Origin of the sequence: Variovorax sp. CCNWLW225, from assembly GCF_037204045.1 — a bacterium.
GTDB lineage: Bacteria > Pseudomonadota > Gammaproteobacteria > Burkholderiales > Burkholderiaceae_C > Variovorax.
Genome location: NZ_JBBCBV010000002.1, coordinates 1 through 228,232, shown reverse-complemented (window position 1 = coordinate 228,232; position 228,232 = coordinate 1). Strand labels below are relative to the sequence as shown.

Sequence of the window (228,232 nt, the reverse complement as noted above, 5' to 3'; positions counted from 1 at the left end):
TGATGCCTTCGATTCAAAGCGCCTGCTTGGGGCGCCGAAAAGGCGGGCGCAATGGAAGAGCTTTTCTGGAAAAGGTCTTGGGTGCTTCGCATAATGGTTTTCACCATTTGGATTCCTTCCCTTCACTCATCTCAAGGAGCTTCATTCATGAGCCAGACCCGAATTGCCGTGATCGTCGGCAGCCTTCGCAAGGATTCGTACAACCAAAAGTTGGCCCTTGCGCTGGCGCACCTTGCACCGTCGGACTTCACCTTCGAGCATCTGCGCATCGACGATCTGCCCCTGTACAACCAGGACGACGACGGCAACCCGGCGGCTTCGGTGAAGCGGCTGAAAACCGAGATTGCGGCAGCGCAAGGCTTGTTGTTCGTAACGCCCGAATACAACCGCTCGTTCCCCGGCGTACTGAAGAACGCGATCGACCATGCGTCGCGGCCGTATGGGCAGAGTGCCTGGGGCGGCAAGCCTGCCGCCGTGGTGGGCATCTCCGTGGGCGCGACCGGCACCGCGCTGGCGCAGCAGCATTTGCGCAATGTGCTGGCTTACCTCGACGTTCCGACGATGGGCTCGCCGGAGATATTCCTGCAGTTCAAGGACGGCCTGTTCGACGACAAGGGCCACATCGGCAACGAGGGAACGAAGAAGTTCCTGCAGGGGTGGATGGACAAGTACGTCGCCTGGATCAAGACCCACTCGGCCGTCTGATGCACCGATCAGTCATCGGGCACGCATGAAAAAAGCCGCTCCTGGGAGCGGCTTTTTGTTTTGACGCGAGCGAGGCTCAGGCAGCTTGTGCCACGTCCTTCTGGTTCGCGGCTTCGGCCGTTGCCGTGAGGATGTCGGCGCGCGCAGAAGCCAGCGCGGCGGCCTTGGGTGCGTCACCCATGGCCAGGCCTTCGGCGCGCACGAAGCGCACGTCGGTGACGCCGAAGAAGCCGAAGATCGCCGTCAGGTAGCTCTCTTGATGCTCCAGTGCCCGGCCGCCTTCGGTGGTCGAGTAGACGCCGCCGCGGCTGGACGCCACGATCACGGTCTTGCCGCCGGCCAGGCCCACGGGGCCCTTGTCGGTGTACTTGAAGGTGCGGCCGATCTGCGCGAGGCGGTCGATCCAGGCCTTGAGCTGGGTTGGGACCGAGAAGTTGTACAGCGGCGCGCCCACCACGATGACGTCGGAGGCGAGGAACTGGCTCACGAGCTTTTCGGAGAGTTCGTTTTCGCGCTGCTGGGCTTCGGTCGGCTGGGCTTGCACGCCCGTCTTGATGCCCAGCGCGTCGGCGCTGAAGTGCGGCGGGGTGTTCACAGCGAGGTCGAGATATTCGACCGTGGTGTCCGGATGCGCGGTTTTCCACGCGGCCACGATCTCGGCCGTGAGGAGGCGGGAGGTCGAGTTGGTACTCAGGATGCTGGAATCGACGTGGAGCAGTTTCATGGTGAATCGCTTTCGTGTGATGGTCGACGCTCAAAAGTGGCCGACGATGTGAGAATTCTATTTTTGATGCGAGTCTTCGATAAGTAGGTGAAATTTGCCTACATCGTTCTATTTACAGGACAATGAGCGCATGCAAGACCTGAACGACATGGTTTTTTTCGCTGAAGTGGCGGAGCGGGGCGGCTTTGCCGCGGCAAGCCGCGCGCTAGGCATTCCCAAGTCACGGCTGTCGCGCCGCGTGGCCGATCTCGAGGAGCGGCTGGGCGTGCAGCTCATGCAGCGCAGCACGCGGCGGCTTTCGCTCACGCCGGCGGGCGAGATCTACTTGAGGCATTCGGCGGCCATGCGCGACGCAGCGCAGGCGGCGGCCGAGGCCGTGGCGCAGGTGCAAACGGAGCCGAGCGGCACGGTGCGGCTGAGCTGCCCCATTTCCATTGCGCACAGCGGGCTGGGCCGGTTGCTGCCGCAGTTCATGGAGCGTTACCCCGGCGTGCGGATCGACCTGCGGGTGATGAACAGGCCGGTCGACCTGATCGAGGAGGGCATCGACATCGCCTTGCGCGTGCGGCCGGCCATCGAGGACAGCACCACCCTGGTGGCCAAGGTGCTGGGAACGAGCCGCGCGGTGCTGGTGATGAGGCCGGACTTGCTGAAGCGCCAGGGGCCGGTGAAAACGCCCGCCGACCTTGTCCGGCTCCAGACCGCGGCCATGTCGGCCAACGGCGAGGGGCGCAGCGAATGGCGGCTGGAAGGCCCGAATGGCGAGATCTACACGCACGTTCATACACCGCGCTATGTGGCGGACGACCTCGCGACGCTGCAACTGGCCGTGCTCGAGGGTGCGGGCGCAACCCTGCTGCCCGGCTACATGTGCCGTGACGACGTGGAAGCGGGCCGGCTGGCGAGAGTGCTGCCCGAGTGGGGGCCTCCGGCCGTCATTGCACACATGGTTTTTCCAGCGCGGCGGGCGCTGGTGCCGGCGGTGCGGCGGTTGATCGACTTCCTGGCCGAGCATCTGCACGGGAGCGAAACCGGCATGTACTAGCGTCCGCCAAATGACCGCGCCAGGCGGTCGTTATGCGAAAAACGCCATAACCAAACAAGTAGATATTCGTTTGGCATTGAAGCAGGCGTTCGCACAATCCCAGGTCCCATCCATCCAAGGAGCGACCATGGCGACCCTGCGACTCGGCGACACAGCCCCCAATTTCACCCAGGACTCCAGCGAAGGCCCCCTCGACTTCTATCAGTGGGCCGGCGATTCGTGGGTCGTGTTCTTCTCGCACCCGGCCGATTTCACGCCCGTTTGCACCACCGAACTCGGCAAGACCGCGGCGCTGTCGGGCGAATTTGCCAAGCGCGGCGTCAAGCCGATCGCGCTGAGCGTCGACCCGGCCACCAAGCACAAGGAATGGATCGGCGACATCAACGAGACGCAGAACACCACGGTGAACTTCCCGATCGTGGCCGACCACGACCGCAAGGTGGCCGATCTGTACGACCTGATTCACCCCAACGCATCGGCCACTGCCACGGTGCGCAGCGTGTTCATCATCGATCCGAAGAAGGTGATTCGCGCGACCATCACTTACCCTGCATCGACCGGCCGCAATTTCGACGAAATCCTGCGCGTGATCGACTCGCTGCAGCTCACCGACAGCCACAAGGTGGCGACGCCTGTGAACTGGAAGGACGGCGACGACGTGGTCATCATCCCGAGCATCCAGGACCCGGCTGAACTGGCAGAGCGCTTTCCCAAGGGCTTCAAGGCCGTGAAGCCTTACCTGCGCATCACGCCGCAGCCCAACAAGTAAGCGGGCAGGGCAGCGGCGCCATGCAGACTTCCGTGATCATCGTGCCCGGCTGGCGCGACTCCGGGCCCGGCCATTGGCAGAGCCTGTGGCAGGAGCGCATTCCGGGCGCGGCACGGGTGGTGCAGGACGACTGGGCTTCGCCCAAGCGCGAGGCCTGGGTGTCCACGCTGGCCAGGCTGGTGCTCGAAAGCCCCGGCCCGGTGGTGATTGCCGCTCACAGCCTGGGCTGCATTGCGACGGCGCACCTGCCGGCCGAAGCGGCCGCGCGGGTCCGGGGGGCGCTCCTGGTGGCGCCGGCAGACCCCGAGCGCCGGGCCGTGCTGTCCGACTTTGCGCCGGTTCCGTATGCGGCGCTGCCGTACCGCAGCATCGTGGTGGCAAGCAGCAACGACCCGTATTGCCCGATCCGCCTGGCTGGCGCATATTCCCGCGCCTGGGGCAGTGAGTTTGTTCGCATGCAGAATGCGGGCCATATCAACATCGATTCGGGGCATGGAGACTGGCCGCTCGGCCTGGCCTTGCTCCAATCGTTGACCGACGAGCCCGCCGCATGGCCGGCGGGCCGTGAATTTTCAGAAACCTTGGCAACTTCATGACTTCCAGACTCAAGACCTTCGTCGCCGTGCTCGCGTTGGCGTCTTCCGCATTCGCAGGCAGCAGCGCCTTTGCCCAGAGCACCACGTTGCTGAACGCCTCGTACGACGTGGCGCGCGAGTTCTACAAGGACTACAACGCGGCGTTCGTGGCCCACTACAAGAAGACCACCGGCAAGGACGTGAAGATCGATCAGTCGCATGGCGGTTCCAGCGCCCAGGCGCGCGCCGTGGCTGACGGCCTCGATGCCGATGTGGTGACCATGAACACATCCACCGACATCGACTTTCTGGCCAACACCGGCGTGGTCGCTAAAGACTGGAACAAGCAATTCCCCGAGAACGCATCGCCGACCACCTCGACCATGCTGTTCCTGGTGCGCAACGGCAACCCCAAGGGCATCAAGGACTGGGAAGACCTGGTCAAGCCGGGCGTGCAGGTCGTCATCGTCAACCCCAAGACCGGCGGCAACGGGCGCTATGCCTACCTTGCGGCCTGGGGCTACGTGAAGAAGAAGGGCGGCACCGACGCCCAGGCAGCCGAGTTCGTGGGCAAGCTGTTCAAGAACGTGCCGGTGCTGGCACGCGGCGGCCGCGACGCGACCACCGCTTTCCTGCAGCGCAACATCGGCGATGCGCTGATCACCTTCGAATCCGAAGTGGTGTCGATCGACCGCGAGTTCGGCACGGGCAAGGTCGATTCGGTCTACCCGTCGATCAGCATCGTGGCCGAGAACCCGGTGGCGCTGGTCGAGCGCACGACCAAGAAGAAGGGCACCGGCGAACTCGCCAAGGCCTACCTCGACTGGCTCTATTCCGAAGAAGCTCAGGAAATTGCGGCCAAGCATGCGCTGCGCCCGCGTTCGCCGGCTGTGCTCAAGAAGCACGCCGCCACGTTCAAGCCGCTGCAGCTCTTCACCGTGCAGGAACTGTTCGGCAGCCTTGGCGATGCACAGAAGGTGCACTTCAACGACGGCGGCCAGTTCGACAAGCTCTACACGCCCGGCGCAAAGTAAATGAGCGGCGCTGTTTCTTCGGCGCTCCCGTCCGCGGGAGCGCCGCTTTCGCATGTGAACCGGGCAGGGGGCTCCAGGCGGGTGCTGCCGGGCTTTCACATCACGCTCGGCTTTTCGATCTTCTATCTGTGCCTGATCGTCCTGATCCCGCTGTCCGCGCTGGTCTTCAAGACCTTCACGCTGAGCTGGGAGCAGTTCTGGGTGGCCGTGACCGCGCCGCGCGTGATGGCCTCTTACCGGCTCACGTTCGGCGCATCGCTGCTTGCAGCCATGGTGAATGCGGTGTTCGGCCTGCTGGTGGCCTGGGTGCTGGTGCGCTACAAGTTTCCGGGCAAGCGCATCGTCGATGCGCTCGTCGACTTGCCGTTTGCGTTGCCCACGGCGGTGGCCGGCATCTCGCTGACCGCGCTGCTCGCGGGCAACGGCTGGATCGGCCAGCTGCTCGAGCCGCACGGCGTCAAGCTGGCGTTCACGCCGGCGGGCATCGTGATTGCGCTGATCTTCATCGGGCTGCCCTTTGTGGTGCGCACCGTGCAGCCGGTGCTCGAAGACGCCGAGAAAGAGCTTGAAGAAGCAGCCACCTCGCTCGGTGCAACGCGCCTGCAGACCTTCACCAAGGTGATCTTCCCGTCGATTGCGCCTGCACTGCTTACCGGCTTTGCAATGGCTTTTGCGCGCGCCATCGGCGAATACGGCTCGGTGATTTTCATCGCCGGCAACATGCCGATGATTTCGGAAATCACGCCGCTCATCATCATCGGCAAGCTGGAGCAATATGACTTCGCCGGCGCAACCGCGGTCGCACTCGTGATGCTGGTGATTTCGTTCATCCTGCTGCTCGTCATCAACGGCTTGCAAGCCTGGCAGCGCCGCCGCGCAGGAGCTTGAGATGAGCGCCCCTTCCAAAATCATTCGCCGCGCGCAGGCCGGCACCACCGAATCGCCCTGGGTGCGCTGGCTGTTGATCGGCCTTGCGCTCGCATTCATGTTCCTGTTTCTGGTGCTGCCCTTGGCGGCCGTGGCGACCGAGGCCTTGCGCAAGGGCGTGGGCGCCTATGTCGAGGCACTGAAAGAGCCCGACGCCTGGAGCGCGATTCGACTTACGCTGATCACGGCCGCCATTTCGGTGCCGCTGAACCTGGTGTTCGGCGTGGCTGCGGCGTGGGCCATTGCCAAGTTCGAATTCCGCGGCAAGGCCTTTCTGACCACGCTGGTCGACCTGCCGTTTGCGGTGTCTCCGGTAGTGGCGGGCCTGATCTACGTGCTGGTGTTCGGCGCGCAGGGCTGGCTGGGCCCATGGCTCGCGGAACACGACATCAAAATCATCTTCGCGGTGCCCGGCATCGTGCTCGCGACGGTGTTCGTGACCTTTCCGTTCATTGCGCGCGAACTCGTGCCGCTGATGCAGGCGCAAGGCACCGACGAAGAGCAGGCCGCCATCGTGCTGGGCGCGACCGGATGGCAGACCTTCTGGCGCGTGACCTTGCCCAACATCAAGTGGGGCCTGCTGTACGGCGTGATTCTTTGCAACGCACGCGCCATGGGCGAGTTCGGCGCGGTGTCGGTGGTGTCCGGCCACATCCGCGGGCAGACCAACACCATGCCGCTGCATGTGGAAGTGCTCTACAACGAGTACCAATCGGTGGCGGCTTTTGCCGTGGCCTCGCTGCTGGCCATCCTGGCGCTGGTCACGCTGGTGATCAAGTCCGTCATCGAATGGCGCCACGAGCGTGAAATGAAGGCGATTGCCGAGTTGCCGCCGGAACGTCCGCCCGAGCCCACGGCGGCCTGAGAGAGAAAGAACAAGATCATGAGCATCGAAATCCGCAACATCAGCAAGCAGTTCGGCGACTTCCGGGCGTTGAACAACGTGAACCTCGACGTCGAATCGGGCGAGCTCGTCGCACTGCTCGGCCCGTCGGGCTGCGGCAAGACCACGCTGCTGCGCATCATCGCGGGGCTGGAAACGGCCGACACCGGCAGCATTCTGTTTTCGGGCGAAGACACCACCGACGTGCATGTGCGCGAGCGGCAGGTGGGCTTCGTGTTTCAGCACTACGCGCTGTTCCGCCACATGACGGTGTTTGAGAACGTGGCCTTCGGCCTGCGCGTGAAGCCGCGCAAGGAGCGCCCGAGCGAAACGCAGATCAAGCAGAAGGTGACCGACCTGCTCAAGCTGGTGCAGCTCGACTGGCTGGCCGACCGCTATCCCTCGCAACTCTCGGGCGGCCAGCGGCAGCGCATTGCATTGGCGCGTGCGTTGGCAGTGGAGCCCAAGGTGCTGCTGCTCGACGAACCCTTTGGCGCGCTCGACGCCAAGGTGCGCAAGGAGCTGCGCCGCTGGCTGCGCCGGCTGCACGACGAGCTGCACGTCACGTCGATCTTCGTCACGCACGACCAGGAAGAAGCGCTCGAAGTGGCCGACCGCGTGGTGGTCATCAACAAGGGCCGCATCGAGCAGGTCGGTTCGCCGCAAGAGGTGTGGGACCAGCCCGCAAGCCCCTTCGTCTATGGTTTTCTGGGCGACGTGAACCTGTTCCACGGCCGGGCCGACAACGGCGCGGTGCAGCTGGACGGCATGCGGCTCGACTCCCCGGAGCACAGCGGCGCGCGCGACGCCAAGGCCATGGCCTACGTGCGCCCGCATGACCTCACCGTGGAGCGCTACACCGCCGGCGCCACCGGCATCGTGGCCACCTTGTCGCGCGCCATCGTGGTCGGCCCGATCGCGCGGCTGGAACTTGAGCCCACAGAAACGAATCCAGATAATCCGGGCTCCGGAACCATCATCGAAGCGCAAATCCCTGCGCAACAGTTCCGTGAACTGGGCTTGAACGAGGGCGACACAGTGGTCGCCACGCCGCGCAAGGCCCGGGTGTTCGTAGAAGAAGATTGGGTTTCCCCTTGATCGATTGGTACTTCGGCGCGCCGCGCCGCGCGTATGGGCTGATCTGCCTGGCCTGCGTTCTCATGCTGGCCTTCGGGCTCTATCTGCAGCACGTGGTGGGCCTGGAGCCTTGCCCGATGTGCATCGTGCAGCGGTATGCCTTGGTGTTGGTGGCGCTCTTCACCGGGCTGGCCGCCGTGTTCCGCAGCCGCGGCCTTCAGGTGACGGGCGGGGTGCTGGCACTGGTGTCGGCCATCGGCGGCGCCTACACGGCCGCCGCGCAGAGCTGGCTGCAGTGGTATCCGCCCGAGGTCGTGTCGTGCGGACGCGACCTGTATGGGATGATCGAGACCTTTCCGCTCAAGCGGGCGCTGCCGATGATCTTTCGTGGCGGCGGCGATTGCTCGAAGATCGACTGGTCACTGTTCGGCCTGACGCTGGCGAACTGGTCGTTCGTCGCCTTCTTCGTTCTTGCGGTTCTGCTGCTTGTGCTGATTTTCCGCAAGCGCCCCGTAGCGCGTTGAACCAGTCGCTTAAAGCGGCAAGGTGTCGAAGGCCGCGTAGGCGGTCGCAAGCCACGACTTCACGCGTTGGCGCTCCAGCAAGCCGAGCGCGTGCGGCCCTTCGCGGTCATTCACCGCCTTCCAGAAGCTGGTGTTCTGCGCATCGATCTTGCGCATGCTGGCCTCGTGCAGGCGCGGCAGCGTGATGACGCGGGCGCCGTTCGCCGTAGCCTTCGAGAGCGACTGCGACGCGAGCAGCATGCCGAAGTCGCTGCCGCGGCCATAGTTCTGCACCACGATGTAGTTGGGCCGGTTGCCGAAGGTGTCGATCAGCGTGCCGAGCAGGTCGGTGGAGTCCTTGCCGTCGTCCAGCACATGCCAGAAGTTGACGGCCACGCCCAGTTCGACGAACACGTCGAACAGATCCGATTCCTTGATCCAGCGCGATAGCGGCGCCAGTGTCTGGGCGGCCAAGTCGACGATGACGCTTTGCTGCGGATTGGTTTCGAAACCGTTCACCACGGTGTCGAGCCCCTCGAAGCTGTCGACCACGATGGGCGACGCAAAGCCTTCGTAGAAGCGGGTGAAAGAGCTGTGCGAGCGGTCGGTGTCAAAGCCCGTGAAAGGCCGGCTGTGGTCGATGAAGTACTGCGCCAGCACGCGCGCCGTAACCGACTTGCCGACACCGCCTTTTTCGCCGCCGATGAAATTGATGGAGCTCATGAGTTGCTGCTGCCTCGAATGGGTTGAGGAGTGAAGGGCTGAATCATTCTAGGGGGCGCGTTTTCTTTTCTTTTTCTCATTTGCCGCGCTTCGCCATCCCTTGCAGCAAGGGATGTGCCTGCAAGCGCTGCTGCAGCCGCTTTTTCCACGGCGCGGGAAGCGTCGATGCATCGATCATTGCGGGCCATTGGCTGCGCGCGAGCCGCGCGGTGTCTGCAATGACGCGTCGGACCATCGGCTCGTGCAGCCCGGTCGAGAAGCAGAAGGCGCGTATGTTGGCGGGCGTGAACAATGCCGTGCGTTTGGGTGCGGCACCTCCGCCCGCCGCTGGCAGAAGAGGCAAGGCATGGCCGTCGACGCCTTGGAGCGCGGCATACGCCACGATGTCGTAGGCCGGGGCCAGCCGCGGCGCGATGCCGTCGGGGTAGATCACGCCGAAATTCTTCAGGTGTGCATCGGGGTTGCCGAGCAGGTCGTTCACCGCCAAGCGCCGAACGAGTTCGAGGACGGCTTCTTCGCCCATCGAAGGAAAGGCGCGCATGGCAAGCGCCATGTCGAGGTAGCTGGCGCTGTACTTGTGCATCGGGTCGACCGCAAGCACCTGCGCAAAGTCTTCGAAATGAATGCGGCGCGCGCCCTCGCGGTCGAAGCGGGTGACCGCAAGAAAATCCGGCTCGTCGGGCAGCGCATAACTGTGCTCGGCCGCAATGGCGGAGAGCGGTGCCAGTTCGGCATGGCAGACCTCGATGCCGGCCGCGCCCGCCATTTGGAGCGAAAGCATTTCGAGCTGCGGCATGTGCGGCCGGCCGGCCATGGGCAACTTTGCGATTACGCGCGTGCTGGCACCGGCACGCGTGCGGGCCACGTAGCGGCCGCCCTGGCGGCGCAGGCCGAGCTTGGGCTGCACACCCGACACCGAAATGCCTTGGGGCATGGGCAGTTCGACCACGGACATCTCGAGCGCGTCCTGGTCCTGGGTGATGAGCCGCTGCAGCGTGCCGCGGTCCACCGAAACCGGCCGGGCGCTCACCGCGCCGGGAAGGTCGCCGCCGCAAGCCGCGAGGAGCTCGAAATGGTCGTTCTCGCGGCAGCCACGCAACTGCGCGATATGGCTGCGCAGAACGCCCTCGGGCAAGAGGTTCTGAAAAAAGCGCGGAAGCTGTCCACCCTGTGCGTTGAAGAGCGGGTTCTTCACGTCGCTCCACAGTGCCGCCTGGGTGGCCGGATCGCTTGCCACCATCGAAAGCGACAGCACTTCAGCCGGCGGAGCAGCCACCAGTTCGGGCTCTGCCACGAAGCGGCACAGGTCGGCGTATTGAAAGAGCTTGCCGAAGCGCCGCGACCCTAGCGAGATTTCGAGGATCTTGACGTTCATGGCGAACGGCGCCGCTTGTTGGCGTACGGCGGCGGGGAGGGCGCCTGCGCGATGGCGTGGCCCACGCGGGTGGCAACCGGGCGGTAGCCGTCATCGGGGGCCGTGCTCTCGCCGAAGCCCTTGGGTGCAAGCTGCAGTTCGAGGCCGATGGCGTCGACCAGCGCCAGCAGCGACGACAGCTGCGGATTGCCCTTGAGGCTCAGCGCGTTTCGAACCGAGCGCTCGGTCAGGCCGGAGCGTTCCGCGATTTCCGCGTTGGAGAGACCCGCGGCATCGCGGCGGGCAGTGAGAGCAGTGATGAGTTCCTGTTTGATCACGGAAACATATTACCGCAAACCGCTGTTTGGGAAATATATTTCCGGGACGTGCCCATTGCCCTATCTGGGAATCAAGGTGAAGAAGGGCATGACGACGCCCATGATCCAGTTCTGCCCGAAGTCGAGCGCGGCGCGGCGGTATTTTTCGTCGGCCTGGGCGGCCAGCAGGTCGAGCCGCGCCACCACTTTCGACAACTCGCGGTCGGCCACGAGGTTGCGGCCGCGCTCGCTGATTTCGGTGGCCAGCAGCAGGGGCTGGCCGTCCGGGCCGGTTTTCGACGAGATCAGCCAGAGCGATATTTCGAAATTGCGCGCGGCGCGGTAGCTGTTCTCGGCGTTCACGCCGTCCAGCATGGTCTGGTCCCAGGTGTCGCCATTGGCTTGCTTGAGCATGGATGCCCAGCCAACGACCAATGCCGCAACCCGGTCGCCCTGGTAACCCTGCGGACTGGTGTCGAAAGCCAGGCGGATGGCATCGATGCCGGTGGCGCCGCGCAACTCGGGCAGGGCGGGGCCCGTCAGCACCGCGTCCCAGGCGCGCTGGGCGGCCGCTTCGATGCTCGCCGCCGATTTGCGCCACTCGCGGGGATTGCGCCGGTACAGCGTGGTTTGCACGCGCCGGATCGATTGCAGGTTGTCTCGCAAGGAAAGGTTGGCAATGCGGTTGGCGCTCGATTGCAACCATTCCTGGTTGGCATAAGGTTCGGCGCGCTCGGTGGAACGGGTGGCCGCGCAACCGCCAAGGCCCAGCAGTGCAACTGCGCCAGCTAGCAGGTAGCCGCGGCGCGCGGTGAAGGGTGAAACCAGGGAATCGCTCATGCCCTGACGTTATCATCCACAGCTGGGGCGGCGGCCTGCTTCAAGCGGCAGGCCCGTGCAATTTTCCTTACAAATCAATACCTTGGCGCTATGCCAAGGCAGGCCGACAAGTCGTGCGTCTCAATTCCATCAAGCTTTCAGGCTTCAAGTCGTTCGCCGAACCGACCAACTTCCTGCTGCCAGGCCAACTGGTCGGCGTTGTCGGGCCCAACGGTTGCGGCAAGTCGAACATCATGGATGCGGTGCGCTGGGTGCTGGGCGAGTCGCGCGCGTCGGAGCTGCGCGGCGAGTCGATGCAGGACGTGATCTTCAACGGCACGACCACGCGCAAGCAGGCCAGCCGCTCGAGCGTGGAACTGGTGTTCGACAACGCCGACCACCGTGCGGGCGGCCAATGGAACCAGTTCGGCGAAATTGCCGTGCGGCGCGTGCTCACGCGCGACGGCACCAGCAGCTACTACATCAACAACCAGCCGGTGCGCCGCCGCGACGTGCAGGACGTGTTCCTGGGCACGGGCCTCGGCCCGCGTGCCTACGCCATCATCGGGCAGGGCACGATCAGCCGGATCATCGAGTCCAAGCCCGAAGAACTGCGCCTGTTCCTGGAAGAAGCGGCGGGTGTTTCCAAGTACAAGGAACGCCGGCGCGAAACCGAGAACCGTCTGGGCGACACGCGCGAGAACCTCACGCGGGTCGAAGACATTCTTCGCGAACTGAACGCGAACCTCGAAAAGCTGGAGAAGCAGGCCGAGGTGGCCGCGCGCTACAACACGCTGCAGGGCGAAGCCACCAAGAAGCAGCACCAGCTGTGGTTCCTGAAGCGCAGCGAAAGCGACGCAGACCAGGCCAAGATCAAGGCCGACTCCGAAAAGGCGATCAACGACCTGGAGTCGCGCACGGCCGACCTGCGCCGCATCGAATCCGAACTCGAAACCGTGCGCCAGGCCCACTATGCGGCCGGAGACCAGGTAAACCAGGCCCAGGGCAAGCTCTACGAAGCCAGCGCCGAAGTCGGTCGCCTCGAAGGCGAGATCCGCTTCGTGGTCGAAGGCCGCCAGCGCGTGGAGCAGCGGCTCGTTCAGTTGCGCGAGCAAATGGGCCAATGGGGCCGCCGCCGTGAAGAGGCCGAGGCCGAAATCGAAACGCTCGCAGGCCAGGGCGTCGATGCCGAAGAGCAAGCCGTCATGCTGGCCGCGCAGCTCGAAGAGCACGACGCGCGCATGCCCGAGCTGGAAGAAGCGCAGCAGCGCGCGCAGGACGAGGCCAATGCGCAGCGAGCCGCGGTCGTGCAGATCCAGCAGCAGATCCAGGTGCTGGCCGCCGACCAGCGCAACATCGAAGACCAAAGCCGGCAGCTCACGCAGCGCGGCGAACGCCTGCGCGCCGATCAGAACGCACTGGCCGCGCCGGACGAAGCCCGCCTGCAGTCCATGCAGGAAGAGCATGCCGCTGCGCAGGAAGCCGCGAGCGAAGCCGAAGCCCGTCTGCATGAGTTGCAGGAATCGGTGCCGCAGCTCGACGACGACCGCCGGGCAAAGCAGCAGGCCGTCAATACCGAGAGCGGCCGGCATGCCGAGCTCTCGGCACGGCTCGAAGCGCTGCGTGCCCTTCAGGAAAAGGTCAAGACAGACGGCAAGCTGGCGCCCTGGCTCGCCAAGCACGGGCTCGAAGGCATGCAAGGCCTTTGGAGCCGCATTCACATCGAGCAGGGTTGGGAAAACGCGCTCGAAGCTGCGCTGCGCGAGCGCCTGGGTGCGCTCGAAGTCAGCCGGCTCGACATGGTGCGCGCCTTCGGCAGCGACGCGCCGCCCGCCAAGCTGGCGTTCTACAGCCCGCCCGAGGCCGGAGTGCCGGAAGGTGCCGGCACGCTGCCTCGGCTGTCGAGCCTGCTGCGCCTGAACGATGCGGGCCTGCAAGCCTTGCTGACCGACTGGCTCCACGGCTGCTACACGGCCCAGAGTTTCGAAGAAGCGCTTGCCCAGCGCGCTACGCTGAAGCCGGGCGAAGTCATCTATGTGCAAAGCGGCCACGCCGTGTTCTCGCACAGCGTGAACTTCTACGCCCCCGATTCCGAGCAGGCCGGCCTGTTGGCGCGCCAGCAGGAAATGGAAAACCTCGAGCGCCAGCTGCGCGCCCAAACGCTCATCAGCGAAGAGGCGCGCACGGCCTTGGTCCGTGCCGAAGCCGCCTACGCCGATGCCGCGCAGCGCCTTGTGACGGCGCGCCGCGAAGCGGCGGATACACAATCCCGCGCGCATGAATTGCAGGTCGAGACGCTGCGCATGACGCAGCTGGCCGAGCAGACGCGCGCGCGCAGCGAGCAACTGGCTGCCGACCTCGCCGAGGTCGATGCGCAGCTCGAGGAGCTGCAGGAAAAGCGCATGGCCGCCGAAGGCCGCTTCGAAGAACTCGACATGCAGCTCGCCGACAGCCAGGAGCGCCACGCCCAGCTCGACGAGCGCGTGATCGAAGCCGGCCGTGCATTGGCGGCCAGCCGCGAACAGCACCGCAGCCTGGAGCGGCAGGCGCAGGAAGCGACTTTCTCGCAGCGCACGCTCGAAGCCCGCCGCGGTGAGCTGAGCCGGGCCATCGAAACTGCATCGCAGCAGGTGGTGGCCCTTACCGACGAAGACGAGCGCGCCAGGACCGAACTCGGCCGCTTGTCCGATGCAGCAGCCCAAGCCGGGCTGCAGGACGCGTTGGCGCTCAAGCTCGAGCGCGAAGGCGCCCTGGGGGCCGCGCGCAGCCAGTACGACGACCTCACGCTGAAGCTGCGCGCCAGCGACGAGCGCCGCCTGCAGCTCGAACGCGAGCTCGATCCGCTGCGCCAGCGCATCACCGAATTCCAGCTCAAGGAACAGGCCGCACGCCTGGGTGTCGAGCAGTACCAGCAGTTGCTGGACGACGCCGGTGCCGATCTCGAAGCGGTCGCCCAGTCGATCGAAACCGACAAGGTGCGCCTCACGGGCCTGCAAAGCGAAATCGACCGCCTGAACCGCGAAGTGGTCGCATTGGGCGCGGTCAATCTGGCAGCGCTGGACGAACTTGCGATTGCCAGCGAGCGCAAGACCTTCCTCGATGCGCAGTCGGCCGACCTGAACGAAGCCATCGGCACCCTCGAAGACGCCATCCGCAAGATCGACGGCGAAACGCGCGAGCTTCTTGGCGGCACCTTCAAGATCGTCAACGAACACTTCAGCCGCATGTTCCCCGAGCTCTTCGGCGGCGGAAACGCAAGGCTGATGATGACGGGCGACGAAATCCTGGATTCGGGCGTGCAGGTGATGGCACAGCCGCCGGGCAAGAAGAACCAGACCATCCATTTGCTCTCGGGCGGCGAAAAAGCGCTCACGGCCATTGCACTGGTGTTTGCGATCTTCCAGCTCAACCCCGCGCCTTTCTGTCTGCTCGACGAGGTGGACGCGCCGCTGGACGACGCGAACACCGAACGCTATGCCAAACTCGTGACCGCCATGAGCCGCGAAACCCAGTTCCTCTTCATCAGCCACAACAAAATCGCCATGGAAATGGCCGAGCAGCTGATCGGCGTAACCATGCAGGAACAGGGCGTGTCCCGCATCGTTGCGGTCGACATGGAATCGGCCGTCTCGATGGTCGAAGCTGCTTAAGCCGAGCAGCGCGCATGAGCAATCTCACTCTCGCCCTGGCCATCCTCGGCGGCCTCGTTCTCGCGGCCGTCGTGGCCTACAACACCGTCACTTCGCGCCGCAATGCGCCGCGGCAGCCCGACGCCGCGGCCGATGACTTTTCCGATGCGGACCGTGCGACGCCCTCCGCGGCTGATGGCGTGGAGCCGATGTTGCACATCGACCCGCACCAGATGCCGCCGGGCCAGGAGCGGCACGAGCCCTTGTTCGACCCTGACCTGCCAGCGCCCGGCGCCAGCCCCTTGCCAACGGCCGAGCGTCGCGGCGGGCTCGATCCGCTCATCGACGTGATCGCACCGGTGTCGCTGGATGGCCTTGCATCGGGCGATGCGGCCATCGCGGCCATGCCGCCCACCCGCCGAGCGGGCAGCAAGCCAGTTGCCATCGAAGGCCTGAACGAGCACACCGGCCAATGGGAACCGCCGGTTGCGGGCCAGCGCTACAGCGCCTTCCAGGTTGGCGTGCAGTTGGCCAACCGCACCGGCGCGCTCAACGAAATCGAGTATTCCGAATTCGTAGTGAAGGCGCAGGCCTTTGCCGATGCCGTCAACGGCGCGCTCGAGTTTCCCGAGATGCTCGACGAAGTGGCCCGCGCACGCGAGCTCGATCAATTCGCCAGCGCGCACGACGCGCAACTGGGCTTTGTGCTGCGCGCGCTGCACGCGGCCTGGAGCCCCGGCTATGTGCAGCAGAACGCGGCCAGGCTCGGGTTTGTGGCGGGCATCATTCCCGGCCGCATGGTGCTGCCGACCAGCGAAGTCGGGCTGCCGCCGATCCTCGGGCTGTCGTTCGACACGCAGGCCGCCCTGGCCGACGATCCGGCGCAGTCGGCGATCCGCGAGCTCAGCCTGAGCCTGGACGTGCCGCAGGTCGACCGCGCCGAGCAGCCGTTCCGCCGCATGCGCGAGGCCGCCGCCACGCTGGCGCGCGAGATGGACGGCGTGGTGACCGACAGCGATGGGCAACTGCTGCGCGAGGAAACCATGGACGTGATCGGCGCTGACCTCGAGCAGCTCTACGACACGCTCGAGTCGCGCGATCTGGCCGCCGGTTCGCCTTTGGCGCGGCGCCTCTTCAGCTGATCCGATTTCTTCGGGAGACACCCATGACAACGCGCGACGAAGCGGCACGCGAAGCCGCCGCACTGAGCGAACTGCTCCACAAGCACGCCCACCTTTATTACGTGCTCGACGCGCCCGAACTGCCCGACGCCGAGTACGACAAGCTGTTCCAGCGGCTGCAGGCCATCGAGGCCGAGTTTCCCGACCTGCGCACGCCCGATTCGCCCACGCAGCGCGTTGGCGGCAAGGTGCTCGACGGTTTCGTGAAGGTGCGCCACAAGGTGCCGATGCTGTCGATTCGCACCGAGACCGACATCACGCCCGGCGGCGCCAGTGCTTTCGATGCGCGGGTGCGCAGGGAGCTGGGCCTGGCTGAAGACGGGCCTCAGGTCGAATACGTCTGCGAACTCAAGTTCGACGGCCTGGCCATGAACCTGCGCTACGAGAACGGCGTGCTGGTGCAGGCCGCAACGCGCGGCGACGGCGAAGTGGGAGAAGAGGTTACGCAGAACATCCGCACGGTACGCGAGATCCCGCTGCGGCTCACTGGCAAGGCGCCGCCCGTGGTCGAAGTCCGCGGCGAGGTTTACATGAAGCGCGCCGACTTCGACGCGCTGAATGAGCGCCAGCGAGAGAAGATTGCGGCCGGCCAAAAGAACGAGAAGCTGTTCGTCAATCCGCGCAACGCGGCGGCCGGCGCGGTGCGGCAGCACGATCCGGCCATTACTGCGGCGCGCCCGCTGAGCTTTTTTGCCTATGGTCTCGGCGAGGTCACGCCGGCCAGCGAGGGCGGTCCGGATTTTCCGACCCAGTTCGACTGGCTGCAGCAGTTCGACGCATGGGGTTTTCCGGTGGCCAAGCAGACGGCGCGTGCGAGGGGGGCGATCGAGTTGATCGCGTTCCACGAGAACATCGGCCGTCAGCGCGATGCCTTGCCCTACGACATCGACGGCGTCGTCTACAAGGTCGACAGCCTGGAGCTGCAGCGGCAGCTCGGCTTCGTCTCGCGCGAGCCGCGCTGGGCCGTGGCGCACAAGTACCCTGCGCAGGAACAACTCACCGAGGTGCTCGGCATCGAAGTGCAGGTGGGCCGCACCGGCAAGCTGACGCCGGTGGCCAAGCTCGCACCCGTGTTCGTCGGCGGTGTGACCGTGACCAACGCCACGCTGCACAACGAGGACGAGGCACGCCGCAAGGACGTGCGAGTGGGCGACCAGGTCATCGTGCGTCGCGCGGGCGACGTGATTCCCGAAGTGGTCGGCGTGGTGCCCGAGAGCCTGGCCAAGCCCGAGGGCGAGCGCGGCCTGTTGTTCACCATGCCGCGCCAGTGCCCGGTGTGCGGATCGGAAGCGCTGCGCGAAGAGGGCGAAGTCGACTACCGCTGCACAGGCGGCCTGTTCTGCGCCGCCCAGCGCAAGGAAGCCATCCTGCACTTTGCGGCGCGCCGCGCGGTCGATATCGACGGGCTCGGCGACAAGCTGGTCGAGCAATTGGTCGATGCCAACCTGATCCGCACCTTGCCCGACCTGTACAGGCTTGGCTTCACCACCTTGGCCGGGCTGGACCGCATGGCGGAGAAGTCGGCCAAGAACCTCGTCGACGCGCTCGAAGCATCGAAGAAAACCACGCTGCCGCGCTTCCTGTTCGGGCTGGGTATCCGGCATGTGGGCGAAAGCACTGCGAAGGACCTGGCCAAACATTTCGGCAAGCTCGACGCGATCATGGATGCGACCGAAGAACAGTTGCTCGAGGTCAACGACGTCGGCCCGGTGGTGGCGCAAAGCCTGCGCACCTTCTTCGATCAGCCGCACAACCGCGAGGTGGTCGAGCAGCTGCGGGCCTGCGGCCTGACGTGGGAAGAGGGCGAACCTGCCGCCCGCGCGCCCAAGCCGCTGGCGGGGCTGACCTTCGTCATCACCGGCACCCTTCCTACGCTCAGCAGGGACGAAGCAAAGGACAAACTGGAATCAGCCGGTGCCAAGGTGGCCGGCTCCGTCAGCAAGAAAACCAACTACCTGGTTGCGGGCGAGGAGGCCGGCAGCAAGCTGGACAAGGCCCGCGAGCTCGGCGTGAACGTGATCGACGAGGCGGGTATGCTGGAGATACTCGCCAACGGCGTGCCGGGTTGAGAGCTTGGAGGTTCGGCGTTCTTACGGCTGGTTACGTGACTTCACACCAGCGCAGTCAACAGGGACTACAAGCTGGCGTTGAAGACAAAAGGCTGACAAGGAGTCCCTTATGCAGAAAATTCATGTTCTCGGTACCTGCGTCGCCATCGGCGGCATCGCGCTGCTCGGCGGCTGCGTTGCGGTGCCCGGCGATCCTTACTACAACGGGGGCTACTCGCAGCCGTATTACGACAGCCCGGTGGTCGTTCAGCCGGCGCCCGTCTACATTGAAGGCGGCGCCTACTACGAAGGCCGTCGTCCTTACTACGGTGGGCGGCCCTATTACGGTGACCGGCCCTACTACGGGCGGCCAGGTTATCCGGCTGTGCGGCCGGGCTACCCGGTGGGACGTCCGGGCTGGGGCGGCGGCGGTGGACGGCCGCCCGGTGGTGGCGCGATCGTGCCGCCGACCGGCAATACAGGCGTTTCGCCATTGCCGCAGTACCGCTCGCCACCGCCGAACGCTCGTCAACGGCTGTACACGTCGCCCGACTCCAAGAATCAAACGCCTCCCTGATCGGAGCGTGGCGGGCCACTGAGCCTTGGCGCACGGCTGTCGCGATAATCCCGCCATGGCCATTCGCGAAATCCTGAAAATGGGCGATCCCCGGCTGCTGCGCGTTGCGCAGCCGGTGACCGCTTTCGACACCGACGAACTGCACCTTCTGGTGCGCGACATGTTCGAGACGATGATTGCGGTCAACGGTGCCGGGCTGGCCGCACCGCAGATCGGCGTCGACCAGCAGCTGGTCATTTTCGGCACAGACGTCTTCAACCCACGCTACCCTGATGCACCCCCGGTGCCTCGCACCGTGCTGCTTAATCCCGTCATCACGCCGATCGGCGACGAGGAAGAAGAGGGCTGGGAAGGGTGTCTTTCGGTGCCGGGCCTTCGCGGCGTGGTGCCGCGCTTTTCGAGCATCCGCTATACCGGCTTCGATCCGTATGGTGATCCGATCGACCGGACCGTGAGCGGTTTTCATGCGCGCGTGGTGCAGCACGAGGTCGATCATTTGCTTGGCAAGCTCTACCCGATGCGGGTACGCGACTTTTCGCGCTTCGGCTACACCGACGTTTTATTTCCCGGGCTTGACGCCAACGACGACGACTGAAAAAAGCGGCCGGTTCATCACCGGCCGCATGCGTTCAGTTGTACTTGCCGCCCAGGCCGAAGCGGCCGCCGCCGAACAGCGCGACGGCAATTGCCGAGAACAGGAACATACCCTGCAGTTCCAGCGCCCAGCCGCCTTGCCCATTGAGCGCGCCCAGGTCCTTCTGGTGAACCAGCCAGATCGCCACCACCATGTTGATGGCAACGATCAGCGCTGCCGGGCGGGTGAACAGGCCCACGATAAGCAGCACGGGCGCGAGGATTTCACCCACGTAGACCAGGTATGCCATGGCCGCCGGCAGCCCGTGGGATGCCAGCATGCCGCCGATGCCGTCGACCCCCTTGCCGACCTTCGCGATGCCGTGCAACAGAATGAGGATGCCGAGTGCAACGCGCAGAACGAGCTTGCCGGTGTCATCGGATTTGGTCATGAGCAGATTCCTGGTGAGAGTGATTGAAGGGCCATATGTTAGTGAATGTGCCACGGGCAGGAAAAGCCCGGAGCAGCTCGCGATGCGGCATATGCATTCAACCGACCGTTCTTTGGCAGAGTAGCGTGCTGCCCCGTACACTGCCTTTTGCTTGTTTGTTGAGGAGAACACACCAATGAAGAGTCGATTCCGTCCCGCGCTGGCCGTTGCCGCATCCATCGTTGCTTTTGCGGCCGCCGCGCCGGCCTTCGCCGGTAAAACGCTCGATGCCGTCAAGCAGCGCGGCACCGTGAAATGCGGCGTGACCAACGGCGTGGCCGGCTTTTCCGCGCCCGATACGCAGGGCAACTGGTCGGGCCTGGACGTGGACACCTGCCGCGCCATTGCCGCCGCCGTGCTGGGCGATGCGAAGAAAGTCGACTTTGTGCCGCTCAACTCGCAGCAGCGCTTTTCGGCCCTGCAGGCCGGCGAAATCGACATTCTTGCGCGCAACACCACGTGGACGCTTACGCGCGATGCTTCGCTAGGCTTCAATTTCACCACCATCACCTATTACGACGGCCAAGGCTTCTTGGTGCCGAAGAAGCTCAAGGTGACCAGCGCCAAGCAGCTCAAGAACGCGACCATCTGCACGCAGTCGGGCACCACCAACGAGAAGAACGTGTCGGACTACTTCCGCGCCCAGAACATTCCGGTCAAGACGGTGGTGTTCGAAAGCTTCGAGGCTTCGTTCAAGGCATTTTTCTCGGGCCGCTGCCAGGCTTTCACCACCGACGCCTCGGCGCTCGCGGGGCTGCGCAACAAGGAGGCACCCAACCCCGACGACTACATCATCCTGCCCGAGCTCATTTCCAAGGAACCGCTCGCGCCGCTGGTGCGCCGCGGCGACGACGAATGGTTTGCCATTGCCAAGTGGGTGCCCAACGCGCTCATCGAGGCCGAGGAATTCGGCGTCACGCAGGCCAATGCCGACGATCTGAAGGCCAACAGCAAGGACCCGGCGCAACAGCGCCTGGTCGGCACCGGCGAAGACCTGGGCAAGCTGCTGGGCCTCGACAAGGACTGGTCGTTCCGCGCCATCAAGGCCGTGGGTAACTACGGCGAAATGTTCGAGCGCAACGTCGGACCGAAATCTGTGCTCAAGCTGCCGCGCGGATCGAACAATCTCTGGAACAAGGGCGGCCTGATCTACGCACCACCGGTTCGATGAGCCGGCAAGCCTCGCGCCGCGGCGCCTGGCTGGCCTGGATCGTCCAGGCGCTGCTGGTGCTGGCCGTGCTGGCCGGCGCCGTCTGGGTGATGAACCACGCGCTTGACGTACTGCGCTCGCGCGGGGTGCGGTCGGGGTTCGACTTTCTCACCGAGCCGGCGGGCTTTTCCATCAGCGAAGGCTGGCTCGACTTCGATGCCAGCCAGCCGTTCTGGCGCGCCTTCCTTGCTGGGTTGATCAACACCGTGCGGGCGGCGGTGCCCGCGGCCGTCTTCGCGGTCGTGCTCGGCACCTTGATCGGCATCGGCCGGCTCGCGCCGCACGTACTCTTGCGCGGCATTTGCACGGCGTATGTCGAAGTGCTGCGCAATGTGCCGCTGCTGGTGCAACTGCTGATGCTGGCCTTTGCCATGGCCAACCTCTTGCCCGACCCGACCGAGCCGGTGCGTTTGTTGCCGGGGGTGTGGCTCAGCAAGGGCGGTTTGAGCGTGCCCTGGCCTGTGTCGGGCGAGGGCGGCTGGTGGCCGATGCACTTCGAATGGCCCGAGAAGGGCGACTTTGGCGTGAGCGGCGGTGCGGCGCTGAGCCCTGAGTACGTGACCATCGTCGCGGGCCTGTCGTTTTACTCGGCGGCTTTCGTGGCGGAAATCGTGCGCGCCGGCATTCTTTCGGTGTCGCAGGGGCAGGTGCTGGCCGGGCAGGCGCTCGGCCTTACGACGGTGCAGCAGCTGCGCATCGTGATCCTGCCGCAGGCGCTGCGCGTGATCGTGCCTTCGCTCACCAACCAGCTGCTCAGCCTCACCAAGAATTCGTCGCTCGCGGTCGCCGTGGGCTACCCCGAACTGGTGTCGGTAGCCAACACCACCATCGGCTCGAACGGGCGCGCTTTCGAGTGCATCGCGATCATCATGGCGGTGTACCTGCTGCTGTCGCTGCTTATCTCCTTCGGCATGAACCGCTACAACGCAAGGGTTGCGCTCAGGGGCTGGCAATGAGAAACGTCGCCCAAGGCCCCATTGCCTGGCGCAGCGAGCTCTGGGGTTCGCCGCTGCGGGCCCTGGCCACGATGTTGCTTCTTGCGCTGCTTGCGTGGGGCGGCTTCCATGCCGTCGAATGGGGTGTGCTGAACGCGGTGTTCCGGCCCGACGCCGAAGCCTGCCGGGCGGTACAGCACGGCGCCTGCTGGGGTGTGGTGGCCGAGAAGTGGCGGCCGATGCTGTTCGGCCGCTTTCCCTATGAAGAGCAGTGGCGTCCTGCCATTGCCGTGGTCGTGTTGTCGGCCGTCACGGTGCTCAGCGCCTGGCCACGCAGCTGGCGCTGGTGGCTGGTGCCGCTCTGGATCGTGGCGCTGCTTCTGTTCGTGCTGCTGATGCGCGGCGGCGTGGCTGGCCTGGTCCATGTGCCGACCAGCCGCTGGGGCGGCTTGCCGCTCACCATCGGCCTTGCGGTGGTGGGCCTGGCGCTGGCCTTTCCGCTGGCACTGTTGCTTGCCCTGGGGCGACGCTCGGGCTGGCCCGTGGTTCGCACGCTGAGCGCGAGCTACATCGAGCTGGTTCGCGGCGTGCCGCTGATCTCGGTGCTGTTCATGGCCTCTTTCCTTCTGCCGCTGCTGTGGCCCGCCGGGTGGCAGCCCGATGTGCTGGTGCGCGTGCTGGCCGGCCTGACGCTTTTCGTCGCGGCCTATCTGGCCGAAATCATTCGCGGCGGCCTGCAGGCCGTGCCGCGCGGGCAGACCGAAGTCGCCATGGCGCTCGGCTTCGGGCGCTGGCCGGTGCAGCGCGACATCGTGCTGCCGCAGGCGCTGCGGCTCGTGGTGCCCGCATTGACCAACAGCGTGGTCGGTACGCTGAAAGACACATCGCTGGTCACGGTGGTCGGCCTGTTCGAATTGACCGGCGCGCTGGGCTTGGCGTTGGGCGGCGACCCGACCTGGCGGCCGTTCTACCTTGAGGGCTACTTGTTCATCGCCGCGGTGTACTGGGTGCTGTGCTTCGGCCTCTCGCGCTACAGCGTGTGGCTGGAGCGGCGGCTGGGGGAGGGCGCGCGCTGAAGCAGCCGTGCCCGGTTTTCCATCAGCCTGCTGAAAGCGCCTTGTCCACCAGCTGCTGCGCTTCCTCCAGGATGCGCCCAAGGTGCTCGGCACCGAGAAAGCTCTCGCCGTAGATCTTGTAGATGTTCTCGGTGCCCGAGGGCCGCGCGGCGAACCAGCCGTTTTCCGTGACCACCTTCACGCCGCCGATGGCCGCTCCGTTGCCGGGCGCATGGCTCAGCACGTTCTGGATCTTCTCGCCCGCGAGCTCCGTCGACAGCACCTGCTGCGGCGACAGGCTTGAGAGTTTCTTCTTCTGCTCGACGGTGGCAGCGGCATCCACGCGGTTGGACACCGGCTTGCCTAGCGCTTCGGCCAGTTCGGCAAAACGCTCGCCGGGGTCGCGGCCCGTGCGTGCGGCAATCTCCGCCGAGAGCAAGGCGGGGACCATGCCGTCTTTGTCAGTGGTCCATACCGTGCCGTCGCGCCGCAGGAAGGTGGCGCCCGCGCTTTCTTCGCCGCCGAACCCCAGCGACGAATCCACCAGCCCTTCGACAAACCACTTGAAGCCCACCGGCACCTCGTACAGCTTGCGCCCCAGGTTCGCGGCCACGCGGTCGATCATCTGGCTGCTGACCACCGTCTTGCCGATGGCCGCATGTGCGGCCCATTGCGGGCGGTGCGTGAAGAGGTAGTCGACCATCACGGCCAGGTAGTTGTTCGGCGGCAGCAGCCCTGCACTGCGCGTGACGACGCCGTGCCGGTCGTGGTCGGTATCGCACGCAAAGGCAATGCCGAAGCGGTCCTTGAGGCCGATGAGCTGGTGCATGGCATCTGGCGACGACGGGTCCATGCGGATGCGGCCGTCCCAGTCGAGCGACATGAAGCGGAAGGTCGGATCGACCTCCTGGCTGAGCACGGTGAGCCGGTCGAGCTTGTAGCGCTCGGCAATCGCGGGCCAGTAGCGCACGCCGGCGCCGCCCAGCGGATCGACGCCCAGGTCGATCGGCACGCCGCGAATCGCGTCCATGTCGAGCACCTGCGCCAGGTCTTCCACATAGGTGTTCAGGTAGTCGTGACGGTGCGTGGTCGAGGCGCGCAGGGCCTGCGCGAGCGGCAGGCGCTTCACGCCCTGAAGGCCGGCGGCAAGATAGCCATTGGCCGTGGCTTCCACGGCAGAGGTGATGTCGGTGCCGGCCGGCCCGCCGTTGGGCGGGTTGTACTTGAAGCCGCCGCTTTCGGGCGGGTTGTGCGAAGGCGTGATCACGATGCCGTCGGCCAGCCCGGTCGTGCGGCCGCGGTTGTAGACGAGGATGGCGTGCGAGACGGCGGGTGTCGGCGTGTATTCGTCGTCCTTCGACAGCATCAGCTCCACGCCGTTGGCTGCCAGCACTTCCACCGCGCTGTTGAAAGCGGGCGTGGAGAGCGCATGCGTGTCGATGCCCAAAAACAGCGGGCCGTCGATGCCTTTCTGCTTGCGGTAGTCGGCAATGGCCTGGCTCATTGCCAGCACATGCCACTCATTGAAAGCGTCGTCGAAGGAGGAGCCGCGGTGGCCCGATGTTCCAAAGGCCACGCGCTGGGCGGGCACCGAAGGATCCGGCCGGCCCGTGTAATAGGCCGAGATGAGGCGCGGAACGTTGACGAGCAGGTCCAGCGGTGCGGGCTGGCCCGCAAGAGGGTTGGTCTTTTGGCTCATGTCGAGTGTTGCCGTTCGAGTTGAATCAAGTCGGCAACATCATGCCGCAGGATGCGCCTGCGAACGAAACAAGCGGAAAGCAAGCGGCTCAGGAGGCCAGCGCCTCCATCAGCTCCGTCTCGATGGCCAGTTGCGTCTTCTGTCCCTGCAGCTCGGGTCCGCTGATAAGGAAGGTGTCTTCCACGCGCTCGCCGAGCGTCGTGACCTTGGCGAGCTGCAGGTTCAGGTGGTGCCGCGCGAGCACGCGCGCCACCGAATACAGCAGCCCCGCGCGGTCGCTGGCCGAGATGTTGAGCAGCCAGCGCTGCGCCTTGTCGTCGGGCAGCAGGCTGATGCGCGGCTTGATGGGAAAGCTGCGCACCCGGCGCGACACCCGGCCCACGCTGGGCGGGGGCAGGGGGCCGGCCTCTGTGAGCGTTTGAGCAAGGCCCAGCTCGACCATGCTGATGAGATCGCGGTAGTGGTCGGGCAGGAAAGTAGTTACAACCTGGAAGGTGTCGAGGCCGTAGCCGTTGCTGGTGGTGTGTACTTTCGCGTCAAGAATGCTGAACGACGACTGGTCGAAATAGCCGCAGATGCGCGCGAAGAGATCGGGCTGGTCGGGCGTGTACACCACCACCTGCAGTCCTTCGCCGACGGGCGAAAGGCGCGCCCGCACGATGGGCGGTGCCTTGGGGTCCACCGGCACATTGGGCGGCGGCACAAAGCGCGAAAGCTGCTTGGCGTGCCAGGCGATCTCGCTGGCCTCGTGGCGCATGAAGTAGCCGACGTCGAGCGTGTCCCACAGCGCCTTGTGCGCTTCGAAGCGCTGCGCATGCAACGCAAGCTGCACCAGCGCCTCGCGCTTGCGTGATTCCACCTCGGCATCCGGGTCGGGCATGCGGCCACCGAGGGCGCGCAGGGTGTAGCGGTAAAGGTCTTCGAGCAGCTTGCCCTTCCAGGCATTCCACACGCGTGGCGATGTGCCGCGGATATCGGCAATGGTGAGCAGGTAGAGCGCCGTGAGATAGCGCTCGTTGCCCACGCGCTTGGCAAACGCGCCAATCACTTCCGGGTCGCTCAGGTCCTGCTTTTGCGCCACCTGGCTCATCACCAGGTGTTCGGCCACGAGGAATTCGATGAGCTTGGCGTCTTCGCGCGCAATGCCATGCTGCTTGCAGAAGCGTTGCACGTCGCGCGCGCCGAGCGTCGAGTGGTCGCCGCCGCGGCCCTTGGCAATGTCGTGGAACAGTGCGGCCACGTAAAGAATCCACGGCTTGTCCCAGCCGGCCGCAAGCTGCGAGCAGAACGGATATTCGTGCGCGTGCTCGGCAATGAAGAAGCGCCGCACGTTGCGCAGCACCATCAGGATGTGCTGGTCCACCGTGTACACGTGGAAAAGGTCGTGCTGCATCTGCCCCACGATGCTGCGGAACACCCGCAGGTACCGCCCCAGCACCGAGGTCTGGTTCATGAGCCTGAACGCATGCGTGATGCCGTACGGCTGCAGCAGGATGCGCATGAAGGTCTCGTGATTCGCCGGGTCGTTCCGGAACTTGCTGTCCATGACATGGCGCGCGTTGTAGAGCGCGCGCAGCGTGCGTGCCGACAGGCCCTTCACGCCGATGGTCTTCTGGTAGAGCAGGAAGGTCTCGAGAATGGCGCGCGGCTCGCGCTCGTAAAGGTCGTCGCTCGCAATTTCGATAAGGCCGGCGCGTTCGTAGAAGCGCTCGTTGATCGGCGTGTGCTGTTCGTCGCTGGGCTGCAGCCGCTCCGAGATGTTGAGCAGCAAGATCTGGTTGAGCTGCGTGACCGCCTTGGCCGCCCAGTAGTAGCGCCGCATCAGCGCTTCGCTCGACTTGCGCTGCGATTCACTCTCGTAGCCGAAGCTCGCGGCCACGGCCGTCTGCAGGTCGAACACCAGCCGGTCTTCGCGTCGATTGGCAATCACGTGCAGCCGTGCGCGAATCAGCGAAAGCAACGCTTCGTTGCGCTTGATCTGCTGCGCCTCGAACGGCGTGGCCAGGCCGTTCTTTGCAAGGTCATCCCAACGGCTGCCGTAGCCGGCGGCCTTGGTCATCCAGAGAATGGTTTGCAGGTCGCGCAGGCCGCCCGGCGATTCCTTGCAGTTGGGTTCTAGCGCGTAGGGCGTGTTGTCGAACTTCTGGTGGCGGTGCCGCATTTCCTGCGACTTGGCGACGAAGAAGGCCTGCGGATCGATGGCGCGGGTAAAGCGGCGGCGAAAGGCGACAAAGAGCTTCTTGTTGCCCGCAATCAGCCGTGCCTCGAGCAGCGAGGTCTGCACGGTGACGTCTTTTTCTGCCTCGGCCAGGCACTCTTCGAGCGTGCGCACGCTCGAGCCGATTTCAAGCCCCGCGTCCCAGCAATGCCCGATGAAGGCTTCGATGCGTGCCGGATCGATTTCGCTGGCGTGCCCTTCGGGCGGCAGCAGCAGGAGCACGTCGACATCGGAATACGGGAACAACTCGCCGCGGCCGAAGCCGCCCACGGCCGCCAGGGTGAGCGAGTCGCCGAAATCGGCCTCCCGCCAAAGCGCGCACAAGGTCTGGTCGGCCAGCGCGGACAACTGCCGCAGCACCGTGTGCACGCTGCGCGTGGGCGCGCGTGCAAACCGCAAGGTTTCGAAGAGTGCGAGCTTCTTTGCGCGATAGGCTTCGCGCAGCGTTGCCACGTCGATCTTGGCTGGTTCGATCACGGCTTTGTCCGGGGCCGTGCGCCGCTCGCGCGGCTCACGTTTTCGTTGAGGTGACGAAGGAGGGCAGGGGCGGGCTGCCTTCGGACAGCGTGAGCACCTCGTAGCCCGTTTCGGTGACCAGCACCGTGTGCTCCCATTGCGCCGAGAGCGAATGGTCGCGCGTGACGATGGTCCAGCCGTCGTACTGGCCGCCCTTGAAGTCTTCCTTCACGTCGCGCTTGCCGGCGTTGATCATCGGCTCGATGGTGAAGATCATGCCGGGCTTGAGTTCTTCGAGCGTGCCCGGGCGGCCGTAGTGCAGCACCTGCGGTTCTTCGTGAAAGCGCTGGCCCACGCCGTGGCCGCAGAATTCGCGCACGACGGAAAAACCGTGGCCTTCGGCAAATTTCTGGATTGCGTAGCCGATGTCGCCCAGGTGGGCGCCCGGGCGCACTTGCAAAATGCCGTGCCACATGGCTTCGAAGGTGATGCTGCACAGCCGCTTGGCCGCAATGGAGGCGTCGCCGATGATGTACATGCGGCTGTTGTCGCCAAACCAGCCGTCCTTCACCACCGTGACGTCGATGTTCATGATGTCGCCCTTCTTCAAGGGCTTGTCATTCGGGATGCCGTGGCAAACCACGTGGTTGACCGAGGTGCAGAGAGACTTCGGAAAGGGCACGCTGCTGGCGCCCATGTAGCCCACCGTGGCCGAGGTGGTGCCCTGCTTGACCATGTATTCGGCGGCGAGCCGGTCGATTTCGTTCGTGGTGATGCCCGGCTTGATGAACGGCGTGAGGTAGTCCAGCACCTCGGAGGCCAGGCGGCAGGCGACGCGCATGGCTGCGATGCCCGCTGCGTCTTTGTAGGTAATGCTCATCCCGGAATTATCCCATTCAGCAAGCTAAAATTCCGGGTTAACGCGGATGACCCCAGTCAGCGGTCTTCCGCCTCGATTCTTTGATTCCCAACGCGGCCCCAAGGCCCCATCGACCGTGACGCAGCCCGCATCCCAAGCCCTTCCTGTCGTAACCATGTTCGAGGGCGGCAGCGCACTCAGCGATTTCCGCGCGCGGCAGCTGCTGCCCAAGCTGCAGGCCATCGAGCCGCGCATCGAGGGCATTTCGGCCCGCTTCGTGCACCTGGTGGTCACCGACGCCGCGCTGAGCGCTGCCGAGCATGAGCGCTTTGCCGCGCTGCTGACCTACGGCGAGCCCTTCGAGGCATCGGCCAAGGCAGTCACATCGATGGTCGTCACGCCGCGCCTCGGCACCGTGTCGCCTTGGGCTTCCAAAGCGACCGACATCGCCCACAACTGCGGCCTTGCGCTGCGCCGGGTCGAGCGCGTGACCCAGTACCACCTGAAGCTCAAGGCGCCGCTGATCGGCAAGGCGCCCGTGCTCGAGGGCGACACGCTCGCCGCCGTGGCAGGCCCGCTGCACGACCGCATGACCGAATCGGTGCTCGCCACCGTCAATCAGGCCGCGAGCCTGTTCAGCGAACTGCCGGCCCAGCCGATGGCGCTGGTCGATGTGCAGGGTGGCGGCCGTGCCGCGCTGGTGGCGGCCAACACGGGCTTCGGCCTGGCGCTGGCCGAGGACGAGATCGACTATCTGGTCGAGGCCTTCACCCGCCTGGGGCGCAACCCCAGCGACGTCGAGCTGATGATGTTCGCGCAGGCCAACAGCGAGCACTGCCGCCACAAGATCTTCAACGCCCAGTTCACCATCGACGGCAAGGCGCAGCCCCAAAGCCTGTTCTCGATGATTCGCCACACCGAGAAAGAGAACCCGCAGCACACGGTCATCGCCTATGCGGACAACGCCTCGGTCATGGAGGGCTCCACCGTCGAGCGCTTCATTCCGGCTTCAGGCTCGCAGAGCTATCAAAAAGATAGCGCACTGAGCCATGTGCTGATGAAGGTCGAGACGCACAACCATCCGACCGCCATTTCGCCGTTCCCAGGCGCCTCGACCGGCGCGGGCGGCGAGATCCGCGACGAAGGCGCCACCGGCCGCGGCTCCAAGCCCAAGGCCGGCCTGACCGGCTTCACCGTGTCGAAGCTCTGGCCGGAAGAGGGCCACTACGGCAAGCCCGAGCACATCGCCAGCCCGCTGCAGATCATGACCGAGGGCCCACTCGGCGGCGCCGCGTTCAACAACGAATTCGGCCGGCCCAACCTGCTGGGCTATTTCCGCGAATACGAGCAAACGGTGGCGAGCGACATCGACACGGTGCAGCGCGGCTATCACAAGCCCATCATGATCGCGGGCGGCCTCGGCAGCATCGACGCCACGCAGACCAAGAAGATCCAGTTTCCGGCCGGTTCGCTGCTCATCCAGCTCGGCGGCCCCGGCATGCGCATCGGCATGGGCGGCAGCGCCGCGAGCTCGATGGCAACCGGCGCCAATGCGGCCGAACTCGACTTCGACTCGGTGCAGCGCGGCAACCCCGAAATCGAGCGCCGTGCGCAAGAGGTCATCAACCATTGCTGGCAGCAGGGCGCGGCCAACCCGATCCTCGCGATCCATGACGTGGGCGCGGGCGGCCTGAGCAATGCCTTTCCTGAGCTGACCAACGATGCCGGCCGCGGCGCGCGCTTCGACCTGCGCGCCGTGCCGCTCGAAGAATCGGGCATGGCGCCCAAGGAAATCTGGTGCAACGAAAGCCAGGAGCGCTACGTGCTGGCCATTGCGCCGGAATCGCTCGAGCAGTTCAAGGCCTTCTGCGAGCGCGAGCGCAGCCCGTTCTCGGTGGTGGGCGTGGCAACCGAAGAGCGCCAGCTGCTGGTGGCCGACGAAGGCGCCGAGGTGCAACCGGTCGACATGCCGATGGACGTGCTGCTCGGCAAGCCGCCCAAGATGCACCGCGACGTGAAGACCGTCGCGCGCAGCTTCAAGCCTCTCGACCTGACCGGCGTCGATCTGCAGAAGGCCGCCATCGACGTGCTCTCGCACCCGACCGTTGCCTCCAAGCGCTTCCTGATCACCATCGGCGATCGCACCGTGGGCGGCCTGAGCCATCGCGACCAGATGGTCGGCCCGTGGCAAGTGCCCGTGGCCGATTGCGCCGTCACGCTGGCGGACTACAAGGGCTTTGCAGGCGAAGCCATGAGCATGGGCGAGCGCACGCCGCTGGCCGCGCTCGACGCGCCGGCCTCGGGCCGCATGGCGGTTGCAGAAGCCATCACCAATCTGCTGGCCGCGCCGATCGAACTCTCGCGCGTGAAGCTCTCGGCCAACTGGATGGCCGCTTGCGGCGAGCCCGGCGAAGACGCCGCGCTGTACGAAACCGTCAAGGCCGTGGGCCTGGAGCTGTGCCCGGCGCTGGGCGTGTCGATTCCGGTCGGCAAGGATTCGCTCTCGATGCGCACGCAGTGGAAAGACGATGGCGAAGTCAAGAAGGTCACGTCGCCCGTCAGCCTGATCGTGACCGCGTTCGCAACGCTGGCCGACGTGCGCGGCACGCTCACGCCGCAGCTCGATGCGCAAGAGGCCGACACCACGCTCGTGCTCGTCGACCTGGGCCAGGGCAAGCACCGCATGGCCGGCAGCATCCTCGCGCAGACGCTCGGCCAGAGCGGCGACACGGTGCCCGATCTCGACGACCCGGCCCAACTCGTGGCGCTCGTCAATGCAGTGAACGCGCTGCGCGCCGACGGCAAGATCCTCGCGATGCACGACCGCAGCGACGGCGGGCTGTTTGCCACGGCCTGCGAAATGGCCTTTGCCGGCCATGTGGGCGTGGCGCTGAATGTCGACATGCTGGTGACCGAAGGCGACGGCATTTCCGACAGCCGCATGGAAACCGGCGACGCCAAGAACTGGGCGCAGCAGGTGAGCGCGCGCCGTGAAGAGCTCACGCTCAAGGCACTCTTCAACGAAGAACTCGGCATGCTGCTGCAGGTACGCACGGCCGAGCGCAACGACGTGATGCAGGTGCTGCGCGCCCACGGCCTCAGCGCCCATAGCCACTTCGTCGGCAAGACGCGTCCGGCCAGCTCGACCATGGACGCCGGCAAGGGCAAGGTCGAAGTGTGGCGCGATGCCAAATCGGTGTTCAGCGCCAGCCTGCACGACCTGCACCAGGTGTGGGACTCGGTCAGCTGGAAGATCGCCCGCGAGCGCGACAACCCGGCCTGCGCCGATGCCGAACACGCCGCAGCGGGCGAGCCTTCGGACCCCGGCATGCACATCTTCCTCCCTCTGGGTGAGGGCAGCAGCCTCAACGCCCCAGCCATCCTTCAGAACCGCCCCAAGGTCGCCATCCTGCGCGAGCAGGGCGTCAACTCGCACGTCGAAATGGCCTATGCCTTCACCGAAGCGGGTTTCGAGGCCTACGACGTCCACATGACCGACCTGCAGACGGGCAGGGCGGACCTCGCCAACTTCAAGGGCGTGGTCGCCTGCGGCGGCTTCAGCTACGGCGACACCCTGGGGGCCGGCATCGGCTGGGCGCGCAGCATCACCTTCAACCCGAAGCTCGCCGAACAGTTCAAGGCCTTCTTCGGCCGCGGAGACACCTTCGGCCTGGGCGTGTGCAACGGCTGCCAGATGTTTGCCGAACTGGCCGACATCATCCCGGGCGCCGAAGCCTGGCCGCGCTTCACCACCAACCAGAGCGAACGCTTCGAAGCGCGCTTGTCGATGGTCGAAGTGCTCGAGTCCCCCAGCATCTTCTTCTCGGGCATGGCCGGCAGCCGCTTGCCGATTGCCGTGGCGCATGGCGAGGGCTATGCCAACTTCAAGCACCGCGGCGATGCGGCAAAGGCCATTGCGGCGATGCGTTTCGTGGACAACCACGGCAAGCCTACCGAGCAGTACCCGTTCAACCCGAACGGCAGCGCCGGTGGCCTGACCTCGGTGACCACGCCGGACGGCCGCTTTACCGCCGTGATGCCGCACCCGGAACGCGTGTTCCGCAACATCCAGATGAGCTGGACGCCGGGCGACCGGAGCGAGCTCAGCCCCTGGATGCAGATCTGGCGCAACGCGCGCAAGTGGGTGGGGTGATCGGTCGGCACGGCCGCAGTCAGGCCGTGCTGACGGCCTGAATCGAGTCAAAAGAAATGCCCTCCAGACCTGGGTCTGGAGGGCATTTTTCATGGGGAATGGCGCCTGAAGCGCTGCCGGTCAGCGCTGGCTGTTCAGCATCGACGCCTTGAACGACAGCACATGCGTCCTTGCCGCTTCAGCCGCCGCTTCAGCATCGCGCCGCTGCAGCGCAGCGACGATGGTGCGGTGCTCTTCGATCACCTCCGCCAAGTGCCCCTCAGCAGCCAGTGAAATCGCCCAGAAGCGCTGCGAGCGCGCATGCAGCACGCTCAGGATGTCCTGCAGCATCGCGTTGCGCGCCGCCGCCGCAATTTTTTCGTGGAAGAGCCGGTCGAGGTTCATGACCGACATTGCATCGCGCCGCTGTGCTGCGGCCTCGAACTGCTCGGCGATGGCCTGCAGTTCGGCCAACTCGGCCTCCGTGATGGCCGCCGCGGCCAGGCGCATGCACAGCACCTCGTTCACCAGCCGGACCTCGATGAGTTCCAGCGCGTCGTTGATCGACAGCGGCGAGGCCATCGCGCCCTTGCGCGGAATGATGTGGACCAGGCCCTCGGCCGAAAGGCGGTGCAGCGCCTGGTTGACCGGCGTGCGGCCCACACCCAGCCGCTCCATCACTTGGGCGGTGTTCAGGTACTCCCCGGGCTTGTAGGCCAGGGTCACCAGGGCTTCCTTCAGGCGCAGGTAGGCGGTCTCGTTGAGGGAAATGGCTGCTTCGGGCCGCCGGGCGGGGCCTTTGCGGGCGGGCGTGGCTGCTTTCATCGGCGCGCGGTGCTCATGGTTGGGGTTGCTGATGGTACCTGTGGCAAATCTCTTTGAAGTTTTTGTGAACTCACTGTAATATCGTTGTGAAATTTCACCGAAACTTCAACAAAGCACGCATGAAACTGTCTTTCGAACTTCCCGAAGGAAGCGCCCCGCAAACGCTCGACTTCGAAGCGCGGCACCTTGTCGTCGCCGGCTGGACCGGGCGCGACACCGCCGCCATCGAGCATCACATCGAGGAACTTGCGGAACTCGGCGTGCCGGCACCCAGCGCCGTGCCGCTGTTCTACCGGGTGGCCACCCAGCAGCTGAGCCAAGCCGACGCGGTGCAAGTGGTGGGAGCCGACACCTCGGGCGAGGTCGAGCCGCTGCTGTTCCTGCACCGGGGCGAGTTCTTCGTTTCCATCGGCTCGGACCACACCGACCGCGCGCTGGAAGCGCACAGTGTGGCGCTCTCCAAGCAGATCTGCGCCAAGCCGGTGGCTCGCAGTGCTTGGCGGCTGGCGGACGTGCAGGACCGCTGGGACACGCTGGTGCTGCGTTCGTGGATCGAGGAGGGCGGTGAATGGCGCCTGTACCAGGAAGGCACGCTGGCCGCGCTGCGCCCGCCAGCCGATCTGCTGGCGCGCTGCGCAGCGGCCGATGGCGAGCCGTCGGACGGTTTCGCAATGACCTGCGGCACCGTCGGTGCCATCGGCGGCATTCGACCGGCCGCGCGCTTTCGCATGGAGCTGGCCGACGAGCACACAGGCCGCCGCATTGCGCACGAGTACCGGGCGGTTTCGCTGCCGGTTGTCGCCTGACACGTAAAGGGGCCGCACATGCCTGCCGCGATCACCCTCGAAGCTGCCCGCGCCGAACTGGCAGCCGGCCGCACCACCTCCGTCGAGCTGACTGCATCGGCGCTGCAACGCATCGCCGACCCTTTCGGCGAAGGCTCGCGCACCTTCACCCGTGTGCTCGCAGACCGCGCCGGGCACCTAGCGTGCGCCTCCGACAGCTTGCGCAAAGCCGGCTTCGTGCGCTCGCCGCTCGAAGGGCTGCCGGTGTCGGTGAAGGACTTGTTCGACGTGGCCGGCGAAACGACGACCGCCGGCTCCGTCGTGCTGCGCGATGCGCCTCCCGCCGCGCATGACGCCGAGGCCGTGCAGCGCCTGCTGTCGGCGGGTGCGGTGCTGGTCGGCAAGACCAACATGACGGAGTTCGCTTACTCCGGCCTCGGCCTCAATCCGCACTACGGAACGCCGGCCAATCCGTGGCAGCGCGGCGAACGGCGTATTCCCGGCGGTTCGTCTTCAGGCGCTGCCGTGGCTGTGGCCGACGGCATGTGCGTTGCGAGCGTCGGCAGCGACACCGGTGGCTCGGCACGCATTCCGGCGGCGCTGTGCGGCATTACCGGCTTCAAGCCGACGGCGCGACGCATGCCGGGCACCGGGCTCGTGCCGCTGTCGCACAGCCTCGACGCGGTGGGCGTGATGGCGCTCGACGTGGCCGGCTGCGCGGCAATGGATGCGGTGCTGTCCGGTGTGTCTGAGTTGCCCCGACCGCAGCGCCTGCGGCAAGCGCGCTTCGCGGTGCCGACCACCTTGGTGCAAGACGGCATGGACGCGCACGTTGCTGCAACGTTCCGGCGCGCGCTGCAATGCCTCTCGGCCGCCGGCGCACAGCTGGTCGAGCTGGCGGTGCCCGAGTTCGACGAGCTCGCAGCCATCAACGCCGCGGGCGGTTTCAGCGCCGCCGAGTCATGGGCATGGCATGCCGAGCTGATCGAACGCAGCGGCAGCGCCTACGACCCGCGCGTGATCAGCCGCATCCTGCGCGGCAAGGACTTCACGGCGCGGACCTACCTCGCTCTGCAGGCGCAGCGGGCCGACTGGCAGCGCCGCGTAGCGGGGCGCCTGGGGGAATTCGAGGGCTGGCTCATGCCGACCGTGCCGCTGGTGGCGCCGCGCATCGAGGCGCTCGAAGCCGACGAGACGCAGTACTTCGCCGCCAACGCAGCGATGCTGCGCAATCCCTCCATCGTCAACTTCATGGACGGCTGCGCCATCTCCTTGCCCTGCCATGCGGCGGGCGAAGCGCCCGTGGGCCTGAGCCTTGCAGGCCTGCCGATGCGCGATGCCGCATTGCTCGCCTGGGCCGCCGACATCGAACGCGCCCTGCGCGCCACCGCCGATTGACCCGTCTGCCAACCCTCAAGAAACCCCGGAGAACTCCATGAACAAGCGTTTTCGTTTCCCGTTCGGCTCATTCGTCTCGTTCGCGTGCCTTGCCGCCGGCTTGGCGGGCATCGTGCCTGCGGCCCATGCGCAGGACGCTTATCCGTCCAAGCCGATCCGCATGGTGGTGCCGTTCCCGCCGGGCGGCAGCATCGACATGACGGCGCGCCTGGTTGGCCAGAAGCTCTCGACGGCCCTGGGCCAGCCCGTGCTGGTGGACAACCGTCCCGGTGCCAGCGGCAACATCGGCATGGACTACGTCGCCAAGGCGCCCAAGGACGGCTACACCTTGTTGATGGTGCACACCGGCCTGGCTTCCAACGCGCACATGTTCGCCAAGCTGGCCTACGACCCGATCAAGGACCTGGCGCCCGTGATCCGCGTGGCCGACCAGCCCAACGTGCTCATCATGAATCCCAAGTGGTCGTTCAAGAATGTCAGCGAGCTGGTGGCCTACGCCAAGGCCAACCCCGGCAAGCTCAGCGTCGGCACCTCGGGCGTGGGCGGCCCGCAGGACGTGGCCGCGCGCCGCTTCATGCGCATGACCGGCACCGATCTGCTCAACGTCGCCTACAAGGGCGGGGCGCCCGCGCTGTCCGACCTGATCGGCGGCCAGATCGACCTGATGTTCGAAACCTCGCCCACCGCGGTGCCCTATGCCAAGAGCGGCAAGCTGAAGGCGCTGGCGGTCACGGGCGACAAGCGCGTTCCGAGCTTGCCCGAGGTGCCGACGGTGGCCGAGTCCGGCGTGCCGGGCTACAGGTTCATGGGCTGGGTCGGCCTGGTGGCGCCGGCCGGAACCCCGGCACCGATCATCGCCAAGCTCAACGAGCAAGTGCAGGCGCTGCTCAAGAATGCCGACACGCAGAAGCAGCTCGCCGATCTCAGCCTCGAAGTCATCGGTGGCTCGGCGCCAGACTTCACGGGCTTCGTGCGCAAGGAGTCGGACGACTACGCCCGGTTCGTGAAAGACTTCGACATCACGCCGCAATGAAAAAAGCCCCGCGACCGCGGGGCTTTTTTTCTGATGCGATGGCCGAAGGCTTACTCGATCTTGGCCTTCGCACGCAGCTCTTCCTGGTACTTCTGCAGGCGTTGCTGCTGCAACTGCTGCGTGATCTGCGGCTGCACTTCTTCCATCTTCGGCAGTTGTGCCTGGCGGATGTCGTCCACGCGGATGATGTGATAGCCGAACTGCGTCTTGACGGGCGTGGCCGTGGTCTCGCCCTTCTTGAGCTTGATCATCGCCTCCGAGAACTCGGGCACGAAGCTGGACGGGTTGGCCCAGTCGAGGTCGCCGCCGTTGGCGCCCGAACCCGGGTCCTTGCTCTGCTTCTTGGCGATGTCTTCGAACTTGGCGCCCTTCTTCAGGTCGGCCATGATCTTCTTGGCCTGGTCTTCGGTCTCGACCAGGATGTGGCGAGCCTTGAATTCCTTGCCGCCATTGGCCGCCACGAACTTGTCGTACTCGGCCTTGACGTCGGCTTCCGACACGGCGTTGGTCTTGCGGTAGTTCTCGAACAGCGCACGGATCAGGATGGCCTGGCGGGCGAGCTCGAGCTGGTTCTTGTAGTCGTCGGTGGCGTCGAGACCCTGCTTTTGCGCTTCCTGCATGAACACTTCGCGCGCAACGACTTCCTCGCGCAGCTGGCCCTGCATTTCCGGCGTGACCGGCCGGCCGGCTGCCGCCAGTTGCTGCGCCAGCACGTCCATGCGCGCCTTGGGCACGGGCTTGCCGTTGACGATGGCTGCGTTCTGCGCCACTGCCGCCAGGGGAATCGCACCGAGCAGCGCTGCGGCCGCAACGGCCGTCAAGAGTTGTTTTTTCATGGAATGAATATCAGGCTGGATGGGAAATGCGCGTGTAGAAAAAAGCGCGTGGAAAAAGCGGGAAAGGCGAAAGAACGAAAAAGGGAAATGAGGAGGGCGGAGCCGCCGCGGCGAAAGCCGCGTGGCACTTGATCGACCCGTTGGTCGACCGAACGACTCAGAGCACCTCGATGGCGATGGCGTGCAGACCCTGCGCGATAAAAACTTGGAGGGCATCATACACAAGGCGATGGCGCGCCACGCGGGGCTTCCCTTCGAACAGTGGGGAGGCAATGCGAACCCGGAAATGGGTGCCGTAGCCCTCGGCGTTGGCGCCCGCATGGCCGGCGTGGGCGCTGCTCTCGTCGATCACCTCCAGCACGGTGGGCTGCAGCTTCTGGCGCAGCACCGCCTCCAGCGCATTTGCCGTCGGCAGCGGGTGGGTCGCGGCGGCGCTCATGCCGTGGGCTCGTCGCTCTTGAGGTGCGGCGAGATGTACAGGCCCTGCGCCACCAGGAAGACGATGGGAAACACATAGCCCCAGAGCTTGAAGTTGACCCAGGCCTCGGTGGTGAAGTACGCCGCCACGTAGGCATTGATGAGTGCCATGAAAAGGCAGTAGCCGATCCACGCCACATTCAGGCGGCTCCAGATGCGGTCGGGCAACTGCAGCTGCGAGCCCAGCAGCATTTTCAGGAAGTTCTTCTTCAGCGCCCAGAGCGCCACCGCCAGCGCCACGGCCATTGCGCCGTAGAGCACCGTGGGCTTCCACTTGATGAAGCGGTCGTCATGCAGCACCAGCGTAAGCGTGCCGAACAGCAGGATCAGCACCAGCGTGGCCTTCTGCATGGCCTGCAGCTTGCGCTCGGTGGCATAGATGATGCCCATCTGCACCACGGTGGCGCCCATCAGCACGGCGGTGGCGGTGTAGATGTCGCCCAGCTTGTAGGCGCCGAAGAACAGCAGGATCGGAAAGAAGTCGAGGAGCAGTTTCATGCGCTGGGCGGGAGCCTGTGGTGGTTTGTTCGGTTATTTCTTCTGGAAATCGAGCGAAGCCGAGTTCATGCAGTAGCGCAAGCCGGTTTCGGTCGGGCCGTCGGGGAACACGTGGCCCAGGTGGGCGCCGCAATTCGCGCAGACGTTTTCGGTGCGCACCATGCCGTGCGAACGGTCGACGATGTTCTTGATGGCGCCCGGCACGGCTTCTTCCGAGAAGCTGGGCCAACCGCAACCCGCGTCGAACTTGGTCGACGCCTCGAACAGCTTGGCGCCGCAGCAGATGCAGTGGTAGGTGCCGTCTTCCCAGTGCGCCTCGTACTTGCCGGTGAAGGGGCGCTCGGTGGCCGCGTGGCGTGTCACTTCGAAGGCCGCGGGCTCGGCGCCTTTTTCAGCGAGCAAGGCTTTCCATTCGGCATCGGTTTTGTGGATGGGTGCGGTCATGATGAGCAGCTGATTTCGATCGTGGAAGCCCAGTCGGGCGGGAAGCCGGCGTAAGCGTCGGCACCGGGATGTTCTTCAAATGGGGTTTCGAGCAGGTTCAGCAAGGTTGCCACACCCGAGAAGTCCTTCTGCGCAGCCGCTTCGATGGCTTGCTGGCCCAGGTGGTTCCGCAGCACGAATCTGGGGTTGGATTTGAGCATCAAATCGGCAGCCTCCGAGCGTTGGCCCGGCGATGGCACCTTTGCATGCCGCTCCGAAAAAGATAGCAACCAGGCATCGAAACCGGCGCGGTCCAGGAAGAGGTCGCGCACGGGTTCGGCGTTGTCGTCCGCCATGTGCTGCGAAAGGCGGCGCCAGAAGATCGTGTAGTCGACCTTTTCGGCGGCCAGGAGCTTCAGCACGCCCTCGATGAGCGCACGGTCGCCGTCGGCCGAATCGGCGAGCCCGAGCTTGGCACGCATGCGCCCCTCGAACTCGCGCGGGAACACCGTCTTGTAGGACTCCAGCGCGGCCACGGCAACCTCCTGGTCGACGATCAGCGGCAGCAGCGCCTGCGCCAGGCAGAACAGGTTCCAGTAGGCCACGTTGGGCTGCTGGTTGAATGCGTAGCGCCCGCTGGTGTCGCTGTGGTTGCAGATGTGACGCGGATCGAAGCCGTCCAGGAACTGGAACGGGCCATAGTCGATGGTGAGCCCCAGGATGCTCATGTTGTCGGTGTTCATCACGCCATGGCAAAAGCCGACGGCCTGCCACTGCGCCAGCAGCGCGGCGGTGCGCTCGCTCACGGCTTCCAGGAAAGCCGCGTAGGCGTTGCCGCCGAAGCGGTCGGTCGTGCGGCACGCCGGGTAGTAGCGGTCGATGACGTAATCGGCCAGCGCACGCAGTTCAGCATCGCGCTGGTTGGCCGCAAAGTGCTCGAAATGGCCAAAGCGGATGAAGCTGGGCGCCACGCGGGTCACGACGGCCGCGGTTTCGGGCTCCTCGCGGTACACGCGCGCGTCGGAGCCCGTGACGCACAGGGCGCGCGTCGTGGGAATGCCAAGGCCGTGCATCGCCTCGCTGCAAAGGAATTCGCGGATGCTGGAGCGCAGCACGGCGCGGCCGTCGCCGCCGCGCGAGTAGGGCGTGCGGCCCGCGCCCTTTAGTTGCACCTCCAGGCCGCCCTCGGTTTCGCCGAGCATGATCGCGCGGCCGTCGCCAAGCTGCCCAGCCCACACGCCGAACTGGTGGCCGCTGTAGACGGTGGCGAAGGGCTGGGTGCCGGCCACGGGCAGGCTGCCGGTCAGGGCCAGCAAAGTGCTGTCCGATTGCCGCCAATCGGCTGGCAAACCCAGGAAGCCGGCCACTGCGTCGCTGTGGCCGACCCAGTAGGGATCGGGCAGCGGCGTCGGCCGCAGTTCGGTAAGAAAGGCGGGGCCCAGCGCCCGGAACCCGGGTTTCCAGCGCACCCCCAGGTCGGCGGCGGCCGTGTCTTCAGCAAGCAAGCTCATGCCCGGATTGTCCGGCAGAGCATGAGACCCCTTGCGGCGCGGGCCATCGGCAAAACGCGAATCCGCTCAAGCCTCCTCAGTGGGCAAGCGCCGGTGTGTCCCAGATGCGCGCCCGGTACTGCGCGGGCGGGAGCCCGAACCAGCGCTTGCAGGCGCGAAAGAAGTTGCTGCTGTCGACAAAGCCGAGCATGTCCGCCACGTCGGTGAGCGTGTGGCGGTCTTCGGCCAGGTACTGCTGCGCCAGCTCGCGGCGGGTGCGGTCGAGCAGCGACTGGAACGACACCGATTCCTCCTGCAGCCGCCGCTGCAGCGTGCGCTCGGCCAGCCCAAGGCCCGCGGCCACGTCCTGCCGGCGCGGCTCGCCATGCGGCAAGCGGCGCGCGATTTCGGCGCACACCAGGGTGCTGGTGGTGGTCTGGCCCAGCAGGTTCAGCTGCTCGTCCAGCAGGTGCTCCTGCATCTCGCCCAGGATGGGGTGGTAGGTGGGCAGCGGCATGGACAAGTCGGCCGTCGACAGCAGCAGGCGGTTGGCCGGCGCGTTGTAGCGGATCGGACATCCGAAGGCTTCGCGATGCAGGCGGTCGTCGGCAGGCGGCGGGTAGACGAACTCGAGGGCCAGCGGCTGCAGCTCGCGCCGGGTGAGCCATTGGCACTGCATGAAAACGGTGAGCAGTGCGTATTCGACGCGCTGGCGCGGAATCGGCAGGCTGCCGCCGGTGTGCTCCATCACCATCCAGGAGCCGCGTACGTCGGGCTGCATCGAGAAGGCGGTCGCATCCGAAATCACGGCCATGTAGCGCGTGAGCCGGTTGAGTGCCTCGGTCAGATCGGCGCTGCACGACATGGCATGGCCCACGGTGCCGAGCTTGCTGTGCGTCGCGGCAAGGTCGCGGTGCAGGCCCAGCGTCGGCTTGCCGGCACGCGCCACGGCCAGTTGCCACAGCACCGAGACTTCGTCGACCGGGATGCGCGCGTTCTGCCGGTGCAGGGAATCGGGGTCGAAGCCGGCTTCGCGCAGCAGCGAGACCACGTCCAGGCCCTCGGCCGCAAACATCGAGAGCACGCCTTCGAGCCACGCGGCCGAGCTGGTTCGAAGTTCCGGCTGCGCTGCGCAGCCCGGCCGACGTTGCGGGCGGCGCTGGGCATGCGGCATGGAGGCTCCTGAAGTCATTGAATTGGCTCGCTTGCGATAGCGGGGAAAAGGCGGCCGGTTCCTAGAATTTTCTGGCGGATCCAGCCCGGCGAAGTATGGCGGGCGGACACCGATGGAGTCATTCCGATTAACCCGGTGTGGAGACAAACAATGAACACGGCAGAGACAACGGAAGTCCGCGGCGCAACCCTGCAGAACGCGGCAAGAACCGCGGCGCAAGCGGTTGCGGTAGCGGTCACAGCCTGTATCGCGCTTTCCGCTTGCGGCGGCGGCTCCGGTGGCGGTTTCTCGTTCATCCCGACCGCTCCCGCGGCGCCGCCGCCTCCGCCGCCGCCCGCAGATGGACCCATGGTGCGTACGACCACCGCCGGCAAGATCGAGGGCGTGGATGACAGCGCCAGGACGGGCACCTGGTTCTGGAAGGGCGTTCCGTTCGCCCAGCCGCCGGTCGGCGCGCTGCGCTGGCGCGCGCCGGTCGAGCCTGAAGCCTGGAGCGGCATCCGCCCGGCCACCCAATTCGGCAATTCGTGCCTGCAGATCGGCCGGGTCTTCAGCCCTGGCACCAACAACACCTTCGACGCGACTGTCGGCACCAACCTGGGCAAGCCGGTCGGCAGCGAAGACTGCCTATTCGTCAACATCTGGCGCCCGGCCACCGAAGAGAAAAACCTGCCCGTGCTGTTGTTCGTGCACGGCGGCAGCAATATCTCGGGCTACACGGCCGATCCGCTGTACGACGGCGCGGCGCTGGCGAAGGCTGCCAACGCGGTGGTCATCACCACCAGCTACCGCCTGGGCATTCTCGGCTTCATCAACATGCCGCAATTGCGCCCGGGCGGCACGGCGGGCGACGATTCGGGCAACTTTGCGCTGCTGGACATCATGGCGGCGCTGCGCTTCATCCGGGGCAATGCCGCGAGCTTTGGCGGCGACGCGGCCAACGTCACGCTCTCGGGCGAGTCGGCCGGCGCCACCAACCTGCTGGCGGTCATGACCTCGCCCATGGCCAAGGGGCTGTTCCACAAGGCCTTCGAGATGAGCGGCGGCATTTCGCTTGCGAGCAACCTGCCGCCCGGCACGCTCCCAACGCTGGCCCCGGCATCTGCCTCGCTCGCGCAGGGCCAGGCGATCCTGGAAAGACTGCTCGTTGCCGACGGCACCGTGGCCGATGCCGCGGCGGCCAAGACCTACATCGCCACCCGCACGCCGGCGCAAATTGCCGACTACATGCGGGCGCAGGAGGGCGGGGCACTGCTCACCAAGGTGGTTGCCGCCGGGCTGGGCTCCGTCGCCCCCATTCCCGACGGCACGGTGCTGCCGATAGACCCCATCGGCGCCATTGCGGCCGACCAGTACAACAAGGTGCCCATGCTCGCGGGCAATACGCGCGACGAGGGCAAGCTCTTCGCCTCGCTGCTGGGCACCATCGGCTTTCCGAAGCCGGGCTGGATCGTGACCGATGCGCAGCGCTTCTCGATGATGTTCAGTTTCGACCCCGACGCGCCGTCCGCGCTCACCGTGGCCGACATCATCGATGCGTCCTACCTTCCGGTAGACAAGCCGGGCACGGGCTACAACGCGGCCACCGACGTCATCACGCAAGGGCTTTTCGGCGCGAGCCGCGACAACCTGCTCAACACGATGAAGACTCGCCAGCCGAACATCTGGCACTACCGCCTTGACTGGGCGCAGGAGGCACCGCCGTGGAACGACGTGTACGGCGCGGCGCACGCATTCGACCTGCCATTCGTCTTCGGCAACTTCAGCGGCTCGCTGCTCAGCAACGTGATGGGCGGCAGGACCAACCAGCGCGGCCGGCTCGCGCTTTCCAGCGCCGTGATGGCGAGCGTGGGTGCCTTCCTACGCAAGGGCGATCCGAACACACCCGAACTCGGCGTCACCTGGGGGACATGGCCTTCGCAGCTGTTGCTCGACGCAACGCCCACGGCCGCCAGAATCACGCCGGTGAACGCACCTTGATGAGGCGCTTCGTTCCATTCAGCAGTGCGGGTTTGTGTCATTGTGGAAGCGGCCGAAGCTTGCGTGAATCTGTGCTTTGCAAGCTTTCATGAAGTCATTTCCTTTAGGAGTCCGTAGATGCTGGGTTTGATGCAAGACCAACCGCTTTTGATCTCGTCGCTGATCGAGTTCGTCGAGCGCCACAACGGCGATGGCGAGATCGTCTCGCGCCGGGTAGAGGGCGACATCCACCGCACGACGTGGGGCGGCATCGCATCGCGTGCGCGGCAGGTGGCCAACGCGCTGGACGGCGAGCAGCTGCTGTTCAGCGACCGCATCGCCACGCTGGCCTGGAACGGCTACCGCCACCTGGAGCTGTACTACGGCGTGAGCGGCAGCGGCCGCGTGCTGCACACCATCAACCCGCGCCTGCACCCCGACCAGATCGCATGGATCGCCAACCACGCCGAAGACCAGATCCTGTGCTTCGATCTGAGCTTTTTGCCGCTGGTGCAGGCTGTGCATGCCAAGTGCACCACCATCCGGAAATGGATTGCACTGTGTGATGCCGACAAGCTCCCCGCAGACAGCGGCATTCCCAACCTCGTGAGCTACGAAGGCTGGATGGGCGCGCAGCCTACCGCGTACGACTGGCCCACCTTCGACGAGAACTCGGCCTCGAGCATGTGCTACACGAGCGGCACCACGGGCAACCCCAAGGCCGCGCTCTACAGCCATCGCTCGACCATGCTGCATGCCTATGCCGCGGCCTTGCCCGACGTGATGCGCCTTTCGGCGCAAGACTCGGTGCTGCCGGTGGTGCCCATGTTCCACGTCAACGCCTGGGGTATTCCGTACTCGGCGGCGCTGGTGGGCTGCAAGGTGGTGTTCCCCGGCCCGGCGCTGGACGGCAAGTCGGTGTTCGAGCTGATCGAATCCGAGGGCGTGACCTTCGCGGCCGGCGTGCCCACCGTGTGGCAGATGATGCTGGGCCACATGCAGGCAAACAGCCTCAAGTTCAGCAAGCTCAACCGCACCGTCATCGGCGGCTCGGCCTGCCCGCCGGCCATGATCACGGCGTTCCAGGAGAAGTACAACGTCGAGGTGCTGCATGCCTGGGGCATGACCGAGATGAGCCCGCTGGGCACGCTGTGCACGCTCAAGAACAAGCACCTGTCGCTGCCGCCCGATGCGCAACTGCAAATCCGCATGAAGCAGGGCCGCGCCATCTTCGGCGTCGACATGAAGATCGTCGACGGCAACGGCAAGGAGCTGCCCTGGGACGGCAAGGCCTACGGCGACCTGCTGGTCAAGGGGCCGTGGATCGTGAAGGAATACTTCAAGGGCGAAGGCGGCGATCCACTCATTCCCGACGAGCAGGGCCGCGGCTGGTTCCCCACCGGCGACGTTGCCACCATCGACGCCGAGGGCTACCTGCAGATCACCGACCGCAGCAAGGACGTGATCAAGTCCGGCGGTGAGTGGATCAGTTCCATCGAGATCGAGAACATCGCCGTTGCGCACCCGGCGGTTGCCATGGCCGCCTGTATCGGCGTGTACCACCCCAAATGGGACGAGCGGCCGATCATCGCGGTGGTCAAGAAGCCCAACGCGGAGGTCGCGCGCGAAGAGCTGCTGAAGTTCTACGAAGGCAAGACTGCCAAGTGGCAGGTGCCGGACGACGTGGTGTTCGTCGACGCCATTCCGCTCGGCGCCACCGGAAAGATCCTCAAGACCCGTCTGCGCGAAATGCTGAAGGACTACAAGCTGCCCACCGCCTGACGCACCGCCCTGGACCCACCGCACTGTCGCGCACGCGATAGCAAGGCCGCTTCGGCGGCCTTCCTTCCGGGCAATCCCTGTGCGGCGAAGAAAAGGGCGCTTGTACGCTGGCATCCCGCTTCATACCCGCCATTCATCCAGGAGACTCTTCATGCAATTTGCCATCAAGTCCGTAGCTGCTTGCGCCATGCTGGTGAGCGCCGCGGCCGCATGCGCCCAGAAGGGCGAGACGGTCAAGATCGCCTGGCTGGACCCGCTCTCGGGGCTGATGGCCGCGGTTGGCACCAACCAGCTTAAGACCACGCAGTTCCTGGCTGAAGAGTTCAACAAGAAGAATGCCTCGGGCGTGAAGTTCGAGATCATTGCCATCGACAACAAACTGAGCCCGCAGGAGACCACCGCCGCGCTGCGCTCCGCGCAGGACCAGGGCGCGCGCTACATCACCCAGGGCAACGGCTCAGGGCCGGCGCTGGCAATCATCGACGCCATCGAGAAGAACAACGCACGCAACCCGGGCAAGGAACTGCTCTACCTGAACTATGCGGCGGTCGACCCCGACCTCACCAACAGCAAGTGCAGCTACTGGCACTTTCGCCTGGACGCCGACACCTCCATGAAGATGGAGGCGCTGACCACCTGGATGAAGGACCAGACCGACATCAAGAAGGTCTACATCCTTGGCCAGAACTATGCGCATGGTGTGCAGGTATCCAAGTTCGCCAAGGAGAACCTCAAGACCAAGCGCCCCGACATCCAGATCGTGGGCGACGACCTGCATCCGCTCGCGCAGGTGCGCGACTTCTCGCCGTACATCGCCAAGATCAAGGCCTCGGGCGCGGACACCGTCATTGCCGGCAACTGGGGCTCCGACCTGTCGCTGCTCATCAAGGCGGCGAACGACTCCGGCCTGGACGTCAAGTTCCTCACCTACTACGCATTCGGCACCGGCACCCCGACGGCAATGGGCGCCACCTCGGCCGGCAAGATCTACACGGTGGCCTATGGCCACTACAACATGGGCGGCGAAATCCAGAAGCTGCTCGCCGGCTACAAGAAGAAGATGAACGACGACCTCACGCAATCGTCGATCTATCACACGTTCGCGCTGCTCGATGCCGCCTTCGTGCAGACCAAGTCGACCGATCCGGTCAAGGTGGCGGCCGCGCTCGAGGGCATGAAGATCAAGAGCTTCAACGGCGAGGTCGAGATGCGCAAGGCCGACCACCAGCTGCAGCAGGGCCTCTACATCTCGCGCTGGGAGAAAGCCAGCGCCAAGTTCCCTTATGACGCCGAGAACACCGGCTACACCAATGTTCCCGTGAAGTACTACGAGTCGTATGTGGCCAGCACGCCGACGACCTGCCAGATGAAGCGCCCTTGAGCGTCTTTGTGAACGCATTTCCTACTCGTGGGTAGAAGACATCTACCCGTGGGTAGCAATTGGAGAAATGCGCTGTCGCCTGTGCGATAGAAACGGGCCTTTGCGGCCACCCCCTCCGGGCATTCCCTGAGGGGAGGGGCAGTGAACGCTTGTACGCTCGTGCAAGGCTTTTTGATTCGGTTTGACCAGGAGATATAGATCGTGAAGTTCGCTCTGAAAATCGCTACCGCAGCCATCCTTGCCGCAAGCGCCACCGGCGCCCTGGCCCAGAAGGGTGAAACCGTCAAAATCGCGTGGCTCGACCCGCTCTCGGGCCTGATGGCCGCGGTCGGCACCAACCAGCTCAAGACCTTCCAGTTCCTGGCCGAAGAATTCAACAAGAAGAATGCGGCCGGCGTGAAGTTCGAGATCATCGGCATCGACAACAAGCTCAGCCCGCAAGAAACCACCGCCGCGCTGCGCTCCGCCATGGACCAGGGCGCGCGCTACGTGGTGCAGGGCAACGGCTCGGGCCCCGCGCTCGCCATCATCGACGCGCTCGAAAAGCACAACGCCCGCAACCCGGGCAAGGAAGTGCTGTACATCAACTACGCGGCCGTCGACCCCGACCTCACCAACAGCAAGTGCAGCTACTGGCACTTCCGCCTCGATGCCGACACCTCCATGAAGATGGAAGCGCTGACCACCTTCATGAAGGACCAGCCGGACATCAAGAAGGTCTACCTCATCAACCAGAACTACTCGCACGGCCAGCAGGTGTCCAAGTTCGCCAAGGACAACCTCAAGGCCAAGCGCCCCGACGTCGAAGTGGTCGGCGACGACCTGCACCCGCTGGCCCAGGTGCGCGACTTCTCGCCCTACATCGCCAAGATCAAGGCTTCGGGTGCCGACACCGTCATTACCGGCAACTGGGGCTCCGACCTGGCGCTGCTCATCAAGTCGGCCAACGATTCGGGCCTGAACGTCAAGTTCTACACCTACTACGCGGTGACCAACGGCACGCCAACCGCCATGGGCGCGGCCTCCGACGGCAAGGTCTACCAGGTGGGCTACAGCCACTACAACGCGCCGGGCCCGGTTCAGCCGCTCATGAACGAGTTCAAGAAGCGTTTCAACGACGACATGTACACCACCGACATCTACACGGTGTACGCCATGCTGAGCGAAGCCTTCGTGCGCACCAAGTCGACTGAGCCGGTCAAGGTGGCGGCCGCAATGGAAGGCATGAAGTTCAAGAGCTTCAACGGCGACGTCGAAATGCGCAAGGCAGACCACCAGCTGCAGCAGGGCCTGTGGATCACGCGCTGGCAGAAGGCCGACGCCAAGAACCCGTACAGCCCGGAAAACACTGGCTACACGCTGGCACCGGTGAAGTACTACGAGGCCTATGTCTCGAGCACGCCCACGTCGTGCCAGATGAAGCGGCCCGGCGGCGCCTCGTGACCGCTTCGGTCGCCTGACCGGTCGAGGCCCGACTTCAACACTCGGGCCTCTTTCTTTTTTCACGCATCCGAAAGACCGATGAACGTCGAATTCTTCGTCATCTCGCTGCTCAACGGCGTCAGCTACGGCCTGCTGTTGTTCATGCTGAGCTCTGGCCTTACGCTGATCTTCAGCATGATGGGCGTGCTCAATTTTGCGCACGCCAGCTTCTACATGCTTGGCGCCTACATCGCCTACACGCTGTCGGGCATCATCGGCTTCTGGCCGGCGCTGTTCATTGCGCCGCTGCTGGTGGGCCTTCTGGGCGCCGCGTTCGAGCGCTACAGCCTGCGCCGGGTCCACAAGTTCGGCCACGTGCCCGAGCTTTTGGTGACCTTCGGCCTGTCTTACCTCATCCTCGAAGTGGTGCAGCTGGCCTGGGGCCGCTCCACCGTGCCCTACGGCCTGCCGCCGCAACTGCAGGGGCCGCTCTTTTCGCTGTACGGCACGCAGTTTCCGAAGTCCCGCTCCTTCATCATGCTGGTGGCGGTGCTCATGCTCATCTCGGTGTGGCTGCTGCTCACGCGCACCCGCATCGGCCTGGTCATCCAGGCGGCGCTCAAGCACCCCGACATGGTCGAGGCGCTGGGCCACAACGTGCCGCGCGTGTTCATGCTGGTGTTCGGCGGCGGCGCCGCGCTCGCGGGCCTGGCGGGCGTGGTCGGCGGCAACACCTACGTGACCGAGCCTGCAATGGCGGCCTCGGTCGGCTCGATCATCTTCGTGGTGGTGGTGGTCGGCGGCATGGGGTCGCTGGCGGGGGCTTTCCTCGCGTCGCTCCTCATCGGCATCATCCAGACCTTTGCGGTGGCCATGGACCAGTCGCTGGCCACGGGCCTGCGCGCCATCGGCGTTGCCGTGACAGACCAGACCTTCGGCTACGAGCTGCTCAAGCTCACGATCTCGCAGGTTGCGCCGATCCTGCCGTACCTGTTCCTGGTGCTGATCCTCATCTTCAGGCCCAAGGGTCTTCTTGGAACCCGGGAGGACTGACGCCATGACCGCAGCAACCACATCCACCACCCAGAACGAGCAGGGCGTGCAGAGCACACAGGGTACGCAAAAAATGCAGTACTACCGCTTCAAGCCCTGGAACATCGGCCGCTACCTGGTCTGGACGCTCTTCGCCATCGTGCTGATCGTCTCGCCGCTCCTGTTCAAGAGCAGCCTGGCACTCACGATGCTCTCGCAGATGGGCTATCTCATCATCATCTGCCTGAGCTACAACATCCTGCTGGGGCAGGGCGGCATGCTGAGCTTCGGCCACGCGGTCTATGTCGGCCTGGGCTCGTTCCTTGCCATCCACGCAATGAACATGGGTGCCAAGGGCGGCCTGCAGATTCCGCTGGTGCTCATCCCGCTGGTGGGCGGCCTGGCCGGCATGTTCTTCGCCGTGATCTTCGGCTTTGTGACCACCAAGAAGTCGGGCACCACCTTCGCGATGATCACCATGGGCATCGGCGAGCTCGTGGCCTCCATGGCGCTGATGTTCCCGAGCTTCTTCGGCGGCGAGGGCGGCATCACCACCGACCGCGTCTACGGCCCGACCTTCTTCGGTTTCAACTTCGGTCCGCAGATCCAGGTGTACTACCTGATCGCCGCGTACTGCTTCGTTTGCACCGGGCTGATGTATGCCTTTACCGGCACGCCGCTCGGCCGCATGCTGAATGCGGTGCGCGACAACCCGGAACGCGTGGAGTTCATCGGCTACAACACGCAGCGCGTGCGCTACTTCGCCTTCATCATCGCGGGCTTCTTCGCCGGCATCGGCGGAGGACTGGCTTCGATCAACTTCGAGATCGTGAACGCGGCCGACAGCCTCAACGCCATTCGTTCGGGCGGCTACCTGCTGTTCACCTTCCTCGGCGGCGCGGTGTTCTTCTTCGGGCCGATCATCGGTGCGGTGCTGCTGGTGTTCGCATCGATCCTTTTGTCCGAACTGTCGAAGGCCTGGCAGCTGTACTTCGGCCTGGTGTTCGTGTTCATGGTCATGTTCGCGCCCGGCGGCATTGCAAGCCTGGTGATGATGAACCTGCGCGTTGCCAAGTTCGGCAAGTTCGACCGCTTCTGGCTGCTGTACCTCGCGCTCGCCGTGGCCCTGGTGCCTGTGGTCATCGGCGCGGCTGCGCTCATCGAAATGATCTATCACATCCAGCTGAACGCAGCGATGGGACCCACGCTCAACTTCTTCGGCGTGGCGCTCGACACCGCGGGCGTGGGCAGCTGGCTCGGCGCCCTGGCCATCCTGGCCGTCGGCCTGGGTGCGCTGGAGGTGGCGCGGCGCCGCTTTGTGCGCGTCTGGGGGCGTGCGCAGGAAGAAATCGAAGCAGAAATCAAGCGTCGGGAGGCGGCGTAATGAGCGCGCAACATGCACTGGAACTGAAGTCGCTGCGCAAGAATTTCGGCAAGACCGAGATCATTCGCGGCGTCGACCTCGCGGTGAACGCTGGCGAGCGCGTGGCCATCATCGGCCCCAACGGAGCGGGCAAGTCGACGCTGTTCAACCTCATCAGCGGCCGCCTTGCGCCCACCAGCGGCGAGGTGCTGTTGAACGGCCAGCGCATCGACGGCAAGAAGCCTTACGAGATCAACCGGCTGGGCCTTTCGCGCAGCTTTCAGATCACCAACATCTTCCCGAAGCTGAGCGTGTTCGAGAACCTGCGCTGCGGCGTGCTGTGGAGCCTGGGCTACAAGTACACCTTTCTGCGCTTTCTCTCCAACCTGGACGATGCCAATGCGCGGACCGAAGAGCTCATCAAGCAGATTGGCCTGGAGCGCAAGCGCGACGTGCAGGCGGTGAACCTCACCTACGCCGAACAGCGCGCACTTGAAATAGGCGTGACCATTGCCGGCGGCGCCAACGTCATCTTGCTGGACGAGCCCACGGCGGGCATGAGCAAGACCGAGACCTCCCATTTCATCTCGCTCATCAAGCACGTCACGGTCGGCAAGACGCTGCTGACCGTGGAGCACGACATGGGCGTGGTCTTCGGCCTTGCCGACAAGATTGCGGTGGTGGTGTACGGGGAAGTCATTGCCTTCGACACGCCCGCTGCCGTTCGCGCCAATGCGCGCGTGCAAGAGGCTTACCTTGGCTCGGCCGTTGCCGATGCGCAAAGCCAAGGCCAGGGACACTGACACATGCTGAAGCTTCACGACATTCACGCCTACTACGGCAAGAGCCATGTGCTGCATGGCGTTTCATTCGAGGTTGGCGCCGGCGAAATCGTTGCGCTGCTGGGGCGCAACGGCTCGGGCCGCTCGACCACCGCCAAGGCCATCATGGGCCTGGTGCATGCCGAAGGCACGCTGCGCTGGAAGGACCAGGACGTCCTTCGCAAGAAGGCCTACGAAATTGCCCACCTGGGTATTGGCTACGTGCCCGAGAACCGCGACATCTTTCCCAAGCTCACGGTGCACCAGAACCTGCTGCTCGGGCAAAAGGGTTCGGGCAAGGGCAGCCGCTGGTCCTTCGACGACATGTACAGCATGTTCCCCCGGCTGAAGGAACGCCAGCACACCGAGGCCGGCGTGCTTTCGGGCGGCGAGCAGCAGATGCTCACGCTGTGCCGCACGCTCATGGGCGACCCCGACCTCATCATCATCGACGAGCCGACCGAAGGCCTTGCGCCGAAGATCGTCGAGCTGGTGGGGCAGTATCTCAAGACGCTCAAGGACAAGGGCATTTCGGTGCTGCTGATCGAGCAGAAGCTCACCATTGCCATGCAGATCTCCGACCGTGCGCTGGTCATGGGCCACGGCAGCATCGTGTTCGACGGCACACCCGATAGCCTGCGCGCCGACGCCACCACTCGCAAAGAGTGGCTCGAGGTCTGAAGAAGCCCTCCGAGGATCCGGGCCGCGCCCCGGATCCTCTTGTCCCAACAGCGACTGCGTGCCATTGTTGAGCCACGCGAAACGCCTAGAATCCCTCGAAAAAGAACACTCGTGCTTTTTCTTCTTTTTCTTCACACACCAAGGAACGCAACATGACGGCTGAATACAAAGTGCTCGGCGATGTCGCCGTGATCACACTGACCAACCCGCCGGTCAACGGTCTCGGTTTCTCGACCCGCATCGGCATCACCGATGGCCTGTCGAAAGCCAATGCCGACGACGCCGTCAAGGCCATCGTCATCACCGGCGCCGGCAAGGCGTTCTCGGGCGGCGCGGACATCAAGGAGTTCGGCACGCCCAAGGCGCTGCAAGAGCCCAACCTGCTGAGCGTGATCCTCTCGCTCGAGGCTTCGCCCAAGCCCATCGTCGCTGCCATTCATTCGGTGTGCATGGGCGGCGGCCTCGAGCTGGCCCTGGGTTGCCACTATCGCGTGGCGGCTCCCGGCACCAGCATTGCGCTGCCCGAAGTCAAGCTGGGCCTCATTCCGGGCGCCGGCGGCACGCAGCGCCTGCCGCGCGTGCTGGGTGTGGAAACCGCGCTCAACATGATCGTGAGCGGCGAGCCGGTCAAGAGCGAACTGCTCGCCAGCCTGCCGGGCCAGAAACTGTTCGACAAGCTCGCAGCTTCGCCCGAATCGGTGTTCGAAGAAGCCGTGGCCTTTGCCAAGAGCGTGGCCGGCAAGACCGGCGACGCATTGCCGCTGGTGCGCAACCTGCCGTGCAAGCATCCGCAAGGCGATGCGTACTTTCAGTTCGCCAAGAACATGGTCGGCGGCATGTCGAAGAACTACCCCGCGCCGCTGCAGTGCGTGGAGGCCGTGCAGGCCGCCACCAAGATGAAGTTCGACGCGGGCATGGCTGAAGAGCGCCGCATCTTCACGTCGCTGATGTTCACGCCCGAGTCGCTCGCGCTGCGTCACCTGTTCATGGCCGAGCGTGCAGCCTCCAAGATTCCCGATGTGGCCGACGACACGCCCAAGCGCGAGATCAAGTCGGTGGGCGTGATCGGCGCCGGCACCATGGGCGGCGGCATTTCGATGAACTTTTTGAACGCGGGCATCCCCGTCAAGATTCTCGAGATGAAGCAGGAAGCGCTCGACCGCGGCATTGCCACCATCAAAAAGAACTACGAATCGCAGATCAAGAAGGGCAAGCTCAAGCAGGACAAGTACGAGCAGCGCATGGCGCTCCTGAGCACCACGCTGAGCTACGACGACCTGAAGGACGCCGACCTGATCATCGAAGCCGTGTTCGAAGAACTCGGCGTGAAGGAGAAGGTGTTCAAGGAGCTCGACCGCGTCGCCAAGAAGGGCGCGATCCTGGCTTCGAACACCTCCACGCTCGACGTCGACAAGATCGCATCGTTCACCGAGCGTCCGCAGGACGTGGTCGGCATGCACTTCTTCAGCCCCGCCAACGTGATGAAGCTGCTCGAAGTGGTGCGCGGCAAGCAAACGGGCAAGGATGTTCTGGCCACCGTCATGGACATCGGCAAGAAGATCAAGAAGACGGCGGTGGTCTCGGGCGTGTGCGACGGCTTCATCGGCAACCGCATGATCGAGCAGTACTCGCGCCAGGCCGGCTTTCTGCTCGACGAAGGCGCCACGCCGCAGCAGGTCGACAAGGCCATCGAGAAGTTCGGCTTTGCCATGGGCCCGTTCCGCATGGGCGACCTGGCCGGCAACGACATCGGCTGGGCTATTCGCAAGCGCCGCGCCGTGGAGCATCCGAACATGAAGTACAGCCGCACGGCCGACAAGCTGTGCGAACTGGGCCGCTTCGGCCAGAAGACCGGGGCAGGGTGGTACGACTACCAGGCCGGCAAGCGCGATGCGATTCCTTCGGACCTGGTCAACAAGATGATCGAAGACCACCGCAAGGAACTGGGCATCACGCCGCGCAAGATTTCGGATGAAGAAATCGTGCAGCGCCTGGTGTATGCGCTGGTCAACGAAGGCGCGCACATCCTGGAAGACGGCATTGCCTCGAAGGCGGGCGACATCGACATGGTGTACCTCACCGGCTATGGCTTCCCAATCTGGCGCGGCGGCCCGATGCACTACGCGTCGCAGGTCGGCCTCTACAACGTGGCCGAAACCATGAAGCGCTTTGCCAAGAACCCGCGCGACGACGCCGAGTTCTGGCAGCCCGCGCCGCTGATCCAGAAGCTGGTGGCCGAAGGCAAGTCCTTCAGCTGACACGGGAAGCCTGGCCGCCCATGTTGAAACGCATCTTTGCCGGATTGCTGCTGGTGCTTGTGGTGCTGGTGGCAGCCGTGGCGGTCAAGACCTGGCGCACGCCTTCGCAGCAACTGGCGGTGGCGCCCGCTCCCAAGCTCGAGATGGACGTGCAGGCCGCCGCCAGGCGGCTGGCCGGCGCGATTCCGATCCGGACCATTTCCAGCCTTGACGATCCGGCCGCCAACCTGGCCGAGTTCGACAAGCTGCACGCCTACCTGGAGCAGCAGTTTCCCAAGGTCCACGCCACCCTGAAGAAGGAAGTGGTGGGCCAGAAGGCGCTGCTCTACACATGGGCCGGCACCGACGCGGCGGCCAAGCCCATCGCGCTGATGGCGCACCAGGACATGGTGCCGATCGCACCGGGCACCGACAAGGCATGGTCCGTGGACCCCTTCGCCGGCGAGATCAAGGACGGCTTCGTCTGGGGCCGTGGCACGCTCGACAACAAGAGCAACCTGTTCGCTCAGATGGAAGCCATCGAGCTGCTGATTGCTAGCGGCTTCAAGCCCAGGCAAACCGTCTACCTCGTGATGGGCGACGACGAAGAGGTGAGCGGCCTGCGCGGTGCGCGGCCGATTGCCGAACTGCTCAAGTCGCGCAATGTGCGCCTCGATTGGGTGCTCGACGAAGGCTTGCTCATCCTTGACGGCGTGCTGCCCGGCCTTTCGAAGCCGGCTGCGCTCATCGGCCTGGCCGAGAAGGGCTACGGCACCTTCTTTCTTTCGCTCGACACGGCCCCCGGCCATTCGTCGATGCCGCCGCAGCGCAGCGCCATCGGCAGCATGAGCGCAGCGCTCGCCCGGCTCGAAGCCAACCCGATGCCCGGCGCGATCCAGGGCGTGGCGGCGCAGATGTTCGGCGCGCTCGCGCCCGAGATGGGCGGCGTCAACCGCGTGATGCTTTCCAACCTGTGGCTCACAGAGCCGCTGGTGCGCAGCCAGCTCCAGAAGAGCCCGAGCAGCAACGCGATGCTGCGCACGACCACGGCGCTCACCATCGTGCGCGCAGGCAACAAGGACAACGTGCTGCCCGGCCGGGCCGAGGCGGCGGTCAACTTCCGCATCCTGCCGGGCGACACGATCGACAGCGTGGAAGCGCACTTGCGCAAGGCGCTCGGCAACGACGAGATCAAGATCAAGCGCTATCCGGGCAACTCCGAGCCTTCGCCCGTGTCGCCGACCGACAGCACCGGCTACCGCGCCATCCAGCAGGCGGTGCGACAGTCGTTCCCCGACGTGGTGGTGGCGCCCGGCCTCATGACGGCCGCCACCGATTCGCGCCACTTCAGCCTGGTGAGCGACGCCGTCTACCGCTTTTCGCCGTTCCGCATGAAGAGCGAAGACCTGGCGCGCTTCCACGGCAACAACGAACGCCTCGCCATCTCCAACTACGGCGAGATGATCGGCTTCTATCACCAGCTCCTGCGCAACACCAACGCTGCGCCGGCGCAATGACGACCACGACTTCTTTTCCCTTCCATCTTCAAAGGACCTCACCATGACCAGCGCCGTCATCGTTTCCACTGCCCGCACGCCGCTCGCCAAGAGCTGGAAGGGTGCCTTCAACATGACGCACGGCGCCACGCTCGGCGGCCATGCGGTGCAGCACGCCATCTCGCGCGCCGGCATCGAAGCCGCCGAAGTCGACGACGTGATCATGGGCTGCGCAACGCCCGAAGGCGCCACCGGCTCCAACATTGCGCGCCAGATCGCGCTGCGCGCCGGCTGCCCCGTGACCACCTCGGGCATGACCATCAACCGCTTCTGCTCGTCGGGCCTGCAGACCATTGCCACCGCCGCCCAGCGCATCATTGCGGGCGAGGGCGATGTGTATGTGGCCGGCGGCGTCGAGAGCATCTCGTGCGTGCAGAACGAAGCCAACAAGCACATGCTGGCCGACCCCTGGCTGGTAAAGCACAAGCCCGAGATCTACTGGAACATGCTGCAGACTGCCGAGCAGGTTGCCAAGCGCTACAACATCGGCCGCGACGCCATGGACGAATACGGCGCCGCCAGCCAGCAAAAGGCCACCGCCGCTCTGGAAGCCGGCCGCTTCAAGGACGAGATTGCTCCCATCACCGTGCTGGCCGGCGTGGCCGATCCCGTGATGGGCCTGCGCACCAAGGAAGTTACGGTCGAGAACGACGAAGGCATCCGCCCCGGCACCACCAAGGAAGGCATCAGCGGCATCCGCCCGGCACTGCCCGGCGGCCTCATTTCGGCCGGCAACGCCAGCCAGTTCTCCGACGGCGGCGGCGCCTGCGTGGTGGTCGACGAGAAGTACGCCCAGCAAAAGGGCCTGAAGCCGCTCGGCCGCTTCCTCGGCTTTGCCGTGGCCGGCTGCGAGCCCGACGAAATGGGCATCGGCCCCGTCTTCGCCATTCCGAAGGTGCTCAAGCGCCTGGGCCTCACGGTCAACGACATCGACCTGTGGGAGCTGAACGAAGCCTTCGCGGTGCAGGTGATCTACTGCCGCGACAAGCTCGGCATTCCGGGCGACCGCCTGAACGTGGACGGCGGCGCCATCGCCGTGGGCCACCCGTACGGCGTGAGCGGACAGCGCCTGACGGGCCACGCGCTCATCGAAGGCAAGCGCCGCGGCGCGAAGAAGGTGCTGGTGACGATGTGCATTGGCGGCGGCATGGGCGCCGCGGGCGTGTTTGAAGTTCTCTGACTCTCGCCCAACCGGCGGCGCATAGCGCGTCGCCGCCTTCGCCAACCCCGTTCAGGGGGCGACACCGGCGGCCCGGCTGAGCCGGTTCCGCGGTGTTCCTGGCACCGAACCCGCGCATCCATTCACACCGAGATCCGATCATGAGCCTGCGTCCCACCCTCGACTTCCTGCTCTACGACTGGCTCGACGCGGAATCGCTGAGCCAGCGCGAGCGCTTTTCAGACCATGCGCGCGAAACCTTCGACGCGGTGCTCGACACCTGCGAACGCATCGCACGCGAAAAGTACGCGCCGGCCAATCGCATCGTCGATACGCAGGAGCCGCACTTCGACGGCGAGAAGGTCGTCTTGCCGCAGGCCACGCACGATGCGCACAAGGCTTTTGTCGAATCCGGGATGATGAGCGCGGCGCAGGACTACGACATCGGCGGCATGCAGCTGCCCTACACGCTGCACGCCGCGGCCAACAGTTTTTTCGCAATGGCATCGGTGAGCATCGGCTCCAACATGCTCACGAGCGGCAACGCCAACCTGCTGATGGTGCATGGCACCGAGATGCAGAAAGAGGTGTTCGCCAAGAACGAATTTTCGGGCCGCTGGGCGGGCACCATGTGCCTGTCGGAGCCGCAGGCGGGCTCTTCGCTGAGCGACGTGGCCACGCGCGCTGTGCCTGACGGCGACGACTACCAGAACGATCCGCTGGGGCCACGCTTTCGGCTCACGGGCAACAAGATGTGGATCTCCGCCGGCGACCACGAGCTGACCGAGAACATCGTGCACATCGTGCTTGCCAAGATTCCGGATGCCAACGGCAAGCTGGTGCCGGGCACGCGCGGCATCTCGCTGTTCATCGTGCCCAAGCGCATGGTGAACACGAATGGCGAGCTGACCGGCGAGCGCAACGACGTGGCTCTCGCAGGCCTCAACCACAAGCTGGGCTGGCGCGGCACCACCAACACGCTGCTGAACTTCGGCGAGGGCAAGTACCCCGTCGGCGGCAAGGCGGGTGCGGTGGGTTACCTGGTCGGCGAGCCCGGCAAGGGCCTGCACTGCATGTTCCACATGATGAACGAGGCGCGCATCGGTGTCGGCACTGCGGCCACCATGCTCGGCATGGCCGGTTACTACGCCTCGCTCGAATATGCGAAGACCCGGCCGCAGGGCCGGCTCGTGAAAAAAGCCGAACAGCCCGGCACCGCAGTCGCAAAAGATTCGGCCAGCCCGCAGGTGCGCATCATCGAGCACGCCGACGTGCGCCGCATGCTGCTCGCGCAGAAGGCATACTGCGAAGGCGCCCTGGCGCTGGAGCTGTACTGCGCCCGCCTGGTCGACGAGCAGAAAACAGGCAACGCGCAGGCCGCGGACGACGCGCGGCTGTTGCTCGAGGTGCTCACGCCCATTGCCAAGAGCTGGCCCAGCGAATGGTGCCTCGAAGCCAACTCGCTGGCCATTCAGGTGCACGGCGGCTACGGATACACGCGCGACTTTCCGGTGGAGCAATACTGGCGCGACAACCGTCTGAACATGATCCACGAGGGCACGCACGGCATCCAGGCGGCCGACCTGCTGGGCCGCAAGGTGCTGATGGAAAAAGGCCGTGGCCTGCAGCTGCTGGCCGGCCGCATCACCGACACCATCGGCCGCGCGGCCGAGGTGCCGGCGCTCGCGGCGCATGCCAAGACCCTGAAGGTGGCCTTGCAGCGCATCGGCAGCGCGACCGAGGCTGCCTGGTCCACCGGCGACCCGGCCGATGCGCTGGCCAATGCGGTGCCATACATGCAGGCGTTCGGCCACACCGTGCTGGCCTGGATCTGGCTGGACGTGGCTCGGCGGGCACTCGAAATCGACGCGCAAAAGGCGAGGGCAGTAACAGCTGGCAAGATTGGAGCCACGGACTATTTCTTCCACTACGAGCTGCCGAAAATCGGCGCCTGGCTCAACGTGGTCGAAAGCCGCGATCCCACCTGTACAGCATTGCCAGAGGAAGCTTTTTGATAATGGCCAACGCCGCCCCAAACAACAACACCCCCAACCCCGCCAAGCCACCCAAGCCGCACGCGCGGCTGGAAAAGTGGATATGGATCCTGATCTACGGCGGCCTGTTTCTCGTGATCCTGGGCATTGCCACCGGCCGCACCGAGCCGGCACTCGGCTGGTCGATGGCCGTGCCCGGCGCGGTGGTCGCGCTTGTGGGCGTCGTGCTCATCTATGTGCGCTCGCGCCTGGGCGACAAGTAGCACGCATCTCTTCTGAACATCCTGAATATCGGAGACACCCAATGACCCCTCGCACCACCAAGCAGCTGTTCGACCTTACCGGCAAGACCGCCCTCATTACCGGCGGCTCGCGCGGCCTTGGCCTGCAAATGGCGCATGCGCTGGGCGAGGCGGGCGCGAAGATCATGCTCAGCTCCCGCAAGGCCGAAGACCTGGAGCAGGCCGCGGCCGAGCTGCAATCCGCCGGCATCGATGCGCGCTGGATTGCCGCCGATTGTTCCAAGGAAGAAGACACGCGCCGCCTGGCCGACGAAACGCTGCAGCGCATGGGCGCCATCGACATCCTCGTGAACAACGCGGGTGCCAGCTGGGGCGCGCCGGCCGAGAGCCATCCGGTCGAGGCTTGGGACAAGGTGATGAACCTCAACGTGCGCGGCTATTTCATCCTGTCGCAGCATGTCGCCAACGGCTACATGATCCCCAAGAAAACGGGCCGCATCATCAACATTGCATCCATCGCCGGCCTGAACGGCAACCCGCCCGAAATGCAGACGCTGGCCTACAACACCTCGAAGACGGCGGTGATCGGCTTCACGCGCACGCTGGCCGCCGAATGGGGCAAGTACAACATCAACGTGAACGCGATATGCCCGGGCTTCTTCATGACGAAGATGGCGGCCGGCCTGATCAAGTCGCTGGGCGAGGAAAAAATGGCCTCGCATGCGCCGCTCGGCCGCCTGGGCGACGAAGAAGACCTGAAGGGCCTGACGCTGCTGTACGCAAGCGATGCCGGCAAGCACATCACCGGCCAGTGGCTCGCGGTGGACGGCGGTGTGAGCGTGGTGCTGGGTGCGTAAGCTTGGTACGCAATGACTGAAGATTCCACCGACATCAACATCCGCTCGTACACGAGCCAGATTCCGTTCGCGCGCCACCTGGGCTTCGAGCTCACCAAGTTCGAGGGCGGCGAATCCGAGATCGTCTACACCGCCAAGCCCGAGCACCTGAACACCTTCGACGTGACCCACGGCGGCGCCTGCATGACGCTGCTCGACATCACCATGGCGGCTGCAGCGCGCAGCGTGGCGCCCGAAACCGGCGTGGTCACCATCGAGATGAAGACCAGCTTCATGCAGCCTTCGGTCGGCCCGCTGCACGCGCGAGGCACGCTCATTCATCGCACCGCGACGCTGGCCTTTACAGAAGCCAAGATCTACGACGAGCAGGAGCGCGTGTGCGCCCATGCCACCGGCACCTTCAAGTACGTGAAGCGACGCCTGCCCACAGGGCCCGCCAGCGCGAACGCGATGCGCCCGCCTTCGACCGACTGACCGACCACCGAAACGAATCTCCAGGAGCCATACATGCCCACCAACAAGCAGATCCACCTCGACAACCGCCCCGATGGCGAAGCCGTTGCCAGCAACTTCAAGCTCGTGACCGCCGAAACGCCTGCGCTGGCCGAGAGCCAGGTGCTGGTGCGCCACCACTACATGAGCCTGGACCCGTACATGCGCGGCCGCATGAACGACTCCAAGAGCTATGCGCAGCCGCAGCCGCTCGGCCAGGTGATGCAGGGCGGCACCGCCGGTGAAGTGGTGGAAAGCAGGCACCCCAAGTTCGCCCCCGGCGACAAGGTGGTGGGCTTCGGCGGCTGGCAGGAATACAGCGTGGTCGATGCATCGCAGCCCGGCGCGCTGAAGAAGGTCGACACCACGCACGTGCCGCTGTCGCACTACCTCGGCGCGGTCGGCATGCCGGGCGTCACGGCCTGGTATGGGCTGGTGAAGATCATTGCGCCCAAGGCCGGCGAGACGATGGTCGTTACCGCCGCCAGCGGCGCAGTCGGCAGCGCATTCGGCGCACTGGCCAAGGCGCGCGGCTGCCGGGTGGTCGGCATTGCGGGCGGCCCCGACAAGTGCAAGTACGTGACCGAAGAGCTCGGCTTCGACGCCTGCATCGACTACCGCCAGCACCCCGATGTGAAGAGCATGAGCGCCGCGCTCAAGGAAGCCTGCCCGAACGGCATCGACGGCTACTTCGAGAACGTGGGCGGCTATATCTTCGACGCCGTGCTGCTGCGCGCGAATGCCTTCTCTCGCGTTGCGCTGTGCGGAATGATCGCGGGCTACGACGGCCAGCCGCTGCCGCTTGCCAACCCGGCGCTCATTCTCATCAACCGCATGAAGATCGAAGGCTTCATCGTGAGCGAGCACATGGAAGTGTGGCCGGAGGCGTTGACCGAGCTCGGCACGCTGGTGGCCACCGGCAAGCTCAAGCCACGCGAGTCGGTGGCGCAGGGCATCGAATCCGCCCCTGAGGCCTTCCTGGGTTTGCTCAAGGGCAAGAATTTCGGCAAGCAACTGGTCAAGTTGATCTAGGCTGCCGGGGCCACGCCAGCGGCCCGGCAAACCCGGTGCCGCGGTTTTTCTGGAACTGACTTCTCGGAGGTTCTGTATGAAGAATGCTGGAACGCACGAGGTGTTCAACCAGCCCGCGCCGCTGGTGGACTGCAACCTCTTCGAAACCAACAGGCCCCTGCGCGATGCGTTGCAGTTCAACGCGCCTGCGCTCCAGCTGGCGCAGCTGCATGAACTGGGCGCCGCCGTCGGCTCGGCCGACATGCAGACGCATGCCCGTCTTGCCAACACCCATACGCCCGAGCTGCACACGCACGACCGCTTCGGCCGGCGCATCGACGAGGTGGAGTTTCACCCCAGCTACCACGCGCTGATGAAGGCTGCCGTCGGCGCGGGCCTGCACGGCACGCCGTGGACCGGCACTTCCGCCTCGCCGCACGTGCAGCGGGCGGCGGGCTTCATGCTCTTCACCGAGCTGGAATCGTCGGTTCTTTGCCCCATTTCGATGACCTACGCCGCAACGCCCGCACTGCGCAGCAATGCGGAGGTGTATGCCGACTGGGGGCCCAAGCTCGGCAGCCTTTGGTACGACCCCGCGCTCAAGTCGTTCAAGGACAAGCCCGGCGTGACCATGGGCATGGGCATGACCGAGAAGCAGGGCGGCTCCGACGTGCGGGCCAACACCACAAGTGCCGTGCGCGAGGGCAATGATGCCTGGGGCGAGCGCTATGCGATCACCGGCCACAAATGGTTCTTCTCGGCACCGATGTGCGATGCCTTCCTGGTGCTGGCGCAGGCGCCTGCCGGGCTGAGCTGCTTTTTCCTGCCCCGCGTGTTGCCGGAGTGGATGGGGGATGGCGCCCGCAACGCCATCCACATCCAGCGCCTGAAGGACAAACTCGGCAACAAGGCCAATGCGAGCTCGGAGGTCGAGTTCCGTGGCGCCAGTGCATGGCTGGTAGGCGAAGAAGGCCGTGGCATTCCGCAGATTCTCGAGATGGGCACGATGACGCGGCTCGACTGCGCACTGGGCACCAGCGGCCTCATGCGCCAGGCGCTGAGCCTGGCCATCAACCACACCGTGCAGCGCAACGCCTTCGGCAAGCCGCTTGTCGAGCAGCCGCTCATGAAGAACGTGCTGGCGGATCTGGCGCTCGAAAGCGAAGCCTCTACGGCGCTTGCCATCCGCCTTGCCCGCGCGTTCGACCGGCAGGACGACGAACACGAACGCCTGATGGCGCGGCTGCTCACACCGGTCGCCAAGTTCTGGATCTGCAAGCGCGGCAGCCACTTTGCGCAAGAGACCATGGAATGCCTGGGCGGCAACGGCTATGTGGAGGAGGGCGGCGAAGGCACCATGGCCCGCATCTACCGAGAGATGCCGCTCAACTCGATCTGGGAAGGCGCGGGCAACATCATGGCGCTCGACATGCTGCGCGGCCTGCGCAAGGGCGATGCGGTAGCGGCCCTCGCCCAAGAGCTGGCGCCGGCACGCGGCCAGCACGCCTCGCTCGACCGGCTGGCCGACGCGCTGCCTGAACGCATCGAGGCGATGGCCTCCGAAACCGAGGCGCGCCGTCTGGCACAGGACGTGGCCCTGGCGGTGCAAGCTGCGTTGTTTGCGCAGACCGCGCCGCCCGCGGTTGTAGGCGCGTTTTGCGCATCGCGCCTGGGCGGCGATTGGGGCAACGCATTCGGCACGCTGGGCGCGGGCACCGATTTCGATTCGATCATCGAGCGCGCCAGCCCTCGTTGATCGCAGCTTCCGCAAACAATTCAAAGAAAGAACACAAGGACGCCGATGGCCGAACTCATCCTGCACCACTACAACACTTCGCCGTTTTCCGAGAAGGTGCGGCTCATCCTCGGCGCCAAGAAGCTGCCGTGGAAGTCCGTCCTCATTCCGGCCATCATGCCCAAGCCCGAGGTGGGAATACTCACCGGCGGTTATCGCAAGACGCCGTTCCTGCAGATCGGCGCCGACATCTACTGCGACAGCGCACTCATCGCCGATGTGCTGGAACATCTCCAGCCCGAGGCGACGCTCTACCCGGAGCCCGAAAAGGGCATGTCGCGCATCCTCTCGCAGTGGGCCGACACCACGCTGTTCTGGGCCGCAATGGCCTGGAACCTGCAGCCACGCGGCGTGGCCGAGGTGTTTGCCAAGGCGCCGCCCGAAGCCGCCAAGGCCTTCGGCGAAGACCGCGCGAAGATGAGCACGGGCAACATGACGCGGCTGCGCCCGGCCGACGCGACGAGTGCGTACAAGTCTTACCTGCGCCGCCTGTCCGACATGCTCGACGACAAGCCCTACCTGCTGGGCGAAGCGCCGTGCATTGCCGACTTTTCGGCGTACCACCCGCTCTGGTACACGCGCCGCATCGACTCGGTGCGGGGCATTCTCGACCTCACGCCCGCGGTGGTCGACTGGATGGACCGCATGGCCGCCATCGGACACGGCGTGCCCGAAAAATCGAACCCCGACGAAGCCATTGCCATTGCCAAGGCCGCAACGCCGCACACGCTGCTGACCGACAGCACCTTCCAGGACGACCACGGCATTCCGCTGGGAAGCGCAGTCACGGTCCGCGCCGAGAGCTTCGGCCTCGAGGAAACACCCGGCAAGCTGGTGGCCGCCACGCGCACGCACTACACGCTGGAGCGCAGCCACGAGCGCGTAGGCACGGTGCACGTGCATTTTCCGCGCATCGGCTACGTGCTGAAGCAAGCCGAAGCCTGAAAGCTTCTCGCGCGGGGCACCTTCGTGACTGCGCCGCGGCGCTTTTCGTATTTCAATTGCCGCACCAACGTCAGTCAGAGACAAACTTTCAACGCAAGAAGGACAGCGGCAAATGATTCAGGACTTCAAGGGCAAGACGGCCGTACTCACCGGCGCGGGTTCGGGCTTCGGGCTGGAGTGCGCACGCATAGGGGCCGCGCGCGGCATGAACCTGGTGCTGGTCGATGTGCAGCAAGATGCGCTCGACAAGGCCCAGGCCGAGATGGAAGCCGCTGGCGCGCAGGTGCTCGCCCGCAAGGTCGACGTGTCTGATGCTGCGCAGATGGAGGCGCTCGCCCTTGCGGTGAAAGAGCGCTTCGGTGCGCCGCACTTCGTGTTCAACAACGCGGGCGTGGGCGCGGGCGGCCTGGTGTGGGAAAACACCGTGGCCGACTGGGAGTGGGTGCTGGGCGTCGACCTGTGGGGCGTGATTCACGGCGTGCGCCTGTTCACGCCGATGATGCTCGAAGCCGCCGCCAAGGACCCGGGCTACCGCGGCCACATCACCAATACGGCCAGCATGGCGGGCCTGCTCACGCCGCCCAACATGGGCATCTACAACGCGGCCAAGGCAGCGGTGGTGAGCCTGACCGAAACGCTCTACCAAGACCTGAACCTGGTCACCGACCAGATCGGCGCGAGCCTGCTGTGCCCCTACTTCGTGCCCACCGGCATCACGAGCAGCGAGCGCAATCGGCCGAATGCGCCGAAGGAGACGGAGCTCACCAAGAGCCAGCTGATCGGCCAGGCCATGAGCCACAAGGCGGTGAGCAGCGGCAAGATCACGGCGGCCGAGGTGGCGGCGAAGGTGTTCGAGGCCATCAGCGACAACCAGTTCTACGTGTTCAGCCATCCGAAGGCGCTGGGCAATGTGCGCAGCCGCATGGAGAACATCGTCGCCGTCAAGAATCCGGCGGATCCGTTTCTTGAGCGGCCCGAGATCGGGCAGAAGCTGCGGGAGCAGTTGCGGGCGGCTTGATCGTTTGCGGCTACAACCGGGGCATGAATCCTTCCACTTCTCCCTCGATCCTTCAACTCCAGGACCTGGGCTTCGCATATCCGGACCAGCCCGCGCTGGCGTCCGGTTGGTCCGTGGCCATTGGGGAGGGCGTCACGCTGCTGTATGGCGACACCGGCACCGGAAAGTCCACCTTGCTTCGCGTGATGGCCGGCGCGCTGGCTGCGACCGGGCGGCTGACGGCAGTGGGCGCGCGGCTCGACCTCGCACCCCATGCCTATCGCCAGAACGTCTTCTTCTGCGACCCAACGACGGAAGCCTTCGACCAGGTCACCGCCCACGCATGCACGGCAACGCTCAGCGAAGGTGATGCGGATTTCGATGAGGCTTCATGGCAAGCCCTCGTCGAAGGCTTTGCACTGACCCCGCATCTCGAGAAACCGATGTACATGCTCTCGACCGGCTCGAAGCGCAAGGTGTGGCTGGCGGCAGCACTGGCATCGGGACGTCCGCTGGTGCTGCTCGACGAGCCTACGGGTGCACTCGATGCCCGATCGATTCATCACCTGTGGAATGCGCTGGCCCGGCGCGCCGCGCAGCCCGGCCGAGCCGTGGTCATTGCGAGCAGCGAGCGCGTCACCGCGGTGCCGCTTGCAGGCTGCATCGAGCTGCCGCTGCGCTGAAAGCTTTCAGGCCGCCGGCGCTGAAGGAAGCTGCTTCTCCAGCAGCCGCAAGCCGAATGCCATGGCCAGGAAGATCACGGCAACCACCGCCGAGTTGAGCACCGCGCGCCCGAACCCCAGCGCACCGACATCCATGAACGGATACGGGTACCAGCTGACGAACGCACCGCGCGCGAAGGTGTAGACGATCCATGCCAGCGGCAGCAGTACCGAAAGACCGATGGTGCCGCCGTCGATGCGCGGCCGCGGGCCGACGAGCAACCAGCCGAGCACCGCGACGACCGGTGTCACGGTGTGCAGCAGAAAGTTGGCCAGCTGCCCGGACGGCGTCAACTCGCGCAGCCCGGTGAGCACGGTGTGGAAGACGATGCCCGTCACGGCAATGCTCAAGACGGCGGTCAGCCGCAGCGGACGGAACAGTCGGCCATCGTGCGCGGGACGAAAAGCGAGCAGGGCGCTCGTGCCGCCGATGAGGATGTTCGCGTCGATGGTGAAGTAGCTGAAGAGCCGCACAAAGCGCTCGAGATGCGTCGGAGCGGCTCCCGCGCCACCGGTGATTGCTGCGGCAAGTTCGAGGCCGATGCCCGCTAGCGCGGCGAGTGCGACAACGCCGTGAAGAAGGCGTGCCAATGCGACGTTCATGCTCTTCATATTGGGTGCCTTTCAGGTATGTGAGGCTGCATCAAGCAGCGGTCGCGGGCTGCGATGCGATCCAGTCCCAGACGCCGCGAATCGCCGGTTCATTTTCGCGTCCCTGCGCCGTGGTGAGAAAGTAGCTTCCGGTGTCCAGCGCCGGCCCGAAGGGCTGCACCAGCGCGCCGCTGCGCAGCTCTTCAGCCGCTAGCGTGAGGCTGAGCAGCGCCACACCATGGCCTGCGAGTGCGGCGAGGATGGCGTGGGTTTCGTCCGAGAACGAAAGGCCCGCAGCCTTCATCGATCGGCCGCGGGGCGGTGCTATGCCGGCTTCGCGGAACCATCGCGACCAGGTTGCGGGCGCGGTGGCGCCGGGCTGCCAATCGGCGTGAATCAGCTGGTGCTTCGGCAAATCGCTCGCTCGCTTCAGGCCCAGCATCGGGCTGCACAGCGGGGCGTATTGCTCGGCCATCAATTCGCTTGCCGTGAGGCCGGGCCAGTTGCCGCCGCCTGAGCGCACGGCGATGTCGGCATCGCCGCGCGCGAGGTCGACCAGGGTGTCGCTGGCATGCAGCCGCAGCTCGATACCGGGGCATGCCTTGCCAAAGCCGGCCATGCGCGGCAGCACCCAGCGGGCGGCGAACGCGGTGTTGGTGGTGAGCGTGACGGCCTGCATTGCCGCAGGCTGGCGCAGCCTTTCGATTCCGGCTTCAAGCGCGTCGAAGCCCGTGCGCAAGTCGTCGAAAAGCCGCTGGCCCGCGGGTGTCAATGCCAGTTGCCGCGTGAGCCGGCGAAACAACGGCCGGCCGAGCGTGTCTTCGAGCGCGCGCACCTGGTGGCTGATGGCCGATGGCGTCACGGAAAGTTCGTGCGCCGCGCGCTGAAAGCTCAAATGCGCGGCCGCCGCTTCGAATGCGCGCAGCGAGAGCAGCGGCGGCAGGCTGCGCGGCCGGCGAACAGGTGAGATTATTTCATTCATCGATGGAGAAATGATCGTTTGTAGGAGTCTGGTGTCGTCTCTAGATTAGAGGCTTGTGCAGTCATTTTGAACGCACCGAACAGAACAGATCAACTCACTCATTGACGATCATGAACCTTCTCCATATCGACACCAGTGCCCGTCCCGGGCTTTCCGGCATCGACCCTCACGGCTCGCACACGCGCCGGCTCTCGGCGCGCTTCGTCGAGCGTTGGCGCAAGGCCCGCCCGAGCGACCGCATCGACTACCTCGACGTGGGCCAGCATCCGCCGGCGCACGTCAATGGCCGTTGGATCCACGCGGCCTTCACTCCGCCCGCCGAGCGCGAGCCGTGGATGGCCGAGGTGTTGGCCGAGAGCGACCGGCTCGTCGACCAGCTGATTGCAGCCGACGTGATCGTGGTGGGCTTGCCGATGTACAACTTCAGCGTGCCCGCGCAGTTCAAGGCCTACATCGACAACATCGTGCGCGTGGGCCGCACCTTTGGTTTTGACCGTGCACGCGGCGCCGTGCCGTACTGGCCGATGCTCGCGGATGCGGGCAAGCGCATGGTGCTGCTCGGTGCGCGCGGCGATCACGGCTATGGCCCGGGCGGACGCATCGCGCACCTGAACCATACCGAGAGCTCGGTGCGTTCCGTGTTCGGCTACATCGGCATTACCGATGTCTACGAGGCGGCGGTGGAGTCCGACGAGTTCGGCGGCGAGGAGCTCGCGCAATCGCTTCGCAAGGCCGAGCAGGAAGTCGACCGGCTGGTGGACCAACTTGGCGGAGCTCTGGCGAACGAGCGCTCTGCCGACGCCGCGCTGGTCTAGGCGTTCATCTACCTCGGCCGGCTCATACCGCCACAGGGCTGCGCTCTGCAAACTGCCCGTTCCAGTACGGGTAGTAAGGGTAGGGCGGCGTCACGGCGCTGGCCGCATCGAGCCGCTTGATCTGCTCCGCGCTGAGCTGCCAGCCAAGTGCGCCAAGGTTCTGCTTGAACTGCTCTGCGTTGCGAGCACCGATCAGCACGCTCGAAACGGTGGGCCGCTGCAGCAGCCAGTTGAGCGCAATCTGCGGCACGGTCTTGCCGGTTTCCTCGGCCACTTGATCCATGGCATCGACCACGCGGTACAGGCGCTCGTCGTCCACGGGCGGTGCGAAGCCGGCGGTTTCGTGCAGGCGGCTGCCGGCAGGCAGCGGCTGGCCGCGGCGCACCTTGCCCGTGAGGCGGCCCCAGCCCAGCGGGCTCCAGACGATGGCGCCCAGGCCTTGGTCCATGCCGAGCGGCATCAGTTCGAATTCGTAGTCGCGGCCGATCAGGGAGTAGTAGGTCTGGTTCGCCACGAAGCGCTGCAGCCCGAGCCGGTCGGAAGCGGCAAGCGACTTCATCAGCTGCCAGCCCGAGAAGTTCGATGCGCCGATGAGCCGCACCTTGCCCGCGCGCACCAGGTCGTCGAGCGTGTCGAGCACCATTTCAACCGGCGTCATCGCATCGAAAGCGTGCAGCTGCAGGATGTCGATGTAGTCGGTGTCCAGGCGCTTGAGCGCGGCCTCCGTTGCGGCGATCAGGTGGTGGCGCGAGGCGCCGACGTCGTTCGGCCCGTCGCCTACGCGCAGCGAGAGCTTGGTCGAGATGATCGCCTTGTCGCGCCGGCCCTTGAGCGCGGCACCGAGTATCGATTCGGACGCGCCGTTCGAATACACGTCGGCCGTGTCGAACAGCGTCACGCCCGCATCGAGCGCCAGGTCGACGATGCCGCGCGCGCCTTCCACGTCGGTGTTGCCCCAGGCGCTGAAAAGCGGGCCTTGTCCGCCGAAGGTGCCGGCGCCGAAGCCGAGTGCCGGGACCTTGAAGCCGGAGCGGCCGAGAAAGCGTTGTTCCATGATGGTGTCCTTGTTATGGTCGTTGAGTGGTTCAGGCTTGCGCTGAAGAGGCGCAGTCGGCCGGAGCGCCGTTGTCGTTTTCGCGCCGTTCGAGCGAACGGCTCCAGAGCGCAATCGCCAGCCCTACCAGCGTGAGCAGCGCCGCCACCCAGCCGAGCGCGCGCAAGCCCGGGCCATGGTCGATGACCACGCCACCCATCCATGCGCCGAGCGCATTGCCCAGGTTGAAGGCCGCGATGTTCAGGCTCGACGCGAGGTTCTGGCCCGCGCCCGAGGCCTTCTCGAGCACGCGCAGCTGCATCGGCGCCACCGTTGCGAAAGAAGCGATGCCGAGCAGGCCGACGAACACCACGGCGGTGAACGGCGTTCCGATGGTGAACTGCATCGCGCCGAGCACGGCGGCCAGTGCCACCAGCGTGCCGATCACGGCGGGCATCGTTGCGCGGTCGGCCAGCTTGCCGCCCAGAATGTTGCCAACGGCAAGGCCACCGCCGAACACCAGCAATATCGGCGACACCGCCGATTCGGGCAGGCCGGTGACTTGGGTCAGCAAGGGCTGGATGTAGGTGAACACCACGAACACGCCCGCGAAGCCGAGCACCGTCATCGCAAGGCCCAACAGAACCTGCGGCCGCGCGAGAACCGCGAGTTCCTCGCGCAGCGGCGCCGGCCTGGCTTCGCCCTTGACGCGGGGCACAAAGATCGCGAGCACCGCAAATGCCAGCACGCCGATCAGCGTCACGGCCCAGAAGGTGGCGCGCCAGCCGTACTGCAGGCCGAGCCAGGCACCCGCCGGCACGCCGAGCAGCGTGGCGGCCGTAAGGCCGGTGAACATGATGGCAATGGCCGAGGCACGGCGCTCCGGCGCCACAAGGCCCGTGGCCACGACCGAGCCCACGCCGAAGAAGGTGCCATGCGCGAGCGAGGTGACGACGCGCGCGGCCATCAGCAGCTCGTAGTTGGGCGCGAGCGCGCAGGCCAGGTTGCCGAGCGTGAAGATCGCCATCAGCGCCAGCAGCACCGTTTTGCGCGGCAGCTTCCGGGTGGCAATGGTGAGCATGGGCGCGCCGACCGCAACGCCGAGCGCATAGCCCGAGATCAGCAAGCCGGCGGCGGTGATGGAGACATGAAGATCCGCCGAGACCTGCATGAGCAGGCCCATGATGACGAATTCGGTAGTGCCTATTCCGAAGGCACCGGCGGTAAGGGCGAGTAGAGCAATTGGCATGATGGCTCTACTGTGCGGGTTATCCCCATGGATGACTAGAATGCCGGCTGTACATAGACTTGTGAATTGAAGTCACAGCTGAAAGCCGAGGAGCCGCCATGCCGCGTATCGATGTGAACCGCTCCGGTGAAATGGAGGCCTTCGTACAGCTGGTCGAATCCGGCGGCTTTTCCGCCGCGGCGCGCCTGCTCGACATGACGCCTTCCGCGGTGAGCAAGCTGGTGGCGCGGCTCGAATTGCGCCTGGGTATTCAGCTGGTGCACCGCTCCACGCGCAAGCTGCAACTGACACCCGAAGGCCTGCATTTCTATGAGCGCAGCACGCGCGTGCTGGCCGACATGGATGAGGCCGAGCGCTGCGCCGCCGCGGGTGCCGCGCCGCGCGGCCGGGTGAGCATCAACGCGAGCGTGTCCTTCGGGCACCACAAGCTGGTGCCGCTGGTGCCCAAGCTGCTCGAGCTGCATCCGCAAATCACGCTGGACATTGCACTGACCGACCGCATCGTCGACCTGATGGACGAGCGCGCGGACATCGCGATCCGCTGGGGGCAGTTGCCGCCTTCCGACCTGGTGGCGCGCCGCCTCGGCGAAACCAGCCAGGCGATCGTGGCCTCGCCCGACTATCTTGCAAAGTACGGCACACCGCACACGCCGCAGGAACTGGAAGCGCACAACAGGTTGGGCTGGAGCTACCGGCGCAATACGCCGGATTGGCCATTGCGTATCGACGGGCGAATGATCTCGTTGCCCGTGGCCGGGCCGGTGCGCGCGGGCGACGGCGAAACGCTGCGGCAGCTGGCGATTGCCGGCGCGGGCGTGGCGCGGCTGTCGCTGTATCACATACAGCACGACATCGATGCGGGCCGGCTGGTGCCGCTGCTGCAGGAATTCAACCCCGCCGAGGTGGAGCCGATCCACGCGGTGTACATCGGCAAGGCCGGCACCTTGCCAGCACGCGTGCGCGCGGTGCTCGACTTTCTGGTGGCGTGCTCGGGCGTGGGAGGAGGGCGCTACACGATCAAGCGAACCGAGCCGATGCCCGCAAATTCCACCGTTACCTGATCTCCGCGGCGGCAAGGCACGATACCGACCCACGACCCTGTGGTGACGACGGTGCCGGCCGGCGCGCTTTGCCCATGGCGCGTGATGTGGCGCAGCCAGATGGGCAGCAACCATGCGGGGTCGGCCAGCGGATGGGTGCCTTCGCGCACCACGCTTTCCGAATTGCCGACTCTGGTTTCGCAGCGCTGCGAAGCCCAATCGACGGCCGCATAAGGCTGCCATTCGCCGAGAACCAGCGCGCCATGCACTTGCGAATCCGCAAGGCGCAGCAACGGGGGCGTAGCGGCCAGGTCTTGCCAACGCGAATCGACGATTTCCACCGAGACCGCCATGGCATCGATCAGCGAAGCCGCGTCCTGGTGGTCGAGCTTCGCGGCCATTTCCGGTGTCACGTCCTGTCCGAGCCGCAGGGCGATTTCAGCTTCGATGCCGGGCGAGTGAAAAACCAAGTCGCTGAAGTCCGCCGGGCTGTTGCGCACGCCTTGAGGGGGCAGCGGCGCATGCGTGAGCGTCACGTTTCTGGAGGCGCCGCCGGATTTCCAATGGGCCGGAACGGCACGGTCACCAAACCAGCCGAGCGCAGCGGCTACTGCGTCCTGCACCTCGTAGGCCTGCGTGGCATCTTGCAGCGCGTCGGTCCAGGTGGAGGCATCGAGGGTGGTGTTGCTGCGGCGGGCTGCAACGAGCGCATCGGTCAGGGCTGTCATTTGTGAGGTCATCTTGTGATTTTGTCAGTTGCGTCCCGGGCGAGTGCAAAGGCCACCGGGTACTCCCCTCCGCGAATGTCCCCCGCCTTCGGCTCCTCCTTTATTTCGCTGCGCGGAGCACCCGATGCCCTGTGCACCGGGGCACGCTGCTGGTGTTCCGCTGATCAACCACGGCTCTGTGCAACGCGCCCGCTGGCGGGGTGCCTTGCGCAGCGAAATAAAGGAGGAGGGGCGCAGCCCCGGGGGACATTCGCGGAGAAAGGTACCCCGTCGGCGGGTGCGCCGCCCTGAATCCCCTGAACCCGTCAACAAGGCAGCAAGTCAAGTATCGACATGCACCTTGCCATCCTTCACCACCTTGGCCCACTTGGCGATCTCGGTCGCGATGAACTGCTTGAACTTGTCCTGTGAGCCGCCACCGTCCTCCGCACCATAGGTGTCGAGCTTTTCCTGCACATCGGGCATCGCGAGCACCGTGTTGACGTCGCGGTTGACCTTGTCGGCCACCGGCTGCGGCAGCTTGCCCGGGCCTGCCAAGCCGTACCAGGTGGTGGCCTCGAAACCGGCGAAGCCCTGCTCCTGCATGGTGGGAACGTTGGGGTGGCCCTTGGCCCGCTTGGCTCGGGTCTGCGCCACGGCCAGCACGCGGCCGCTTTTTACGTGCGGCGTGGCTGCGGTCATGGTTTCGAAGCTGTATTGAATCTGGCCACCCATCAGGTCGGCCAGCAGCGGGCCGCTGCCTTTGTACGGCACGTGCAGCGCATCCACCTTGGCCTGCAGCTTGAACATTTCGAGTGCCAGGTGCTGTGCCGAACCGGCGCCCGCGGAGCCGAAGCTCACCGTGCCTGGAGAGTCCTTGCAAGCGGACACGATGTCGTTCACCGTGAGCGCCTTTTGCGCCGGGCTGGCAATCAGCAGGTTGGGCGTGACACCCACGAGCACGATCGGCACGAAGTCGCGTTCCACGCTGTAGCGCAGCTTGGGCTGAAGGCTCGGCGCGAGCGCGTGGCTGTTGATGTGCGCCATGAGCAGCGTGCTGCCGTCGCTGGGCTGCTGCGAGACGTATTCGGCCGCCAGCACGCCCGCCACGCCGCCCTTGTTCTCGACGATGACCTGCTGGTTCCACATGGTCGTGAGCTTTTGCGCCACCACGCGCGCAAGCGCATCGGTGCCCCCGCCCGGCGGAAACCCCACCACGATGCGCACCGGCCCGCTGGGCCACTCCTGCGCGAAGAGCCGGGGCACGCCCAGCGTGGCGGTCGCGGCACCCGCGGCTTGAATCAGCGAACGTCTCTGCATCATCTTTGTCTCCAGTGTGTGGTGGGTCCGATGCGTGCCTGACTGGATGCCAGGCAAGGGTGTCGGCCGCCGCGCCGTTCGAGCGACGCGTTGCGGCCGGGTGTGAACGGGTTCGTGCGCTACGCGGCCTTTTGCAGTGCCGGGGATGCGGCGTGGCTCGCGAAATGGTCCATGGCCGCGTGCACGCCGCTGCCTGCCAGCTTGATGCCCGCGAGCTTCATGCCCATTTCGACGCCCGCCACCATGGCGACCAGCGTCAGGTCGTTGCTGTCGCCCAGGTGGCCCATGCGGAACATGCGGCCCTTGAGCTTGCCGAGGCCGGTACCCAGCGAAAGATCGAAGCGCTGGTGAATCAGGCGGCGCAGCGCATCGGCATCGACTCCCTCCGGGGTGATCACGCCGGTGAGCACGGGCGAGTACACGGCAGGGTCGGCGCACTGGATCGGCAGGCCCCAGGCGTTGACCGCCGCGCGCACGCCGGTAGCCCAGCGCTGGTGGCGCGCAAACACGTTGTCCAGCCCTTCGCCGAGCAGCATGTCGAGCGACTCCGAGAGGCCGTAGAGCAGGTTGGTGTTGGGCGTGTAGGGCCAGTAGCCGTCCTTGTTCATCTCCACGATCTCGTCCCAGGCCCAGAAGGCGCGTGGCAGCTTCGCGCTTTTCGATGCTTCGAGCGCACGCGGCGAGAGCGCGTTGAAGCTGATGCCGGGCGGCAGCATCAAGCCCTTTTGCGAGCCGCTGATGGTGACGTCCACACCCCATTCGTCATGCCGGAAATCGGCGCTTGCGAGGCCGGAGATGCTGTCGACCATCAAGAGGGCCGGGTGGCCCGCCGCATCGATGGCCTTGCGCACCGAAGCAATGTCGGAGGTGACGCCGGTGGAGGTTTCGTTGTGCACCACGCACACGGCCTTGATCTTCTTTTCGGTGTCCTTGCGCAGGCGGGCCTCGATGAGATCGGCCTGCACGCCGCGGCGCCAGCTGGGCGCGGCGGGCAGTTGCTCGTCCTTGCCCGTCCACGCGAGGAATTCGGTCGACAGGCCGAGCCGCGTGGCCATTTTTTGCCACAGCGACGCGAAGTGCCCGGTTTCGTACATCAGCACGTGGTCGCCCGGGCTCAGCGTGTTGGCCAGCGCGGCCTCCCATGCGCCCGTGCCGGAAGCAGGGTAGATGGCAACCGGATGCTTCGTCTTGAAGATCTGCTTGATGCCGCCGAGCACCTTGAGCCCCAGCGTGCCGAACTCGGGCCCGCGGTGGTCGATGGTCGGCAGGCTCATGGCCCGCAGGATGCGGTCGGGCACCGGGCTGGGGCCGGGAATCTGGAGGAAGTGGCGGCCGGTGGGATGGATGTCGAGTTGCAGCATGGACTGTCCTTTCGCCTTCAGTTTTGCATTCAAAATTGAATAAGGCATGCTGGTTTACCCTTAACAACACCGATTGCAGCTGTGGTTTTTTGCATTCAAAATGCATTCAAGGGAAACAGACATGACTGCAGACATCATCGAAATCTCGCGCCTCGCGCTGCACGACCAGGTGGCTTCGCGCCTGCGCACGATGCTGGTCGAAGGGCACATCGCCCCGGGCGCAAAGCTCAACGAGCGCGAGCTGTGCCTGCAGCTGCGCGTGTCGCGCACGCCGCTGCGCGAGGCCATCAAGCTGCTCGCGGCCGAAGGGCTGGTCGACCTGCTGCCGAATCGCGGCGCGGTGGCAGTGAAGCTCACCGAGGCCGACGTGCTCAACACCTTCGAGGTGCTGGCCATGCTCGAAGGCATGTCGGGCGAGCTGGCGGCCAAGCGCATTACCGATGAAGAACTGGCCGAGGTGCGCGCGCTGCACTACGAAATGATGGCGTGCTTCGCTCGGCGCGATCTCTCGGGCTATTACCGCCTCAACGCGCGCATTCACACCGCCATCAACGAGGCCGCGGGAAACCCGGTGCTGGCCAGCACCTACCGTTCCATCAACGCCCGCGTGCAGTCGCTGCGCTTTCGCACAAACCAGAACGACGCGAAGTGGAAGCACGCCGTCGAAGAGCATGAGCAGATGGTCAACGCGCTGGCCACGCGCGACGCACCGGCAATGCGCAAGGTGATGGTCGCGCACCTCATGCGCAAGCGCGACACGGTGCTGGAGCTCATGCGCGCCGGTGAAATCTACCCCCAGACCCACAAAGCGAGCTGACCCCACACCATGCGCGTCGATCCCGCAAGCCACATCCAGCCCGCCGGAACCGTTCTTCCGCCCAATGAAACCTGCGATGCGCTCGCACGCCGGCTGCGCGCCGAAACGCAGGGCGAGGTGCTGTTCGACGACGGTTCGCGCGGCCGCTACGCCACCGATGCGTCGATCTACCAGATCACCCCGGTCGGCGCCTTCGTGCCGACCAATGAACGCGACATTGCCACCGCCATCGACATCGCACGCGACCTGAAGGTGCCTGTGCTCGCGCGCGGCGGCGGCACCAGCCAATGCGGCCAGACCACGGGCGCCGCACTGGTGATCGACAACAGCAAGCATTTCCGCCGCGTGCTCGACGTGAATGTGGAAGAGGGCACCGCCACCGTCGAGCCCGGCCTGGTGCTCGACCACCTGAACGCGCAGCTCAAGCCGCACGGCCTCTGGTATCCGGTCGATGTGTCGACCAGCGCGCAGGCCACGCTGGGCGGCATGGCCGGCAACAACTCCTGCGGGTCGCGCTCCATTGCCTACGGCAACATGGTGCACAACGTGCTGGGCGCGAGCGCCTGGCTTTCGAGCGGCGAGCTGGTGGAGTTTGGCCCGCAGGCCACGCTGGGCCCGCGCGCGGCTGGCATTGCGCAGTTCGTGCACGGGCTGGCTGTCGAGCACCGCGAGCAGATCCACGCCAACTGGCCCAAGGTGCTGCGCCGCGTGGCCGGTTACAACCTCGACATCTTCGACAACCAGAACGAGCGGCCCTATACCGCCGACGGCAGCGTGAACCTTGCGCACCTGCTGATCGGCGCCGAAGGCACCCTGGCCTATACGAAGAGCCTGAAGCTCAAGCTCGCGCCGCTGCCGCGCGCCAAGGTGCTGGGCATCGTGAATTTTCCGACCTTCCATTCGGCCATGGATGCGGCGCAGCACATCGTGAAGCTCGGCCCCACGGCGGTGGAGCTGGTCGACCGCACGATGATCGAGCTGAGCCTTGCCAACCCGGCCTTCAAGCCCACGGTGGAGACAGCGCTGATCGGCAAGCCGGCGGCCATCTTGCTGGTGGAGTTTGCGGGTGCTGAAAAGGCCGGGCTGCTGCCGCGGCTCAAGCAACTTGTCGAGCTCATGGGCGACCTGGGGCTGCCCGGCAGCGTGGTCGAAATGCCCGATGACGCGCGCCAGAAAAACCTGTGGGAAGTGCGCAAGGCCGGCCTCAACATCATGATGAGCCTGAAGGGCGACGGCAAGCCGGTGAGCTTCATCGAAGACTGCGCCGTGCCGCTCGAGCACCTGGCCGAATACACCGATGCGCTGACCGAAGTGTTCGCCCGGTACGGCAGCCGTGGCACCTGGTATGCGCATGCCTCGGTCGGCACGCTGCATGTGCGGCCAATTCTGGACATGCGCGCAGACGGCGGCGCCAAGATGCGAGCCATTGCCGAAGAAGCCGCCGCGCTGGTGCGCAAATACAAGGGCGCCTTCAGCGGTGAGCATGGCGACGGCCTGTGCCGCGGCGAGTGGATCGAATGGCAGTTCGGCCCCGCCATCAACGAGGCGTTTCGCGCCATCAAGCAAAAGCTCGATCCGGCCAATCTTTTCAACCCCGGCAAGATCATCGATACGCCGCGCATGGACGACGGCGCGCTGTTCCGCTTTGCGCCGCCCACCGCGCCCAAGCCCTACAAGCGCATCGAACTCAAGCCCGTGCTCGACTGGTCGGCCTGGAACGTCAACGCCGATCCGGTGACCGAGCAGACCACCGCGCCCGGCACTGGCGGCGACAGCACGGGCGGCCTGGCCAAGGCCGCGGAAATGTGCAACAACAACGGCCACTGCAGAAAGTTCGACGCCGGCACCATGTGTCCGAGCTACCGCGTGACGCGCGACGAGCAGCACCTGACGCGCGGCCGTGCCAACACGCTGCGGCTAGCGCTCTCGGGCCAGCTTGGCCCGGACGCCTTCACCAGCGAAGAGATGCACGAAACCATGGACCTGTGTGTCGGCTGCAAGGGCTGCAAGCGCGACTGCCCGACCGGCGTGGACATGGCGAAGATGAAGATCGAGTTTCTCGACCACTACAAGAAGCGCCACGGCCATACGCTGAAGGACAAGATCGTGGCGTACATGCCCGACTACGCGCACAAGGCCAGCCGCCTGCCGTGGCTCATGAACCTGCGCAACACCTTGCCCGGCGCGGCCTGGCTGGGCGAAAAGCTGCTGGGTTTTTCCGCACGACGGTCGCTGCCCGAATGGCGCTCCGACACCTTCTGGCGCGCCAAGGCCGACCTGCACGGCATGTTCGCCAGCCGCGAAGCCGTGCTGTCGGTGCAGGCAAGCGGCGGCAAGGCCGCGATACTTTTCGTCGACACTTTCAACGGCACATTCGAAAGCGAAAACGCGCTGGCCGCGGCGCGTGTCCTCAAGGCTGCGGGCTACACGCTGCACACGGTCGAAAAAAGCGGCGGGCATCACTGCTGCGGCCGCACCTTCCTGGCCAGCGGCATGGTGGCTGAAGCCAAGCGCCGTGCCGAGGCACTGATCGACGCCCTCAAGCCGCTGGCCGAGGCGGGCATTCCCATCGTCGGGCTCGAGCCCTCATGCCTGCTTACGCTGCGCGACGAAACCCTGGTGATGGGCTTCGGCAAGAAGGCCGAAACAGTCGCCAAGCAGGCGCTGCTGTTCGAGGAGTTCATTGCGCGCGAAATGAAGGCCGGCCGCTTCGCGCTTGCGCTCACCCCCGCAACGGCGCCGATCCTGCTGCACGGCCATTGCCACCAGAAGGCGTTCGGCGCGGTCAGCCCGGTGCTGGAGGTGCTGCGGCTCATTCCCGGCGCCGAGCCCGAACTGATCGAAAGCTCATGCTGCGGCATGGCCGGCAGCTTTGGCTACGAGGCGCGCCATATCGAGGTGTCGATGCAGATGGCCGAGGCCAGCCTGCTGCCGGCGATCCGCGCGAAGCCGGGAGCCATTGTGGTGGCCGACGGCACCAGCTGCCGCCACCAGATCGGGGATGGCGCGCAGCGCGAAGCCGTGCACGTCGCCGTGCTGCTGGAGCGGCACCTGGCGCCGGCAGCCCTGGCCGATTGAACGGCTATCGCGGGTGGCACAAAATAGCCCGATGAACGATGAAGCAGCGACCACAGCAGCAGTTGCGGCGGAGCCCGGCTTCGCGCTGTTCGACACCGCAATAGGCACTTGCGCGCTCGCTTGGGGCGCGCGCGGGCTCATCGGCGTGCAACTGCCTGAAGAAAACGGAGAAGCTGCCACGCGGGCGCGCATGCGGCGCCGCTTTCCGGATCTGACCGAAGCCGTGCCGCCGGAGAGCGCGCAGAAGGCGGTCGCGGCCATCCAGGCTCTGCTGCAAGGTGCGCCCGACGACCTCGGCGACATCGAGCTCGACATGAGCCACGTGTCGGAATTCCATCAGCGCATCTACGCCATTGCGCGCCGCATTCCGCCCGGCCAGACGCGCACCTACGGCGAAATCGCGGCCGAGCTGGGCGACAAGGGCCTTTCCCGCGCGGTAGGGCAGGCCATGGGCCACAACCCCTTCGCGCCGGTGGTGCCGTGCCATCGCGTGCTGGCCGCGGGCAACAAGCCCGGCGGCTTTTCGGCGGGCGGCGGCGCGCTGACGAAACTGCGCATGCTCGACATCGAGGGCGCGCGGCCGAACGGCATGGCGTCGCTGTTCTAGAAGCCCTGGCCGAACTCTTCTTCAGGCACTTGTCGGCTGGCGCAGGCGCACTGCCAACTGGTAAACCGTGGCCGACAACAGGAGCGCCGCGGCGACCACTTCCGAGAGGATGGTGAGATTGGCCATGCGCGTATGCCACTCGAACGGTGCGAGCGCATAGTGGCCGAGGCCATCGAATCCGAGCACGGCGTATGCAGCAACCAGGACCAGACCCGTGGCGATCCACTTCTTGCCAATGAGCAAGAAGAAGCCGAGCACGCCCACCGATGTAATTGCCGCCCAGGCCGCGTAGACCCTTGCGCTGGTAAACGAGGCCGGCAGGTTCGGGTACTCGCAGATGAACTCCGCGTTGTGGGTGAAGTGCCCCAGGCTGGTCAGGAAGTACGCCACGGCCAGAACGACGAGCAGCGTGGGAAGCTTGCCGGATTTCATGCCGGTGCTTCCTCTTCGGCCCGAGCCGACGCCGCCTGCTCGGCCCGCATGATCTGGTGCCGCTGCCAGTAGCGGCCGACGGCGCCCTTGAAGTTGTCTTTCTGTTTGCCCAGGCCGCCCACCTTCACCTTGGTGGTGCGCGCACCCAGCATGCCCTTGTCGTGGTGGGAAACGATCAGCATGTCGGCGAAGGCGTTGTCTTGGAAGGTCAGGTCCTTGACCTCGTCCCATCCGATCGTCGAACCGCCGTCGACGCTCTGGTGCAACCCCTGGTAGCTCACCTGTACGCGCTCGTTGTTCTTCAACGCAAACTCGACCGGGGGAAAGTGGCGCAGCACCACGGCGCGCTCTTCTTCCGTGGCCGGTTCGTATCGGTAGGCAAGGCTCAGTTCGTGGTTCTGCACGAAGCGCTGCTCATAGTCATTCCACATCCGCGCCTCGATGTCGGCGGCAGTCTCGATTTCGTCGGCCCAAGAGGCGCTCGGCGCGGTCGCGACGATAGCGCCATAGGCACTCTCGGGCACGTGATGCCCGACGTTGCGCATGCGCTCCAGCAGCGGCGGGTGGCTGTCGTAAGGGTGCGGCACGTCGGCGGTCTTCATGGTTTCGATGAATGCCTCCGATCCGGCATAGGGCGGCAGGCCCGCGGCCACGAAGCCGGCAATGCCAAGCGCGCCGTCGTGCTGGCGGTTCTGTTCGAAGAGCTTTCGCTCCACGTCGTTGCGGTAGCTCGCATAGGCCGAAATCTTGATGAGCGACTGCACGATGGCGTTGGGCGCCGTCAGGCCGGCGGAAACCCGGTCGGCCTTGAATTCGCGTTCGCGGCTGTCGCGCGCCAGGGCGAACGAGAAGATCATGCGGTACAGGCGCAGCAGAAAGTGCGCAACGATGGTCAGCCCGCCGCTGCGCATTTCCCAGGTGTACTGGTCGAACTGCTGCAGCTTGGGGCCGAGCGCTGCACTGCTTCGGGTGTCGCCGCCGCCCAGGTGGGCCAGCTCGTGCGCGAGCACCGCATCGGCTTCGGTCTGGTCGAGCACGCGCAGCAGCGGAATGCTCACGAAAAGCGTGCGGCCATTCAGCGTACGGCCGCGAACGTCGCAGGGCGCCTCGGTCACGAAAAAGTTGGTGTCGATGCCGGCCACGATGTGGTCTGGCGGCGCGGTCTTAACGCGGGTGGCCAGTTCGCGGATGCGGTTCCACAGGCGGGGCGCATCGGCTTCGGCGACCAGCTCGCCTTCGATCTCGCTGCCGAAGGGCAGCTTCTTGAACAGCGTGTAGATCGCATAGAACACAGCAATGGCCGCTGCAATGCCGGCGATGGCAATCAGCTTGACGTAATAGCGCTCCATGAAATACGCGGTGAGCCAGAACGACAGCCACACCAGCATCGCGCTCTGCAGCACGACCTCGACCGCGCTCGACACCGTCATGAGCCGCCAGCCCGCCACAAAGCTGGCATAGCGAAGGCCGCGGTTGGCAAAGGCGAGGGCGCCCAGCACCAAGGCGGCCGCCAGCAGCGCCGCGCCGAGCGCCAGCGTCCAGATGGCTGCACGGTCGGCCCAATGGAACTGCCATTGCATCGAATAAGGACTGCACACCTGGTCGTGAAAGTCCTTGTCTTCAGGCGCGGTGGCGCTGCACGCCTTGGACAGGGGGCGGCTGCGATAGAACTCGGTGGTGAGTGCCTTGTCCGCTGCGGAGAGGCGGGTGTCGGCCGCGATGCGCGATTCGATCGCCTGCAAGAACTCGGCGTCTTGCGAGCGCAGCGCGTATTCGGTGAAAACCAGTGTCGCCGCCGGAATGGCGAAGAGCGACACCAGGGTCAGCAAGAACACGCGAAAAAGGTCTTTATGGATCGTGCGCGCGGCGGCCATGGCTAACTCCCTCCAGGAGACTGTTGTTGTGAATCGTTCTGAATATTCCGGGAAGCCGATAGCGTAGCCGCCGATTGCGTCATTGCGAATATCCAAGAGGGCGGCGGCGGGAACCAACTGAATACCAAGTTCGTACTCTTTCGCCAGAATTAGCAACGGCCGGGCGCCGACCCCACGCCTGCACCAACCGCCGCGCTTGGCGACAATCGGTTCGATGCGTTCTTCTCCCTTCTTCAAGATGGCCCTGTTGCTGGGCCTGCTCTCCGCCATTGGCCCTTTCGCCATCGACATGTACCTGCCGGCATTGCCGGCCATCGGCCAAACGCTGAAGGCCGACATCGGCGCGGTGCAGATGAGCCTCACGGCGTTTTTTCTTTCGCTGGGTGCGGGGCAATTGCTGTACGGGCCGATCTCGGACATGGTCGGGCGCAAGCCGCCGCTCTATGCCGGGCTGGTGCTGTTCGCGCTTGCGAGCATCGGTTGCGCGCTCGCGACCGACATCCAGACGCTGATCGCGCTGCGCCTGGTGCAAGGCCTGGGCGCGGCCGCGGGTATGGCGATTCCGCGCGCGGTGGTGCGCGACCTGCACACCGGCACCGATGCGGCGCGCCTCATGTCGCTGCTGATGCTGGTGTTCAGCGTGTCGCCCATCCTCGCGCCGCTGGCGGGCAGCGCCGTGATCGCGGTGGCGGGCTGGCGCGGCGTGTTCTGGGCCGTGACCATTGCCGCGGTGGCGGGCCTTGCAATGATGGTCACGCAGCTGCAGGAGACGCGGCCTCCGTCGGAGCGTGTTGAAAGCAGCCTCGGCAGCGCCTTGTCGGCCTACTGGCTGCTGCTGCGCGACTGGCACTACCTTGGGCTGGTGTTCATCGGCAGCTTCGCGATGGCGGGCTTTTTTACCTACCTGGCAAATTCGTCGTTCGTGATGATCGACCACTACGGCCTGTCGCCCGCAATGTACAGCGTGGCTTTCGGCGTGAACGCGGCGGCCTTCATCGGCGCCTCGCAGCTCACGGGTTCGCTCGGCGAGCGCTTCGGGCTGGTGGGACTCGTCAAGTTCGGCGTGGTGGCGTCGTGCGCGGCCATGGTCGCCATGTTTACTTACTTCGCGACGGGCGGCGACAGCCTCTGGGTGCTGATCGTTCTCTACTTCATCGCCTCGGGTTTCATGGGCCTGGTGATCCCGACCACCGGCGTGCTGGCGCTGGAGATGCACGGCGCTATTGCCGGCACGGCTTCGGCGCTGCTCGGCACGCTGCAGATGCTGACCGGCGCGCTGGCCATGGCGGTGGTGGGCCTGTTTACCGACGGGCGTCCGCTGCCGATGGTGACCGGCATGGCCGGCGGCGCGCTGATTGCGCTGGTGCTGACCTGGCTCACGCTGGGGCGCGTGCCCTCGCAACCCACCCGCGGCGCACAAGGAGCGCAAGAGGCTTGAACACCACGCGTGCAGGCACCGAGGCCGCGGTGCCCAAGACCAGCCAGGCCACGCAGCAAGTCGACGGGCTCGAGCAACCCGCGCGCCGCCGCGCGATGCTGGTCATCATCCTCGGCATCATGGTGGCGGTGCTCGACGGCACCATCGTCAACCTTGCGCTGCCAGGCATCGCGCGCGAGCTCCAGGCCAGCCCCTCGCATGCGATATGGGTGGTCAACGCCTACCAGATCGCCACGCTGGTCATGCTGCTGCCGCTGGCGTCGCTGGGTGACCTGGTGGGCTACCGGCGCGTCTACCTGGTCGGCATGGCGGTGTTCACGGTGGCATCCATCGGCGCCACTTTCGCCAATTCGCTCGGTACCTTGATTGCCGCCCGCACCTTCCAGGGCCTGGGGGCGGCGGGCATCATGAGCGTGAATGCGGCGCTGGTGCGGCTGACCTTTCCTTCGGCGCTGCTGGGGCGGGGCATGGCCATCAACTCGATGGTGGTGGCCACGTCTTCGGTAGCGGGGCCTTCGGTGGCAGCGGCCATCCTGTCTGTGGCTTCGTGGCCATGGCTCTTTGCCATCAATGTGCCGCTCGGGCTGCTCGTGTTCGCGCTGGGCATGAAGGCGCTGCCGTTCAACCGCGTGGCGCCGGCAGCCGGCCTGCGCTTCTCGCCGATCGACGTGGCGTTGAACGTGCTGATGTTCTCGCTGGTGTTCCTGGGCGTCGACCGCCTGGGGGTGCGAGAGGGCGGCGCGGCGGCGGGCGGTTCGCATGCCTCCGCCTGGCTCATCCTGCTGGCCGGGGTAGCAGTGGGCTTCTTCTACCTGCGGCGGCAGCGAACGCTGGCGGTGCCGCTTTTTCCCATCGACCTGCTGCGCATTCCGGTGTTCGCGCTGTCCATGGGCACCTCGGTGGCTGCTTTCTGCGCGCAGATGCTGGCCTATATTGCGCTGCCGTTCCTGCTGCTGGACGTGTACGGCCGCAGCCACATCGAGGCCGGGTTGCTCATTACCGCCTGGCCGCTGGCCATCGTCGCCATGGCACCGCTCGCGGGCCGGTTGATCGGGCGCTACCCGGACGGGTTGCTCGGCGGCATCGGGCTGGGCCTGCTCGCCATCGGGCTGGCGTTGCTGGCCGCGCTGCCGGCCCACCCGGGCAATGCCGACATCGCCTGGCGCATGGCGCTGTGCGGCCTGGGGTTCGGCCTGTTCCAGTCGCCGAACAACCACACCATCGTGACCTCGCCGCCGGCGCACCGCAGCGGCGCGGCCAGCGGCATGCTGGGCACGGCGCGGCTCACGGGCCAGACGCTGGGGGCGGTGGTGCTGGCGGGCGTGTTCAGCGTATGGAGCCCGCACGGCGGCCACGGGCCGGTGGTGGCACTGGTGCTGGCGGCCTGTTGCGCCGGCGTTGCGGCAATTTTCAGCAGCCTGCGGCTCAAGACGACAGGGCACCATGGCTGAATAGGGTAGGGTACGGCCCCATGACGGAAGTACCTGAAACCGTGGTTTGCCCGGGCTGCGATGCGGTCTTCAGCCGCACGCCCCTGAAGCCGCGCGAGGTTTCGCGCTGCGCCCGCTGCGGCACCGAGCTTTATCGCCACGCCGGCGACCAGCAGCGCCGCATCCTGCCGCTGACGGTGGCGTCGCTCATCATGTTTGCCATTGCCAACCTGTTTCCGATCGTCGAGATCGAGCTGCAGGGCCTGCGCAGCCAGACCACGCTGGCCGGCGCCGTGCTGGTGCTGAGCACCGAGGGCATGTCGCTGGTGGCGCTGCTGGTGCTGGCGACGACGCTGCTTTTTCCGCTGTTGCAGCTTTGCATACTGGCTTATTTGCTGGTCCCGCTGCAGCGCGAGCACCGGCCGGCCGGCTTTGCCGTTCTGGTGCGCGCCATGCAGATGCTGCGGCCCTGGGGCATGGTCGAGGTGTTTTTGCTGGGCGTGCTGGTGGCCATCGTCAAGCTGTCGAGCATGGCCACCGTGGTAGCCGGGCCGGCGCTCTGGGCCTTCATTGCGCTCACCGTCATGCTCACGGCGGTGCTTTCGTTCAATCCCAATGCCTTCTGGGAAATGACCTTTCGCCCGCCCGGCGAGCCGAAGGAGGGCGCGGCGTGATCGGCCCTTTTCTCCATGCGCATGACAACGGCGACGAAACCCCGGTGGCCACGGCCGCCTCGCTCGGCCTTGTGGCCTGCCCGCATTGCGATGCCGTCTGGCGCGACGCCGCCGAGGGGGAGCCCTGCGGCCGTTGCGGCACCCGCCTGTACACGCGCAAGCCCTACAGCCTGAGCCGCACCTGGGCCTTTCTGATTGCGGCCTGCATCATGTACATACCGGCCAACCTGCTGCCGGTGATGATCACGCGCACGCTGTTCGGCGCGCAGTACGACACCATCCTGAGCGGCGTGATCTATTTCTGGGTGTCGGGTGCCTACGGGCTCGCGGCGATCATCTTCATCGCAAGCTTTTTGGTGCCGCTTTTCAAGCTCACGGTATTGATCTTGCTCGCCTTGCTGGCGCAGCGCGCGAGCGATTGGCGCAGGCCCGAGCGGGCCAAGCTCTATCACATCGTCGAGATCATCGGCCGCTGGTCGATGCTCGACGTGTTCGTGGTTTCGCTGCTCACCGGGCTGGTGCAGATCCAGGGCTTTGCGGTCATCAATGCGGGCGTGGGCATTGCGGCCTTCGGCTCGGTGGTGGTGCTGACCATGCTCGCCTCGCTGAGCTTCGACCCCAGGCTCACATGGGACAGCAAAGAGCAACAGCAAGTCGAACGGCAGCGAAATGAACCGGCAAGTGACAACAGGGAAGAAAAGCCAGCATGAGTGAAGAAGACGTCAAACCGAACGACAACCAGGCCCCGCCGGGGTTGCCGCCGCCCCGCGTGGTGCGCCGGCGCCAGTGGCTGCCTTCGCTGATCTGGCTGATTCCCATCGTGGCCGCGCTGGTCGGCGTGATGCTGATCGCCAAGATACTGATGGAGCGGGGCCCCGAGATCGTGCTTACCTTCAACACCGCCGAAGGCCTGGAAGCGGGCAAGACCGCCGTCAAGTACAAGGACGTGCAGATCGGCACCGTGCAAAGCCTGCGGCTTGCGCGCGACCGCTCGCACGTACGGGTGATCGTGCAGCTGAACAACGAGGCCAAGAGCTTCACCGCCGAAGACTCGCGCTTCTGGGTGGTGCGGCCGCGGCTCGACACCTCCGGCATTTCAGGCCTGAGCACCTTGCTCTCGGGCGCATACATCGGCGCCGATGCGGGCGTGTCGACCGAAACCGCGAGCGAGTTCAAGGGCCTCGAAGTGCCGCCCATCGTCACGCGCGATGCATCGGGCCAGCAGTTCTTGCTGCGCGCGACGGACATCGGTTCGCTCGACGTGGGCTCGCCGGTGTACTTCCGGCGCATCAAGGTGGGCCAGGTGGCCGCCTATGAACTCGATGGCGATGGCCGCGGCGTGACGCTGCGCATCTTCGTCAATGCGCCTTACGACAAGTTCGTAGGCGTGAACACGCGCTTCTGGCAGGCAAGCGGCATCGATGCGCAGCTGAGCGCGAGCGGCTTTACCCTGCGCACGCAGTCGCTCGCCACCATCTTGCTGGGCGGCATTGCCTTCAAGGCGCCGGACGACGCCATGGGCCCGCTGGCCAAGGAGAACACGGCCTTCACGCTCGCCGAAGACGAAACCACGGCCATGAAGGAGCCCGACGGTCCGCCGCAGACGCTGCTGATGTACTTCAACCAGTCTCTGCGCGGCCTCACGCCGGGCGCACCGGTCGACTTCCGCGGCGTGGTGATCGGCGAGGTCAAGTCCATCGGCGTGGAGTTCGACCGTGCCGAGCGGGAGTTCCGCATGCCGGTGCTGGTGCAGGTCTACCCCGACCGCCTGCGCCGCCGCGCCGGCGAAAGCGGCGTGGAATCGCGCGCCACGCAGCAGGAGCGCCTGCGCTTCCTGGCCGAAAAGGGCCTGCGTGCACAGCTGCGCAACGGCAATCTGCTGACAGGGCAGGTGTACGTGGCGCTCGACTTTTTCCCGAAGGCGCCGCCGGCAAAGATCGACGTGACGAAGAACCCGATCGAGCTGCCCACCATGGCCAACAGCCTCGACGAGATCCAGTCGCAGGTGCAGGAAATTGCGAGCAAGCTCAACAAGGTGCCGTACGAGCAGATTGCCGCCGACCTGCGCACCACGCTCACCACGCTGAACAAGACGCTCACCAGCACCGAGCAGGCCGTGACGCGCATCAACAACGATGTGACGCCAGAGCTTGCCGCCGCCATGAAGGACGTGCGCAAGACCGTCAACAACGCCGAACGCACGCTCGCCGACGATTCGCCGCTGCAACAGGACATGCGCCAGACGCTGCGCGAGCTGACCCGCGCCGCCGGTTCGGTGCGCGTGCTGACCGACTACCTCGAGCGGCACCCCGAGTCGCTGCTGCGTGGCAAACCGGACGACAAGAAATGAAGAAAAATTCAAAACCGCTCCTTCTCGGCGCCGCCGCGGCCGCGATGATCGTCCTTGCGGGCTGCGCGAGCAAGCCCGACAACTACTACACGCTGGCCAGCACAGTACCCGCGGCCGAGGCCGCGCCTTCGACCATCGGCACCGCTGCGCCGATCTATATCGAGTTAGCGCCTGTGGCAGTACCCGAACGGCTTGCAAGACCGCAGATGGTGGTGGGGCGCTCCAACGGCAGCGTGCAGGTCGATGTGCTCGAGCAGCACCGCTGGGCCGCGTCGTTCGAAAGCGAACTGCAGGACGCGCTCGCCAGCGGCATCGCAGCCCGGCTCGGCGCACTCGACGTGACCAAGGGCGGCCGGCAAACATCGCAGCCGGTGTGGCGCATTGCGGTGCAGGTGCGCCAGTTCGACGCGGTCGATGGCGGCCGCGTGGACGCAGGCTTCAGCTGGACGCTGCGGCGCACCGACGAGACCCGCACCATGGTCTGCCAGCTGAACGTGGGCGAGGGCGTCGCAGGCGGTATCGACGCGGTGGCGCAGGGCGCGCAGCGCATCACGGCGGCAGCCGCGGCGGCCATTGCACGCAGCGTGAGCGCGGCGCGCGCGAACCCGGCAGCGACCGCGTGCCCGCTCTGACTTTTTCTCCCTCCCCCTTTGGGGGAGGGCCGGGGTGGGGGCGCGACGGCGGTCATCGATGGATGGTGTCCAGTTGCAAGCTGCCCCCATCCCAACCTTCCCCCGGAGGGGGAAGGAGCAACACCGGCGTCTGCTTTTAGATGGATCGGAGGTCATCGTGGCACAGATCGGCAAGGCACCCTGCGACAACGCGCTGATCCTGCATGGCGCCAAGGCACAAGAGACCACCTGTCCCGATGCCTCCAAGCCCTGGGTGCTGGCCGCCGCGATCATCGGCTCGAGCATGGCGTTCATCGACGGCACGGTCGTCAACGTGGCACTGCCGGCCATCCAGGCGGACCTGCGGGCGACCGCATTCCAGGCGCAGTGGGTGGTCGAGTCGTATGCCTTGCTGCTGGCCGCGCTGCTGCTGGTGGGCGGCGCGCTCGGCGATCATTTTGGGCGGCGCCGCATCTTCGCCATCGGCGTCGGCATCTTCGCTGTGGCATCGGTGGCTTGCGGACTGGCGGCCAACGTGCAGCAGCTGATTGCCGCGCGCGCGGTGCAGGGCATTGGCGGGGCCTTGCTGGTGCCCGGCAGCCTGGCGCTCATCAGCGCTGCATTCCCCGAAAAAGAGCGCGGCAAGGCCATCGGCGTCTGGTCGGGCTTCAGCGGCATTACCGCGGCCGCGGGGCCGGTGCTCGGCGGCTTTCTGGTCGACCATTTCTCGTGGGCCTGGGCCTTCCTCATCAACGTGCCGATGGCGCTTTTGGTGTTGTGGATCGTGTGGCGGCATGTGCCTGAAAGCCGTGGTTCGTCGGCCAGCGGCGGGCTCGACTTTTTGGGTGCGCTGCTCGCAACCGCCGGGCTCGGCGGCATCGTCTATGCGTTCATCGAGGCCCCCACGCAGCACTGGAATTCACCCGCCGTGGTGGCTGCCATGGCCATTGGCATCGCGGCGAGCGTGGGCTTCATTGCCGTGGAGCGCAAGGCGCAAACACCCATGCTGCCGCTGGCACTGCTGCGCATCGGCAACTTCAGCGGCGCCAACCTGCTGACCTTGCTGCTGTATGCCGCGCTGGGCGGCGGCTTGTATTTCTTTCCGCTCAACCTGATCCAGGTGCAGGGCTACTCGGCCACGGTGGCGGGCGCGGCGCTGCTGCCGTTCATCTTCATCATGTTCGCGCTTTCGGGCTGGGCAGGCCAACTGGTGGACCGCTTCGGCCCGCGGCTGCCGCTGGTCATCGGCCCCGCGATTGCCGCCGTCGGCTTTGCGTTGTTCGCCGTGCCCGGTGTCGACGCGAGCTACTGGAGCGGGTTTCTTCCCGCCGTGGTGGTGCTGGGCTTCGGCATGACCGTGACCGTGGCACCGCTCACCACCACGGTGATGAACGCGGTCGGTCCCGAGCAAGCCGGCGTGGCTTCAGGCGTCAACAACGCCGTGTCGCGCGCGGCCGCGGTGCTAGCCATTGCGGTGTTCGGCCTTGTCATGGCCTGGGCCTTCGACAGTGCGCTGGCCGAGAGCCTGCGCAGCATGGGGGCCTCGGCGGAGATGTCGGCATTTCTGGAAGGCGAGCGCGACAAGCTGGCCGGCGCCGCGCTGCCGCCGGGTGTCGATGCGGACACCGCCGCAGCCTTGAAGCGCGCCGTCGCCGAATCCTTCGTGGCCGGTTTTCGGTGGGTGATGCTGCTGAGCGCCGGGCTGGCAGTGCTCAGCGCATTGAGCGCGTGGCTGATGATTGGCGGCGGGGCGGCGCCGGCAGAGGCCACCCCGGCATCCCGAGGGCCGGCCGCCTGACTCATGGCGCCGCGCCGGCTACACCAGCCGCCGGATCGCCTTCTTGCGCCACACCAGCCGGTAGTACGCCGTTTGCAGAAGCAGCATCGCCCCGAAAGTCACGGGGTAGGCATACCAGATGCCGTTGAGGCCGATGCGGTGGCTCATGAACCAGGCCACCGGCACCTCGATGCCGATCAGGCAGAGGATCGAGATGGCCGTGGGCACCAGCACCGAGCCGCTGGCCCGCATGATCCCCGAGATGGCCGCGGCCATGCCGAAGATCACCAGGCTCCACAGCATGATGTGCAGCAGCGTCTGCGCAATTTCGATCACCGGCGCGCTGGTGATGAAAAAGCCCATGAGGTGGCGCGAGAACAGGTAGCCCAGCAGCACCAGCCCGCCCGTGAGCGCCAGGTTCATCAGCAGCGCGGTCTTGGCGATGGCGCCAAGCCGGTCTGCGCGGCCCGCGCCGATGGCCTGGGCGCCGAGGATCGATGCCGTGATGGCGATCGAGATGGCCGGAAACTGCACATACGCCACCACCTGGTTCACCGCGCCGTACGCCGCGGTAGCGCTGGAGCCGTAGCCGTTCACCAGCGAGAGCAGGGCGATTTCAGCCAGCGCCACCACGATCATCTGCACGCCCGTGGGCACGCCGACCTTGAGCACGGCCTTCAGCAGCTTGGGGTCGATGCGCAGGTGGCGAATCAGCTCCGCATCGGGTGCCAGCGGACTGCCGCGGCTGCGAAGGCGCCACGCCATCCACAGCGTGGCGACCACGAAGGCCACCACCGTGGCCCAGGCGCCGCTCGCAACGCCGAGCTGCGGCAAGCCGCCCCAGCCGCGAATGAGCGCCGGCGTGACGATGAGACCCACAACCGTGGAAATGATCAGCGTGAGCAGCGGCGTGACCGTGTCGCCCACACCGCGCAGCATGGCGGTGGACAGCAGAAAGACGAACAGCCCCGGCATGGCGATCAGCATGATGCGGGCATAGCTGGTGGAGTCGGCCAGCACGTCGGGCGGCGTGCCGAGCAATGCCAGCAGCGGCGTGGTGAAGGCGCCGCCGAACACCGCCACGGCGAGTCCCAGCAGGATGCCGACCGCCAGCGTGGTGCCCGCCACGGCCTTGGCCTTGGCAACGTCGCGCGCCCCCCAGGCTTGGCCGATGAGTACCGAGGCCCCGGCTCCCAGGCCGATGACGAACGCGATGAAGAAGAACATCACCGGAAAGAAGCTCGACACCGCCGCCAGGGCGCTGACCCCGATCATCTGGCCGATGTAGATGTTGTTGATGGTGCCCGACAGCGACTGCAGGATGTTGCTGAGCAACATCGGCGCCAGGAAGAACAGGAAGGTCTTCCACAGTGCGCGCGGTGCGCCGGCGGCGGCCACGGGCGTGCCGCGCAGGCCGGTCTTATCTGCCGGGGCTTCGGTGGTGGCGGTTGGCGTGGTGCTCATGCGGCGCTCCATCCCGCAGCGGAAAGCTTCTGCAGGTGCGCCCTGATGTCTTCGGGCCATGGGGCGACAAGCTCGTCGAAGCGCTCGCGTTCACCTGCGAACAATGCGCGCGTCGCTTCCTCGAAGCCGGGCAGGTCGCCCGCAATGGCGGTCATGAAGCGATAGGCGGCTTCTCTTGCCGCACGCTCGGTGTCGCGGTCGGCGTGCACGCGGCGTGCGTCGTCGACGAGGCGGCGCAACGCGACCGAGGCGCCGCCCGGCTGTCGGCCGAGCCACTCCCAGTGGCGCGGCAGCAGGGTCACTTCACGTGCCACCACGCCCAGCTTGGGACGGCCGACAGTGCGCGGCGCTTCGTCATGAGCTTCGGGCTCAGCGGATTCAGTTTCTTCGCGCAGGTCGAGGTCGATCTGCGCGCCCGTCGAGTCGTCGAAAAGCAGCACGGATGCAGCGTCTGGGCGCCGGCGCAATTGGGCGATCACCTCGGTCTTCGTGCCGCCGGCAACACGCTGGAAGCCGGAAAACGCGGTGATGGTGGTGCTGGCCAAGGCTGTTGGAGTTGTTGGAGCTGGCATGTGATTGTTCATGCGTCATATTTTATCCGGGTAAAAAAGCAAAGGGCAATATACCCGGGTAAAAATATGAAGACGGGAACTTGCGGATGGCGAAGGAGGGGGCCGCACCCGGCCCATTCTTGCGGGCGGCGCCGGAATTGGCCGCCGCGGCCCTATGGCAAACTTCAGCGCTTTATTCGCCAAGCACCGTCGGCCCAGCCGACCGTGCGTGACAGGGACGTCATTCAGACATGCAGAAAATCATTCGCCAGCTTGCCGCCGAGATCAAGGTAGGCGAGCACCAGGTGAAGGCGGCCATCGAACTGCTCGATGGCGGTGCCACGGTTCCGTTCATTGCCCGCTACCGCAAGGAGGTCACCGACGGCCTCGACGACATTCAGCTGCGCGAGCTCGAAGCGCGCCTGGCTTACCTGCGTGAGCTCGAAGACCGCCGCGCCGCGGTCATCAAGAGCATCGACGAGCAGGGCAAGCTCACCCCCGAATTGCGCGCCGCCATCGAATTTGCGCCGACCAAGCAGGAGCTCGAAGACCTGTACTTGCCGTTCAAGCAGAAGCGCCGCACCAAGGGCCAGATTGCGCGCGAATTCGGCATCGAGCCGCTGGCCGACAAGCTGCTGGCCGACCCGACGCTCGACCCCGCGGTGGAGGCCAAGGCCTTCCTGCAGCCCGCCACCACGCTGGACGACGGCAAGCCGGGCCCCGATTTCTCCACCGTGCCGGCCGTGCTCGACGGCGTGCGCGACATTCTTTCGGAGCGTTGGGCCGAAGATGCGGCGCTGGTTCAGGGCCTGCGCGAATGGCTGTGGGCCGAGGGCCTGCTCAAGTCCACGCTGATGGCCGGCAAGGACGAGAACAACGCCGACGTCGCCAAGTTCCGCGATTACTTCGACTACGACGAGCCGATCGGCCGCGTGCCTTCGCACCGCGCGCTGGCCGTGTTTCGCGGCCGCGCGCTCGACATCCTCGACGCCAAGCTGGTACTGCCGCTGGAGCCCGAACCGGGCAAGCCCAGCATTGCCGAAGGCCGGATCGCGCTGCACCTGGGCTGGAGCCACGCAGGCCGCCCGGCCGACGACCTGATCCGCAAGTGCGTGGCCTGGACCTGGCGCGTGAAGCTCGCGCTTTCGACCGAACGCGACCTGTTCACCCGCCTGCGCGAAGACGCCGAAAAGGTCGCCATCAAGGTGTTTGCCGACAACCTGCGCGACCTGCTGCTGGCCGCTCCCGCCGGCCCGCGCGTGGTGATGGGCCTCGACCCGGGCATTCGCACCGGCGTGAAGGTGGCCGTGGTCGACGCGACCGGCAAGCTGGTTGAAACCGCGACCGTGTTTCCGCACGAACCGCGCAAGGACTGGGAAGGCTCGCTGCACACGCTCGGCAAGCTCTGCGCCAAGCACGGCGTGAACCTGATCGCCATTGGCAACGGCACCGCGAGCCGCGAGACGGACAAGCTGGCTGCCGACCTCATCAAGCTGCTCGCCAAGATGGCCGCACAAGCCGGCGCACCCGAAATGAAGGTCGACAAGGTGGTGGTGAGCGAGGCCGGCGCTTCGGTGTATTCGGCCAGCGAATTCGCCTCGCAGGAAATGCCCGACGTGGACGTGAGCCTGCGCGGCGCCGCCAGCATTGCGCGCCGCCTGCAAGACCCGCTGGCCGAACTCGTGAAGATCGACCCCAAGAGCATCGGCGTGGGCCAGTACCAGCACGACGTGAACCAGAGCGAACTGGCGCGCACGCTGCAGGCCGTGGTGGAAGACTGCGTGAACTCGGTGGGCGTGGACCTCAACACCGCGAGCGTGCCGCTGCTCAGCCGCGTTTCCGGCCTCTCGGCCAGCGTGGCCAAGGCGGTGGTGCGCTGGCGCGAATCGAATGGTGCGTTCTCCACGCGAAAGCAGCTGCTCGACGTGACCGGCTTCGGTCCCAAGGCGTTCGAGCAGAGCGCGGGCTTTCTGCGGATTCGCGACGGCGCCGACCCGCTGGACATTACCGGCGTGCACCCCGAGACCTACCCGGTGGTTGAACAGATCATCGTGAAGACCGGCAAGCCGATCGCCGAACTGATGGGCCGCGCCGAGATGCTCAAGACGCTCAAGCCCGAGCTGTTCGCCAACGAGAAGTTCGGCGTCATCACGGTGAAGGACATCCTCGGCGAACTCGAAAAGCCGGGCCGCGACCCGCGCCCCGACTTCAAGGTGGCGCGCTTCAACGACGGCGTGGATGACATTGCCGACCTGAAGGAAGGCATGATCCTCGAAGGCACCGTGAGCAACGTGGCCCAGTTCGGCGCCTTCATCGACCTGGGCGTGCACCAGGACGGCCTGGTGCACGTGAGCCAACTGAGCCACAAGTTCGTGAACGATGCGCGCGAAGTGGTGAAGACCGGCGACATCGTCAAGGTCAAGGTGATGGAAGTGGACGTGGCGCGCAAGCGCATCGGCCTCTCGATGAAGCTCGACGCGGCCCCCGCCCGCCGCGACGGCCCGCGCGACAACCGCTTCGAAGGCGCGGGACGCGGCCAGCAACAGGGTTCGCGCCGCGACAGCACGCCGCAGCCCGCGGGCCAGATGGCCAGCGCGTTTGCCAAGCTGCAGGGGCTGCGCAAGTAAGCCGTGCCGCACGGTTCTTGCTGATGCCGCCGGCATGACGATGAAGGCACTGCGCATCTATGCCGGCCCCGCGGCCCGCAAGCACATCGAGGCGAACGGCCTGCGCCCGCAGGACGTGCGCACCATTCCCGGCGCCGCGGGCGGCCCCAAGGGGCTGATCCTCGGCCCGCTCGACCGCTTCATCTTCGGGCGCTGGCTTACGCAATCGAGCCAGCCGGTGCACCTGGTGGGCGCATCGATTGGGGCATGGCGGCTTTCGACGGCCTGCCTGTCCGATCCGCAGAAGGCCTTCGAACGCTTTGAGCACGACTACGTGCGCCAGCAGTTCGAAGTGCCGCCGGGACAGAAGCGCCTCCGCCCCGACCAGCTGAGCGCGCGCTTTGCCGAGAGCCTGCACGACTTCTACGGCGGGCGCATCGGCGAGGTGCTCAACCACTCGCGCTACAAGCTCCATGTGGTGACCTCTCGCGGCCGCCACATCCTCGGGCGCGAGGGCAGGGCGCGCACGCCTTTTGGCTACCTGGGCGCCTTTGCCACAAACAGCCTGCACCGCAAGAGCCTGGGCGCATGGCTGGAGCGCTGCGTGTTTTCCACGCCCGGCGCGGCCCTGCCTTTCGGCACCAACGACTTTCGAACGCGGCAGCACGCGCTCAGCGAAGAGAACTTCAACATGGTGCTGCAGGCATCGTGCTCGATTCCGTTCCTGCTTGCCGCGGTCCACGACATTCCGGGCGCGCCGCGCGGCGCTTATTGGGACGGCGGCATCACCGACTATCACCTGCACCTGGACTATCAGCCGGCCGACGAAGGCATCGTGCTGTACCCGCATTTCCAGCAGGCCGTGGTGCCGGGCTGGCTCGACAAGGGCCTGCGCTGGCGACACAAGTCCACCGGCTTCCTCGACCGCATGGTGGTGCTTGCGCCGGACGCCGACTGGGTGCGGTCGCTCCCCAACGGCAAGCTGCCCGACCGCAAGGATTTCATCCGTTTTGCGAACGACGCGCAGGCGCGTATCGGCGCCTGGAGCAGGGCCACGCGCGAGGCCCAGCGGCTGTCGGATGAGTTCGAGGCGTGGCTTTCAACCGGGCGCACGCAGGACCTGCTGCCGCTCTGAAAACGTATCGCCGGGGCAAACCCTGAGGCTGTGGGCGCGCAGCGCCTTCGAGAATGGGCCGTTCACTCTTTTCAGAGAAAGCCGCCCCCATGCAGCAGGCCCCGATTTCACGCCGCCGATTCACCCTTGCCGCCGCAGCGGCCGCAACCATCCCGATGCCGACGCTGGCCCAAAGCGCCTGGCCCAACAAGCCGATCCGCATCATCGTGCCGTACACGCCGGGCGGGTTTACGGACCAGATGGCACGGCTGGTGCAGGTGGGCCTGCAGGCGCGGCTCGGCCAGCCGGTGCTCGTCGACAACAAGCCCGGTGCCAACAGCCTGATCGGCGTCGATGCCATTGCCAAGGCCGCGCCCGACGGCACCACCTTCGGCGTTGTCATTGCGGCCTATGCGGCCAACACCACGCTGTACCCCAAGCTGCCGTATGACCCGAAGAAGGACCTGAGCGGCGTTTCGTTGATGGGCGTGTCGCCGTTGCTGGCGGCGGTCAACGTCGATGCACCTTTCAAGACCGCGCGCGAACTCATCGACTACGCGCGTGCCAACCCGGGCAAGGTGAGCTTCGGTTCATCGGGCAACGGCTCGGCCGCGCACCTGACGACCGAGCTGTGGAAGTCGCTCACGCAGACCTACATGATCCACATCCCGTACCGCGGCGCGGTGCCGGCACTCACGGATTTGATGGGCGGCCAGATCCAGCTGTTCTTCGATGCGCCCACGGGCCTCATCAACCAGGCGAAGGCGGGCAAGGTGCGGCTCATCGGCGTGGCCGGAGACAAGCGCCTGGCCGCCGCTCCCGACGTGCCCACCTTCATCGAGCAGGGCTTTGCAGGCTTCACCGGCAGCACCTGGGCCGGCATGCTGGCGCCCGCGGGCACGCCGCGCGACATCATCAAGCGCATGTCGGAAGAGGTGGCGCGCGTGATCAAGAGCGACGAGACGCGCGCCAAGCTCGATGCCATGGGCACGATTCCGGCGGGCAGCACGCCCGAAGAATTCGACGCCTTCATCACGGCTGAAACCACCAAATGGGCGAAGGTGATCCGCACCGCCGGCGTGAAGGCGGAATAGCGGAACAGGTGAGCGAAGAAAGCCTCAGGCCGCCAGCACCAGCACCTTGAACTGGCTCGGCACGATCCGCATGCCCACGATGTTGCAGCGGTTCTGCACCGACAGGCTGGTCATGCGCGTGCAGGGCGTGCCCTTGAGCAGCACGGTGAACGCACCCGTGATGTGGCGCGAAGGCCCCATCACGGTCTGCGACACAACGCCCATCAGCACGCCCGCGTTGTCGCCGTTGGTGATGGGCGTGGTGGTGGCCAGGTTGTGGGCCGGCGTGCCGCCGTAGAGGATGTTCCAGGCATTGGGAATGGCCGTAGGCCCGAGCGCGAAGTTCGGGTAAGGGATGGGCAGCGCCGGCGGCGTCTTGCAGACATCTGGAAATGCGAGGTCCATTCCCATCATCTGTGCGTTGGCAAACATGCGTAAGGCTCCTTCAATCAACCCATGTGGATCTGCTCGGCATCGACCTTGACCAGCCCTTTGCTGGTCAGCAGCGTGTTCTTCGAATGCAGGCGCAAGGTCTGCTCTGCCTGAATGTCGATCTGGCCGGCACGCACCTGTTCCATCTCCTCGGTCAGGCGGAAGCTCGAGCGGGTGAGCAGGTTGAGGCGATCCAACACCACCTCGCAGGTGCGCCCGACGAAGCGCGACACCAGCACGCTGAAGCGGATGCGGGCGCCCTGGTAGTCCATCTCTCCGATCTCGCAATGGGCCCGCCGGGCCTGCGCGCGCCACTCGGGCGACTGCATGGCGATCGAGGTGTCCGACTCCAGCGCCATCGGGCCGGCGCTGCGCGCGCGAATGCCACCCGAGCGCGACACCAGCGTCAGGTCGCCTTCCACGGCCAGCGTCGCCTGCCGCGGGTCGGCCTGGACGACCACCGCGATGACGAAGCTGTCGCCCTGGCGGGTCGAGGTGATCAGCACCGTATCGCCCGGCGCAGGCAGCAGCAGGCAGCTGGCGACGCGCCGGCAGCGCAGCGACCCCTGGCCGTCGTCGAGGTCGACCTCGAACCAGGGATCGCCATCGCTGGCGATCACCGTGGCGGTTCGCGTGCCGGAGTCCGCGCGGGCCGCATGCGAAGGGCGCTGCATGAGCGGATCCAGCACGCCTTGCGTTGCATGGCGTGCAGTAGCGATCGTGTCGCCGGCGGTGGTCCGGGTGGTGTTCCGGGTGGAGGTCATGGGCTTTCTTTCTTGGGGCGGCGGCCATGGATGTCGCGGTCCAGGCGGGATGGGCGCTCGGGTTGCTGGAGCGCCACCTTCTCGGCTTCGTGCAGCGCAGGGTCCCGCTCCAGCGTACCCAGGCGGGTACTGAACCTGGCGCCGTCCAGGTCGGCGCGATGAAACACGGTGCGCAGGAAAGCGGCATCGCGGAAGTCGGCCTGGACCAGCGAGGCGTAGGAAAAATCGGCGTAGTCCAGGCGGCTGCCGGCGAATGCGGTCTGCCCGCAGTGCGCGCGATGGAAGACGCCTTGCTCGAGCTGCGCCTGCGAGAAGTCTGCGCCGTCGAGATGGGCGTCGACCCAGATGCTCTGCTGGAAGTGGCCGCCCCGCGCATCGACGCCGCGCAGGTCCGCCTCGGGAAACAGGCACTGCATGGCCTGCGCCCCTGCCAGCACCGCATTGCGCAGGTCGGCCCCCTTGAAGTTGCACTGCGTGAGGCGCGCATCGCGGAATCGGCACGCCGCCAGCACCGCGTCGATAAACTGGCAGAGGTGGAACTGCTGCCCGGAGAAGTCCTGCCCCGCAAGATCCGCCTCGCTGAAAATCGCGTTCGTGAAGCTGGCTCCGGCGTAGCGCGTGCCCGTCAGCGCTGCGCGAAAGAAGATGGTCGACGAGAAGGCCACCGCATTGAAGGACGCCCCCGTCAAGTCGCACTCGGAGAACACGGCTTTGTCGAGGCTGGCACGGTCCAGGCAGGCGTTGCGCAGCTCGCTTTGATGGAAGTTCGCCTGGTCCATGAAGGCCTCTACCAGCCGAATGCCCCACAGCGTGCAGCCGCTGAACACCGAATGCGGCATGGAGGCCGCATCCAGCACCGCATCCTGCAGGCTGCACTCGTGGAAGGCGGCGCGCGTCAGCTCCGCCGCCGGCAACTGCGCCTGGTCGAAGCGGCATTTCTCGAAGAGCGATTCGCCCAAGCGCGCGGCATCGGCCTGAACGCCCCGGAAGCTGCAGCCGCTGAACACGCCGCCGCGCAGGTCGATGCCTCTCAGGTCCATGTTGCTGAAGTCCTTCTCGCGAATCGGTTCGCCGTTGCGGACCTGGGCTGCCAGTGTCTCGGCGTTCACGCGCCGCTTGCCTCGGGGCGCCGGGGCAGTGTCTTCATCTGGTCGATGTGGGCACCCAGGGTGATCGTGCCTGGGGTGATGAGGATCTGGGAGACATCGGCACGGAACAGGTTGGCCTCGCCCAGGTCGGCATCGACCAGGCAGGCCTTCTGAAGGTTGGCATTCATGAGGTTGGCGAGCCGCAAAGAGGCACGCGTGAAATCGGCGCGGATGAAGAGGCTGTCGGGTGCCGCCGCCGCGCGCAGGTCCGCGCCCTTGAGCGACGCGGAAGAGAAATCGCAGGTATCGAGCGTCGCCCGCCTGAAGTTCGCGCCATCGAGAGGCAGCTCGCGCAGGGTGCAATGCACCAGCGTCGCATCCTCGAAGTCGGCCTCGCGAAGATCCGTGGTGCCGACGAAGCTGGTGGTCTTGAGCAGGGCACGCCGAAACCGGATGCCCTTGTGCAGCGGAGTGTGGGCCCAGCTGCAGGCTTCGACGGTGGCGCCGGAAAAATCCACCGACTCGAATTCGGCCTGCACGAACAGCACCTTTTCCAGGCGAGCCTCGCCGAAGTCGCAGCGCGCCAGCCGGCAGTGCTCGGCCATGCTCACGTAGCGGAGGTCGGCGCGCCGCAGGCTGCAATCCGCGAGTTCGATTCCCTGCAGCAACAGATGGCTCCACCTCGCTTCGTCGAGACAGCAGCCGTCGAAGCGCAGCTTTTCCATCTGCGTGCGCTCGAAGCGGGCCTGCGCGAAGTTGGTGTTTTCGCAGCGCGCGAGGCTGAGGTTGGCACGCTCCAGGTTGCAGCCCGTCAACGAAGCCTGGCGCAGGTCGGCGCGTACCAGCACCGATTGGCTCAAGTCAGCGCCATCCAGGCGGGTGCCCTGGAGGCGGGAGCCTTCGAGCAAGATCTGGTGCATGCGGGCGCCCCGCAGATCGAGGCCCGACAGGTCGCAGCCTGTCAGATCCATGGCGGACAGGTCGCGGTCCGCGGCCATGGCGGCGAGCACGCGTTCGCGGGCCTGCGCATTCTGTTCGGCAGCCATCGGATCGGCAGCGGCCTGGTGGTGGGCCGCCATGCGGTACAGCGTCAGCATGTCCTGCCGGCCCCGCTGCCCGAGGGCCTGCAGCTCGGCGTGCTCGGCGGCGCTCATGGCCGGGGTGCCCGTGGCCGCGGCGATGCCGGCCAGGCCCTTGACGATCGTCTCGGCTTCGAATTTCGGCGGGCCCTTGAGCTGCGCGTTCCGGCTTTCCTCGTCGGTGATCCGGCTGCTGTCGAAGCCCGCCTTGCGCGATTCGGATGCGTTGTCCCGGGCCGCCTTCGCGACCTCCTGCCTGGCTTCCTCCAGCTTGCGTTCCTGTTCGCGCTGGTAGGCGCGTGTCTTGTCGATGAACTCGGGCAGTTCGGCCAGCGTGGGCATCTTGTCGAAAGGCTTCGGCAGGGGCCGTTCCCGGAAATGGCGCGCCTTGTGGCCGGCCTCCAGGCCGCGCGCCGTCAGTTCGGCCCGCAGGCGCTCGCCCTTGTCCTTGATGTTCCTTGCCAGGATGGATTCGCGCGCGTCGATCTGGTCCAGCCAGGGGCCGATGGCCGAGGCCGGCAGCAGTTCCTCGTCGAGCAGCGCATGGATAGCGCCTTTCTCCAGGTTGCAGCGATTCTCGAAGACCTTCTCGTAGTGGGAGAGGGGACGCGGCGGGCTGTCTGCCGCCTCCATCGCGGGCATGACATGCGTGATATCCGCGGCATCGTCCTCGGCGACGAGCGTCTCGCCATGAAAGATCAGCATGACCTGCGCCATGTGCGGGAAGAACCAGGCGGTGGTCAGCCGCAGCGGCACCTCTTCCAGCGCAAGGGGCTGCGCAGACTTTCTCGCCACGAAGCCGCGTGCGCGCAAGTCCGGAAGCCGTCCGCGCAGCACCGCATGCTCTGGGTGCATGTTCCAGATTTCGTAGGGCGCGGCTGCGGGAATGGACAGTTCGTCGTTCCAGCGTTGTTCCGGAGCCGCGGCGTTGAAGAACTGCCAGTCCATGTCGCGCGCAAAGCCGGGGTAAAGCGTCTCGCGCCACTGGTCGCCGTAGTCCGTTCCCAGCAGCTTCAGGCGCTCGGGCAGATCGACGTCCATCGCGCCCGGGCAGGCCGGGGCCGGCCTGCGGTCGGGGCGGTCCACGCCGTCGCCCGGGCATTCGACGTTGGGAAGCCGCTGCACCAGCAGGCCATTGACCATCTCGGGTGCATACCCGATGCCCGCGGGGTTGGCGGCAAAGCCGGGGCCACCGAACGCGTGTCGCCAGTCCAGGCGCATGGTGTCGAAAGACTGCGGCTCGGTGGCGCGGCCATCCAGCCAGTAGCGGTCGCCCGAAACGAGGAACTGGCGTCGCAAGGTGCCGACGCGCAGGTCGACCGCGCAGCGCGTCTTGTCCTGCTGGTGGCAGGTGTACGCCTGGCCGCTCACCAGGAATTCGGGCCGCAGCTTGGGAATGCCGAGATCGATTGCGGACTGGTTTCCCAGTTCGGCGGAGACGGTCTTCCAGAGCTCCGTCTCCGGCAGCAGCACGCCCCCTTCGCCGAGGGTGTGCATGCCGATCACGGTGAGTGCGAGACGCTGGCTTTGGGCGCGCAGGAAGGGTCGCGTAAGGACGCTCAGGCGCAGGGGCTTGATGGTTTTCACGGCGGCATCAGCGCCTAGCGCCGCGGATCACCAGCGGGGTGTGCCTGCGGTCGATGGCCAGTCGCGAAGGGTCTTGCGGGTCCTGCAGCAGATGAATGTCGGGCCGGCCCGCGGAAAAATGGGCCAGCAGGTCCTCGTCGATGAGCGTGCGCAAGGTGGTCTGCTGCTCGATGCCGGCGGCATCGACGTAGGCGACGCCCAGTTGCACGGCCGTCATGCGCTGCCCGATGGGGCCGCGCCGGGAGTAGCCGCTGGGCGAGCGCATCAGGGAAACCGCGACGCCCTGCAGCGGACGCCCGCTGGCCTGCAGCTGCTCCCACAGCCGGCCTTCCTCGGCATAGGCGCGATGGCTCATCAGCGCCACCGCGAGCACGATTGCGGCGAGCGCAATCACGCCCAGGCTGACGATGCCGAACACCCCCCACAACACGATATCGAGCACGTTTTCCACGCTTCAGAGCAGGATCTTGAGCGCCTGGATGCCGGCGCGCAGGCCGCCCGTCTTGATCTCCGTGCCCACGAGCTGGATGAGCGCACCGGCATCCCCCAGCGACATTGCCTTGTTCTTCCACTCCGCGCCCACGGCCTCCAGCTTCACGCCGATGGCCTGCGCCTGCACGCCGATGGCCATCGAACGCACGGCCACCACGCCCAGCGAAATGCCCGACACGTCCATGTTCAGCCCGGTGCCGCCCAGGCGGAACCACCTCCAGTCGCTGCTCTTGGAGTAGTTGTTGGTGTAGGAGACGGAGTTGTTGGTGTAGTTGACCGTCAGGTTGTTGTAGGTGCTCGACGTCGTGTTGTAGACGTTGGTATTGATGACGTGCTGCGTCGTGTTGTGGATGTGGTTCGTCGTGTTGAAGGTCACATCCGGGGAGGTGTGCACCGTCGGGCCGGTCACCGTGGTGTTCGAGGGGCCGTTGACCAGCACGGTGTTCGAGGTGTCGATGGTGTCGTTGCGTCCGCCGCTCACGAAGCGGATCTCCTTTCCATCGATGGTGCCGTGGAAGCCGCCCGTGATTGCCAGGTTCACGCCGCCGCTGATGGTGTCGTTCAGTCCGCCGCTGAGCGTGCGCTTCTTGCCGCCCGAAATGGTCTGCGTGACGCCGCCGCTGACCATTTCGCTGAAGCCGCCGGTCACGTCGCGCGTGTCGCCGCCGGTAATGGTTTCTTTCGCGCCCGCGGTAATGTCGCGGGTTTCGCCGCTCTTGTAGGTGGCCGATTCATGGCCTTTGATGAGCGTGGTGCGCGTGCCGTCTGTGGTGTGCGTTTCATCGGCTTCCACTTCCACGTCGAGGTTGCGCTCGGCGTGCAGCAGGATCTGCTCGGCGCCGCTGCGGTCTTCGAAGCGGAGCATGTTGGCCTGGTTGGCCGCACCGCCCGTGCTCGATCGCGTGAGGATGCCGCTAGCCGTGGCGTTTGCGGGCAACTCCCACGGCGGCATCTGGTCGTTGTTGTAGACGCGGCCGGTGATGATGGGGCGGTCGGGCTCGCCGCCGATGAAATCGACGATCACTTCCTGGCCCACACGCGGCATGTGCATGGTGCCGTAGTTGGCGCCGGCCCAGTTGCTCGACACGCGCACCCAGCAGGAGCTGTTTTCGTCCGACTGTCCATATCGGTCCCAGCGGAATTGCAGCTTCACGCGGCCGAAGCGATCGGTCCAGATTTCTTCGGGGCCAACCACCGTGGCGGTTTGCGGACCGTTGGTGCGCGGCTTGGGCGTTTTGCGCGCAGGCCGGTAGGGCACGTTCGAAGGCAGCACCGTGAAGTCGAACTGGCACACCGACTCGGTGCCGGTGCCGGTGGAGTACTCGGGCTCCTGCAGGTCGTAGCGGGTTTCGGTGATCAGGTATTCGCGGTTGTCCGACTCGCGCGGGCAGTGCGTCATCTCGAACAGATAGCCGGGCGCCATGCCGACCACGTTGGTGTGGCCCGCAGCGAGCTCATGCGCGCACTGCAGCTCCTGCAGGCGAATCTTCGCGTAGGTGTCGCCTTGCTGGTGTTCGCTGTAGCCGCCCAGCCATTCATAGACTTCATAAGTCGAATGGTCGTGGCCCTTGGGGTCTTGACGCACGCTTTGCAGCGAGGCGCGCGACTTCTTGAAATCGAAATCGTCGAGCATCACGCGGCCCGAGGTGATTTGCTCGGCCACGCGCCACTGGTCGATGCAAGGCTCCATCGCATGCAGCACGCGATCGCGCGGGCGGTAGGGAATGGTGGGGTAGCCCGGGAGCTTGCGGTAGCCGCCGGTGTCGTCGGCCAGCACCAGCAGGTGCGAGCTCTTGGCGTGCTCGAAGTGGTAGGCGATGCCTTCGTGCTCCATGAGGCGGCTCACGAAAGCGAAATCGCTCTCCTGGTATTGCACGCAGTATTCCCAGGGACGGTAATTGCCGGTGAGCCGCTTTTCAAACTCGAAGCCATATTTGCCCAGCACTTCGTCCAGCACTTCGGGCACGCTCTTGTTCTGGAAAATGCGGCAGTCGGTGGTGCGCGTAAGGTACCAGAGCCACGGCTGCACCAGGGCGCGGTACACGTAGTGGCGGCCGGTTTCGTTGGCGCGGCCCACCAGCTCGAAGCGCACCACGGTACCGTTCAGGAAACGCGGCGCGCCGCCGTCGGTCACTTCGATGGTGAGAGAAGTACCAAGCAGTTTCTTCAGGTCGAGGTTGAAGCTCGGGCTGACCATGTCGACCTCGAACTCGAACAACTGCGACAGTGCTTCCCGCCCCCGCATGGCGCGGAACTTGAGCTGCTCGGCGCTGAGTACGGTGTGAACCTGGACGGTACGCGTCATTCGGAATTTCCCTCGCCCTTGGGGCTTGTTCGGATGCAAAGCCTTCGGTTGGCAGTCTAGAAATTCCTTATGTCATATACATGACGTGGCTGTTCGGGGGCTGTTTTTCGGGGCTGCTGTTCGTGCCTGTTGTTCAGGGCGCGTGCAAAGGCCACCGGGTACTCCCCTCCGCGAATGTCCCCCGGCCTTCGGCCTCCTCCTTTATTTCGCTGCGCGGAGCACCCGATGTCCTGTGCACTGGGGCACGCTGCTGGTGCAACGCTGATCAACGACCAGCGCGTACTACGCACCCGCCGATGGGGAGCCTTGCGCAGCGAAATAAAGGAGGAGGGGCGCAGCCCCGGGGGACATTCGCGGAGAAAGGTACCCCGTCGGCGGGAGCGCCGCCCTGAACAGCAGCGCTCCTACAACCCAAAAGCTCCTACATAGACGCTTCGAGCATCGCCCTGTAGTCGTCGCGCGTAGCGAGCCGCGGGTTGGTCTTGTGGCAATGGTCTGCCATGGCACCATCGATGATCTTTTCGAACAGGTCGGGCGTCACGCCCACTTCAGCCAAGCCCTTGGGCATGCCGAGGCGCGCATTCATGTCACGGATGGCCTCGGCCAGATCGCCGGCCGAATCGAGGTGCATGGCGCGGGCCATGCGTTGCAGCCGCTGTTCCTTTTGCACCGACTCGGCACCCGCGTTGAAGTGGATCACCGCGGGCAGGAAGAGGGCATTGAGCGTGCCGTGGTGCAGGCGTGGATCGACACCGCCCAGGCTGTGGCTCAGCGAATGCACGCAGCCCAGGCCTTTCTGGAAAGCCATGGCGCCCTGCATCGATGCGCTCATCAGGTTAAGACGCGCCTCGCGGTCGCTGCCGTCTTTTGTGGCGCGCTCTATGTGCAGCCACGCGCGCTCCAGTCCGTCCAGCCCGATGCCGTCGGCCGGTGGGTTGAAGGCCGCCGACATGAAGGTTTCCATGCAATGCGCAATGGCGTCCATGCCGGTGGCAGCCGTGAGCCGCGGCGGCAGGCCGAGTGTGAGCTCGGGGTCGCAAATGGCCGCCTTCGGCATGAGGAACCAGCTGTGAAAGCCCAGCTTGCGGTGGTCGTCCACGATGACGATGGCACCGCGTGCCACCTCACTGCCGGTGCCGCTGGTGGTGGGCACCGCAATGATCGGCACCACGCGCTCAGTGATCTTGGGTGAGCCGCCTTCGATGGTGGCGTAGGTCTTGAGCGGGCCTTCGTGCGTGGCCGCAATGGCGACGCCCTTGGCACAGTCGATGGCAGAGCCGCCGCCCACTGCAATGAGTCCGTCGCACCGTGCGCTGCGGTACAGCTCGACAGCCGCGCGCACGGCCGCCTCGGTCGGGTTGGAAGGCGTCTGGTCGAACACCGCCACCTCGAGATCGGCGACGGCGTCGAGTGCCTTTTGCAGCACGCCGGCGGCGCGCACGCCCGCATCGGTCACGATCAGCGGGCGGGTGATGCCTATGCGCGCGCATTCGCTGGACAGCAGCTTGATGGCGCCGAACTCGAACTGGATCTGGGTGAGGTATTGGATGAGGGCCATGGGCGTTGATGCTTGGGGCGGTACGATTGCCGACCATTCGAATCTAACAAGAGCAAACAGTCTTGCACATGAACAAAACCCTTGCCGCTGTCGCGTCGGGCACATTGCTGACGGCCAAGATGGCGAGCGTGGTCGAGCGCATGGCCCGGGCGGGCCATCCGAGCCTGGACCAACTCACGCCCGAGGAGGCCAAGGCTTCCTACGAGAAGGGCGCCGGCGTGCTGGAGGTGCCCAAGCCCGACCTCGCGCGCATCGAAGACTTCAGCATTACAGCGCGCGACGGCTTCGAGATTCCGGCGCGGCTGTACGCGCCGTCGTCGGCCAGGCTGCCGGTGCTGGTGTACTTTCATGGCGGCGGCTTCACGGTCGGCAACATCCGCACGCACGACACGCTGTGCCGCGTGCTCAGCCTGAAGAGCGGCTGCGCGGTGGTTTCCGTCGACTATCGCCTGGCACCCGCGCACAAGTTTCCGACCGCCTCCGACGATGCCTGGGACGCCTTCGCCTTTGTCGCGAACGGCGGCGCGCGCCTCGGCCTCGACACCGGCCGCCTTGCGGTGGGCGGCGACAGCGCCGGTGGCACGCTGGCCGCCGTGTGCGCCATCCTTGCGCGCGACGCGGGCCTGCCGCTCGCGCTGCAGATGCTGATCTACCCCGGCACCACCGGGCACCAGGACACCCCTTCGCACCAGCTGTACGCCAACGGCCCGCTGCTGACCAAGGCGATGATCGACTACTTCTTCGGCCAGTATGTGCGCACGCCGGCCGACCGCGACGACTGGCGCTTTGCACCACTGCTGGCGGACGATGTCGACGGCGTGGCACCGGCCTGGATCGGGTTGGCCGAATGCGACCCGGTGGTGGACGAAGGCATTGCCTACGCCGACAAGCTGCGTGCGGCAGGCGTAGCGGTCGATCTTGAAATCTATCGCGGCGTGATCCACGAATTCCTGAAAATGGGCCGCGCGATTCCTGAAGCGCTGCAGGCGCAGGACGATGCAGCACGCGCACTCAAAGAAGCACTGAACCCATGAGCCAAGAAACCATCCCCCAGAGAAAAGACTTCCGTTTCTTCCACCGCCTGCGCGTGCGGTGGGCCGAAGTCGACATGCAGAAGATCGTGTTCAACGCGCACTACCTGATGTACTTCGACACCGCCATTGCCGACTACTGGCGCGCGCTTGCACTGCCTTACGAAGAGGCCATGCATGCGCTGGGCGGCGACCTGTATGTGCGCAAGGCCACGATAGATTTTCAGGCTTCCGCCCGCATGGACGACGTGATCGACGTGGGCATGAAATGCGCGCGCATCGGCAATTCGTCCATGGTCTTTCAAGGCGCGCTGTTTCGGCAAGACCAGTACCTGGTGGGTTGCGAACTGGTCTATGTGTTTGCAGACCCGGCCACGCAGACCTCCAAGCCGGTGCCGCCGCTATTGCGCGAAATTCTCACGGGCTTCGAGGCCGGTGAGCCGATGCGCACCGTGGAAACCGGCGACTGGAAAACCCTGGGCGAAGGGGCGAGCGCGCTGCGGCGCGCCGTCTTCATCGAGGAGCAGAACATTCCCAAGGAACTGGAGTGGGACGAGCACGATGCGGTGGTGCTGCATGCGGTGGCGCGCAACCGGCTCGGCCAGGTGATTGCCACCGGGCGGCTGCTCGATGCCGTCGACGGCACGGCGATGCTCGGGCGCATGGCCGTGCACCGCGCGCTGCGCAGCGGCGGACACGGCGCCGCGGTAATGCAGGCGCTCGAGGAGGCCGCCAGGGCGCGCGGCGATCGCGAGATCGGCCTGCACGCCCAACGCAGCGCGGAGCGCTTTTATGCGCGGCTGGGCTACACCGTGCACGGCGAGCCCTTCGAGGAAGCCGGCATCCCGCACATCGAGATGCGGCGCGCACTGAATCAATAACGGGCCGGTGGGTCAGGCACATAGCCCATCTCCGAACCCGGAAAGGCGGACGGGCCTTCGGGACGCGGCCAGCGCGGCGGAGGCGGCACAGGAATGACGCCGGCCGCGATGAGGTTCTCGCGGCTGTCGTAGCGGATGCGAACCACCTCGTCGGGCGTGGACTGCGCGCGCTCGAAGGTGGTGTGGCCGACATGCGATGTCTCTCGCCGGCCATGGCCGGTTCCCAGGCTTGGCGATGGCCGGGCGAGCCCACCCTTGGCCGATGCAGCGGATTCGGCGCCCAGGGCGCTGTCGGCGGAGCGGGACTGCGCCGCAGGTGCGGCCGGGGCGGCCTCCGCAACGGCGGACGGCGCCTCGCTGCGGCGCTCCATCTCGCGGTTGCTGCCGTAGCCGTCTCGTTGCGGCAACACGATGGGCGGCGCGGGCGGTGCAAGCGGCGCAGGCACCCGCTCGCGGAACAGCGCGACGCCGATCACCCCCACGTCGGCCGGCCGGCCCGTGCGGCTCGCGTACGAGTTGCCCACCGACGTGAATTCGAAGGCCGCAATCTGCGAATCGCTCTTGCGCCAGCCCGTGATGTCGCTGCGCTCGCCACCTGAAAAAACGTAGCCGTTCTGCAGCACGCCCGCGGTTTCGCCGGTGACGATGTTCACGCCATCCACCGACATGACGGCCATGACGCGTTCGCCTATCGCATTGCGTGCACGAATCGCGTAGCGCGAGCCGGGCCGGCCAGCCACCCAGTATTCACCCCGGTAGCGGTAGATGGGCAGCTCGCGGCCCGTGGCGCGGTCGACCACGCTCACCTGCATGAGCGAGCCGAGGCGGTCGTACGTCAAAGACGGCGAGGGCGGCCGTATCGGGCTTTCGGCGCACGCCGAGAGAGCGGCCATTGCGAGGGCTGTCGAGAAGATGAGTCTGCGCTTCATGGTGGTCTTCCTTGCCGGGAGTGGATCGGTAGGGCTTCTACGGGGCAGCACCGGAGGCAGGGTTAAACGCGCGCAAAAAAATAGCGCTGCCTCTTTCGGGGCAGCGCCGGGCGTCCTTTTTTTCCAGGACGCTGGGGTTTGCGGCAAGGCCTAGATGTCTTCGAGCAGCGGATACGGCAGCGGCTCGACCGTGAGCGCCGGGCCGTCGGCGCTGCCCGCATGCAGGCCGCCGGTTTCAAGCGCCGAGATTTGAATGGAGATCAGCGCGGCCCAACCGCCGCCCGGGGCCGGCGCAGCCTGCGCCACCGTGCCCACGGGTTGATCGGCGTCGCTGGCGGCAAACACTTCCTGGCCCGCGCTCACCGGCGCATCGGCCTGTACCAGGTAGGTGCGGCGCTTCAGCGTACCGCGAAACTGGCTGCGTGCGACGATTTCCTGGCCCGGGTAGCAACCCTTCTTGAAATTGACGCCGCCGACCGATTCGTAATTGATCATCTGCGGCACGAAGGCCTCGATTACCGGGGTGGTCACCGTCACGATGCCGCTGCGTACCTCGCTCCATTGCCAGAGGTCGGCGTCGAGCGCCGGGCCCGCGGGCACCGGGCTGTCGGCGAGAGCAATCCACAGCGCACGCGGCACACCGTCGGCCGGGTAGAGCGAAACCGAGCTGATGTCCGTGCCGATGGCGGTGCGCTGGCCGGGCAGGGCGGTGGCGTCCAGGCCGTTGCCCGTCAACGCGGTGCCTGCAAGGCCATACAACGCGAACTGGTCCGTGGCATCGGTGAGCTTGGCCTTGGCGCGCAGCACATACATCGACAGGCGCTTGAGCGTGGCGGCCAGAATGTCCTTGCTGCAGACCAGCAGCACCAGGTCGGGCTGCGGCCGAATACCTATGAAGCTGGCAATCACGCGGCCCTTGGCGGTGCAAAGGGCGGCAAGCCGGGCCTCCGTGGCGCCGAGCAGCGAAAAATCCTGCGTGAGCTGGCCGTGCAAAAAGCTGGCGGCATCCGGTCCTTCGGCGCGAATCACGCCAAGGTGCGAGAGGGCGGTAACACCATTGAGAACGACAGTAGTCATCGCTGAATTATCATGGTCGAAGCCGTTCCGTCCGGTCCGCAGGGAAACTTGCCGTTGTTCCCGAAGGGCCACCGACTTTTCGCACCGGATCCCCGATTCGGTTTTCTTTTCTCCGCTATTCCATCGGACCCGTGCGCCGCTTCTTTCTTACGCTCTTTCTGCTTGCCGCCCTGGGTGCGCTCGGTCTCGGCGCCGCCGGACTGTGGTGGGTGCACCAGCCGCTCAAGCTGCCCGCACCCAGCCTCGACCTTTCCGTGGAGCCGGGCACCACGCCGCGCGGCGTTGCGCAGGCGGTGGCCGATGCCGGTGCCGACGTGCAGCCGCAACTGCTCTATCTTTGGTTCCGCGTTTCTGGCCAGGACCGCCAGATTCGCGCCGGCAGCTATGAGCTGGAGCGCGGCATCACGCCCAAGATGCTGCTCAACGTGCTGGTGCGCGGCGAAGAAGCCACGCGCAGCCTGGTGCTGGTCGAAGGCTGGAACTTCCGGCAGGTGCGCGCCGCCCTTGCCAAGGCCGAGCAGCTCAAGCCCGAAACCGTCGGGCTGCCCGACGACGCGCTGATGGCCAAGCTCGGCAGGCCCGGCGTGCACCCGGAGGGACGCTTTTTCCCCGACACGTACACCTATTCGAAGGGCTCGACCGACATTGCGCTGCTGCAGCGCGCCATGCGGGCCATGGACAAGAAGCTCGAAGCCGCCTGGGCGGCCAGGGCGGCCGATTTGCCGATCAAAACGGCCGATGAGGCGCTTATCTTGGCCAGCATTGTCGAAAAGGAGACAGGCAAAGCCAAGGATCGCTCCGAAATTGCCGCCGTCTTCGTCAACCGGCTGCGCACCGGCATGCCGCTGCAGACCGACCCGACCGTGATCTATGGCATGGGCACCACTTTCGACGGCAATCTGCGCAAGAAAGACCTGCAGGCCGATACGCCCTGGAACACCTACACCCGCGGCGGCCTGCCGCCCACGCCCATTGCCATGCCGGGCAAGGCCGCGCTGCTGGCGGCGGTGCAGCCGGCGCAAAGCAAGTCGCTGTACTTTGTTTCGCGCGGCGACGGCACCAGCCAGTTCAGCACCTCCCTCGACGAGCACAACCGCGCGGTCAACCGCTACCAGCGCGGTGGTAGTGGCAGCAATGGCGAACCCAAATCGAAGGTCGCGCAATGAGTGAAGGCTTGTTTCTGACGCTCGAGGGCATCGACGGCGCGGGCAAGTCCAGCCATCTGGACGCGATGGAGGCACTCCTGAAAGCGCAAGGCCGCACGGTGGTGCGCACGCGCGAACCCGGCGGCACGCCGCTCGCGGAAACCTTGCGGGGGCTCATCCTCGAACAGCCGATGGACCCGCTGACCGAATCGCTACTGGTGTTCGCGGCGCGGCGGGATCACGTCACGCGAGTCATAGAGCCAGCGCTGGCCCGCGGCGACGTGGTGCTGTGCGACCGCTTCACCGACGCCACCTTTGCCTACCAGGGCTCGGGCCGCGGCTTCGATGCGCAGGTGCTGTCGACGCTGGAGCAATGGGTGCAAGGGGGCAGGGGAGCGGCAGCGCTGCTGCAGCCTCACATCACGCTGTGGTTCGACCTGGCGCCCGAAATCGCCGCCCAGCGCTTGGCCGGAGCGCGCTTGCCCGACAAGTTCGAAGCCCAGCCGGTCGAGTTCTTCCGGCGTGTGGCGGCGGGCTATGCGGCCCGCGCGGCCGCCGATGCGCAGCGCTTCGTTCGCATCGACGCCAGCCAGACACGCGACCAGGTCTGGCAGCAGGTCGAAGCGGCACTTGTCGCGCGCGGCGCGCTGGCACCCGCGACCGGAGTCGCTCGATGAGCACGCCACAGCTTTCGCCTTGGCTCCACCGACCGCTCGCAGAGCTGTTGCGCCAGCGCGGCCATGCCTGGCTGCTGCAGGGGCCGTCGGGCCTGGGTCAATACGAGCTCGCGCTGGCGCTTGCCGCTGCCTGGCTTTGCGAACAGCCCAAGGTGGAAGAGGGCGGCACCGCCTGCGGCCACTGCCCCAGCTGCCACGCCATCGAAGTTCGCACCCATGCCGACCTTTGCGTGCTGATGCCTGAAGTCGCCATGCAGGAACTCGGCTGGTCGCTCGACGAAAAAGCCCAGGCCGACATCGACGACAAGAAGCGCAAGCCCAGCCGCGAGATCCGCGTCGAAGCCATGCGCGACGCGGTCGGCTTTGCCCAGCGCACCAGCGCCCGCGGCCGCGGCAAGGTGGTGCTGGTGTACCCCGCCGAGCGCATGAACACCATCACCGCCAACGCGCTGCTCAAGACGCTCGAAGAGCCGGTCGGCGACGTTCGCTTTGTGCTGGCGAGCGAGGCCGCATGGCAATTGCTGCCGACCATTCGCAGCCGCTGCCTCGGCTTTACGCTGCCATGGCCCGCAACGGCCGAGGCCGAAGCCTGGCTGGGTGCGCACGACGTACCTGCGGCCGACGCCACCGCCTTGCTGCGTGCGGCCGGCGGCCGGCCCAGCGATGCGCTGCGGCTCGCGCGCTCCGGCCAGTCGCCCAAGGCTTGGTCTCTGTTGCCAAAGGCAGTGTTGCGTGGAGACGTCGCCGCGCTGGCGGACCAGGCACCCTCTCAAGCCATCGGCGCACTGCAGAAGCTCTGCCATGACTTGATGGCCGTCGGCAGCGGTGCCGAACCGCGGTTCTTCGAGGCGGCAGATCTGCCGGCGGCAGTGCCTTCGCACCCGGCGCTGGCGCGTTGGTCCAAGTCGCTCGCCAACGCCGCAAGAACCGCCGAACACCCCTTCAATGCCGGGCTGATGCTGGAAGCGCTTGTGAGCGAGGCGCGAACCACCCTAAACTCTGTTCCTCGCCGACCATGAACCAACCCGCCGCCCCAGCCGCCGCCGCAACGCCTCAACGGCCTAGCGTGATCCAGCTCGCCATCAAGGAGAAGGGTGCGCTCTACGCCGCCTATATTCCGCTGTTTGCCGAAGGCGGCATCTTCATTCCGACTTCGCGGGAATACCGGCTGGGCGACGACGTCTATGTGCTGCTGACGCTGCCCGAAGACCCGCAGCGCTATCCCGTCGCCGGCAAGGTCGCATGGATCACGCCGCAGCGCGCCGCCGGCAACCGGGCGCCGGGCGTCGGCATCCGCTTTCCGTCGGACGAAAAGTCGCGCCAGCTCAAGGCGCGCATCGAGGCGGCGCTCGGTGGCTCGATGGCCTCCGACCGTCCCACCCAAACTATCTAGGCTCGAAGGCTAGGGCTCGCCCCCAGGCTGCGCGCACTTCGTGTCGCTCCGCCACCCCGCTACCGGGGGCGACACCAGAGGCCCGGCAAAGCCGGTTCCTCGGTGTCCCTGGCATCAGCCAGACAATCTGCGCCATGTTCACCGATTCCCACTGCCACCTCACATTCCCCGAGTTCGCGGACCAGATGCCGCAAATCCGCGCAGCCATGGCCGAAGCGCAGGTCGACCGGGCCCTGTGCATCTGCACCAAGCTCGAAGAGTTCGATGACGTTCAGGCCCTGGCGGCCCGCTACGACAACTTCTGGGCCAGCGTGGGCGTGCACCCCGACAACGAGGACATCGCCGAACCCACCGTCGATGACCTGATTCGCCGTGCAGCCTTGCCCAAGGTAGTAGCCATCGGCGAGACCGGCCTCGACTACTACCAGATGGAAGAACGGAAGGGCGGGCGCAGTATTTCCGACATGGAATGGCAGCGCGACCGGTTCCGTGTGCACATTCGCGCCGCGCAGCAAACCCGCATGCCGCTGGTCATTCACACGCGCGAAGCCTCGGCCGACACGCTGGCCATCCTGAAGGAGGAGGGCGAAGACGGCTCCGGCAAGGCCGCGGGCGGCGTGTTCCATTGCTTTACCGAAACGGCGGAGGTCGCGCGCGCGGCGCTCGACCTCGGTTTCTACATTTCGTTTTCAGGCATCCTGACCTTCAAGAAGGCACAGGACCTGCGCGACGTGGCCGCCTTTGTGCCGCTGGACCGGATGCTGATCGAGACCGACAGCCCTTATCTGGCCCCGGTGCCTTACCGCGGCAAGACCAACAATCCGTCGTATGTGCCGTACGTCGCAAAGCAGATTGCCGAGCTGCGCAAGCTGCCCATCGAAGCAGTCGCAACGGCTACGAGCGACAACTTCGAAACGCTGTTCAAGGGAGTAAAAACTAAATGAGAAATTACATCAAAAAGTTCTTCTATCTGACTGTCGCTGCAGCAACTTTTACCGCACACGCCGGTTCGTTCGAAGATTTCTTTCGGGCCGTGCGCGGAGACAACGCCAGCGGCGTGCGAACCTTGCTGCAGCGCGGTTTCGACCCCAACACGCGCGACGAACACGGCCAGACCGGCCTGATCATCGCCCTGCGCGAACCGTCGCCCAAGGTCGCCCAGGTGCTGCTCGAGTCGCCGCAAACCGACGTCGACATTGCCAACGCCAAGGACGAAACCCCGCTGATGCTGGCCGCCATCAAGGGCCAGCAAGACATCGTCGCCCAACTGCTCAAGCGTGACGCCGCCGTCAACAAGACCGGCTGGACGCCGCTGCACTATGCCGCCAGCAGCGGCCAGTTGAGCATCATGAAAGTGCTGCTCGACAACTACGCCTTCATCGATGCGCAGTCGCCCAACGGCACCACGCCGCTCATGATGGCCGCGATGTATGGATCTACCGAAGCCGTGAAGCTGCTGCTGGCCGAGGGCGCGGACACCACCATGAAGAACCAGCTCGGCATGACCGCGGTCGACTTCGCGACCAAGGCCAATCGGCCCGAAGCCGCGCAACTCATCACGGCTGCTGCCGGCGCAAAGCCGACCCCTCAAGCGATTCCCAAAGACGGTAAATGGTGAGCTCCGCGGCCTGTTTGGCCGCGGCTTGCGCACCAGGCGCTGCGCCACTTTCCCTCGATACGAGGGCTGAATCCGACGCGCCGGCACAGGTCCGGCAAAACACCCAAAAGGGCGCCTGCGCAGTCATGCGAGACTCTGCGGAGAAGGAGAAGCAGAGATGAATACGTTTCTATTCATGGTCTTTTTGTTGGCCATCGGGTTCTTGGTGTTCGTGGCGCTCGCAAGAAAAAGGTCTGCGCAAAGCAGCAGCGGCTTTGTCGACAAGCCCAAGGCACGGCCGCCGCTTACTGCGCGCGAACAGGCCATGTACAACCGCCTCGTGCAAACGCTGCCGGACTTGGTGGTGCTGCCGCAGGTCAGTTTCGGTGCGCTGCTCACGGCCCGCACGCGCGCCGCACGAAGCTCCTTCAGCCGCAAGATCGCCGACTTTGTCGTGTGCGACCGTTCATTCAAGGTCGTGGCCGTGGTGGCGCTCGGCGACAAGAACAGCAAGGGCAAGTCGCAACGCGACCTGGACCGGGATGCGCTGCTGGTCGAGGCTGGCTACCGCGTGCTGCGATATCCGAGGGTGCCGGATGTGGGACGCGTGGAGGCTGATTTCGATCCGACGATGGCTTCCGTGAGTCCGATGGGGTCCTGAGGGGGTTGGGATTCAGGGCTTGGCTGCAGGGTCTGTCGACCTCCCCATAAATAACACAATGTGCATTATGTTAAATGACATGTGCTGAAGTTCGCGCCGATGGGCCGAGCCGTCTATTCGTCGTGCGACTTCAGGTCCCTCCTCACTCAAGGTGGCGGCCGCAGTCAGCCGGAGACCCATAGGTATGCAACGAATAATGATCCGGCATCGCCGCTCTCAGAATACGTGCTGGAACTTGCCTCGGCTCGGAGGTCGTGATGTCAGGCTTGGATCGCCCTACTCCATTTCGGCCTGAGTTGGCCGTAGCTTGGCTCGAAGCGGGCGTGCCATACGTCGAGGGGCGGCGGACCGCCACGCCCTCACCTTTAACTGCTTGACTGGAGAACGAGGCGCAAATGATCGAGCGTGTGCGGGTCACTTTCGAGTCGCAGGGCATCGAATGCGCGGGATGCTTCTACTGGCCCGAGAAGCCGAGGTCGTCCTTGCCGTGCGTCGTTCTGTGCAACGGCTTTTCCGGGACCATGGACTGGATGCTGCCGCAATTTGCCGAAAGGTTCGCCTCCGTGGGAATTGCGGCTTTCACGTTCGACTATCGCCATTTTGGTGAAAGCCAGGGGCGCCCGCGGCAGCTCATCAGCGTCCGTCGGCAGCGGCAGGACATCATGGCCGCTCTTCGCTTTGTCCGCGCCCAGGCAAACATCGACACGGGGCGGATCGCGCTCTGGGGCACATCATTGGGCGGAGGTCACGTTATCGACGTTGCTTCTCGCGATCCCGGGATCGCCGCAGTCATCGCGCAGGTTCCCGGACTCGACTTCGTACGCAAGGAGGCGCGGGCAACGATCGAAGTTCCGTCTTCGACAGTCGCGAGGCTGCTTGCCGCAGCCATATGGGACGGGCTGCGGGGATTGCTCGGACTGTCTCCCTGCTATGTGAAGGTGTTCGGCCAACCTGGCGAGCTCGCGATATTCACCGAACCCGCGCTGCAGGAGAGATTTCATGCCCTGGTCCAAGGAAGCCCGACCTGGCGCAACGAATTTACGCCACGCTTCTATCTGGCGCCGCCCCGCTATCGCGACGGGACTGCCGAACGAATCAAGGCTCCCGTGCTCGTCGCCATCGCCGAAGAGGATGTCTATGCCAACCCCGCGTTCCAGGCTTGGGTCGGCGGGCGCGCGCCGAGCGGCGAAGTGAGGCGCTATCACGGCGGTCACTTCGATGTCTACCACGATCTTTTCGAAGAGGTGGTGCGTGATCAGATTGCATTTTTGGAGCGGTACGTCGCCGGGTAAGGCTCTTGGCTTCATTGGCTGTGTGACATTTGTGAACGTTCTTCACCATCGCGATGTACGCGGCACCGCACGGCAAGGCGTTGGTTGAGCATCAGGGCTATTTCTCGCCCTCAGGAGTTGAAATGACTTTTTCCCGAGCCGCTCTCAAGTTGGGTGCCGCAAGTCTCGTTGCCGCCGCAGCCTTGTTCACCGCCGCATCGGCCAATGCGGGCACCAACTGGTCCATTGGGATCAACTTACCCGGCGTGGTCGTGAGCGAACCCGCGCCGGTCTATTACGAGCCGGCGCCTGTCTACTCGAGGCCGGCCCCGACCTACTACCAGCCTGCGCAGCCGGTTTACTCCGTACCCGCACCTGTCTACTACGAACCTGGCTCTCGTTGGGAGGAGCGCCGCGCGCAACGCTGGGAAGAGCGCCGCGCGGAGCGCCGTGAGTGGCGTCGCCAGCAATGGGAACGCGAGCAGTACCGCCGCTACTACGAGGATCGCGATTGATGTTGGTGATGTCGATCCGTGCAGGTCTTCCGAGAAGTCCTTCAGTGTGTCGATCCAGGCCAGCCCTGCTTGAGCTGCAGAAACTGCGCCAATGAAGAGCATTCGGGCGTCTTCAGCGCCTCACCTTGGGGCTGGGACGTTCGAACCCCACATTCGCTCCCAGACCCACGCCAGTCCCCGCCGCACGTCTCCTCGCGACCCCTCGTTGCGCGGAACTACGGGACGCCACACCCCGCCTTGCTCCTCTGCCACGACGAACGAAAAGCTGTAGTTCGGCTCCTGACCCATGCGCAAGTCCGTGACCCATGCCCGTCCGCCGCGTGCATGCACCTTGTAGAAGCCGTGCGAGAACGCCGCGAGCCGTTGTACAGGCGGCAGCGTGCTCACGGCCGCGGACACCGGCGGCGCGGCGAAACGCGCCCATTGGATCGGCCGGGAGCCGTCCAGTAGCGAGCGGAAGCCCTCGTCGTAGCTCCCGTCCGGTCGCATGGCCACGATGCGCCAAAGCAATGTATTGAAGGGTGTTGGAGTGACCAGTATTGCGGCTGGCTGGGCCTCCCCGGCGAGCGACTCCTGCGCCATGGTACGCACGTGCCATTGCGCAGCCGCACTCCACGCCAGGTAGGCAGTCGACAGCACAAGGCCCGCATGCACCGATGGCAGGCCCCGCCATTGGCGGCGCGTCACACCGAGGACTACGCCTGCCAGCAACGGTAGTGTGTAGAGCGGGTCAATGATGAAAATGCTGCCCACGCCGAAGGGGTAGTTGGTGAACGGCAGCAGCAACTGCGTGCCATAAACCGTCATCGCGTCCAGCAGCGGGTGCGTCACCAGAGCCAGCCACATCGCGAGCCACCAACGCCGGAATCCGGCTTGCTCGCCGTGCAGCAATGCGGGCAATCCGGCAAGCACGGGCGATGCGAGCGTCAGCCAGAACAGGGAATGCGACTCCGCACGGTGAAGCACCATGTTTCGCAAGGCATCGCCTTGATCGATCAACACATCCAGGTCGGGCAATGTGCCGGCCAACCCGCCCCAGAGAGCGGCCTTCCACGCGGCCGTGCGACGGCCCATGGTGGCCAGGCCGACCGATGCGCCCAAGACAATTTGAGAAACGGAGTCCACGGGCCAAGGCTAACCCAAGGTGGGTTGCGACTGGGCTTCAAATCGGCTCGGCGGATCATCATCAACACACACGTGCGCATCAAGGAAGCGGTGAGGTTCGGGGATCGCAGCTTGGGCCATGCACACGGGGCTGATGCCCCCGACGCGAACTTTTGGAAGTGAGCCTCGCCGTTGATCAGGGTATCGACGACATCCAGCAGGAAGGTCGCGGCCAGCAGGCCAAAGAACCACGCACGGCGCGCGTAGAAATACTCTTCATAGCTTTCATAGTCTCGCTAGCTATCGGGGAACAACAACGCGCACAGGAGGAAGAGAACCACGCCATAGCTGACGATGAAGGCATAGGTCCCGAATGTCCAGCCTGTTGCTGCATTGGTCTCCTATCGGTTGGCCTCAACGAAGGGCCGGTTCTGGCCGAGCGCAAGCCTTGCTTTCATAGAGCGATTCTTTCCCAGCGCCTCTTGTACGCCCACTCGTAGTTTCCGAAAGCGTAGGAAAGAAATGCCTCAACCGCTTCGTCGGCTCCGACGATGTCGACGCAACGGTAGTGCGCCGCGGTAGTCACCAATTGATGCTCCAGATGAAAGCCTTGTTCATCGGCGTAAACCTGCATGTAGGTGCCACCGCGCAGCTCCAAGACGGCGAACGGATCGGGTTTGCCAGGCAGTTCGGGGATGGCTCGGCGAATGTCGTCTTCATTGGCAACACCAGCGAGTTCAAGGGCTGGGCATGAGAACGTCGCGCTCACATACTCAGCCCCTACGTCAAACAGGATGTACGAATCCGGTGCGACCGGCTCGCTGCCAAGCAAAACGATCAGAAAGCAGTCGGCCGCAACGGCAGGTACATGAACAAGAACATGGCCATTCACCTTGCTGCGCCATGCGGTGACCGCGGCAGGGTCGATTTCGGCCCAGTCCCCTAGGCCCAGCGAACCCCAAACATCACGAGCCAGACCTAGCGCAGCGGCTTTCGCCCCGTCCGAAATTTCAGCGCCCACCAGACCCTCGCTGACAAGGTCGAGATACTCTGCGATCTGCAGAAGCCGGGGAGATCGCTTTTTAGGCTTCTTAGAGAAGAACATCAGGTGAGATTCGACGGAAAGAGCTTCCGTCCTTGAACTTGTTGCACAGCTATCCCGAAGCTGCTCTGACGGCATTGTGGCAGTTTAGGTCGGGCCACCGGACGACGGCTCTGGCTCGATTTTTCTCGGTGATATCGCGCACCGTTCGAGCGAAGACCTTCAATGAGACGGACGCTCAAACTGAGCAAGATCTACGGCTCAACGGCTCGTCTTCACGATCAGCCTTCACTGCGCTCCCCGCTCGCTCTAGGCAAGACGGATAAACCACGCTACTCGAAGTCGCCCGCTCCCAAAAGCATCGGGTTGGCGTCCGTGTACACGTCGCCGGCTGGCGCGAGCTCCAACACCTTGGCGTTGATCACCGCTCGATGGACCATGTATGCATGAGCGAGATCCTTCTCGCCCGGTCCCGCTCCGAAGCAGGCTTCAAGCGTGGCGCGCGCAATGGCCACCGGTACCGATGTTTCGCCATCAATACGCTTGACCCGCACGAACAGCGTGGTGCCCCTGTCTTCCAGATTCACGAAGTCGCCGACGTCAACGCGCTCGTCCCTCTGTCCTGTCTGAGTTTCTACGCTCTTCGTCATTGGCATTCCTTTCTCGCACGCTGGTTGCTAGCAATGATCTCCGTGCGACCGGGTGCACGTGCCAGCCGGCGAGGCGTGCAAGCGCAGGACAAAGCCTCGGCAACGGTGCCTATGACACCTGGGGAGCCGGTTCGCGAGGATCGGCGCGCGTCCCGCACGATCTGGCGGCTATGATCCGCCCGCCGCCGAAGAGCGGCCTGTCAGACCACGGAGCGAGGAGAAAAACCCATGATCGGTTTCGAGGCCCGCGTGCATCGTCGCGCTCTGGGAGTGTTCGCGCTGCTGGCGCTGGCTGGCCTGACAGCTTGCGTGGCGCCGCCGAGCTACAGGAATCGCCCCGTCGCAACGGGCGCACCGTCGACATTCGTGCTCGCGCATGCGGCGATCGTGGAGGAGCCGCGGCACGCCACCCGCCACCTCGACGAAGCGAAGACCATCGTCTACACGCAGACCCAGGGCGGCAGCCTGACGGCCGGCCTGGTGTTCGGTGCGCTGGGTGCGCTCGCCAACGTGGGCATGGTCGACAGCCAGACCGGCCTCGATGCGGCGCGCATGAAGGGCAAGCTCAGGCTCGAACCGCGGCAGTTGTTCCTCGATGCGGCGATCCGGCAGGGGCTTGAGCTCACCGACGCCAGCGGCACCGCCCCAACAGCTGCGACGGCCGCAACACCCTATCTATACCTCAGCAAATCGCCTGGTGGCAGGCTGCGGGCGGCTGCCGCAGTCCAGCTCGAACACGGCAGCGGGGCTGACCGGTGGTCGGGCCTGTACATGTACCAACTGCCCTCGGCGTACAGCCTCGACGACTTGGCCCGGCCCTCGGAGGACCTTCAGCGCAAGCTCGCTGCGGAGGCTGCGCAGGGCTTCGGCGAACTTGCGGCCTTCATCGCCCGGGAGGAAGCCGGCACCAAGGATGCGCCTGCGAAGGCCCAACCCGAGCGGGAGTTCGTCTTCTCGACGGAGCTGCTGGCACCGGGCGGCGGGTATCCGATGCCTGCGCGCCTCATCGCAAGCTCGGAGGAGCTCGTGTGGTGCCGGACCTTCGAGGGCGTGTTTGCGCTGCGTCGCTCGAGCATGAAGATCCGGACCCGGGGTATCTGACTGGCGTTTCTCGCGCAGGGCCTTCGCTACCACTTCACCCGTACGCCGACCGATCCATTGACCGAGCTCTTCACCTTGGCACTTCCGCCCGAGGCCCAGAGCTTGCCCAACTCGCCGTAGAGCGTGGTCGATGAGCCCAGCGCCAGTGTGAAGCCGCCTGCGAGTTCGGAGCTGGTGCCGCCGGTCGGTGCCGCGATATCGGTCCGGCTCGCACCATTGACGAAACGCGCAACATCCACGCCGCTGGAAGCCTTGTAGACGTTGAACCGGCCGTAAGGCTGCAAGGTGCCGAGGCCGGTGCCGATCTCGCCCTTCACCCGCACGCCCGCTCGGGCCAGCCATCCGCTGTCGGCCTGCGGCTGCACCACCGCGCCGGTGATGGCCGCGTTGCTCAGATCCATGTGCTGATGAACGAGCTGCAGTTGCGGCTCGATGCGCCAGCCGCCGGCCCCCACCGGGAAGGACCGCCCCACCTCGATCGACCCCAACAGGCTGTTGCCTTTGCCGCCCGCCCCGCCGCCCGGCAGCGGCTCGGCTGTGTAGCGGTGCCGGCCCGACTGCACCACCGCATCGGCGTAGAAGCCGCTCTCGCCTGTGTAGGTGCCATAGGCGCCAACGTACTGGCTGCGCAGGTCGTTGCGGCCCACTGCAAGGCCCGGTATGCCGCTCGCAAAGCCGTTCACGCGCGCGTCGCCGTCCAGCTGGCCGACGTAGATCCCGGCACGCCAGTGGCGCATCGAGAGCAGGTCCGTGCCGGCCTGAAAGCCTGTGAGGCGGCCCTTGCTGGTCGGCGACACCACCCCGCCCTGCCGGATGTCGAGGTCGGTGGAAAGCACGCGGGCCCAGGCACGGCGGCGGGGAGAATGGTCCGGTGTCGTCGCGTCGGCCTTCGCGCCTTCGTCGTCGCCCACACGCTTGCGCAGGTCGCCGAGCATTGCAAGATTGCCCTGGCGCAGCTGGCCCGCCAGAGCGGCGTAGAGCGATGCCTCCGCGCGATAGGTGGTCACGGTCGCAGGCACGCCCGGCGCACCGGGCCCCGCGGGAGAAGCAATGCTCGAACGCAGAAACCAGTTTTCGCCGGCGCCGTTGGCATCGGCCGCATACAGGCGGTATTCATAGGCGCCCGCATCGACGTGGCCGCCGGCCAGCGAGAAGGCATCCTTGGTGGTCTGGGCCGTCGTGGTGGCGCCGTTGCGGGCGCTGATCACCTCGATGCCATTGCCGCTTGTGAGCGCGCCGAGCCCGCCCACACTGGCGATCTGCACCTGCGTACGGCCGCTGGCCGCACCGCCGTCAAGCACCAGCCGGTCGGAGGGGCCATCTGCGCTCAGCACGGTGCCAAGCCGCAGCACACCGTTGTGGCCAACGTAGCCGCCGGTGACCGTCAGCACGGCGCCGGGGGTTCCGCCGGCCAGCGATATCGTGCCGCTGTTGGCGAGCGACGCGACGGCCTGGTCGAAGCCGGCGAGATCCAGCGTTGCGCCGGCCGCAACGCTGTGCGCCGACACCGCGCTCAGCGTGTTCGGTGCACCTGCTCTCAATGTGCCCCGGGCCACCTGTGTCGCGCCCGTGTAGGTGTTGGCGCCGGACAGCGTGAGCGTGCCGGTGCCCTCCTTGGTAATGAAGCCGCCGCCCGTGATGGCACCCGCCAGGGTGCCGGAGAAAGCGCCGGTGTCGATGACCGGGTCGTTGTTGCCGGTCAGCAGGATGGGGTTGGCAATGGAGAGGCCGTCGGCCGCAAAGCCGAGCGTGGTGTCGTCGTCCATCGCGAGCACGCCGGTGCCCAGCGCCTGGTTGTGGCCGACGTTCAGGCGGCCCTGGTGCAGCGCCGTGCCGCCCGTGTAGGTGTTGGCGCCCGACAGGGTGAGAGTGCCGACGCCTCTTTTCACCAGCGAACCGCCAACGCCGGAGACCACGCCCGAGATCTCGGCGTCGGTGTCGAGTGTTCCGGTGGTCAGCGTTTTCGAACCCAGCAGCACCTCCCCCGGACCCGAGATGGCGCCGATGGACGTTCCGTTCGCCGTGAGCTGGCTCAGCCGAACGGTGCCACCCGCGTTGTTGACGATTGCGGCGTTCGGCGCCGTCACGCTGTCGGTGAAATCGATCATGCCGCCGGCCTGCGTGGCAAGCGTCACGCTGCCCATGTCGGCCGCGCCGCGAAAGAGCAGCGCCGCGCCACTTGCCACCGACACCGGCCCGCTGCCCAGCGCGCCGGTCACGCTTGCGGAGAGCGTGCCGCCGTCGATCCACGTGCCGCCGCTGTAGGTGTTGACCGCCGCAAGTTCGAGTTCGCCATCCCCGATCTTGCGCAGGCTGCCGGTGCCCGTCATGGTGCCGGCGTAGGTGCCCTTGCTGCCGGCCGCGCCCTGGTCGAAGGTGACCGTCGCGTCGTTGGCGATGTCGCCCTGGAGGCTGTCGGTCGTGCCCTGCAGCACGCCCGCCTTCACCACCGTGCCCCCGCTGTAGCTGTTGGCACCGGTGAGCACCAGCGTGCCAGTGCCCTGCTGCACCAGCGCGCCCTTGCCGTCGATCGCGCCCGCAAAGCTCACGACGTCGGAACGGTTGAACGCGAGCGTGCCCTCGTTGTGGACATTGCCCGTCAGCACGCCGTTTGCGGCGCCATCGCCGACCTGCAAGCGCGTGCCGCCCGCGAGGGAAATCGACGCGCCCTTGCCCGTCGCTTCGAGGGAGCCGGTGACCACCACGCCTTGCGCCACGTCGAGCGCAACGCTTCCGGCCGCGACATTGCCCGTGACCGCCAGGCCCTGCTGGTTGCGCAGGCTGAGCGCCCCGCCCGCGCTGAAGTTGCCAACGGCGCCGATCAGGTTGGAACCGCTCAGCGTCGCGTCACCGTCCACGCTGCCGGTCAGCGTGCCCGCCGTCACAACGCCCGCTGTCTGCAACACGCTGGCCTTGCTCGAGACGTTCAGGACATTCGCCGCGCTCACATCGGCCGCCAGGGAGATGCCGTCGCGCCCGGCCAGCGAAACGTTGCCGCCGCGAAGGCTGCTCGCAACATCGAGCGCTCCGCCGTTCGACGCGAGTGCAAGCCCGGCCGAACCTGTGTCGATGGCTGTTCCGGGAAGACTCAGCACGCCGCCGGCCACGAGGCTGACCGCCCCGTGCGTGCCATTGGCCAGTGTGGACACGGAGAGATCGCCGCTCGAGGCCACGGAGATGCTCGACCCGCGCAGCGACACGGCACCCCTGAAGTCGTTGTCCGCCCGGTCGAGTACGACATCGCCCGCCCCGGCGTCCACGGAAAAAGCGCCAAGTACGGAAAGCGCACCCGACTGCGCGACCTGGCCGCCGTTGCTGCGGGCATCGAGGGACGATGCGGAACCCTGTCCGAGGTTGAGGTTTCCGTGGCTGGTGACGGTGAGGTCACCGGTGGCCAGCGTGCCCAGCGTGAGCGCGTTGCTGTCGTTGATTTGCGTGGTGCCGCCGCCCAGGCTCACGATGCCGCCGAAATCATTGGCCGCGTTGGTGAGCGTGATGGCGCTCGCACCCGCCTGCACGTCGAGCGACCCGCTGCCGGTGAAGATGCCGCTCATGGTCAGGTCACCCGCGCTCGCGATGCTCCCGGCGCCCTCGAGCGTCACGTCGCGCACGCTCGTGAAGGCGCCCGTGCTTTGGAGCATGCCGCCGCCACTCAGGCTCAGCGTGCCCGTCGCAATGCCCAGTGCGCCGTCGCCGGCCACGCGCAGAGTGCCGCCGCTGATTGCGGTGCCTCCCGCATAGGTGTTGACGCCCGTGAGTTCGAGCGTACCGCTGCCGGCCTGGCGCAGGCTGCCGCTGCCGCTGATGACTCCGTTGAAGCTCGATGCGTCGGAACGGTTGAACACTAGCGCGCCGTCGTTGACGACATTGCCCACGATGCTGCCGCTGGTGCCGCCCGCGCCGATCTGCAGCGTCCCGGCGCTGATGGTCGTGCCGCCGGTGTAGGTGTTGTCGCCGGTCATCACGGTCGTCCCGCCGCCCGATTGCAGGACCCGGCCTTCGCCCGAGATGGCGAAGCCGGCCGAAAGCTGCTTGCCCGCGGCCGGCTGGAACTCGACGAGCCCGCTGCCGCGCACCGTGACGCCGCCGGCCACGCTGAGGCCGCCAGCGCTGAACGTCAGCGTGCCTGCCCCGCCCTGCCCGCCCGGCGCGGCGCCGGCAGAGCCGTTGCCGCCGGCACTGCCGCCCACGACAATGCTGCCCGCCACCAGGGTGCCGCCGTTCAGGTTCAGCCGGCCATCGCCGCCCGCACCCCCGCTACCGCCCGCGGCATTGCCGCTGCCACCGCCTGCGCCACCGCCCGATCCGCCCACCAGGACGGCACCGGTCACGGTGGTGGTCCCGGCTGCGATCGTGAGTTCACCCGCGCCGCCGCTGGTGCCGGCGCTACCAGCGGCCGTGCCGCTCGCGCCGCCGCCGCCGCCACCTCCGCCGCCTATGCCGAGAGCACCGTTCACCGTGGCGTCGGCCGTGAAACTTGCGCGGCTTACGCCGCCGTCCAGGGCGCCTGTGGCCACGCCAGTGGCTGCGCTCCCGCCGACCTTCGCGTCGAACGGACCTGTCGGGCCCTGCACACCATCGGCGCCCGCGCTGCCGCCGTTGTTTCCGGCGCCGCCCAGGCCGGCCGAATCAGAGCCGGCGTTGGCGCCGGCTCCGTCCGCGGCCGCGCCACCGGCCCCGCCGCTGTTGGAGCCGTACACAAAGCCCGCCGCACCGCCGCCGGCGCCGTACCCGCCCCCTCCGCCGCCGGCGCCGCCTCCTCCGCTGCCCCCGCCGCCGCCGCCGCCGATGCCACCCGCGCCTCCGCTGCCGCCAATGCCGACAGCCGTCCCCGCCTCGCCCGCGGTGCCGATCAACAGGTTTTGCGCCGTGGCAGGCGCCGCGCCCAGCGCGGCGACCACGCTCATCACGGCGCTCCAGCGAAACCGTCGGCGTGCCGGGGCTGAAGCAGCGGCAAGGGGTTGGCCCGGCGCCACGCTTCTCGCCTTGCCATGGACACGGGAAATTTCAGGCACGGCGACCCATGCCTGCAGCGCTTCATTCCAGCGGCTGAGAAAAGAACTGTTCATTGCGGCTATCACTAGTCAAAATCGCCGCGAAGGATACAAGAAGCAACACTTTCTGTTAATAGATACAGTTATTGTTGTTTGTAAAGAACTGGGGCTCAGGCGGGCGCCAGTTCTCGCCGCCCCTCGTCCAACCTGAAGACACCCACCAACTGAGACAGGTTGCCCGCCTGGTCCTGCAGCGAGGCGGCTGCGGCCGCGGCTTCTTCCACCAGCGCGGCGTTCTGCTGGGTGACCTGGTCCATCTGTGTGATGGCCTGGTTGATCTGCTCGATGCCGGTCGTCTGCTCCTGGCTGGCGGCGGCGATCTCGCCCATGATGTCGGTCACCCGGCGCACGCTCGCGACGATTTCATCCATCGTCTGGCCCGCTTCAGCCACCTTCTGGCTGCCGGCCTCGACCTTGCCGACGGAGTCGTCGATCAAGCCCTTGACTTCCTTGGCCGCCGCGGCCGAGCGCTGCGCCAGGTTGCGCACCTCTGCCGCCACCACCGCGAAGCCCCTGCCCTGCTCGCCGGCGCGTGCCGCCTCCACTGCGGCGTTCAGCGCCAGGATGTTGGTCTGGAACGCGATGCCATCGATCACCGCGATGATGTCCACGATCTTGCGCGAGGATGAGTTGATCGATCCCATCGTGTCGACCACCTCGTTCACGACGCTGCCGCCGCGCACCGCCACTTCAGACGCCGAGGCCGCGAGCTGGTTGGCCTGGCGGGCGTTGTCCGCGTTCTGCTTGACGGTAGAGGTCAACTCTTCCATGGAGGCGGCGGTTTGCTGGAGTGAACTTGCCTGCTGCTCGGTGCGCGACGACAAGTCCTGGTTGCCGGACGCGATCTGGCCCGACGCGGTGGCAATCGTGTCGGTGCCTTGGCGCACTTCGCCGACCACCTTCGAAAGGTTGTCGTTCATCGACTTGAGTGCCGCCAGCAACTGGCCGACCTCGTCGCGTGTGCTGGAGACGATCCGGGTCGTCAGGTCACCTGCCGCCACCCGCTCTGCCAGTCCGAGCGCATCGCGCATCGGGCGCACAATTCCCACGGTGAGCCGCCACGCGCACAAGGCACCCGCCAGCAGTGCAACGGCGGACAGGCAGATCACGACCCAGCGGCTGCTGCGATGAATCTGCTGGATTTCGCGGGCTTTCGCGTCGATCTGCACGCGCTGGTTTTCTGCGATTTGCTGCACGGCCTTGCCATAGACCTGAAGCGCCGCCTGGTATTCGGAGTCGGCCAGCTTGCCGGCCGCTTCGCTGTCGCCGGCTGCCTTGAGCTTGTTGATCGTCGCCAGGTGGGCCAACACCTTCTTGCGCGCCTCGACCACCTCGTCGAACGACTTCTTCTCTTCCGGCGTGACAAGCAGCTTGCCCATCTCCTCCTGGACCGGGTTGATCGACGCCACCCCCTCGGTCAGGTTCTTCTTGAAATAGGCTTCATTCGCGCTGTCGGTGGCCTTGGCCATGCCGAAGGAGTGAACGATGCTCGGGCCGAGCAGGTTGGCCCACCGGTTTGCAACGCGCTCCTTGACCAGCGCTTCGTCGACCATCACGCGGGCCGAATGAGCCACGGCATTCAGCCGGATCAGGGCAACGCCGGAAACCAGCATCATCAGCAACAAGATGGCGGCAAAGCCTCCGCTGAGGCGGACGCCGATTTTCATATCTCGCAAGTGCATGGAACTCTTTCTTTCGCAAATGAGGGCCTGTCCGGTCGGGAGTGGGACTCCGGGCGCTGGGGTCCCAGGGCCGGCCACATCTGGTTATCGGCAACTAAGCCGAAAGTTGAAGGCCCGCGGTGAGATGTAGGTCGAACGCTCGTTCAGTTCGCACCATTGGCTGACGCGCGCTACGGGCTACGATGGCAAGCCTGTGAGCATCCAGACAGGAGACATCGACATGGGTCAGCCCCGTGCAGTACAGCAGCCTGGCGATCTGCCGGATCCGTGGGTTCCGGTGGCCGCGATCCTCGATGCGGTCGGGCAAGCGGTCATCGTCAAGGACGAGGCCTCGCGGTTTGTGCATCTCAATCGGCGGGCCTGCGAGCTGCTCAACGTGTCGCTCGATCGCGCACGCGGAAAGACGGACCGGGATTTCCTTCCGCGCGTGGAGGCCGATCGAATCAGGGCGGTCGATCTCCAGATTCTCGCGAGCGGAGAAAGCCGCAGTTTCGAAGAAGAAATCACCACGGAGGACGGATCGACCAGAACCCTGGTCACGCTCAAGCAAGCGGTCGATCTCGCGGATTCCGGCGGCAAGCTGCTCGTGGTCGTGATCTCCGACGTGACCGAACTGCGCACGGCCGAGCGGGTGCTGCGGGCCAGCGAAGCACACTACCGCTCGTTCGTCGAACTGCACCCGCAGATCACCTGGACCGCCGATGCGACCGGCGCAATCACCGAGGTTGGACCGGGCTGGCCGACGCTCACCGGCAATTCGGTCGAGAAGACGCTGGGCTCGGGCTGGGAATGCGCCTTGCACGCCGACGACCTCGAACGCGTCAGAACGCAATGGATCGACTCGGTGGCCCGAGGCGTTCCCTTCGATGCCGAATACAGGGTGCTGAGCGCTGCAGACGGAAGGTACCGATGGTTCAGGGCCCGTGCCGCCCCCCGTCGCGACGAGAACCATGCCATCGTGCGCTGGTACGGGCTGCTCGAGGACGTTCATCAGCATCGAATCGCGATCGAAGCGCTACGCGAGAGCGAGTCGCTCTTCCGTCTCATCGCCGACAGCGTGCCCGTGATGATGTGGCTCACAGACCAGAAGGGCGACGCGACCTACCACAGCCGGCTATGGCTCGAGGTAACGGGCCAGACCGAAACCGAGTCGCTGGGCTCGGGCTGGAGCCGCGCCATCCATCCCGAAGACCGCGCCTCGGTGCTGGAGTTGTTCAAGACGAAAACCGCGCAGAGGGTTCCGGTCCAGCTCGAGTACAGGCTGCGCCGGGCCGACGGCAGCTGGGCCTGGGTCATCGACACAGGCGCGCCCCGGCTCGCGCCTGACGGCGGGCTTCTCGGCTATGCCGGCTCGATACTCGACGTCACCGAGCGACGCCTGGCCGAGTCCGCACTGCGCGAGAGCGAAGCCTCCATTCGGAGCATCTTCGACAGCAGCCCCGATTGCATCAGCATGCTCGACCTGCAGGGCAATACGCTTTTGATGAACAAGGCGGCGCGGTGGATGATCGGGCTCGATGTATCCGAACTCGCAAACCGCGAGGCGCTCGAGACTATCTTTCCCGAAGGCCGGCTTCGCAAACTCAGCGCCATGTTCGACGTGGTGCGCGCCGGAGGCACGTCCAGGCTGGAGGTGGACGCCATCGACGCACAGGGCGTGCACCGATGGCTCGACGTCATCGGTGCACCCGTGCTGGACGCATCGGGCGTGCCGATCCGGATGGTGAGCATCTGGCGCGACATCACCGAGGCCAAGGCGGCGCGCAACGATGCCGTCGTAGCGCAGCAGCAGGCCGAACGTGCGGCGACGCGGCTCTCCGCCGTTCTCGAGAACACGATGGACTGCGTGCTGGTTGTCGACGATGCATGGCGCATCACGTACATGAACGAGAACGCCCGCCGGTTCCTGCAGCTCGGCGAAGAGGCCATGAACACAAGGCTGTGGGACCTCTTCCCCGCCGAGGTGGAAAGCCTCTTCGGCGACTACTTCCGGCAGGCGACCGCGGGCAACAAGGCCGTGTCGTTCGAGGAATTCGTACCGGCGACGCAGGTGTGGCTCGAGGTCCATGCCTCGCCCACCGAGGAGGGCCTGTCGATCTTCTTCCGCGACACCACCGCACGCCGCAAGGCCGAGCAGGAGCGCGTCCAGGCCCAGAGCCAGGTCTCCCACATGGCCCGCCACGACGTTCTTACCGGCCTCCCCAACCGTTTGGCATTCCGCGAGACGCTGGAGCGGCACTTGAACGATGCGGCCGGCACCGGGACCTTGGCGGCCGTGCTGACACTGGACCTCGACGGTTTCAAGTCCGTGAACGATGCTTACGGCCATCCCGCGGGCGACGTCCTGTTGCAGAAGGTCGCGCAACGCCTGCGTCTCGGCCTCGCCGGTGATGAGCAGCACACGCTTGCGCGACTCGGCGCGGACGAGTTTGTGATCGGCTGCTTCGGGCTGCCGCATTCCGACGCGGCGATCGAGATCGCACGCCGCCTCATGGGCATCCTGCTCGGGCCCTTCGACCTGGAGGGAAACAAGGTGAGCATTGGGGCCAGCGTCGGCATCGCCGTGGCGCCCGAAGACGGCAGTACCGTCGACGAGATCAAGCGTGCCTCCGCCGTGGCACTCCACCGCGCGAAGGCCGCCGGCGGTAGAAGCCTCCAGAGGTACGCCAGGAGCATGGACGTCCACCTGCAGACGCGCCAGGCCTTGAAGCTCTCGATGCGCGAGGCGCTCGCCCACGGGGAGTTCGAGGTCCACTTCCAGGCGCTCGTGAGCCTTGTCTCCAACCGCTGCACCAGCTTCGAAGCGCTGGTGCGTTGGCGCCACCCCGACCGGGGAATGATCTCGCCGGCCGACTTCATTCCGATTGCGGAGGAGACTGGGCTGATCGTCGAACTTGGCGAATGGGTTCTTGGCGAGGCCTGCCGCGAGGCCGCCACCTGGCCCGATGGCATCGGTGTGGCGGTGAACCTCTCGCCGGTCCAGTTCGGCGCCGGCAACCTGGTCGAGGTGATCAGGAACGCGCTCGATGCGTCGGCGCTCTCCCCTTCGCGCCTGCAGCTCGAGATCACCGAGTCGGTGCTGCTCGGCAGCGACGACCAAAACCTGCGCACCCTGCAGCAGATCCGGCAACTGGGCGTGAAGATCGCGATGGACGATTTCGGGACCGGGTACTCATCGCTGGGCTATCTGCGCAGCTTTCCCTTCGACAAGATCAAGGTGGACCGCAGCTTCATCGCCGACCTGCCCGACAGGAAGTCGCTCGCAATCATCCGGGCTGTGGCCGGCATCGGCACGAGCCTTGGCATCGCCACAACTGTGGAGGGTGTCGAAACCGAGGCGCAGCTGCAGATCATCCGGCAAGAAGGTTTCGACGAGGCGCAGGGGTATCTGTTCGCTCGGCCGGTTCCGGCCTCGCAGGTACACGGTGTCATTGCCTCACGCAAGAGTTAGCCGAGAGCGGCAGTGGACGGCCGAAGTCAGCCCTCGGTTGGCCCGTCTGGCCCTCCGCTGTTCGTGACCTCGAAGATCAGATCCAGTTCAACGGGCACACCGAGGGGCAGGCTTGCGACTCCCACGACCACCCGGGACGGGTTGCTCGCCTTGCCGAACACGTCTTGCAGCAGCACCGAAGCCCCGTCGGCCACCTTCGGATGCTCGCGAACATCCCCCACCGTTGCGACGAACACGCCGAGCCGCACGATGCGCACGACGCGGTCGAGCGAACCCAACTGCTTTCGCACGAGCGCAAGCGCGTTGAGGACGGCGACGCGTGCGCTTTCCCGCGCGGCGTCCGCATCCAATTCCGCGCCCAGGCGCCCGACAGACTGGGGGGTATGGCCGCGCGTGGGCAGCATCCCCGTCAGGAAAAGCTGCGAACCTGACTGCACACTCATCGCATAGATGCCGAACGGCTCGGGCGGCTCCGGCAGGCGGATGCCGAGATCCTTCAGCCGCTGCTCGGCGCCCGTGCCCGGGCCTTGCGCGCGCTCTTTCGACGTGGTGTTCATCGCACAGACCCCTGCTCAAGATTGCAAAACAGGAGCCATCACACCAGAAGCAACGCAGCTGAGCCATTGAACCAAGGTATCGGCGATACCTTCGCATCGGCGCGCGCTCAGCCGAGAGGAACCGAGAACTGGAAAGTCGTGCCATGCGGATCGTTCGGCTCCGCCCACAGGCGTCCGTTGTGCCGCTCGATGATCGAACGGCTGACCGACAGGCCGATACCCATTCCCGCACTCTTGGTCGAATAGAAAGCGTCGAAGATCTTGTGCAGGCTCTGGCTGTCAAGGCCCACGCCAGCGTCCTTGACGCTCACGCGCACGCGATCACCCGGCTCCAGCGCGGTACTGATCGACAGATGCCGCGGGCGGTCGTGCACATCGGCCATTGCCTCCGAGGCGTTGCGAATCAAATTAAGGATGACCTGCTGAAGCTGAATGCGGGCCCCCGCGATGGACGGCAAGTTCTCGTCAAGGTCGAGTTGAAGGACCACTTCGCTTCGCTCGAGGTCGCTCGACATCATTCCCACGACTTCGCGCGTTGCCTCGTTCAGATCCATCGGCTCCAGCGCCAGGTCGCCCTTGCTGAAAAGAGCACGCAATCGCGCGATCACATCCGCCGCCCGGTTGCCGTCGCGAATGGTGCGCTTGGCGGTCTCGCGCGCGCCGTCGATGTTGGGAGGGTCGGCGTCCAGCATCCGAAGGCCGGTGCCCGCGTTGGTGATGATGCCCGAGAGCGGCTGGTTGATCTCGTGCGCGATGGAGGCGGACAGCTGCGCAATGCTCGCGACCCGGTTCGCGTCCAGCAACTTGAGCTCCACGTCGTGGTACCGCCGCTCGCTGTCGAGCGCGGCCTGCTCGGCCTTCTTGCGGTCTGTCAGGTCAAGAACAAATGCAACGCCTTCCGCCGGCTTTCCGTCGAAGAGCGCAATACCGATCAGCACGGGAACGATGCTGCCGTCTTTGCGGAAGTATTCACCCTCGAACGGCGGCACCACGCTGGTCGCCTGGAGCGTCCTCATGATCTGGTCGTCGCCCTCGTCCCACCAGGCCGGCATCAGGTCCTTCCAGCGCATTTGCCCCGAGCTCAGCTCGTCGTCGCTGTAGCCGACGATTTCTCCGAAGGCCCGATTGCCGTCCAGAATCCGCCCATCGAGGCTCCAGGTGAAGATGCCGATGATGTTCGAGTCGAACAGCCTGCGCACCCGCCCCTCGCGTTCCTGAACGTCGCGGTAAAGGCGTGCGTTCTCCAGTGAGATGGCCGCCTCCGAGGCGAGCAGCTCGAGCAGCGCCAGCCGGGCCGGTGCGAAGACGCCCGGGGTCAGGTTGTTCTCGACGTAGATCACGCCTACAAGCCGCGTTTGCTTGAGCAACGGCAGGCAAAGCACCGAACGGGCGTGGTTCCGGCGAATGTAGTCGTCGTCCGAAAACGGCCCCTGCCCCGAGGCATCCTGCAGAAGAACGCCTTCCCTCGCGCGAAGAACAAAATGGAATACCGACGCCGGCAAGTGCTCGGCACTGATATCCGCATGCTGAAGATCGACCGTGACGCCCTCCGTTTCGACCTTCGCTTCAGCCTCTATCCGGTAGCCGTCGCCGTGCGGGAGCATCAGCAGCCCCCGCTGCGCGCCCGCATGCTCCAGGGCCAGGCGCATAACAGTCGCTATCAGCTTCTCCAGGTCGATCTCCGCCGACACCGCCCGCGAAACCTTGAGCACGGTAGCCAGGTCGAGATGGTCGAGCGACGTCTGCACCATTGCCGAAGGGGCGGCGCGGTCTTCGTCCCGCAAATATGGGTACCGCTCATCGAGCTGGCGGACCTTTCCGGTGGCACCCCACTTCAGGTAGCTGTGCCGTGCGTCACGCAGATAGGCCCGCGCGATCGTGTCGAAGCCGCGTGCCGCGTAGAAGCGCGCGGCCAACTCCGCCGCGAGTGCCTGGTTATGAACAAAGCCGTTCTCGCGTGCCGAATCGATTGCCGCTTCATACAGACGCTCCGCGTCGAGCTCCCGGCCCTCGATGCGCGCGATCTCGGCGCCCAGAAGAGCGGCCCGGTTCTCGAAGTTTTCGGGGCAGTTCTTGGCCCATTCCAGGAGTTCTTTGTGGTGAGCGAGCAGCGCCTCCAGATGCTCCTGGTGTCGAGCCGCAGACCCGGCATCGCAGCAAGCCGCCCGGCTCAGCACGCCATAGAAGTGCGCCTCCGCGGTTCTGAAGAAAGATGGCGGTGTCCATAGCAACCGCTGTGCATTCGACGACGCAGCAAGAGCCGCCGCATAGTCGCCAGCAAAAAAGCGCGCCTGGAGCTTGCGTATCCAGTACCAGCATGCGGCGAATACCAGGCGCGGATCGCTCGATATGCGACGCTCGAACTCGGTTTCATTGAAGTTCGCGTCGTCGAAACAGCCGAATGTGGGCGTTGAGCCGCGCAGCGTGCGAACAAGCGCAAGCTGCCCCGCGACAACGTCGCTTTCAAGGCCGAAGCGGGCTTTCCGCGCAAACTCCATGGCTCGCTCGGCTTCGCATTGCACGTCGAAAAGTGGATCACCGGCCGCAAGCAGGTTTGCAACAAGATGATGGCGCGAAAAGGCCGCGTAGGTGACGTCGCCGGTACTGTTTGCAACGTCCAACGCGCGGCGCATCAGGTCGCGCGCCACGCGAAAGTGCGTCCACGAAACGCTCGATACCGCGTAGCCCAGGTACGTTCGGGCCTGGAATCTTTTCAGGCCGCGCCGCTCGACCAGGTCGTAGCCAAGCTGGGCAAACCGGACCCCGGCCCCGTAGTCGCCGAAACGCGGGCCAACAATCCTCCCGATATGCCCATAGGCCTGGCACGATGCATCGGTGTTGCCGTGTTCAAGGCTCAGGTTGACGATCTTCCAGAGCAGCAGCGAGAACAGGTTCGCATCCGTGAACGATGCCGGCACCTGTGCCTTGGTCAGCACGTCCAGCGTCGCGATGGATCGTGGGTCGCTCATCAAGGGCAAATCGATGAGCTCCTCGATCTCGCGCTTGCCGATCAGCAACCACATCCGCTCGTATTCCCGGCGCACAACCTCTTCTGGCGGGTGCGCAGGCCAATCGATGCCCAGGTGGCGCAGATAGGCAAGGCAAACCTCGACCGCGCGGTCGCTCCGATCGAGCGTGGTGTACAGGTCGATGCTCAGGCACGCGACCGTCGCCCTGTCGATGGAATTTGCCGCGCGCGAAGACAGCGTCGTCAAGCGTGCCTCCGCCGCGGCCGTGTCGCCCGTCAGAAACTCGCACTCGGCCTGTGCAAGCGCAAGAGAGAAAGAAAGGTCGTGGCGCAGCTCCCGGCCGTCTTCTGGCAACAGCGCAGCGCCCGCCTTGAAGTAGTCGAGCGCGGAGGCATAGGCTACCGACGCCTTTGAACGGTTCCCTGCGATGAAGTTGAGTTCGGCCAGTTGCTCCCGCTCTTGCGCCGCCGTGACCAGGTGCGCCCCGCGATTGAGTTGGTTGACAAGTTCGAAGACCGCCTCCTTCTGCTGCCCGGCGGGTGTGTGCGCCAAAAGCCGGCGGCCGATGTCCAGGTGAAGCTGGGCGCGCGACTCTTCCGGAATCAGGGAATAGGCAGCCTCCTGCACCCGGTCGTGGGCAAAACGGTAGGCGCCTTCCGTGCGCTGGATGAGTTCCTGATGCAGTGCCTCCCAGAGCTGCGCCTCCACCTCCTCCATCGGCTTTCCGCAAACGGCGCCGAGCGTGGCGGCGTCTCCGCCGTGGCCAAGGCAGGCAAGCCGCTGCAGTGCCTGCCGGGTGGCTTCCGGCAACCGGCCGAGCTTGCGCACCATCAGGTCCACCACGTTGTCGGCAAAGCCCTTGGCCAGTGTCCGTTCTTCATCCCAGGCCCACCGGGCCGTCGCATGATGGAACGCGAGCAGCCCCTCCTCTGCCAACGAGTTCAGGAACTGCACTGCAAACAGGGGGTTGCCCGCAGTCTTGCGCTGCACAAGGCCGGCGAGCGGCCTCACATGATTGGGCGGCGCATGAAGCGCGTCCGCGACGAGCTGCAGCAGATCGTCTTCGGACAACGGGGGCAAGGTGACGGTACGGACAACGGCGCCGCCCTGCCGGAGCGCGGCGAGTCTTTCCGCCAGGGGATGCGCGCCCACCTCTTCGTCGCGGTAGGCGCCTATCAACAGCAAGTGGCGCACATCGCCCGCCGTCAGCAGGTCGACCAGGAGATCGAGGGTTGCCGCATCGAGCCATTGCAGGTCGTCGAGAAACAGCGCCAGCGGATGCTCCGGCCGGGCAAAAACGCCGATGAAGCGCCGCACGACAAGGTGGAAACGCCGCTGCGCATCCTGCGCCGGCAGCTCCATCACGGGCGGTTGCTCGCCAAGGATGAGCTTCAGTTCAGGCACCAGATCCAGCAGCAGCGCCGCGTTCGGGTTCAGCGCTTCGGACAACGCCTCGCGCCATCGGCCCAATTCGGTTTCCGTTTGGCCGAGAAGCGGCCGAACAAGGCTTTGAAACGCGAGCGAGAAGCTCGCATAGGGAATGTCGGCCTTGTACTGGTCGAACTTGCCGGATGCGAACAGCGCCCGCGGCAGCACCAGCATCTTGCGCAGTTCATTCACCACGGACGACTTGCCTGCTCCGGGCTCGCCGGTCACCAGCACCAGCGCCGGGACGCCGGTAGCGGCTACATCGTCGAAAGAAGAAAGCAGGGCCTCGACCTCCCGGGCTCGTCCGTAGAGCTTCTCGGGAATGACCATCCGGTCGGGGTGATCCTGCTCTGCGATTGCAAACGCCTCGCATGAGCCACCGGCCTGCCATTCAGACAGGCATCTGCGCAGATCGTGCTCCGCACCGGCCGCGGTCTGGTAGCGCTCCTCCGGTGTCTTGGCCAGCAGCTTCATGATGATGGCCGAGACCGGCACCGGAATACCGCCGAACCGCTCCCGCGGGGCCGCCGGTCTGCGCGCGATATGGCAGTGGACCCACTCCATCGGGTCTGAGGCCTGGAACGGCAGCGAGCCCGTGGCCATCTGGTAGAGAACAATGCCAAGCGAATAAAGGTCGCTGCGCGAGTCGATCGACCGGTTCATCCGGCCGGTCTGTTCCGGTGCCATGTAGGGCAGCGTGCCGGCAATGACCTCTGGAGGGTCCGGTGCCTGGCGCTCGCGCGGCAACAGCGAAGCAATGCCGAAGCCGGTCAGCCGAACTTCGTCTTCAGGGGTGACCAGCGCATTGGCCGGTTTGAGGTCTTTGTGCACAAGGCCGCGCTCGTGCATTTGCCTGACCGCCGCCAAGAGCGCAACACCAAGTCGCAGGAGCAGTCCGGTCTCCATGGGTAGCCCCATGAGCCGATCGAGCGGCCGACCGTCGTGGTGCTCCAGCACGAGCATGGTCAGCTCGCGGTCTTGCACCAGCTCGAGCGGTTGCAACGCCCACGCGCCGCCCAGAAACTCTCTCAGCGAAAACTCGTGGAGCAGGCGGCGAATGTTGCCCGGCGTTGTTCGGTCCGGATCGAGAAACACCACGATGCGCTCACGGTCGGCACCGTCCGGCCCTTTGCGCCGTATCTTGAAGAACCTGCGATCGCCCTCCTCCCACAGTTCCTCTGGGGGGCGAGCATCGTCGTCAGTATCGAACCAGTAGAGCCGGTGCATGCGCGGAAAGATGTTGGCCGGGCGCCTCGTCCGGTTCGCAACCTCGGCAGCGTCGTCTGGGGCGGGCCGAATTATTACCCGCGAACGACACCCGCAATCCGCACGATGTCACCGTTGCAGGATCCGGCTCTTGCCGCTGAAAATACTGCCCTTGCCTCCGATCGACGAAGACAACATGAAGCACAGCTTCTCCAGACGTGCCGTACTGGGCGGCGCCTTGGCAGCCCTCCTTGTTCAGCGAACCGCGGCAGCGGACCCGGCGCCCTCCATCCGACTGGTTGTGCCCTCTTCTGCTGGCGGCCCGCTGGACGCACTCAGCAGAGTCTTGGCGCAGTCGCTGGGCCGGCACCTGGAGGCGAACGTCGTCGTTGCCAATGTTCCCGGCGCCACCGGAAAGCTCGCCGCCGTGCAGGTGGCCAATGCACGGCCAGACGGCCGGACGCTGCTGCTCGGCACCAGCGCCACCCACGCCATTGCGGCCAGCCTGTTCCCGCAATTGCCGTACCGGCCGGAGCAGGATTTCGCCGCCATCGGGCGCATCTGTACCGCGCGATTCGTCCTCGTGGCGCACCCATCGTTCCAGGCCCGCTCGCTGGACGAGCTGATCGACGCCGCACGCGCCGCGCCAACGCCGCTGGCCTATGGCTCGTGGGGCGTCGGCTCTGGCGGCCACCTGGCCGTCGAGGCCATCCGCATGCAGTTCGGCATCGACCTCAATCACGTGCCCTACCAAGGCACTGTATCGATGATGCAAGACCTGCTTGGCGGCCGAATCCCGCTCGCAATCAGCGACACGGCTGGCGCGATCGCCCGCGTGCGCGAAGGCAAGCTCGTGCCGTTGATCGTTACCGGCACCACGCGCCTGGCCCAACTGCCGCAGGTTTCCACGTTTGGCGAAGCCCAGGTGCCGTTCACCACCGAAAGCTGGTGCGGGCTCTTTGCACCCGCCCGCACGCCGGTTGCAGAGCTGGCACGCCTGGAGGCGGCGCTGCAGGCGGCATTGGAGGACCTGTCGGTGAAACAGACGCTGGGCACGCTCGTCTACGATCCTGGGCCCATGGATCGCCAGGCCTTTCGGAAGCTCTGGCAAGCGGACATAGCTGCGTGGCGCCGCGTGGTGGTTGCGACGGGCATCCGTCTTGATTGATCGCGACGCGCGGCGCGTCGACTGATCTCTCTTTCTGGTTGAAACGGAGGCGGCCCGCATGCGGGCCACAGACTTACGCCGGCCGGGCGAGCGGCGCACCAAAAATGGCTGTCTGGTACGTCGCCAGCATCCCCGGCTCCTCGATGGAGCCGTGGTGATGCAGCTGCCGCCACTGCCCTTGCTGCTTCGTGAACCAACGTGTGGTGCGAATGCGCAGCTCGATGGTCTTTACGCCGAGTTCGCACACGCCCTTTTCCCGCCCGACGAACAGGTGCCAGTCGTCTCCGCCCTGGCTGGTGAAGTCGTGGAAAGCGACGCGCACGGTGGCCGGCCCGTTGAACAGCTTTTCATACCCTTGCGCGATGGAGCTCCAGCCCCTCCGGATGCCGCCGATGGGGTTGTCCATGCTCGGGCTGTCGCCGCTTGCCCAGTTGCGTGCGAGCGCATCGAGGTCCTTGGCGTTGAACGCACGGTAGAACGAGATCAGCGCGTCGAGTGCGCCCTGGTCGTTGGCGAGGACTTCGCCTCCGGTGATTTCCTGCGGAACTGCTGGCATGTGGAATACCTTTCTGTCTGTTGAGGAGCTAAAAAATGAAAGTGGCTCAGGCTTGCGCCGAGGCGCGGCGAGAGGCGCCCGCCGCCACATCGATCGCCAGGGCGACCAGGATTGCGGCGGTGCCGATGGCAAACAGCAGCCCGTAGGCATGGCCGCTGAAGTCGAAGATGAACGACAGTGCATAGGCCGCAACGGCCTGGCACAGCGCAAAGGCCACGGTGGCCCTGCGCCAGGCCGCGCCTTGCTGCGCGGGGTGATGCAGCAAGATCTCGTGCACCCGGCCCAGCACCAGCGGCACAGTTCCAGTGACGAAAGCGCCGACGATCACGCTCGATGCCGCCAGCCACACCGGCCCGAGGCCAAGAGCGGGAATCACAACCCCGAAGGTCTCGACGACCAGCGCAATACGCAACGCCGGTGCAAAACCCATGCGGTCGGCCAGCGCGCCGACAAGGAGCGGGCCCACGGTCGCACCAATGCCGAACAGCACCCAGTACTGCCCGCCTACATCCAGGCCCCAGCCCTTTCCGCGGGCCACGTAGTCCACCAGGAAGATCATGTGCGGCACCCAGCCGGCGGCGTTCAGCGCATAGACCGCATACACCGAATACAGCGCGCGCAGCGGAGCCATGGGCCGCGCCTTGTGCGCCGCGACGGGCGCAGCCAAAGGCGGAGCCTCGCGCGGCCAGCCATACCACGACACGGCCGCGAGCAGCAGCGAGACAACGCCAAGTCCGATCCACACGTCCTGCAGGCCGCGCTGCAGCAGCAGCGGCACGAGCGTGCCCGAGGCCACGATGCCCACGCCAATGCCCATGAAGATGATGCCTCCCGCCAGGCCGCGGCGCGATGGCGATATGTGCGGCAGCACCGTCGGCGCGGCCAGCACCATCAGTGCGCCGCCCGCCAGCCCTGAAAGAAAGCGCCACGCAAAGAACCAGGCGAACGACAGCGGATACGCGCAGGCGAAGAAAGACAACGCCGCCAGCAGCATCATTGCGCGCAGCTTGGCCGCGGCCGGAGTGCTTGCCGCAACACGCTGCGCAAGCAATGCGCCGACCAGGTACCCCGCGAGATTGGCGGCGCCCAGGTAGGCGGCCTTCGAGGGCTCGAACCAGTGCGCTCCGATGATTGCCGGCAGCAGCGGCGTGTAGGCGAAGCGCGCCAGGCCAATGCCCACCAGGCTGGCGCAAAACCCCGCCGCGGTGGCCCACCACGCGTTCACTGCCGGCGTGTGCGGCCGGGGTTCGGTATTCGCGACCTTGTTCATTCCAATGTCCGCGCGCGGTCAACCGAATGAAAAGGAAAACGCTTCCGCACCGGGATCGAGAAACTCGATCTCGAAGAGCCGGTCGGCAACCGGACCGGCCTGGCGGATCAGCTGGTACATGCGTGGGTAGTCGAGCGTTCCGTAGCCCTGCTCATCCACATCCACGCCGCGCGACGCACCCGGCGGCTTGCCGTCGATGCGCACTCGAAAGCGCACGGGCGTGCCGCGAGCCGCTGGCCCCGGCCCCATCACCAGATGCAGGTCGCGCGCCTGAAAGCGGTAGACGATCCGCCCCTTCGCCGCTTGCGAGGTGGCGGATTCCGGCCCGATCGTCCAGTCACCGGACAGGGCCCATCGATTGGACGCAAGCCTCGAAGGTGAGGAGTAAAGCTGGCGCCTGTCCGGCACAACGCCCCCGGGAGAAGCAAAGTACTGGATGCGTGCATACCCGACATAGTTCTCCGGCGACTTCAGGTTCTTCCAGTCGGCGGCGGCCTCCGCGCCCCCAGCGTTTACCGCGACCAGATCGGCGCTTGCCGCAGGCGAGTCCGCCTCGGACAGGAGCTGCTGGATGATTCGTTCCGAGCGGGCGTAGTCGCCTTCGCCGAACTGGTGGGCCCTGATTTTTCCCTGGGCGTCTATGAAGTAGAGTGCCGGCCAGTACGCGTTGCCGAATGCGCGCCAGATCCGGTGGTCGCTGTCGATCACCACCGGGTAGCCCACGCCGATGTCTTTCACCGCCCGGCGAACGTTGCCCGCATCTTTTTCGAAATCGAATTCGGGCGAATGCACGCCGATGACCACCAGCCCCTGGCTTCTATATTTGTCGAACCAGGCCCTGACATAGGGATACTCGCGCCGCCAGTTGATGCACGAGTAAGTCCAGAAATCGATGAGCACCACCTTGCCGCGCAAGCTTTCCGCGGTCAGCGGCGGCGAGTTGAGCCATTGCTCGGCGCCGTCGAGCGAACGCAGGCCGCGCCCGGAAGATGGGTCCTGAGTCGAGGAAGCCCATGCCGATGCAATCGGCTGCGGCGCGACCCCGCCGCCGGTCACGGCAATCATCGACGCCAGCACCATGCCGCAAGCAAGCAGCTTCATGGAGAGATCTCCGTCGGTGGCCGTGCCGCTCAGCGCAACGGCCTGAACGCCGCGCGGATCTCCGCGCTGAAGAGCTCGGGCTGCTCCCAGGCGGCAAAGTGGCCGCCCTTGTCCACCTCGTTGAAATAGATCAGCTTGTGATAGCTGCGCTCCACCCAGCTGCGCGGTGCGCGATAGATTTCACCCGGAAACACCGTGACCGCCGCGGGCAGCGAAATGCTCACCGCATTGAAGTTGTTGGCGTTGTTTTCCCAGTAGAGCTGGGCCGCGGAAGTTGCCGTTTTCGTGACCCAGTAGAGCGTGATGTCGTCGAGCATCTCGTCTTTCGTAAAGGCCTTGTCGGCATTGCCGCCGCTGTCGCTCCATTCGGTGAACTTGTCGTAGAAGAAGGCGGCCAGCCCTGCCGGAGAGTCCTCAAGGGCATAGCCCAGCGTTTGCGGGCGCGTCACCATCATTGCGGCGTAGCCCGCGCCCTTTTTGTACAGATAGTCCATGGCCTCGAAGGCGGCCCTCTCCTTTTCTGAAAGGCCCGCGGGCGCGGGCTCGCCGTTGTTCAGGGCCTTGGCCACGTCGGGCGGTATGGTTGCGGGCATGTTGACGTGGATCCCCAGCAAGCCCTCCGGCGCCTGAAGAGCCATCTTGTCGGCGACGACCGAACCCCAGTCGCCCCCCTGCGAAACATAGCGCTTGTAGCCCAAGCGCTTCATCAGCACGTCCCAGGCGCGCGCAATGCGCTCGGGGCCCCAGCCAGCGCGCTTCGGCTTGCCCGAAAAGCCGTAGCCCGGCATCGAAGGCAGCACCAGGTGAAAGGCGTCCTCGGCCTTGCCTCCGTACGCGGTCGGGTCTGTGAGCGGGCCGATCACCTTCAGCATCTCCATCACGGAGCCGGGCCAGCCGTGGGTCATGATGAGCGGCATGGCATTGGGGTGCCGCGAGCGCACGTGCGCAAACTGGATGTCGAGCCCGTCGATTTCGGTCACGTACTGCGGCAGCGCATTGAGCCGCTTCTCGATCTTGCGCCAGTCGTACCGGGTGCCCCAGTAGTGCACGAGCGGCTTGATCTTTTCCAGCCGCACGCCCTGCGAGAGATCGTCCACCGTTTCGCGCTCGGGCCAGCGCGTGGCCAGCACGCGGCGGCGCAGGTCGGTCAGCACGGCCTCGGGAACGTGGATGCGAAACGGCCGGACCGAAGTGTCGCCCGTGGGCGCGCGTTGCGCAGGAAAAGCGCTCGCAGCGGGCCCTTGAAGATCGTCGCCGGTGGTCTTCTGCGCCAACGCGGAAGAAGAAGACGAGAGAGCGCCGAATCCGGCGCTACCGGCGGCCGCGGAAGCCGCGAGAAAACGGCGCCGGGTGGTGGGCGCGGTTGCTGAAGACATGGTCATCGTCCTTCCAGTGTGAGTGTTCGGTGAGGTGCGCGCGCAATGGCATGCGAGGCACGCAGCGATCAAAGCAGAACGACTCGGGACCGGCCATTGCACGAAGGTGTCGGTGGCACCAAACACCGCCGTCGATACCTTCGTTCAATCGACGGCTTGCCTTCGCTCTGGTGTCATGCCTTTCAGAAAACCCTTTTGTCCCCAACACATGGAGTTCAAGATGAGCAAGGTTCAGAGCCATGAAAAAGCGGCCAGTGGTGCAAACGGCGATGCGGTCGAGATGAAGCTCGAAGTTGTCGTGCTGCCGGTGGCCGATGTCGATCGCGCCAAGCGCTTCTACGCAAACCTGGGGTGGCGGCTCGACGCCGACTTTGCCAACGCCGACGGCCTGCGGGTGGTACAGCTGACGCCGCCGGGTTCGCCCTGCTCGGTCATCTTCGGCAAGAACGTGACCGCGGCGGTACCTGGATCGGTGCACGACCTGATGTTGGTGGTGAGCGACATCGAAGCCGCCCGTGCGCATCTGATTGCAAAGGGCGTCGAGGTCAGTGCGGTGTTCCACGACGCGGGCGGTGTGTTTCATCACGCCGGAACGGCGGCGCGCGTGCCGGGCCCCGATCCGCAGCGACGCTCTTACTGCTCGTGGGCATCGTTCTCCGACCCGGATGGCAATGGCTGGCTGCTGCAGGAAGTGACGACGCGGCTCCCCGGCCGCGTGTAGCGCGCATTGCACCAGCAGCGAGTAGCCGCCATGGACGTCGCAGCCCTCACCGCACTGCTCCGCGAAACGGAGCTTCACCACGGCACCTACGAAGCAAGCGCGCCCAAGCACCACTGGTCGGACTGGTATGCAGCCTTCATGGCAGCCCGCACACGGGGCCAGACGATCGAGGAGGCAAAGACCGCCGCCGCGCTTCACATGCAAGAGATTCTTCGCACCCGCTCCCTCCTGGAGAGACCATGAACACAGCCACTTCGCAGATCAAGCTCACGCAACACACACCGGCGTACTGGACCGCCACGTTCGACCATCCACCCATCAACGTGATCGGGCCGCCGACCATCGTCGAGCTCGACGCGCTGATATCGCGACTCGAGACCGATCCCGAGGTTCGCGTCGTGGTGTTCGACAGTGCCAACCCGGAGTTCTTCCTGGCGCACTACGACATGTTCGTCGACAAGGCGATCACCATGGCCATGAAGCCGGGACGCTCGGGCATGCACCCCTGGCTGGACGTGCTGACGCGGTTGAGCCGGGTGCCTGCCGCCACCATTGCCTGCATCCGCGGCCGTGCGCGCGGCGCGGGCAGCGAATTCGCGCTCACCTGCGACATGCGCTTTGCCAGCCGCGAGAAGGCGGTGCTTGGCCAATTCGAAGTGGGCGTGGGCGCGGTTCCCGGCGGCGGCCCCATGGCGCGCCTGCCGCGGCTGATGGGCCGCGGTCGTGCACTCGAGGTGCTGCTCGGCGCGGACGACTTCAACGGCGAGCTGGCCGAGCGCTACGGTTACGTGAACCGGGCCTTGCCCGACGACGAACTGCTGCCCTTCGTCGATGCGTTCGCACGCCGGCTGGCCGGCTTCGACAAGCGCGCCATTGCCGAGACCAAGGCCTTCGTCGACCAGGCCAGCCTGCCGCCCGACAGCGAGCTTCCGCCGGCGCTCATGGCCTTCTATGCATCGGTTGCCAGGCCCGAGACGCGGGCCAGGTCGGCGGCGTTGGCCGCCAAGGGACTGCAAACGCTTTCCGACGTCGAGCTGCGGCTGGGCCACCACGTGGGCCAGTACGCCGCCCCTTCGCAGGCCTGACCAAGGCCGCAAACCCCACGGAGAAAACCAATGATCACTCTCAACGTGAACGGAAAGAACCGCGCCCTCGATGTTCCCGCGGACATGCCGCTGCTGTGGACGCTGCGCGACGTGCTGGGCATGACCGGCACCAAGTTCGGCTGCGGCATGGGGCTGTGCGGCGCATGCACGATCCACATCGACGGGCAGCCGGCGCGCTCCTGCCTCACCCCGGCTTCGGCCGCGGTGGCAAAGAAGATCACCACCATCGAAGCGATCGGCGCCACGCCGGCAGGCAAGAAGATCCAGGCGGCCTGGCTTGCATCGGACGTGCCGCAATGCGGCTACTGCCAATCAGGCCAGATCATGTCGGCCTGCGCACTGCTCGCGGCCAACGCCAAGCCGAGCGACTCTGACATCGACGCGGCCATGTCCGGGAATATCTGCCGCTGCGGCACCTATCCCCGCATTCGCGCGGCCATCCACCAGGCCGCCGGCTCGGCCAGGGAAGGCGCGAAATGAAAACCCGATCAATCGACACCTCCACGGTCGCCCCGGCCTCCCGCCGAGACTTTCTCGCGGTTACCGCAACTGGCGCGCTGGGCGCAATGGCCGCCGCGAGCGGAGGATTGCTGCTTGGCTTCGGCCTGCCCGCGCGCGCAGAGATACGCGACACCCTCACGACCCAATCGGCCTTCGAGCCCAACGCCTTCTTGCGCATCGACCGCACCGGCAAGGTCACGTTCGTCATGCCCGTCATCGAGATGGGGCAAGGCACCTACACCTCCGTGCCGATGTTGATTGCCGAAGAGCTCGAGGTGGATGTCGACAAGGTTGCCATCGAGCATTCGCCGCCCGACGACAAGATCTACGTCAACCCTTTGATCGGCGTGCAGATGACAGGCGGTTCCACCGCCATTCGCGGCACCTACATTCCGCTGCGGCGTGCGGGTGCAACGGCGCGCGTCATGCTGGTCACGGCGGCGGCCGCTCGCTGGAAGGTCGAGCCCTCGGCCTGCCACGCCGAAAACGGCCAGGTGGTGCACGGCGCCACCGGCCGCCGGCTGGGCTATGGCAGCCTGGTCGACGCCGCCGCGAAGCTGCCGGTGCCCGAGAACGTTGCGCTCAAAGAGCCGCGCGACTTCAAGCTGATCGGCACGCCGCATCGGCGGCTGGACACTTCGGGCAAGGTCGACGGCAGCGCAAAGTTCGGCATCGACAGCCGTCTGCCGGGCATGAAGTTCGCCGTTGTCGCCGCGTCGCCCACCTTCGGCGGAAAGCTGGTTTCGCTCGACGAGGCAAAGGCCAAGGCGGTGCCGGGCGTGACCCAGGTGGTGCGGCTCGGCGATGCGGTTGCGGTCGTGGGCCGCCACACATGGGCTGCCAAGCAGGGCCTCGCGGCCGCCAACCCGCAGTGGGATGCGGGGCCTAACGCGCAGCTTTCCACCGCAGACATCGTGGCGCAGCTTGCCTCCGCATCGCAAAAACCCGGCGTGCCCGCCCGGCACGACGGCGATGCCGCCGCCGTCATGGCACGCGCCGCACGCAGGATGGATGCGGTGTACGAGCAGCCTTTTCTTGCACACGCGGCCATGGAGCCGATGAACTGCACGGTGCACATCACGCGGGCCGGCTGCGACATCTGGGTCGGCACGCAGGTGCCGGGCCTCACGCAGGCTGCCGTCATGAAGGTGACGGGCCTGAAGCGGGAGCAGGTTCGCATTCACAACCACCTGCTGGGCGGCGGCTTCGGCCGGCGGCTGGAATTCGACGGCACCGTGCGCGCGGTGCAGATTGCGCAGCAAGTCGAAGGGCCCGTTCAGGTGCTATGGACGCGCGAGGAAGACATTCAGCACGACATGTACCGCCCGTACTACTACGACCGCCTGAGCGCGGGCGTGGATGCGACCGGCAAGGCGCTTGCCTGGACGCATCGCATCGCGGGCTCATCCATCGTGGCGCGCTACTCCCCGGCGTGGATCAAGAACGGCGTCGATCCGGATGCGGTCGATGGATCGGCGAACCAGCCCTACGGATTCAGCGACATCCATGTCGACTGGGTGGCACTGGAGCCGCCCGGTGTTCCGACCGCGTTCTGGCGGGGCGTGGGCATGACGCGTGGAACCTTCGCGGTCGAGAGCTTCGTGGACGAACTCGCCGCCCATGCGAAGCAAGACCCTCTGGCGTACCGCGTCGCCCTGCTCGACAAGAACCCGCGCGCCAAGGCCGTGCTGCAGCTTGCCGCGCAGCAGGCCGACTGGGGCAAGCCGCTGCCGGCGGGCCAGGCCCGCGGCATTGCGCTTTGCACGGGCTTTGGCAGCTACATCGCGCAGGTCGTGCAGGTGAGCACCGACAAGGACGGCACGGTGCAGCCGCTGCACGCGTGGTGCGTCGTCGACTGCGGCGTTGTGGTCAACCCCGACACGGTGAGCGCGCAGATGGAAAGCGGCATCGTATTCGGCCTGTCGGCTGCGCTGTACGGCGAGATCACCATCAAAAACGGCCGCGTGGAGCAGACCAACTTCGGCGACTACCGTGTGCTGCGCATCAACGAAATACCGCAGATCGACGTGCATATCGTCAAAAGCCTGGAAGCGCCTGGCGGCATTGGCGAGCCCGGCACCTCGTGCGTGATGCCCGCGCTGACCAACGCCATCTTTGCCGCCAGCGGCAAGCGGATTCGCAAGCTGCCCGTCGGGGAGCAGCTGCGCACGGCGTAGCAACGGTCCCATCGACTTTTCTTCAAGGAAAAACATCATGAGCATCGACTCCAAGGTTGCGGTGATCACAGGCGCATCCCAAGGCATCGGCGAAGCGCTGGTCAAGGCCTATCGCAAGGCGGGCTTTCGCGTTGTCGCCAACTCGCGTTCCATCGGCGCCGGCACCGATCCGGACATCCTGAACATTGCGGGCGACATCGCCGACCCGGCCACGGCCGACAAGATCGTCAGCGAGGGCCTGAAGCGCTTCGGCCGCATCGACACGCTGGTGAACAATGCCGGCATCTTCTCGGCCAAGCCTTTTACCGAGTTCACCCTGGCCGACTGGAGCAACAATTTGTCGACCAACCTGAGCGGCTTCTTCCACGTGACCCAGCGCGCGGTCAAGCAGATGGAGTCCCAGGGGTCTGGCCATATCGTCCAGATCACCACCAGCCTGGTGGACCAGCCCATCAACGGCGTGCCCTCGGTGCTCGCATCCATCACCAAGGGCGGGCTGAACGCCGCCACCAAGTCGCTTGCCATCGAATACGCCGCGCGCGGCATTCGCGTGAACGCAGTGGCCCCGGGCATCGTCAAGACGCCCATGAACCCGCCGGAGATGCATGCCGCGCTGGACAAGCTGCACCCGGTCGGCCGCATGGGCGAGATCAGCGACGTTGTGGGCGCGGTGCTGTTCCTGGAAAACGCGCCCTTCGTGACCGGCGAGATCCTGCATGTGGACGGCGGCCAGTCCGCCGGCCACTGGTAAACGCAGGCGCTACTTCGGCGATTGCCCGAGCTTGCCGGTGTACTCCGGCAGGCGTCTTTCAACGTCGGGGTTGGTCTGCAGGCCCAGTTCCATCAGCTCCGACAGCCGCTTTTGCGCCGCAGGGCGCTTTACCGAACCCAGGAAGGCCTCCCACTCGGCGCCGATCTGGTCGTTGGGCGGCAGGCTGTTGAGGTTGACCAACCCCTTGATGTCGGCAATCGTCTGTTTGTCAAACCGCGCGATGCGCCGCGCCATCGCGTCGACGAAGGCATCCAGCTCGGCGTCGGGCAGCGCACGGTTCACGTAGCCGTAGCGCTCTGCAAGCTCACCGCCAATGTCGCTGCCGGTCAACAGCACCTCCAGCGCGCGGCCGCGCCCCATCAGCCGTGGCAGGCGCGCCATGGGTCCGCCGCCGGGAACAAAGCCGGCGCCAATCTCGAACTGCGAGAGCATCGCCTTCTCGCGGCTGGCGAACCGCATGTCGCTGGCCAGCGCCAGCTCGCTGCCGACGCCGCTCGCCCGCCCGCGGATCAGTGCTATGGAAACCACCGGCGCCTTGCTGATCCGCACCAGCATGTCCGGCAGCTGCGGCAGGCCGGTCGGCCCCGGCGGCAAGCTGGTCGTGTCGGTGAGCGGCGGCACAAAGTCATAGTGCGTCAGAAAGAAGTTGGGCACGTCGCTTTCGAACACCACCACCTTCACTTGCGAGTCGGCTTCGATTGCGGTGACGGCCTTGTTCAGCTGCGGGGTCGTGTTCGGCCCATAGATGTTGAACGGCGGATTGTGAAAAGTCACTCGCCAATATTCGGGCGTCACGCGGGTGATGCGGACCTGGTCGTTGGCATCGGTGGCCGACCGCGGCTTTGCGGCTTGCGAGGCCTTCGAGGCGGCGCTCTGCGAATATGCAGGCGCAGTGAATGCAATGCCGGCGGCAATGACTGCCGCGGCGAGTAGGTGCAACTTCATGATGGTGAATCTCCAGGCGATGGTGAGGATGTGCGAGGTGCACGTCGTGAGCCGAGCTGCCGTCTTGCCGGCGCATCGTTTCCCGACCAGAAAGAATAGGAAGCGCCCGGGCGGGCGGCATCCCGCTCAATGCATACCGGCCGTCTTGGAGAAAGTCGTACATGAACGTATGGCTTCAGCCAGAGCAAGCACCCATCGCAAGAGCGCTTTCATTGCGGCATCAAGCAGGAAATCGCATCGCTGTTCGCTCGATTGGCCATGAGGGGCCGCCGACACACTGTGCCGGTCGCCACAACACAGAGTCAGCTCATGACCATCACGAACAACTTAACCAATCCCCTGGCACGAATGCTGGACAACGCGTTCACCAAATTCGACGTCGACAAGAACGGCAAGCTCAACGCCGAGGAGTACCGGTCTTTCTACGAGATCCTCAAGCCTGGCATTGCGGTGGACGAGAACGACAAGCTGTCCATCAGCGAGCAGGAATACAGAAGCCGAATGGACGGCAATTCGGACGGCGGCGTGAGCCGCACGGAGGTGCAAGGCACGGGCGTCCTGATGCCCGCCGAGCTCACCGGCGAGTCGCTGGAGTCGATGCTCCAGTATCTGCTTACCCAGACGAGCGCCAGCGCGCTGGCCGCCGCCAACCTGCTGGCCAAGGATGAAGCTGAGGCCGAGCCCGAAGCTGCGGCGCAAGACAAGATCCAGCCGGCGACCTGAAGCTCCCGGGCCGGGAGGCGACACCATCGTCCAATCGACAGGACCATGGCTGTGCGATGAGATGCGCGCTCACGCATCGCACCTCTGACCACAAGGAGCCTCCCATGTCCGTTCCGTTCAATCGGCCTCGCCGATCGTTTCTCGAAACCGCGGCCCTAGGCGTCGCAGCCAGTCCTTTCCTCACCGGCCTGCCCGCCATGGCGCAGTCTGCCGGTGCGCCCGCCCTCCCCCGGGCCGCGAGCGCGCGGCGCAGCTCGCCGCAGAAGCGCCTCGAGCCGCTCAGACGCATCGATGCCGGCGTGCTGAACGTGGCGTATTTCGAAGCGGGCCCCGCCAACGGCGACCCGGTGATCCTGCTGCATGGCTGGCCGTACGACATTCACACCTACGTCGACGTGGCGCCGATGCTGGCCGCGAGCGGCTACCGTGTGATCGTTCCGTACCTGCGCGGCTATGGCGCGACCCGCTTCCTTTCGGCCGATGCGGTGCGCAACGGGCAGCAGGCCGCCATTGCAGTGGACATCATCGCGCTGATGGACGCGCTGAAGATCGAGCGGGCGACGGTCGCTGGCTGCGACTGGGGTGCGCGCACCGCCTGCATCATGGCCGCGCTGTGGCCGGCGCGCGTGAACGCGCTGGTGTCGGTGAGCGGCTACCTGATCGGCAGCCAGGAGGCCGGCAAGATGCCGCTGCCGCCGCAGGCCGAGCTGCAATGGTGGTACCAGTACTACTTCGCCACCGAACGCGGCCGCGCGGGCTACGACCAGAACCGGAACGAGTTTGCCAGGCTGATATGGCAGCTTGCCTCGCCGAAGTGGGACTTCGACCCCACAACCTTCGAGCGCAGCGCGCAGGCTTTCGACAACCCGGACCACGTGAGCATCGTGGTGCACAACTACCGTTGGCGGCTCGGGCTTGCGGACGGTGAATCGAAGTATTCGGATCTCGAGGCGCGCCTGGCAAAAGCCCCCGTCATTGGTGTGCCGACCATCACGCTCGAAGGCGACGCGAACGGCGCGCCGCACCCTGAACCAGCCGCCTATGCAAAGAAATTCTCCGGCCCATACGCGCACCGGCTTATCAAGGGCGGCATCGGGCACAACCTGCCTCAGGAAGCACCCGAGGCCTTCGCGGCTGCGGTCGTCGATGCGGTGCGCCTATGAGCTCGCCTGCAGACAGCCGGTCGAGGCAGGCACACGCCACCGGCCTCATGGGAACCAGGCGCATCGTTACCGGGCTTTCACCGACAGGAAGAGCCATCGTCGTCTCGGACGGGGTTTCTCCCTGGGCGAACGACGCGTTGCATGTGCCCGGGCTGCGCACCGAGCTGCTCTGGCAGACGGCGAATCCACCACGCCTGCCATCGGTGATTGACGGCGACCCGGTGAACGGCGCAACCACGCTGCTTCCGAAGGCCGGCCGAACCAGCATTCAGGTTGTCACCTTTCCGCCCGATGCCTCGCCCGAGGCTGCGCTGGCGACGGAAGCCGAGCTGGGCTCCGATCTTGCGAAGGTATTCCCTGGACTGGCCGAGCGCTTCGAGCGCGAGAACCCTGGCATGCACGTCACGGACACCGTCGACTATTGCGTGCTGCTCGAAGGCGAGCTCCTGATGGAGCTGGACGATGGAGTGACCACGGTCGTTCGGCAGCATGACGTCGTGGTCCAGAACGGAACGCGGCACGGCTGGCGCAACCGCAGCAGCCAACCCGCAACCATGCTCTTCGTGATGTTCGGGGCGACCCGCTAGCCGCTCACGCTGCCAACAAGGCACAGGCACAACCCCGTCGGAGAACGCAGTGAATCCAAGCCACCAGCCCGGGCAAGACGCCTTCAGATCGGTGTTGCCGGAAGAAATCGATTGGAGGCCGTTTGCGGCGTTTCCGCCATCGGTCCGCCTCGCCGTCGTTGTCGGTGAGCCGGCCCGCCCAGGTCCGTATCTCATCAGGGTCAAGGTACCGTCGGGCGTCAGGCTCATGCCCCACTCGCACCCTGAAGACAGGCTCTACACCGTCATCTCCGGTGTCTTCTACATCGGCCTCGGGGAACGCTTCGATGCCGAGAAGCTGATGGCCTATCCGCCCGGCGCCGTGGTCGTTCTGCCCGGCAACACACCGCACTTTCATTGGGCGAAGTCTGGGGAGTACGTCACCCAGGTCACTGCCATGGGCCCCTTGGGCCTGCACTACCTGGATGCGCGCGACGATCCGCGCGACGCCGACGCCTGAACGTTCTTTAGGTTCGCCAACACCATCGTCCAATCGACCCCTTGTGCATGGTCTGGTGTGATGTCGATCCACACACGCGGCCGACGCTTCGCGCCAGATGTCCACTCACCGGAGAATTCGATGAACTACAGCCCAACTCGTCAATTGAACGTCCTGGTCAGGCACCCTGATCCCATCGTTCGCGCCGGCCTGATCGCGGCACTGCACCAGCATGCGGGTCCCGGCATTTCAGTGCACGACGTCGATGACCCGTCGCCGATGGGGCCGCCGATCGATGTGGTGATTGCGGACTACGACAACGCGATCCGCCTTGCCGACCCGGATTCGCGCAAGGCGGACCGCAGGCTTGCCGCCGCGCGCATCCTGGCCTTGACCGCCAACGACCGCGAGGGAGACATCCGGCGCGCCATTCAGGCGGGGGTGCACGGCTACCTGCTGCTCGGCGGCACGCTGGACGAACTGATCGAAGGCATCAGGAAAGTGGGCAACGGCGCAAGATGCCTGTGCCCGATCGTGGCTGAGCGCATCGCCGAGAGCCTGGCGGGTGAAACGCTCACGCTGCGCGAGAGCGAGGTGCTGCGGCTGGTCGCGGCCGGGCAGCCGAACAAGGCGATTGCGAGGCAGCTTGCCATCGAGCTGGGAACGGTGAAGTCGCATGTGCGCGCGATCATGACCAAGCTGGGTGCCATTTCGCGCACGCAGGCCGCCAGCATTGCGGTGTCGCGCGGGCTGGTGGCAGAAGCCCGGCCTGTTCAGCCGGTCTTCATGCCGCAGCGCCTGCACGCCGCCCAGGCAAGCGCGCAGTTCGCCTGAGCGCCGCGCGCACTACCCCACGCTACTGCGCTGCGCCGGCGCGCACCGGAAGCTTCCAGTCGGGTCTCACAAAGTGGCAGGTGTACCCGTTGGGAATGCGCTCCAGGTAGTCCTGGTGCTCTGGCTCCGCCTCCCAGAAAGGCCCGGCCGCCGCAACCTCGGTCACTACCTTGCCGGGCCAGATGCCCGATGCGTTCACATCGGCAATCGTGTCTTCGGCGATGCGCTTTTGTTCTTCGCTGGTGAAGAAAATGGCCGACCGGTAGCTGAGCCCCATGTCGTTGCCCTGGCGGTTGAGCGTGGTCGGGTCGTGGATCTGGAAGAAGAACTCGAGCAGCTTGCGGTAGCTGATCTTCGCGGGATCGAAAACGATCTCGATGGCTTCCGCATGCGTGCCATGGTTGCGGTAAGTGGCATTCGGAACGTCGCCGCCCGTATAGCCCACGCGTGTTGAAACAACGCCTTCATATCGGCGGATCAGGTCTTGCATGCCCCAGAAGCAGCCGCCTGCGAGGATTGCGCGTTCGTTGTTCACTTGATGTCCTCCACTTGATTGAGGTAATCGCCATAGCCCTGCGCGGCCATGTCGTTGCGATGAATGAAGCGCAGCGATGCCGAGTTGATGCAGTAGCGCAGGCCGCCCCTGTCCCTGGGGCCGTCTGGAAAAACATGGCCCAGGTGGCTGTCGCCGTGCGCCGAGCGAACCTCGGTGCGCACCATTCCGTGCGTGGTGTCGCGCAACTCGTTCACGTGCGCAGGCTCGATGGGCTTGGTGAAACTGGGCCATCCGCAGCCCGAGTCGTATTTGTCCGACGAGGCGAACAAGGGCTCGCCCGAAACGATGTCGACGTAGATCCCGGGTTCCTTGTTCTCCAGGTACTCGCCGGTTCCGGGTCGTTCGGTTGCACTTTGCTGCGTCACGCGGAATTGCTCCGGTGACAGCGCGGCAACGGCTTCAGGCGTCTTGCGGTAGTCGGGCATTCGGGTTCTCCAATGAAGGCTCACCAAAGGTGAGCGGGACTCAATGATCTTGGGATCTTCGCGCGAATGACAAGCCCTGCAAGCCCGTGTGTCCTTCGGCGGATCCGGGCATGTGACTTCTTCGGGATTCGCGGCGCCGCTGCCAAAAATAGACTGGTCTTCGGTGCCCGCTCCCGGCGACGCCCACAGCTTCATTTCCAAACTCATTGAGGTATATCGCATGAGCAAGATCCTGATGGTCCTTACTTCGCACAACACGCTCGGCAACACCGGCCGTCCGACCGGCTTCTGGCTCGAGGAATTCACTGCGCCCTACTACGTGTTTCTGGACGCGGGCGAACAGATTACCGTGGCCTCGCCGAAGGGCGGGCAACCGCCCATCGACCCCAAGAGCGACGAACCCGGCAACCAGACCGACTCGATGACGCGCTTCAAGGGCGACAAGGCCGCGCAGGCCGTGCTGGCCAGCACTGTCAAGCTTTCGGACATGAAGGCGTCGGACTTCGACACCGTCTTCTACTCGGGCGGCCACGGCCCGATGTGGGACCTGGCCGAAGACCCGGTTTCGATTGCGCTGATCGAATCGTTCTACAACGCTGGCAAGCCTGTTGCCGCGGTGTGCCATGCGCCGGGCGTGCTGCGCCACGTGAAATACCAGGGGCAGCCGCTGGTCAAGGGCAAGCGTGTGACGGGGTTCACCAACACCGAGGAAGAGGAAGTGCAGCTGACCAAGGTGGTGCCGTTCCTCGTCGAGGACGAACTCAAGCGGCTCGGCGGCCGCTACGAGAAGCTGGGCAACTGGGCGCCCTTTGCCATTACCGATGGCCTGCTGGTCACCGGCCAGAACCCCGCTTCGTCGACCACTGCTGCGCAGGCGTTGCGCAAGCTGCTGGCGTAAGCCAAGGGCCGCCGGGGCAATCTGGTTTTTCAGAGCTCCGGCGGTTGCGCGTCTTTCTTCAATCCCGCCGGAGCTTAGCCGCCAGCTCCCCCAGGCTCTCGCCAAGCACGCGGTTGAAGGCCGGAAAAGGACGAATGACATCGGCGAGCACGTCCAGCGGAACGCCCTGCTTGATGGCCAGCACAAGCTCTCCCAGCCCTTCGCCGGCGCGCGGGCTGACCCATGTCGCGCCGATCAGCACTCCCCGCGCGCGATCGCCGACCAGCTTCAGCGCGCCCCCATGAAAGTCGTGGATGTAGCCTCTTGCGGTCTCGGCCGGGTCGGCCCGGGCCACGATCACGTCGATGCCCTGGGCACGCGCCGCGGCCTCTGAAAGCCCGACCGAAGCCACCTCCGGATCGGTGAAGGTCACGCGCGGAACGGCCGTGTGATCCGCCCGCGCATCGATGCCCCGCAGCCGGCGCGCCACGATCTGGCCGTGGTAGTAAGCCAGGTGCGTGAAGCCGCCCAGCCCCGTCACGTCGCCGGCGCCGTAGACGCCGGGCTGCGCCTCGAGCGTGGCCGGGTCCACCTTCAACCAGCCCCGCTGCGTTTGCGCAAGCCCAGCCCCGCGCCAGCCTGCGGTGTTGGGCCGGCGGCCCGTGGCCACCAGCAGCCGGTCGGCGCAGACCAGGGCTCCCGACTTCAGGTGCACGACCACGGCCGAGTCCGGCGGCGAAGGTTGCCCAGGCAACCCGTGCGCCCTGCGCTCGACGGCCACGCAGGGGTCGCCGACCATCAGCCGGATGCCGTCCGCCTCCAGGTGCCGCCTGAGCGCCTGCCCTGCCTCCGGCTCTTCAGCGCCGAGAAACTGGGGGCCCGCCTCGATCAGCGTCACGCTGCAGCCAAGCCGGGCATAGGCCTGCCCCAGCTCGATGCCGACGGGCCCCGCACCGAGCACGGCCATCGAAGCCGGCAGATCGGTAAGGATTGCCGCCTGCCTGCTGGTCCAATACTCGACCGTATCCAGCCCGGGAATGAGCGGCACCGCCGCGGTACTGCCATTGGCGATGACCACCGCGCGGCGCGCAACCAATTGCTCGTCTCCGATGCTCACGGTTCGCGGGTCCGCGAGGCGGCCCTCTCCACGGATCAGCGTGGCGCCGGTGGCCTCGAGCGCGGCAGCGGGCCGGCTGTCGTCGAGGTTGCGCGCCATCCAGAGCACGCGATCGCGAATCTTGGGCACGTCCGTGAGCCAATCGACGCGGGACGCCGCAAGACGGCGCGCGCGGTCGGCCTCGCTCAAGGTTTCACCCGAGCGCAGGAGCGTCTTGGAAGGCACGCATCCCCAGTAGGGGCACTCGCCGCCGACCAGCTCCCGCTCGACCACCGCGAGCGTGAGGCCGCTGCCTTGAAGGCCCGCGGCAATCGCCTCGCCGGCAACACCGCCACCGAGGCACACAACGTCGAACTCCTGAGCCATTCTCGATACCTCCATCAGCCGCCCGTGGGCGGCGCCTGCCAATCCGCTCCGGCTCCCAGGGAGCGGAGTGCGTTCGTGCATGGTGACGCGCGCGTCGATGCCGTGCACATGGCCATCACATCAGAAGGGCCGCACCAGGTCGATTGAACGATGGTGTCGCCCTGTCACACGTACCGCACTAATACCATCGTCTAATGGCAACCGGCACCTCGACATGGTGTGATTCCGGCCCGCCGCGTTCACAAATCGCTGCGAACCGCCACGGGTTTGCCGGAAGTTGGAAAATCCCTCCCGGCTGCCCGCGCATGCGCGTGGAACACACGGGCAACGGAGGAAAGATGACATCCTTGAGTGTTTCGATGAATCAGAAGGCATTGCCGGTAGCGCCGAAGCCGGCGCCCGTCGTCTTTGTCGTCGACGACGACATCTCGGTGCGCGAATCGCTCGAAGCGCTGATCCGCTTTGCCGGATGGCAGACCGTCACCTTCGAGAGTGCGCACCAGTTTCTCGCGCACCCGCGCGAGGCCGCACCAAGTTGCCTGGTGCTGGACGTGAGCCTTCCGGACCTGAGCGGCCTCGACCTGCAAAAGCGCATGGCCCTGGAGCACGCCGACCTGCCGATCATCTTCATTACCGGCTACGGCGACGTGCCGATGACCGTGCAAGCCATGAAGGCCGGCGCCGTGGAGTTCCTCACCAAGCCGTTGAGCGATGAAGCGCTGCTCGGCGCCATCCAGAGCGCGCTCGAACGCAGCGAAGCGGCGCTCGACCAGGAGGCGAAGATGGGCGAGTTGCGCAGCCGGTACGTCTCGCTCAGCCGCCGCGAAGTTGAAGTGATGACGCTGGTCGTGAGCGGGCTGCTGAACAAGCAGGTCGGCGACGAGCTTGGCATCAGCGAGATCACGGTCAAGGCGCATCGGGGCAGCGTCATGCGCAAGATGGGAGCCGAATCCTTGCCGGACCTGGTGCACATGGCCGCCAGGCTCGGCGTTGCACCACCGCGCGATGGCAGCCCGTCGCGCCGCGGCCGGCTTCGAGCAGGCATGCCGCTGGCTTGATGCGATGCGCCCGCCCTGCTAGAGCGCGGAGATGGCCGCGACGATCTGCTCGGTCGTGACGATGGCACTTGCATAGTTGGGCATGTTGACCTCCAGCGCGGCGTGCATCTGCTCTTCCGTGTAGCTGGCGGTTGCATCCCTCACAACCGTCACCTCGTAGCCGATCTCGGCCGCATAGCGCACCGTGGCCTCGACGCAGGTGTGGGCAACCATGCCGACGACGATGAGCTGGTGAATGCCGTGCTTGTTCAGCTGCAGCTCCAGGTCGGTATTGGCAAAGCCGCTGGAGCACCAATGCTCCTGGGCGACGATCTCCCCTGGCAGAGGCGTGAATTCCTTGCGGATCTCGCCGCCCCAGGTTCCAAACTCGAAGCTTCTGCGCCGCCATGCCGCACGCTGGATGGGCGCGATGTACTTCCAGGTTTCGAAGTCGCCGGGCCGATACCGGTGGTGCATTGCATAGAAGACCTTGAGCCCCGTCTTCCGTGCCGCTTCGAGCACCTGCAGCATGTTGGGAATGCAACGGTTCGCCTCGGCAACGCCCTTCACGCGGTCCCATATCTTGCCGCCCTCGGAGATGAAGTCGTTGTACGGATCGATCAGCAGGAGGCCGGTCAGCGCCTTGTCATAGGTAATGGTGTCCATGGTCTTGCGCGCTCGCTCAGGTGGCCATTCGGCTCAGGGCGTGGCGCTCGATGCTCTTGGCAAAGCAAGGCGTCTCTTGGCGGTTGTGGGCTTCCGAGATGGGCCGGCGGTTGGCCTGGAACACGTCGCGCGGAATGCCCTGCTGCGCAATCATTTCCAGCAGCTCGGGCGTGAACGAACTGTGGACCGTGTTCGTGAACTCGCAGCTGTGGGCGTCGATCTTCTTGACGCTCAGGTCCCAGATCACACCCACCTTGGTGCGGCCTGTCGGCGTGAAGATGTCCGACTTGGACACGAGCCGCAGGTGATCGGGCTTTCCGATCTCTTCGACGTAGTGCTGCACCATCACGCTGCCGCCCAGTATCTCGACGTTGATCGACATGCGGCGCCCGTCGGGCGTCGCGGTGGTGCCGCAGGCGTTGTGTGCCGGCGAGGCCTGCTGGTATTCGAACTCGGGCAGCGTGAAGCACCAGTCGGTGATATCCACCTTCTCGATCGGCGCATTGATGATGGCCGAGAAGCTCGACTTGACCAGGGTGTTGTCGTCCATGTAACTACTCCTTCAGGGTTGATTCGCCTCGCGGACAGTGCGAGGCGATTCATCGAAGCGTAGGCAGCCGCAGCGTGCGCGGCATCACGCTGCCGCCGTACCCGCGGCTCGGTCCGAAGACCGATGTCCGCCGCAAGTGCTCCGCCATCGGACCTACGCACTCATCGGGCGAAAGCAAGTTGGCGTGAAGCCCACGGTTGTCAAAACTTGGCTCTCGTCAAGGAGAGACCGCCGCGCTTCGATTGCGGCCTCCGGGGCCTTCAGGACGCTGACCGTAATCCACCCCAATCCCACACCCACCAAGGAACCCTCATGTCAAAGCAAAGCATCGTCATCGTCTACTTCAGCGGCTTCGGCCATACGCAGCGAATTGCGGAAACCGTGGCGACCGCCTCGGGCGCCCAGCTGCTGCGGGTCGACGAGGCCGGCAACCTTCCGGCTGGCGGCTGGGAGCAGCTTGCCGCGGCCGATGCCATCGTGTTCGGCACGCCGACCTACATCGGCAGCGTGAGCTGGCAGTTCAAGAAGTTCATCGACGAGTCGTCGAAGGTCTGGGGCGCCATGGGCTGGAAGGACAAGCTCGCCGCCGCCTTCACCAACTCGGCCGGCATGAACGGAGACAAGGCCTCGACGCTGTACGCGCTGTTCACCATGGCGCAGCAGCACGGCATGGTGTGGGTCGGCATGGGCATGCTGCCGAGCACCACCAAGGCCGCGAAGCGGGACGACATCAACTATGTCGCGTCTTTCATGGGCCTTGCGACCACCACCCCGTCGGATGCATCTGTCGACGAAATGGCGCCTGGCGACCTGGAAACCGCACGCCGCTTCGGCCAGCGCGTGGCCGCAACGCTGGCGCGGCTGCGTCCGGCGGCAAATGTCGATTGACACGGCAGGACAAGCCAAGCAGGAGCCCATCATGCGTGACTACGAAATACGTTCTTCGAGCTATCTTCCCATTCCGTTCACGATGCCGCAGCCGCCTGCGCGAACCAGTGCGCCCGCGCTGCTGCATAGCGTAGAGGTGTTGCAATACCGGCAAATGGAGCGAGCCTTTCGTGCGAGCGGTGGCATCGTGAGTTCCGACGAGGTCGTCAGCCTGCTGTTGCAGCACACGGAACAACCGATCTCGCAGCTGGCGCACTGGATCGTCGACCGCGACGTGCTGAGCTTTCCGTGGCAAGGGCATACGGTACTGCCGCTGTTCCAGTTCGACCTTCGAACCATGAAGCTCCGCCCACCAGTGAATGCGGTGGTCCACGAGCTGGTTCCCACGCTGAGCGACTGGGAAGCCTGCCTCTGGTTTGCCACGCCGAATGCGTGGCTCTCTGACGCCACGCCGCTGGTCGTGGTGGCGCGCGATGCGCTTGCGGTGCTCGACGCCGCGCGGGGCGAGCGATACCTGGTGCGCAGCTGACCCGGCGCATTCCTGCTGTCGGGCGACTCATACCAAGGTGTCTGCGACACCTTCGTCCAATAGGTCTCGCAGCGGTTTTCTGATTTCATGACCTCACGCGCCATACGGCGCGCATCCGAGTCCCCTCTTCGTTCATGCACGCATCTGCGTGCGTGGCCTTTTGTGAACCCAAGGAGTTTGAAATGCGATTGATTCTTTCGACATTTGCCCTCGCCGGCGCGCAAGTCCTAGCTTCCAACGCTTACGCCCAAGCCTCTTCCGACAGCACGGCCACCCGTGCCGAACGCAAGGCGGAAGGCGTTGACGCCTCGCATCACTTCATGCCCGGCGAAGGAGATCCAAAGCCCGATCCGCGTGCCAAGGTCAGCAAGGCCGAGCGCGCCGCGGCTCGCCAGGCACGCAAACCGGCCGGTGTGGAAGCCGCGCACACCTTCATGCCCGGCGAGGGAGACCCCAGGCCCGAGCCCAGCGCCAAGCTTTCGCGCGCCGAGCGTTCGGCCGGCCGCAAGGCGAGCCGTGCGGAGGTTGCGCGCGAGAACAAGAGCGGTGAGCTGCCGTCGTTCAACGACAACTACGGCGGCAAGTAGGCTGCTGCTTCACCCTCCGGCCAGCGCCTTCTTCAGGGCCTGCAGCAAGGCGGTGTCGTCGAACGGTTTGTCCAGGCATTCGACCGCGCCTTCCTCGAGCAGGCCCTGCCGGAGCGGCCCGTTCCCGCGGGCGGTGATGAAGATCACCGGGATGTTGCATCCGCGCACTTTCAGTTCGCGGTAAAGCTCCACGCCGGACATGCCGGGCATGGTGATGTCCAGGATCAGGCAGCTCGTTCTTGCGATGGCATCCGACGCGAGGAACGCCTCGGCGGAGGTGAAGGCGCGAGCGACAAAGCCGAGAGCTTCCAGGAGCGGCGGCAACGATTCTCGAACCGACTCGTCATCGTCGACTACCGAGACCACCAGTTGAGCAGGCATTTGGGCGTCCTCGCGGCTTCCATTGATCTTGCGCAGGTGACAAATCATCCACGTGCGTTGTCTTGGAGCCAAAGACACGTACGCCGATTCCTCCCTGCCCGTCGTCACCTACAGGATGCTCGGTTCACCGAACGCCGTAAACGATACTTTGGTGTCGGGTCGGGGCCATCGCCTTCGGCCGCCGTTGGCAGCCGCCGGCGAACAGGGCCAAGACGGGCGCGCAATGTCGCGCCCTGTACGTCTAGCCGCGCAATGGCCTGAACCCGGCGCGCAGTTCCGCCGAGAAGGCCGCCGGCTGTTCCCACGCGGCGAAGTGGCCGCCCTTCTCCAGCCTGTTGTAGTGAATGAGCTTCGGGTAGGCACGTTGCGCCCAACTGCGAGGGGCGGTGTAGATCTCGTCGGGAAATGCGCTCACCGCGGTGGGCAAGGCCACGCCTTTGGGTGCAAAGAACGGGAGCTTGCTCTCCCAATAAAGGCGCGCCGAGGAGACGGCTGTATTCGTCAGCCAGTAGAGCGTCACGTTGTCCAGGATGTCGTCTCGCGTCAGGCCTTCAGACTGGCCCGCAAAGACACGCGAAATGAGCGCGTAGCTGCGCGCATCGTGGTCCAGCATCCAGGCGGCAAGGCCAATCGGCGAATCCTCGATGCCGTAGAGCGTCTGGGGGCGGTTGCCCATCTCCTGGGCATAGGCCAGGCCGTGCTTGTAGAAGGTGTCGAGCTGGTCGTACGCATACTTCTCGTCGGCGGAAAGGCCCGATGGCGGCGGCCCGCCGGCCGCGAGCGCCTTTGCAATGTCGTCGGGAATGGTTGCCGGCATGTTGGTGTGGATGCCGACGAGGCCTGCAGGCGCCAGCAAGGCCATCTGCTCAGTGACGGCGTTGCCCCAGTCGCCGCCTTGTGCCACATAGCGCGAATAACCGAGGCGCTGCATGAGCACGATCCATGCACGCGCGATGCGAACCGGGTCCCACCCCGTCGCGGTCGGCTTTCCCGAGAAGCCGTGTCCCGGCAGGGAGGGAATCACCACGTCGAATGCGTCCGCCGCCGTTCCGCCATGCGCCGTCGGGTTGGTCAACGGGTCGATGATCTTCATCTGCTCGATGATCGAGCCGGGCCATCCGTGGGTGATGACTACAGGCAAGGCATTCTGATGGGTCGAACGCACATGGATGAAATGGATGTCGACACCGTCGATCTCGGTCATGAACTGAGGCCAGGCATTCAACCTCGATTCGCATTTGCGCCAGTCGTACTTCGTTTCCCAATAGCGCGCCAGCTCCCGCATTGTCGCAAGCTGAACGCCCTGCGACGCATCATTCACCGTTTCGCGCGATGGCCATTTCGTCGCCTTGATGCGCCTGCGCAAGTCCGTGAGGTCACCGCGCGGAAAGATCGCGCGGAATGGCCGGATTGCGTCCTTGTGAAGCGCGGGCTTTTTGCTGCCCGCCGCGCTGGAAGGATCTGAGCTCGCGGTCTGGGCGCGTGCAGATGAGGCGAGCGCAAGGGGACCGGCGGAAAGCGCAACGGTGGAGGCGGCAACGAAATCGCGCCGGGTGATGGATGCTGGTGATGTCATGGTGAATCCTTCTCTTGAGAAAGGGAAATCACACCAGACAATGTTTTGCCGATCCATTGCACGAAGGTGTCGCTGCCGAGGCGTGTCGGCAACAGCGTGCAGAGGCGCCTCCAGCAACAGCTTCACATCGATCTCGAGCGGGCACAATTCTGCAAACCAACGAACATACTCGCCATATGCCAATCGAGTTCTCACCCCAAGCCGTCGGCGCAGTCCTTGCAGCCACCATTGCTGGAGGCATGAGCTTTCTCGGGTCTGTGTTCAGCAAGGACCAGAAGACTTCGGAGTTCCGCCAGGCATGGATCGACGGGCTGCGCTCTGAAATCTCGCAGTTGATCGCGCACGCCAACGCGATCCGGGGTGCTGCGGCAGTCGGCTACCCGGCCCGGAGTGAGCTTTACGACGCGGCAAAGGATCACTTCGTGGGGATCACCGTCGCCAAGACCAGCATCCTCCTTCGGCTGAACCCGTCAGAAGAAAACAATGCGAAGTTGATCGGCCACGTCAATGCGCTCGAAAAGCTCATGGACATGAGTCCCATCGACCTTGCGGCCTGCCAGAAGGAAGAAGCGGCACTTGTCGCGACGGCCCAGGCTGTACTCAAGGGCGAATGGAGCCGCGTCAAGCGAGGCGAGCCGCTCTTCTTCATGACCAAGATCATCGGCCTGTTCGTGTTCCTGGGAGCTCCTCTCACGCTTGGCGCCCGCTATTTCGGGTGGTTCTGAGGGGTAAACCCAAACAACCCCTCACCCGACAACGGGAGCAGCCACGCGGTCCAGCGCTTCGATCGCATCGGCCGGCAATTCCAGCTTTCCGGCGGCCAGGTTTTCGCGCAAATGCCCGACCGACGAGGTACCGGGAATCAGCAGAATGTTGGGCGAGCGCCGCAGGAGCCACGCCAGCGCCACCTGCATCGGCGTGGCGCCAAGTCGCTGTGCCACGTCCGAAAGCCCTGCAGACTGCAGCGGCGTAAAGCCGCCGAGCGGGAAAAACGGAACGTAGGGAATGCCGTCGCGCGCCAGGTCGTCGATCAGCGTGTCGTCGTTGCGATGCACGAGGTTGTACTGGTTCTGCACGCAGGCAATGCGGCAGATGCTGCGCCCCTCCGCGACCTGTGCCGGCGTCACGTTGCTCAGGCCGATGTGGCGCACAAGGCCTTGGCGCTGAAGCTCGGCCAAGGCCGCGAGCGGTGCTTCGATCGAGCCTTCGGCCGGACCGTGCACGTCGAACATGATGCGCAGGTTCACCACGTCCAGCACGTCCAGCCCGAGGTTGCGCAGGTTGTCGTGCACCGCCTGCGTCAGTTCCTCGGGCGAAAACGCAGGCAGCCAGGCGCCCGTGTCGGAGCGCCGCGCTCCAATCTTGGTGACGATGACGAGGTCCTTCGCATAGGGCGCGAGTGCCTCGCGGATGAGCTGGTTGGTGATGTGCGGGCCGTAGAAGTCGCTGGTGTCGATGTGATCGACACCGCTGGCGACCGCTTCGCGCAGCACGGCCAGGGCCGCCTCGCGATCTTTCGGCGGGCCGAAGACGCCGGGGCCGGCGAGCTGCATGGCGCCGTAGCCGAGCCGGTGGACCGTGCGGTCGCCGAGGGTGTAGGTGCTGGAGGTCTGCGTGATGGACATGATGTTTTTTCCTGAGTTTGGAGAGGTAGATGAAGTCGTGAAGCCAGTCTAGGCAGCCCTCTTCTGTTTGATAAGCCGCCATAATCGGCACGGGCTGTGCAGGATTCAGAACAATGAAAGTCGATCTCGAGGATCTCAACGCCTTCGTGGCGGTGGCGGGCGCCAAGGGCTTTCGCGATGGCGCGCGCCTGAGCGGCGGCAGCGCATCGGCCTTGAGCGAGGCGGTGCGCCGGCTGGAAGCTCAACTCGGCGTGCGCCTGCTCCACCGCACAACCCGCAGCGTGCGGCCGACGGAAGCGGGAGAACGCCTGCTCGAGCGGCTGAGGCCCGCGCTCACCGAGGTGGAGGCGGCGCTCGACGTGGTGAACGGTTTTCGCGACCGGCCCGCGGGCACGCTCAAGCTGAACGTGCCGATCAGCGCCTCGCGGCTCGTGCTGCCATCGATCGTGCCGCGCTTCCTTGCCGCCTATCCGGACATCTCTCTCGAAGTGATTGCGGAAGACGGCTTCGTCGACGTGCTGGCCGCCGGTTGCGACGCCGGCATCCGCTATGACGAGCGGCTCGAGCAGGACATGGTCGCCGTGCCGATCGGCCCGCGCTTCCAGCGCTTTGCAGTGGCGGCAGCCCCCTCCTACCTCGACCGCCATGGCCGGCCGGAACATCCGCGCGACCTGCTGGGCCACAACTGCTTGCGCGGGCGTTTCGCCAGCGGGTCGACGCCGCCGTGGGAGTTCGAGCGCGACGGCGAAACCTTGCGCGTCGACGTGACCGGGCAACTGACCGTGCGGATCGGCGCAGCGGCAGATCTCTCGGTCGATGCGGCGCTGGCCGGTGCCGGCGTGGTCTACCTGTTCGAAGACTGGCTGCGGCCGCACCTCGACAGCGGTGCGCTCGAGCCAGTGCTCGAGCCCTGGTGGCTGCGCTTCTCCGGCCCGTTCCTCTACTACCCAGGCCGCCGGTTGCTGCCAGCGCCGCTAAGGGCTTTTGTGGACTTCATACAGCGCGCGCCGGGTCGCCGAGACTCCAATCAGACTTGAGTCACGCCGTCGATGGGACTCACGTCGCCTACGAACTGCAGCAGGTCGACCATCGTAAAAGTCCCGGGCGTGCGCGAAGGAAGGGTCGGCGTCCAGGCGGGGCCTTTCTTCCACAGATAGGACTCATGATCGCCGTGGACCAAACCGATGAAGACCTCCGCCACGATGCGCGCGCCCACAGGCCCCAATCGCTCGCCGCCCTCTCTGACCGACGCTTCCTTGAGGATGTAGTACCACAGGGGCGTCTGCTCATGCAGTCCCTGTGCCTTGGCCACGGCGCCGTCCGTGCCGGACGAGATCTCGGCGCTTGTCAGGGGGTTGGTCACTTCCATCGCCCGTGCCACCGACTGGCCAGAAGGCAGCCCGAGCATCACGCCGCGCTTCAGGTTCAGGAACGGGAGGCTGGCACCGCCGGGCAAGGTGTGCAGCGCCTTCACGATGAAAGGATCGATGCTGCGCGCCTGATTGAGCGTGACCCCTGGCGGGTTGTTGCCGAAATCGTAGAAGCGCCGCCAGTCGATGATCCAGTTGCTCGCAAGCTTGCTGATCGGAGTTGGCGCGGTGAGCGGATCGGGCGCCAGGTCACCCACGATGCCCCCGGAAAGGCCGGAGAACGCGAACAGCAGTCCCAGCGAAGCGGGCGCGAGCCCGCCCGGAGTGAAGACCCTGTTGTGGCTGTAGACCTCCCGGACCATGCTGTGCCCGAGCCGGTAGGCCGCACCGGAGAACTCCACCGGCATGTAGGGCGTCTTCTTGAAGCGATAGAACTGGCGGCCCTCGTTGAGGATGCGAGCCACGATGCCATCCTCGGTGAGCCGTTCCACGAAGTCGTGCAGGACGAGCCATTGATAGTGCCAGGTCACCTCGCGCCGGGCCTCGAAGAAAAGCTCGGCGGGCGCGGGTGCCGTCGGCGAGGCCGCCAGCAGATCGACCACCTTGTTGTGGAACTTCATGAAAGCCAGGTGGGTCTGCGCGACCAGCAGGTTCTCGTCGTTGCGATGGTCGCCGATCAGCGCTTGGCCTTCGGGGCTTCGCGGCAAGTCGTTGGGGAACACACCGGGGATGTCGGCCGCGTCCTGTTGAAAGCCGAGCGTGGTCTTGCCGATCAACAGCTTCGCGCTCGGTCCGTTGTTGGGGCCACGGGCATAGAGGTGCGGACTGCCGTCCGGGCCGCGCCCATAGATCGAGTCCAGATCCAGCGCGGGCGTTCTGAAATTCTCCACCGCGGTCGGGTCTTCCAGCTTGTCGCCGATGGAGGTCAGGTCCAGCGTGATGTCGTGATCGACGAACTGGCCCAGGTAGGTAAACCCCGCCGGCACCCGCGGGTTGTTTCCGCCGCCAGCAGGACCGGCATCGAGCATTGCATCGGCGAGGGCCTTCAACTTGTCGTCGGCAACCGCGAGCGGCGCGAGCCGCGGGAACATCCTGCCGAACATGCCAGGATCGCCATGCCCTGCGAGCGCATCCAGAGTGGCCTTGGTGGGGTGGCGGCCGGCACGGCCGTGCTTGGGATTGACACCGATTTCTTCGGACATGATGGCTTCCTTGCTCCACGTTGAGCTTCGAGCAACATGATCGAAGCGGATTTGCATCCTACGGAGCACTCGAAAGATTCATATACGCTGCTCGCGGTAGACAGCTCGCCGTAGACAGCTTGCGCTAGACCGGTTGCGCTAGACCGGGATTGGGCCCGCTACCCTCTTGTGTGCCTTGATGACGAAAGCCACGACCTGCCAAACGGTGAACACGGCAATCAGCACCATGAGCGTGCCGCTGATGGGCCTGTTGACGAACACATTGAAGCTGCCGCGACTCAGCAGCATGGCTCGGCGGAAGTTCTCTTCCAGCATCGGGCCGAGGATGAATCCGAGCATGAGCGGCGCGGCGTCCAGTTCGAGCCGCATGAACATGTAGCCCATGAAGCCGAAGGCGGACGTGATGAAGACGTCCTCGAGGTTGTTGTTGACGCTGTAGGTGCCGATGCAACAGAAGAACAGGATCGACGGAAACAGCACGCTGTATGGAATCTTGAACACCGAAAGCCAGTAGCGCACCAGCGGCACGTTCAGCACCAGCAGGAACACATTGCCGATCCACATGCTGGCCACCAGGCCCCAGAACAGCTCGGGGTGCGCGCCGATCATGTTGGGCCCCGGCTGGATGCCCTTGATGATGAAGGCCGCCAGCATCAGCGCCATGACTGCATTCTCCGGAATGCCGATGCTCATCAGCGGAATGAAGCTGGTGCGCGCGGCCGCTTCATCGGCCGCCGCCTGGCCGGCCACACCCTCGATGCAGCCGGAGCCGATTTCATGCTTGTACTTGCTCACCTTCTTGTCGAGCGCATAGGCCGCAAACTGCGCAATGGTCGGGCCGCCGCCGGGCAAGATGCCCAGCAGCGAGCCGACCACGCTGCCGCGCAGCGCGCTGGGGATGATGCGCTTGAACTCCGCCCAAGTGGGAATGAGGTTGATCTTGCCGTTGAAGGGCGAGCGCTCCTCGCGGGAGTCGAGGTTCTTGGTGATCTCTGCAATGCCGAAGCAGCCCAGCGCGATGCTCACGATGCCGACGCCGTCGGTCAAAAACGGCATGTCCAGCGTGAAGCGCGCCATGCCGCTGTTCACGTCGGTGCCAATGGTTCCCAGCAGCACGCCAATCATGCACATCGCCAGGCCGTTCAGCAGGCTGCCGGTGGTCACGAAGCTCACGCACACAAAGCCCACCAGCATCATTGCGACGTAGTCCGCGGGGCCGAACAGGAAGGCGACCTCGCCCAGCATGGGTGCGAAGAAAGACAGCACCAGGATGGCCACCGTGCCGCCGATGAAGCTGGAGAAACCGGCCGTGAAGAGCGCCAGGCCAGTCTGCCCTTTCAGCGTCATCGCATACCCGTCGATGCAGGCCACGATGCTGCTCGCATGCGGGATCTTCATGGTGATGGCGCTCACGCTGTCGCCGTATTGCGCACCGTAGTAAATGCCGGCCAGCATGATGAGCGCGCCGGTCGTCGGAATGGAATAGGTCAGCGGCAGCAGCAGGCTGATGGTTGCCAGCGGACCGAGGCCCGGCAGCAGGCCGACCAGCGTTCCCACCGTGCAGCCGATGGCGCAGAACAGCAGGTTCTGCCACGTGAGGGCGTGTGAAAAACCGAACGCCAGGTTGTTCAAGACTTCCATGGTGATGGCCTCAAAAGAGCGGCAGGTTCAGGCCGAGGAGCTTCTGAAGCGCGAACGCCATGGCGATCAGCCCGGCGGAAATCTTCACGTTGCGCAGCCACGAGTTCGAGCTGCCGGCAAAGGCCGAGCAGAACACCATGAAGACGATGCCCGCGGCCATGTCCAGGTACATCGAGATCAACGCGAAGCCGCAAAGGCTTGCAAGGATGAGTGCGATGTTCTTGAAGTGAAGGTCCAGCCGCACCGGCTCGACGAAGAACGACCGCACCACCGTCGAAACGCCGATCAGCAGCAGCAGGCTGCTCACCATCACCGGAAAAAGCCCCGGCCCGGCGCGGCTCAGGTCTCCGATGGGATAGCGAAGCGCCGGAAGGCCGAAGGCCAGCGCAATTGCCATGAGGAAGAGCCCCCTGGCAAGATTTCTGTTTTTCATACGTGCCCGATGTGGTGGGTTGTCGAACGCAACGGCATGCTCTTGCGCCGGCCTGATCGCAATCTGACCCAGCCGCGAGGGGAACTACGTATCTGCGGACAACCGGCGCCGTTGACCGCGATGGCCGGCTCATGTATCAAGCGAGCCTGGAGACGTCCCGCCCTTCTCCAGCTTCTTCCATCCTTTTCATGGAGTGATTAGTGGCACAAGAAAAAGTCGATCCGGGTTTGAATAGTTCGGTACTACGCCGAAAGCTTCTTGGCGGCGTGGGTGCCGCGGTAGGCGCCTCCTTCGTCTTTCCGCGGTGGACGCACGCGCAAGCTGCCTCCGGCAAGCCGGCAGCACCACCGAGCACCATCACCCAGCCGCCGCGCGACTTCGGCCCGGGCGGGGCGCCGACCACCTACTTCACCGACCCCGACGTGCTCACCGTCGACCCGGCCTTCGATGGCCTGCGCCAGCCCAACGCGCCCATCCAGCGGCTGTGGACCGGCGCGCTCTGGTCCGAAGGGCCGGCGTGGAATTCGGTCGGCCGCTTTCTGGTGTGGAGCGACATACCGAACAACCGCCAGTTGCGCTGGAGCGAGGACGACGGGCACGTGAGCGTGTTTCGCGCGCCTTCCAACAACAGCAACGGCAATACCTTCGACTACCAGGGCAGGCAGCTGTCCTGCGAGCACCTGACGCGGCGCGTGGTGCGCTACGAGCTCGACGGCTCGGTCACCGTCCTCGCCTCGAGCTTCAACGGCAAACGGCTCAACTCGCCGAACGACATCGTCCCCCACCCCGATGGCAGCTACTGGTTCACCGATCCGCCCTACGGCGCCCAGCTCTACGAGGGTGCGGTCGACGCACCGGGCGGGCCCGCGAACAAGGCCGGTCGGCTCAACCCGAGGCTCGGGCAGCCGCCCGAGATCGGCTCGTACAAACGAGAACTGCCGACCGCGGTGTACCGCCTGGACAAGAGCGGCACGCTCACGCAGGTCGCTGGCGAAGACCTGGTGCCCGACCCGAACGGCCTGTGCTTCTCGCCCGATTTCAAGAAGCTCTACATCGTCAGCACAGGCCAGGGGCCGGGCGACACCATTCCCGGCGGCAAGGGCGACATGTATGTGTTCGATGTCGGCTCCGACAACAAGCTCAGCAACGGCAAGCTCTTCAGCAACTTCATGGTCGACGGCGTGAAATGCGCGCCCGACGGCGTGCGCGCCGATGTCGACGGCAACCTGTGGTGCTCCAGCAATGCGGGCCGCAACGTGGGCTACAGCGGCGTTACGGTATGGACGCCGCAGGGCCGGCTCATCGGGCGTATCCGGCTGCCGGAAGTCTGCGGCAACGTCTGCTTCGGCGGCCCCAAGCTCAACCGCCTGTTCATGGCGGCCAGCCAGTCGCTGTATGCCGTCTATACAGCGACACAGGGCGCGGCGCCGGGCTAGGCGCTACTTCAGGGTGGCGCCGCCTCGGGCGAGGTACTGACTCGAGAGGCGGGCAAACTGGCCGCCATCGGTGCTGATCGAAGTCTGATGGCTGCCACCCGGACTGAAGACGATCGCGAACGTGTGGGTATCGCCGTACTCCTGCGTGTTACGCAGCATGTAGTCGACATGGTTGTTCCGGTAGTGCTGATCGGTGCCGCCCGGCGTGTCGGACGGCACGCCCATCGGTGTCTGCCACCACAGGATCGGAAGGCCATTGCCCAGGGCCGCGCGATAGGCCGAGATCTGGCTCTGGGACTCATGGAAATTCGGGGAGGTCTGGTTGGTTGCGTCCCAATAGAACGGACCGCTTCGCCCTGTGCATTCATCAGGAGGCGATGCGACTTCCCAGCAACCCGCGTCGCGGTCGCTGGTCTGGGCGACGATCAAGTCCGCCTTGTCTGCGCCGACCGCCTTCATCTGCGCGCCGATCTCGGCAGGGGTGCCGCTCCAGAAGGCAGGCGGGAACCCCACCAGCGCCTTGGGCGCGATCTGCCTGCTCATCTGCACAAGGCATTGGCCGAGGCCTGCGACGGTGTTCGGTAACCCGGCGCATTCGGGCTGGTTGTTCACGACGGCTGCCACTTGCGTCGCATCGCGATTCGGCGCTTGTGCCGCAACGAATCCCCAGAAGTCCGGCTCCAGATTGACCAGCATGGGCGTACCGAGGGCTGCAATGCGCTGGTACATCAGCCGCGTCTGCCCCCAATATTTGTTCATGAAGGTCGCGTCGTTGATGTTGCTCACATCGCCCTGCATCTGGTAGAGCGTGAACATGGGAATCGCGCCGTAGGCTTGGTTGGCCTGCGCGGTGACTGTGACGTATGCCCCGTCGGGGCTGTTCCAGCTGGGCCAGGCGCCTGCGCCAACGCCCACGAGGTAGGTGTCGACGATATCCGGGTGAATGTCCTGGATCTTCATCTGGTCGATGCTGCTCCCACCGAGCCCGACCAGCACCCGGGCAGGCTTGCCGAGCCTCGTCACTAGTGCGGTGGTTGCCGGGATGGGCGGGGTACTTCCTCCTGTATTGCCGGCCCCGCTTGTTCCACCTGTACTGCCCGTGTTCCCTGCCCCGCCTGCACTCTGGCCATCGCCACCTTGGTTGGCGCCATTGCTGCCTTGAATCGCACCGTTGCCGGCGAACCCAGCCAGACTGCCTGAGCCGCCACCTTGACCGCCACCACCTCCTCCGCCACAGCCAAACAGAAGCACCGAGAACACCAGTGCTGAAATGCACCCTCGAAAAGACATGATCATGAAAAGCGCTTTTTTTGATTTGAAAAGAATCGACCGCGGCACATGGCGCACGATCCATGCCCGCGTTGCCCTCGAAGAAAAGCACGCGAATTACCTCCAAAGGTGACACGAAGCGTCGCTTCAGGCTCGGCGTGCGACAAAAAAGAAACCCCGCAGCGCCGGTAGAGACGGCGACCGACGTTTTTTTTGTAGAGTCGAGCCTTCGATGAAAAAAGCGCCCGCTCCTCCGTCGCCCGAGACGGTTCCAGATACGTCCATTGGCTCGAGGTCATCGAACGACGCGAGCTCACTCGCCCGAAAAACGGACGCGCAAAAAAGTCGCGTCATCTTCGGTACTACTTTGTTTGTAGTGTTTGTGTGCGTGTCGCTGCTGGTCATGAACGCATGGCTGGTCATTCGCGCACGCGCGGCAGAAAACGAGCAGATCACGCGGGCGAACACCAATCTCGCACGCGCGGTCAGCCAACAGATCGATAGCACCGTCGCACTGGCCGAACACATCATCTCGGGCATCGTGTTCGAGCTCGAGCGCGCGGACATCACGCCCGAGACCCTGCAGCGTCTGCAGCCCGTTCTCGTGAACCACGCCTCCGAAGTGCAAGCCATCAAGGGGCTCTTCATCTATGACGAGGAAGGCCGCTGGCTCGTCTATTCCGAGGCATCCCCGGCGGGCACCAAAAACAACTCGGACCGCGAGTACTTCATTTACCACCGGGCCAACCCGAGCGCGCGCACGCTGATCAGCGGGCCCATCGTGAGCCGCTCTTCGGGCGAATGGGTGATTCCCGTCTCGCGAAGGATCAACGACCCCGACGGCAACTTTGCCGGCGTGGTGCTGGTCACGCTCAGCGTCAAGCACCTGCTGAGCGTGCTGGACCGCTTTCAGATCGGCGACCAAGGAGCGATTGCGCTGTTCGGAGCGGACCAGCTCCTGGTTCGCCGCCCCTTCAGGGAAACCGACATGAACAGGCGCAATACCGATTCGCCGTTCCAGAAGCGGTTCCAGGCCTCGCGCTCGGGCACTGTCGAAGGAAGATCGGCGATCGACGGCGTGACGCGGATCATCAGCTTCGAACACCTGCTGGACTACCCGCTCTTCGTGACCGTTGCCGTCGGCAAGGACGAGGCGCTGCAGGAATGGAAATCCGCATCGATCTATCAAACGACCTGGGTGGTCCTTCTGTGCCTGATCGTCGGTGTGTCAGGCCGCTACCTGATCCGGTCGATGCGCCGGCGGCTGGTGGCGGAACTGCACTTGCGAAGCGCGCGCGACGCACTGACCGAGGCCAATGAGCGCCTGGAGCATCTTGCGCAGGAAGATGGGCTCACAGGCCTGGCCAACCGCCGCTACTTCGACGCCCGCCTGCTCTTCAACTTCCAGCAGGCGCTGGAAGGCCAGACGCCGCTGGCGGTCGTCATGGTCGACGTCGACGAGTTCAAGAAGTACAACGACCTGTACGGCCATCTCGGAGGCGACGAGTGCCTGCGCCAGATCGCGCACGCACTGCGCTCAGCCGTGTGGCGCTCGGGCGACCTCGTAGCGCGCTATGGGGGCGAGGAAATGGTTTTGCTGTTGCCCGCGACCGACGCCGAAGGTGCGCTCGAAGTCGCGCAACGAGCGCGGCTGGCCGTGGCCGATCTGCGGATTCCCCATGCGGCGTCGGCGCTGGGCACGGTGTCCATCAGCCTTGGCGTGGCGGCCGGAGTGCCGCAGCCCGACAGCACGCCGTTCGAGCTTTTGAAAGCCGCGGACGAGGCGCTCTACCTCGCCAAGCAGGAGGGGCGAAACACGGTCATGGTGCACGAATGAACTGTGGAGTCAGGTTCGCGCAATCTGCCGCGCCGGGATGGCGCTGCGTTTGACCTTGACCCAATCGCTCGACCGGACGCCCGGCTGGTAGACGCTGCCCGCACGCTTGGCCACCAGGCCTTCCAGCTTCATCGGGATCACGACGTCGGCAAAGAGCTGGGCAGCGCCCGTTTCGAAATGGTCGACGTACATGATGTACGGCCGCGGCCTCTTCTTGAAGATCCCGGCGAGCGCGGCCTTGCGCTCGAGCAGCGGCTGCTGCGTGATGTCGACGCTGCGGTGCACCAGCAAGTCGAAGACGCAGTAGACGACGTTAGGGCCACCCGGATACCGGCCTCGGGCCCCACGATCCTGCAGTTGGCTGAAGTCGCTGCGGCCGGCCTGGTCGAACACGCAGACCTCGCCGTCCACCACGCGCTGCCCGCTTTTCAGCGTGCCCAGGCTTTGGGTGATTTCCGGGAACCACGTGGTGGCATCGGTTCCATTGCGCGTGCGCAGCTGCACGGCACCGCCAAACTCGGCCAGCACCCGATAGCCGTTCAGCTTCAGTTCGTAGATCCACCCCGGCTCGTCGAGAACGATCGGACGTTCGTCGAGCAGCATTGGCGGGTAGCGGTCGAGCTTGGCCATGGCGGGACGCTGTACCTCGCGGCATCGGCTGGCTGTCAGCCAATGTCGCAATCTGAAGCCGATGCCGTCCATGATCGCCAGGGGTACGATCCGGTGTCATCCGCAGGCCGCCCATGCTCCTCCACGTCGACGAAGAAATCACTTTCCGCAAGCTCGAGATCCTGCTGGCCTTCATGGAAGCCGGTAATCTGGCCCGCGCGGCGGAAAAGCTCGACATCAGCGCCGTGAGCGTGCACCGCGCGCTGCATTCACTGGAAACCGGCTTGCGCTGCGCCCTGTTCCGGCACGAAGGCCGCAACCTGCACCCGACCGAAGCCGCCCATGCGCTGGCCGAGGTAGCGCGCGATGTGCTTCGCACCATGTCCGAGGGCGTTCGTGCCACGCGGGAAGTTGCCGGCTACTCGGCCGACCGGATCCGCATCGGTTCGCTCTATTCCCTGACCAGCCGCACAGTGCCGCAGCTGATCATGGGCATGAAGCTGCGCAAGCCCGACCTGCACACCGAGCTCGTGCTCGGCTCCAATGCGCACCTGCTGCAAAAGCTGCGCGATGGTGCGATCGACGCCGCGCTCATGGCCATTCCGGAAGATGTTTCCGATGTCGAGTCGGAGCCGCTGTTCGAAGACGACATCCAGTTTGCCGCCCCGGTAGGCTCCCCCTACTCCGCGCTGGCCGAGATCGACCTGAGCAGTTGCGCCGGCGAGCGCTTCGTGAGCCTGAGCGAAGGCTTCGTCACCTACCGGGGTTTTGTCGAAACCTTCCGCATCGCCGGATTCACGCCCAACGTGGTGATGAAGACCGACGACATCTTCTCGCTGATGAACCTGGTGAGCGGCGGCGTCGGCTACACGCTGCTGCCGGGGCGGGTGCGCGGCGTGATGCCGCAGAAGGTGCAGCTCATTCCGCTGCAACCCCGCTACTTGATGCGCCAGACCATTGCGCTCAACTTTTTGCGCACGCGCGAGCGCGACCCGAACCTGCTGGCGCTGCTGTCGGTGTGCCGCGTGGCAAGAGCCGAACTCGGCTGAGCGCCAGGCATCCGACCGATCAGGGTTAACCCTCGATCGTTTCACAAGGCGTAAAGGTCGGCAACGCCGCTTCATTGATCGTCCCGGAGGGGGTGCGTACCGTACGGAGCCAGACGCGTGGTGCCATGTGCGTCGTACCTAAAACACCGGAGACGCATCGATGAGTTCACATTGGATTTCGATTTACGCGCTGGTCGGCATGTTCGTGCTGGCCACCGTGCTGCCCATCAACATGGGCGTGATCGCCTTCGTCGGCGCGTTCCTGGTAGGCACGCTGGTGGCCGGCATGAACACCAAGGCGATCATGGGCGGCTTTCCGGCCGACCTGTTTCTTACGCTCGTCGGCATCACGTACCTGTTCGCGCTGGCGCAGAACAACGGCACCATCGATTGGCTCGTGAGGCTGGCGGTGCGCGCGGTGCGCGGTCGCATTGCCGCCATTCCCTGGATCATGTTTCTCATTGCCGCGCTGCTCACGGCGGTGGGCGCGGTCAGCCCGGCGGCGGTGGCCATCATTGCGCCTATCGCGCTTGGCTTTGCCGCCAAGTACGGCATCAATCCGCTGCTCATGGGGTTGATGGTGGTGCACGGTGCGCAAGGGGGCGGCTTTTCGCCGATCAGCATCTACGGCGGCATCACCAACAAGATCGTCGCCAAAGCCGGCCTGCCGCTGAACGAGGTTGCCACCATGCTGGCAAGCCTCGGGGTCAACCTGTCGGTGTCGCTGCTGCTGTTCTTCCTGATGGGCGGCATGAAGCTGCTGCGGCAGCGCGCGAATGCCGACGGCAGTGCGCCGGTTGTGCCGCGCGCGACGCATGGGCAGAGCGGCGCGCAGGTGTATGGCGATGCCGAGGGCGAATCGTTTCCCGAAGAGCGGCGCATCGCAGCGCGGGCAGAAAACTCGTTGATGGAGTCATCGCGCGCCGAAGCCGCGCACCCCGGCTCGCATGCCTACCGCATCGCCACCGTGGCCGGGCTGCTGGCGCTGGCCGTGCTGACGCTGTTCTTCAAGCAGGACATCGGCTTCGTCTCGATCAGCATCGGCCTCGTGCTGACGCTCATGGCGCCCAACCTGCAGAAGCGCGCCCTGGGCCAGGTGTCGTGGCCGGAGATCATGCTGATCGTGGGGGTCAGCACCTACGTAGGCGTGATGGACAAGATGGGCACCATCGACTTCGTCGGCCACAGCGTGGCCGGGCTCACCTCGCCCATGGTCGCCGCGCTGCTGCTGTGCTTCGTGGGCGCCGTGGTCTCGGCCTTTGCTTCGTCCACCGCCGTCCTCGGCTCGCTGATTCCGCTGGCGGTGCCGTTCCTGCAGGGCGACAGCGGCGTCAGTGCCATCGGCTTCATCGCGGCAATGGCCGTGTCCTCGACCATCGTCGACGTCAGTCCGTTCTCCACCAACGGCGCGCTGGTGCTTGCCAACGCCAAGGGCGTGGACCGGGACGTGTTCTTCCGGCAGCTGATGGTGTACGGCGCCATCGTGACGCTGGTGGCGCCGGTGGTGGTGTGGCTGCTCTTCGTGGTGCTGTGAGGGCTCCAATGTTTTCGATTGAACTTCAACTCATCTTCCTATGATCTCCAGATCCTGGACCTCCAAGGCCGACGACCGCAACATGCGGTTGGCACGCGCGGCCGACGCACTCGGCAACCGGCTCGCCGGCAAGCGCGTCGACACCGAAGCCATCGCCACCCTTCTCGAGGCGGTGCTCTCGCCGGGCGACCGTGTCTGCCTTGAAGGCAACAACCAGAAGCAGGCTGACTTTCTCGCGCGCGCACTGGTCCAGGTCGATCCGGCAAAGGTGCATGGCCTGCACATGGTGCAGTCGGTGCTGGCGCTGCCGGAGCATCTGGACGTTTTCGAGAACGGCGTGGCCGCCCGGCTGGACTTCAGCTTTTCGGGGCCTCAGGGTGCGCGGCTGGCCAAGCTGGTGTCTGCGGGGCGCATCGAGATCGGCGCCATCCACACCTACCTCGAACTGTTCGCGCGCTACTTCGTCGACCTGACGCCCAAGGTCGCGCTGGTCGCCGCGCAGGCGGCTGATGCCGAAGGCAATCTCTACACCGGCCCCAACACCGAAGACACGCCGGCCATCGTCGAAGCCACGGCGTTCTCGGGCGGCATCGTGATTGCGCAGGTCAATGAAATGGTCGACGGCAAGACCACCACGCTGCCGCGCGTCGACATTCCCGCCGACTGGGTGAGCTTCGTGGTGAAGGCGCCGCGGCCCAATTTCATCGAACCGCTGTTCACGCGCGACCCGGCGCAGATCAGCGAGGTCCAGATCCTGATGGCGATGATGGCCATCAAGGGCATCTACGCCGAGTACGGCGTGCAGCGCCTGAACCACGGCATCGGTTTCGACACCGCGGCCATCGAGCTGCTGCTGCCGACCTATGCCGAGTCGCTCGGCCTCAAGGGCAAGATCGGCAAGCACTGGGCGCTGAACCCGCATCCGGCGCTGATTCCGGCCATCGAGGCGGGCTGGGTCGAATCGGTGCATTCCTTCGGCTCCGAACTGGGCATGGAAGACTACATCCGCGCCCGTTCCGACGTGTTCTTCACCGGCCCCGACGGCAGCCTGCGCAGCAACCGGGCGTTCTGCCAGGCGGCCGGCCATTACGCCTGCGACATGTTCATCGGCTCGACGCTGCAGGTCGACCTGGATGGCAACAGTTCCACCGCCACGCTGGGCCGCATCGCGGGCTTTGGCGGTGCGCCCAACATGGGCGCCGACGCACGCGGACGCCGGCATTCGAGCCCGGCCTGGCTCAAGGCGGGGCGCGAAGCGCGTGCCGGGCGCACAGGCGCCGCCGGCACGCCGCGCGGGCAGAAGCTGGTGGTGCAGATGGTGGAGACCTTTCGCGAGCACATGCAGCCGGCCTTCGTCGACCGGCTCGATGCCTGGACGCTGCAGGAGCAGGCCGGCATGGAGCTGCCGCCGATCATGATCTACGGCGACGACGTCTCGCACATCCTCACCGAAGAGGGCATTGCCAACCTGCTGCTGTGCCGCAGCGACGAGGAGCGCGAGCAGGCGATTCGCGGCGTGGCCGGCTACACCGCGGTGGGGCTGGCACGCGACAAGCGCGCAGTCGAGAACCTGCGCGACCGCGGCGTGATCCGCCGGCCGCAGGACCTGGGCATCGACCCCCGCCAGGCCACGCGCAACCTGCTGGCCGCACGCAACATGCGCGACCTGGTGCGCGCCTCCGGGGGGCTGTACCAGCCGCCCAAGCGTTTCAGAAACTGGTAGCAGGAGACTCAACGATGAGCGACGTTCCCGCAGGGCTCGAAACCCTGGACTTTTCTTTCTCCGGCGGCCGACAGGCCGGCGTCTTTGCGCCGGTGCTGGTCGGCGTCGTCGGTTCCGGCAATCTCGAGGTCATGCTCGAGCCAGACGCCGGCAACGGCTGCGCCGTACGTGTCGAAACGTCGGCACGTGGCTTCGGCCCGATCTGGCAGGCCGTGATGAACGACTTCCATGCCCGCCATCCGCTGGCCGGCGTGCGCGTCTCGATCAACGACATGGGTGCCACACCCGCAGTGGTGAGCCTGCGGCTCGACCAGGCGGTGGCCGAGATTGCAGGAGGCCGGCCATGATCAGCTATGCCGAATGCTCGGCGCGCGAGCGGCTGGCGCTGCTGCTCGACGCCGGCAGTTTTCATGAATGGCTGCCTCCGAGCGAGCGGGTCACCAGCCCGCACCTGGCGCAGCTTGGCGTGCCCTGTGCGTTCGACGACGGCGTGGCGGTCGGCCGCGCAATGCTCGATGGCCGCAGCGTGTTCGTCGCCGCGCAGGAAGGCGCGTTCATGGGCGGCGGTGTCGGCGAGGTGCACGGCGCCAAGCTGGTCGGCCTGCTGCAGCGCGCGCTGCGCGACCGGCCGGCGGCCGTGCTGCTGCTGGCCGAATCGGGCGGCGTGCGCTTGCACGAGGCCAATGCCGGGCTCATCGCGGTGTCGGAAGTGATGCGCGCCTTGCTCGACGTGCGCGCCGCCGGCATCCCGGTGATCGTGCTGATCGGCGGCGCCAACGGCTGCTTCGGCGGCATGGGCATCGTCGCGCGCTGCGCCGACCACATCGTGATGAGCGACGTCGGCCGGCTCGCGATGTCGGGCCCCGAAGTGATCGAGGCTTCGCACGGCGTGGATGAATTCGATTCGCGCGACCGGGCACTGGTCTGGCGCACCACGGGCGGCAAGCACCGCTGGCTCACCGGCGACTGCGATGCGCTGGTGGAAGACGACGTTGCTGCTTTTCGCGCGGCCGCCATTGCGGCAATCGATGGCTCGAAGCCGCTGACTCTTGCAGCGCTGGAACAGGAGCATCTGCTGCTCACGGAGCGCCTGCACGCCCTGCCCCCCACCGACACCATCAGCTCCACTGACAGCGACGAAGCAACGCTGCTCTGGACCGCGCTCGGCATTCCCGATGCGCAGCAGGTACCCGAACTCTCGGTAGATGCCGTCCGCGCGCTGCGCACCGTTTGAGAAAAAACAGAGAGAGGCAATCCATGCAGTGGAATTCACTCGTCACCCAACTCTTCGGCCCGTACCACGGCATGCGCGAGGACGGCGATTTTCTGCAGGGCGAAGTCATCTTCGACGGCGAGCCGGTCGCGGTGATCGGCACCACGAACCATGCACCGATCGGGGTCCGGCTCGCGCTGGCCCAGGCCCGCGTGGTGCTGGACACCGTCACCAAGCACCCGGGCCGACCGATCCTGCTCTTGATCGACACCCAGGGCCAGCAACTGCGCCGGCGCGACGAACTGCTCGGCATCAACCGCGCGATGGCGCACCTGGGCGCGAGCATCGACCTGGCGCGGCGGCGCGGCCACCGAGTGATCGGCCTGGTGTACGACCAGGCGCTTTCCGGCGGCTTCATTACCTCGGGCTTGATCGCCGACGCCTGCTACGCGCTGCCTGACGCCGAGATCCGCGTGATGCGCATCCCCGCCATGGCCCGCGTGACCAAGCTGCCGGAAGAAAAGCTCACGGCTCTTTCGCAATCCAACCCGGTGTTCGCACCCGGCGTGCAGAACTACGTGGCAATGGGCGGCGTGCGTGCGCTTTGGCAAGGCGACTTGCAGGCTTGCCTGCGCGAGGCGCTGGCCCACACGCCGACGGAAGACCAACGTGCGCGGGACGGCGCCGAACGCGGCGGACGCCGCATGGCCGCCGCTGTCGTGCAGCGCGTGCTTGACGCGGCCTGACCGCGCCCGGATACGAAAAACCGCCATGATTTCACTGCGTCGCCATCAACTCGCCCGGCTTTCCACCAGCGGCTGGGCCGCCGTGCTGGGCCGCCCGTGGGACGAGCAGGCGCGCGAATGCCTCGCGCATTGGGCCTGGCATCAACTGCCGCTGGTCGTGACGCGGCAGCCAGCCGATTCCGCTGCCAGCGAACGGATCGCGCTCGGCTTGCCGGCACCCGCGCGCTGGGCAAAGCGCCGGCTTGCACTGCAGGTGCCGCACACCGCGGTGCTTGGCATCGACGAGTTCCCGCGGCTCGCCGGCATGCACGAACTGCTGCCACCGCCGGCACAAGATGCAATCCGTGAATTGCTCGGACGACTCGATGAATGCCACGCCACAGCGCGCGTGTTCGGCAGCTACGGCTGGCAGGCGATCAGCGGCCTCGATCATGTGCATACCGCTTCCGATCTCGATCTGTCGGTCACCGTCGAGGGCGCGGCACATGCGGACGCCGTGGTTCGGGCGCTTGCGTCGTTCGAGGCGCCACAGCCGCCACCGCCGCGGCTGGACGGCGAGCTGTTGTTCAACGACGGCTCGGCGGTGGCATGGCGTGAATGGAGCGAGTGGCGCGCCGGCCGCACGCGGGCCGTGTTGGTCAAGCGGCTCGATGGCGTGAGCCTGCAACGCGATACCGCGTGGTGCGAGCATGCCCAAATGACGGAGCTGGCCGCATGAAAAACTCCGCCCTTTCCCTGCAGGCGCAAGCGCCGCTCACACCACAGACGATCGGGCACGCCGCCACGCTCGCGCTCTACGACGAACTCTCGCTGTCGCCCAAGCCCGGGCTGGTCACGCTGATCGACCGAGGCAGCCACGACGACATGGACGCGCACACCTTCATGCGCAGCCTGTTCTCGCTGCGCCGCTACTTCGTGCAGATTGCCGAGGCCGGCGCAGAAGGCGCGGATTTTCCGGTGCTCGAACGGCATGGCATTGCGGCCGAGGCGCGCATGCTGGCCGCCACCGGCGGCGTCAACACGCACCGCGGCGCCATTTTCATGCTCGGCCTGCTGTGCGCCGCGGCGGGTGCCGCGCTGCGAGAGCAAGGCGGCGCATTGCACCCGGCCGGCTTGCGTGATGCACTGCACCGCCACTGGGGCGAGGCACTGGCCAGTCGCAGCCAGAGGCCATCCGCATTGCCCGGTGGCATCGCTGCGCGGCGCCACGGCCTGCGCAGTGCATCCGAAGAAGCGGCGCTGGGTTTCCCGGTGCTGTTCGAAACAGCCCTGCCGGCATTGCGGCGCGCGCTGGCCCGTGGCCTCACGGCTCGCCAGGCCCGGCTCGATGCCTTGTTCCACATCATCGCGGTGCTGGACGACAGCAACCTGGCGCACCGCGGCGGTCTTGCGGGCCTGCGCGGCGCCCAACGCGCGGCGCAAGGCTTTCTGGAGCGTGGAGGCATCGCACGGCCCCAAGGGCTCCGGGAGGCGCAAGCCATTGCAGACGATTTCGTGCGGCAGCGGCTGTCGCCCGGCGGCGCGGCAGACACGCTCGCCGCCGCCTGCTGGGTCCAGCGCCTGTGTTCGGCCCCATGAGCTACGCGCTGCTTTTCTCCGGCCAGGGCACCCAGCACCCTGCCATGCTTCCCTGGCTGGCGGACGACGCCATCGTGCGCGGCATGTGCTCGCAGCTTGCCATCGACGATTGGCGCGGTGCACTCGCCGATCCGGAATGGGCCGAGCGGAACGGCAATGCGCAATTGCTCCTGACGAGCCTTGCGTTGGCAGCCTGGGGGCAGCTCGCACCCATGGTTCCGCCGCCGGCCGCGGTGGCCGGCTACAGCGTCGGCGAACTGGCCGCCTTCAGCGCGGCCGGCGTCATCGATCCCGGCGCTGCGGCAGCGCTTGCGCCGCAGCGGGCCGAGGCAATGGACCGTTGCGCCGCGCATGCGCCCGGTGGCTTGCTGGCTGTCAGCGGCCTGCCGGAGCAGAGCCTCGAGCAGTTGCGTATCGAAACGGGACTCGCGCTCGCCATTCGCAACGGCAATGCCAGCGTGGTTCTCGGCGGCCCGGTTGCCGCGCTGGACAAGGCCGAGCAGATGGCCATGGCAGCCGGCGCGCACTGCACGCGCCTGCGGGTCAACGTCGCGTCCCACACGCCCTGGATGCGCGAGGCGGCAAAGAGCTTTTTCCACACCCTCGCGCAGGTGCCTTTTCGCGCGCCTCGCGTCGTGCTGTTCAGCAACACGGGGGAGCGCATGCGCGATGCGAGCTCTGCGCGCACGGCATTGGCGGCCCAGATTGCGCAGACGGTTCGTTGGGACGAATGCATGGAAAACATCATGGCGCGGCAGGTGCGCTGCGTGCTGGAGGTGGGGCCGGGCCAGGCGCTGGCACGCATGTGGAACCAGCGCTATCCCACCGTTCCGGCACGCGCCTGCGACGACTTCCGCAGTGTCGCGGCTATTGCAGCCTGGTTGAACAGCCATGCGGACTGATGAATCAGTTCGCTCGACGTCTTTGAATCGAACAACAGGAGATCCATCGTGAGCACCAAAGAACCTTCAACCGCTTTCGTTCCCACCCCGGAGATGAAGGATGCCCACGTGTACGGCATGGCCGCGTACGACAAGCTGGTGGCCGAGGCGGAGGCCGACTACAGCGGCTACTGGTCGCGCCTTGCGCGTGAGTTCCTGAGCTGGAAAACCCCGTTCACCCAAGGGCTCGACGACAGCCAGGCGCCCTTCTTCAAGTGGTTCGAAGACGGCACGCTCAACGTGTCCTACAACTGCCTCGACCGCCAGGTGGAGCGCGGCCTGGGCGACAAGACCGCGATCGTCTTCGAAGCCGACGACGGCCAGGTCACCCGCGTCAGCTATCGCGATCTGCTCGCGCGCACCTGCCGCATGGCCAATGCGCTGAAGGCGCGCGGCGTGAAGAAAGGCGATCGCGTCGTCATCTACATGTCGATGAGCATCGAGGGCGTGGTCGCCATGCAGGCCTGCGCGCGCATCGGCGCCACGCATTCGGTGGTGTTCGGCGGCTTCTCGGCGCAGAGCCTGCGCGACCGAATCCAGGATGCCGGCGCGGTGATGGTCGTCACCGCCGACGAACAGGTGCGCGGCGGCAAGCAGCTTCCGCTCAAGGCCATCGTCGACGAAGCCCTTGCACTGGGCGGCTGCGAGAGCGTGAAGAACCTCATCGTCTACCGCCGCACCGGCGGGCCCATCGCATGGGTTGCCTCGCGCGACCGCTGGCTGCACGAAGAAACGCAAGCGCAGCCGGAGACCTGCGAGCCCGAATGGGTGGGCGCCGAGCATCCGCTGTTCGTGCTCTACACCTCGGGATCGACCGGCAAGCCCAAGGGCGTGCAGCATTCCAGCGGCGGCTACCTGCTGCATGCGGCGCTCACGACCCAATGGACCTTCGACCTGAAGCCGGACGACGTGTTCTGGTGCACCGCCGACATCGGCTGGGTCACGGGTCATACCTACATCGCCTACGGCCCGCTGGCGCTGGGCGCCACCGAAGTCGTGTTCGAGGGCGTACCCACGTTCCCGGACGCCGGCCGCTTCTGGAAGATGATCCAGGACCACAAGGTGAGCGTTTTCTACACCGCACCGACAGCCATCCGCTCGCTGATCAAGGCGGCCGAGGCCAACGAAGCCGTGCACCCGAAGCGCTACGACCTGTCGAGCCTGCGCATCCTGGGCTCGGTCGGCGAGCCGATCAACCCGGCCGCCTGGGAGTGGTTTCACCAGCATGTCGGCGGGGGCCGCTGCCCCGTCGTCGATACCTTCTGGCAAACGGAGACGGGCGGCCACATGATCACGCCGCTGCCGGGCGCCACGCCGCTGGTGCCGGGCTCGTGCACCCTGCCTTTCCCGGGCATTGCGGCGGCCATCGTCGACGAGACCGGCGCCGACGTGCCCAACGGCCAGGGCGGCATCCTGGTTGTGAAGAAGCCCTGGCCGAGCATGATCCGCACGATCTGGGGCGACCCGGAACGCTTCAAGGCAAGCTACTACCCGCCGGAACTCAAGGGCTACTACCTCGCGGGCGACGGCGCCATACGCGATGCGAAGACGGGCTATTTCACGATCACCGGCCGCATCGACGATGTGCTCAACGTATCGGGCCATCGCATGGGCACGATGGAGATCGAATCGGCGCTGGTGTCTTGCACCGCCCTGGTGGCCGAAGCCGCGGTGGTCGGCCGCCCCGATGACACCACGGGCGAGGCGATCTGCGCCTTCGTCGTGCTGAAGCGCACGCGCCCCACCGGGGACGAAGCGAAGAAGATCGCGAACGAACTGCGCAACTGGGTCGCCAAGGAGATCGGCCCCATCGCCAAGCCCAAGGACATCCGCTTTGGCGACAACCTGCCCAAGACCCGCAGCGGCAAGATCATGCGCCGGCTGCTGCGGTCCGTGGCCAAGGGCGAGGCCATTACCCAGGACACATCCACGCTGGAGAATCCGGCCATCCTGGAGCAGTTAGCGGAGCGGAACTGAGGGCGCCATCACGGCTCCGGCCGCCTCCATAGCCAGACGGCAACCACGGCCATGAGCAGCGGCGCGCCGATCTTCACGGCAATGTGGGCGCTGGTGGCAAGCAGCACGGCCGAACTGAAGGCCATCATCCAACTGGCCGCCCACTTTGCGCGGCGCGGTACGCAGCCTCCCTCCCGCCATTGCCGGATGTACTTGCCGTAGCGCGGGTGCCCGACAAGCCACTGCTCCAAGGCCGGCCAGCCGTGTCCGCCGGCCCAGGCGGCGGCAAGCAGAAAAGGCACCGTGGGCAGAACAGGCAGAAAGACGCCGAGCAGGCCAAGAGCGACCAGCAACAGCGCCAGCACACGCCAGAGCAGTTTCGCCACCGAAGCGCCGAGCCGCTTCAACGGGCGCCTCCTCTGGAATGCTCTGACGAAAACGAGGGTTGCAGCATTGGCCGATGGTAGGCCACGGCCGATGGAAAGGCCGGCCTGAGCTGCGACGCCCAGCTGAAAAGGGCGCCGGCCCAACTCAGGCGGCAGGCAGCGCTGCACTGGTATCCAGCGCCCAGATGCGTGCGAGCAGCGCGCCAGCACGTTCGCTCCCGATCACGGGCGACGCCAGTTCGAGAAACTTGCCCTCCAGTTCGCCGTCGGTCAACGCCTGCTCGGGGTCGCCCTTGCGGTTGGGCTGAAGATGTTCGAGACGGCGCCCGTCGCGGGTGTGGATGACAACGCGCGCTGCGCGTTGTCCCGGAAATGCCGCATCCAGTTCCGGATCGACGGCCAGGTCCATGCGCTCCATCAGCGCGCGCGTCCCCGGGTCCGCCAGCCGGGTCGGCTCGTACGCCGCCAGGCGCACGCTGCCATGCGCCAAGGCCGTCGCCACAACGTAGGCGAGGCTGAAGCGCGCTTCGTTGGCCGTGGCCGGATGCGTGTAGCAGGCGATGTCGAGTGCGGGGCGGTAAGTTGCCACCTGCACGCGCTCTATATCGGCGGCTTCCAGGCCATAACGCTGCTTCAGTTCCAGCGCGCCGTCGATAGCGGCAAAGGTGTGGCCGCAGCCGATGTGGTTCTTGAAGGTCAGCCGCGTGATGTGAAAGTCCTGCCCCAGCGTCGCGCCGGCCTGCGACCAATCCGGGCCACTGCTCATGGCTTGGCCCAGGCCGATTTCTCCGTCCAATACGTCGAGCGAGCCGGTCACGCCCCGCGCCGCAAGCTGCGCCGCGAGCACCCCCGCCTCGGCGGCCCGGCCCGCATGCAGCGGCTTGGACATCGAGTCCATGCGGAACGCCTGTTGCAGGCCGGCAGTGAAAGTGGCGGCCGTTGCCAGCGAGTGCGCAAAGGCCGCTTCGTCGAGCGACATCAGGCAACCGGCGGCGGCCGCGGCGCCAAAGCTGCCGATGGTGCCGGTGCTGTGCCAATACTTGTAGTGCGCGCGGCCCATGACGACACCGATGCGCGTCGACACTTCATACCCCAGGACGACACCACGCAAGAACTCGATCCCGCTGGCGCCCGCATCCTGGCCGGCGGCCAGGGCGGCCGCAATGGTCGCGGCGCCTGGGTGGTACATGGCCTCGCGGAAACTGTCGTCCACTTCTGCCGCATGGGCAGCCGTTCCGTTGATGAGCGCCGCCGCGCGCGCTGTCGCCGGCCGGCCGAGAATGAGCGAAGCCCGGCCGCAGCCGAGGTCATCGGCCAGGACTTCTTCGAGCTGCCGAACAGGTGCAGCCGCCAGGCCGGGGAACACGGAGGCGTACCAATCGAGCACCGCGCGCTTGGCGTGATGGATGACCTCGGGAGGCAGCGGCTGCCGATGGAAATCGGCTGCGTAGCGGGCAAATATTTCTGTCGCGTGCATATCAACTCTCCGAAGACGCGAGCACCACCACCCCGTCGGCGGCGCACACGCCCTGCCCCTGCGGCAGCACGAAGATCGGGTTGATCTCCGCTTCGAGCAAGCGGTTGCCGAGCTGGGCCGCCATTTGCGAGAAGGCGACGATCGCATCGACCAGCGCGTCGACATCGGCCTTGGGGCGGCCGCGAAAGCCGTCGAGCAAGGGCCATGTCTTCAGCTCGCGCGCCATCGAAAGCGCCTCCTCGCGGCCGAGGCCCCCTTGAGCAGGAAGCAGCCGCATCGCGGTGTCCTTGAACAGCTCGGCGGTGATGCCGCCCATGCCCAGAAGAATGGCCGTGCCCAAGGCGTCGTGGTGCACGCCCAGGATCAGCTCGGTGCCGCCGCCGACCATTTCCTGCACCAGGAAGCGCTGGGGCCGCACGCCAGTCTTGCTCTCGACCTCGGAGGCCATCGCCAGCAGGCGCGCGCCCACCGTCTCGGCCGTCATGTTCACGGCAACGCCGCCGACGTCGCTCTTGTGCGTGATCTCGGCCGAAAGAATTTTGAGCACGACGCGTCCGCCCAGTTCGCGGGTCGCGCCTTCGGCCTCCGCCGGCATGGTCACGACCCGCTCGCGCGCGCAGGGCATACCAAAACGGGTGAACAGCTGCTTGGCTTCTGCTTCGTCGAGGGAGCCCTCGGGCAGATGGTCGATGCGCACGTCGGCCGCAGGCTCGCTGGGCAGCTTCGGCTCTTGCCAGCTGCTGGCATTCAGCATGGCGCCGAGCGCGCTGGTGCAGCTTTCGGCAGCCGCAAATGCCGGCACGCCGCGCTGCGTGAGCAAGGCCGCCACTTCGGGTGCGTGCGGGCTCACGTAGGCGATCACCGGCTTGTCCGAATTGGGAAGGCAGTCCTGGATGGCACCCGCCATCAGCTCCGGCATGGCCAGGCTGGAGGAGCCGACGATGATCGCCAGCGCGTCGTAGCTCGGGCTCTTGAGCAGAACGTTGATGGCGCCGCGCAGCAGGTCGGGTTGCAGGCCGGCCAGGGTCACATCGATGGGGTTGCGGTCGAGCACGGCGTGGTCGCCGCTCTGCAATGCGCGCAGGGCCTCGGCCGTTGCGGCGTCCGGCGCGGGCGTCTCGAATCCTCGCATGCCCAGGTCGTCCGAAACCAGGGTTCCCGCTCCGCCGGTCGAGGTCAGGATGGCCACACGCTTGCCGCGCAGCTTGCGGCCCGTGGCCAGTGCGACCGGAATGTCGAGCAGGTCGCCGAAGGTCTGGGCGCGAATCACGCCAACCTGCCTGAACAACGCGTCATACATGCTGTCGGCGCCCGCCAGTGCGCCGGTATGCGACACGGCAGCCTTGGCGCCGGCTTCGGAACGGCCGATCTTGAATGCCACCACCGGTTTGCCCGCGCGAGCCGCCTTCAATGCAGCGGCCCGAAATTTCTCGGCGTTGCGGACGCTCTCCACGTACAGGGCAATGACTTTCGTGCCCGGGTCGTCGGCCAGGTGGTCGACAAAATCGGCCAGGTCCAGATCGACTTCATTGCTGGTCGAGATCAACTTCGACAAGCCGATGCCGCGAGCCGCAGCACGCGAAAGCAGCGCACCCAGAATGCCTCCGCTTTGCGAGACCACGCCGATGCCGCCGACCGGAAAGTGGTCCATCTCGAGTGCGCCGCTGGCAGAAAGCACGATGTTGTCGGTCAGGTTGACCAGTCCGATGGTGTTGGGACCGAGGATGCGCATTCCGCCCGCCGCCTCGATGAGTTGCTGCTGGCGCCGTGCGCCCTCCTCTCCGGTTTCCGTGTAGCCGCTGGCAAGCACGATGGCCGCGGCCGTGCCCTTGGCCGCGAGTTCGCGCACAGCCTGATGCGCCCGCTCCGCGCCCAGCAGCACGATGCCCACATCGGGTGTGCCGGGAATCGAGGCGATGTCCGGGTAGCAGGCCAGGCCGCCGACGGAGTCGACGCGCGGATTGACCGGGTAGATCTCGCCCGTGAATCCGTGCTTGCGCAAATAGGCCACGGGCCGGCCGGCGGTCTTGGCCGCATCCGCCGATGCGCCGATCACCGCAACGCTGCGCGGCTGGAGCAGCCTGGCGATGGCGTTCATCTCAGTCATTTCGTCATCCCGTTCTTTGCACTGCTCTTGGCCAGGAAGGCCATCACCGATTCGCGGTGCTCTGTGCTGGTGTAGCAAATGCCCTGCGCCTGGCTTCCCTGTGCAAACACCTGGTGCGCGGAGAGTTCGAAGCTCTGGTTGAGGATCGTCTTTCCAAGGGCCAGCGCGGTGGCCGATCCCTTGCTCATCTCGGCCGCCCAGCGCTGCGCATCGGCAACGAGTGTTTCGGCACTCGCCTGGCGATCGGCAATGCCGAGGCCGATGGCCTCTTCGAGCTCGACCTTCCGGCCGCTGAAGATCAGCTCCTTGGCTTTCGAGAGGCCGACCCGGCGCGGCAGGAAGTACATGCCGCCGCCATCGGGAACGATGCCGCGATTGATGTACGACCACGTGAAGCTTGCCGCATCGGAAGCGATGATGAAATCGCACGCCAGCGCCGTGTCCGCCCCCAGGCCCGATGCCGCACCATTGACCGCAGCGATCGTCGGCTTGGGCATGGTGTGCAGCAGCGACTGGGTGTGGTGCACGCGCTGCTGGCGGCTCCAGCCATTGAAGCCGACCTCGCCCGCCGGAGCCTGCATGCGCCGCTCCATTCCGGCAACGTCTCCGCCGGCGCAAAAGCCCTTGCCGCGCCCCGTGAGCACCAGCGCGCGAATCGACTTGTCGTTGGCCACATGCTCCAGCGCCGCGATGAATTGCGTGCGCATGTCGTCGCTCATGGCATTGCGCTTTTCGGGCCGGTTCAGCCACAGGGTGGCGATGCCGGCTGCAACTTCGAGCTCGATCAGTTGTTCATCAGTCATTTCGCCGTTCCTCCATTCGTTTGTTCATTCATTCGTTGGTGATGTTGTTTTCCTTGACGACCTTGCGCCAGCGCGCTTCCTCGCCCTTGGCGTACTTGTCGAAGTCCGCCGGCGAGCCCGCGTTGATCACAAGGCCCTCTCCTTCCACGCGCTTGCGAAAGGCCTCCGTCTGCACGGCCTTCCTGGCCGCAGCGTTCAGGCGCGCGACGACATCTGCGGGAGTGCCCGCCGGCGCATACAGGCCGTACCAGCTGTCGGCCACGTAGCCGGGTACGCCGCTTTCGGCAATCGTCGGCACCTTGGCAAGAGCATGGGCCGGTGATCGCGTGGCCGTGGTTACCGCGAGCGCGCGCAGCTTGCCGTTTTCGATGAAGGTGCCCACCGCCGCGGCGGTTGCGAACATGACATCCACCTGGCCGCCCATCAAATCGTTCATGGCCGGACCGGCACCGCGGTAGGGAATGTGGGTGATGTTCGTCTTCGTCAGGTTCCTGAACAGTTCGCCGGCAAGGTGCGCCGAGGTTCCCGCGCCTTGCGATGCGAACGACAGCTTTCCCGGGTTCGCCTTGGCGGCGTTGACGACGTCCTGCACCGACTTGAGCGGGCTTTCCGCCCGCACCACCAGCACGTTCGGCGACACCCCGACGAGCATGACCGGTGCAAAGGCCTTCTCATGGTCATAGGGCAGCTTGCTCTGGATGCTGGGGTTCACCACATGCGCCACGGTGGCCATCACCAGCGTGTAGCCGTCGGGCGGAGCCTTTGCCACCGCGTCCGTTCCGATGATCGTGCCGGCGCCAGGCTTGTTGTCGATGATGATGGGCTGGCCCAGCTCCTGGCCCATCGCAATGCCCATGGTCCGTGCGACGAGGTCGGTGCCGCCGCCGGGTGCGAACGGCACGACGATCTTGACGGGTTTGTCGGGAAAGGCTGCGAGCGCCGCCGTCGAAAAAGTCGCGGCTGCCGCTGCGGTCGAGAAAAGAACCAGGGCGGTCCTGAAGCGTGCCCAGAGCAGGCGTTTTTGCATGGTTGTCTCCAATTGGAATAAGGGCGGAAAGAAGCAGGATCGATGGCGGATCGGTCTTCTCATCGAGTGCATCGAGCTTAGGTTTTCAATGCGTCTCGCGCAGCCCCCTATTTCCAAGCAGTGGAATTAAACTGGAGCCCTTTCCTTCAGTCCTGAAACTCGTGCCCACGCCCGCCAGACGCCAACATTTCGAAGAGCCGACGCTCAACCGCTCGCTGGAGCGCGGAATCGAGATCCTTCGGGCCTTCAGGCCCGGTGCCGATCTGCTGGGAAACGGAGACATCGCCGAGCGCACCGGGCTTTCGCGCGCCACCGTCAGCCGCCTGACCCAGACACTCGTCGAAACCGGAATGCTCGAACACGACCGCAGCCTTCGGGCCTACCGGCTTGCCGCGCCGGTATTGAGCTTTGCCCACGCCATGCGGGCCGGCTCCCCGGTGTTGAACACGGTTGCTCCGCTGATGCGGACCCTGGCGGAAAAGCTTCGCATCAACGTCGGCCTGGCTGTCGCGGACCGCGACGAGATGGTCTACCTCGAATCGGTGCGCTACAACCGCAAGGTTTCACTGCGCAACGTGGTTGCGGGCCAGCGGGTGCCAATGGAGCTCACGTCGCTCGGCCGGGCTTACCTGGCGGTCGCCGAAGAGCCCAGGCGGCGTGCCCTCATGGCGCAGTTCCGCGAAAGGCGCGAAAGCGGCTGGAACCGGATTCGCGACGAGATCCGGAGCGCGGCCCGAAGCGTGGCCGAGCGCGGCTTTTGCGCGGCGGCCTGGCAACCGGAGGTGGTTGCCCTTGCCACGCCGCTCGTGGCGGAAGGCCGGCCTGTCTACGTGCTGAACGTGAGCATCACCACAAAGGCCGATATTGCCGAGGCCGAGGCGATGCTCGCAGGCCCGCTGCTCGCGCTTTCGGCGGATGTGAAGGCCGCGCTCGCTAGTTCCTGCTAGTCGATCCTGATGTTGGCTTCCTTCACCGCCTGGCCTATCTTCGAAAGGTCCTCGCGAATGAGCTTCCTGAACTGCTCGGGATTCGACTTGGCGGGAACGAAGGAAAGCTCCGTGAACTTGGCCTTGAGCGCGGGAGTGTCGACCGCCTTGGCAATTTCTGAATTGAGCCGGTTCGTCACGGCCTCTGGCATGCCTGCCGGCCCCCAGATGCCATACCAGGAGAGAAGTTCGAAACCAGGAATGCCGCTCTCGGCCACGGTGGGTACGTCTGGCATGCTGGCAACGCGGGTCTTGCTGGTGATGGCTATCGCACGCAAGCGTTCGCCCTGCACGAACGAGCGCACGCCGGGCATCGGCGAAACCGCCGCCGACACGTGGCCACCAACCACGTCCGTCAACTGCGGAATCGCGCCTTTGTAGGCGATGATTTCCATGTTGAGCTTCAGCGCCCGGTTGATCATTTCCTCGCTCAGGTGGCTGGTCGTTCCCAGGCCCGAGGTCGCCCAGGTGTATTTGCCGGGGTTGGCCCTGACCAGCGCGGCAAACTCGCCGAGGTTCTTTGCGGGAACATCGTTGTTTACCGCCACGAGAAGGGGCACATAGCCGATCTGCCCGACAGGCGTGAAGTCCTGCTCCGCGTCGTAGGTCTTCTTTGCCACCACGAGGGGCATGTAGACCTGGCTCGACGCGTTGAACAGCAAGGTATAGCCGTCGGCCTTGGCCTTCTTGACACTCAACGAACCGAGCACACCCGAGGCGCCGGGCAGGTTCTCGATGACGATGGGCTGGCCCAACTGCCTCTGCAACTGGTCGGCAACCATGCGTCCCACCGTATCGATCGATCCGCCCGGCGTGTAGGGAATGACCATCTTGATGGGCTTGTTCGGGTATTCGCTTGCCGCACATAGCTGGGCACCTGCGAAGGCGGCGCCCAGCAACACGAATTTTGCGAATGAAGCAGTTTTCTTGAACATGGAGTGTCTCCTTGGATTTGCATGGCCTTGAACAGATAGGGCGTCACGCGGAATAGATCGCGCGGGCAAAGACCGCGATGGCGTCGCTCATCGCCTGCGGTTGTTCTGGGGCCATGGCATGCCCCGCATCGCGAATGACCTGCACAGTGACCCGGTCGCCCAGATATGGCTTCATGACATTCGGGATCACCACGGCATCGTGCTCAGCCTGCAGGTCCAGGATGGGCACGCTGTCACCGCCAGAGAAATAGTCATCGACCGGCGTCATCTCGCGCGCCCTGCCCTGTGCCTCGTGTGCCGCGGGATACCAGCCATCGAGCCATACGGCCGGGTCATGGCCCGGTGCAAAGAAAGCCTTGCGAAGGCATTCCAGCCGCCGTTCGATTGGAAGGCTCAGGTCGCCGGCTCCGTCGATCTCGTCACGAAGCCGGCTGTACGGCTTTTCGGTGGACCCCGGAGGAAGCTTTCCCGCAGAGGCCGCGGCCATGACGATGCCGCGCACCAGGTCGGGCCGATCGGCCGCGAGGGTGCGCGCCGGCTGGCTGCCCCACGCATGCCCCACGACGACGATGCGGCCGGTTGCCTCATGGTCGAGCACCGCGGCGACGTCGCGGGCAAAGTCGTGAAGGGCCAAGTTCTCCATGGGGCCGCGGCTCGAGCCCACGCCTCGAGGGTCGGGGCGCAACACGCGGAACCCCGCGGCTGCCAGCTTGGCGGCGACTTCGTCGTAGTCACGTCCCGAGCGTGCAAGCGACGGAAGAATGCAGATGACCGGGCCTCGGCCTTCGTCGCTGAATTCGATCTGCACCTCTGCACCCGAAGGGGGCGAGCGATACGCGATGAGCTTGCGCTGCAGTGGCGCCGTACGCGCCGGATTTGTTTGGGTTTCGGTGGACATGGAGGCGAGTTTCCCCGGCACTGCCATCACCGGTAAGGGCATGGAACCTATATCAGCTATGCCTGGCGGCTATGCCCCTCTCTCCGTCTCTTCTGGTCAATAGCGCTGGCGAAAGTCCAGTTCCTGCAGCAGTTGCGCTGTCCCTCGGGTGAGCCGGGTTGCGGGGCGCGCCTTGGGAGTGGCGAGTACCAGCGCATTCCAGATCGCTGGTGGCCCGATGGGCGCACGGGGCAGCAGCTCGTCGCCAGGCGAGCCCAGCGCGCTCTCGGGAAGCACGGTGCAGCCCACGCCCGTTTGCACGAGGGAGATGACGGTACGAACCGCACCCACCTCGGCGAGCACCTTCAGCTGGATGCCGCGTGAACCAAGCACCGAGTCGAGCAGATGCCGGATTGCGTTGGGGGCACTCGGCAGCACCATCGGGTAGTTGGCAAGCGCAGCCAGGCCGACCCGCGGCGGCAGCTTGCTCTTGGGCGGCGCAACCAGCAGGAGCTTTTCGCGCATCAGCGGCTGGAACGCGAGCTGCGGCGACGTTGCCGGGTCGAAGAGAAGTGCCAGGTCGAGCTTGCCCGCGAGGAGCGACTCCCGAAGCGCGACGCTCAACCCTTCGAGCACCGTAATCACCGCGCGCGGAAACCGTTCGCGAAACCTCTGGACCAGCGGTGTGCTCAGACCCAGTGCCACCCGCGGCGGCATTCCCACGATGATCCGGCCGCCGGGGCTTTCATCCATTTCCTGAAGCTCGTCTCGCGCTCGCCGCGAAATGTCGAGCATTGCCCGCGCATGGACGAGCAAGGCATCGCCCGCTTCGGTGGGGGACACGCCGCGCCCGGTTCTTACAAGCAGGCGCTGCCCGAGATCGGCTTCCAGCAATGCAATTTGCCTGCTGAGGCTGGGCTGCGCAAGGTTCAGTTCTGCGGCGCCGCGGCTGAAACTGCCCGCGTCCGCCACGGTCACGAAGTAGAGCAGCTGGCGAAGTTCCATAGCCAATGAGCATAGCTGATATAGGAGCGATGTCCTTACGAGGGCGCAGTGGCTTCGCGACACTGGCGCCATGACAACCACCCTGCCCCCGCGCGCGTGCAACGCCCACTGCCATGTCTTCGGGCCACGTGCGCGCTTTCCCTACGCACCCGATGCGACCTTCGTTCCGAAGAAAGATGCTCCCAAGGAGCAGTTGTATGCGCTGAACGACAGCCTCGGCCTGGAACGCTGCGTGGTCGTGCAGTCGGCCTGCCACGGCTTTGACAACCGCGCGACCGAAGATGCCGTCGCCTCCCGCCCGGCGAGCTATCGCGGCATCGCGCTGCTGCCGACCGACGTTGAGGACGCCGAGCTGAAACGTCTCGATGCAGCGGGCTTTCGCGGTGTCCGTTTCAACTTCATGGGGCACCTCGGACGGCACACGCCCATTGAAGATGTGTTGTCCCTGGCGGGCCGGTTCGCGTCGCTCGGCTGGCACCTGCAGATTCACGGCGACCCTGCTTTGCTGACTGAGCTCGGACCGGCATTGCGGCGCTGCCCCACGCCCGTGGTGATCGACCATATCGGCCGCATCGACGCGGCGCTCGGCGTGAACCAGCCCTATTTCCAGGCCTTGCTGAAGCTCATGGCCGATGAGCGCTTCTGGGTCAAGGTGAGCGGCATGGACCGCATCACGCGGCTAGGCCCGCCTTATGCCGATGCCCAACCGTTCGCGCGGATGCTGGTTGCGGAGTTCGGCAGCCGGGTGGTCTGGGGCAACGACTGGCCGCATCCCAACCACGCAGGGCCGGTACCCGACGAGCAGCAACTGGTCGACCTCATCGCAAAGATCGCGCCCACGCCGTCCGCGCGCGACGCGCTGCTGGTGCACAACCCTGAACGCCTTTATCAATTCGGAGACAACACATGAGCCTTCGCTTCAAGGACAAGATTGCAATAGTCACGGGCGCCGGATGCGTTGGCGCCGGCTGGGGCAACGGCCGTGCCATTGCGGTGCGGCTCGCGGAGGAAGGCGCCAAGGTGCTGGCGGTCGACCGCGACCGCGCGCGGCTGGACGAAACGCTTGAACTGGCCGGCGAAGCGCGCGACTCCATCACGCCCTGGGTGTGCGACGTGACCAGCAGCGAGAGCGTTGCCGCCATGGCTGCGGCATGCGTGAAGACTTACGGGACCATCGACATCCTGGTCAACAACGTCGGCGGCTCCGCTGCCGGGGGCCCCGTCGAGCTCTCCGAAGAGGTGTGGGACTCGCAGGTCGACATCAACCTGAAGAGCGTGTTCCTCACCTGCAAGCATGTGCTGCCGACCCTGCTTGCCAAAGGGGCCGGCGCCATCGTCAACATCGCGTCCACCTCGGGCCTGCGGTGGACCGGGAGCGCGCAGGTCGCGTACGCCGCCACCAAGGCCGGGGTGATTCATCTCTCGCGGGTGGTGGCGGTGCAGCATGCCGCGCAAGGCGTGCGCGTCAACTGCGTCGTGCCCGGCCAGCTGCATACGCCGATGGTCGAGACCCGCCTGGCCAAGCAGCGTGCGGGCGGCGACGTCGAAGCCCTTCTGGCCCAGCGCCAGAAGCGCATTCCGATCGGCTTCATGGGCGACGGCCGCGACACCGCCAGTGCGGTGCTGTATCTCGCCAGCGACGAGGCCCGGTTCATCACGGGCACCGAGCTCGTCGTGGACGGCGGCATGACGGCGCGCTGCGACTGAACGATCAAGCAACCAACCCAACAGAACGAAGAGAGACATTCACAATGGTCAAACGGTATCTGCTCACCGTCGCTCTTTCCGCCGCCCTGGCGGCCACCGCCCACGCCCAACCCAAGACGACGCGGATCGTCGTCTCGTTCACTTCCGGAGGTCCGGTCGACGCCGTCGCGCGCGCCATGTCCGAGCAATTGGGCAAAGAGCTGGGGCGCACGGTCATCATCGACAACAAGCCCGGCGCCAATGGCGCGATCGGCGCGGTCGATGTCATGAAGTCGGCCCCCGACGGCGGAACGCTGTGGTTCACCAGTGTCGGGGCGGCGGCCATCAACTCTTCGCTCTACGACAAGCTCCCCTACGACATGCAGCGCGACTTTGCGCCGGTCTCCCTGGTCGTCAACAACGTCGAGCTGCTGGTCGCGCAGCAAGGCAACCCCGCCAGGGACGCGGCGGAATTTGTCGCGGCAACCAAGAAAAAGGCCGACCCGACGCCGATGGGCTCGTCGGGCACGGGAAGCATTCCTCACCTGGCCATCGAGCAGCTGGCCGACTCGACCGGCGCCAAGCTGCTCCACATACCCTACAAGGGTGCCGCGCCCGCGATCGCCGACCTCATGGGCGGGCAGGTCAGCGGTTTCTTCGGCGACGTGCCGGGCCTGCTCGGGCATCTGCAAGGCGGCAGGCTCAAGGCGCTCGGCGTTGCATCGAGCAAGCGCCACCCTTCCCTGCCTGACGTGAAGACGCTCGAGGAGCAAGGCATCCGCGGCGTGGACACCAACAACTGGTACGCCCTTTTTGCCCCGGCCAAGACGCCGCCGGACGTGATTGCGGCGCTCAACAAGGCGGTGCGCAACACCTTGGCCGAGCCTGCCGTGCGAGAGAAGCTGCTGAAGACAGGTACGGAGCCCGTCGGATCGACTCCCCAGGAACTGGCGGCCATCCAGAAGCAGGATTCCGACAAATGGGCGAAGCTGGTGCGCGCCAAGAACATCAAGGCCGAATGATGACTAACACCTCCATTCGTGTTCCTCTCGTTCAGCCAGGCACGCGGCCTGAACTGGCCGAAGTCGAAGCCCGAATCATGGCCGAGCGCGGCCGCGTGTCGCTGCTCTATCAGGTGCTGCTCAACAGCGGGCCGATCGCATCCGGCTGGGAACGCATGCTTACCGCGGTTCGCAACCAGACCGGCGTGCCCGCCGATCTTCGCGAGCTGATGATTCTTCGCGTGGCGGTACTCAACGGCGCCAGCTTCGAGTTCGACGCCCACGTGCCTCATGCGCAGAAGGCGGGTCTCAGCATGGAGAAGATCGACGCCGTCCGAGACGCTTCGATTGCAGACGTATTTGCGCCTCTTGAGCGCCTTGCTCTTGAGCTGACCGATGCGATGACCCGCGACATCAAGGTGCCCGATGCGCTCATGGCCAGGGTCCAGCAGCATTTCGACCCGAAGGGCGTGGTCGAGGTGGTTGCCACCGTTGCCGCGTACAACATGGTGTCGCGCCTGCTCGTGGCGCTCAATGTCGCGCACTGACGAGAGCGGCAAATGAAAGATCTCTGGCTTTTCAAGCATGATGCCGCGACCGGCGCGCTGCCTGACGCCGTCCACCTTGCACCCGGCACGCAATGCTGGCAGTCGCTGGAAGGCCCCTGGACTTACGTGTACGCACCGGACGGCGCCGATCTGGAAAGGCATGCCACGGGGTCAGGCACATCGCGGCACCGGTTGCGGTGCCTTCAGATGCTCGATGGCGCGTCTGCGGGCCAGGGCGCGCCCTATCACTACATCGTCGAAACCGATGTGCTGGCGGGGCACGAAGACGACTTGAACGCCTGGTATGCGCAGGAGCATCTGCCCGGCCTGGCTTCCGTTCCCGGAACGGTACGCGCAGCGCGCTACCTCGACGCAACGGGCTCTCCGCGCTATTACGCTTGCTACGACCTCGCGAGTCCAGACGCCCTGGGCAGCCCCGCATGGCTAGCCGTTCGCGCAACGGCGTGGAGCGCAAGGGTCCGGCCGGCTTTCCGGAACACGCGGCGAACGATGTTCCGCCGGGGCTGAGTTGCCGAGTCTTGCTTGCCTAGAGCTCCAGCACCAACCGCCCCTCGCAAGCACGCGAACAGCAGGCCATCATCCGTGTGTTGGCCTCTCGCTCAGGGCGGGTCAGCACCATGTCGCGATGGTCCACCTTGCCGGACAGCACCCGCACTTCGCACGAACCGCAAAGGCCCTCCTCGCAGTCACTCTGCACATCGACGTTTGCCGCGCGCAAGGCGGACAGCAGTGTCTGGTCCGGCGGCACGGTGACGACCAGGCCTGAATCCTTCAGCTCGACTTCGAACGCATGTTCCTTCGAAGGGTCCAGCGTGGCCAGCGTCGATTCGAAATGCTCGACGCGCAAGGCGCCTTCGGGCCATGCGGTGCAACAGCCTTCGAGCGCCTGGAGCATCCGCAGCGGACCGCAGGCATAGACCTGGGCACCAGGCACCGGTTCGGCGAGCAGCGACGGCAGATCGCAGCGTCGGCCTTCGTCGCCCGCATAGACGTGCAGCCGTTCGCCGTGCAACGCCGCAAGCTCGTCCAGAAAGGCCATGTGCTTGCGGCTGCGGCCGCTGTAGTGCAACTCGTAGTCGATGCCCAGCGCCTTCGCGCGGCGCGCCATTGCGCTCACGGGCGTGATGCCGATACCGCCCGCGATGAAGATCGCCTTCTTCAGCGACTCGTCGAGGCGGAAGTGATTGCGAGGCCCGCGAATGCGCAACCGGTCGCCGGCCTTCACCTGCGCGTGCACCCAGGCCGATCCGCCGCGGCCTTCGGGCTCGTGCAGCACCGCAATCTCCAGCACGCCGGCCTCGTCCGGGTCACCGCAAAGAGAGTACTGGCGCGACAGCTCGGGCGAGCCGCATTCCACGTCGATGTGCGAACCCGCGGTCCAGCGCGGCAGCGGCTTGCCGTCGGGCGACACGAGGCGCAGCTTGACCACGCCTTCGGCCACGCGTGTCACGCACTCCACCACCACAGGCCGCGACACGGCGTGCCGCGAAGTTTCGCCGACGCGCACCGGCAACTGCGCCTCTCGCAGCGCCGGGTTCCGGCGTTCGGGGTTGGCCGCGGGGTCCCACTCGACCCACAGGTGCTCGGGTCCGCGGAACGAGGTGTTCGGCACATAGGTGAAGCGCTGCTCCGCAAGCCGCATGTGCGGCAGCCGCCGCGTGAACTCCGAGAGGAAGACCTGCATTTCCATGCGCGCAAGGTTCTTGCCCATGCACTGGTGCGACCCGTAGCCGAAGGTCAGGTGGTCGCTCGCGTTGTCTCGGCGGATGTCGAACAGGTCGGCGTCGGCAAAATGCGCCTCGTCGTGGTTGGCCGACGAGGTGACGATCAGGAGCCGCGATCCCGCCGGCAAATCGACGCCGCCCACCTGCGTGTCCCTGGTGACAAGGCGCCGCCACGCGGCCACCGATCCGTTGTGCCGCAGGCACTCTTCCACCGCGTTGGGAATGAGGCCCGGGTCTTCGCACAGCTCCTGCCACGCCTTGGGGTGCTGCAGCAGCAGCTTCACCGCGTTGGCGGTGGCATTGGCGGTGGTTTCGTGCGCGGCCACAATGCCGGCCATCATCATCGAGTGCAGGTACGAATCGGTCACCACCTCCGGGTACTGCTTCTGCTTGCGGATGCCGTATTGCATCCAGCCGGGCGCATCGGGGTCTTGCCGCATCTTCTCGAGCACCTTGCCGGCGTACTGCCAGAAATTGCCCACTGCATGCGCCACGGCCACCTGCTCCTCCGGCTTGGGCCGGCCCCAGGTGTTGACGGTGTGCGCAATCGAGTATTTGCGCAGCGTGTCCATGTCTTCCTCGGGCACGCCAAGGAAATGCAGCGCCACGGTCAGCGGAATTTCCCACAGCATCTGGTCCACGAGGTCGGCCTTGCCGTCGTCGATGAAGCGGTCGACATAGGTGCGGGCCAACTCTCGCACCATGGGCTCGTGGTGCTTGAGCGCCTCGGGCGTGAACGGGTCCATCAACACGCGGCGGCGCGGCATGTGGGCGGGCTCGTCCTCGTTCACGAGCGTGCGGTTCAGCGCAAAGCCATAGGAGGCGAGCACGGCATTGGCCTCGTCGCTCGTAGGCGTGATTTTCTCCAGCGCATTCGAGGGGCTGAAGGTGATGTTGTCGCGAAACACCGCCTTGATGTCGTCGTAGCGCGTGATCACCCAATAGCCGAGCTTGGGGCTGTAGAAGATCGGCTCCTTCTCGCGCGCCCAGCGCACGTACTCGGGAGGGTCCTGCTGGTAGCCGTCTTCGAAGGGATCGAACTCGGCGGCGCGCGCGCTCACGGGGCAGCCGGTGGGCGTGCGCTCTGCCGACAGCGGCCCGTGCGCGACAGGACAGCCCGGCGAACGCGAGGGAATGGCGGTATCTGACATAGGCGGTGTTCCCCGGTCGCGTCAGTCGAGCGTGATCTTCAGATCGCGAATCAGCTTGTGCCAGCGCGCCGTCTCGCTCTTGAGCAGCGCGGCATATTGGGCGGGCGTGTTGGCCACGGGCTCGACGCCGAAATCGACCATGCGCGTGCGCACCGAGGGCTCGTTGATCGCCGCCACCAGTTGGCGATTGAGCGTGTTCACCACCTCCGGCGGCGTGGCCGAAGGCACCACCACGCCGACCAGCGCCGCAGCTTCGACGTTCTTGTAGCCGAGCTCGGCAAAGGTGGGCACGTCGGGCAGTTGCGGCAGGCGCGTGGGGTTGGCCACCGCCAGCGCGCGGACCTTGCCGCCCTTGATGAAGCCGGCACCGGCCGCCAGGTCGACCATCATGGCCGGCAGCTGTCCGCCCACCACGTCGGCCAGCGCCGGCGCGGCACCGCGGTACGGCACGTGAACCATGAACAGGCCGGCCTCCACCTTGAGCAGTTCCATCGCCAGGTGATGCGGGCTGCCCGCGCCTGCCGAGGCGTAGCTCACGTCGCCGGGCTTGGCCTTTGCCTTGGCGATGAAGTCCTTGGCCGTGGCAATGCCGGAGTTGGCACCGACCACAAGGATCATCGGGAACTTGCCCATCAGCGTGACGGGTGCCAGGTCCTTGGTGGGGCTGTACGAAAGCGACTTGTACAGCGCCGGATTGAACACCAGCGTGCCGTTGTCGGCCGACAGCACGGTGTAGCCATCGGCCGGCGCGCGTGCTGTTTCAGCCGCAGCCAGCGCGGTGTTGCCGCCGGGCTTGTTGTCTACCAGCACTGGCTGGCCCACCTGGGTGGAGAGTGTCTGCGCCACCGTGCGCGCCAAGAAGTCGGAGCCGCCACCTGCCGCATAGGGAACGAGCCAGCGGATCGGCTTGGCCGGAAAAGTCTGGGCGCTGACGCCGGCCGCGGCAAGAAGGGAAAGAGCAGCAAGGCACCGGACAAGACGTTTTTTCATGGGGGAGTCTCCAGTTAGCGTAGTTTCGTATTGCGTAAATATCATACGCATTGCGTAATGATGTACTTTCAGGGCTAACCCTGCATCCGAGCGCTCCCCTTGCCGCCCAGCCCCAGCAACTAACATCAAGTGCACATGACCAAAGCCCTGGAGCCTTCTTCCCTTCCTCCCGCAACCCGCGAGCGCCGCCAGCGCGTGCAATCGGCCGAGACGGGCATGGCAGTGCTCAAGGGCCTCGCCCACCTGGGCGGCCGCAGCAGCCTCACCGCACTCTCGGCCCATGTCGCCGAAAGCCCGGCCAAGGTGCACCGCTACCTTGCCAGCCTGATGGAGGAAGGCCTGGTGCTGCAGGATGCCGTCTCTCAGCACTACTACCTGGGAACCGAAGCCATCCAGATCGGCCTGGCCGCCATGCGCCAGGCCGACCCGATTCGCGCGGCCGAGCCCTGCCTGGTGCGGCTGCGCGAGTCGCTGGAGGTCACTTGCTTTGTCGCCGTCATGGGCAACAAGGGGCCGACCATCGTGCGCTTCGAGGAGCCGGGCCTGCCCGTTACGGTGAACGTGCGCGCCGGCTCGGTGATGTCGATCCTCTGGTCGGCCACGGGCCGCGCGTTCCTGGGCCTGCTCGACGAGTCGCGGGTGCTCGCACTCGCCGAGCAGGAACTCGCCGAATCGCCTGAAGACATGCGCGCCACGCTCGATGCGGCCGACCCCATCGGACAGCTGCGCCGCGACGTGCAGAAGGCGCACTGCGCGAGCGTGAAGGACACCTACCTGCGCGGCATCAGCGCCGTGGCAGCGCCGGTCTACGACTACGCGGGCCGCGTGTGCGCGGTGCTGACGGCACTGGGAGCGACAGGTGGCTTCGACCCCGCCATCGACGGCCCCATTGCCACCGCGGTGCGGCAGGAAGCCCGCGCGGTCAGCGAGCTGCTGGGCTACCGCAAACCCGGTTAGCGGCCAATGCGTCTTGCTATTCCTCTTCGTGCCCCCGGTACTGCCCCGTCAGCGTCTGCTGAACCCCCGGCGGCACGGCTTCGTAGTGCGACAACGCGATGGTGTAGCGACCCTGGCCGCTGGTCATTGCATTGAGCCTTGACTGGTAGTTGGCGAGTTCGGCCATGGGCACATGCCCACCGACGCTCACGGTGCCCGCCCCGACATCGGACGTACCGGTGACCACGCCGCGCCGCGCGGACAAGTCGCTCGTGACATCGCCGACGGAATGCTCGGGCACGTCGATTCCTATCTGCACGATCGGCTCGAGCACCACGGGCCGGGCCTCGCGGATCGCGGCCATGAAGGCCTTGCGGCCGGCGGTCGCAAAGGCGATGTCCTTGCTGTCGACGCTGTGGTGCTTGCCGTCGTACACCACCACGCGCACATCGACCACTGGGTAGCCCGCAATGGCACCGCTCGCCAGCACCTCGCGCACGCCCTTCTCCACCGCGGGAATGAACTGGCCCGGAATCGCGCCGCCGCGCACCTCGTCGGCAAACTGAAAGCCGGCACCGCGCGGCAGCGGCTCGATGCGCAGGAAGACCTCGCCGAACTGGCCCGCGCCGCCGGTCTGCTTCTTGTGGCGGTGGTGGCCCTCGGCCGGCGCGGTCACGGTTTCGCGGTAGGCAATGCGCGGTGGCCGCGTCAACACCTCGAAGCGGTACACCTCGCGCAAACGCTCGAGCACGATGCGCAGGTGAAGCTCGCCAAGTCCGTAGAGCACCGTCTCGTTGGTGGCGGCCACATGCTCGATGCGAAGGCACGGGTCCTCGGCGGCGAGCTTGCCGAGGATCTCCCACGCGCGCTGTTCGTCGCCATGGCGCTTGGGCTCTACCGCCAGGCCATGCACCGGCACCGGAAACGCGAGTGGCGCGAGATGAACATGGCTGTCTTCCGCGGCGTCGTGCAGCACGGCATCGAAATGAATCTCGTCGACCTTGGCCACCGCCACGATGTCGCCCGGCACCGCATGCGACACCTCCACATGGTCTTTGCCCTGCAGCATGAACAGGTGCCCCACCTTGAAGGGCTTGCGGCCATCGCCAATGTAGAGCTGGCTGTCGCGCGTGAGCGTGCCCTGGTGCACGCGAAATATGCCCATCTTGCCGACGTAGGGGTCGACCGTGACCTTGAACACATGCGCCAGCACGTGCAGCGAAGGATCGGGCCGGACTTCCATCGGCCTGGCCTCCGCGCCCTCGCCAAGCAGAAACTCCGGCGGATTGCCTTCGGTGGGATCGGGCAGCAGCTTGACGATCACGTCCAGCAGCTCGGCCACGCCGGCGCCGCTGCGCGACGAGACGAAGCACACCGGTATCAGGTGGCCTTCGCGCAGCGCCTGCTCGAGCGGCGCGTGCAGTTCCGCCGGGTCCACGTCGCCCTCCTCGAGGTAGCGATCGACAAAGGCCGAATCGACCTCGACCACCTGCTCCACCAGCGCGCGGTGCGCTGCTTCGACGGGGCCGAAGTCGGAGCGCCCGAAGCGGTTGAAGAAACAGTCGACCACCTGCCTGTTGACTCCGTCGGGCAGGTTCAGCGGCAGGCATTCGCGGCCGAAGGCTGCGTGGATATCGGCCAGCAGGCCCTGCAGCGAAACACCCTGCGAGTCGATCTTGTTGACGATGATCATGCGCGTGAGGTGGCGCGACGCCGCGTACTCCATCATGCGCACCGCCATCGGCTCGATGCCCGTGGCGGCGTTGATCACCACCGCCGCAGTCTCGACGGCCTCCAGTGCCGGCAGGCTCTGGCCGAGAAAGTCGGAGCCGCCGGGCGTGTCGATGAGGTGGATGCGCGTGCCGGCGTGCTTGAGGTGCATTACCGATGCGTTGAGCGAATGCAGCATGCGGCGCTCGAGCGGGTCATGGTCGCTGACGGTGCTGCCGCGTTCGATGCTGCCGCACGCGCCGATGGCACCCGCCTTGTGCAGCAAGGCCTCGGCAAGGGAGCTCTTGCCCGCGGCGGCGGGCCCGACGAGCGCCAGCGTTCGCACTGCTTCCATTTCGGCCGCGAGGCCGTTCGATCGGCTTGGCATGGCGTGGACTCCTTGGCGTCCGGGAGGCCGGCCCGGCGGCCTGCACAGGCTCGGGCACCGCGTGTGAACGCTGAGAGTCAGCCTACGGGATTGGCACTGCCGACGCAACGGCGCCAACCCCGGCCGGCTTTCGTTCGCAGGCAATGGTGAGAAAACGTGCAGCCCTACCCATCAACTCATACGTTGTCCTACAACTATGTAACTACTGGCGATACTTTGAAGCGAATTTCTTCGCAACTCCCGATTGACGTGGCATTGAAGCTGCCCGAATAATCCGCGCGCCGCGTCGTAAGACAACTGATGTCGTATGACATCTGACGACACTGCCCGACGAACCCCGGACATTCGATCAATAAAGGGAAATGCCATGAAACGCCGACAGTTTGCAATTTCGGTCCTGTCTCCCGTCGCGCTGGCCGCCTGTGGCGGTGGCGGCAACGACGGGCCGACCTTCCCGATTCCTCTTCCGCCAGCACCACCGCCCCCTGCTCCCCCTCCCCCGCCAACGCCGCAAGCCACCGCCGCGGCAGGACTCAAACGCGCGGCAAGCTACATGGACGAAGTGGTCTCCTACAAGGGCGGCTATGTGTGGTCGTACTCGCCCGATCTCACGCAGACCTTCGGAGAAATGGAAGCCAAGCGCACCATGCTGTGGCTGCAGCCGCCCGGCACATCTTCCATCGGCCATATCTACCTCGACGCCTATCATGCGACCGGCGACGAGCGCTTCTACCAGGCGGCCGACCGCACGGCCAAGGCAGTTGCCGCGGCCCAGCACAGCTCGGGCGGCTGGAACTACATCTACGACTTCAACGGCGAGGCCTCGCTGCAGCACTGGTACGAAACGGTGGGCATGAACGGCTGGCGCCTGGAGGAGTTCCAGCACTACTACGGCAACGCCACCTTCGACGACGCCACCACCGCCGTCGCATCGCAGCTGATGCTGCGCATGTACCTGGAGAAGAAAGACCCGGTCTACCAGGCCGCGACCGAGAAGGCGATCAAGTTCATCACCGACGCGCAGTTCGGTCCCCAGTTCGGCATTGCCGACGGCGGCTGGCCGCAGCGCTTTCCGCACAACCCGAACGCGATCACGTCGATGCCCTTGCCCAACCCGCAGCAGCTGCCTGCCGGCGCGCGGGCGGGCATGGAAGACAGCGACTACACGCTGCACGTGACCTTCAACGACGACGTCATGGGCGAGAACATCAAGTTCCTGACCATGTGCGTGATGACGCTGGGACGCACCGAGCTGGTGGCCAACATCATTCGGGCGATGGATTGCATGCAGCGCATGCAGTGGACCTCGGGGGTACTGCCGCTGCAATCGGGATGGAGCCTTCAGCACCTGTCGCGTGAAACGAACGGCCGCCCGGCGGGCGCTCCGGCCGGTGCGCGCTCGTACGAGCCGCGCTCACTGGCGACGCACACCACGCAGACCAACATCCAGCAGCTGCTCGGCTACTTCACGCTCACCGGCGACAAGAAGTACCTGTCGCAGCTGCAAAAGGCAATCGACTGGCTGAAGTCGCCATCCATCCAGCTTCCGGCCGATGTCGCGACCATCAACCCGCTGCTGGCCGGGCGCAACGTGGCCACGTTCATCGAACTCGACACGAACGAGCCGCTCTTCGTTCACCGCTACGGCTCCAACATCCATAACGGCGCGTACTTTTTCGACAAGGACATCACCAACACGATCAGCCACTATTCGTCGGGCCGCTCGGTGAATGCCGCGGCGCTGCAAAAGCGCCTGGACGAACTCAACGCGATGACGCAGCCGCAGATCGATGCCATGGTTGCCAAGTCGCCGCTGCGGGCCACCACGCCCCGGCCGCTGCCAAAGTACTTTGCCGCCGTTCGCGAAGTGGATTTTCCGGACCTTTTCGAAGGCGCGGTGCTGAAGACGCCGGTGGTGCCCGAATCGGAAGTGCAGACGATCCTGGCCGCGCTGGTGGACGGCAACTACTGGACCGCGCCCGCGCCAGAGATCGTGAACCCGTACCGCGGCAACGGACCGACGACGCCGTACACCGGCACGGCGTACCGCAGCCGCCACGTGGGCGACATCTACGACACCTCGCCATATCCGGCCGATGCGCCGCCGGAGATCGAGCCGTACGTGAAGCGCGACAAGCCGCAGTTCATCGTCACGTCGAACTTCATCGCCCGCATGGGACGGTTGATCTCGTTCATCTCGCCGGTGGCCTGAGCCGGGCAGGCAATCACCTAGGGAGTGGGCGACCCGTCGCTCACCAGTTGCCAAAGAGCCTCTGCCACAGGGGCCATGTTTGCAGCCTGGCGGTAGAGCCGGATTTCCACCGGCACCCGCCAGGCGCCCTTGCCCGCATCGGCCAGCGCACCGCTGTGCAAGTCGTCCGCAACCAGGCTCATGGGCAGCCACGCAAGGCCCCGCCCTTCGAGCGCCATGGTTCTGAGCAGCGCGGCGTGGTGCGCCGTAAAAACCACCGAGAGCGACGAGGCAAAGTCTTTGCCGAACTCGCTGTCCTGTATCGCACGCATGATTCGCCCAAGGCCCGAGGCGTCGCTGTAGGCCAGCACCGAGGGCGCCTGCGCAGTGCCAAGCGCATGCTGCGGCATGCCCTGGGCATCCGGTGCCGACACCGGAACCAGCACGTCTTCGCTCAGCCGCAGAACCGGGTACTGCCCTTCGTCGAGCCGGCCCGGCGCGCCAACATGGCCATGGCACAGCACAAACTGCACGCGGCGCTGAAGCATCAGGTCTTCGCAGGCCTGCGAGCTGTCCGACATCGTCTGGATCGGTCCCAGGCTCAGCCGGCTTTCAACGCTCCCCAGCCAGCGCGGAAAGAAGGTCAGCGACAGCACATGCGTGGCGGCAAATCTCAGGCTTGCCGCGGCCATGTCGTGTGCCGCACGCGCCTTGATGCGGGCAGCTTCCAGGCCGGCCAGCAGCTCCTTCAGCAGCGGCTCAAAGCGCTTGCCGGCGGCCGTCAGCGCCGCGGGGTGCGCACTGCGGTCGAACAGGTCGACGCCCACCCACTCTTCCAGCGCGCGAATGTGCCGGCTGAACGCGGGCTGCGCGATGGAACGCACCTGCGCCGCACGCGAGAAATTGCCCGTCTCGGCCAAGGCAATGAAGTCTTCCAGCCATTCGAGATCGAGGGGGCGGTTGCCGGGGCCCATGTGCTGCGCAATCGGTTGAATAGTTGTATGCGATTCGAGTATTGGACGGTGCATGCCTCGCCGGCAAAAGATGCACCCATTCCTGCACCTTGAACCACAACGGAGACACAGCATGCCTTCCATCGCGAATTATCGCGGGATCATTCCCGCCATTTCCTGCCCCTTCACGGCCGACCACCGCATCGACGAGCCGGCGCTGCGCAAGCTCGCCTCATGGCTGGCGGGGCACGACGGCGTGGCGGCGATCATGACCAACGGCCACACCGGCGAGGTGTTTTCGCTGACGCCGGCCGAGCGCGCCGAGGTCACCCGCATCGTCGCCGACGAGTTGCGCGGACGCATGCCGGTGATTTCGTCCATCGTGTGCGAAGGCCTGGCCGAAGCCGCCGAGCATGCGCGCGCCGCGCAGGCCGCCGGCGCCGTGGCGCTGGACGTGATGCCGCCCCACCACTGGCTGCGCTTCGGCTTCACGCCGGGGCATGCGCTGCAGTACTTCGAGGCCATTCACCGCGCCGCGCCGGAGCTCGACCTGGTCTGCCACGTATACCCGGCCTGGACACGCGCCTCTTACTCTTCGCAGCTGCTGGCCGAGCTGGCGCGCTTGCCCTACCTGCAGGCCTTCAAGGTCGGGCAGCGCGACATGAACAAGTACGCCCGCGACATCCAGGCGATCCGCGAGGCCGATGCGTCCAAGGCCATTCTCACGTGTCACGACGAGTACCTGCTGGCCTCGATGGTGCAAGGCGTGGACGGTGCGCTGGTCGGCTTTGCCACCTTCATTCCGCAGTTGATCATCGACCTGTGGAACGCGGTGAAGGCCGGCGACCTGAAGAAGGCCATGGCCGTGCAGGCCCTCATCACACCGCTGAAAGACGCCGTGTATGGCGGCGGCGAGCCGACCGGAGAAGCGCACGCGCGCATGAAGGGCGGCATGTTCCTGGCCGGCGTGCTCGACAACGCCACGGTGCGCCCACCGACCGAGGCGCCGAACGAGCGCGAGATGGAGGCGCTGCGCGCCGCGGTGCGGCAAGCCGGTTTGTCGAAGCGCTGATCGAGCCCAAGCGGCCCGGCACTGCCGGTGCCCTCCCCCAAAAACCAGAAAGAGACAAGAGACATGCAACGCAACCATTTCCTGCGCGCCACGCTTGCGGCCCTTGCGCTTACCGCGGCGTCCCCAGGCTTCGCGCAAACGCAGACGCAGCCCTGGCCCACCCGACCGGTGCGCGTGGTGATTCCGTTTCCGCCCGGTGGCACGCTCGACACCGTCGGCCGTCTGCTCGCGCAGAAGCTCGGCGATCAGCTGGGTCAGCCCTTCATCGTCGAGAACCGGCCCGGCGGCAACGGCGTGATCGGTGCCGACGTGGTGTCGAAGGCGCCGGCCGATGGCTACACGCTGCTGTTCAACGCATCGACTTTCACCACGGCGCCGATGACGATGAAGTCCGTGCCCTATGAGATCGTGCGCGACTTCACGCCGGTGGCGCTGGTTGCAAAGGCACCGCTGTCGGTGGCCATCAACAAGAACCTGCCGATCACCGACGTCAAGTCGCTCATCGCGTACGCCAAGGCGAACCCGGGCAAGATGACCTTCGCGGTCGGCTCCATCGGCTCGGCCGGCCACCTGTCGACCGAACTGCTCAAGCGCGCGGGCGGGCTCGACTACCTCATCGTGCCGTACAAGGGCACGGCGCCGGCCTTCCAGGACTTGATCGGCGGGCAGATCGACGGGTTCATCGATCCGATTCTCGGATCGCTGCAGTATCACAAGAGCGGCATGCTGCGCGTGGTGGCCGTTACCTCGGCGGCCCGCGCCACGAGCCTGCCGAACGTGCCCACGGTGGCGGAGAGCATCCCAGGCTACGAGTTCTACAGCTGGTACGGCCTGTGGGGTCCGGCCAAGCTGCCGCCGGCCATCACGCAGCGGCTCAATGCCGAAGTGAACAAGGCGCTAGGCACCGACATGCGCGAGACGCTGAACGCGCAGGGGCTGCTGCTGACGCCGGGCAGCGTCGACGACTTCGCCCGGTTCCAGCAGGCCGACATGGAGCGCTCGAAGAAGATCATCACCGAGGGCAATATCCGTGTCGAATGAAGCAGCCGTCCCGCATGCCGTGGTGACCGGCAGCAGCAGCGGCATCGGCCGCGCCATCGCCTCGCATCTGCTGGAACAAGGCTGGCGCGTGAGCGGGCTCGACCTTGCGGCGCCCACGCTGTCCGATGCGGGTTTCGCGCACACGGCGGTGGATCTGTCGGAGGCCGAAGGCATCGCGCGCGCCGCAGCCGTCCTGCAAGACGCCGACGCGCTGGTGCATGCGGCCGGCGTGCTGCGCGTCGGCCCGCTGGGCCAGCTCGACCATGCGGGCGGCGAGCTGATGTGGCGCCTGCATGTCGATGCGGCCACGCGCCTGGCCGATGCACTCGTGCCCGCGATGGCCGCGCGCGGCAGCGGCCGCGTGGTGTTCGTCGGCAGCCGCGTGGCACAGGGCCTGCCCGGCCGCGGGCAATACGCCGCCACCAAGGCGGCGCTGGTCGCGCTCGCACGCAGCTGGGCGGCGGAGGTGGCCGCGAGCGGCGTCACCATCAACGTGGTGTCGCCCGGCGCCACGCAGACCGCGATGCTGCAAGACCCGGCGCGCGCGGGCAGCGCACCGCGCCTGCCACCCATCGGGCGGCTGATCCAGCCCGAGGAAATTGCCGCACTGGTCGCCTTTCTTCTCTCCGCGCCGGCTGCCGCCATCACCGGCCAGGACATCGCCATTTGCGGTGGTGCATCGCTGCACCGCTAATACCAATGCACCCATGCCAAGGCGCATTGAGTCGAAAGTGGTGCGAGTTTTCCGACACCTCTTGTAGCGTGTTCCGCACGATTACTGGGGTGACACCCTGAGCACAAGCCAAAGTTGTTGGGCTAGTATTTCCATACAGTGCCAGCAACACCCAGACCCATTGAGTACTTGCTCGAACTCGAGCACGCCAGCCTCCCGGTGCATATCCGGGACCGCGATGCGATCCAGGCCATCGCCGTCCTGAAGGCGATTGGCTGTGTCGAGGCGGAGATCTCTCCGCCCCTCGATCTCTGCAGTTCGTTCGAAGACTACGAGTGCGCGGTGGTGAGGGAAATCACGCCGGTGGGACGAACGGAGCTGGCCGCGGAATACGGCTGAGGCGCTTCATTCATCACAACGTTTGCGCCAGCCCAAGCACGGCCGTGGCCTGGCTGGACAGCGTGCCGCCGTTGCCATGTGCCAGCGCCGTGCGGGCGCCGGCCACCTGCCGGTCGCCGCCTTCTCCGCGAAGCTGCCGCACCGCCTCGATCAACGCGAAGATTCCGTACATGCCCGGGTGAACGCAGGACAACCCGCCGCCGTTGGTGTTGACCGGCAGCCTACCGCCGGGCGCAATGGCACCGCCACGCACGAAGGCCCCGCCCTCGCCCTTGGCGCAGAAGCCCAGGTCTTCGAGGAAAAGCAGCACGTTGATGGTGAACGCGTCATAAAGCTGCACAACATCGATATCGCGCGGCGCAAGGCCGGCCATCGCAAATGCGGCGCGCCCGCTGTCGCGCGCAGCCGTCATCGTCAGGTCGTGCATCGACGAAATCTGGCGGTTCCACACCGCCGTGCCGGTGCCCAGCACATGCACCGGCTCGCGCGGCAAGTCCCGCGCACGGTCGGCGCGCACCAGCACGAAGGCACCCGCCCCGTCGGTCACCAGGCAGCTGTCGCGCACGGTCAGCGGGTCGCAAACCATGCGCGCGTTCAGCACGTCGTCTATGGAGAGCGGGTCGCGCATGAACGCCTCGGGGTTCAGCCGCGCCCAGGCGCGTGCGGCCACCGCCACTTCGGCAAGGTCGCGCCGGGTGGTGCCGAACTCGTGCATGTGGCGCGATGCGGCCAGCGCATAGGCCGAGAGCGGTTGCATCGGTTCATAAGGCGTTTCATAGGGCTGCGGATCGAGGTAGCGGCGGCTTGCCACCACTTCCCTGCGCCCGAAGGTGGCCGTGCGCTGCGCGCTCCCGTAGCAGACGAGCACCGCGTTGCATTGGCCGCTGGCCAGCGCCTGCATGGCCGGCAGCAGGTGCGCGATGAAGCTCGAGCCACCGAGCATCGTGCTGTCGATGTAGCTTGGACGAAGGCCCAGGTACTCGACAACCGGCATGGCCCACATCGTTGCGCTTGCGCTGGCGGTGCAGAGTCCGTCGATGTCCTTCATGGCCAGCCCGGCGTCGGCCACAGCGCGGCGCGCGGCTTCGGCCAGCAGTTCCATGTCGGTGTGGCCCGGCGATTCGCCGCAGCCGTAGGTGGCTACACCGGCGATGGCGGCGCTGCCGCGCAGTTGCTTCAGCGTGGTCATGCAGCGTCTCCCGTGGCGGCGTCGAAAACCACCATGCCGCTGCCGCCGGTCGGCACCACCACGCGCGCCCGCACACGCAGGCCAATGCGCACGTCGGCCGGCGGCATGCCTTCGACGCGGCTCATCAGGCGCACGCCTTCGTCCAGCTCGACGATGCTCACGTTGTAGTCGCCACCGGCCTCGGGCTTGCGGCGCACCGTGGTCACGGCGTACACGGCGCCGGTGCCGGCAGGTGCCACCAGCGCGGGCTCTTCAGCGCCGCAATGGGGGCACAGCACCCGCGGAAAGTACACCGCGCGCTGGCAGGCCCCGCAGCGCTGGATGAGAAAGCGGCCCGCGTCCAGCTCGGCCTGGTGGCGCGCCAGCACGCCGGTGCCGATCGGTTTTGATGTCGTCGATGAATGCGTCATTGAAATGGCCGGAGTTCGGCATGGGTTGCGTCGAGCATGCCGGCTACGCCCCATCCGCGCCATTCGCGATTCCCGAAGGGCCCCCTCGGCGTGGCCGAACCGATCGGCCGTGTGTGCAAATGATTCTTTCTGCCAACGGCTTTCAGGCTTTGTGCCATGGGCACGCGAGGCCCCTGTTTTTAGACTGCAACGCGCCCGTTCCAAATTCACCCAGGACAAAATCGATGGAGACAACCGGCGCATCGCGCCCGCCGCTGGCCGGCATTCGCGTACTCGACCTGACCCGCCTGCTGCCCGGACCGGTCTGCACACTGCATCTGGCCGACCTTGGGGCCGAAGTGCTCAAGATCGAAGACACCGGCCTTGGCGACTACGCCGCACCGGCCCTGCGCGCCATGGTCCAGCGCAACAAGAAAGGCATGCGCCTCGACCTGAAGCAAGCCGACGGCGTGGCGCTTCTGCACCGGCTGGCCGAGAACGCCGACGTGCTGGTCGAAGGTTTCAGGCCCGGCGTGATGGACAGGCTGGGCGTGGGCTATGCCGCGCTTTCGGCGGTGAACCCGCGCCTGGTCTACTGCAGCATCACCGGCTTCGGCCAGACCGGGCCTTACCGCGACGAGCCGGGGCACGACCTGAACTACTGCGCGCTCAGCGGCGTCAGTGACCAGATCGGCCGCGACGACGCGGGCCCCGCCCTCTCCAACCTACCCATTGCGGACCTGCTCGGCGGCTCGATGAATGCGGTGATGGGCATCCTCGCGGCCCTGTTCGATGCGGCGCGCACCGGCACCGGCCGCCATGTCGACATCTCGATGGCCGACGGCGTTCTGGCGCATGCGCTGGTGCCGCTGGTCACGCTGGCCACGCAGGGCGCCACGCGCCGCGCGGGCCTCGACAAGCTCAGCGGCGCCTTGCCCTGCTATGCCATGTACCGCACGCAGGACGGACGGCATCTTTCTGTCGGCGCGCTCGAGCACAAGTTCTGGGAGCGCTTCTGCGACGTGCTCGGCCGGCCCGACCTGAAGCCCATGCACATGCCGCCTGATCGAGCGACCGCCGAGCAGGTTCGCGCCGACGTGGCCGCCCTTATCGAAGCGCGGCCGCTCGCGTACTGGGCCGACGTGTTCCATGGCCGGCAGTGCTGCGTCACACCCGTGCTGCGGCTCGAAGAAGCGCTGGCGCACGAGAACTTCATCGCGCGTGGCATGGTGCATCCACCGGTCGCCGAAGGCAGTGCGCCGCAGCTGGCATGCCCCGTGAAGATGACCGGCTTCGAGTTTTCGATCGAGCGGCCGGCGCCGTCGCCAGGCCAGGACACCGACGAGGTGCTCACCGCGCTGGGGCACGACGAAACCGCGCGCGCCGACCTGCGCCGGCGCGGCGTGGTGGGCTGAGAGCGCGCCACCGCCCGGTGCAGCTGCTCCTAGAATCCGGCCATGCGTGCGCCGCACGGGGCGCTGCCGCACCTCGAACGCCCATGGCCATCAGGCACACACCGACACACAGCACGCGCCACACCATCGGCATCCAGCACGTCGACCAGATCCTGATCGGGGCGCGGGCGCGTGGCGCCGATGTGGATGCACTGCTGCAGCGTGCCGGCATCTCTGCAGCGCTGCTCGATGCGCCGCTCTCGCGCGTCACGCAGGACCAGTTCGCGGCCCTCATCTTCGCGCTTCGGCATCGCCTGCGCGACGAGCTGTGGGGCCTGTGCAGCCAGCCGGTGCCGACGGGGAGCTTTGCGCAGGCCACGCGCCTCCTCATTCGCTGCCGCACGCTCGGAGAGGCCTTGACGCTGGGCCTGCGCCATTACCGTTTGCTGCTCAGCGACTTCGTGCCGCGCCTGCATGTGCAGCAAGGCGAGGCCACGTTCGCGCTGGTGCCGCGCGTGCCGCTCACGGCTTCTGTGGCTTATGCGCAGCGGGCGTTTTCTTTTCTTGCCTATGGCCTGGTCTCCTGGCTGGTTGCGCGGCGCGTGCCGCTGCTGCAGGTGGATTACCCGCACCAGGACGAGCGTGCCAGCGACGCGCCAGCCCTGTTCCAGGCACCGGTGCGTTTTGGCGCGGGCTGCACCGGCTGGCGCTTCGAGGCGCGCTGGCTCGAACTGCCGGTGGTGCAGAACGAGCAGAGCCTGGAGGAGTTTCTTCGCCAGGCGCCGGCCAGCCTGCTGGTGAAGTATCGCGACCAGACCAGCATGACCGAGCGCATCCGCCGCATCCTTCGGCGGCAGTTGGCCGATGAACTGCCCTCGCTCGAAGCGGTCGGCAAGCAGCTGGCCGTTACGCCGCAAACGCTGCGCCGCCGCTTGGCCGAAGAAGGCCAGGGCTACCGCGCCATCAAGGAAGACCTGCGGCGCGATGCCGCCATCGAGTACTTGGCGCGGCCCGAGCTGAACCTGGTCGAAATCGCGCAGCGGCTCGGCTTCTCCGAAGCCTGCACCTTTCACCGCGCCTTCAAGCACTGGACCGGCGTGGCCCCGGGCGAATACCGCACCACGCGACTGCGCGAGCACTGAGCCCTTCGGAGTGGCACGCTGATCGATCGTGCCAATCCGATTCATCGGTTCGGCCATGGGCCGCACTGCATCGTCTCCCTAAACTTTCTTCATCGGTCCTGCGAAGTTCGCAAGGTTCGACATGACACCGGCCACCGCCGGTGATCGCCCACAGGCAGCGGCACAGCTGCCGAAAAAGACAGGAGACAGAGATGACGTATCGCGCTCTTTCCCGCCGCCAGGCCCTTGGCGCACTTGCCGCATCGGCCGCGTGCCTTGCAGCGCCGGCTGCCCTGGCCCAGCCGCCCGCCTATCCGCACAAACCCGTGACGCTGATCCTGCCCTTTCCCGCAGGCGGTGCAACCGATGCGCAGATGCGCGCCATTGCATTGGCGCTGGGCAAGGAAATCGGCCAGACGGTTGTCGTGGTCAACCAGCCGGGCCTGGCCGGCACGCTGGCGCCCGCGGCCATGGCGCGCAGCGCCGCACCCGACGGCTACACCATCTCCGTCGTTCCGGCCACGCTCTTTCGCCTGCTGCATCTGCAAAAGGTGAACTACGACCCGGTGACCGACTTCACCTACATCATCAATCTCACGGGCTACACCAACGGCCTTGTCGTGCGCGACGACGCACCGTGGAAAACGCTGCAAGACCTGCTCGACGATGCCAAGCGCCGTCCGGGCCAGATCAGCTACAGCTCGACCGGCGTGGGCAGCGGCGGCCACATTGCAATGGAACGCCTGTCGCGCGCCACGGGCGTGAAGCTCAACTTCATTCCGTTCAAGGGCATGGCCGAGGAAACCAGCGCGCTGCTCGGCGGGCACATCGACGTCATCTCAGACCCCGGTTGGGGCGCCCTGGTCGAGAGCGGCAAGGCCCGCGTGCTCGCCACCCTTGGCGACAAGCGCCTGAAGCGCTGGCCGCAAGTGCCCACGCTGAAAGAAATGGGCCACGACATCACAGTCAATTCGCCGGTCGGCATCGTCGGCCCCAAGGGCATGGACCCGACCCTGGTGAAGACGCTGCACGACGCATTCCAGCGCGCGATGAAAGACCCCACCTACCAGCGCGCGCTGGAGCTCTACGACCAGCCCGACATCTACATGTCGAGCGCGGCATACCAGCAATACGCCGCCGAGCAGACGGTGCGCGAGAAGACCTTCATCGAACAACTCGGCATCAAGCTGCAGTAGCCGGGCTCTTCATTTCTTCCAATCCGTGATCCAGGAAAGACCATGAAACGCAAAGTCATCGTTGCCGGCGTCGGCATGATTCCGTTCAGCAAGCCGGGCAAGAGCGAGCCCTATCTCGTGATGGGCGAGCGTGCCGCGCGCCTTGCGCTCGACGATGCACGCGTGCCGTATGCCGAAGTGCAGCAGGCCTACGTGAGCTATGTGTATGGCGACTCGACCGCCGGCCAGGCCGCCATCTACCGCGTCGGCCTCACAGGCGTGCCCGTGTTCAACCTCAACAACAACTGCTCCAGCGGATCGAGCGCGCTCTTCCTGGCGCGGCAGGCCGTCGAAAGCGGCATGGTCGAATGCGCGCTCGCGCTGGGCTTCGAGCAAATGGTGCCGGGCGCGCTGAAGGGTGCCTACGACGACCGCCCCTCACCGATGGCGCGCTTCGCCGAAGAAATGACGGCCCTGCAGGGTTTCGACCCCGCCGCGCCGCGTGCCGCGCAGTTCTTCGGCGGTGCCGGGCGCGACTACATGAAGGAACACGGCATCCGCGCCGACACCTTCGGCCGTATCTCCGTCAAGGCGCGCCAGCATGCGGCACGCAACCCGATGGCCGTGTTCCGCGACACGGTCACGCTCGACGAGGTGATGGCCGCACCGACCGTCTTCGAGCCCATGACGCGGCTGCAGTGCTGCCCGCCCACCTGCGGCGCCGCCGCGGCGGTGGTGTGCTCGGAAGACTTCGCGCGGCGCCACGGTATCGACACCACGGTTTCGATTGCCGCGCAAGCCATGACGACCGACACGCCCAGCACCTTCGACTCGCACGACATGCGCAAGGTGGTCGGCTACGACATGACGGTGGCCGCCGCACGCCAGGTGTATGAGGCAGCCGGCATCGGCCCCGAAGATATCGACGTGGTGGAGCTGCACGACTGCTTCACCGCCAACGAGCTCATCACCTACGAAGGGCTCGGGCTCACGCCCGAAGGCACGGCGGAGAAGTTCATCCTCGAAGGCGACAACACCTATGGCGGCCGCGTGGTCACCAACCCTTCCGGCGGGTTGCTTTCGAAGGGGCACCCCTTGGGGGCGACCGGACTGGCCCAGTGCGCCGAGCTCACCTGGCAGCTGCGGGGCCAGGCCGACCAGCGGCAGGTGGAAGGTGCGCGCCTCGCGCTGCAGCACAACCTCGGGCTGGGCGGCGCCTGCGTGGTCACGCTCTACCAGCGCGCTTGAGAGGGCAGCCGCATGATCGACCGTAGTTTCATCGGCCACACCCTGCCGGCCTTCGATGTGCGCGTGGAGGCCGGCCGGCTGCGCTTCTTCGCCAAGGCCACGGGCCAGACCGATCCGCTCTATGTCGATGAAGAAGCCGCGCGCGCCGCCGGCCTGCCCGGCTTGCTCGTGCCGCCCACATTCCTGTTCTGCCTGGAAATGGACGCGCCCGATCCGGCCGCCATCCGCAATCTGCTGGGCATGGACTACCGGAGGCTCCTGCACGGCGAGCAGCAGTTCACGTATCACGCACCGGCGCATGCCGGCGACACGCTGCGCTTCGAGCAGCGCATCGAAGACATCTACGACAAGAAAGGCGGCGCGCTGGAGTTTGTGGTGCGCCGCACGCAGGTGCACAACCAGCGCGATGCATGCGTGGCCGAACTGCGCACCGTGACCGTGCTGCGCAACGCCTGAACGGGTCTGAACCGCATCACCATGACGTCAACAACCTCGCACACTCCCCGGTTCGACAGCCTGCAGGTCGGCGACACCCTGCCCGCGCTGGAGCTCGAACCCGTCTCGCGCCTCATGCTCGCGCTGTACTGCGGCGCATCGGGCGACCACAACCCGATTCATATCGACATCGACTTTGCGCGCAGTGCCGGGCAGGCCGACGTGTTCGCCCACGGCATGCTGTCGATGGCCTGGCTCGGCCGGCTGCTGACCAACTGGGTGCCGCCCTCGGCGCTGCGCAGCTACGGCGTGCGCTTTGCGGCCATCACGCACGTGGGCGACCGCGTGCGCTGCGAAGGCCGCGTGACGGAGAAGTTCGAGGCTGGCGGCGAGCGTCGCGTACGGCTCGAGCTCTCTACCGTCGACCAGGACGGCCAGGTCAAGCTCACGGGCGAGGCTGTGGTGGCGCTGCCCTGATCTCTTCATCTTCTCGAACCCATTCCAATCCATGAACAAGTTGAACAAGTTGAACAAGTTGAACAAGTTGAACAAGTTGCACGACAAGGTCGCCCTGGTATCGGGCTCGGGACGCGGCATCGGCCGCAGCATCGCACTCAAGCTCGCGAGCGAAGGCGCGCGCGTGGTGGTCAACGATCTCGACGAGGCGCCGGCCGCTGAAACGGTCGCCGCCATCCGCGAGGCCGGTGGGCAGGCCGTGGCCTGCATCGGAAGCGTGACGCAGCCCGACTTCGGCGCGCGTTTCGTCGGCACCGCCATCGAGACCTACGGTGGGCTGGACATCATCGTCAACAACGCCGGCTACACCTGGGACAACGTGATCCAGAAGATGAGCGACGAGCAGTGGGAAGACATCCTCGCCGTGCACCTGACCGCGCCCTTCCGCATCCTGCGCGCCGCGGCAGGCTTCATCCGCGAAGCATCGAAGCGCGAGGCTGATGCCGGCACGCCGGTGCTGCGCAAGGTGGTGAACATCTCGTCGACCTCGGGCGTCTACGGCAATGCGGGGCAAGCCAACTACGCGGCAGCCAAGTCGGGCATCAACGGCCTGACCAAGGCCCTTGCAAAGGAATGGGGCCGCTACAAGGTCAACGTGAACAGCGTGGCCTTCGGCCTCATCAAGACGCGGCTGACCGAGGCGGACGCCAATGCCGACGCCAGCATCGACATCGACGGGCGCCAGATCAAGGTCGGCGTCAACCCGCAGATCCTGAAGAATGCCGAATCGCTCATTCCGCTGGGCCGCGGCGGCACGGCCGAAGAAGCAGCGGGCGCCGTCTACCTGTTCTGCATTCCCGAGTCGGACTACGTCAGCGGACAGGTGCTGGTCTGCGGCGGCGGCCGCCCCTGAGCCGGAGCCGAGAGCAATGCCCTTGCCCACTGCCGCCCGCCCCTGGATGGACGCCGAGTTGTCCATGCTGGCCGATACCGCACGCCGGTTCTTCGAAACCGAATGTGTGCCGCGCCAGGAGGAATGGGCGCGACAGCACCACCCAGACCGCGCCATCTGGCGCCGCGCGGGCGAGCTCGGCCTGCTGTGCCCCGGCATTCCCGAAGCGTACGGCGGTGGCGGCGGCGGCGTGCTGCACGAGGCGGTCATCTGCGAAGAGCAAGGCCGCGCGCTGGTCAACAGCTTCAGCCTCAACGTGCACAGCGGCATCCTCGCGCACTACCTGCTGGGCTACGGCTCTGAAGAGCAAAAGCTGCGCTGGCTGCCGAAGATGGCCAGCGGGGATATGGTCGGCGCCATTGCCATGACGGAGCCCGGCGCGGGCACCGACCTGCAGCGCATCAAGACCACGGCCCGGCTGGACGGCGACTGCTATGTGCTGAACGGCGCCAAGACCTTCATCACCAACGGCCTGCATGCCGACTTGGTGTGCGTCGCGGTAAAAACCGACCCTGCCCTGGGCGCCAAGGGGGTTTCGCTCTTGATAGTGGAAACAGCCGACCTGCGGGGTTTCCGGCGCGGCAAGCTGCTCGAGAAGGTCGGGCAGCGCGGCCAGGACACGGTCGAGCTGTTCTTCGACGACGTGCGCGTGCCGGCGTGCAACCTGCTCGGCGACACCGAAGGCCGCGGCTTCATTCAGCTGATGCAGCAGCTGCCGCGCGAGCGGCTGCTCATTGCGGTGGGCGCTGCCGCCACCATGCAGCGCGCGGTGGACGACACCGTGGCCTACGCCACGCAGCGCCAGATCTTCGGCGACACGCTGATGAGCCTGCAGAACACGCGCTTCCGGCTGGCCGAATGCCAGACGCAGGCCACCATTGCGCGCAGCTTTGTCGACGACTGCATGGCGCGCCTGCTGCGCGGCGAGCTCGACGCCGCAACCGCCGCCATCGCCAAGTGGTGGACCACCGACGCACTGTGCCGCGTGGCCGACGAATGCGTGCAGATCCATGGAGGCTACGGCTACATGACCGAATACCCGATTGCGCGCATCTGGGCAGACGCACGCGTCGGCCGCATCTACGGCGGTTCGAACGAGGTGATGAAGGAAATCATCGCCCGCGCGATCGAGCCCTGACGTCGAAGCCATGCAGCAAGAACCGGTTCCGCCGCCCATGACCGACCGCCCCGCTCTCGCCGAAACCCCGCCGCCGCACTGGCCGCGCGGGCTGCCAGCGCGCATCCACGTGCCGCGTATCACCCTCTGGCAGCAGCTCGAATCGGCGGCGCTGCGCTTTCCGGACAAGCCGGCCATCTTCTTCTGCGAGAACGCCGTCAGCTATGCCGCGCTGCGCGACCAGGCATTGCAGCTGGCCGGCCACCTGCAGCAGAACGGCGTGAACCGCGGCGACCGGGTGCTGCTGCTGAGCCAGAACTGCCCGCAGTTCGTGGTTGCGTTCCACGCCATCGTGCGTGCGGGCGGCATGGTGGTACCCATCAATGCCATGAGCACCGCGGCCGAGGTGTCGCACTACCTGGCCAACAGCGGCGCCCGCGTGGCTTGCGTGGCGCAGGAGCTGCTCGCGGCGGTGGCGCCGGCGCTGCAGGACGGGCGGCTCGCACACGCCGTCGTGCACACCTATTCGGATGCGTTGCTGTGCCCGCCCACGCAGCCGGTGCCCGACACCGTGACGGCGCCTCGCATGCCGCTCGATGTGCCCCGTGCGATGGCGTGGCAGGCCGCACTGGCCGATGCGCCGCTACCGGATGACGTAGACGCACGCCCCGAAGACCTGTGCCTGCTGCCCTACACCTCTGGCACCACGGGCCACCCGAAGGGCTGCATGCACACGCACCGCACCGTGCTGGCTTCGACATACGGCGCCGCCCTGTGGCGCGGCCTGCATGCGGAGGCGGTGGTGCTCGCGGTGGCGCCGCTCTTTCACATGCTCGGACTGCAGAACGCGATGCTGATGCCCCTTTCGCAAGGCGCCACTGTCGTGATGCTGCCGCGCTGGGATGTGGCGGCCGCGGGCCGCGCCATCGAGCGCTACCGCGTCACCACCTGGGCCGCACCGCCCGCCATGCTGAACGACTTCTTCGCCCACCCCGAAACCGCGCAACGCGACCTGCGCAGCCTTAGCATGCTCAACGGCGGCGGCGCGCCGATGCCGCAGGCCGTTGCCACGCTGCTGCGGGAGCGCTTCGGCATTTCGTACGTGGAGGGCTACGGCCTCACCGAGACGGCCTCGTTCCTGCACGGCAATCCGCCGGGCAATGGCAAGACGCTGTCGCTGGGCCTGCCGGCCTTCGGCGTCGATTCGCGCATCGTCGATCCGGTCACGCTGGCGCCGCTGCCCAACGGCGAAGTCGGCGAACTCGTCACACACGCGGAGCAGCTCATGCTCGGCTACTGGAACAACCCGGAGGCCAATGCGGCCGCCTTTTTCGAGCGCGACGGCAAGCGCTTCTTTCGCACCGGCGACCTCGCCTGCCGCGACGCGGACGGCTTCTTCTTCATGCGCGACCGGCTCAAACGCATGATCAACGTCAGTGGCTTCAAGGTGTGGCCGGCCGAGGTGGAAGACCTTCTTCACCAGCACCCGGCCGTGCACGAGGCCTGCGTGGTGGCGGTGCCAGACGCCCGCCAGGGTGAGTCGGTGCGGGCGCTGGTGGTGTGCAGGCCGGGCGCGCAGGTTGACGCGGAAGGCATTGCCGCGTGGTGCCGCGAGCGGCTTTCGGCCTACAAGGTGCCGCGCAGCGTGGTGTTCCGCCACGCGCTGCCCAAATCCGAGACCGGCAAGGTGCAGTGGCGGTTGCTGCAGGAAGAGGCCATTGCCGAAGTCGAACGCGCCGCGCATTGATGAAAACAAGGAGACAAGCATGCAGACCCCATCTTTTTCTTCCGCTCCTGCGGGCCTGACACGCCGGGCACTCGGCGTCGGTGCGCTCGCTGCAGTCGGTGCGGCGGCGCTCGGGCGGCACACTGCGGCACTGGCGGCGGAATTTCCGTCCAAGCCCATCACCGTCATCCTCCCGTTTCCGCCGGGCGGCATGCTCGACGCGGTGGTGCGCGCGATGCTGGATGCCGCCTCGCAGGAGATCGGCCAGCCTTTCGTGCTGACGCACAGGGCGGGCGCCGGCGGCGTCACGGGCACGGCCAGCCTTGCCACCATGGGCGAGGCCGACGGCTACACGCTGGCCGTGATGCACAACACCGTCATTCGCCAGCCGCACATGATCAAGGTGCCGTGGGACCCTCGGACCGACTTCAGCTACGTGATCGGCATGGCCAGCCTGGCCACCGGCATTGCCGTGGCGGCCGACGCGCCCTGGAAGAATCTTGCGGACCTGCTGGCCGATGCGAAGAAGCGCCCGGGCGAGATCAGCTGGGGCAACGTCGGCAGCACCAGCATCAACCGCATTTACGCCGAGCGGCTGGCGCGCGCGGCGGGCGTCAAGTTCAACTTCATTCCGTTCAAGGGCGGCAACGAGCAGCTCACCGCGCTCATCGGCCGCCACCTCGACGTGTCGGGCGACCCGGGCTTCGGCGCGATGGCAATGGGCGGCAAGGTGCGCGTGCTGGCCACCTTCACCGAAGAGCGCCTGAAGCGCTGGCCCGCGGTGCCGACCGTGAAGGAACAAGGCTACGACCTGGTGATCCAGTCGCCGTTCGGGCTGGTGGCACCGAAGAACCTCAATGCGAAGACTTCCGCCCGCTTGCAGACAGCCCTGCGCAAGGGCATGGAAGACCCGGCCTACCAGCGCCTTTTGAGCGACTTCGATCTTGCGGCGTGGCCGATGGACAGCACGGCGTTCCGTGCCTATGCGCAAGCCCAGTACACACGCGAGAAGCAGATGCTCGACGAAGTCGGCTTCAAACCCGAATGAACCTCGTGCAGATGAACGAAACCCTCACCGAACCGGAATCGACCGCGCGCCCCGTGGCAGGACCGGAGCGCCATGTGCCCTTTCTCGAACTGCTGGCCGCCAGGCGCGACTTTGCCGCCGACGGCAAGGCAATCGTCTCGCTCGACCTGCGGCCGGAGTTGTGCAACAACCACGGCGGCGGCCATGGCGGCGTGGTCATGACGTTGCTCGACAGCGCCATGGCGCATGCCGCGCTCAGCCGCATCGACTACAGCCGCGAAGTGGTGACCATCGACATGCACATCGGCTTCATGCGTCCCGCGGCGGGCCGGCTGGTGGCCACCGGCCGCGCGACAGGCGGCGGGCGCTCGGTGTGCTTTTGCGAGGCCGAGCTGGTCGACGGCAGCGGCACGGTGGTGGCCAAGGCAATGGGCACCTTCCGCTACCGCGCGCCGGCCGATGCAAACGCCAGCGGCGCGCCTCGCCCCAACTGAACCCACTCGGCTGGAGACACACATGTACCTGACACAGGGCCTGCACCGCGCCGTGCAGCGCCATCCGAACAAGACGGCCCTCCGCCATGTGGCGGAAGACTCGCAGCGCTCGCTCGACTTTGCCGAGCTGCTGAGCACAGTGGCGCGCCATGCCGCCGCCATGCAGGCAAGAGGCATACAGCCCGGCGACCGCGTGGCGCTGCTGGCGCCCAACAGCGACCGCCTCATCGTGGCGCTGTGGGCCTGCTGGTGGCTGGGCGCCGTGGCTTGCCCGCTGAACACGCGCTGGAGCGTGCCCGAATTGCGCTTTGCTCTGAGCGATGCGGGCGCCCTGCTTCTTGTCAGCGATGAGGCGCTGAGCGAAACCGCCGCACCGCTGGGCGACCTGGCACCGGTGGTTTCATTCAGCGCGCTGGCCGGCGAGGCCGCGGGCCGCGCCCCGCTGCCCGACAGCCGCACCGGCGGCGATGCGCTGTGCACCCTGCTCTACACCGGCGGCACCACCGGGCGCTCGAAGGGCGTGATGCTCTCGCATGCCAATTTCTGGACCGCTTCGATGACGCGCGCCGCCGAGCTGCCGAACTCGCCCGACAGCGTGTCACTGCTGGTGGCGCCGCTGTTCCATGTGGCCGGCATGGGCCGGCTGGTGGGCCAGTCGATGGTCGGCGGCACCTGCCTCACGATGCCGAACTTTAGGCCGGAGCCGGTGCTCGCGGCCATCGAACGCCACGGCATCACCGACACCGTGATGGTGCCGAGCATGCTGCAGAGCGTGCTCGACTGGCCGCATTTCGACCCGGCGCGCGTGCAGTCGCTGAACCGCATTGCATTCGGCGCCGCGCCCATGCCGCCCGACCTGCTCGACCGCGCCCTACAGGCCTGGCCCGAGGCGGAGTTCTTCCAGGCCTACGGGCTGACCGAAACGGCAGGCGCCGTCTGCATCAACCCGCCGCAGAACCACCGCGGCGAGGCGCGCCTTGCGGACCGCTGGCGCTCGGTCGGCCGGGCCGGGCTGGGCGCGGAGATCCGCATCGTCGACGAATCGGGCGCCGAGCTGCCGCGCGGGGTGGTCGGCGAAATCGTGGTGCGCGGCCCCATGGTCACGCGCGGCTACTGGAACCTGCCGGAGACCACCCAGCAGGCGTTCCGCGAGGGCTGGTTTCGCACCGGCGACGCGGCGCGCATGGACGAGGACGGCTACATCTTCATTGCCGACCGGCTGAAGGACATGATCATCTCGGGCGGCGAAAACGTTTATTCCGGCGAGGTCGAGGCGGCGCTGCGCAGCCATCCGGCGGTGTCCGACGCCGCGGTGATCGGCGTGCCCGACACGCGCTGGGGCGAAGCAGTGCATGCGGTGGTCGTGGTGCGCCAAGGGCATCCGGCGGCCGGTGCGGCCAGCGATGCCATTGCCGCTGAACTCATCGCCGAGCTTACGGCGTGGTGCCGCCGCGAACTTGCCGGCTACAAGTGCCCGCGCAGCATCGCCTTTGCCAGGGAGCTGCCGATGAGCGCCGCCGGCAAGGTGCTCAAGACCGCGTTGCGCGCCGCCTATGGCCGATGAGATGTCCGACGATGCGGCCCGCCGCAACGCCTACGCCCGCGTGCCCTTCACGCGGATGATGGGTGTGGAACGCGCCTACTCGGAAGGCGGCCGGGCAAGGCTTTTGATCGAAGCGCGGCCCGAGCTGCAGAACGTGATCGGTGCCGTGCATGGCGGCGTGATCCTCACCATGCTCGACGTGGTGATGGCGAGCGCAGCGGTTTCGCTGGTCGATTTCACCAAGACCGCCGTCACGCTCAACCTGAACACCAGCTTCCTCAGGCCTGGCCTTGGCCGCATCGTGGCCGACGGCTTTGCGCTGGAGACCAACGACGGCGTCATTTCGTGCTCCGCCGAAGCGCGCGACGCCAGCGGCGAACTGGTGGCCACCGCGCTCGGATCGTTTCGCTACCTGCCGCTGCCGCCGTCGGAACCCTGAGCGCAGCGGCGTCTTTCTTCATTCACACATCGCCCATGACCGAACACGCAGAAGCTTCTCTCGCACCGCCGCCCGAGGCGGCCTTCGACTTCGAAGGCCGAACGGTTTTCGTTGCCGGCGGAAGCAGCGGCATCAACCTGTCGATTGCCGAGGCCTTCGCCCGGCGCGGCGCCCGCGTGGGCATTGCCAGCCGCTCGCCCGAACGCGTGGCCGCCGCCGTCGAGCGCCTGCGCAGCCATGGCGGCCGCGCCGAGGGCTGGAGCGCCGATGTGCGCGATGCGGACAGCATCGGCGCCGCGCTGGCCGCGGCGCATGAGGCCTTCGGCCCCATCGATGTGCTGGTATCAGGTGCCGCCGGCAACTTCGTGGCGCCCGCACTCGGCATGTCGAGCAAGGGCTTTCGAACCGTGGTCGACATCGACCTGGTGGGCACCTTCAACGTGCTGCGCGGGGCGCATGAATTCCTGCGGCGGCCGGGTGCATCGGTCATCAACATCTCGGCGCCGCAGGCTGCCAACCCCACGGCCTACCAGGCGCATGTGTGCGCCGCCAAGGCGGGTGTCGACATGCTCACGCGCGTGTTGGCCATGGAATGGGGCGTGGACGGCGTGCGCGTCAATTCGATCGTGCCGGGCCCCATCGGCGATACGGAGGGCGTGCGCAGGCTGGCTCCTGGCCCCGAGGCGCTTGCGGCCATGGCCGCCTCCATTCCGCTCGGCCGCTTCGGCCGCACGGAAGACGTCGCGCTGATGGCGCTGATGCTGAGCTCGCCCTGGTCGAGCTTTGTCACGGGCGCTGTCATTCCGGTGGGCGGCGGCAGTTCGCTGGCAGGTGGACGCGACCTGAGTTCCGCGCTCAAGCCGGCGGCCTGATCCGACATTCGCTCCTTCAACACCATGACCACACCCGAAGCTTCCCCTACCTACGAGCGCATCCGCTTCGAAACCGAGAGCTCGACGGCCGTGTTGACGCTCGACGACCCCGACACCCGCAACGCGCTCGGCCCGGCCATGCGCGAAGAAGTGGCCGATGCGGTACAGCGCGTTCGGCGTGACCGCAGCGTGCGTGCGCTCGTCATCACCGGCGCCGGTGGGCACTTCTGCTCCGGCGGCGATCTGCGCAGCATTGCAAGCGCGGGGCTGGACAACCAGGGCTGGCGCGAACGCCTGCATGACCTGCACGGCTGGCTGCGCGACCTCATCACGCTCGATCGGCCTGTGGTTGCGGCGGTCGATGGCGCGGCCTTCGGCGCCGGCTTCGGGCTGGCCATGGCCGCCGACTTCGTGATCGCCACGCCGCGCGCGCGCCTGTGCGTGTCTTTCATCAAGATCGGACTCGTGCCCGATTGCGGCACCTTCTATACCTTGCCACGCATCGTCGGTGCGCAACGCGCCAAGGAGTTGATGCTTTCGGGCCGCGAAGTCGGCGGCGAAGAAGCGCTGCACCTCGGCCTGGCCATGGAGCTGCACGCGCCCGAGCAATTGCTGCCCCGCGCACACGCGCTGGCCGACAGCTTTGCAGGCGCATCGCCCTCGGCGGTAAGCCTCATCAAGCGCAGCCTGGCTGCTTCGGACGACCTGGACACCCGGCTCGAACTGGAGGCCAGTGCGCAGGCGCTCGCCATGGGAACCACGGGCCACCGCGAAGCCGTGGCGGACTTCCTCGCCAAGCGCGCGCCGCGCTTCCAGTGGCCGGGCTGAACGCACGACGGGCCTTCTGACCGGCGAGCCACCGCGGCTCGCCAATTGCATATCGCACGTGCCACGTGCACGGCCGCACCAGTTCCGAGCACCAGCCCGCTCCAACCACCCTCCTCGGCCTGTGGCGTCAAAGGGCTTCACTGGCAAAGCAGCGATTCGCCCGCGCAGGCACGGTCTTTGCATTACCAGGAAATCACGGTGTAACGAAGCACCGCTTTGGTGTGGTTTTCGCGGTCTTGCGAATACCCGGCGCGAAAAAGCGCCAGCACCTTCAGCCCGCACTCTGCGGGCGCCCCTCCCCCCACCCCCCGCTCGTCAATGCAGCCACGCAAGGCTGCGTTGCGGCATTTGAATTTTGAAAGGCCCCACCCCATGAAGAAACTCAAGCTCGTGATGGTCGGCAACGGCATGGCCGGCGTGCGCACCCTGGAGGAGCTCCTGAAGCTCGCCCCGGACATGTACGACATCACCGTCTTCGGTGCCGAGCCGCACCCCAACTACAACCGCATCCTCTTGTCGCCCGTGCTGGCCGGCGAGCAGACCGTGGACGAGATCGTGCTCAACAGCTGGGAGTGGTACACGGACAACCACATCACCCTGCACGCGGGCAAGAAGGTGGTCGAAGTCGACCGCGTCAAGCGCATCGTGCGCGCCGACGATGGCACCGAAGCGCCTTACGACCGCCTCCTGATTTGCACCGGCTCCAACCCCTTCATGCTCCCGGTGCCCGGCAAGGACCTCAAGGGCGTCATCGCCTACCGCGACATCGCCGACACCGACTACATGATCGAGACCGCCCGCACCCACAAGAACGCGGTCGTCATCGGCGGGGGCCTCCTGGGCCTGGAAGCGGCCAACGGCCTCATGCTGCGCGGCATGAGCGTCACCGTGGTGCACGTCATGCCCTGGCTCATGGAGCGCCAGCTGGACGACGTGGCCGG

At 65.9% G+C, this 228,232-nt stretch carries 203 protein-coding genes and 1 pseudogene; 128 read left to right on the top strand and 76 right to left on the bottom strand.

Annotation, left to right across the window (positions count from 1 at the left end):
* The first annotated feature begins 147 nt into the window (after positions 1–147).
* Positions 148–705, top strand: coding sequence for an NADPH-dependent FMN reductase (locus V9L20_RS05675; RefSeq protein ID WP_258506050.1), 558 nt, complete (start codon positions 148–150; stop codon positions 703–705).
* Between the two features lie 76 nt (positions 706–781).
* Here V9L20_RS05675 and V9L20_RS05670 read toward each other — a convergent pair whose 3' ends face one another.
* On the bottom strand, positions 782–1,429 hold the full coding sequence (locus V9L20_RS05670) for an FMN-dependent NADH-azoreductase (RefSeq protein ID WP_337295840.1): 648 nt from the start codon (positions 1,427–1,429) through the stop codon (positions 782–784).
* A gap of 130 nt (positions 1,430–1,559) precedes the next feature.
* Here V9L20_RS05670 and V9L20_RS05665 point away from each other — a divergent pair, with 130 nt between their 5' ends.
* The 8 genes from V9L20_RS05665 (at position 1,560) to V9L20_RS05630 (ending at position 8,263) form a co-directional block, all read left to right on the top strand.
* Entirely contained in the window at positions 1,560–2,474 is a 915-nt protein-coding gene (locus tag V9L20_RS05665; protein ID WP_258506054.1) for a LysR family transcriptional regulator, read from the top strand.
* A gap of 127 nt (positions 2,475–2,601) precedes the next feature.
* Positions 2,602–3,243 (top strand): peroxiredoxin, encoded by a 642-nt coding sequence (locus V9L20_RS05660; protein WP_258506056.1) that lies wholly within the window; start codon positions 2,602–2,604, stop codon positions 3,241–3,243.
* A gap of 20 nt (positions 3,244–3,263) precedes the next feature.
* Positions 3,264–3,839: an RBBP9/YdeN family alpha/beta hydrolase gene (locus V9L20_RS05655; RefSeq protein WP_337295839.1), complete on the top strand. Its 576-nt coding sequence runs from the start codon at positions 3,264–3,266 to the stop codon at positions 3,837–3,839.
* Positions 3,836–4,852: a sulfate ABC transporter substrate-binding protein gene (locus tag V9L20_RS05650; protein WP_337295838.1), complete on the top strand. Its 1,017-nt coding sequence runs from the start codon at positions 3,836–3,838 to the stop codon at positions 4,850–4,852. Before V9L20_RS05655 ends, V9L20_RS05650 begins: the two co-directional genes overlap by 4 nt.
* Complete coding sequence (gene cysT / locus V9L20_RS05645; RefSeq protein WP_337295837.1) at positions 4,853–5,740, top strand: sulfate ABC transporter permease subunit CysT; 888 nt, start codon at positions 4,853–4,855, stop codon at positions 5,738–5,740. It begins immediately after the preceding gene.
* 1 nt (position 5,741) lies between these two features.
* Positions 5,742–6,644: a sulfate ABC transporter permease subunit CysW gene (gene cysW, locus V9L20_RS05640; RefSeq protein ID WP_337295836.1), complete on the top strand. Its 903-nt coding sequence runs from the start codon at positions 5,742–5,744 to the stop codon at positions 6,642–6,644.
* 18 nt (positions 6,645–6,662) lie between these two features.
* Positions 6,663–7,760 carry a sulfate/molybdate ABC transporter ATP-binding protein gene (locus tag V9L20_RS05635; protein WP_337295835.1) on the top strand — a complete coding sequence of 366 codons (1,098 nt, stop codon included), beginning with the start codon at positions 6,663–6,665 and terminating at the stop codon, positions 7,758–7,760.
* Positions 7,757–8,263 carry a disulfide bond formation protein B gene (locus V9L20_RS05630; protein ID WP_258506062.1) on the top strand — a complete coding sequence of 169 codons (507 nt, stop codon included), beginning with the start codon at positions 7,757–7,759 and terminating at the stop codon, positions 8,261–8,263. The genes V9L20_RS05635 and V9L20_RS05630 overlap by 4 nt, the downstream gene beginning before the upstream one ends.
* 9 nt (positions 8,264–8,272) lie before the next feature.
* Here V9L20_RS05630 and V9L20_RS05625 read toward each other — a convergent pair whose 3' ends face one another.
* The 4 genes from V9L20_RS05625 to V9L20_RS05610 form a co-directional block, all read right to left on the bottom strand.
* Positions 8,273–8,965, bottom strand: a complete 693-nt coding sequence (locus tag V9L20_RS05625) for a mobilization protein (protein ID WP_126746403.1) — start codon at positions 8,963–8,965, stop codon at positions 8,273–8,275.
* 76 nt (positions 8,966–9,041) lie between these two features.
* Positions 9,042–10,340 carry a type II toxin-antitoxin system HipA family toxin gene (locus V9L20_RS05620; protein WP_337295834.1) on the bottom strand — a complete coding sequence of 433 codons (1,299 nt, stop codon included), beginning with the start codon at positions 10,338–10,340 and terminating at the stop codon, positions 9,042–9,044.
* Positions 10,337–10,657 (bottom strand): helix-turn-helix domain-containing protein, encoded by a 321-nt coding sequence (locus V9L20_RS05615; RefSeq protein WP_337295833.1) that lies wholly within the window; start codon positions 10,655–10,657, stop codon positions 10,337–10,339. Before V9L20_RS05615 ends, V9L20_RS05620 begins: the two co-directional genes overlap by 4 nt.
* A gap of 60 nt (positions 10,658–10,717) precedes the next feature.
* On the bottom strand, positions 10,718–11,476 hold the full coding sequence (locus V9L20_RS05610; protein ID WP_337295832.1) for a hypothetical protein: 759 nt from the start codon (positions 11,474–11,476) through the stop codon (positions 10,718–10,720).
* A gap of 113 nt (positions 11,477–11,589) precedes the next feature.
* On the opposite strand from V9L20_RS05610, the gene smc reads away from it, so the two are divergent.
* The 5 genes from smc to def all read left to right on the top strand — a co-directional run bounded on the left by smc (position 11,590) and on the right by def (position 19,485).
* The gene (gene smc / locus V9L20_RS05605) at positions 11,590–15,105 is read left to right on the top strand and encodes a chromosome segregation protein SMC (protein ID WP_337295831.1); all 3,516 of its coding nucleotides are present in this window, start codon (positions 11,590–11,592) and stop codon (positions 15,103–15,105) included.
* Between the two features lie 14 nt (positions 15,106–15,119).
* Positions 15,120–16,226, top strand: coding sequence for a cell division protein ZipA C-terminal FtsZ-binding domain-containing protein (locus V9L20_RS05600; RefSeq protein WP_337295830.1), 1,107 nt, complete (start codon positions 15,120–15,122; stop codon positions 16,224–16,226).
* Between the two features lie 23 nt (positions 16,227–16,249).
* Positions 16,250–18,334 carry an NAD-dependent DNA ligase LigA gene (gene ligA / locus V9L20_RS05595; RefSeq protein ID WP_337295829.1) on the top strand — a complete coding sequence of 695 codons (2,085 nt, stop codon included), beginning with the start codon at positions 16,250–16,252 and terminating at the stop codon, positions 18,332–18,334.
* Between the two features lie 109 nt (positions 18,335–18,443).
* Entirely contained in the window at positions 18,444–18,890 is a 447-nt protein-coding gene (locus tag V9L20_RS05590) for a hypothetical protein (RefSeq protein ID WP_337295828.1), read from the top strand.
* Positions 18,891–18,945: 55 nt separating this feature from the next.
* The gene (def, locus tag V9L20_RS05585; protein ID WP_337295827.1) at positions 18,946–19,485 is read left to right on the top strand and encodes a peptide deformylase; all 540 of its coding nucleotides are present in this window, start codon (positions 18,946–18,948) and stop codon (positions 19,483–19,485) included.
* 34 nt (positions 19,486–19,519) lie between these two features.
* Here def and V9L20_RS05580 read toward each other — a convergent pair whose 3' ends face one another.
* Positions 19,520–19,915, bottom strand: coding sequence for a DoxX family protein (locus V9L20_RS05580; RefSeq protein ID WP_258506072.1), 396 nt, complete (start codon positions 19,913–19,915; stop codon positions 19,520–19,522).
* Positions 19,916–20,090: 175 nt separating this feature from the next.
* On the opposite strand from V9L20_RS05580, the gene V9L20_RS05575 reads away from it, so the two are divergent.
* The 3 genes from V9L20_RS05575 to V9L20_RS05565 are packed head-to-tail and all read left to right on the top strand — an operon-like array spanning position 20,091 to position 23,175.
* Entirely contained in the window at positions 20,091–21,125 is a 1,035-nt protein-coding gene (locus V9L20_RS05575; protein WP_258506073.1) for an amino acid ABC transporter substrate-binding protein, read from the top strand.
* Positions 21,122–22,120, top strand: coding sequence for an amino acid ABC transporter permease (locus tag V9L20_RS05570; RefSeq protein WP_337295826.1), 999 nt, complete (start codon positions 21,122–21,124; stop codon positions 22,118–22,120). Before V9L20_RS05575 ends, V9L20_RS05570 begins: the two co-directional genes overlap by 4 nt.
* Complete coding sequence (locus V9L20_RS05565) at positions 22,117–23,175, top strand: amino acid ABC transporter permease (RefSeq protein WP_337295825.1); 1,059 nt, start codon at positions 22,117–22,119, stop codon at positions 23,173–23,175. The genes V9L20_RS05570 and V9L20_RS05565 overlap by 4 nt, the downstream gene beginning before the upstream one ends.
* A 22-nt stretch (positions 23,176–23,197) precedes the next feature.
* Here the strand turns inward: V9L20_RS05565 and pgm are convergent, their stop codons facing one another.
* The 3 genes from pgm to map all read right to left on the bottom strand — a co-directional run bounded on the left by pgm (position 23,198) and on the right by map (position 28,407).
* On the bottom strand, positions 23,198–24,853 hold the full coding sequence (gene pgm, locus V9L20_RS05560) for a phosphoglucomutase (alpha-D-glucose-1,6-bisphosphate-dependent) (protein ID WP_337295824.1): 1,656 nt from the start codon (positions 24,851–24,853) through the stop codon (positions 23,198–23,200).
* Between the two features lie 88 nt (positions 24,854–24,941).
* Positions 24,942–27,548 (bottom strand): [protein-PII] uridylyltransferase, encoded by a 2,607-nt coding sequence (locus tag V9L20_RS05555; protein WP_337295823.1) that lies wholly within the window; start codon positions 27,546–27,548, stop codon positions 24,942–24,944.
* 34 nt (positions 27,549–27,582) lie between these two features.
* Positions 27,583–28,407: a type I methionyl aminopeptidase gene (gene map, locus V9L20_RS05550; RefSeq protein WP_337295822.1), complete on the bottom strand. Its 825-nt coding sequence runs from the start codon at positions 28,405–28,407 to the stop codon at positions 27,583–27,585.
* Positions 28,408–28,561: 154 nt separating this feature from the next.
* Here map and purL point away from each other — a divergent pair, with 154 nt between their 5' ends.
* Positions 28,562–32,539 (top strand): phosphoribosylformylglycinamidine synthase, encoded by a 3,978-nt coding sequence (gene purL, locus V9L20_RS05545; protein WP_337296123.1) that lies wholly within the window; start codon positions 28,562–28,564, stop codon positions 32,537–32,539.
* A gap of 120 nt (positions 32,540–32,659) precedes the next feature.
* Here the strand turns inward: purL and V9L20_RS05540 are convergent, their stop codons facing one another.
* A complete protein-coding gene (locus V9L20_RS05540; RefSeq protein WP_337295821.1) occupies positions 32,660–33,343 on the bottom strand; it encodes a GntR family transcriptional regulator in 684 nt (227 codons plus the stop codon).
* Between the two features lie 119 nt (positions 33,344–33,462).
* Between V9L20_RS05540 and V9L20_RS05535 the strand changes: the two genes are divergently transcribed.
* The 3 genes from V9L20_RS05535 to V9L20_RS05525 are packed head-to-tail and all read left to right on the top strand — an operon-like array spanning position 33,463 to position 36,559.
* The gene (locus V9L20_RS05535) at positions 33,463–34,149 is read left to right on the top strand and encodes a DUF2848 domain-containing protein (protein ID WP_258506082.1); all 687 of its coding nucleotides are present in this window, start codon (positions 33,463–33,465) and stop codon (positions 34,147–34,149) included.
* Positions 34,150–34,167: 18 nt separating this feature from the next.
* Entirely contained in the window at positions 34,168–35,526 is a 1,359-nt protein-coding gene (locus tag V9L20_RS05530) for an amidase (RefSeq protein WP_337295820.1), read from the top strand.
* 37 nt (positions 35,527–35,563) lie between these two features.
* Positions 35,564–36,559 (top strand): Bug family tripartite tricarboxylate transporter substrate binding protein, encoded by a 996-nt coding sequence (locus V9L20_RS05525; protein WP_337295819.1) that lies wholly within the window; start codon positions 35,564–35,566, stop codon positions 36,557–36,559.
* 50 nt (positions 36,560–36,609) lie between these two features.
* On the opposite strand, the gene V9L20_RS05520 is transcribed toward V9L20_RS05525, so the two are convergent.
* The 6 genes from V9L20_RS05520 to V9L20_RS05495 form a co-directional block, all read right to left on the bottom strand.
* Positions 36,610–37,395, bottom strand: coding sequence for a peptidylprolyl isomerase (locus V9L20_RS05520; protein ID WP_258506089.1), 786 nt, complete (start codon positions 37,393–37,395; stop codon positions 36,610–36,612).
* A 157-nt stretch (positions 37,396–37,552) separates the two neighbouring features.
* Complete coding sequence (locus V9L20_RS05515; protein ID WP_337295818.1) at positions 37,553–37,834, bottom strand: BolA family protein; 282 nt, start codon at positions 37,832–37,834, stop codon at positions 37,553–37,555.
* On the bottom strand, positions 37,831–38,370 hold the full coding sequence (locus V9L20_RS05510) for a septation protein A (protein WP_126746384.1): 540 nt from the start codon (positions 38,368–38,370) through the stop codon (positions 37,831–37,833). Before V9L20_RS05510 ends, V9L20_RS05515 begins: the two co-directional genes overlap by 4 nt.
* 33 nt (positions 38,371–38,403) lie before the next feature.
* On the bottom strand, positions 38,404–38,814 hold the full coding sequence (gene msrB, locus V9L20_RS05505) for a peptide-methionine (R)-S-oxide reductase MsrB (RefSeq protein ID WP_337295817.1): 411 nt from the start codon (positions 38,812–38,814) through the stop codon (positions 38,404–38,406).
* Positions 38,811–40,304: a protein adenylyltransferase SelO gene (locus V9L20_RS05500; protein ID WP_337295816.1), complete on the bottom strand. Its 1,494-nt coding sequence runs from the start codon at positions 40,302–40,304 to the stop codon at positions 38,811–38,813. Before V9L20_RS05500 ends, msrB (V9L20_RS05505) begins: the two co-directional genes overlap by 4 nt.
* A gap of 76 nt (positions 40,305–40,380) precedes the next feature.
* Positions 40,381–41,457, bottom strand: a complete 1,077-nt coding sequence (locus tag V9L20_RS05495) for an AraC family transcriptional regulator (protein ID WP_337296122.1) — start codon at positions 41,455–41,457, stop codon at positions 40,381–40,383.
* A gap of 150 nt (positions 41,458–41,607) precedes the next feature.
* On the opposite strand from V9L20_RS05495, the gene V9L20_RS05490 reads away from it, so the two are divergent.
* The 20 genes from V9L20_RS05490 (at position 41,608) to V9L20_RS05395 (ending at position 65,866) form a co-directional block, all read left to right on the top strand.
* Positions 41,608–43,437 (top strand): carboxylesterase/lipase family protein, encoded by a 1,830-nt coding sequence (locus V9L20_RS05490; RefSeq protein WP_443098548.1) that lies wholly within the window; start codon positions 41,608–41,610, stop codon positions 43,435–43,437.
* A gap of 117 nt (positions 43,438–43,554) precedes the next feature.
* Positions 43,555–45,198: a 3-(methylthio)propionyl-CoA ligase gene (locus V9L20_RS05485; protein WP_337295814.1), complete on the top strand. Its 1,644-nt coding sequence runs from the start codon at positions 43,555–43,557 to the stop codon at positions 45,196–45,198.
* Between the two features lie 151 nt (positions 45,199–45,349).
* Positions 45,350–46,579 carry a branched-chain amino acid ABC transporter substrate-binding protein gene (locus tag V9L20_RS05480; protein ID WP_337295813.1) on the top strand — a complete coding sequence of 410 codons (1,230 nt, stop codon included), beginning with the start codon at positions 45,350–45,352 and terminating at the stop codon, positions 46,577–46,579.
* Between the two features lie 201 nt (positions 46,580–46,780).
* Entirely contained in the window at positions 46,781–48,022 is a 1,242-nt protein-coding gene (locus tag V9L20_RS05475; RefSeq protein WP_126746377.1) for a branched-chain amino acid ABC transporter substrate-binding protein, read from the top strand.
* A 78-nt stretch (positions 48,023–48,100) separates the two neighbouring features.
* Complete coding sequence (locus V9L20_RS05470; RefSeq protein WP_258506096.1) at positions 48,101–49,054, top strand: branched-chain amino acid ABC transporter permease; 954 nt, start codon at positions 48,101–48,103, stop codon at positions 49,052–49,054.
* A gap of 73 nt (positions 49,055–49,127) precedes the next feature.
* Positions 49,128–50,417 carry a branched-chain amino acid ABC transporter permease gene (locus V9L20_RS05465; protein WP_337296121.1) on the top strand — a complete coding sequence of 430 codons (1,290 nt, stop codon included), beginning with the start codon at positions 49,128–49,130 and terminating at the stop codon, positions 50,415–50,417.
* Complete coding sequence (locus tag V9L20_RS05460; RefSeq protein WP_337295812.1) at positions 50,417–51,199, top strand: ABC transporter ATP-binding protein; 783 nt, start codon at positions 50,417–50,419, stop codon at positions 51,197–51,199. Before V9L20_RS05465 ends, V9L20_RS05460 begins: the two co-directional genes overlap by 1 nt.
* Positions 51,200–51,202: 3 nt before the next feature.
* A complete protein-coding gene (locus V9L20_RS05455; protein WP_258506099.1) occupies positions 51,203–51,898 on the top strand; it encodes an ABC transporter ATP-binding protein in 696 nt (231 codons plus the stop codon).
* A gap of 152 nt (positions 51,899–52,050) precedes the next feature.
* Complete coding sequence (locus tag V9L20_RS05450; protein WP_337295811.1) at positions 52,051–54,156, top strand: 3-hydroxyacyl-CoA dehydrogenase NAD-binding domain-containing protein; 2,106 nt, start codon at positions 52,051–52,053, stop codon at positions 54,154–54,156.
* A gap of 20 nt (positions 54,157–54,176) precedes the next feature.
* Complete coding sequence (locus V9L20_RS05445) at positions 54,177–55,652, top strand: M20 family peptidase (protein WP_337295810.1); 1,476 nt, start codon at positions 54,177–54,179, stop codon at positions 55,650–55,652.
* A 43-nt stretch (positions 55,653–55,695) separates the two neighbouring features.
* On the top strand, positions 55,696–56,871 hold the full coding sequence (locus V9L20_RS05440) for an acetyl-CoA C-acyltransferase (protein ID WP_337295809.1): 1,176 nt from the start codon (positions 55,696–55,698) through the stop codon (positions 56,869–56,871).
* 140 nt (positions 56,872–57,011) lie between these two features.
* Positions 57,012–58,865 carry an acyl-CoA dehydrogenase gene (locus V9L20_RS05435; RefSeq protein WP_337295808.1) on the top strand — a complete coding sequence of 618 codons (1,854 nt, stop codon included), beginning with the start codon at positions 57,012–57,014 and terminating at the stop codon, positions 58,863–58,865.
* 2 nt (positions 58,866–58,867) lie between these two features.
* Entirely contained in the window at positions 58,868–59,107 is a 240-nt protein-coding gene (locus tag V9L20_RS05430) for a hypothetical protein (RefSeq protein ID WP_258506106.1), read from the top strand.
* A gap of 41 nt (positions 59,108–59,148) precedes the next feature.
* Positions 59,149–59,943 carry an SDR family oxidoreductase gene (locus tag V9L20_RS05425; protein ID WP_309957095.1) on the top strand — a complete coding sequence of 265 codons (795 nt, stop codon included), beginning with the start codon at positions 59,149–59,151 and terminating at the stop codon, positions 59,941–59,943.
* 12 nt (positions 59,944–59,955) lie between these two features.
* Positions 59,956–60,417: a PaaI family thioesterase gene (locus V9L20_RS05420; RefSeq protein ID WP_258506108.1), complete on the top strand. Its 462-nt coding sequence runs from the start codon at positions 59,956–59,958 to the stop codon at positions 60,415–60,417.
* Between the two features lie 33 nt (positions 60,418–60,450).
* Positions 60,451–61,467 carry an NADP-dependent oxidoreductase gene (locus tag V9L20_RS05415; RefSeq protein ID WP_337295807.1) on the top strand — a complete coding sequence of 339 codons (1,017 nt, stop codon included), beginning with the start codon at positions 60,451–60,453 and terminating at the stop codon, positions 61,465–61,467.
* Between the two features lie 76 nt (positions 61,468–61,543).
* Complete coding sequence (locus V9L20_RS05410; RefSeq protein WP_337295806.1) at positions 61,544–63,202, top strand: isovaleryl-CoA dehydrogenase; 1,659 nt, start codon at positions 61,544–61,546, stop codon at positions 63,200–63,202.
* Between the two features lie 45 nt (positions 63,203–63,247).
* The gene (locus V9L20_RS05405; RefSeq protein WP_337295805.1) at positions 63,248–64,186 is read left to right on the top strand and encodes a glutathione S-transferase family protein; all 939 of its coding nucleotides are present in this window, start codon (positions 63,248–63,250) and stop codon (positions 64,184–64,186) included.
* A 112-nt stretch (positions 64,187–64,298) separates the two neighbouring features.
* Positions 64,299–65,204: an SDR family oxidoreductase gene (locus V9L20_RS05400; RefSeq protein WP_337295804.1), complete on the top strand. Its 906-nt coding sequence runs from the start codon at positions 64,299–64,301 to the stop codon at positions 65,202–65,204.
* A 23-nt stretch (positions 65,205–65,227) separates the two neighbouring features.
* Positions 65,228–65,866, top strand: coding sequence for an ABC transporter ATP-binding protein (locus tag V9L20_RS05395; RefSeq protein WP_337295803.1), 639 nt, complete (start codon positions 65,228–65,230; stop codon positions 65,864–65,866).
* A 6-nt stretch (positions 65,867–65,872) separates the two neighbouring features.
* Here V9L20_RS05395 and V9L20_RS05390 read toward each other — a convergent pair whose 3' ends face one another.
* The gene (locus V9L20_RS05390) at positions 65,873–66,508 is read right to left on the bottom strand and encodes a Pr6Pr family membrane protein (protein ID WP_258506113.1); all 636 of its coding nucleotides are present in this window, start codon (positions 66,506–66,508) and stop codon (positions 65,873–65,875) included.
* 40 nt (positions 66,509–66,548) lie between these two features.
* Positions 66,549–67,478 (bottom strand): LysR substrate-binding domain-containing protein, encoded by a 930-nt coding sequence (locus tag V9L20_RS05385; RefSeq protein ID WP_337295802.1) that lies wholly within the window; start codon positions 67,476–67,478, stop codon positions 66,549–66,551.
* A gap of 110 nt (positions 67,479–67,588) precedes the next feature.
* Here V9L20_RS05385 and V9L20_RS05380 point away from each other — a divergent pair, with 110 nt between their 5' ends.
* Positions 67,589–68,293 (top strand): FMN-dependent NADH-azoreductase, encoded by a 705-nt coding sequence (locus V9L20_RS05380; RefSeq protein ID WP_337295801.1) that lies wholly within the window; start codon positions 67,589–67,591, stop codon positions 68,291–68,293.
* A 22-nt stretch (positions 68,294–68,315) separates the two neighbouring features.
* Here V9L20_RS05380 and V9L20_RS05375 read toward each other — a convergent pair whose 3' ends face one another.
* Complete coding sequence (locus V9L20_RS05375; protein WP_337295800.1) at positions 68,316–69,347, bottom strand: aldo/keto reductase; 1,032 nt, start codon at positions 69,345–69,347, stop codon at positions 68,316–68,318.
* Between the two features lie 31 nt (positions 69,348–69,378).
* Positions 69,379–70,575, bottom strand: a complete 1,197-nt coding sequence (locus tag V9L20_RS05370; RefSeq protein WP_337295799.1) for an MFS transporter — start codon at positions 70,573–70,575, stop codon at positions 69,379–69,381.
* A 98-nt stretch (positions 70,576–70,673) separates the two neighbouring features.
* Here V9L20_RS05370 and V9L20_RS05365 point away from each other — a divergent pair, with 98 nt between their 5' ends.
* Positions 70,674–71,636, top strand: coding sequence for a LysR substrate-binding domain-containing protein (locus V9L20_RS05365; protein WP_337295798.1), 963 nt, complete (start codon positions 70,674–70,676; stop codon positions 71,634–71,636).
* Here V9L20_RS05365 and V9L20_RS05360 read toward each other — a convergent pair.
* The 3 genes from V9L20_RS05360 to V9L20_RS05350 form a co-directional block, all read right to left on the bottom strand.
* Positions 71,585–72,355 carry a 2-keto-4-pentenoate hydratase gene (locus V9L20_RS05360; protein WP_337295797.1) on the bottom strand — a complete coding sequence of 257 codons (771 nt, stop codon included), beginning with the start codon at positions 72,353–72,355 and terminating at the stop codon, positions 71,585–71,587. The genes V9L20_RS05365 and V9L20_RS05360 overlap by 52 nt on opposite strands.
* Before the next feature lie 309 nt (positions 72,356–72,664).
* Positions 72,665–73,642 (bottom strand): tripartite tricarboxylate transporter substrate binding protein, encoded by a 978-nt coding sequence (locus V9L20_RS05355; protein WP_337296120.1) that lies wholly within the window; start codon positions 73,640–73,642, stop codon positions 72,665–72,667.
* 119 nt (positions 73,643–73,761) lie between these two features.
* Complete coding sequence (locus V9L20_RS05350) at positions 73,762–75,003, bottom strand: pyridoxal-phosphate-dependent aminotransferase family protein (RefSeq protein WP_337295796.1); 1,242 nt, start codon at positions 75,001–75,003, stop codon at positions 73,762–73,764.
* Positions 75,004–75,124: 121 nt separating this feature from the next.
* On the opposite strand from V9L20_RS05350, the gene V9L20_RS05345 reads away from it, so the two are divergent.
* The 3 genes from V9L20_RS05345 to V9L20_RS05335 are packed head-to-tail and all read left to right on the top strand — an operon-like array spanning position 75,125 to position 79,505.
* Positions 75,125–75,820, top strand: a complete 696-nt coding sequence (locus V9L20_RS05345) for a GntR family transcriptional regulator (RefSeq protein WP_157613807.1) — start codon at positions 75,125–75,127, stop codon at positions 75,818–75,820.
* 9 nt (positions 75,821–75,829) lie between these two features.
* Positions 75,830–78,898 (top strand): FAD-binding and (Fe-S)-binding domain-containing protein, encoded by a 3,069-nt coding sequence (locus tag V9L20_RS05340; RefSeq protein WP_337295795.1) that lies wholly within the window; start codon positions 75,830–75,832, stop codon positions 78,896–78,898.
* A 31-nt stretch (positions 78,899–78,929) separates the two neighbouring features.
* Positions 78,930–79,505, top strand: coding sequence for a methylated-DNA--[protein]-cysteine S-methyltransferase (locus V9L20_RS05335; protein WP_337295794.1), 576 nt, complete (start codon positions 78,930–78,932; stop codon positions 79,503–79,505).
* A 21-nt stretch (positions 79,506–79,526) separates the two neighbouring features.
* Here V9L20_RS05335 and V9L20_RS05330 read toward each other — a convergent pair whose 3' ends face one another.
* Together V9L20_RS05330 and V9L20_RS05325 are read right to left on the bottom strand one after the other, a co-directional pair.
* Complete coding sequence (locus V9L20_RS05330) at positions 79,527–79,937, bottom strand: hypothetical protein (protein ID WP_337295793.1); 411 nt, start codon at positions 79,935–79,937, stop codon at positions 79,527–79,529.
* Positions 79,934–81,811, bottom strand: coding sequence for a M48 family metallopeptidase (locus tag V9L20_RS05325; RefSeq protein WP_337295792.1), 1,878 nt, complete (start codon positions 81,809–81,811; stop codon positions 79,934–79,936). Before V9L20_RS05325 ends, V9L20_RS05330 begins: the two co-directional genes overlap by 4 nt.
* 214 nt (positions 81,812–82,025) lie before the next feature.
* Between V9L20_RS05325 and V9L20_RS05320 the strand changes: the two genes are divergently transcribed.
* The 7 genes from V9L20_RS05320 (at position 82,026) to V9L20_RS05290 (ending at position 90,112) form a co-directional block, all read left to right on the top strand.
* Positions 82,026–83,249, top strand: coding sequence for a multidrug effflux MFS transporter (locus V9L20_RS05320; protein WP_337295791.1), 1,224 nt, complete (start codon positions 82,026–82,028; stop codon positions 83,247–83,249).
* Between the two features lie 95 nt (positions 83,250–83,344).
* On the top strand, positions 83,345–84,700 hold the full coding sequence (locus tag V9L20_RS05315) for an MFS transporter (RefSeq protein WP_337296119.1): 1,356 nt from the start codon (positions 83,345–83,347) through the stop codon (positions 84,698–84,700).
* A gap of 20 nt (positions 84,701–84,720) precedes the next feature.
* Positions 84,721–85,353, top strand: coding sequence for a paraquat-inducible protein A (locus V9L20_RS05310; RefSeq protein ID WP_258506128.1), 633 nt, complete (start codon positions 84,721–84,723; stop codon positions 85,351–85,353).
* Positions 85,353–86,063 carry a paraquat-inducible protein A gene (locus V9L20_RS05305; RefSeq protein WP_337296118.1) on the top strand — a complete coding sequence of 237 codons (711 nt, stop codon included), beginning with the start codon at positions 85,353–85,355 and terminating at the stop codon, positions 86,061–86,063. Before V9L20_RS05310 ends, V9L20_RS05305 begins: the two co-directional genes overlap by 1 nt.
* On the top strand, positions 86,060–87,703 hold the full coding sequence (locus V9L20_RS05300) for a PqiB family protein (RefSeq protein WP_258506131.1): 1,644 nt from the start codon (positions 86,060–86,062) through the stop codon (positions 87,701–87,703). The genes V9L20_RS05305 and V9L20_RS05300 overlap by 4 nt, the downstream gene beginning before the upstream one ends.
* Entirely contained in the window at positions 87,700–88,335 is a 636-nt protein-coding gene (locus V9L20_RS05295) for a PqiC family protein (RefSeq protein WP_337295790.1), read from the top strand. The genes V9L20_RS05300 and V9L20_RS05295 overlap by 4 nt, the downstream gene beginning before the upstream one ends.
* A 157-nt stretch (positions 88,336–88,492) precedes the next feature.
* The gene (locus V9L20_RS05290) at positions 88,493–90,112 is read left to right on the top strand and encodes an MFS transporter (RefSeq protein WP_337295789.1); all 1,620 of its coding nucleotides are present in this window, start codon (positions 88,493–88,495) and stop codon (positions 90,110–90,112) included.
* An 18-nt stretch (positions 90,113–90,130) separates the two neighbouring features.
* Here the strand turns inward: V9L20_RS05290 and V9L20_RS05285 are convergent, their stop codons facing one another.
* Both V9L20_RS05285 and V9L20_RS05280 read right to left on the bottom strand, forming a co-directional pair.
* Positions 90,131–91,555 (bottom strand): MATE family efflux transporter, encoded by a 1,425-nt coding sequence (locus V9L20_RS05285; RefSeq protein ID WP_337295788.1) that lies wholly within the window; start codon positions 91,553–91,555, stop codon positions 90,131–90,133.
* Positions 91,552–92,127 carry a DUF2239 family protein gene (locus V9L20_RS05280; RefSeq protein ID WP_337295787.1) on the bottom strand — a complete coding sequence of 192 codons (576 nt, stop codon included), beginning with the start codon at positions 92,125–92,127 and terminating at the stop codon, positions 91,552–91,554. The genes V9L20_RS05285 and V9L20_RS05280 overlap by 4 nt, the downstream gene beginning before the upstream one ends.
* Positions 92,128–92,357: 230 nt before the next feature.
* Here V9L20_RS05280 and V9L20_RS05275 point away from each other — a divergent pair, with 230 nt between their 5' ends.
* The 3 genes from V9L20_RS05275 to V9L20_RS05265 all read left to right on the top strand — a co-directional run bounded on the left by V9L20_RS05275 (position 92,358) and on the right by V9L20_RS05265 (position 96,920).
* Positions 92,358–94,733: a Tex family protein gene (locus V9L20_RS05275; protein ID WP_337295786.1), complete on the top strand. Its 2,376-nt coding sequence runs from the start codon at positions 92,358–92,360 to the stop codon at positions 94,731–94,733.
* Between the two features lie 40 nt (positions 94,734–94,773).
* Positions 94,774–95,847 (top strand): patatin-like phospholipase family protein, encoded by a 1,074-nt coding sequence (locus V9L20_RS05270; protein WP_258508407.1) that lies wholly within the window; start codon positions 94,774–94,776, stop codon positions 95,845–95,847.
* Positions 95,848–95,936: 89 nt separating this feature from the next.
* A complete protein-coding gene (locus V9L20_RS05265) occupies positions 95,937–96,920 on the top strand; it encodes a tripartite tricarboxylate transporter substrate binding protein (RefSeq protein WP_258506138.1) in 984 nt (327 codons plus the stop codon).
* A 24-nt stretch (positions 96,921–96,944) separates the two neighbouring features.
* Here V9L20_RS05265 and V9L20_RS05260 read toward each other — a convergent pair whose 3' ends face one another.
* The 7 genes from V9L20_RS05260 to V9L20_RS05230 form a co-directional block, all read right to left on the bottom strand.
* Positions 96,945–97,331, bottom strand: a complete 387-nt coding sequence (locus V9L20_RS05260; RefSeq protein WP_018904446.1) for a DUF4150 domain-containing protein — start codon at positions 97,329–97,331, stop codon at positions 96,945–96,947.
* A gap of 17 nt (positions 97,332–97,348) precedes the next feature.
* Complete coding sequence (locus V9L20_RS05255) at positions 97,349–98,095, bottom strand: DUF3540 domain-containing protein (protein WP_337295785.1); 747 nt, start codon at positions 98,093–98,095, stop codon at positions 97,349–97,351.
* Positions 98,092–99,204, bottom strand: a complete 1,113-nt coding sequence (locus tag V9L20_RS05250) for a pentapeptide repeat-containing protein (protein ID WP_337295784.1) — start codon at positions 99,202–99,204, stop codon at positions 98,092–98,094. Before V9L20_RS05250 ends, V9L20_RS05255 begins: the two co-directional genes overlap by 4 nt.
* The gene (locus tag V9L20_RS05245) at positions 99,201–101,849 is read right to left on the bottom strand and encodes a DUF2169 family type VI secretion system accessory protein (protein WP_337295783.1); all 2,649 of its coding nucleotides are present in this window, start codon (positions 101,847–101,849) and stop codon (positions 99,201–99,203) included. The genes V9L20_RS05250 and V9L20_RS05245 overlap by 4 nt, the downstream gene beginning before the upstream one ends.
* A 7-nt stretch (positions 101,850–101,856) precedes the next feature.
* Positions 101,857–102,300 (bottom strand): hypothetical protein, encoded by a 444-nt coding sequence (locus V9L20_RS05240; RefSeq protein WP_337295782.1) that lies wholly within the window; start codon positions 102,298–102,300, stop codon positions 101,857–101,859.
* Positions 102,301–102,303: 3 nt separating this feature from the next.
* Entirely contained in the window at positions 102,304–104,646 is a 2,343-nt protein-coding gene (locus V9L20_RS05235) for a type VI secretion system Vgr family protein (RefSeq protein ID WP_337295781.1), read from the bottom strand.
* A gap of 421 nt (positions 104,647–105,067) precedes the next feature.
* Positions 105,068–106,204, bottom strand: coding sequence for an iron-containing alcohol dehydrogenase (locus V9L20_RS05230; RefSeq protein WP_337295780.1), 1,137 nt, complete (start codon positions 106,202–106,204; stop codon positions 105,068–105,070).
* A gap of 68 nt (positions 106,205–106,272) precedes the next feature.
* Here V9L20_RS05230 and V9L20_RS05225 point away from each other — a divergent pair, with 68 nt between their 5' ends.
* A complete protein-coding gene (locus V9L20_RS05225) occupies positions 106,273–107,238 on the top strand; it encodes an alpha/beta hydrolase (RefSeq protein WP_337295779.1) in 966 nt (321 codons plus the stop codon).
* Entirely contained in the window at positions 107,235–108,116 is an 882-nt protein-coding gene (locus tag V9L20_RS05220) for a YbgC/FadM family acyl-CoA thioesterase (RefSeq protein ID WP_337295778.1), read from the top strand. Before V9L20_RS05225 ends, V9L20_RS05220 begins: the two co-directional genes overlap by 4 nt.
* Here V9L20_RS05220 and V9L20_RS05215 read toward each other — a convergent pair.
* Positions 108,110–109,045, bottom strand: coding sequence for a hypothetical protein (locus tag V9L20_RS05215; RefSeq protein ID WP_337295777.1), 936 nt, complete (start codon positions 109,043–109,045; stop codon positions 108,110–108,112). The two genes, V9L20_RS05220 and V9L20_RS05215, sit on opposite strands and share 7 nt — an antisense overlap.
* 150 nt (positions 109,046–109,195) lie before the next feature.
* Complete coding sequence (ygfZ, locus tag V9L20_RS05210) at positions 109,196–110,122, bottom strand: CAF17-like 4Fe-4S cluster assembly/insertion protein YgfZ (RefSeq protein WP_337295776.1); 927 nt, start codon at positions 110,120–110,122, stop codon at positions 109,196–109,198.
* Positions 110,123–110,253: 131 nt separating this feature from the next.
* Here ygfZ and mltG point away from each other — a divergent pair, with 131 nt between their 5' ends.
* The 9 genes from mltG (at position 110,254) to V9L20_RS05165 (ending at position 117,381) form a co-directional block, all read left to right on the top strand.
* Positions 110,254–111,288: an endolytic transglycosylase MltG gene (gene mltG, locus V9L20_RS05205; RefSeq protein ID WP_337295775.1), complete on the top strand. Its 1,035-nt coding sequence runs from the start codon at positions 110,254–110,256 to the stop codon at positions 111,286–111,288.
* Positions 111,285–111,944 carry a dTMP kinase gene (gene tmk, locus V9L20_RS05200; RefSeq protein WP_337295774.1) on the top strand — a complete coding sequence of 220 codons (660 nt, stop codon included), beginning with the start codon at positions 111,285–111,287 and terminating at the stop codon, positions 111,942–111,944. The genes mltG and tmk overlap by 4 nt, the downstream gene beginning before the upstream one ends.
* Positions 111,941–112,963: a DNA polymerase III subunit delta' gene (locus V9L20_RS05195; protein WP_337295773.1), complete on the top strand. Its 1,023-nt coding sequence runs from the start codon at positions 111,941–111,943 to the stop codon at positions 112,961–112,963. The genes tmk and V9L20_RS05195 overlap by 4 nt, the downstream gene beginning before the upstream one ends.
* On the top strand, positions 112,960–113,337 hold the full coding sequence (locus tag V9L20_RS05190) for a PilZ domain-containing protein (protein ID WP_055806688.1): 378 nt from the start codon (positions 112,960–112,962) through the stop codon (positions 113,335–113,337). The genes V9L20_RS05195 and V9L20_RS05190 overlap by 4 nt, the downstream gene beginning before the upstream one ends.
* Before the next feature lie 134 nt (positions 113,338–113,471).
* Positions 113,472–114,281, top strand: coding sequence for a TatD family hydrolase (locus V9L20_RS05185; protein WP_258506158.1), 810 nt, complete (start codon positions 113,472–113,474; stop codon positions 114,279–114,281).
* Positions 114,278–114,955: an ankyrin repeat domain-containing protein gene (locus V9L20_RS05180; RefSeq protein ID WP_337295772.1), complete on the top strand. Its 678-nt coding sequence runs from the start codon at positions 114,278–114,280 to the stop codon at positions 114,953–114,955. Before V9L20_RS05185 ends, V9L20_RS05180 begins: the two co-directional genes overlap by 4 nt.
* 157 nt (positions 114,956–115,112) lie before the next feature.
* Entirely contained in the window at positions 115,113–115,595 is a 483-nt protein-coding gene (locus V9L20_RS05175) for a DUF2726 domain-containing protein (protein ID WP_337295771.1), read from the top strand.
* Positions 115,596–115,990: 395 nt separating this feature from the next.
* Entirely contained in the window at positions 115,991–116,887 is an 897-nt protein-coding gene (locus tag V9L20_RS05170) for an alpha/beta hydrolase (protein WP_337295770.1), read from the top strand.
* A 122-nt stretch (positions 116,888–117,009) separates the two neighbouring features.
* Positions 117,010–117,381, top strand: coding sequence for a hypothetical protein (locus tag V9L20_RS05165; RefSeq protein ID WP_258506245.1), 372 nt, complete (start codon positions 117,010–117,012; stop codon positions 117,379–117,381).
* A gap of 120 nt (positions 117,382–117,501) precedes the next feature.
* On the opposite strand, the gene V9L20_RS05160 is transcribed toward V9L20_RS05165, so the two are convergent.
* From V9L20_RS05160 to V9L20_RS05150, 3 genes are all read right to left on the bottom strand, one after another.
* Complete coding sequence (locus tag V9L20_RS05160) at positions 117,502–118,506, bottom strand: metal-dependent hydrolase (protein WP_337295769.1); 1,005 nt, start codon at positions 118,504–118,506, stop codon at positions 117,502–117,504.
* 433 nt (positions 118,507–118,939) lie between these two features.
* Entirely contained in the window at positions 118,940–119,665 is a 726-nt protein-coding gene (locus V9L20_RS05155; RefSeq protein ID WP_337295768.1) for a hypothetical protein, read from the bottom strand.
* A gap of 194 nt (positions 119,666–119,859) precedes the next feature.
* Complete coding sequence (locus V9L20_RS05150) at positions 119,860–120,177, bottom strand: hypothetical protein (RefSeq protein WP_337295767.1); 318 nt, start codon at positions 120,175–120,177, stop codon at positions 119,860–119,862.
* 228 nt (positions 120,178–120,405) lie between these two features.
* Between V9L20_RS05150 and V9L20_RS05145 the strand changes: the two genes are divergently transcribed.
* The gene (locus V9L20_RS05145; protein WP_337295766.1) at positions 120,406–121,278 is read left to right on the top strand and encodes a hypothetical protein; all 873 of its coding nucleotides are present in this window, start codon (positions 120,406–120,408) and stop codon (positions 121,276–121,278) included.
* 26 nt (positions 121,279–121,304) lie between these two features.
* Here the strand turns inward: V9L20_RS05145 and V9L20_RS05140 are convergent, their stop codons facing one another.
* From V9L20_RS05140 to V9L20_RS05135, 3 genes and pseudogenes are all read right to left on the bottom strand, one after another.
* Complete coding sequence (locus V9L20_RS05140) at positions 121,305–126,185, bottom strand: autotransporter outer membrane beta-barrel domain-containing protein (protein WP_337295765.1); 4,881 nt, start codon at positions 126,183–126,185, stop codon at positions 121,305–121,307.
* Positions 126,186–126,230: 45 nt separating this feature from the next.
* Positions 126,231–126,347, bottom strand: a pseudogene (locus V9L20_RS27305) (ESPR-type extended signal peptide-containing protein); the annotation flags it as partial.
* Positions 126,348–126,442: 95 nt separating this feature from the next.
* Positions 126,443–127,999, bottom strand: a complete 1,557-nt coding sequence (locus V9L20_RS05135; RefSeq protein ID WP_337295764.1) for a methyl-accepting chemotaxis protein — start codon at positions 127,997–127,999, stop codon at positions 126,443–126,445.
* A gap of 235 nt (positions 128,000–128,234) precedes the next feature.
* On the opposite strand from V9L20_RS05135, the gene V9L20_RS05130 reads away from it, so the two are divergent.
* A complete protein-coding gene (locus V9L20_RS05130) occupies positions 128,235–131,465 on the top strand; it encodes a sensor domain-containing protein (RefSeq protein ID WP_337295763.1) in 3,231 nt (1,076 codons plus the stop codon).
* Positions 131,466–131,491: 26 nt separating this feature from the next.
* On the opposite strand, the gene V9L20_RS05125 is transcribed toward V9L20_RS05130, so the two are convergent.
* A complete protein-coding gene (locus V9L20_RS05125; RefSeq protein ID WP_337295762.1) occupies positions 131,492–132,022 on the bottom strand; it encodes a RidA family protein in 531 nt (176 codons plus the stop codon).
* A gap of 107 nt (positions 132,023–132,129) precedes the next feature.
* A complete protein-coding gene (locus tag V9L20_RS05120) occupies positions 132,130–137,646 on the bottom strand; it encodes a trifunctional serine/threonine-protein kinase/ATP-binding protein/sensor histidine kinase (RefSeq protein ID WP_337295761.1) in 5,517 nt (1,838 codons plus the stop codon).
* A gap of 151 nt (positions 137,647–137,797) precedes the next feature.
* On the opposite strand from V9L20_RS05120, the gene V9L20_RS05115 reads away from it, so the two are divergent.
* Positions 137,798–138,793 carry a Bug family tripartite tricarboxylate transporter substrate binding protein gene (locus V9L20_RS05115; protein WP_337295760.1) on the top strand — a complete coding sequence of 332 codons (996 nt, stop codon included), beginning with the start codon at positions 137,798–137,800 and terminating at the stop codon, positions 138,791–138,793.
* Positions 138,794–138,866: 73 nt separating this feature from the next.
* Here V9L20_RS05115 and V9L20_RS05110 read toward each other — a convergent pair whose 3' ends face one another.
* From V9L20_RS05110 to V9L20_RS05095, 4 genes are read right to left on the bottom strand one after another with little or no spacing between them, the layout of a single operon-like run.
* The gene (locus V9L20_RS05110) at positions 138,867–139,349 is read right to left on the bottom strand and encodes a YybH family protein (protein ID WP_337295759.1); all 483 of its coding nucleotides are present in this window, start codon (positions 139,347–139,349) and stop codon (positions 138,867–138,869) included.
* A gap of 46 nt (positions 139,350–139,395) precedes the next feature.
* Positions 139,396–140,619: a YbfB/YjiJ family MFS transporter gene (locus tag V9L20_RS05105; RefSeq protein ID WP_337295758.1), complete on the bottom strand. Its 1,224-nt coding sequence runs from the start codon at positions 140,617–140,619 to the stop codon at positions 139,396–139,398.
* Positions 140,620–140,637: 18 nt separating this feature from the next.
* A complete protein-coding gene (locus V9L20_RS05100; RefSeq protein ID WP_443098546.1) occupies positions 140,638–141,720 on the bottom strand; it encodes a thioredoxin family protein in 1,083 nt (360 codons plus the stop codon).
* A 29-nt stretch (positions 141,721–141,749) separates the two neighbouring features.
* Positions 141,750–143,096 (bottom strand): epoxide hydrolase family protein, encoded by a 1,347-nt coding sequence (locus V9L20_RS05095; RefSeq protein WP_443098545.1) that lies wholly within the window; start codon positions 143,094–143,096, stop codon positions 141,750–141,752.
* 220 nt (positions 143,097–143,316) lie between these two features.
* Between V9L20_RS05095 and V9L20_RS05090 the strand changes: the two genes are divergently transcribed.
* From V9L20_RS05090 to V9L20_RS05065, 6 genes are read left to right on the top strand one after another with little or no spacing between them, the layout of a single operon-like run.
* Positions 143,317–143,817, top strand: coding sequence for a VOC family protein (locus V9L20_RS05090; protein WP_337295756.1), 501 nt, complete (start codon positions 143,317–143,319; stop codon positions 143,815–143,817).
* Between the two features lie 30 nt (positions 143,818–143,847).
* Positions 143,848–144,060 (top strand): hypothetical protein, encoded by a 213-nt coding sequence (locus V9L20_RS05085; protein ID WP_337295755.1) that lies wholly within the window; start codon positions 143,848–143,850, stop codon positions 144,058–144,060.
* Positions 144,057–144,902 carry an enoyl-CoA hydratase/isomerase family protein gene (locus tag V9L20_RS05080; protein ID WP_337295754.1) on the top strand — a complete coding sequence of 282 codons (846 nt, stop codon included), beginning with the start codon at positions 144,057–144,059 and terminating at the stop codon, positions 144,900–144,902. Before V9L20_RS05085 ends, V9L20_RS05080 begins: the two co-directional genes overlap by 4 nt.
* Positions 144,903–144,932: 30 nt before the next feature.
* Positions 144,933–145,403, top strand: a complete 471-nt coding sequence (locus V9L20_RS05075) for a (2Fe-2S)-binding protein (RefSeq protein ID WP_337295753.1) — start codon at positions 144,933–144,935, stop codon at positions 145,401–145,403.
* On the top strand, positions 145,400–147,601 hold the full coding sequence (locus V9L20_RS05070) for a xanthine dehydrogenase family protein molybdopterin-binding subunit (RefSeq protein ID WP_337295752.1): 2,202 nt from the start codon (positions 145,400–145,402) through the stop codon (positions 147,599–147,601). The genes V9L20_RS05075 and V9L20_RS05070 overlap by 4 nt, the downstream gene beginning before the upstream one ends.
* A gap of 37 nt (positions 147,602–147,638) precedes the next feature.
* Complete coding sequence (locus V9L20_RS05065; RefSeq protein ID WP_337295751.1) at positions 147,639–148,352, top strand: SDR family NAD(P)-dependent oxidoreductase; 714 nt, start codon at positions 147,639–147,641, stop codon at positions 148,350–148,352.
* Between the two features lie 9 nt (positions 148,353–148,361).
* Here the strand turns inward: V9L20_RS05065 and V9L20_RS05060 are convergent, their stop codons facing one another.
* Entirely contained in the window at positions 148,362–149,318 is a 957-nt protein-coding gene (locus tag V9L20_RS05060; RefSeq protein WP_337295750.1) for an enoyl-CoA hydratase/isomerase family protein, read from the bottom strand.
* A 309-nt stretch (positions 149,319–149,627) separates the two neighbouring features.
* Between V9L20_RS05060 and V9L20_RS05055 the strand changes: the two genes are divergently transcribed.
* The 5 genes from V9L20_RS05055 to V9L20_RS05035 all read left to right on the top strand — a co-directional run bounded on the left by V9L20_RS05055 (position 149,628) and on the right by V9L20_RS05035 (position 153,082).
* On the top strand, positions 149,628–150,041 hold the full coding sequence (locus V9L20_RS05055) for a hypothetical protein (RefSeq protein ID WP_337295749.1): 414 nt from the start codon (positions 149,628–149,630) through the stop codon (positions 150,039–150,041).
* 104 nt (positions 150,042–150,145) lie between these two features.
* Positions 150,146–151,204, top strand: coding sequence for an alpha/beta fold hydrolase (locus V9L20_RS05050; RefSeq protein ID WP_337295748.1), 1,059 nt, complete (start codon positions 150,146–150,148; stop codon positions 151,202–151,204).
* Between the two features lie 47 nt (positions 151,205–151,251).
* Positions 151,252–151,791, top strand: a complete 540-nt coding sequence (locus tag V9L20_RS05045; protein ID WP_337295747.1) for a cupin domain-containing protein — start codon at positions 151,252–151,254, stop codon at positions 151,789–151,791.
* Between the two features lie 226 nt (positions 151,792–152,017).
* The gene (locus tag V9L20_RS05040; protein ID WP_337295746.1) at positions 152,018–152,269 is read left to right on the top strand and encodes a cupin domain-containing protein; all 252 of its coding nucleotides are present in this window, start codon (positions 152,018–152,020) and stop codon (positions 152,267–152,269) included.
* A gap of 120 nt (positions 152,270–152,389) precedes the next feature.
* Positions 152,390–153,082: a response regulator transcription factor gene (locus tag V9L20_RS05035; protein WP_337295745.1), complete on the top strand. Its 693-nt coding sequence runs from the start codon at positions 152,390–152,392 to the stop codon at positions 153,080–153,082.
* Between the two features lie 22 nt (positions 153,083–153,104).
* On the opposite strand, the gene msrA is transcribed toward V9L20_RS05035, so the two are convergent.
* Positions 153,105–153,617, bottom strand: a complete 513-nt coding sequence (gene msrA, locus V9L20_RS05030; protein WP_337295744.1) for a peptide-methionine (S)-S-oxide reductase MsrA — start codon at positions 153,615–153,617, stop codon at positions 153,105–153,107.
* Positions 153,614–154,063, bottom strand: a complete 450-nt coding sequence (msrB, locus tag V9L20_RS05025) for a peptide-methionine (R)-S-oxide reductase MsrB (protein ID WP_337295743.1) — start codon at positions 154,061–154,063, stop codon at positions 153,614–153,616. The genes msrA and msrB (V9L20_RS05025) overlap by 4 nt, the downstream gene beginning before the upstream one ends.
* 220 nt (positions 154,064–154,283) lie before the next feature.
* Here msrB (V9L20_RS05025) and V9L20_RS05020 point away from each other — a divergent pair, with 220 nt between their 5' ends.
* A complete protein-coding gene (locus tag V9L20_RS05020) occupies positions 154,284–154,961 on the top strand; it encodes a type 1 glutamine amidotransferase domain-containing protein (RefSeq protein WP_258506197.1) in 678 nt (225 codons plus the stop codon).
* 58 nt (positions 154,962–155,019) lie between these two features.
* On the opposite strand, the gene V9L20_RS05015 is transcribed toward V9L20_RS05020, so the two are convergent.
* Complete coding sequence (locus V9L20_RS05015) at positions 155,020–156,423, bottom strand: dihydrolipoyl dehydrogenase family protein (protein WP_337295742.1); 1,404 nt, start codon at positions 156,421–156,423, stop codon at positions 155,020–155,022.
* 359 nt (positions 156,424–156,782) lie between these two features.
* On the opposite strand from V9L20_RS05015, the gene V9L20_RS05010 reads away from it, so the two are divergent.
* Positions 156,783–157,481 carry a response regulator transcription factor gene (locus V9L20_RS05010; protein ID WP_337295741.1) on the top strand — a complete coding sequence of 233 codons (699 nt, stop codon included), beginning with the start codon at positions 156,783–156,785 and terminating at the stop codon, positions 157,479–157,481.
* A gap of 18 nt (positions 157,482–157,499) precedes the next feature.
* On the opposite strand, the gene V9L20_RS05005 is transcribed toward V9L20_RS05010, so the two are convergent.
* Both V9L20_RS05005 and V9L20_RS05000 read right to left on the bottom strand, forming a co-directional pair.
* On the bottom strand, positions 157,500–158,126 hold the full coding sequence (locus V9L20_RS05005) for an isochorismatase family cysteine hydrolase (RefSeq protein WP_337295740.1): 627 nt from the start codon (positions 158,124–158,126) through the stop codon (positions 157,500–157,502).
* Between the two features lie 16 nt (positions 158,127–158,142).
* Complete coding sequence (locus V9L20_RS05000) at positions 158,143–158,676, bottom strand: hypothetical protein (protein ID WP_337295739.1); 534 nt, start codon at positions 158,674–158,676, stop codon at positions 158,143–158,145.
* Positions 158,677–158,988: 312 nt separating this feature from the next.
* Here V9L20_RS05000 and V9L20_RS04995 point away from each other — a divergent pair, with 312 nt between their 5' ends.
* From V9L20_RS04995 to V9L20_RS04985, 3 genes are all read left to right on the top strand, one after another.
* Positions 158,989–159,564, top strand: a complete 576-nt coding sequence (locus tag V9L20_RS04995; RefSeq protein WP_337295738.1) for a flavodoxin family protein — start codon at positions 158,989–158,991, stop codon at positions 159,562–159,564.
* Between the two features lie 31 nt (positions 159,565–159,595).
* A complete protein-coding gene (locus V9L20_RS04990; RefSeq protein WP_337295737.1) occupies positions 159,596–160,093 on the top strand; it encodes a hypothetical protein in 498 nt (165 codons plus the stop codon).
* A 182-nt stretch (positions 160,094–160,275) separates the two neighbouring features.
* The gene (locus V9L20_RS04985) at positions 160,276–160,680 is read left to right on the top strand and encodes a hypothetical protein (protein ID WP_337295736.1); all 405 of its coding nucleotides are present in this window, start codon (positions 160,276–160,278) and stop codon (positions 160,678–160,680) included.
* 9 nt (positions 160,681–160,689) lie between these two features.
* Here V9L20_RS04985 and V9L20_RS04980 read toward each other — a convergent pair whose 3' ends face one another.
* Together V9L20_RS04980 and V9L20_RS04975 are read right to left on the bottom strand one after the other, a co-directional pair.
* Positions 160,690–161,061 (bottom strand): response regulator, encoded by a 372-nt coding sequence (locus tag V9L20_RS04980; protein WP_337295735.1) that lies wholly within the window; start codon positions 161,059–161,061, stop codon positions 160,690–160,692.
* 241 nt (positions 161,062–161,302) lie between these two features.
* The gene (locus V9L20_RS04975; RefSeq protein WP_337296117.1) at positions 161,303–162,637 is read right to left on the bottom strand and encodes an epoxide hydrolase family protein; all 1,335 of its coding nucleotides are present in this window, start codon (positions 162,635–162,637) and stop codon (positions 161,303–161,305) included.
* A gap of 176 nt (positions 162,638–162,813) precedes the next feature.
* On the opposite strand from V9L20_RS04975, the gene V9L20_RS04970 reads away from it, so the two are divergent.
* Entirely contained in the window at positions 162,814–163,362 is a 549-nt protein-coding gene (locus tag V9L20_RS04970) for a hypothetical protein (protein WP_258506256.1), read from the top strand.
* Between the two features lie 21 nt (positions 163,363–163,383).
* Here the strand turns inward: V9L20_RS04970 and V9L20_RS04965 are convergent, their stop codons facing one another.
* On the bottom strand, positions 163,384–164,262 hold the full coding sequence (locus V9L20_RS04965) for an aldo/keto reductase family oxidoreductase (RefSeq protein WP_337295734.1): 879 nt from the start codon (positions 164,260–164,262) through the stop codon (positions 163,384–163,386).
* A 113-nt stretch (positions 164,263–164,375) separates the two neighbouring features.
* Between V9L20_RS04965 and V9L20_RS04960 the strand changes: the two genes are divergently transcribed.
* Complete coding sequence (locus V9L20_RS04960) at positions 164,376–165,299, top strand: LysR family transcriptional regulator (RefSeq protein WP_337295733.1); 924 nt, start codon at positions 164,376–164,378, stop codon at positions 165,297–165,299.
* On the opposite strand, the gene V9L20_RS04955 is transcribed toward V9L20_RS04960, so the two are convergent.
* From V9L20_RS04955 to V9L20_RS04945, 3 genes are all read right to left on the bottom strand, one after another.
* Positions 165,290–166,834 carry a peroxidase family protein gene (locus V9L20_RS04955; protein WP_337295732.1) on the bottom strand — a complete coding sequence of 515 codons (1,545 nt, stop codon included), beginning with the start codon at positions 166,832–166,834 and terminating at the stop codon, positions 165,290–165,292. The genes V9L20_RS04960 and V9L20_RS04955 overlap by 10 nt on opposite strands.
* A 138-nt stretch (positions 166,835–166,972) precedes the next feature.
* Complete coding sequence (locus tag V9L20_RS04950; RefSeq protein ID WP_337295731.1) at positions 166,973–168,475, bottom strand: tripartite tricarboxylate transporter permease; 1,503 nt, start codon at positions 168,473–168,475, stop codon at positions 166,973–166,975.
* Positions 168,476–168,485: 10 nt separating this feature from the next.
* Positions 168,486–168,908, bottom strand: a complete 423-nt coding sequence (locus tag V9L20_RS04945; RefSeq protein ID WP_337295730.1) for a tripartite tricarboxylate transporter TctB family protein — start codon at positions 168,906–168,908, stop codon at positions 168,486–168,488.
* 266 nt (positions 168,909–169,174) lie between these two features.
* Between V9L20_RS04945 and V9L20_RS04940 the strand changes: the two genes are divergently transcribed.
* Positions 169,175–170,344: an SMP-30/gluconolactonase/LRE family protein gene (locus tag V9L20_RS04940; RefSeq protein WP_443098544.1), complete on the top strand. Its 1,170-nt coding sequence runs from the start codon at positions 169,175–169,177 to the stop codon at positions 170,342–170,344.
* Between the two features lie 3 nt (positions 170,345–170,347).
* Here V9L20_RS04940 and V9L20_RS04935 read toward each other — a convergent pair whose 3' ends face one another.
* On the bottom strand, positions 170,348–171,640 hold the full coding sequence (locus V9L20_RS04935) for a hypothetical protein (RefSeq protein WP_337295729.1): 1,293 nt from the start codon (positions 171,638–171,640) through the stop codon (positions 170,348–170,350).
* Positions 171,641–172,016: 376 nt separating this feature from the next.
* Between V9L20_RS04935 and V9L20_RS04930 the strand changes: the two genes are divergently transcribed.
* Positions 172,017–173,450, top strand: coding sequence for a diguanylate cyclase (locus V9L20_RS04930; protein ID WP_337295728.1), 1,434 nt, complete (start codon positions 172,017–172,019; stop codon positions 173,448–173,450).
* Between the two features lie 9 nt (positions 173,451–173,459).
* Here V9L20_RS04930 and V9L20_RS04925 read toward each other — a convergent pair whose 3' ends face one another.
* Complete coding sequence (locus V9L20_RS04925) at positions 173,460–174,152, bottom strand: ATP-dependent DNA ligase (RefSeq protein ID WP_337295727.1); 693 nt, start codon at positions 174,150–174,152, stop codon at positions 173,460–173,462.
* Positions 174,153–174,193: 41 nt separating this feature from the next.
* On the opposite strand from V9L20_RS04925, the gene V9L20_RS04920 reads away from it, so the two are divergent.
* The 10 genes from V9L20_RS04920 to acs all read left to right on the top strand — a co-directional run bounded on the left by V9L20_RS04920 (position 174,194) and on the right by acs (position 184,820).
* Positions 174,194–175,108 carry a LysR family transcriptional regulator gene (locus tag V9L20_RS04920; protein ID WP_337295726.1) on the top strand — a complete coding sequence of 305 codons (915 nt, stop codon included), beginning with the start codon at positions 174,194–174,196 and terminating at the stop codon, positions 175,106–175,108.
* Between the two features lie 160 nt (positions 175,109–175,268).
* Entirely contained in the window at positions 175,269–176,642 is a 1,374-nt protein-coding gene (locus tag V9L20_RS04915; protein ID WP_337295725.1) for an SLC13 family permease, read from the top strand.
* Positions 176,643–176,682: 40 nt separating this feature from the next.
* A complete protein-coding gene (mdcA, locus tag V9L20_RS04910) occupies positions 176,683–178,365 on the top strand; it encodes a malonate decarboxylase subunit alpha (protein ID WP_337295724.1) in 1,683 nt (560 codons plus the stop codon).
* Between the two features lie 14 nt (positions 178,366–178,379).
* Positions 178,380–178,712, top strand: coding sequence for a malonate decarboxylase acyl carrier protein (gene mdcC, locus V9L20_RS04905; protein ID WP_337295723.1), 333 nt, complete (start codon positions 178,380–178,382; stop codon positions 178,710–178,712).
* Positions 178,709–179,599 carry a biotin-independent malonate decarboxylase subunit beta gene (locus tag V9L20_RS04900; RefSeq protein WP_337295722.1) on the top strand — a complete coding sequence of 297 codons (891 nt, stop codon included), beginning with the start codon at positions 178,709–178,711 and terminating at the stop codon, positions 179,597–179,599. The genes mdcC and V9L20_RS04900 overlap by 4 nt, the downstream gene beginning before the upstream one ends.
* 23 nt (positions 179,600–179,622) lie before the next feature.
* Complete coding sequence (gene mdcE, locus V9L20_RS04895; RefSeq protein WP_337295721.1) at positions 179,623–180,324, top strand: biotin-independent malonate decarboxylase subunit gamma; 702 nt, start codon at positions 179,623–179,625, stop codon at positions 180,322–180,324.
* 25 nt (positions 180,325–180,349) lie between these two features.
* A complete protein-coding gene (gene mdcG / locus V9L20_RS04890; RefSeq protein ID WP_337295720.1) occupies positions 180,350–181,042 on the top strand; it encodes a malonate decarboxylase holo-[acyl-carrier-protein] synthase in 693 nt (230 codons plus the stop codon).
* Positions 181,039–181,902, top strand: a complete 864-nt coding sequence (gene mdcB / locus V9L20_RS04885) for a triphosphoribosyl-dephospho-CoA synthase MdcB (protein WP_337295719.1) — start codon at positions 181,039–181,041, stop codon at positions 181,900–181,902. Before mdcG ends, mdcB begins: the two co-directional genes overlap by 4 nt.
* Positions 181,899–182,804 (top strand): acyltransferase domain-containing protein, encoded by a 906-nt coding sequence (locus V9L20_RS04880; RefSeq protein ID WP_337295718.1) that lies wholly within the window; start codon positions 181,899–181,901, stop codon positions 182,802–182,804. The genes mdcB and V9L20_RS04880 overlap by 4 nt, the downstream gene beginning before the upstream one ends.
* A 93-nt stretch (positions 182,805–182,897) precedes the next feature.
* Positions 182,898–184,820: an acetate--CoA ligase gene (gene acs / locus V9L20_RS04875; RefSeq protein ID WP_443098555.1), complete on the top strand. Its 1,923-nt coding sequence runs from the start codon at positions 182,898–182,900 to the stop codon at positions 184,818–184,820.
* Positions 184,821–184,828: 8 nt separating this feature from the next.
* On the opposite strand, the gene V9L20_RS04870 is transcribed toward acs, so the two are convergent.
* From V9L20_RS04870 to V9L20_RS04850, 5 genes are all read right to left on the bottom strand, one after another.
* Entirely contained in the window at positions 184,829–185,206 is a 378-nt protein-coding gene (locus V9L20_RS04870) for a YbaN family protein (protein WP_337295716.1), read from the bottom strand.
* Between the two features lie 124 nt (positions 185,207–185,330).
* The gene (locus V9L20_RS04865; RefSeq protein ID WP_337295715.1) at positions 185,331–186,662 is read right to left on the bottom strand and encodes an MmgE/PrpD family protein; all 1,332 of its coding nucleotides are present in this window, start codon (positions 186,660–186,662) and stop codon (positions 185,331–185,333) included.
* A 1-nt stretch (position 186,663) separates the two neighbouring features.
* Positions 186,664–188,769 (bottom strand): acetate--CoA ligase family protein, encoded by a 2,106-nt coding sequence (locus V9L20_RS04860; protein ID WP_337295714.1) that lies wholly within the window; start codon positions 188,767–188,769, stop codon positions 186,664–186,666.
* Positions 188,766–189,572, bottom strand: a complete 807-nt coding sequence (locus V9L20_RS04855) for an enoyl-CoA hydratase/isomerase family protein (RefSeq protein WP_258506316.1) — start codon at positions 189,570–189,572, stop codon at positions 188,766–188,768. The genes V9L20_RS04860 and V9L20_RS04855 overlap by 4 nt, the downstream gene beginning before the upstream one ends.
* 28 nt (positions 189,573–189,600) lie before the next feature.
* Positions 189,601–190,599, bottom strand: a complete 999-nt coding sequence (locus V9L20_RS04850) for a tripartite tricarboxylate transporter substrate binding protein (RefSeq protein WP_337295713.1) — start codon at positions 190,597–190,599, stop codon at positions 189,601–189,603.
* Positions 190,600–190,760: 161 nt separating this feature from the next.
* Here V9L20_RS04850 and V9L20_RS04845 point away from each other — a divergent pair, with 161 nt between their 5' ends.
* Positions 190,761–191,546: an IclR family transcriptional regulator gene (locus tag V9L20_RS04845; RefSeq protein WP_337295712.1), complete on the top strand. Its 786-nt coding sequence runs from the start codon at positions 190,761–190,763 to the stop codon at positions 191,544–191,546.
* On the opposite strand, the gene V9L20_RS04840 is transcribed toward V9L20_RS04845, so the two are convergent.
* The 3 genes from V9L20_RS04840 to V9L20_RS04830 form a co-directional block, all read right to left on the bottom strand.
* Positions 191,543–192,520, bottom strand: coding sequence for a Bug family tripartite tricarboxylate transporter substrate binding protein (locus V9L20_RS04840; RefSeq protein ID WP_337295711.1), 978 nt, complete (start codon positions 192,518–192,520; stop codon positions 191,543–191,545). The genes V9L20_RS04845 and V9L20_RS04840 overlap by 4 nt on opposite strands.
* Positions 192,521–192,563: 43 nt before the next feature.
* A complete protein-coding gene (locus tag V9L20_RS04835; protein WP_337295710.1) occupies positions 192,564–193,418 on the bottom strand; it encodes an alpha/beta fold hydrolase in 855 nt (284 codons plus the stop codon).
* Positions 193,419–193,514: 96 nt separating this feature from the next.
* Positions 193,515–194,402: a LysR substrate-binding domain-containing protein gene (locus V9L20_RS04830; RefSeq protein WP_281150838.1), complete on the bottom strand. Its 888-nt coding sequence runs from the start codon at positions 194,400–194,402 to the stop codon at positions 193,515–193,517.
* 70 nt (positions 194,403–194,472) lie between these two features.
* On the opposite strand from V9L20_RS04830, the gene V9L20_RS04825 reads away from it, so the two are divergent.
* From V9L20_RS04825 to V9L20_RS04805, 5 genes are read left to right on the top strand one after another with little or no spacing between them, the layout of a single operon-like run.
* Entirely contained in the window at positions 194,473–195,312 is an 840-nt protein-coding gene (locus V9L20_RS04825) for an amidohydrolase family protein (protein WP_337295709.1), read from the top strand.
* A complete protein-coding gene (locus V9L20_RS04820) occupies positions 195,309–196,109 on the top strand; it encodes an SDR family NAD(P)-dependent oxidoreductase (protein WP_281150840.1) in 801 nt (266 codons plus the stop codon). The genes V9L20_RS04825 and V9L20_RS04820 overlap by 4 nt, the downstream gene beginning before the upstream one ends.
* 44 nt (positions 196,110–196,153) lie before the next feature.
* Entirely contained in the window at positions 196,154–197,110 is a 957-nt protein-coding gene (locus V9L20_RS04815; RefSeq protein ID WP_337295708.1) for a Bug family tripartite tricarboxylate transporter substrate binding protein, read from the top strand.
* On the top strand, positions 197,110–197,637 hold the full coding sequence (locus tag V9L20_RS04810) for a carboxymuconolactone decarboxylase family protein (protein WP_281151579.1): 528 nt from the start codon (positions 197,110–197,112) through the stop codon (positions 197,635–197,637). The genes V9L20_RS04815 and V9L20_RS04810 overlap by 1 nt, the downstream gene beginning before the upstream one ends.
* Positions 197,638–197,649: 12 nt before the next feature.
* Complete coding sequence (locus V9L20_RS04805; protein WP_281150842.1) at positions 197,650–198,165, top strand: DUF4286 family protein; 516 nt, start codon at positions 197,650–197,652, stop codon at positions 198,163–198,165.
* A gap of 19 nt (positions 198,166–198,184) precedes the next feature.
* Here the strand turns inward: V9L20_RS04805 and V9L20_RS04800 are convergent, their stop codons facing one another.
* Positions 198,185–200,533 (bottom strand): cytochrome P450/oxidoreductase, encoded by a 2,349-nt coding sequence (locus V9L20_RS04800; protein ID WP_337295707.1) that lies wholly within the window; start codon positions 200,531–200,533, stop codon positions 198,185–198,187.
* 21 nt (positions 200,534–200,554) lie between these two features.
* The gene (locus V9L20_RS04795) at positions 200,555–201,523 is read right to left on the bottom strand and encodes a Bug family tripartite tricarboxylate transporter substrate binding protein (protein WP_337295706.1); all 969 of its coding nucleotides are present in this window, start codon (positions 201,521–201,523) and stop codon (positions 200,555–200,557) included.
* A gap of 135 nt (positions 201,524–201,658) precedes the next feature.
* Here V9L20_RS04795 and V9L20_RS04790 point away from each other — a divergent pair, with 135 nt between their 5' ends.
* Positions 201,659–202,480 (top strand): IclR family transcriptional regulator, encoded by an 822-nt coding sequence (locus tag V9L20_RS04790; protein WP_337295705.1) that lies wholly within the window; start codon positions 201,659–201,661, stop codon positions 202,478–202,480.
* A gap of 16 nt (positions 202,481–202,496) precedes the next feature.
* Here V9L20_RS04790 and fusA read toward each other — a convergent pair whose 3' ends face one another.
* The gene (gene fusA, locus V9L20_RS04785) at positions 202,497–204,557 is read right to left on the bottom strand and encodes an elongation factor G (RefSeq protein ID WP_337295704.1); all 2,061 of its coding nucleotides are present in this window, start codon (positions 204,555–204,557) and stop codon (positions 202,497–202,499) included.
* 367 nt (positions 204,558–204,924) lie between these two features.
* Between fusA and V9L20_RS04780 the strand changes: the two genes are divergently transcribed.
* A complete protein-coding gene (locus tag V9L20_RS04780) occupies positions 204,925–206,769 on the top strand; it encodes a pectate lyase (protein WP_337295703.1) in 1,845 nt (614 codons plus the stop codon).
* A gap of 17 nt (positions 206,770–206,786) precedes the next feature.
* Here the strand turns inward: V9L20_RS04780 and V9L20_RS04775 are convergent, their stop codons facing one another.
* Positions 206,787–207,722: a LysR family transcriptional regulator gene (locus V9L20_RS04775; protein ID WP_337295702.1), complete on the bottom strand. Its 936-nt coding sequence runs from the start codon at positions 207,720–207,722 to the stop codon at positions 206,787–206,789.
* Between the two features lie 112 nt (positions 207,723–207,834).
* Between V9L20_RS04775 and V9L20_RS04770 the strand changes: the two genes are divergently transcribed.
* The 4 genes from V9L20_RS04770 to V9L20_RS04755 all read left to right on the top strand — a co-directional run bounded on the left by V9L20_RS04770 (position 207,835) and on the right by V9L20_RS04755 (position 210,886).
* Positions 207,835–208,773, top strand: a complete 939-nt coding sequence (locus tag V9L20_RS04770) for a dihydrodipicolinate synthase family protein (RefSeq protein ID WP_337295701.1) — start codon at positions 207,835–207,837, stop codon at positions 208,771–208,773.
* A 63-nt stretch (positions 208,774–208,836) separates the two neighbouring features.
* Entirely contained in the window at positions 208,837–209,814 is a 978-nt protein-coding gene (locus V9L20_RS04765) for a Bug family tripartite tricarboxylate transporter substrate binding protein (protein WP_337295700.1), read from the top strand.
* Entirely contained in the window at positions 209,804–210,508 is a 705-nt protein-coding gene (locus V9L20_RS04760) for an SDR family NAD(P)-dependent oxidoreductase (RefSeq protein WP_337295699.1), read from the top strand. Before V9L20_RS04765 ends, V9L20_RS04760 begins: the two co-directional genes overlap by 11 nt.
* Before the next feature lie 168 nt (positions 210,509–210,676).
* Entirely contained in the window at positions 210,677–210,886 is a 210-nt protein-coding gene (locus V9L20_RS04755) for a hypothetical protein (protein ID WP_258506329.1), read from the top strand.
* 13 nt (positions 210,887–210,899) lie between these two features.
* On the opposite strand, the gene V9L20_RS04750 is transcribed toward V9L20_RS04755, so the two are convergent.
* Positions 210,900–212,075 carry a thiolase gene (locus tag V9L20_RS04750; protein WP_337295698.1) on the bottom strand — a complete coding sequence of 392 codons (1,176 nt, stop codon included), beginning with the start codon at positions 212,073–212,075 and terminating at the stop codon, positions 210,900–210,902.
* Positions 212,072–212,485 (bottom strand): Zn-ribbon domain-containing OB-fold protein, encoded by a 414-nt coding sequence (locus V9L20_RS04745; protein ID WP_337295697.1) that lies wholly within the window; start codon positions 212,483–212,485, stop codon positions 212,072–212,074. Before V9L20_RS04745 ends, V9L20_RS04750 begins: the two co-directional genes overlap by 4 nt.
* A gap of 224 nt (positions 212,486–212,709) precedes the next feature.
* Between V9L20_RS04745 and V9L20_RS04740 the strand changes: the two genes are divergently transcribed.
* The 16 genes from V9L20_RS04740 to V9L20_RS04665 all read left to right on the top strand — a co-directional run.
* Positions 212,710–213,879 (top strand): CaiB/BaiF CoA transferase family protein, encoded by a 1,170-nt coding sequence (locus V9L20_RS04740; RefSeq protein ID WP_337295696.1) that lies wholly within the window; start codon positions 212,710–212,712, stop codon positions 213,877–213,879.
* A gap of 83 nt (positions 213,880–213,962) precedes the next feature.
* Complete coding sequence (locus tag V9L20_RS04735; RefSeq protein WP_337295695.1) at positions 213,963–215,000, top strand: AraC family transcriptional regulator; 1,038 nt, start codon at positions 213,963–213,965, stop codon at positions 214,998–215,000.
* A gap of 191 nt (positions 215,001–215,191) precedes the next feature.
* Positions 215,192–216,175: a tripartite tricarboxylate transporter substrate binding protein gene (locus tag V9L20_RS04730; RefSeq protein ID WP_337295694.1), complete on the top strand. Its 984-nt coding sequence runs from the start codon at positions 215,192–215,194 to the stop codon at positions 216,173–216,175.
* Positions 216,176–216,217: 42 nt separating this feature from the next.
* Entirely contained in the window at positions 216,218–217,402 is a 1,185-nt protein-coding gene (locus V9L20_RS04725; RefSeq protein ID WP_157613893.1) for a lipid-transfer protein, read from the top strand.
* A 12-nt stretch (positions 217,403–217,414) separates the two neighbouring features.
* Positions 217,415–217,858 carry a MaoC family dehydratase N-terminal domain-containing protein gene (locus V9L20_RS04720; protein WP_337295693.1) on the top strand — a complete coding sequence of 148 codons (444 nt, stop codon included), beginning with the start codon at positions 217,415–217,417 and terminating at the stop codon, positions 217,856–217,858.
* 21 nt (positions 217,859–217,879) lie between these two features.
* Positions 217,880–218,314: a MaoC family dehydratase gene (locus V9L20_RS04715; protein ID WP_337295692.1), complete on the top strand. Its 435-nt coding sequence runs from the start codon at positions 217,880–217,882 to the stop codon at positions 218,312–218,314.
* Positions 218,315–218,345: 31 nt separating this feature from the next.
* Positions 218,346–219,206, top strand: a complete 861-nt coding sequence (locus V9L20_RS04710; RefSeq protein WP_337295691.1) for an SDR family NAD(P)-dependent oxidoreductase — start codon at positions 218,346–218,348, stop codon at positions 219,204–219,206.
* 16 nt (positions 219,207–219,222) lie between these two features.
* Positions 219,223–220,383: an acyl-CoA dehydrogenase family protein gene (locus tag V9L20_RS04705; protein ID WP_337295690.1), complete on the top strand. Its 1,161-nt coding sequence runs from the start codon at positions 219,223–219,225 to the stop codon at positions 220,381–220,383.
* Positions 220,384–220,393: 10 nt separating this feature from the next.
* Positions 220,394–222,109, top strand: a complete 1,716-nt coding sequence (locus V9L20_RS04700; protein WP_443098543.1) for a long-chain-fatty-acid--CoA ligase — start codon at positions 220,394–220,396, stop codon at positions 222,107–222,109.
* A gap of 19 nt (positions 222,110–222,128) precedes the next feature.
* Positions 222,129–223,136, top strand: coding sequence for a tripartite tricarboxylate transporter substrate binding protein (locus V9L20_RS04695; RefSeq protein ID WP_337295689.1), 1,008 nt, complete (start codon positions 222,129–222,131; stop codon positions 223,134–223,136).
* The gene (locus V9L20_RS04690; RefSeq protein WP_337295688.1) at positions 223,133–223,609 is read left to right on the top strand and encodes a PaaI family thioesterase; all 477 of its coding nucleotides are present in this window, start codon (positions 223,133–223,135) and stop codon (positions 223,607–223,609) included. Before V9L20_RS04695 ends, V9L20_RS04690 begins: the two co-directional genes overlap by 4 nt.
* A 22-nt stretch (positions 223,610–223,631) precedes the next feature.
* Entirely contained in the window at positions 223,632–225,173 is a 1,542-nt protein-coding gene (locus V9L20_RS04685; RefSeq protein ID WP_337295687.1) for a class I adenylate-forming enzyme family protein, read from the top strand.
* Between the two features lies 1 nt (position 225,174).
* Positions 225,175–225,591 (top strand): PaaI family thioesterase, encoded by a 417-nt coding sequence (locus V9L20_RS04680; protein WP_337295686.1) that lies wholly within the window; start codon positions 225,175–225,177, stop codon positions 225,589–225,591.
* A 35-nt stretch (positions 225,592–225,626) separates the two neighbouring features.
* The gene (locus V9L20_RS04675) at positions 225,627–226,463 is read left to right on the top strand and encodes an SDR family oxidoreductase (RefSeq protein WP_337295685.1); all 837 of its coding nucleotides are present in this window, start codon (positions 225,627–225,629) and stop codon (positions 226,461–226,463) included.
* Positions 226,464–226,487: 24 nt separating this feature from the next.
* Complete coding sequence (locus V9L20_RS04670) at positions 226,488–227,291, top strand: enoyl-CoA hydratase/isomerase family protein (RefSeq protein ID WP_337295684.1); 804 nt, start codon at positions 226,488–226,490, stop codon at positions 227,289–227,291.
* Positions 227,292–227,663: 372 nt separating this feature from the next.
* The coding region (locus V9L20_RS04665) for an NAD(P)/FAD-dependent oxidoreductase (protein WP_337295683.1) at positions 227,664–228,232 on the top strand (569 nt) is incomplete at its 3' end.

Bases quoted from the DNA above. Each gene is read 5' to 3' on its own strand.
- V9L20_RS05675 (WP_258506050.1), top strand. From the start codon at position 148: ATGAGCCAGACCCGAATTGCCGTGATCGTCGGCAGCCTTCGCAAGGAT.
- V9L20_RS05670 (WP_337295840.1), bottom strand. From the start codon at position 1,429: ATGAAACTGCTCCACGTCGATTCCAGCATCCTGAGTACCAACTCGACC.
- V9L20_RS05665 (WP_258506054.1), top strand. From the start codon at position 1,560: ATGCAAGACCTGAACGACATGGTTTTTTTCGCTGAAGTGGCGGAGCGG.
- V9L20_RS05660 (WP_258506056.1), top strand. From the start codon at position 2,602: ATGGCGACCCTGCGACTCGGCGACACAGCCCCCAATTTCACCCAGGAC.
- V9L20_RS05655 (WP_337295839.1), top strand. From the start codon at position 3,264: ATGCAGACTTCCGTGATCATCGTGCCCGGCTGGCGCGACTCCGGGCCC.
- V9L20_RS05650 (WP_337295838.1), top strand. From the start codon at position 3,836: ATGACTTCCAGACTCAAGACCTTCGTCGCCGTGCTCGCGTTGGCGTCT.
- cysT (WP_337295837.1), top strand. From the start codon at position 4,853: ATGAGCGGCGCTGTTTCTTCGGCGCTCCCGTCCGCGGGAGCGCCGCTT.
- cysW (WP_337295836.1), top strand. From the start codon at position 5,742: ATGAGCGCCCCTTCCAAAATCATTCGCCGCGCGCAGGCCGGCACCACC.
- V9L20_RS05635 (WP_337295835.1), top strand. From the start codon at position 6,663: ATGAGCATCGAAATCCGCAACATCAGCAAGCAGTTCGGCGACTTCCGG.
- V9L20_RS05625 (WP_126746403.1), bottom strand. From the start codon at position 8,965: ATGAGCTCCATCAATTTCATCGGCGGCGAAAAAGGCGGTGTCGGCAAG.
- V9L20_RS05620 (WP_337295834.1), bottom strand. From the start codon at position 10,340: ATGAACGTCAAGATCCTCGAAATCTCGCTAGGGTCGCGGCGCTTCGGC.
- V9L20_RS05610 (WP_337295832.1), bottom strand. From the start codon at position 11,476: ATGAGCGATTCCCTGGTTTCACCCTTCACCGCGCGCCGCGGCTACCTG.
- V9L20_RS05600 (WP_337295830.1), top strand. From the start codon at position 15,120: ATGAGCAATCTCACTCTCGCCCTGGCCATCCTCGGCGGCCTCGTTCTC.
- ligA (WP_337295829.1), top strand. From the start codon at position 16,250: ATGACAACGCGCGACGAAGCGGCACGCGAAGCCGCCGCACTGAGCGAA.
- V9L20_RS05590 (WP_337295828.1), top strand. From the start codon at position 18,444: ATGCAGAAAATTCATGTTCTCGGTACCTGCGTCGCCATCGGCGGCATC.
- def (WP_337295827.1), top strand. From the start codon at position 18,946: ATGGCCATTCGCGAAATCCTGAAAATGGGCGATCCCCGGCTGCTGCGC.
- V9L20_RS05580 (WP_258506072.1), bottom strand. From the start codon at position 19,915: ATGACCAAATCCGATGACACCGGCAAGCTCGTTCTGCGCGTTGCACTC.
- V9L20_RS05575 (WP_258506073.1), top strand. From the start codon at position 20,091: ATGAAGAGTCGATTCCGTCCCGCGCTGGCCGTTGCCGCATCCATCGTT.
- V9L20_RS05570 (WP_337295826.1), top strand. From the start codon at position 21,122: ATGAGCCGGCAAGCCTCGCGCCGCGGCGCCTGGCTGGCCTGGATCGTC.
- V9L20_RS05565 (WP_337295825.1), top strand. From the start codon at position 22,117: ATGAGAAACGTCGCCCAAGGCCCCATTGCCTGGCGCAGCGAGCTCTGG.
- pgm (WP_337295824.1), bottom strand. From the start codon at position 24,853: ATGAGCCAAAAGACCAACCCTCTTGCGGGCCAGCCCGCACCGCTGGAC.
- map (WP_337295822.1), bottom strand. From the start codon at position 28,407: ATGAGCATTACCTACAAAGACGCAGCGGGCATCGCAGCCATGCGCGTC.
- purL (WP_337296123.1), top strand. From the start codon at position 28,562: ATGTTCGAGGGCGGCAGCGCACTCAGCGATTTCCGCGCGCGGCAGCTG.
- V9L20_RS05540 (WP_337295821.1), bottom strand. From the start codon at position 33,343: ATGAAAGCAGCCACGCCCGCCCGCAAAGGCCCCGCCCGGCGGCCCGAA.
- V9L20_RS05535 (WP_258506082.1), top strand. From the start codon at position 33,463: ATGAAACTGTCTTTCGAACTTCCCGAAGGAAGCGCCCCGCAAACGCTC.
- V9L20_RS05530 (WP_337295820.1), top strand. From the start codon at position 34,168: ATGCCTGCCGCGATCACCCTCGAAGCTGCCCGCGCCGAACTGGCAGCC.
- V9L20_RS05525 (WP_337295819.1), top strand. From the start codon at position 35,564: ATGAACAAGCGTTTTCGTTTCCCGTTCGGCTCATTCGTCTCGTTCGCG.
- V9L20_RS05520 (WP_258506089.1), bottom strand. From the start codon at position 37,395: ATGAAAAAACAACTCTTGACGGCCGTTGCGGCCGCAGCGCTGCTCGGT.
- V9L20_RS05515 (WP_337295818.1), bottom strand. From the start codon at position 37,834: ATGAGCGCCGCCGCGACCCACCCGCTGCCGACGGCAAATGCGCTGGAG.
- V9L20_RS05510 (WP_126746384.1), bottom strand. From the start codon at position 38,370: ATGAAACTGCTCCTCGACTTCTTTCCGATCCTGCTGTTCTTCGGCGCC.
- msrB (WP_337295817.1), bottom strand. From the start codon at position 38,814: ATGACCGCACCCATCCACAAAACCGATGCCGAATGGAAAGCCTTGCTC.
- V9L20_RS05500 (WP_337295816.1), bottom strand. From the start codon at position 40,304: ATGAGCTTGCTTGCTGAAGACACGGCCGCCGCCGACCTGGGGGTGCGC.
- V9L20_RS05495 (WP_337296122.1), bottom strand. From the start codon at position 41,457: ATGCCGCATGCCCAGCGCCGCCCGCAACGTCGGCCGGGCTGCGCAGCG.
- V9L20_RS05490 (WP_443098548.1), top strand. From the start codon at position 41,608: ATGAACACGGCAGAGACAACGGAAGTCCGCGGCGCAACCCTGCAGAAC.
- V9L20_RS05485 (WP_337295814.1), top strand. From the start codon at position 43,555: ATGCTGGGTTTGATGCAAGACCAACCGCTTTTGATCTCGTCGCTGATC.
- V9L20_RS05480 (WP_337295813.1), top strand. From the start codon at position 45,350: ATGCAATTTGCCATCAAGTCCGTAGCTGCTTGCGCCATGCTGGTGAGC.
- V9L20_RS05470 (WP_258506096.1), top strand. From the start codon at position 48,101: ATGAACGTCGAATTCTTCGTCATCTCGCTGCTCAACGGCGTCAGCTAC.
- V9L20_RS05465 (WP_337296121.1), top strand. From the start codon at position 49,128: ATGCAGTACTACCGCTTCAAGCCCTGGAACATCGGCCGCTACCTGGTC.
- V9L20_RS05460 (WP_337295812.1), top strand. From the start codon at position 50,417: ATGAGCGCGCAACATGCACTGGAACTGAAGTCGCTGCGCAAGAATTTC.
- V9L20_RS05455 (WP_258506099.1), top strand. From the start codon at position 51,203: ATGCTGAAGCTTCACGACATTCACGCCTACTACGGCAAGAGCCATGTG.
- V9L20_RS05450 (WP_337295811.1), top strand. From the start codon at position 52,051: ATGACGGCTGAATACAAAGTGCTCGGCGATGTCGCCGTGATCACACTG.
- V9L20_RS05445 (WP_337295810.1), top strand. From the start codon at position 54,177: ATGTTGAAACGCATCTTTGCCGGATTGCTGCTGGTGCTTGTGGTGCTG.
- V9L20_RS05440 (WP_337295809.1), top strand. From the start codon at position 55,696: ATGACCAGCGCCGTCATCGTTTCCACTGCCCGCACGCCGCTCGCCAAG.
- V9L20_RS05435 (WP_337295808.1), top strand. From the start codon at position 57,012: ATGAGCCTGCGTCCCACCCTCGACTTCCTGCTCTACGACTGGCTCGAC.
- V9L20_RS05430 (WP_258506106.1), top strand. From the start codon at position 58,868: ATGGCCAACGCCGCCCCAAACAACAACACCCCCAACCCCGCCAAGCCA.
- V9L20_RS05425 (WP_309957095.1), top strand. From the start codon at position 59,149: ATGACCCCTCGCACCACCAAGCAGCTGTTCGACCTTACCGGCAAGACC.
- V9L20_RS05420 (WP_258506108.1), top strand. From the start codon at position 59,956: ATGACTGAAGATTCCACCGACATCAACATCCGCTCGTACACGAGCCAG.
- V9L20_RS05415 (WP_337295807.1), top strand. From the start codon at position 60,451: ATGCCCACCAACAAGCAGATCCACCTCGACAACCGCCCCGATGGCGAA.
- V9L20_RS05410 (WP_337295806.1), top strand. From the start codon at position 61,544: ATGAAGAATGCTGGAACGCACGAGGTGTTCAACCAGCCCGCGCCGCTG.
- V9L20_RS05405 (WP_337295805.1), top strand. From the start codon at position 63,248: ATGGCCGAACTCATCCTGCACCACTACAACACTTCGCCGTTTTCCGAG.
- V9L20_RS05400 (WP_337295804.1), top strand. From the start codon at position 64,299: ATGATTCAGGACTTCAAGGGCAAGACGGCCGTACTCACCGGCGCGGGT.
- V9L20_RS05395 (WP_337295803.1), top strand. From the start codon at position 65,228: ATGAATCCTTCCACTTCTCCCTCGATCCTTCAACTCCAGGACCTGGGC.
- V9L20_RS05390 (WP_258506113.1), bottom strand. From the start codon at position 66,508: ATGAACGTCGCATTGGCACGCCTTCTTCACGGCGTTGTCGCACTCGCC.
- V9L20_RS05385 (WP_337295802.1), bottom strand. From the start codon at position 67,478: ATGAATGAAATAATCTCACCTGTTCGCCGGCCGCGCAGCCTGCCGCCG.
- V9L20_RS05380 (WP_337295801.1), top strand. From the start codon at position 67,589: ATGAACCTTCTCCATATCGACACCAGTGCCCGTCCCGGGCTTTCCGGC.
- V9L20_RS05375 (WP_337295800.1), bottom strand. From the start codon at position 69,347: ATGGAACAACGCTTTCTCGGCCGCTCCGGCTTCAAGGTCCCGGCACTC.
- V9L20_RS05370 (WP_337295799.1), bottom strand. From the start codon at position 70,575: ATGCCAATTGCTCTACTCGCCCTTACCGCCGGTGCCTTCGGAATAGGC.
- V9L20_RS05365 (WP_337295798.1), top strand. From the start codon at position 70,674: ATGCCGCGTATCGATGTGAACCGCTCCGGTGAAATGGAGGCCTTCGTA.
- V9L20_RS05360 (WP_337295797.1), bottom strand. From the start codon at position 72,355: ATGACCTCACAAATGACAGCCCTGACCGATGCGCTCGTTGCAGCCCGC.
- V9L20_RS05355 (WP_337296120.1), bottom strand. From the start codon at position 73,642: ATGCAGAGACGTTCGCTGATTCAAGCCGCGGGTGCCGCGACCGCCACG.
- V9L20_RS05350 (WP_337295796.1), bottom strand. From the start codon at position 75,003: ATGCTGCAACTCGACATCCATCCCACCGGCCGCCACTTCCTCCAGATT.
- V9L20_RS05345 (WP_157613807.1), top strand. From the start codon at position 75,125: ATGACTGCAGACATCATCGAAATCTCGCGCCTCGCGCTGCACGACCAG.
- V9L20_RS05340 (WP_337295795.1), top strand. From the start codon at position 75,830: ATGCGCGTCGATCCCGCAAGCCACATCCAGCCCGCCGGAACCGTTCTT.
- V9L20_RS05335 (WP_337295794.1), top strand. From the start codon at position 78,930: ATGAACGATGAAGCAGCGACCACAGCAGCAGTTGCGGCGGAGCCCGGC.
- V9L20_RS05330 (WP_337295793.1), bottom strand. From the start codon at position 79,937: ATGAAATCCGGCAAGCTTCCCACGCTGCTCGTCGTTCTGGCCGTGGCG.
- V9L20_RS05325 (WP_337295792.1), bottom strand. From the start codon at position 81,811: ATGGCCGCCGCGCGCACGATCCATAAAGACCTTTTTCGCGTGTTCTTG.
- V9L20_RS05320 (WP_337295791.1), top strand. From the start codon at position 82,026: ATGCGTTCTTCTCCCTTCTTCAAGATGGCCCTGTTGCTGGGCCTGCTC.
- V9L20_RS05315 (WP_337296119.1), top strand. From the start codon at position 83,345: ATGCTGGTCATCATCCTCGGCATCATGGTGGCGGTGCTCGACGGCACC.
- V9L20_RS05310 (WP_258506128.1), top strand. From the start codon at position 84,721: ATGACGGAAGTACCTGAAACCGTGGTTTGCCCGGGCTGCGATGCGGTC.
- V9L20_RS05300 (WP_258506131.1), top strand. From the start codon at position 86,060: ATGAGTGAAGAAGACGTCAAACCGAACGACAACCAGGCCCCGCCGGGG.
- V9L20_RS05295 (WP_337295790.1), top strand. From the start codon at position 87,700: ATGAAGAAAAATTCAAAACCGCTCCTTCTCGGCGCCGCCGCGGCCGCG.
- V9L20_RS05285 (WP_337295788.1), bottom strand. From the start codon at position 91,555: ATGAGCACCACGCCAACCGCCACCACCGAAGCCCCGGCAGATAAGACC.
- V9L20_RS05280 (WP_337295787.1), bottom strand. From the start codon at position 92,127: ATGCCAGCTCCAACAACTCCAACAGCCTTGGCCAGCACCACCATCACC.
- V9L20_RS05275 (WP_337295786.1), top strand. From the start codon at position 92,358: ATGCAGAAAATCATTCGCCAGCTTGCCGCCGAGATCAAGGTAGGCGAG.
- V9L20_RS05270 (WP_258508407.1), top strand. From the start codon at position 94,774: ATGAAGGCACTGCGCATCTATGCCGGCCCCGCGGCCCGCAAGCACATC.
- V9L20_RS05265 (WP_258506138.1), top strand. From the start codon at position 95,937: ATGCAGCAGGCCCCGATTTCACGCCGCCGATTCACCCTTGCCGCCGCA.
- V9L20_RS05260 (WP_018904446.1), bottom strand. From the start codon at position 97,331: ATGTTTGCCAACGCACAGATGATGGGAATGGACCTCGCATTTCCAGAT.
- V9L20_RS05255 (WP_337295785.1), bottom strand. From the start codon at position 98,095: ATGACCTCCACCCGGAACACCACCCGGACCACCGCCGGCGACACGATC.
- V9L20_RS05235 (WP_337295781.1), bottom strand. From the start codon at position 104,646: ATGACGCGTACCGTCCAGGTTCACACCGTACTCAGCGCCGAGCAGCTC.
- V9L20_RS05230 (WP_337295780.1), bottom strand. From the start codon at position 106,204: ATGGCCCTCATCCAATACCTCACCCAGATCCAGTTCGAGTTCGGCGCC.
- V9L20_RS05225 (WP_337295779.1), top strand. From the start codon at position 106,273: ATGAACAAAACCCTTGCCGCTGTCGCGTCGGGCACATTGCTGACGGCC.
- V9L20_RS05220 (WP_337295778.1), top strand. From the start codon at position 107,235: ATGAGCCAAGAAACCATCCCCCAGAGAAAAGACTTCCGTTTCTTCCAC.
- V9L20_RS05215 (WP_337295777.1), bottom strand. From the start codon at position 109,045: ATGAAGCGCAGACTCATCTTCTCGACAGCCCTCGCAATGGCCGCTCTC.
- ygfZ (WP_337295776.1), bottom strand. From the start codon at position 110,122: ATGACTACTGTCGTTCTCAATGGTGTTACCGCCCTCTCGCACCTTGGC.
- tmk (WP_337295774.1), top strand. From the start codon at position 111,285: ATGAGTGAAGGCTTGTTTCTGACGCTCGAGGGCATCGACGGCGCGGGC.
- V9L20_RS05195 (WP_337295773.1), top strand. From the start codon at position 111,941: ATGAGCACGCCACAGCTTTCGCCTTGGCTCCACCGACCGCTCGCAGAG.
- V9L20_RS05190 (WP_055806688.1), top strand. From the start codon at position 112,960: ATGAACCAACCCGCCGCCCCAGCCGCCGCCGCAACGCCTCAACGGCCT.
- V9L20_RS05185 (WP_258506158.1), top strand. From the start codon at position 113,472: ATGTTCACCGATTCCCACTGCCACCTCACATTCCCCGAGTTCGCGGAC.
- V9L20_RS05180 (WP_337295772.1), top strand. From the start codon at position 114,278: ATGAGAAATTACATCAAAAAGTTCTTCTATCTGACTGTCGCTGCAGCA.
- V9L20_RS05175 (WP_337295771.1), top strand. From the start codon at position 115,113: ATGAATACGTTTCTATTCATGGTCTTTTTGTTGGCCATCGGGTTCTTG.
- V9L20_RS05170 (WP_337295770.1), top strand. From the start codon at position 115,991: ATGATCGAGCGTGTGCGGGTCACTTTCGAGTCGCAGGGCATCGAATGC.
- V9L20_RS05165 (WP_258506245.1), top strand. From the start codon at position 117,010: ATGACTTTTTCCCGAGCCGCTCTCAAGTTGGGTGCCGCAAGTCTCGTT.
- V9L20_RS05155 (WP_337295768.1), bottom strand. From the start codon at position 119,665: ATGCCGTCAGAGCAGCTTCGGGATAGCTGTGCAACAAGTTCAAGGACG.
- V9L20_RS05150 (WP_337295767.1), bottom strand. From the start codon at position 120,177: ATGACGAAGAGCGTAGAAACTCAGACAGGACAGAGGGACGAGCGCGTT.
- V9L20_RS05145 (WP_337295766.1), top strand. From the start codon at position 120,406: ATGATCGGTTTCGAGGCCCGCGTGCATCGTCGCGCTCTGGGAGTGTTC.
- V9L20_RS05140 (WP_337295765.1), bottom strand. From the start codon at position 126,185: ATGAGCGTGGTCGCCGCGCTGGGCGCGGCGCCTGCCACGGCGCAAAAC.
- V9L20_RS05135 (WP_337295764.1), bottom strand. From the start codon at position 127,999: ATGAAAATCGGCGTCCGCCTCAGCGGAGGCTTTGCCGCCATCTTGTTG.
- V9L20_RS05130 (WP_337295763.1), top strand. From the start codon at position 128,235: ATGGGTCAGCCCCGTGCAGTACAGCAGCCTGGCGATCTGCCGGATCCG.
- V9L20_RS05125 (WP_337295762.1), bottom strand. From the start codon at position 132,022: ATGAACACCACGTCGAAAGAGCGCGCGCAAGGCCCGGGCACGGGCGCC.
- V9L20_RS05120 (WP_337295761.1), bottom strand. From the start codon at position 137,646: ATGCACCGGCTCTACTGGTTCGATACTGACGACGATGCTCGCCCCCCA.
- V9L20_RS05110 (WP_337295759.1), bottom strand. From the start codon at position 139,349: ATGCCAGCAGTTCCGCAGGAAATCACCGGAGGCGAAGTCCTCGCCAAC.
- V9L20_RS05105 (WP_337295758.1), bottom strand. From the start codon at position 140,619: ATGAACAAGGTCGCGAATACCGAACCCCGGCCGCACACGCCGGCAGTG.
- V9L20_RS05100 (WP_443098546.1), bottom strand. From the start codon at position 141,720: ATGAAGCTGCTTGCTTGCGGCATGGTGCTGGCGTCGATGATTGCCGTG.
- V9L20_RS05095 (WP_443098545.1), bottom strand. From the start codon at position 143,096: ATGTCTTCAGCAACCGCGCCCACCACCCGGCGCCGTTTTCTCGCGGCT.
- V9L20_RS05090 (WP_337295756.1), top strand. From the start codon at position 143,317: ATGAGCAAGGTTCAGAGCCATGAAAAAGCGGCCAGTGGTGCAAACGGC.
- V9L20_RS05085 (WP_337295755.1), top strand. From the start codon at position 143,848: ATGGACGTCGCAGCCCTCACCGCACTGCTCCGCGAAACGGAGCTTCAC.
- V9L20_RS05080 (WP_337295754.1), top strand. From the start codon at position 144,057: ATGAACACAGCCACTTCGCAGATCAAGCTCACGCAACACACACCGGCG.
- V9L20_RS05075 (WP_337295753.1), top strand. From the start codon at position 144,933: ATGATCACTCTCAACGTGAACGGAAAGAACCGCGCCCTCGATGTTCCC.
- V9L20_RS05070 (WP_337295752.1), top strand. From the start codon at position 145,400: ATGAAAACCCGATCAATCGACACCTCCACGGTCGCCCCGGCCTCCCGC.
- V9L20_RS05065 (WP_337295751.1), top strand. From the start codon at position 147,639: ATGAGCATCGACTCCAAGGTTGCGGTGATCACAGGCGCATCCCAAGGC.
- V9L20_RS05060 (WP_337295750.1), bottom strand. From the start codon at position 149,318: ATGAAGTTGCACCTACTCGCCGCGGCAGTCATTGCCGCCGGCATTGCA.
- V9L20_RS05055 (WP_337295749.1), top strand. From the start codon at position 149,628: ATGACCATCACGAACAACTTAACCAATCCCCTGGCACGAATGCTGGAC.
- V9L20_RS05050 (WP_337295748.1), top strand. From the start codon at position 150,146: ATGTCCGTTCCGTTCAATCGGCCTCGCCGATCGTTTCTCGAAACCGCG.
- V9L20_RS05045 (WP_337295747.1), top strand. From the start codon at position 151,252: ATGGGAACCAGGCGCATCGTTACCGGGCTTTCACCGACAGGAAGAGCC.
- V9L20_RS05040 (WP_337295746.1), top strand. From the start codon at position 152,018: ATGCCCCACTCGCACCCTGAAGACAGGCTCTACACCGTCATCTCCGGT.
- V9L20_RS05035 (WP_337295745.1), top strand. From the start codon at position 152,390: ATGAACTACAGCCCAACTCGTCAATTGAACGTCCTGGTCAGGCACCCT.
- msrB (WP_337295743.1), bottom strand. From the start codon at position 154,063: ATGCCCGACTACCGCAAGACGCCTGAAGCCGTTGCCGCGCTGTCACCG.
- V9L20_RS05020 (WP_258506197.1), top strand. From the start codon at position 154,284: ATGAGCAAGATCCTGATGGTCCTTACTTCGCACAACACGCTCGGCAAC.
- V9L20_RS05015 (WP_337295742.1), bottom strand. From the start codon at position 156,423: ATGGCTCAGGAGTTCGACGTTGTGTGCCTCGGTGGCGGTGTTGCCGGC.
- V9L20_RS05010 (WP_337295741.1), top strand. From the start codon at position 156,783: ATGAATCAGAAGGCATTGCCGGTAGCGCCGAAGCCGGCGCCCGTCGTC.
- V9L20_RS05005 (WP_337295740.1), bottom strand. From the start codon at position 158,126: ATGGACACCATTACCTATGACAAGGCGCTGACCGGCCTCCTGCTGATC.
- V9L20_RS05000 (WP_337295739.1), bottom strand. From the start codon at position 158,676: ATGGACGACAACACCCTGGTCAAGTCGAGCTTCTCGGCCATCATCAAT.
- V9L20_RS04995 (WP_337295738.1), top strand. From the start codon at position 158,989: ATGTCAAAGCAAAGCATCGTCATCGTCTACTTCAGCGGCTTCGGCCAT.
- V9L20_RS04990 (WP_337295737.1), top strand. From the start codon at position 159,596: ATGCGTGACTACGAAATACGTTCTTCGAGCTATCTTCCCATTCCGTTC.
- V9L20_RS04985 (WP_337295736.1), top strand. From the start codon at position 160,276: ATGCGATTGATTCTTTCGACATTTGCCCTCGCCGGCGCGCAAGTCCTA.
- V9L20_RS04980 (WP_337295735.1), bottom strand. From the start codon at position 161,061: ATGCCTGCTCAACTGGTGGTCTCGGTAGTCGACGATGACGAGTCGGTT.
- V9L20_RS04975 (WP_337296117.1), bottom strand. From the start codon at position 162,637: ATGACATCACCAGCATCCATCACCCGGCGCGATTTCGTTGCCGCCTCC.
- V9L20_RS04970 (WP_258506256.1), top strand. From the start codon at position 162,814: ATGCCAATCGAGTTCTCACCCCAAGCCGTCGGCGCAGTCCTTGCAGCC.
- V9L20_RS04965 (WP_337295734.1), bottom strand. From the start codon at position 164,262: ATGTCCATCACGCAGACCTCCAGCACCTACACCCTCGGCGACCGCACG.
- V9L20_RS04960 (WP_337295733.1), top strand. From the start codon at position 164,376: ATGAAAGTCGATCTCGAGGATCTCAACGCCTTCGTGGCGGTGGCGGGC.
- V9L20_RS04955 (WP_337295732.1), bottom strand. From the start codon at position 166,834: ATGTCCGAAGAAATCGGTGTCAATCCCAAGCACGGCCGTGCCGGCCGC.
- V9L20_RS04950 (WP_337295731.1), bottom strand. From the start codon at position 168,475: ATGGAAGTCTTGAACAACCTGGCGTTCGGTTTTTCACACGCCCTCACG.
- V9L20_RS04945 (WP_337295730.1), bottom strand. From the start codon at position 168,908: ATGAAAAACAGAAATCTTGCCAGGGGGCTCTTCCTCATGGCAATTGCG.
- V9L20_RS04935 (WP_337295729.1), bottom strand. From the start codon at position 171,640: ATGATCATGTCTTTTCGAGGGTGCATTTCAGCACTGGTGTTCTCGGTG.
- V9L20_RS04930 (WP_337295728.1), top strand. From the start codon at position 172,017: ATGAACGCATGGCTGGTCATTCGCGCACGCGCGGCAGAAAACGAGCAG.
- V9L20_RS04925 (WP_337295727.1), bottom strand. From the start codon at position 174,152: ATGGACGGCATCGGCTTCAGATTGCGACATTGGCTGACAGCCAGCCGA.
- V9L20_RS04920 (WP_337295726.1), top strand. From the start codon at position 174,194: ATGCTCCTCCACGTCGACGAAGAAATCACTTTCCGCAAGCTCGAGATC.
- V9L20_RS04915 (WP_337295725.1), top strand. From the start codon at position 175,269: ATGAGTTCACATTGGATTTCGATTTACGCGCTGGTCGGCATGTTCGTG.
- mdcA (WP_337295724.1), top strand. From the start codon at position 176,683: ATGATCTCCAGATCCTGGACCTCCAAGGCCGACGACCGCAACATGCGG.
- mdcC (WP_337295723.1), top strand. From the start codon at position 178,380: ATGAGCGACGTTCCCGCAGGGCTCGAAACCCTGGACTTTTCTTTCTCC.
- V9L20_RS04900 (WP_337295722.1), top strand. From the start codon at position 178,709: ATGATCAGCTATGCCGAATGCTCGGCGCGCGAGCGGCTGGCGCTGCTG.
- mdcE (WP_337295721.1), top strand. From the start codon at position 179,623: ATGCAGTGGAATTCACTCGTCACCCAACTCTTCGGCCCGTACCACGGC.
- mdcG (WP_337295720.1), top strand. From the start codon at position 180,350: ATGATTTCACTGCGTCGCCATCAACTCGCCCGGCTTTCCACCAGCGGC.
- mdcB (WP_337295719.1), top strand. From the start codon at position 181,039: ATGAAAAACTCCGCCCTTTCCCTGCAGGCGCAAGCGCCGCTCACACCA.
- V9L20_RS04880 (WP_337295718.1), top strand. From the start codon at position 181,899: ATGAGCTACGCGCTGCTTTTCTCCGGCCAGGGCACCCAGCACCCTGCC.
- acs (WP_443098555.1), top strand. From the start codon at position 182,898: ATGAAGGATGCCCACGTGTACGGCATGGCCGCGTACGACAAGCTGGTG.
- V9L20_RS04865 (WP_337295715.1), bottom strand. From the start codon at position 186,662: ATGCACGCGACAGAAATATTTGCCCGCTACGCAGCCGATTTCCATCGG.
- V9L20_RS04860 (WP_337295714.1), bottom strand. From the start codon at position 188,769: ATGACTGAGATGAACGCCATCGCCAGGCTGCTCCAGCCGCGCAGCGTT.
- V9L20_RS04855 (WP_258506316.1), bottom strand. From the start codon at position 189,572: ATGACTGATGAACAACTGATCGAGCTCGAAGTTGCAGCCGGCATCGCC.
- V9L20_RS04850 (WP_337295713.1), bottom strand. From the start codon at position 190,599: ATGCAAAAACGCCTGCTCTGGGCACGCTTCAGGACCGCCCTGGTTCTT.
- V9L20_RS04840 (WP_337295711.1), bottom strand. From the start codon at position 192,520: ATGTTCAAGAAAACTGCTTCATTCGCAAAATTCGTGTTGCTGGGCGCC.
- V9L20_RS04835 (WP_337295710.1), bottom strand. From the start codon at position 193,418: ATGTCCACCGAAACCCAAACAAATCCGGCGCGTACGGCGCCACTGCAG.
- V9L20_RS04830 (WP_281150838.1), bottom strand. From the start codon at position 194,402: ATGGAACTTCGCCAGCTGCTCTACTTCGTGACCGTGGCGGACGCGGGC.
- V9L20_RS04825 (WP_337295709.1), top strand. From the start codon at position 194,473: ATGACAACCACCCTGCCCCCGCGCGCGTGCAACGCCCACTGCCATGTC.
- V9L20_RS04820 (WP_281150840.1), top strand. From the start codon at position 195,309: ATGAGCCTTCGCTTCAAGGACAAGATTGCAATAGTCACGGGCGCCGGA.
- V9L20_RS04815 (WP_337295708.1), top strand. From the start codon at position 196,154: ATGGTCAAACGGTATCTGCTCACCGTCGCTCTTTCCGCCGCCCTGGCG.
- V9L20_RS04810 (WP_281151579.1), top strand. From the start codon at position 197,110: ATGACTAACACCTCCATTCGTGTTCCTCTCGTTCAGCCAGGCACGCGG.
- V9L20_RS04805 (WP_281150842.1), top strand. From the start codon at position 197,650: ATGAAAGATCTCTGGCTTTTCAAGCATGATGCCGCGACCGGCGCGCTG.
- V9L20_RS04800 (WP_337295707.1), bottom strand. From the start codon at position 200,533: ATGTCAGATACCGCCATTCCCTCGCGTTCGCCGGGCTGTCCTGTCGCG.
- V9L20_RS04795 (WP_337295706.1), bottom strand. From the start codon at position 201,523: ATGAAAAAACGTCTTGTCCGGTGCCTTGCTGCTCTTTCCCTTCTTGCC.
- V9L20_RS04790 (WP_337295705.1), top strand. From the start codon at position 201,659: ATGACCAAAGCCCTGGAGCCTTCTTCCCTTCCTCCCGCAACCCGCGAG.
- fusA (WP_337295704.1), bottom strand. From the start codon at position 204,557: ATGCCAAGCCGATCGAACGGCCTCGCGGCCGAAATGGAAGCAGTGCGA.
- V9L20_RS04780 (WP_337295703.1), top strand. From the start codon at position 204,925: ATGAAACGCCGACAGTTTGCAATTTCGGTCCTGTCTCCCGTCGCGCTG.
- V9L20_RS04775 (WP_337295702.1), bottom strand. From the start codon at position 207,722: ATGGGCCCCGGCAACCGCCCCCTCGATCTCGAATGGCTGGAAGACTTC.
- V9L20_RS04770 (WP_337295701.1), top strand. From the start codon at position 207,835: ATGCCTTCCATCGCGAATTATCGCGGGATCATTCCCGCCATTTCCTGC.
- V9L20_RS04765 (WP_337295700.1), top strand. From the start codon at position 208,837: ATGCAACGCAACCATTTCCTGCGCGCCACGCTTGCGGCCCTTGCGCTT.
- V9L20_RS04750 (WP_337295698.1), bottom strand. From the start codon at position 212,075: ATGACCACGCTGAAGCAACTGCGCGGCAGCGCCGCCATCGCCGGTGTA.
- V9L20_RS04745 (WP_337295697.1), bottom strand. From the start codon at position 212,485: ATGACGCATTCATCGACGACATCAAAACCGATCGGCACCGGCGTGCTG.
- V9L20_RS04740 (WP_337295696.1), top strand. From the start codon at position 212,710: ATGGAGACAACCGGCGCATCGCGCCCGCCGCTGGCCGGCATTCGCGTA.
- V9L20_RS04735 (WP_337295695.1), top strand. From the start codon at position 213,963: ATGGCCATCAGGCACACACCGACACACAGCACGCGCCACACCATCGGC.
- V9L20_RS04730 (WP_337295694.1), top strand. From the start codon at position 215,192: ATGACGTATCGCGCTCTTTCCCGCCGCCAGGCCCTTGGCGCACTTGCC.
- V9L20_RS04725 (WP_157613893.1), top strand. From the start codon at position 216,218: ATGAAACGCAAAGTCATCGTTGCCGGCGTCGGCATGATTCCGTTCAGC.
- V9L20_RS04720 (WP_337295693.1), top strand. From the start codon at position 217,415: ATGATCGACCGTAGTTTCATCGGCCACACCCTGCCGGCCTTCGATGTG.
- V9L20_RS04715 (WP_337295692.1), top strand. From the start codon at position 217,880: ATGACGTCAACAACCTCGCACACTCCCCGGTTCGACAGCCTGCAGGTC.
- V9L20_RS04710 (WP_337295691.1), top strand. From the start codon at position 218,346: ATGAACAAGTTGAACAAGTTGAACAAGTTGAACAAGTTGAACAAGTTG.
- V9L20_RS04705 (WP_337295690.1), top strand. From the start codon at position 219,223: ATGCCCTTGCCCACTGCCGCCCGCCCCTGGATGGACGCCGAGTTGTCC.
- V9L20_RS04700 (WP_443098543.1), top strand. From the start codon at position 220,394: ATGCAGCAAGAACCGGTTCCGCCGCCCATGACCGACCGCCCCGCTCTC.
- V9L20_RS04695 (WP_337295689.1), top strand. From the start codon at position 222,129: ATGCAGACCCCATCTTTTTCTTCCGCTCCTGCGGGCCTGACACGCCGG.
- V9L20_RS04690 (WP_337295688.1), top strand. From the start codon at position 223,133: ATGAACCTCGTGCAGATGAACGAAACCCTCACCGAACCGGAATCGACC.
- V9L20_RS04685 (WP_337295687.1), top strand. From the start codon at position 223,632: ATGTACCTGACACAGGGCCTGCACCGCGCCGTGCAGCGCCATCCGAAC.
- V9L20_RS04680 (WP_337295686.1), top strand. From the start codon at position 225,175: ATGTCCGACGATGCGGCCCGCCGCAACGCCTACGCCCGCGTGCCCTTC.
- V9L20_RS04675 (WP_337295685.1), top strand. From the start codon at position 225,627: ATGACCGAACACGCAGAAGCTTCTCTCGCACCGCCGCCCGAGGCGGCC.
- V9L20_RS04670 (WP_337295684.1), top strand. From the start codon at position 226,488: ATGACCACACCCGAAGCTTCCCCTACCTACGAGCGCATCCGCTTCGAA.